This window comes from Streptomyces sp. NPDC091682, assembly GCF_044756625.1.
Lineage (GTDB): Bacteria > Actinomycetota > Actinomycetes > Streptomycetales > Streptomycetaceae > Streptomyces.
Map to the genome: position 1 here is coordinate 255,759 of NZ_JBIVTH010000004.1, position 198,018 is coordinate 453,776.

Genomic DNA, 198,018 nt, shown 5'->3' on the forward strand with positions numbered 1-198,018 from the left:
AGGGCGGCGCGGGCCTGCTCGACCGAGTCGGCGAGGGCGATCACGCGGGCGTAGCGGGAGATGTAGCCGCGCGGCGGCAGGCGCAGTACCGCGCCGGGACCCGCCATCGCGTCGGCGCTGTGGACACCGGCCGGGAAGCGGTCCTCGTGGACGGTTACGGCGTCGATCTCGATGTCCTGGTCCGGGTACAGGAAGGCGATGGCCGCGGCCCTGCGGTGGCGGACCTCGGTGTTCGGGCGGACGCCCGCGGCGGTGTCCGCCGCCGCCATCGCCACGTCGACACCGGTGGCCAGCTCCCCGAGGTAGGGAATCATGTCCCCGCCGAGGCGGGCGTTGACCTCCATCAGGCGCAGTCCGCCGGGGGTGATGCGGAACTCGGTGTGGCTGACGCCGGTGTGGAAGTCCAACGCGGCGTGCGCGGACCGCAGCGCCTCCAGCAGCCCGGGATCGGTCAGCAGCGGGTCGGCCCCGTCGACCTCGTGCCCCGTCTCCTCGAAGAAGGGAGCCAGACCGACCTGCTTGCGGGCGACGACGAGCGGAACGCACTCCCCGTCGAAGAAGACCGCGTCGACGCTGATCTCGGGGCCGTCGGCGAACTCCTCGACGAGCACCGACACGTCGAAGACGGGAACACCGGGGTAGGAGGCGCCGGAGGCCGCCCGGTAGGCGCTCTCCACGTCATCGGGGCCGTCGGCCTTGCGCACGCCCATCCCGCCGGCCAGCCCGCGCGGCTTCAGCACGACGGGGAAGCCGATCTTCTCCGCCGCAGCCCGGGCCTCGGCCAGGGACCGTACGCCGATCGAGGCGGGCTGCGGTACCCGGGCCGTCTCCAGCGCGGACCGCGTGGCGGCCTTGTCCCGGCAGGCGATGACGGACTCGGGGGAGTTGCCCGGCAGCCCGAGCGCCTGCGCCACGTGCGCGGCGGGGGTCACGAGTCCCTCGTCGTAGCAGAACACACCGGCCAGGGTGTGCTCGGCGGCCACCTGCCGGGCGGCCGTCGTCAGTGCGTCCGGCTCGGTGTTGTCCACGATCGTGGAGCCCACGACGTACGGCTCTTCCCAGCTCACCGGTGCGGGCTGGAGGAGCCATAACGCGTAACGCCTGCTCACCGTCCGCAGAATGAACTCCCTGCTGCGCTGACCGCTGCTTCCGATTAGCAGCAGAAGCGGCTTCTCGCCGTCCCACGCCATGGTCCACACTCCTCGTTCGTCGTCGTGCCTTTTGCCGGTGCGCCGCCACCTGTAGAACACCGGGTCGGTGCAGGCCGTTGCACCCGGCGCCGGACGTCCGGCGCCGGGTGCAACGGGATGGGATCAGACCGCCGCGCCCGGGCGGGCGAGATCGGCCGACAATGGCCGGTACTCACGGCTGGTGCGGCCGCATACGTCGGCCGGAGCCGTCGTGGGGCGGGCGGGACGGTCGGGGAACACCGCCGTGACCCGGTTGCCGGTCCGCACGGCCGGGATCTCGTTGCGCAGCCGCGCCGCGGACGTCTTGCGGTCGTGCCAGGGGCAGATCAGCCGGCCGGCGTCCGGTGTCACGCCGGCCAGGTGGAGCGGGCCGCCGCGGTGGGGGCACTGGGCGTTCATCACGAAGCCGCGGCCGTCGACCGTGGCGTACACGTAGGCCGTCCCGGCGACGACCACGCAGTTCTCCCGCCCCGCGACGGGGAAGCTCATTACAGGCATTTGCGGTAGTCCCCCACCGAGTGGATCTCGTAGACGCACTCCTCGGACAGGATGTCGGCGCCGTGCAGCCGGTTGCGCCGGATGACGACCCCCTCGCCCGCCTCCAGCGTCAGTGACGAGCCGAGCCCGCTCTCGAAGCGCATGGTGCCGGAGACGATGTGGCAGAGCTCGTCGCCCTCGTGGCAGTGCGTGTTCGACAGCTCGTTGAACGGCTCGACCAGGTGCGCCACCGGCGCCTGGACCCGACCCTCCTTGAGGGCCTCGTAGACGGGGCCGTGCAGCTTCTTGAGCTCCGGCTGGTCGTCCATCCAGGAGATCTGCGCGACGAAGTCCTGGTCGGCGACCTCCAGGAGCACCCGGTACTCCTCGATGCCCCGGACGATCTCGGGGATGATCCCCTCGCCGTGCGCCTCGATGAGCGGCGCGATGATCTTCTCGCGCGCCATGCGGCCGTGGTGCTGGTCGATGTGGACGTGCTCGGTGAAGTAGGTGGTGTCGACCGATTCGCCGAAGACGCCGTGCAGCAGGCGGTCGGCCCGCCGGCAGAAGTCGACCAGCGAGCTCTCCGTGTAGAACAGGGCGCCGACGTAGCGGAAGAACAGCTCGTGGTTCTTGCCCAGGTAGTGGAAGTAGTTGTTCAGCAGCAGGCTGCTGTTGAGGTAGTACTGCCAGTACCGGTGGAGGTCGGACTTCAGGCCGACGGACTCCAGGGTCCGCTCGAAGAGGGTGCTGTGCTTGGTGTCGTGCACGCCGTAGCCGTACTCGTCGATGACGACCTTGAACCACTCGGACTGGACCGGCCCGTAGTAGCCGAGGACGTTGCGCATCATCGGTGACGCCTCGGACAGGAAGTCGGGTGCGAACTGCACCAGCCACATGCGGGCGGCGCGGGCGGGGTCGGTGGAGCCGGTGACGGCGGCCTCGATCGGTGACAGCTCCTCGCCGCCGCCCATGTCGAGCGAGTCGAGGTAACTGTCCAGGCTCGCCCTGGTCCACTTTCCGGACGTCTCGACCTCGTCGTCGAGGAAACCGAAGGCGTACCGCTCCAGGGCCGGTCGTATTCGCTCCCCGAGCGCGCGGTTGGCCGGACTGTAGAACGCGCGGAAGTCCTCCTCCTTGCCCTCCAGGCCGGACTTGGGGAAGAACACCAGGTCCGCCTCGTAGATCGAGGTGAGCAGGCGCTGTACGGCCAGGCTCGTGTAGTCGAGGATGTTCTCCCGGCCCGGCACCTTGTCGAAGTCGAGGTGGGGCAGGATCTGCGGGCGCAGCTGGCGGCGGTAGGGGTTGTCGTCGTTCTGCCAGTCCAGGTTGTCGAGGAAGATCGGGTTCGTGGCGTACTGCACGATCGCGTCGCGCAGTTCGGTGCCGCTGAGTTCGAACGGGACGTGCTGCGGTGCGTGACTCATTGCGTTCTCCTTGGTCCGGATGCGCAGGAGGTACGGCCGGCGGTACGGGGGTGGGCCCGCCGGCGGTGTCGGTCAGACGTGCACGCTGAGGGAGAAGTCGCTCCACCGGAGCCGGAGGGGGACGCCCTCGCCTGCCTTCACCTGGACGGACTTCTCCAGCGGGACCCAGCCCTGCATCCAGTGCGACGTGGTGTTCTCCGGGGCGTTGGTCAGCGTGGTGCCGGCCGCCATGTCCAGCTCGAACCAGACGACCAGGGCGTGCGCTTCCCCGTCGGTGCTCGCGGTGAGGTCGACCTGGCGTTCGCCCGGCTCCAGGGGGTCCTCGGCCAGGTCGAACTCGACGACCGTGGTGGTCTCGGACAGGAACCGGTGGGGCCAGGTGCCGAGGCGCACCGGCAGGTGGCCCCGGGTTGAGAGCGCGTTCATCAGCGAGACGTCGAACCCGCCGGCCGTGGTGACCTGGTTGAGCCGCAGGATGTCCTCGCTGCTGACCAGCCGGCCGAGGATCCGGGCCGCGGAGGGGAACATGGTCCCGCCGGGCTTCAGCAGGTGCCGGCGCGCGTGCCGGATCGACGGCAGCAGGCCCTCGCCGATGAGCCCGCAGTCGACGATCTCCGAGACCAGTACGTCCACCGGGCCGTCGAGGTCACGGCCGATCTCCAGCGCGGTCGACGGCTTTCCGATCACCGTGATGACGTCGCTGAAGCCGTGGGCGTCGATCACCTGCCGGGCCACCTCCGCGAGCAGCGGATTCGTCTCGCAGGTGATGACGCGCGCCGCGCCCGCTCGGGCCGCCGCCATGGCGAGCAGCCCGCTCCCCGAGCCGATGTCCAGCACGGTCGCTCCGGACGGCACGCCACGGGCCAAGGCGCCGGCCAGGGCGTCATTGCGCTCGGTGTCGTTCAGCATCGCGAAGTGCCAGCGGGGAACGGTTCTGCGGGCGATCCGGGTGAAGACCTCGGAGTCGGTGGACGGACGGCCCGCCGGTGTCGTGAGCAGTGCGGACGCCTGCTCGGCTATGTCGTTCATCTCCTGCGCCAGCGATTGCAGGGACGCGGTGATGAGCCGGTGTTGAGAGCTGTTGAGCGACAGGCCCGGACCGTCGGGTCCGGGATCGTGCCCTGATGTCGAGACCTGTGCGCCCTGGACGTGCTGCATGTTCCACCGCTCCTCACGTTGGACCGCCCGATCAGCCGTGGTGCACGACGGCCCGTCAAGATCGGCGCTCCGTCGCAAGGCGACCGTACGGAAGCCCGGTGGGGCGGAACTCCAGCGGAACTCCAGCGCGAGCGGCGGTTCTGCCGGGGGGCGGGCGCGCGGCACGCGGCGCTGACCCGCGGGAACCGCGCGCCGCGGCGGTCCGCTGGAACGGGGCGGCAGGAACCGGGTCCTCGGAGCGGATGATTCCGCCGCTTCCCGGTATAGATGTCGTCCTCGGAACTAGCGCGCGTCGTGGAAGATGACGCCCAGCACGTGCCGCTGCCCGCTGAGGACGGCGCTCACGCCGTGCCGCAGCGTCACCCGGCTCCAGCCGCGCACCGAACGCACCGGACGGTGGTCGACCGTGAAGATCAGGCCCTGGCCCTGGGTCGGCCGCCTGACGAGCGGGCGGGACTGGGCGCGCGGGCGCTGTTCGACGAACACGCTCTCCCCGCCGGTGAAGTCCTCGTCCGGGCGGTCGAGCATGATTGCGACCTGGAGCGGGAAGGTCAGGTCACCGTAGACGTCCTGGTGCAGACAGTTGTAGCCGCCCCGCCCGTACCGGAGCAGGAGCGGGGTCGGGCGGTGCTGTCCGGCGGCCGCGCAGGCCGCGACCAGTCCCTCGTGGTCCGGGGCGAAGGCCGGCTGCCCCAGGCGCCGCGCCCACTCGTTGGCGATCAGGGCCAGCGGCGGATACAGCTGCTCCCTCAGGTCCTGGACGAGTTCGGGCAGCGGGTGGGCGAAGTAGCGGTAGAGGCCCTCGCCGAAGCGGTGCCGCGCCATGGTCACGGTGGCGCGGAAGGCCGTGGGGTGGTCGAAGAGTTCCCGCAGCTGCGCACACTGCTCGGGCGACAGCAGCGGCGGGGTCACCGCCACCCCCTCGGAGTTCAGTTCCGCGGCCAGCCCCGTCCAGTCGAGGGTTCCTGGTGCGGGTGGGGCGAAGACCGGGCCGGGCAGTTCGAGGCCGGGGAGCTGGGACGGCTCGTACGCGCTCACATGCTCTGCTTTCTGCAGCGGGGAGGGCGGATTCAGGCGGCCGGTGAGGCCGGGGCTTCGAGGGCGAGCAGATGGCGCTTGGCCTCCAGCCCTCCCGCGTAGCCGCTGAGACTGCCCGTGGAGCCGATGATCCGGTGGCAGGGCAGCACCACGCACAGCGGATTCGTTCCCAGTGCCGTGCCGACGGCACGCGCGGCGCCGGGCCGGTTCAGGGCCCGGGCGAGCTCCGCGTAGGTCGCGGTGGTCCCGTACGGGACGAACTCGGCCAGCATCAGGTTGGTGCGCCGGCTGAACGGGGTGGCGAGCCGCAGGTCCGTCGCGACGGTGAAGTCCCGGCGCGCACCGGCCAGGTACGCGTCGATCTGTTCCCGGGCCTCGTCCAGGACCTTCTGTCCTGGGGCGCCCGCCTCCCCCGGTCCGGCCGGGCGCAGTCCGGCCCGGGCCAGGCGCTCCGCGGCTTCTTCGGTGGTGCCGTAGCAGCACAGCACGAGCGCGTCGTCCGTCGCCGCGAGCACGAGCGGCCCCAAGGGCGTGGGATGGATCGCCACCGTGGCGCTGGCACCGCTGAGCGGACCGGGGGTCGGCATGGCGGGACTCCTTCGTTCGTCATGATCTTCGTTCGTCACGACCCGGCCCACCGCCGGGGCCGTGCGGCGACGGTAGGAACACCGTCGCCGCCGAAAGGGTTGCGCGGTCAGCGATCGCGCAGTTCCAGCGTGCAGCACTTGACGCTGCCGCCGGCCTTGAGCAGCTCGGAGAGCTCGACCCCGATCGGCTCGAAGCCGCGTGCCCGCAGCTTGGCGTGCAGGCCGGTGGCCGCGGCCGGCAGGAGCACGTGGCGGCCGTCGGAGAAGGCGTTGAGGCCGAAGACGGCGGCGTCCTCGGCGGTGGCCAAGATCGCCGTGGGGAACATGGCGCGCAGTACGGCCTGGCTGCCCTGGGAGAAGGCGGCCGGGTAGTACATGACCTCGTCCTCGGACAGCACGGAGAGTGCGGTGTCCAGGTGGTAGTACTCCGGGTTCACCAAGGTCAGCGAGGTGACCGGGAGGCCGAAGAACTCCTGCGCCTCCAGGTGGGAGCGCGGGTCCGTGCGGAATCCGGTACCGGCCAGCAGGCGGCGGCCGACGGTGAGGATGTCGCCCTCGCCCTCGTTGACGAATTCGGGCCACAGCGAGTCGGTGTAGCCGCGCCCCTCCAGCCACCGCAGGTACGCGGGTCCCTCGGCGGTGCGCTCCGCGTGCCGGAACCGGGCCCCGTAGACCTTGCCGTCGACGACGGTGGCGCCGTTGGCCGCGAACACCATGTCGGGCAGGCCCTCGATGGGGTCTATCTCCTCGACCACGTGGCCGAGTTCGAGGTACAGGTCACGCAGTCCCTCCCACTGGCTGACGGCGAGCGCGTTGTCCGTGGCGTGCTGCGGATTCATCCACGGGTTGATCGAGTACGTGACGTCGTAGTGCCGGGGCCGGCACATCAGCAGACGTCGGCGCGTGGCGACCCGTGTGGGGCTCTCGGAACGGTAGAGCGCGCCGGCAGGGGTGATGGGCTCGGTGAGCGGCACGAGGGCTCCTTCTCATGGGGTTTCGATGGAAGCCCGGCTGCCCGAGGGATGGTTCGGCCAGCCGGATGCGTGTGACGCAACTGATCACAAGACCCCATGGAAATGGGGCTCGGAGTTGACCGGAAGTAATCGGGAACACCGGCCAATCAACCCGCCCGCGAGGGCCGTCGCCGAGTTGATTGTCCGTGGCCGAGAAGGCTTCCGGGCAATCGGCCGCGGCCATGGAATGTGGTCATCACCCGGAAGGCAACGCAAGGACGCGAACCGTCCTGCCTGACCGTACGAACCTGTCCACCTGTTCCATCTGGAGGTACTTCCATGGCGCATCGCAATGTCGAACTGCTCGCAGTCGGCGCAGGCCCGGCGAACCTGGCGCTGGCGGTCGCCGTCGAGGAGCTCGCACCCGAGCTGGCCGGTGACACCCTGCTGATCGAGCGCGAGCAGGACATCGTCTGGCAGCGGGGCATGCTGCTGCCCGACGCGCTCAGCCAGGTGTCCTTCCTCAAGGACCTGGTCACCATGCGCAATCCGTGCAGCAGATATTCCTTCGTCAATTTCCTTCACTCGCAGGCACGTCTTGACGCCTTCGTCAACCTGGCGAGTTTCGTCCCTTACCGCAGCGAGATATCCGAGTACCTGCAATGGGTCGCCAATGAACTGGAGACGGTGCAGGTCGAATACGGCCGCGAATGCGCCGGTGTCGAGGCGGTGACGGGCGACGACGGCGAGGTCGCCGGCTGGCTGGTCACCCTTGCCGACGGCGACACCATCGGCTGCCGCTACCTCGTGATCGGTGCGGGCCGTGACGCCCACGTCCCCGCCGTGTTCGACGGTCTGCCGGCCGAGCGCGTCATCCACAGCACCCAGTACACGCAGCGCATCGCCGGGGTGCGGGCCGACCTGCCGCACCGCGTCGCGGTGATCGGCGGGGCGCAGAGCGCGGCCGAGCTGTTCGGCGCCGCGCTGCGGGACCTGCCCGAGTGCAAGCCGACGATGATCATGCGCTCCATCGGTCTGAACGGCTACGAGAGCAGCAAGTTCACCAACGAGCTCTACTACACGTCCTTCATCGACGAGTTCTACGGCTCCTCGCCCGAGGCCCGCCAGCAGCTCCTCGGCGAGATGTACCGCTCCAACTACGGCGGCCTCTCCCCCGCCACCCTGGACGGCCTGTACCGGCAGTTCTACCAGGACCGCCGCACCGGCCGGGAACGCCTGGGCATGCACGCCATGACGGACGTGACCGGCGCCCGGATGGACGGCGACGAGGTCGTCCTGACCCTCGTCGACCGCAAGTCGGGCGCCGAGCGGGAGATGCGCACGGACCTGGTGCTCCTGGGCACCGGCTTCGTCCGCGAGATGCCGTGGGCGGTCAAGGCCCTCGCGGAGTCGATCGGTGTCGAGGAGATCAACGTGAGCCGCAACTACCGGCTCGACCTCGGCCGTCCCGCGACCGCCGCCTGCTACCTGCAGGGTGTCAACGAGGCCACCCACGGCATCGCCGACTCGCTGCTCAGCGTGCTCGCGGGCCGCTCCGCCGAGATCACCGAGGACATCCTGGCGCACCGCCGGACCCGTTCCGTGGAGATCCCGGACGTGCGGGAGCTCGCTCTCGCCGGCGCGGTCTGAGACCCGCGCACCCCCACACGCGCCGTACCCGCCCGACGAGGAGAGACCGAAGCACATGCTCACCCAGCCACTCCACCGCGAAGGACTGACGCACGAGAACGGACTCGATGCGCAGCGGCTCCTGCCCTGGCCCGAGCTCAACGCCCCGTTCGAAGGGTCCTGGTGCGTGATCCGCCCCGGCACCGCATCGACCGCCCACGCCCACCACGAGTACGAGATCTTCATCGCCGTCGCCGGCTCCGCCGTCCTGGAGTCGGGCGGTGTCCGCAAGCCCTTCACGACCGGGGACATCGTCCACTTCACCCCCGGCTCCGACCACCGCGTGATCAACGAGTCCGACGAGGACTTCGAGATGTACAGCGTTTGGTGGGACCTCGACATGACCCAGCGGTTCGCAGCCCGCCACGAAGGAGTCCAGGCATGACACGCCGTACGGTCATCATCGCGCCGCCGCCCACCCCGAACGGGGACCTGCACACCGGGCACCTGGCGGGCCCCTACCTGGCGGGCGACGTGTACGCACGCTACCTGCGGGCGTCGGACCGGCCGGTGATCTTCACCAGCGGTACCGACGACAGCCAGACTTACGTGGTCGCCAGCGCCGCCCGCGCCGGTCTGACCCCGGAGGAGCTGGCCCTGCGCTCCGCCACCCAGATCCGCGCCACCCTGGAGGCGGCCGGCGTCTCCGTCGACGGCTTCGCCCCCTTCGACAAGGGCTACCGCCAGACCGTCATCGACTTCGTCACCGACCTCCACAGCGAGGGGGCCTTCCGGCTCAAGACGGTGCTGCTGCCGTACGTCGAGGCCACCGGCGAGTACCTGATGGAGGGCCTGGTCGCCGGCGACTGCCCGGTGTGCCTCGTGGAGAGCCGCGGCGGACTGTGCGAGTCCTGCGGACACCCCAACAACTTCGACGAACTGCTGCGCCCCCGCTCCACCGTCGACCCGGACGCCGTGGTCACCCACCGCGAGGCGCAGATCCTCGTGCTGCCGATGGAGGAGTACCGCGACCGGCTCGCCGACTACTACGTCCGCCACCGCGACGTGCTGCGCCCGCACACCGCGCAGCTCGTCCGGGAGGCGCTGGACCGCCCGCTGCCGGACTTCCCGATCACCTACCCGACCGCGTGGGGCATCCCGGCGCCGTTCACCGAGACCCCGGGGCAGGTCCTCAACGCCTGGGCCGAGGGCATGGCCGCCTCGATGTACTGCACCTGGTACGCGGCCGAGCAGCTCGGTGAGCACACCGACCGCTTCGACGAGCACTGGCTGTCCGAGCACGGCATCGACCTCGTGTACTTCCTCGGATTCGACAACGTCTACTTCTGGGGCATGACGCACCTGGCCCTGCTGATGGCGCACGGCGACCGGTACGTCGAGCCGCACGCCATCGTGTCGAACGAGTTCTACGAACTGGAGAACCAGAAGTTCTCGACAAGCAAAGGCCACGTGGTCTGGGCCGCCGATCTGGTGGCCGAGGTACCGCGCGACCTGGTGCGCTTCTACCTGGCGCTCACCGCGCCGGAGCACTCCCGGACGAACTTCAGCCGGGAGGCGCTCGACGGCCTCTCCAGCTCCCGGCTGGTCGATCCGTGGAACCACCTCGCGGGCCGGCTGGACCAGCTGCTCGCGGGCGTTCCGGCGGACGCGCTGCTGCCGGTCTCCGGGACCGGTGCGCAGGAGGCGGGAATCGTCGTCGAGCGGTTCCGCTCCCACTACGAGCTGGAGAGCTTCAGCCTCCACCGGGCCGCGGACCTGATCGTCGTGCACCTCGACCGGCTGCTGAAGCAGGCGGACCGGGTGGCGGTGGGCGTCCCGAGCGACCTCGGTGACCTGGTTCTCGCCGTCCGGACGTTGACCGCGTGCGCCGCTCCGCTGCTCGTCGACCTCGCGGCCCGTGCCGAACGGGCCGGCGCCGATCTGAGCCTGCCGGCCGGTGCCTTCCCGACCGACCCCGTTGCTCCGCTGCGACTCCCCCTCCTGTCCACCGCGGTCGGGGCCTTCGCGCCCGTGGCCGAGCCGGCCGACATCCGAGCCTGACCTCCGAGGAGCACTGTGTCCACGATCGCCCCGGCCCGTCCCAATCGGGCCGAACGACTGCTCATCCCCGCGACCTTCATCACCAACCTGGGCAACGGCATCCAGCTCACCGCCGCCTCCTACCTGGTCTTCACCGAGGCCAACACCATGCTCGCGGTCAGCTGGCTGATGATCGCCGTCACCATTCCGCAGGTGGCGCTGTCCCTCTTCTTCGGCAAGCTCGCCGACCGGTTCGACCGCCGCACCCTGGCGATGATCTCGGACCTGGCCAGTGCGGCCGCCGCGATCGCCCTGCCGGTCTGGCTGGCCCTCGGCGGCAACCCCTCGACCGTCAGCTACGTGGCCAGCTTCGTCCTGTCGATCTCCGCGGCCCTCTTCTTCCCGGCCAGCAACGCCCTGATCAAGGAGCGCATCCCGGAGTCCCGGCTCGCCCAGTTCAACGGCAACGCCGAGATCGCCATCCAGGCCGGCACGCTCGCGTCTGCGGCCCTCGGCGGCTGGGTGATCGTCTGGGTCGGCACCACGTCGCTCTTCTACTTCAACGCGATCACGTTCCTGCTCTCCGCCGCCCTGCTGTTCTTCATCGGCCGCCGTCCGGCCGGCGCCGGCACCAGCGCCCCGGAGGCCGCGGCCAAGGCCGCCGCGGCCGTCGCCGCAGCCGGCTCCCGCCCGCCGCTGGCCCGACTCGCGCTGCTCTACATCATCGGCAACATCGTCATCATCGTCGGCAACAGCATCATGCTGGTCCTGGTCATCGACGGCTTCAAGTCCAACGCCGGCTACCTCGGCATCGTCGACGCCCTGTTCGGCATCGGCGCGCTGTTCGCGGCCTGGGCCTTCAAGAAGATCAACTCCAAGGCCACCGTGCTGAAGACGGCCCTGATCGGCTACCTCGCCTTCGCGGTGCTGCTGTCCCTGGAGTCCGTCCACCTCTACGCGATGATGGCCGTCATCCCCTTCGCCGCCATCGCCTTCTGCGTGGCCCGCATCTCGGCCCGCACCGCCCTGATGAGCGCGGCGCCCGAGGAGAAGACGGGATTCGTCTTCGGCGCCACCAACGCCTTCGGCCTCGCGGCCGGCACCACCGCCGTCGTCCTGATCTCGCTCCTGGTCGACTCCACCAACGTGAAGAACGGCTTCTACGCCCTCTCCGCCCTGGTCGTCGTCATCGCCTCCCTCACCATCCTCTCGCTACGCAAGCACGACCGTGAGGTCGCCGCCGCCGAGGCCGCCGAGGCCGCTGCCGCCGCCGAACTCGCTTCCGAGCCCGCCGCCGAGACCGTGTCCGTGCCCGCCGCCGAAGCCGCCGAGCCCGTCCCGGCCAAGGTCTGAGGGGAGGAGCACAGATGAAACTGCTCGCCATCGAGGCCAGCCAGAACGCCACCTACTACGTCTCGCGCTACCAGCAGATCGAGGCCCTCGGGGCCGAGGTCCACGTCCTCAACGGCATCGGCACCGAGGACTTCTGGCCCGCCGAGCGCTACCGGATGGCCGGCTCCAAGCAGATCGAGGACATCGTCACCGCCGCCAAGGTCTGGCACGCGGAGGAGGAGTTCGAGGGGGTCCTGACCTTCTCGGAGTCCGGGGTCGTCACGGTGGCGGTCGTCGCCGAAGCGCTCGGACTGCCGAGCATCGGCTTCGAAGCCGCCCGGACCAGCCGCAACAAGCTGCTGATGCGACAGGCCCACGAGCGCGGCAGCGCCGCGCACCCCGGCTTTCGCTACGCCCCCGACGTCGCGGCCGCCCTGGCGGCCGGTGAGGAGCTCGGCTACCCGCTGATCCTCAAGCCCACCCTGGGCGCCGCCAGCAACTTCGTGTTCAAGGTCGACGACCCCGAGGAGATGCGGGCCCGCTTCGCGGACGCCACCTCGGGCATCGAGACCATGACCTGGGCGCTGATGGAGGCCGACGGACTGGACCTCGGCCCGAACGGGATCATCGTCGAGGGCTACCTCGACGGCCACGAGCACCTCATCGAGGCGCTGGCCTGGGACGACGAGGTGTACCTCGGCTCCATCGTGGACCGGATCACCGTCGAGAGCGGGACCTTCGACGACGACGTCCACCACGCGCCGAGCTCCCTGACCCCCGAGCAGATCGCCGCGGTCCACGAGGTGGTCCGGGACGCGGCGCACGCCCAGGGACTGCGCCGGTCCGTGCTCCACGCCGAGGTGAGGTTCCACCAGGGCCGGCCCTTCATCCTGGAGATAGCGATCCGCCCCGGTGGCGGTGGTCTCGACCACATGGCGCGGATCAGCGCCGGCCACGACCCCATCCGGTGCGTGTCGGACGTGGCGCGCGGCATCCGGCCCGACGTCTCGCACTACGCGCCCACCGGTGTGCACACCGCCGCGATGTGCCTGATCAGCGGGGCCGGAACGGTCGAGTCCATCGAGGTGCCAACCGAGGTGGCCGAGGACCCCGCGCTGTTCTTCCTCAAGATCACGGCCACGGCGGGGACCGTCATCAAGCGCCCGCCGGCGGGCAACAACATCCTCGGCTTCATCGGCGCCACCGGGACCTCCCTGACCGAGGCACTGACCACCGCGCACGTCGCGGCCGGCCGCATCCGCACCGAGATGAGGCCGGAACATGGCTGAGACCCCGCGGCGCACGGCCACCCGGCGGCACTACCTGATGTGCCGGCCGACCCACTTCGAGGTGACCTACGCGATCAACCCGTGGATGAACCCCGAGAAGCCCATGGACGCCGCCCTGGCGCTCGCCCAGTGGGAGCGGATCCGGGACCTCTACCTCGGGTTCGGGCACGAGGTCTCCTCCATCGACCCGGTGCCGGGCCTGCCGGACATGGTGTTCTCCGCCAACGGCGCCACCGTGGTCGACGGCAAGGTGCTCATCGCGAAGTTCCGCCACCGGGAGCGCGCGGCCGAGGCCGACACCCACCGGGCCTGGTTCGAAGCCCGCGGCTACACCGACGTTCACGTCCCGCAGTACGTCAACGAGGGCGAGGGCGACTTCGTCCCCGCCGGCCGGCGGATCCTGGCCGGCGCGGGATTCCGCAGCGACCCCCGCGCGCACGAGGAGCTCCGTGAGTTCTTCGGCCTCCCGGTGGTCGGCCTGACCCTGACCGACCCGCGCTTCTACCACCTGGACACGGCGCTGTTCGTCCTCGACGAGGACCTGGTGGCGTACTACCCCGCCGCCTTCTCCGAAGAGAGCCGGGAGGTGCTGCGGGAGCTGTACCCCGACGCGATCCTCGCCACCCGTGAGGACGCCGACGCCTTCGGCCTGAACGCGGTGAGCGACGGACTGAACGTGGTGGTGACGGAGACCGCCACGCACCTGATCGACCGGCTGCGCGAACGCGGCTTCGCGGTGCACGCAGTGGACATGTCCGAACTGCTGAAGGCAGGTGGCGCGGTCAAATGCATCACTCAGGAGATACGACGCCCGTGATCGATTACGACGGCAGGAGTTTCCGCAACACCGGTTACCCGGCGGGCGAGGACGCCCCCGTCGGCCACTACCGCCAGGACGGCGACCTGCTCTGGGCCGACTTCGACGGAGGCGAGGTCCGCAGGGGCTCGCTCAACGGGCGCGTGGAGCCCGACGGGAACCTCGAATTCGCCTACACGATGGTCCTCGCGAACGGCGAGGTGGTCGCAGGACGGTGCTGGAGCACCCCCGAGTTCCTGGACGACGGACGGATCCGGCTCAACGAGCGCTGGGAGCGCTACGGAGCCCACTCGGACAGCGGCATATCCGCACTGGAGGAGGTACCGACATGACCCCGCCCACCACCCCGCTCCGCGGGGGCAGCGTGACCTGGGCCTGCACCAGCGGCTTCAGCCCGGTCTTCATCTTCCCCTTCACCCCGGGCGAGTACTACGGGGTGGCCAACCTGCACGAGTTCCAGACCCTGATGTACCGGCCGCTGTACTGGTACGGCACCGGCGGCCAGCCGACGGTCGACTACGAGCGCAGCCTCGCCGAGCCCCCCGAGTGGAGCGAGGACGGCCGCACGGCGACGATCACGGTCAAGCCCTACGCGTGGTCGAACGGCGAGAGCGTCACCGCCGACAACGTGATGCTGTGGATGCACCTCCTGGAGGCCGAGAAGGACGGCTTCGGCGGCTACACGCCGGGCTTCTTCCCGGACAACCTGACCGGCTACGAGAAGGTCGCCGAGGACAAGATCAGCTTCACCTTCGACCGTGCCTACTCGCACAACTGGGTGCTGATGAACCAGTTCAGCACCATCACCCCGCTGCCGAAGGCATGGGACCGCACCGCCGACGACCGGCCGGCCGACGCCACCCACGACCCGGCGCAGGCCTCCGCGGTCTACGCCTACCTGCGGGCCTGCAACGACGAGCGCAAGAGCTGGGACACCAGCCCCGTCTGGAGCGTGGTCAACGGACCCTGGAAGCTGAGCAGTTACACCATCGATGGCGTCTCGGGCGAGGCCGTCCTGGTACCGAACGAGACCTACTCCGGCCCCAACAAGCCCTACCTGGACGAGTTCCGGCTGGTGCCCACCGGCTCGGACACCGAGCAGTACGAGATGCTCCGCCGCGGCCCCGAGGCCCAAGGCGGCGTGCAGATCGGCTTCCTGCCCTTCGACGAGGTCACCGAGCCGGCCGAGGACCCGCTGGTCGGCGGACCCAACCCGCTCGGCGAGCACTACGACCTCGTCCCCCAACTCACTTACAAAATCCATTACTTCCCGATCAACTTCAACAACCCCACCGTTGCCGGAAAGATCTTCAAGCAGCTCTACTTCCGCCAGGCCCTGCAGTCCTGCCTCGACTCCCGGGGCGCCGTCCGCGACGTCTACAAGGGCTACGGCTACCCGACCACCGGGCCCATCCCGTCCCTGCCCGACAGCCCGCTGCTCTCGCCCGCCGCGCACGAGGACCCGTACCCCTTCGACGTGGCGGCGGCCCGCGCCTTCCTGACCGAGAACGGCTGGGACACCAGCACCACCCCGGCCACCTGCGTCCGCGAGGGCACCGGAGCGGGAGAAGCGGGCGAGGGCATCCCGGCCGGCACCCCGCTGCGGTTCTCGATGCGGTACGCCCAGGGGCACGAGACGCTGACCGCGGTCATGCGTAAATTCGCCGCCGACGCCGCCGGGGCGGGCATCGAGATCGTGTTGACCGAGGTCGAGGCGAGCGTCCTGGTCCTGGAGGACACCACCTGCACCCCGGGCCCCGACAGCCCCTGCTTGTGGGAGTTCAGCGACTGGAACGGCGGCTGGGGCTACGGACCCGGTTTCTACCCGACCGGTGAGGCGCTCTACTCGACCGGTTCCTCGGTGAACTTCGGCAGCTACAGCGACCCGAAGGCGGACGAGCTGATCGCCCGCACCGTGGTCAGCGACGACCTGGAGGACCTGTACGCCTACCAGGACTACATCGCGCAGCAGGTCCCGGTCATCTGGATGCCCAACTTCCCCTTCCGTCTGCTGGAAGTGGCCAAGGACCTGAGGGGCGTGGCTCCGATCAACCCCTTCGGACTGATCAACCCCGAGGACTGGCACTACGTCGGCGAGGTGCTCTGATGTACCAGCGGCTGATCGGCCTCCTCGACAGCAATCAGGCCCGCTACCGGCTGATCGACCATCCGGCCGAGGGCCGGACCGACCTGGCCAGCGTCCTGCGCGGCCACCCGCTGGAGCAGGCCGCCAAGTGCATCGTCGTCCGCGTGAGCATCACCAAGCGGGTCGGCAAGTACGTGCTCGCGGTGGTTCCCGGCGACCGGCAGGTCGACCTGGAGGCCGTCGGCGCACTGTTCGGCGGCGGGCGGACGGCGTTCGCCACGCCCGAGATCGCCGAGCGCCTGGCCGGCAGCGTCTGCGGCACGGTGATGCCGCTCAGCTTCCACCCCGATCTGCACCTCGTCGTCGACGAGGGCCTGATCCTCACCGAAGAGATCTATTTCAACGCGGCCCGCCTGGACCGCTCCGTGGCCCTGTCCACCCCCGACTACCTGGCCATCGCCCAGCCGCAGCTCGCGGCGATTGCGACGGCCGGCGACCGGGTCCTGACCCACTCTGCGAGGTGACGAAGATGACGGATGACGCCAAGACGACCGAAGACGGCGTGGTGATCCTGGTCGGCAGCGGACAGCGCGCCTACCGCGAGTACCTGCTCGCCGGCGCCGCCCGGCGCCGCCCGATCTGGATCCTGGACGCGACGGACCCTACCTGGCAGGAGCAGTACGTGCTCGGCTCCACCACGGTGGAACTGCTCGACCCGCAACGCCTGGTGCCCGACACGGAGGGACTGATCAGGGCCGCCGAGGCGGTGGCCGCCGAGCACCGCGTGGTCGGCGTGTTCAGCTACGACGAGACGCTCGTGGTGACGACCGCCCTGATAGCCGAGCGGCTCGGACTGCCGGGCCTGACCTCCCGCGGCGCCGACAACTGCCGCAACAAGCACCACACCCGGCAGCTGCTGACCGCCGCCGGACTGCCCCAGCCGCACTTCGCTTACGTGACCGACGCCGAGGCGGCCCTCGCCACGGCCGACTCCTTCGGCTACCCGGTCGTCCTCAAGCCCCGCGGCATGGGCGCGAGCATCGGCGTCATCCGGGTCGACGGCCCGGAGGGGGTGCGCGCCGCCTTCGAGGTCGCCGACGCCGCCAGCCGCGGCGGGAACAGCGACTACGAAGGCGGGGTGCTGGTCGAGGAGTGCGTCATGGGCCCCGAGATCAGCATCGACGGAGCGGTCTTCGACGGTGCCTGGACCCCGCTCTTCCTCGCGCACAAGGAAGTGGGCCTCGCGCCCTACTTCGAGGAGACCGGCCACGTGGTCAGCGCCACCGACCCGCTGCTCGCCGACGAGGAACTGCTCGGCGTCCTGCGGGACGCCCACCGGGAACTGGGCATCGGCTACGGGATCACCCACACGGAGGTCAAGCTCACCACCCGCGGCCCGGTGATCATCGAGGTGAACGCCCGCCTCGGCGGCGACCTCATTCCCTACCTCGGCAGCCTCGCCACCGGCGTGGAGCCTGGGGAGCTGGCCGCGGACGTGGCCGCAGGCGTCCGCCCCGAGTGGACCCCGACCGAGTCCCGCACCGTCGGGATCCGCTTCCTGTACCCGCCGCAGAACGGCACGGTCCGCTCGGTCGACGTACCCGCCCCCTGGGACGTACCGGGGCTGCTCGAGACGAACGTGATGGTGGCGCCCGGGGCGACGCTGCTGCTGCCGCCCGAGGGCTACCTCAGTCGCTACGCCAACCTGATCTGCGCCGGAGAGGACTTCCTGAGCTGCGAGGAGTCCCTCGCCAAGGCGGCCGCACTGACCACGATCGTCCTCGACAGCTGACCCGTCGGCCCAACGAAAACTGAAGGGAGGTGTGTGATGTCGACGAGGGTGACGGTAGTGGGCGGCGGAGTGATCGCCCTGCTCACGGCGGTCGAGTGCGTGCTCGACGGACACAAGGTCACGGTCGTGGACCAAGGCCCCATTCCGTACAGCAGAGCCACCTCTTTCGACCAGCACCGGATCCTGCGGGCCCTGCACCCGGCGGACCCGCAGGCCACGGCGGCCGCGCTGCGCGCGCACCGCCGCTGGGTCGAACTGGAGGAGCTGTTCCTGACGCGGTTCTACGAGCAGGTTGGCTCGCTCACCGTGCTGCCGCCCGCGGCCGCGAGGGACGCGGCGGCGATGCTCGCCGACGCCGGTGGCCACGCCAGGGAACTGACGGCGGCCGGCCTGGCCGACCGCTATCCGCACCTGCACGTGGGCGGCGGCCTCGGCGCGGTACTGGAGGACGAGGCGGGCGTGCTGCTCGCCGAACGGGTCCTCGCCGCCTGCGTCGGCTGGCTGAAGTGGCAGCGGGGCATCGAGCTGATCGAGCACCGGGCCGTGACCGCCGTCGACGGCGAGAGCGGCAGCGTACAGCTGGTGGACGGACGGGTGCTGCGCAGCGACGCGGTGCTCGTGGCCGTGGGCCCCTGGTCCCGGGACCTGCTGCCGCCGAGCATCTCCGAGCAACTGACCCTGTACCGGCAGTCCCTCCTGTACTGCCGGGTGCCCCGGCAGCAGTCGGGGGCCTGGGCGGCCACCCCGGCCGTACCGGCCCTGGGCACCGAGGGCGGGGCCTGGCTGATCCCGCCGGTGGCGGGCACGGCCCTCAAACTGACCTCGGCCACCGCCTGCCGGGTGGTGGACGCGATCACCGACCACGCCACCGACCCGTACTGGCAGCGCAAGCTGGAGAAGGAGTTCGGGGACGTCCTCCCCGGCTTCGGACCGGCCTGGGTCACCGCGGCCAAGGACGCCTACTACTCGGCCTTCTCGCCGACGGGCGGCCCGCTGCTGGTCGCCCTGGGCGGCGCGGGATTCGCCTACGCGGCCTGCGGTGGCACATCCTTCAAGTTCGCGCCGCTCATCGCACGGTCGCTGGCCGACCGGTTGATCGGCAGGACTCCGTCGCTGATCGGCCTCGGTGCGCTCGACGGGCCACCGCTGGACGTGCACACCCCGCAGCTCGCGGGACTGTGAGCGGCGGCCGGATGCGCAAGGAGCGTGCCGTGGCAACGGTGGACGACGTACGGCGGCTCGCGCTGGGCCTGCCGAGGACCGAGGAGCACCTGATCCGGGACCGGGTGAAGTTCCGGATCGGCAAGATCGTCTATCTCGCCCTGTCCCGGGACGAGAGCGAACTGGGCTTCGCCTTCCCCAAGGAGGAACGGGCGGTGCTGGTCGCCGCCGAGCCGCAGAAGTTCTTCCTGCCCAGGGAGTCCGATCTGCGCTTCAACTGGGTCGAGGCCCACCTCGGGGCCCTGGACGGGGCCGAGTTGACGGAGCTGGTCACCGAGGCCTGGTGCATGGTGGTGCCCGCGAAGGTCGCCCGCGCCCACCTGGACCCGCCGGCCGCGCCGCCGCTCCCGCCCGCGCCCTCCCTGGCCGAACTGCGTTCCTCGGCGGAGGTGTTCAACGGTTTCGCGGGCGTGGACCGGAGCTGGCGGGCGCTGCGCGAGGAGACCGGCGGTGCCCTCGACCTCTCGCTCCCCGCGCACCGCACGGCCCTGCACCGCTGGCTGAACTCCTGGGGCTGCCGCATCCGTTACCCGCGCGAGGGCGAGCCCGACACCTTCGGCGCGGGGCTCGCCGCATGGTGGGGGCGGCACGCGCTGGCGCACGCACCGCTGGCCCGGCTCACCCCGCGGGAGATCTCCCGGTTCGCCGCCGCCTACGAGGAACTGGCGGCGCTGCCGATCGGTCGGCGCAGCCTCGGCCCGACCGCCGCGGCCAAGGCGCTGTACGCACTGCGGCCCGACTCGGTCATGCCGTGGGACGCGGCCATCGCGGGGCGGTTGTACGGGGTCCGGGACGGGGCCGCCTTCGCCCGCCACCTGGAGCTCGGCCGGAACTGGGCGCGTACGGCGCTGGCGGAGGGCGGCGGTCTGGACGAGGCGGCCCTGTGCGCCGAGATCGGCCGGCCCGGGGTGTCCCTCGCCAAGGTCCTCGACGAGCACCTCTACGTGACGATCACCCACGCGGCCTGATCCGGCCCGACCGGCGGGCCCCCTACCTCGACGGCCGCACGTGCGCCTGACCCCGCGCCGCCGCGGGCGCGGACCCGGGCGCGGACCCGGGCGCCGGGTCCTCCTCCGTCGGGTCCGGCTGGGTCAGCGCGTACGCCCGGGCCATCGGCGTCAGTCCGTACTGCCCCGGCAGGTCGGAGTGGTCGAGCAGGCCCGCGTCGAGGAGCCGTTCGAGGAGGTCCTCCACCGGCTGGGCGGACCGCTCGACCAGCACGGCGAGCGCGTCCGCGGACTCGTACACCACGTTGTCCACGGAGGGCGGGTTGTCGGATCCGGCGAACTGGCGCAGCATCAGCCGCGCCCACGGGGTCAGCAGCCGGTAGGCGCTGTCGAGGCGGTTGCTGAGCGCGTCGTCCCCGATCTGCAGCCGGGCCAGGAAGCGGCCGGGTGCCGGCTGCGCGCCCCTCCCGCCCGGTCCGCCCGGCCCGTCCCCGAGCAGTTCGGACACGGAGTCCTGGAGCATCCACTCGGGGCGGGCCGCGATGCGCCGGCCGGCCAGGTTGAGGGCCAGCGGGAGGTCCCCGCAGGCGTCGGCGAGGCGCAGGCAGGCGCGCGGCTCGCCGCCGACCCGGTCACCGCCGAGGAGCTGGGCGAGCAGCTCCATCGACTCGTCGCGGTCCAGCGCGGGGAGCCGGATCCGGCCAATTCCGTCGAGGCCCAGTAGCCGCGATCGGCTAGTGATGATGATGCGGCTCTCGGGCGCCGCGACGAGTAGTTCCCGGATCTGCCGCTCGTGTTGGACGCCGTCCAGCACCACGAGCAGCCGCCGCCGGTTCAGGAGCGATCGGTACAAGCCAATTCTCTGACCGGGATCGTTCGGGATCCGGTCGGTCGGGATGCCGAGCGCCTCCAGGAAACCGCCCGCGATTCCGGCGGCGTCCTTGCGTCCGTCCGCGGCCGGATCGAGGTTCGCGTAGAGCTGCCCGTCGGGCAGGTTCACGGCGAGTTCGTGGGCGAGCCGCAGGGCGAAGGCCGTCTTGCCCACGCCCACCTGACCGCTGATCACCAAGGGTGCCGCGGGGCGTTGCTCGCCGTACGAGGGGGCGGTCAGGGACCGGGCCCGCTGGAGCAGCTCACGCCGTCCCACCAGGGGACGGGCCTCCATCGGAAGCTGTGACGGGGGCGGCAGCACGGCGCGCACGTCGGCCGCGCGCAGCTCGTTCTCCTGGTGCTGCTGCACGGCTTTGACCGCCGGACGGGCGCCCGCGTCGTCCCCGTCGGCCCGTGCCGCCTCGTGCCAGCGGCGCTCCCAGCTGGCGCGGTCACCGCCGCAGGCCTCGGCGAAGGCGAGGGCCACCTGAAGCGTCGGGAGGCGGTATCCGGCGGCCGCGTCGGAGAGCACGGACGCGGAGAACATGGCACGGGTGGCCATGTCGCGGTAGCCGGGACTGCCGGCCGCGGTCCGCAGCCTGCGCAACTCCCGGGCGAACGCGGTGACTGGTCCGGCATCGGGGGCCAGCGGTCTCTCCAGTCTTCCCACAGCCTGCTCCTTCGGTACTCGCTCGGTGTGCCGCCTGCTCCGGGCCGCCCATGAACTGTCCGTGTCGCCCTTCCTGATCTGCTACCGGATGCTTACCGCGTGCTAGCAGTAACCCCTATGATCCGGCTGACATGACCTGGCCAGGGGTCTTGTTCACTTGGGGGTGGATGTCCGATGCCGGGGGCGGATGGGGAGTCCGGGGAGAGACGAAGCGCGGATCCTGCGGGGGGCAGGCTGCGCTTCAACGTGCTCGGATCGCTTGAGGGGTGGTTCGGAGAGGTCCGGCTGAGGCTGGGGGGAGCGATCCAGGAACGGGTCCTGTGCGTGCTCCTGCTCGAGGCCGGCCGGGTGGTGCCCGTGGCCCGACTCGTCGAGGCGACCTGGGAGAAGGACCCGCCGGTGACCGCCTCGCACCAGGTCCGCAAGGCCGTCGCCGACCTGCGGCGGCGCATACCCACCGGCACCGAGGTGATCGCCACCGACGGGCCGGGATACCGCGTGGTGGTGGCGGACGACCAGGTCGACCTCCTGGAGTTCGACGCCCTGACCAGGGCGGCCGGCCAGGCGCTGCGGGAAGGCGGGCGGTCCGCGGCCGCCGAGGCACTGCGGGCCGCCCTCGCGCTGTGGCGGGGATCGGTCCTGTCCGGCACCGGCGGACCGGTGATCGAGGCCGCGGCGACTGCGCTGGAGGAGCGCCGGCTGGCCGCCGCCGAGCAGTTCTTCGACCTGTGCCTCGCACTGGGCGAGAGCGGAGAGCTCATCTCGGGCCTGCGTGCGCTGATCACCCAGCACCCGCTGCGGGAGACGCTGCGCGGCCAGTTGATGCTGGCCCTGTACCGCTCCGGTCGGCAGGCCGAGGCGCTCAAGGAGTACGGGGAGGTCCGCGAGCTGCTCGTGGACGAGCTCGGGATCGACCCCGGCCCCCGGCTGGCCAAGCTGTACGAGGCGATCCTGCGGGACAGCCCCGAGCTGGCCGCGCCTGAGCGGCCGGCGCCGGTGGCCGTGGCGCCCGTACGTCCGGTGCCCGAGCCGGCGGCCCCCGCCGAGCCGCTGCCCGAACCGGCCGTTCCGGTGACCGTGCCGTCCGAGGGCGGGGCCCCCGAGGCCCCGTCCCGCACGGAAGCGGACCGGGAGGGGGAGACCGGAACGCGCACCGGGCCGGCGGACGCCCCGTGCACCCTGCCGTACGACCTGCCCGACTTCACCGGCCGTGCCAAGGAGCTCGCCGAGCTCTTCGACTACGTGCAGGACGAGGGCCGGGGCGGCGAGCGGTACGCCCGGATCGTGGCCATCGACGGCATGGGCGGCATGGGCAAGACCACCTTGGCCGTGCGCGCCGCGCACCGGCTGGCCGGCCGGTATCCCGACGGGCAGCTCCACATCGACCTGCACGGATTCACCCCGGGCCGCGAGCCCGTGACGCCCACCGCCGCGCTCGACGGCCTGTTGCGGACCCTCGGTACTCCGGGCGACCGGATTCCCGAGGACCTGGAGGGGCGCACCGCCCTGTGGCGGTCGAAGCTGGACGGCCGGCAGATGTTGCTCCTGTTCGACAACGCGGTCGACGCGGCGCAGATCAGGCCCTTGCTGCCGGCCTCGCCCGGCTCCCTCGCCCTGATCACCAGCCGCGGGCGGCTGCTGGACCTCGACGGCGTCGAGTGGGTGTCCATCGGGATGATGGAGCCCGAGGACAGCACCAGCCTGATGGCGGAGACCCTCGGTACCACCCGGGTGGCCGCCGAGCCGGCGGCCTCCGCCGAACTGGCCGAGCTGTGCGGGCACCTGCCGCTGGCGCTGCGGATCGCGACCGCCCGGTTGCGCAACAGGCCGCGCTGGACGGTGCGCTATCTGGTCGAGCGGCTGCGCGACGAGAAACGCCGGATGGACGAACTGAGTTCGGGAGAGCGCAGCGTCGCGGCGACCCTGCGGCTGTCGTACCTGGCGATGGACGAGGAGTACCGGACCGCGTTCCGCATCCTCAGCCTGTACCCGTGCGCCGGGACGGACGTCCATTCGGCGGCGGCGCTCCTCGGCACGACCGTCCGGGACGCCGAGGACGCCCTGGAGTTCCTGCTCGACGTCCATCTGGTCCAGCAGCCCGACATCGGCCTCTACACCTTCCACGACCTGGTGCGCAGTTTCGCCCAGAGCCTGCGGGGGCCGGCGACGGCGGACGACGACGCGGCGGCGGTCGAGCGGCTGCTCGGCTACTACCTGACGGCGTCGAACACGGCCTGCGAGGTGCTCTTCCCGGGTCGGGAGCGCCGGCCCACCGGCATCGCGCCCTACCGGGGCGAGCTGCCGTCCCTCAGGGACGCCGAGCAGTCCGTGCGGTGGTTCCACCGCGAGCAGGCGGGACTGCTCGCGGCCGTGTCGCTCGCCGAGCGGTCCGGCCACGACCGGTACGCGGCCTGCCTGAGCCGCAACGTCGGCTTCCACCTGCACACGCACGGTCAGCTCGACGAGTTCTGGAGCGTCGGGCACCTCGCGGTGGCCGCCGCCCGCCGGCTCGACGATCCGGCGCTCCTCGGCATCAGCCTGGCCAACTTGGGCGCGGCCTGCTGGAAGCTGGGCCGCTTCGAGGAAGGGCTGGAGGTGGCCGCCGAGGCCCGCGACACGGCGATCCGTGCCGGGGACCGGCACACCGAGGCGCACAGCGAGTCGACCCTCGGGCTGCTGATGTCGATGCTCGGGAGGTACGGGGAGGCCCTCCCGCTCCTGGAGCGGTCCGTGGCCGTCGCCCGGGAACTGGGCAATCTGCGGGCGGAGTCGGAGAGCCTGACCACCCTCAGCACGCTGTACGAGCGGTGGGGACGCTATCCGGAGGCGGCCGCCGCCGCCGGCCGGGCGATCGAGATCGACCGCGGCCTCGGCTACCGCGGCAACGAGATCGTGGCCCTGACCGATCTGGCCTTCGCGCAGGTGGGCCTCGGCGAGTACCCGGAGGCGGAGGCCAGTCTCCAGCGCGCCCGCGACCTGTGCGACGAGACCCGGTCGCCCGGAGACGTCGCCCTGCTGCTCGCGCTGTCCGCCCGGGTCGCGCACGAGCGGGGCGACGGCCCGCAGGCGCGCGCGTTCGCGGAGCGCTCCCTGACCCTCGGCCGCACCAGCGGCGCGCCGATCCGGCTCGCGAAGGTCGAGAACGTCCTCGGCCGGCTCCACCTGCTCTGGGGGGAGCACGAGGTGGCCCTGGCCCTGCACGCACACGCCCACAAGATCGCGGAACCGATGAGCTTCCGTGCCGAGGAGGCGTCCGCGCTGGTGGGCATGGCCCGTGCGGCCGATGCGCTCGGGGACGTCCCGGCCGCGGCCGGATACCGCGCTGCCGCCGAGGGATTATTCGATTTCATGAGCCTGCCGGCGTCCCGCCGGACGTACTGACCGCGCACGGGAAGTGCCCCGCACCGGATTCCGGTGCGGGGCACTTCGCCGTCGTGCGGGGCGGGCGGCCGGTCTACCGGGGGGACGGGACCGAGGTCGGGGTCGGGGTCGGGGCCGGGGGAGCGATCCCCGGACCCTTGTCGTCCGCCAGCACCTGGTAGCCGGAGGGCTGACCGGCGTCCACCGGGCCGCTGACCGTCACACCGACTCCGATCGCCAGAGCCGCCGCGATGATCCCGATCAGTCCAGCCAGCTTGCTGCGCATGTGTGGAACCCCCTGGTGTGTACCCGGTGCGGCTGCCGTGTGGTGTGGTGGCCGCTCTCGACAGGACACAGACTGGCCGCAGCTCTTACCGGTCCGTTCCCCTCTCGATACCGCCCGTGGTCGCGCTGCGGGAACGGCCGTTACCGGCCTGTTCCCGGTCCGGTTCCGTGGCCGCCGCGATCCGTGATCCCCGGGCGCTGACCAGCACGTCCGTCCGCGTGGTGCCCGATTCGTACCCGGCCAGATCCAGCAGGGCCCGTACCGTCGCGCGGATGCCGGCCTGCTCCGCGTCGTGGAGCGGCGGCGCCGTTCCCTCGGGGGCGATGTCGGCGACCAGGTGCATGCCGTCGACGGTCAGCGTCTCCACCCTGAACTTGGCTCCGGTCAACAGCTCTTCGACGAGATAGGGCGCCGAGTGCCGGGCGGTGAGGGCCTGTTCGGCCCACCGGTCCAGTGCGGGCCGGTCGTGTACCGGAACGGTCCACCAACACCCGGACTTGTCGGCCGATTTGATGACCACGGGCAGGGGGAAGTCCTCCGCCAGCGAGCACGCCTCGGGGACGGACCGGGCCTCCTCGGCACGTACCGCGGAGGTCCGGCTCTCATTGAGGATCCGCCGGATCGCCACCGCGTCCGGCAGCCCGCGGGCCGGCTTCCCGCTGTTCGCGGACAGCTCCCGCAGCACCTCCTCGGCGGCGGCCGCGGCCCCGCTGCCGAGGCCCCTTTCGAGATCGCTCGCGAGGTAGAGGACCTGCCCGATCCCGTGTTCGACGACGGTGTCCGTCAGCAGGGCGCGCAGCGCGGCCGGGTCGGCGAAGTCCACCCGGAGGAGCCGTTGCGGCGGCAGCTCCGCCGGAAGCGGTGCGTCCGTCGGGCGGGGTCCGGGATCGGACACCACCCATACGTCCAGGCCCGCCACGATCGCGGCGCTCACGAGCCCGGGTCCGGGCCTGACCAGCACTACCCGCTCCGCGGCCTGTCTGATGATCACAGAAATCTCCTCCATCGTGTCCCACGAGGGTGGCGCCGGTCCTTCCCGGTCCCTTCCCGCCGCGTTCCCGCCCGGGCCGTGACCCGGTCCGAGCGTCCCCCGGACGGCCCCGTCGCAGGGCCGCCCGGCGCCCCGTGCAGGACAGTGGAAGGAGGTACCGATCCCGGGGGGAGCATCACGCCGGAGGCGTACAGACATGGGACTCTTCGACTTCCTGAAGCCCGACAAGAAGAAGGCGCACGACGCCGCCGAGAAGGCGGAGGAGCAGGTGCAGCAGCAGGCCGGCGAGGGCAGGAGGCCCTCCTCGGGTTCGGCGGCCGACGCCGCCTCGGCCACCCGGGCCACCGCCGAGCGCATGGCGGCGGCCGCGCCGCCGAGGCCCCTGCCCGCGACTCCGACCCCCACCCCCACGTCCGCCGCGCACAAGGCCGTTCCCGCCGCCCCCAAGCCGACCGTGATGCCGAAGCCCGCGGCCTCCTCCGCCGCCGCGCCGGGCGCCATGCACACGCCCACCCCGCACTCGGCCGCGCACAAGGCGGTACCGGCGGCCCCGATGCGGGGGGCCGGGCCCACCGCCAAGAAGCGCACGTACACCGTCAAGCCCGGCGACTCGCTTCAGGAGATCGCCCGCCACGAGCTCGGCAACGAGGCCCGCTGGCGCGAGCTCTACGCGATGAACCGGGGTGCCGTCGGCCCCAACCCCGACCTCGTCCGCCCGGGCACGGTCCTCACCCTCCCCGGCTGACGCCCGGCGGGCGCGGAAGGGGCCCGGATCCCGTCACCAGGATCCGGGCCCCTTCGCGTGCGCCGCTCAGAGCTGCTTGTCGTCGGGGCCGGACTCGGCCTCGCGCTCCTTCTCCGCCAGCTCCTCGTCGAAGCCGGACGGCGCCGCGTCGCGTGCCGACAGCTCGGTGGCCGCCGGCGGTTCGACGAGCCAGTCCGGATTCGACTGCTGGTCCCACCACCGCCACACCGCGTAGGCGGCGCACGCCAGCACGCCGACCAGCGCGACACCGCGCAGGATCTTCCCGTTGCGCGCGTGCCGCTCGCGGCGCCGGACGAGCTTCTGTACTTCCTTGGCCGTCACCTGGCCGCGCAGCGCCGCGAACGCCGCCGTCGACCGGGACGCGGCCTCCTCGGCCACCGGAGTGGCGGCCGCGATCGCGCTCTCGATCTTCGGCTGGGTGTATTCGGCGGCCTGCCGCGCCGCTTGGCGCGCCTGTGTCGCCGCCCGGTCGACGGGGGGCGGTACATGGGCCCGCGCCGCCTTGAGCCGGGGTTGCAGATGGCAGTCGTAGGTCGTGCGGGCGTGCTGGGCGGCACTGGTCGCTGCGTACGACATCTTGGGTGCCAGCCGCTCGTTCGCTTCCTGGGCGTAGTGCACTGCGGCTTCCTTGGCGGATTCCGCGTACGGTGCCACCACTTCCGTCGCGTGCCGCACGCTCTCCCTGGCGCTCTCGGCTGCCAGGCGCATGCTCTCCTTGCCGGTCACGGGATCCTCCTCCTCGGTGGCGGACACAGTTCACCTTTCCACCCTTTGTCGGATCATGCCTGCCATATCGCTGACAGGCATGCGCGACAGGGCATACGGGTGGAGGATTTCAGTGCCGCGGAGCGCTCCGTGCGACCATCTGGACCGACAGTGATGACTATGGAAGGCAGATCGTGGCCGAGAAGCTCTACGCCACCTTGAAGACGACCCACGGCGACATCGAGATCGAGCTGCTGGAGAACTTCGCTCCGAAGACCGTGCGGAACTTCGTCGAGCTCGCCACGGGCGCCCGGGAATGGACCCGCCCCACCGACGGCCAGAAGACCACGGACCCGCTGTACGACGGCACCGTCTTCCACCGCGTCATCAGCGGCTTCATGATCCAGGGCGGCGACCCGCTCGGCAACGGCACCGGCGGCCCCGGCTACCGCTTCGCGGACGAGTTCCACCCCGACCTGGCCTTCACCAAGCCCTTCCTGCTCGCCATGGCCAACGCCGGCCCGGGCACCAACGGCTCGCAGTTCTTCATCACCGTCGCCCCCACCGCCTGGCTGACGCGCAAGCACACCATCTTCGGCGAGGTGACCGACCCGGCCAGCCAGAAGGTCGTGCAGACCATCGCCGCCGGCGCCACCAACCCGCGCACCTCGCGCCCCCTGGACGACGTGATCATCCAGTCCGTGGTCGTCGAGAGGCGCTGACGCCGGGAACCTTTCGGCCCCGCCCGTCCGTAGTCGATACGTACCGGACCGGTGGGGCGCACCCGCCGCCCCGCCGCTGACCTAGGGAACCGATGGACACCGACCGTCTGCCGGGCTGCTACCGCCACCCGGACCGCGACACGGGGATCAGCTGCACCCGCTGCGAGCGCCCCATCTGCCCGGAGTGCATGATCAGCGCTTCGGTCGGCTTCCAGTGTCCCGAGTGCGTCCGCGCGGGCTCCGGTACCGGGCACCACCCGACCGCCAACGCGCCGCGCACGGTCGCGGGCGGGGTGGTCGCCGCCGATCCCCACCTGGTCACCAAGATCCTCATCGGGATCAACGTCCTGGTGTTCCTGGCGGCGCTCCCCTCCCCGGCGCTCGCGGACCAGCTCGTGCTGATCGGCGGCCGGTACGCGGAGTACCTGGGCGGCTCGGTCCACGGGGTCGCCTCGGGCGAGTACTACCGGCTGCTGACCTCGGTGTTCCTGCACGTCCAGTGGTGGCACATCGTCGGCAACATGATCGGGCTGTGGGTCATCGGCGGACCGCTGGAAGCGGCGCTGGGCCGGGTCCGCTATCTCGCGGTCTTCCTGCTCTCGGGCCTGGGCGGCAGCGCGCTCGTCTATCTGCTGAGCGAGCCGTACGTCCGGACCCTGGGCGCCTCCGGCGCCGTCTTCGGTCTGCTCGGCGCCACCGTCGTCCTGGCGAAGCGGCTGCGCTACGAGATGCGGCCGGTGATCGTCATGGTCGTGCTGATGCTGGTGCTGACCTTCGTACCGCTCACGGGCGCGCTCACGGTGTCCTGGCAGGCCCATGTGGGCGGCCTGGTCACCGGAGCGCTGGTGGGTCTGGGCATGCTCATGCCGCCCGCCGGCCGCCATCGCGCACTCGTCCAGTGGGGCACCTGCGCGATGGTCTTCCTGCTGGCCGCGATGGTGATCCTGCTCCGCACCGCGGAACTCACCTGATCACACCGGCGTCAACTCTCCACAGGGTTATCCACAGATCTTCTGTCTTTTCCTCAGGTGTGGATGACGCTGTGGATAACTCCTGGGGAGAGCTTCCATCAGGGGCTGTCGGGTGCTACTTCCACTGCGTGGATACGCCGAATCCGGCAGCGATAAAGCCGAAACCGACCACGATGTTCCAATTGCCCAGCGACTCGATCGGCAGCTGGGTCTCGGTCACGTAGAAAACGACGATCCACGCGAGTCCGATCAGGAAGAACGCCAGCATGACCGGGGCGACCCAGCTGCGATTCGTGAGCCGGATGTTCTGCGGCTGCCGCGAGGGCGGCGGCGTGTAGTCGTCCTTCTTGCGGATACGTGACTTCGGCACGAGGGGCTCTCCTGTCGATGCGCTGGGGACCTTGCCTGCCCCGGGCGTCCGTTAGCGTAGTGGACCTGTGGCGTTGAAGGAGAAGGGTACGTTGAGCAATTCAGACGACTCCTCCGCGGGTCCCCGTCGCCGGGCCAGGCCGGTCCGGCTACTGACGGCCGCCGTCTTCGCCCTGGCCGGGCTGCTCTTCGTCACCAGTTTCAACACCTCCAAGGGTACGAACATCCGGACGGACGCATCCCTCCTGAAGCTGTCGGACCTCATCAAGGAGCGCAGCCAGGACAACGCGGCACTGGAGCAGAGCACCGCCGCCGTGCGCAGCCGGGTGGACACCCTCGCCGAGCGTGACGACGGCAGGACCAAGGCGGAGGACGCCAAGCTGGCCGCCCTGCGCGCCGCCTCCGGCACCGAGGAGCTGACCGGCAAGGGCCTGACGGTCACCCTCAACGACGCCCCGCCGAACGCCACCGCCCGCATCCCCAACGTGCCCGAGCCGCAGCCCAACGACCTGGTGATCCACCAGCAGGACCTCCAAGCCGTGGTCAACGCGCTCTGGCAGGGCGGCGCCCAGGGCATCCAGGTCATGGACCAGCGACTGATCTCCACCAGCGCGGTCCGCTGCGTGGGCAACACCCTGATCCTCCAGGGTCGGGTCTACTCGCCGCCGTACAAGATCTCGGCCGTCGGCGATCCGGCCACGATGAAGAAGGCCCTCGCCGCCTCCCCGGCCCTGCAGAACTACCAGCTCTACGTGAACGCCTACGGGCTCGGCTGGAAAGTGGACGAGCACAAGGCGCTGACACTTCCCGGCTACTCCGGCACAGTGGACCTCCACTATGCGAAGCCGGTGGCGCCCACCCCGTGATCGGGTCCGTCCTGACGTCGTACTGCGCCTGGTGGTACGGACGTTCAGCGAGGTGTGCCTGACGGCGGGCACCCTCATCGTGCTCTTCGTCGCCTACGTCCTGCTGTGGACCGGGGTCAAGGCCGACCGGGCCATGGACGGGGAGATGGACCGGATGCGCGACCGCTGGGCGGCCGTCCCGGCCGCGGCCCCCGCTCCCGCCCCGGCGCCGCAGCCGGCGCCGTCGCAGACCCCGTCGGCGGCCCCGGCGCAGCCCGAGCGCCACCCGGCCGGCCGGGCCTTCGCCGAGATGTACGTCCCGCGCTTCGGCCCGGACTGGGTCAAGCCCGTCCTGGAGGGAACCGACCCCGAACTGCTGAAGAAGGGGCTCGGCCACTACGCCGCCACCGCGCCCCTCGGCGCCGTCGGGAACTTCTCGGTGGCCGGCCACCGCCGCACCTACGGGGACCCCTTCAAGGACTTCCCGCGCTTGCGCCCGGGCGACGAGGTGATCCTCAAGGACGCGAGCACCTGGTACACGTACACGCTCCGGTCCGCCCCCCTGCGCACCCTGCCCACCGACGTCGCCGTGGTCGACCCGGTCCCGGAGAAATCGCCGTTCCGGGCGCCCGGCCGCTATCTGACGCTGACGACCTGCGAGCCGGAATGGGGGCACAGTCATCGGCTGGTCGTCTGGGCGGAACTGACCGGAACCCTCCCCGCGTCCCGGGGGAGGCCGGAGGGTTTGTCCGGGTGACCCACCCTTTCGGGCCGCTGCCTTTAGTCTGTTTGCGTACCGCCCCCGCGGTGCGTTGAACGAACGTGGACGAAAAGGAATCAGGCGGCATGTACGGCTGGATCTGGCGGCACCTGCCGGGAAACGCGTGGGTACGCGCGCTGATCTCGCTCGTACTGGTCCTCGCGGTGGTCTTCGTGCTGTTCCAGTACGTCTTCCCGTGGGCCGAGCCGCTTCTTCCGTTCAACGATGTGACGGTGGACGAGGGATCGGGAGCCACTCCGTGAGCGCGCGCATTCTGGTTGTGGACAACTACGACAGTTTTGTCTTCAACCTGGTCCAGTACCTCTACCAGCTCGGTGCCGAATGCGAGGTGCTGCGCAACGACGAGGTCGAGCTCTCGCACGCGCAGGACGGCTTCGACGGCGTGCTGCTGTCCCCCGGCCCCGGTACCCCGGAGGAGGCGGGCGTCTGCATCGACATGGTCCGCCACTGCGCGCGCACGGCCGTCCCGGTCTTCGGCGTGTGCCTCGGCATGCAGTCGATGGCGGTCGCCTACGGAGGCGTCGTGGGCCGGGCGCCCGAGCTGCTGCACGGCAAGACCTCACCCGTGATCCACGAGGGGCTCGGGGTGTTCGAAGGACTGCCGTCGCCGTTCACCGCGACCCGCTACCACTCCCTCGCCGCCGAGCCCGGGACCCTGCCGGACGCGCTGGAGGTCACGGCGCGGACCGAGGACGGGATCATCATGGGCCTGCGCCACCGCGACCACGACGTCGAGGGCGTGCAGTTCCACCCCGAGTCGGTGCTGACCGAATGGGGTCACCGGATGCTCGCCAACTGGCTGGTGCGGTGCGGTGACGCGGGTGCCGTGGAGCGCTCGGTGGGGCTCGCCCCGGTGGTGGGCAAGGCCGTCGCGTGACCGCGGTCGCGCCGTCCGCGCCCACGCAGGGCCGGGCCGCGCGACGCAGGGCCGCGCAGGAGGCCGCGAAACAGGCCGCCCGGCGCTCCCGCCGGCGGGGCGGCCGGCGGCGCAGGCGGCCGGCCTCGGGCGGCCCGGTGGTCATCGCGAGCCGGCTGGGCGGAGAGCTGTTCATCACGCTGGGCCTGGTGATGCTGCTGTTCGTCGCCTACCAGCTCTGGTACACGAACCTGCTGGCGGAGCGGGTGGCGAACGGCGCCGCCGGCTCCCTGCGCCAGACCTGGGAGAAGGATCCGGGGGGCTCCGGGGCTGCCGCACCGCCCGTGACGGCCTTCGAGCCCGGCCAGGGCTTCGCGATCCTCCACATTCCGAAGCTGGACGTGAAGGTCCCGGTGGCGGAGGGCATCAGCAAGCCGAAGGTGCTGGACAAGGGCATGGTCGGGCACTACGGCGAGGGCGCGCTGAAGACGGCGATGCCGGCCGACGCACAGGGCAACTTCGCCGTGGCCGGACACCGCAACACCCACGGCGAGCCGTTCCGCTACATCAACCGGCTGGTGCCCGGGGATCCCGTCGTGGTCGAGACCCGGGACGCCTACTACACGTACGAGACGACCTCGTCGCTCGCGCAGACACCGCCGACGAACGTGGCGGTGATCAAGCCCGTTCCGGAGGGATCGGGATTCACATCCGCGGGCCGGTACATCACGCTGACCACCTGCACCCCGGAGTTCACCAGCACCTACCGGATGATCGTATGGGGCAGGATGATCGAGGAACGCCCCCGCAGCCAGGGCCCGCCGCCCGCGCTGACCAGTTAAGGACGAATCAGCAGTGTCTCGTGCCCGCCGCCGCCGCGCCGCGGCCCCGCCCGCCGGCCACCGCAGTGTGCTCGCCGGATTCCTGAGCCTGCTGGGCGAGTTCCTGATCACCGTGGGCCTGGTACTGGGCCTGTTCGTGGCCTACTCGCTGTGGTGGACGAACGTGCTCGCCGACCGGCAGGCGTCGGCGCGCGGTGACGAGATCCGCCAGCAGTGGCAGGCCCCGGCGCAGGCCGCGGGCCCGGGGGCGCTGGACACGCAGGGCGGGGCCGGCTTCCTGCACGTACCAGCGATGAAGAACGGCGAGGTGCTCGTCAAGCCGGGTACCGACCCGGACACCCTCGACGACGGCGTGGCCGGGTACTACACGGAGCCGGTGAAGTCCGCGCTGCCGTGGGACGAGAAGGGCAACTTCGCGCTGGCCGCGCACCGGGACGGCCACGGGGCGAAGTTCCACAACATCGACAAGGTGAAGAACGGCGACGCGATCGTCTTCGAGACCCGCGACACCTGGTACGTCTACAAGGTCTTCGCGGAGCTGCGCCAGACTTCGAAGTACAACACCGACGTGATCAACGCGGTGCCCAAGGAGTCGGGGAAGACCGCCCCGGGCCGGTACATCACGCTCACCACCTGCACGCCCGTCTACACCTCGAAGTACCGGTACATCGTGTGGGGCGAGCTGGTCCGGTCGGAGAAGGTGGACGCGAAGCGGACCCTGCCGGCCGAATTGCGCTGAGCGTCCGCGGGGACCGGAGCGGGTCCGGCCCCACCAGGACCCCAGGAGGCCCCTGTGGGCGCCGCTCACGCCTCCTGAGTCCCATGAGGCCCACGCATTCCTGATGTGGCCGCAGGCGGCCGTACAGCTGCGGGACGCACAAAGGTCCGGCCCCCCTCCCGGTAACGGGGAGGGGGGCCGGACCTTTTCGCTGCGTCGTGGCCGCGACCACGACGGCGGTCGCGCTAGCCGCCGAAGCCGCCGAAGCCGCCGCCGTTGTTGTTGCCGCCCTGCTGCTGGCCTCCGCCGCCGAGGGCGATCAGGTTCACGGTCTGGCCCGTGTTGACCGGCGTCCCCGGTTGCGGGTCGGAGCGCACGACGATCGCGTTGCCGTCCGTCGCGCCGGTGACGATGCCGAGCCGGAGGTTGGCACGCTTCAGCTCGTCCTTGTACTGGTCCACGGTGAGGCCGGCGAAGTTGGGCACCGCGGTCTGCGTCGAAGCCTTGGCGATGGTCACGTTCACCGTCTTGCCCACCTCGAGCTGCTGGCCCGCCGCGAACTGCTGGTCGATGACCGTGCCCGGTACGGCTCCGGGCTGCTCGCTCTCCGTCACGCTGCCGAGCCTGAGGTTGGCGTCCGTGAGGGCCTTGATCGCCTCGTCCTTCTTCTTGCCCCTGAGCTCCGGCACGTCAGCCTTGGAGATCTCCTTGGCGACGGTCAGCGTGACGACGCTGTTGCGCTCCGCCTCGCCGCCGTTCGGGCTCTGCTCGAGGACGGTTCCGGCGGCGCGCGTGGACTCCTGGGGCTTGCGGTCGACCTGCAGCCCCTTCTCCTTGAGCAGCTTCTCCGCGTCCTCGAACTTGAGGTTGACCACGCTGGGGACCGCCACCTTGGGCGCGCCCGTGGAGACCGTCACCGTGATGGTGGCGCCGTCCTCGACCTTGGTCTCGGCCTCGGGGTCCTGCTTGCAGACGTTGCCCTTGGGCTGGTTCTCGCAGGGTGCGTCGGGGCCCTTGACCACCTTGAGGCCGACGTTGTTGCCGCTCTTCTGCGCCTGATCGAGGGTTTGACCGACGAGCTTGGGCACGGCGGGCCGGTTGTCGGCGCCCCCGCCGAAGAGGGAGAGGGAACGACCGATGAGGATCGCGCCGACCAGGACGAGGATGCCCGCCGCGACGAGCAGGACGGTGGACGCCTTGCTCTTCTTCTGGCGGCGGTTCGCGCCCTGGTCGTAGCCGCCGTGGCCCTGGTCGCCGTAGCCGTACCCGCCGTCGCCCGGAGGCATGGGCGCCATCATCGACGTCTGGGCGCCGGGGTCGGTGGTGCGCAGGGCGGCGGTGGGCTGGTCGTAGCCCTGCGGTCCGTAGCCGTGGCCCTGGTCGGGATAGCCGTAGCCGCCGGTCGCGCCCATGGTCGCGGCGGCGGCCACCGGCTGGCCGTCGAGGCAGGCCTCGATGTCGGCACGCATCTCGTCGGCCGACTGGTAACGGTATTCGGGGTCCTTGACCAGTGCCTTGAGGACGATGGCGTCCATCTCGGGCGTGATCTCAGGATCGAAGTTCGACGGCGGCTGCGGCTCTTCCCGTACGTGCTGGTAGGCGACGGCCACGGGGGAGTCACCGACGAACGGGGGCCGTACGCAGAGCAGCTCGTAGAGCAGGCAGCCCGCGGAGTAGAGGTCCGAACGGGCGTCGACCTGCTCGCCCTTGGCCTGCTCGGGCGAGAGGTACTGGGCGGTGCCGATGACGGCGGCCGTCTGCGTCATGGTCATGCCGGAGTCGCCCATGGCGCGGGCGATGCCGAAGTCCATGACCTTGACCTGGCCGGTGCGGGTCAGCATCACGTTGGCGGGCTTGATGTCGCGGTGCACGATGCCGGCGCGGTGCGAGTACTCCAGGGCCTGGAGGATGCCGATGCACATTTCCAAGGTGCGCTCGGGCAGCAGCTTGCGGCCCGAGTGCAGCAGCTCGCGCAGCGTGGAACCGTCGACGTACTCCATCACGATGTACGGGATGGAGATGTTGTCGACGTAGTCCTCGCCGGTGTCGTAGACCGCGACGATCGCCGGATGGTTCAGCGACGCGGCCGACTGGGCCTCGCGCCGGAACCGGGCCTGGAAGGACGGGTCACGGGCGAGGTCGGCGCGCAAGGTCTTGACGGCGACGGTACGGCCGAGCCGGGTGTCGTGAGCGAGGTAGACCTCGGCCATGCCACCACGGCCGAGCACGTGGCTCAGCTCGTACCGGCCGCCGAGGCGACGCGGCTCTTCCATAACGTTGCAGCCCTCTCCGTCAGTCCCGACCGCACCTGTGTGTGGTCCGGCGGTGTGCTGTTCGCGCAAAGGCTACCGGCCGATCGTCGGTGATCGGTTCGTGGCCACAGGCTGATACTGGACCGGTACCGTACGCGTGGACGCGGCGGAATTCTGTGATGTGAGTCACTGTGCTCCGGCCCGTCGCCCCTCGGTCATCCCTGGCTGTTCAGCACCGCCTGCATGACAGCCTTGGCGACGGGAGCGGCCAGACCGCCACCGCTGATGTCCTCGCGCTCCGCCTCGCTGTCCTCGATCACGACGGCGACGGCGACGGGCGAGGTCTTGTCCTGGTTCTCGGCGTAGGAGATGAACCAGGCGTAGGGGCGCTTCTTGTTGCCCTCGCCGTGCTGCGCCGTACCGGTCTTGCCGCCGACCGTGACGTTCTTCATCTTGGCCTTGCCGCCGGTGCCGTTCTCGACGACGTTGACCATCATCTGCTGCAGCTTCTCCGCGTTGGCGGCGGAGAGCGGCCGGCTCATCTCCTGCGGCTCGTGCTTCTCGATGATGTCCAGGTTGGGGGCCGTGAGATTGGCCACCATGTACGGCTTCATCAGCTTGCCGTCGTTGGCGATCGCGGCGGTGACCATGGCCATCTGGAGCGGGGTGGCGGCGGTGTTGAACTGCCCGATGGAGCTCTGGGCGTTGCCGTCCTTGCCCATCTTCTTGTCGTAGATGCTGGCGAACGCGCGGACCGGAATGTCGATCTTGTCGTTGTTGAAGCCGAACTTCTCCGAGGTCTCCACCATCTTGTCGCGGGTGACCTTGTCGCCCATGTTCGCGAAGACGGAGTTGCAGGAGATCTCGAGGGCCTTGTTCAGGCTGGCCTTCTCGCAACCCTGGGCGTGGTTGACCATCACGGTCTTGGTGCCCGGCAGGAAGTACGGCTCGGGAGTGTCCGTGGCGGCGTTGATGTCCTGGACGACGCCGTGTTCGAGGGCGGCGGCCGCGGTGACCACCTTGAAGGTGGAGCCCGGCGGGTACGTCTCGCGCAGGGCGCGGTTGACGAGGTTCTTGTCCTCGCTGTCCTTCAGCTCGACCCAGGCCTTCTCGTCGTCCTTGGAGTTGCCCGCGAAGCGCGAGGGGTCGTACGAGGGCGTGGAGACCAGGGCCAGGATGGCGCCGGTGCGCGGGTCGATGGCCGCGACGGCGCCCTTCTTCGTGCCCAGCGCCTCGAAGGCGGCCTTCTGGGCATCGGGGTTCAGCGTGGTGACGACGTTGCCGCCCTGCTTCTTCTCCCCGGTGAACATGCCGATGGTGCGGTCGAAGAACAGCCGGTCGTCGTTGCCGGTGAGGATGCCGTCCTCGAGCGATTCCAGCTGGGTGGATCCGAAGGCCTGCGAGGCGTACCCGGTGACGGGAGCCCAGAGCTCGCCGTTCGTGTAGGTCCGCTTGTACTTGTAGTCGCTGCCGTCGGTCACCTTGGAACCGGTGATCGGCTCGCCCTTGACGATGATGTTGCCGCGCTCGGTCGCGTACTGGGCGATCTGGACCCGGCGGTTCTCCTTGCGGGTGCTGAGCTCCTCGGCCTGCACGTACTGCAGCCAGTTGGTGCGGATCAGCAGGGCGAGGACGAGCAGTCCGCAGAACAGCGAGATGCGGCGCAGGGGCTTGTTCATGACGGACGGACCACCTGGGTCATCTCGGAGTCGGGGGACGGGGCGGGGGCCGGTGCGGGACGGCGTGCGGTGTCGCTGATCCGGATGAGGACGGCGATGAGGATCCAGTTCGCGAGGACGGAGGAACCGCCGGACGCGAGGAAGGGCATCGTCATGCCGGTGAGGGGGATGAGGCCCATGACGCCGCCGGCGACCACGAAGATCTGGAGCGCGAAGGCGCCGGAGAGGCCGATGGCGAAGAGCTTGCCGAAGGGGTCGCGGGCGGCGAGCGCGGTGCGCACGCCGCGCTCGATGATGAGCCCGTAGATCAGGAGGAACGCCATCACGCCGGCGAGGCCGAGCTCTTCGCCGACGGTGGAGAAGATGAAGTCGGAGTTGGCGGCGAAGCCGATCAGGTCGGAGTTGCCCTGGCCCCAGCCGGCGCCGAGGACGCCGCCCGAACCGAAGCTCATGATCGACTGGCCGACCTGCTCACAGGCGCCCGAGGTGGTGTAGCAGGCGAAGGGGTCGAGCCAGGCGTTGACACGGGCCTGCACGTGGCTGGCGAAGGTGCCGACGACCACGGCGCCGCCCACCGACATCAGCAGGCCGATGACGATCCAGCTGGTGCGCTCGGTGGCCACGTACAGCATGATCACGAACATGCCGAAGAAGAGCAGCGAGGTGCCGAGGTCGTTCTCGAAGACGAGGACCAGCAGGCTCATCGCCCAGATCATCAGGATCGGGCCGAGGTCGCGGCCGCGTGGCAGGTAGAGGCCCATGAAGCGGCGGCTGGCCAGCGCGAGCGCGTCGCGCTTGACCATCAGGTACCCGGCGAAGAAGATCGCGATGACGATCTTGGCGAACTCACCGGGCTGGATGGAGAAGCCGCCCACGCTGATCCAGATCTTGGCGCCGAAGACGTCGGCGCCGAGGCCCGGGACGACGGGCAGGATCAGCAGGACCAGGGCGCCGGCCATCGAGATGTACGTGAACCTCTGCAGGACGCGGTGGTCCTTGAGGATCAGCAGGACGGCGGCGAACAGGGCGATGGCGAGTGCCGTGTACATCAACTGGCGCGGCGCGGAGGGGGAGAATCCGCCGAAGGCCCGCTTGGCGAGGTTCTGCAGGCGCTCGGACTGGTCCAGGCGCCAGATCAGGACGAGGCCGAGCCCGTTGAGCAGGGTCGCCAGCGGCAGCAGCAGCGGGTCCGCGTACTTGGCGTACCGGCGCACGACGAGGTGCGCGATCCCGGCGAGGGCGCCGAGGCCGAGGCCGTAGAGCACCATGCCGGGGGGCAGGGTGCCGTTGATCGCGAGGCCCACGTTGGCGTAGGCGAACATCGGGATGAGCACGGCGAAGCCGAGCAGCAGGAGCTCGGTGTTCCGCCTGCTCGGCAGCTCGATGGCGCCGATGGTGGTCGTGTTGGTGACTACGCTCATGGTGTGGCAGGCCCCCTGCGCCCGCGTATGTCTACTACTTCCCGCACAGCCCGACCAGTTGCTGCTCCTCGGGAGTCAGGCTGGGGGCGGGCGTCGGGCTGTTCTGTGCCTCGGCGTTGCGGCGTTCCTCGTCCTTCTTGCAAGCGGACACCTGGACGCCGAGGTCGTCGAGCTTCTTGCGCGCCGCGTCGAAGCCGTTCTCGCTGATGGTGGCCTCGACCAGCTTCCGCTTGAAGGGCGGCAGGTACTTCAGTTCGATGTCGGGGCGGTCGGTCTCCACCTTGGAGAGCTCCAGCGGCCCCAGCTTCGGGCTGATGCCGCGGAAGAGCGCGACGTGCTCGCCCTTCACGCCCACGTAGAACTGGGTCTGGGTCCAGCGCCAGCCCGCGTAGAGGCCGCCGCCGATGACACCGGCGACGATGAGCAGGGTCAGCGTACGGGTGGTCCACTTGCGCCCTTTGCTGCGGCGCTTGCGGGGGTGGTTGTACGTGTCCTCGTAGCCCGGGTCGGCGGTGTAGGCGTCGGCTTCGCCGAAGGTGCCGTAGCCGTTGCCGTTGCCGTTGCCGTCCTGGCCCTGGTCGGAGTAGCCGTAGCCGGGGGCGTCGCCGCTGCCGGGGGGGCCGAAGGCGCCGGCGGGGGCCTGGCCCCGGCGGCCGAGGCCCGAGGCCCGGCCGGCCGGGGTCTGCATGGCGTTGCCGCCGTCGAAGAGCTGGTGCTGGTTCTCGGCGACCGCGCCGACGACCACCGGGGTGTCGCTGACCTGGGCGGCCAGGGTGTCGCCGCTGTCGGTGTCGAGGACGTCGGCGACGATGCAGGTGATGTTGTCGGGTCCGCCGCCGCGCAGGGCGAGCTGGATCAGCGACTGCACGGTCTCGCGGGGACCGTGGTAGTCGGCGAGGGTCTCTTCCAGGGTTTGGTGGGAGACGACGCCGGACAGCCCGTCGGAGCAGATCAGGTAGCGGTCACCGGCCCGGACCTCGCGGATGGAGAGGTCGGGCTCGACGATGTCGCCGCTGCCGAGCGCGCGCATCAGGAGTGAGCGCTGCGGGTGGGTGGTGGCCTCTTCCTCCGTGATGCGCCCCTCGTCGACGAGGCGCTGCACCCAGGTGTGGTCCTGGGTGATCTGGGTGAGGACGCCGTCGCGGAGCAGGTAGGCGCGGGAGTCGCCGACGTGGACGAGGCCGAGGCGCTGGCCGGTCCACAGCAGGGCGGTCAGCGTGGTGCCCATGCCTTCGAGCTGCGGATCCTCCTCGACCATCACGCGCAGCTGGTCGTTGGCGCGCTGCACGGCCGTGGCCAGGGAGGTGAGGATGTCGGAGCCCGGGACGTCGTCGTCGAGCTGCACGAGGGTGGAGATCACCTCGGAGCTCGCGACCTCGCCGGCGGCTTGGCCTCCCATGCCGTCGGCGATCGCGAGGAGCCGGGGACCGGCGTAACCGGAATCCTCGTTGCCCTCGCGGATCATGCCCTTGTGTGATCCGGCGGCGAACCGCAGGGACAGACTCATGCGCACCTGCCCTGTCGACGAAGCTGCCTCCGGGTACAACCGGTCTCGAGCCACACTGCCCACCCTCCGGTCGGGAGCGCGCTCGGGTCCGTGTCCTCGGTGGGACGGATCACCGCCGCGCGCTCGCTCCGCTCGCTCATTCTCGTACTACTTCCGCAGCTCGATGACGGTCTTGCCGATGCGGATCGGTGCGCCCGGCGGAATGGGCGTCGGGGTGGTCAGCCGGGTCCGGTCGAGATACGTGCCGTTGGTGGACCCGAGATCCTCGACGATCCACTGGCCGTCACGGTCGGGATAGATCCTGGCATGGCGGCTGGACGCGTAGTCGTCGTCCAGCACGATCGTGGAGTCGTGCGCGCGGCCCAGCGTGATCGTCTGGCCGGCGAGGGCCACCGTGGTTCCCGTGAGGATGCCCTCGGAGACGACGAGTTTGGTGGGTGCGCCGCGCCGCTGGCGCTGCTGCGGAGGCGTGGCCTGGCGGCCCGCCTGCTGCGGGGCGCCGCCGGCGCCTCCGCCACCACGACGGGACCCGCGCTGGGTCACGCGCGTCCCGAAGAGATCGCTGCGGATGACCTGTACGGCCACGATGACGAACAGCCACAGAACGGCCAGGAAACCCAACCGCATGACCGTCAGGGTCAGCTCTGACATTGCCCCCGCTTCACCCTTCGGCTTGCCGGTAAATGATGGTGGTGCTGCCCACGACGATCCGCGAGCCGTCGCGGAGCGTAGCGCGGGTGGTGTGCTGCCCGTCCACCACGATGCCGTTGGTGGACCCGAGATCCTGGATCGTCGAGGGCGTTCCGGTCCGGATCTCACAGTGCCGGCGGGATACGCCGGGGTCGTCGATCCGCACGTCGGCTTCCGTGCTTCGGCCGAGTACGAGCGTGGGGCGCGAGATCTGGTGGCGGGTGCCGTTGATCTCGATCCAGTGGCGCCGGGCGCCGCCCGGGCCGGCCGCGGGGGCCGGTCCGCCGGGCCCGCCGGGAACGGGCCGCCGGGCGCCGGGTCCGCCCGGGGGCGGGGCGCTCGGCATGGGCGGGGCCGCGACCGGGGGATATCCGTAGCCGCCCTGCGGCTGGTTCTCCGGCGGGTAGCCGTAGCCGCCCTGTGGTGAGGGCGGTCCTGCCTGCGGCTGGGAGGTGCTGGAGGCGAGGGTGCGGCTGCGGACCCGGTAGAGCCCGGTGTCGAGGTCGTCGGCCTTCTCCAGGTGGACCTTGATGGGGCCCATGAAGCTGTAGCGCTGCTGCTTGGCGTAGTCGCGGACGAGGCCCGCGAGCTCGTCGCCGAGCTGCCCGGAGTAGGGGCTCAGGCGGTCGTAGTCACCGGCGCTGAGCTCGACGATGAAGTCGTTGGGGACGACGGTCCGCTCGCGGTTCCAGATGGTGGCGTTGTTGTCGCACTCCCGCTGGAGGGCTCCGGCGATCTCCACCGGCTGGACCTCGGACTTGAACACCTTGGCGAAGGTGCCGTTCACCAGACCTTCGAGTCGCTGCTCGAACCGCTTCAGAACTCCCATGGGGCACCTCCTCCGTCGCTGTCGCCCTGTACTGCTTACTGATCGTATCCACGCGTGGCGGATTCGGGTGGTTCCCCATCGTTCCTGTGAGGACGAGTGTTGGTCCTCACAAGCGATCGTAGGGGCGCTCCAGGGACAGTGTCCCGCACCGGGAGCGGAGTGCGGGAGGGGCCGTCCGCGGAGGGCCGAGGGGGTGCCGGGAAAGCGATGTGAATCCTCCCCGTTCTCCGTGCTAATGTTTCGACGTCGCCAGGGGAAAGGCCCGAAAGGGAAGATCCACTGGGGCGCTACTCGGGCGAGTGGCGGAACGGCAGACGCGCTGGCTTCAGGTGCCAGTGTCCTTCGGGACGTGGGGGTTCAAATCCCCCCTCGCCCACATCGACGAGACGGTCGTCACTGCGAAAGCGGTGGCGGCCGTTTCGTGTTTCCCCCGGGCGCGCGTGTGACGTACGTCCCTCCTCGGGGCCCCTGGACTGTGGTCTTTTCGCAGGACCTGGTTAGGGTGATCCAACTGTCCGCACCGCGGGATGAGTTGTGGCCGCCGAACGTGCGGGACCGCTCGTGTCCCTTCCGGTCGACGTCGTCAGGAATTCAGACATGCTCACGTCGAACGAGGCCGTCGAAGCGGCCCGGTCCCGTCTTGAGCAGGCGTTCGCCTCCGAGCCGTGGACGGTCGTGCTGCGGCCGGAGCTCACGCAGGAGCACGAGTCGGCCTGGATCGTGCGGTACGACACCCAGGAGGGCATCGACGCCGGGGATCACCGGGCGGGTCCGTTGCCCAACGTGGTGATCGTGCCCAAAGACGGGTCCCGGGCGGACTTCGCGCCGACGCACCTGCCCCTCGACGAGTACCTCGCCCACGTGCGCCACGGGGGCTGGGAGCGGGCCGGCGCGGCGAACACCTCGAAGGCCGCGCCGTGGCAGACCGCGCTGCAGTGGCTGCTGTCGACGTACGGCGGGCTCGTCGAGCTGGTGGGCATCGAGCCCGTCGCCGAGGACGCCGGGACCTGGCTGTTCGCCTGCCGGAGCACCGAGCGGCCGGGCCGTCCGCGCACGCCGATGCTGGCGGCGTCGCTCGTGGTGCCCAAGGACCACGGGGAGCCCTTCCATCCCGCCTCGAACGATCCGTGGGGCGACGCCTCGGCCTACACGCACGATCCGGTCGAACGCGACCCGCAGGTGCAGGCGTGGCGGCTGAACGCGCGCGGCCGCGTGGTCACGACGGCCGCCCGGCTCGCCGGCGGCCCCTCGTCGCCGCTGCCGTGGCAGCCCGCGCACGAGGCGCCCGGCTGGTGGGAACTGCTGCTGCGCCGCCATTTCCCGGCCGCGCACCAGCTGCTGTGCGCGAGCTGGGACGAGGTGATCGCGCGGGTCGAGGAGACCGGACCGGGCACCCGGGGCGTGGTGTGGGTGCGGCGGGTCATCGGCGGTACCGAGGTCAGCGGGCACCTGTTGTACGTGCACCACGACGGCCGTCGGGTGGTGTTCCTGGACGGGATGACCGGCGGGCCGGCCCGGCTGGACCGGGTCGCCGTGCTGGAGCTGGTCTTCGCTCGCGTCGCCGGTTCGACGGGACGTTGAAGGCGGGCCCGGCGGGCGGGGGGACGGGACATCGGTCGACTTTCGTCGTGCGGGGCGAGACGAAAGGAGGCGGTCGGGCCGGGGTGCGGGTGTTTAGGGTCGGGCGCGTGGATGCGAAGGCGAAGACGCGGGCCGGCTGGGACTGGCTGAGGGGCCCGGAGCCGTGGACCCGGCGGATGCTGGCGGGGGACCTGGCGCTCGGCGGCGTACTGGCCATACTCGGCCTGGGCGTCGAGGAGGTCAGCAACGCCTCCGGACAGCGCATGCTGCTCGGCGCCGCGGCCGTGGTGGTGCTGACGCTGATGCGCCGCAGGCTGCCGGCGAGCACGCTCGTGATCGCCGCGGGCCTGGTCAACTTCCTGCCCGGGTCCTTCTTCGTCCTGCCCCTCCTGGGGTGGTCGGCCGGGCGGCGGATCATCGGAGTGGGCCGGGCCCTGGCCGCCTTCACGCTCGCCTTCGTGGCGTCGATCGGCTGCAGCGTGGTGGACCAGTGGGCGCAGATGCAGCCGCTGCTGGTGATCGTGTTCTCCACGCTGATGTTCCTGGCGACGACCGTGATGCCGGGTCTGGCCAGCCGGTACTGGTCGCAGCGCCGCACGCTGCTGCGCGCACTCCAGGAGCGCAACGGTCAATTGCTGCGCGAACGGGCCATGGTCGCCGGGCAGGCGAGGCTGCGCGAGCGCCAGCGCATCGCCCAGGACATGCACGACAGCCTGGGTCACCAGCTGGCCCTGATCTCCGTGCACACCGGGGCACTGGAGGTGGATCCGCAGCTCACCGACCGCCAGCGCGAGGCGGTGGGAGTGCTGCGGCAGGCCTCGGTGGCCGCGATGCACGAGCTGCGCGAGGTCGTCGGCATCCTGCGCGACGGGGTCGAGGCGCCCGCGCCCGTGGAGGAGGCCCAGCCAGCGGCGCGCGGGGTGGCCGGCATCGCCGGGGTCGTGGAGGCGGCGCGGGGCTCGGGCACCGACGTACGGCTGACCACGTCGGGGCAGCCGAGGCCGCTGGTCGCGGCGTGCGACCACGCGGCGTACCGGATCGTGCAGGAGGCCCTGACGAACGCGTACAAGCACGCGCCGGGGGCGTCGATCACGGTGGAGCTGCGGTTCGAGGACGACTCGCTGGTGGTGGAGATCGCCAACGGGCCGTCGGCCGGTCCGGCCGACGGCGAGGTGGTCTCGGGCGGGCAGGGCCTGACGGGGCTGCGCGAGCGGGCCCGGCTGGTCGGCGGGATGGTGCACGCGGGCCCCGCCGAGGGCGGCGGGTTCCGAGTGGCCGGGGTCCTTCCGTACGGGGCGGAGCCGGCCGGGGTGGTGGACGTGGCCGACGACTTCGGGCAGCAGGCCCACGCGTACGCGGGCGGACCGCCGCCGGGGCACGGCGGCCAGCAGCCGATGGACTGGGGGGCGGTGGACCGGGAGCTGGCCGTGCGCGTGCCCAGCCGGTCCGGTGGCGTCGCGGTGGGCTGCGGGATCGCGTTCGCGGCGGTGGTGCTGCTGGTGATCGTGTTCGGCGCCGGAGTGGTGCTGCTGTTGGACTCGGCGAGTGACGCGATGATCGACCGGGACGAGTTCGACGCCGTGCACGTGGGCGAGTCGGAGCAGTCCGTCCGCGACCGGCTGCCGACCGGAGAGAACTTCATGACCGCCGGGGCCGCCCGCAAGGGGCCGCCGAGGCCGGCGGGCTCGGAATGTCTGGCCCTGCTGGCCGAGAACCAGCCGAGCGCCGTGGGAACGGACCGGATCTTCCGGTTCTGCTTCCAGGACGGCAAGCTCGTGGAAAAGCAGGAGTACGAGGTCAAGCAGTAGGAGCGCGGGGTGACAGCCGAAGTGATCAGAGTGGTGATCGCCGACGACGAGCCACTGATCCGGGCCGGGATCAGGATGATCCTGACCTCGGCACCGGACATCGAGGTCGTCGCGGAGGCGGCCAATGGCAGGGAGGCGGTGGAGCTGGCCCGCTCGCACGCACCGGACGTGATGCTGCTGGACATCCAGATGCCGGTGATGGACGGGCTGACGGCGCTGGGAGAGCTGCGGCGGGCCGTGCCGCAGGTGCGGGCGCTGATCCTGACCACCTTCGGCGAGAAGGAGAACGTGCTGCGGGCGCTGGGCGAGGGCGGCGCGGGATTCCTGCTGAAGGACTTGGCGCCGGGCGAGTTGATCGGGGCGGTCCGGGCGGCCGCGGCCGGGGACGCCTACCTCTCGCCGGGGGCGACCCGGCACGTGGTGGACCAGTTGGCGTCCGGGAAGACCGCCGTGCGCGGCGAGGCGGCCCGGCGTCAGGTCGCGGAGCTCAGCGAGCGCGAGCGCGGTGTGCTCGCGCTGCTGGGCGAGGGGCTGTCCAACGCGGAGGCGGGCCGGCGGCTGCACATGAGCGAGGCGACCGTGAAGACGTACGTGAGCCGGATCCTGGCGAAGCTGGACTGCGAGAACCGGGTGCAGGCGGCGCTGCTGGCCAGGGACGCCGGGCTGTAGATACGGTCAGCCCGTTCGAGAAGCGATCAATGAAGTGAACGGGTGGGGGCGGCGTCGATGGCGGCGATGACGGGTCAGCGGATTCCGGACGTGGCGGGCTTCGCGCCGAGGGTGGCGGCCGGCTCGCCGAAGGAGGAGGGCAAGGCGCTGCGCGCCCGCCTGCCGCGGTCGGCGCACGCCGCCTTCGTGGCACCGGCCGGGCGGCCGGACGCCGTGCGCGCGGTGGAGGAGTCCAACGCCGGGCGGGTCGCCGAGCTGACTCCGATAAGGGTCGGCCGGATGGCCGCGAACCCGTTCGCGTTTCTGCGCGGGGCGGCCGGGCTGATGGCCCACGACCTCTCCGGTGGTCCGGTGACCGGGGTCGGTGCGCAGATCTGCGGCGACGCGCACGCGGCGAACTTCGGTCTGTACGGCGATGCCCGCGGGCGGCTCGTCATCGACCTCAACGACTTCGACGAGACCGTGTTCGGCCCGTGGGAATGGGACGTGAAGCGGTTGGCGGCCTCGCTGGTGCTGGCGGGCCGGGTGGCCGGAGCGGACGAGGACACCTGCCGGGCGGCCGCGCTCGACGCGGTCGGCGCCTACCGGCGCACCATGCGGCTCCTGTCCAAGCTGCCCGCGCTCGACGCGTGGAACGCCATCGCCGACGAGGAACTGGTCTCGCACGCCGACGCCCGCGATCTGCTGGGCACGCTGGAGCGGGTCTCGGAGAAGGCGCGCAACAATACCTCCGCGCGGTTCGCGGCCAAGTCCACGGAGATAGGGCCGGACGGCGGCCGCCGCTTCGTCGACGCGCTGCCCGTACTGCGCCGGGTGGGGGACGCGGAAGCGGCGGCCGTGGCGGCCTCGCTCGGCCCCTACCTGCAGACGCTCCAGGGCGACCGGCTGCCGCTGCTGGCCCGGTACGCGATCCAGGACGTGGCCTTCCGCGTGGTGGGCACTGGGAGCGTCGGCACCCGCTCGTACGTGGTCCTGCTGCTCGACCACCGGGGCGAGCCGCTGGTGCTCCAGGTCAAGGAGGCGCGGCCCTCGGTGCTGCTGCCGCACCTGCCCGGGCTCGGATTCGTCTCGGCGCCGGAGGAGCACGAGGGCCGGCGGGTGGTGGCCGGGCAGAAGCGGATGCAGGTGGTCTCCGACATCATGCTGGGCTGGACCACGGTGGAGGGTCGCCCCTTCCAGGTGCGGCAGTTCCGCAACCGCAAGGGCAGTGTGGATCCGGCGGCGCTGGCCGCCCCGCAGATCGACGACTACGGGCGGATGACCGGCGCCCTGCTGGCCCGGGCCCACGCGCACAGCGTCGACCCGCGGCTGCTGGCCGGGTACTGCGGGAAGAACGACGAGCTGGACGAGGCGATGGCGACCTTCGCCGTGGCCTACGCCGACCGTACCGAGGCCGATCACGCTGACCTGGTGGCGGCGGTGCGGGCCGGCCGGATCGCGGCGGAGACCGGGGTCTGAGGGCGCTGTCGCCGCGGGCGGTGTTTCACGTGAAACACCGCCCGCGCGGACGGGCCGTAGGCTGGCCGGGTGAGCGAGCAGACCGAGCAGCCTGAGCAGACAGTCCCCGGTGATTCCGGTGACTCCTCCGTCACCGGTGGGGAGCGCCCGGAGGCGCGCCTGGAGCGGGCCGTGCGGGCCGCTGAGCAGGCGCTGATCGAGTTCGAGATCGCGGTGGAGACCTTCCGGGTGGAGGTGGAGAACTTCTCCCGCCTGCACCACCAGAAGCTCGGCCCCATGTACACGCGGCTCGATGAGCTGGACGCACTGATCGCCGAGGCGAAGGCGTCCCGCAGTGGCGATCCCGAGGACCTGCGACGGGCGCAGGAAGCGCGCTCACTGGTCATGCCGATGCCCGGGGTGGACGAACTGTTCCACGACTGGCTGGGCTCCGACGGGATCTCCGACGACGCCTCCGCGATGCTGACCGACCGGCCCGTGCGGCCGCCGGAGCGGGTACGGCCCTCGGAGGAGGTGCGCCGCCTCTACCGCGAGCTGGTCCGTCAGGCCCACCCCGACCTCGCCCAGGAGGAAGGCGAGCGGGAGCGGCGCGACGCGTTCATCGCGCGGGTCAACGCGGCCTACGGGCGCGGCGACGAGGGGTTGCTGCGCGAGCTGGCCGAGGAGTGGGCGGCCGGACCGGCGCCCGAGGCGGCGGTACCGGGCGAGAGCGAAGAGCTCTACGCCCGGCTGGAGTGGCTGGCCCGCCGCAAGGAGTTGCTGTCGCTCGTCGCCAAGGAGCTGGAGGAGAGCGCGATCGGGTCGATGCTGCGGATGGCGCCCGAGGACCCCGACCGGCTGCTGGAGGAGATCGCGGAGCAGTTGCTCGCGCAGGTCTCCGAACGCGAGGCGGAGCTGGCGGCGGAGCTCGCCGCCGAGTGACCCCGGTCCGCCCGTACCGGGTGGTCGGATAGGTTGGCAGCAGATTCGTGAAGAGAGAAGGCGACAGCTATGAACTTCGGACCGCTCCCCTCGGTGGACGCCACCGCGGTGCCCTCCGAAGGCTTTGTCCTCGACGTCCGTGAGGACGACGAATGGGCGGCCGGCCACGTCGAGGGTGCTCTGCACATTCCGATGAGCGATTTCGTGGCCCGCTTCGGTGAGCTGACCGAGGCCGTCGAGGACGGCCGCCGGGTGTACGTGATGTGCCGGGTCGGTGGGCGTTCCGCGCAGGTCACCCAGTACCTGGTGCGCCAGGAGATCGACGCGGTGAACGTCGACGGCGGGATGCAGGCCTGGGACGGTGCCGGGCGCCCGATGGTGGCGGACAACGGGAACCCGGCCTTCGTGCTCTAAGGGGTGTCCGGGCCGGCGCGGAGCCGGCTCAGGCGAGGGGGTGGGCGGCCAGCAGGTCGCCCAGGGCCTCCTCGTGCGCGGCCGCCGGGCCGAGCTGGAGCTCCAGCTGCTTGGCCCAGGCGTGGTAGCGGTGCAGCGGGTAGTCGGTGTCGGCGCCGAAGCCGCCGTGCAGGTGCTGGCCAGTCTGTACGACCCGGCGTACGCCCTCCGAGGCCCAGATCTTGGCGACCGCGACATCAGCGGCGACGGGTAGCGGACCCCCGGCGCCACCGGTCGCGGCGTCGAGCCGCCAAGCGGCCTGCCACAAGGTGACCTCCATGGCGCGCAGGTCGATGTACCGGTCGGCGGCCTGGACGGCGACGGCCTGGAAGGTGGCCACCGGAAAGCCGAACTGTTCGCGCTTGGCGGTGTACCCGCTGGTCATGGTGAGGACGTTCTCGCCGAGTCCGAGCGCCAGCGCGCAGGTCCCGGTGGTGAGGAGTTGGCGCAGCCGTTCCCAGGCTCCCGGGGCTTCGATGAGGTGCGTCCCGGCCACCCGCACGCCGTCGAGGGCGAGTTCGGCGAGCCGCTCCCCACTGGTGGAGACCTGCTCGGCGAGGGCCAGCCCTTCGGCGGTCCGCGGGACGAGCGCGAGGACGGCCTCGCCCGCGCCGGTGTGCGCGGGTACGGCGATCCAGTCCGCGCCGTGCGCCCAGGGGACCGCGGTCTGCGTGCCCTCCAGGATCCACGCCTCGCCCTCGCGGCGGGCGATGACGGCGAGTTCGGCCGGGTCGTGGCCGGAGCGCCCGTGGGCGGCAGCGGTGAGCACGAGCGTGCCGCGCCCCGCGCCGGGCAGCAGGGCGGCGGCCAGTTCGGGACCGCCGTGGGCCTGCACGGTCATGGCGGTGGCGCAGTGCTCCAGCAGCGGGACCCGTGCCAGCACCCTGGCGGCCTCACGCAGCACCAGGCACAGGGCGACGGCGTCCAGACCCGCTCCCCCGTGCTCTTCGGCGAGGACCAGGCTCAGCAGGTCCGATGAGGCGAGCTTGGCCCACAACGGACGGTCGAAGTCGTCGGCCACGGCCCCCGGGGTCAGTGCGGGGCTGGGCACGCCGTCGGGCGCGACATCCGCGAAGACGGCCCGGGCCGCCTCGATGGCGGCCTGCTGCTCCTCGGTGAAGGTGAAGTCCACTGCCTGTCCTCCCGCACGGTCGGGTCCGACGGTGTCACGTCTGACGGTGCGTCAAGATAGAACAGGTTCTTGAAAATGGACAGGCCCCTGTCCGGGGACAGGGGCCTGACTGAAGGGACGTCGTTCCGCTCAGCGGTCGAAGTCGATCTCCACTTCCTCGGTGACCGGGTGCGATTGGCAGGCCAGGACGAATCCGGCCTCCGTCTCCTCGGCCTCCAGTGCGAAGTTGCGCTCCATCCGGACCTCGCCCGAGACCACGAACGCCCGACAGGTGCCGCAGACGCCGCCCTTGCAGGCGTACGGGGCGTCCGCGCGGTTGCGGAGCACCGCGTCCAGCAGGGACTCGCCGTCCTGGACCGGCCAGGTGCCCGAACGGCCGTCGAGCCGGGCGGTGACCCGCCCGTGCGCGGGGGCCGGGGAACCCGCGGGGCGGGCCGTCGGTGTGGTGTCCTCGACGTGGAAGATCTCCTCGTGCACCCGGGTCCGTGCGACGCCGAGCGTGCCCAGGGCTCGCTCCGCGCCCTGCACCAGGCCGTACGGGCCGCACAGGAACCAGCCCGTCACCTCCGTCACCGGCAGCAGCGCGGGCAGCAGGGCTGCCAGTCGCTCCTCGTCCAGCCGCCCGGAGGGGAGCCCGGACTCCTGCTCCTCCCGGGAGAGCACCGTCACCAGCTGGAACCGCGCCGGATACCGGTCCTTGAGGTCGGCGACCTCCTCCAGGAACATCGTCGAGGCCGCCGTCCGGTCGCTGCGCACGAGGCAGAAGCGGGCGTCGGGCCGGGCGGCCAGCAGGCTCGCCGCGATGGACAGCACGGGCGTGATGCCGCTGCCGCCGACGATCGCCGCGTAGTGCCCCGAGGCCGGGGCGGCGGCGGGCTCCAGGACGAAGCGTCCGGCCGGGACCATGACCTCCAGCACGTCCCCGGCGGCGATCTCCTTGTGGGCGAAGGTGGAGAACTCGCCGCCCTCCACCAGCCGCACCCCGACCCGCAGCTGCTCCGGGCCCGGGCCGTCCGCGGACGGTGCCGGGGAGCAGATCGAGTAGGTGCGGCGGACCTCGGCGCCGCCCTCGGGGGCGGTGCGGCGCAGCGTCAGGTGCTGGCCCGGGGCGTGCCGGTAGTCCTCGCGCAGCTCCTCGGGAACCCGCAGGGTCAGTGCCACCGAGTCGTCGGTGAGCCGGTCGACAGCCGCCACCGGCAGCGGGTGGAACGCGCCGTGGCGGGGGGCGGCCATCTAGAGCTCCTTGAAGTGGTCGAACGGTTCGCGGCAGGCGGTGCAGCGGCGCAGCGCCTTGCACGCGGTGGAGGAGAAGCGACTGAGCAGCTCGGTGTCGGTCGATCCGCAGTTCGGGCACCGCACCGAAAGGGTCAGCGGGATCGGTCCGCCGGCCGAGTGCGGCCGGGGCGGGGCGATGCCGAACTCGGCGAGCTTGCGGCGGCCCTCGGCGCTGATGTCGTCGGTCGACCAGGCGGGGGCCAGCACGGTGGTCACCCGCACCTCGGGGATGCCGTGGCCGGTCAGGGCCCGCTCGATATCGGCGGACATGGCTTCGATGGCCGGGCAGCCGGTGTAGGTCGGGGTCAGGGTGACCTCGGCGTGGCCGTCCTCGTGCATCCGCACCCCGCGCACCACACCGAGCTCACCGAGGGTGAGCACGGGCAGCTCCGGGTCCGGGACGGAGCCGGCCAGCGCGGCCAGCTCCGCCTCCAGGCGGGTCGTTCCGGCGTCGGTGGTCACCATGAGGCCCCCGGGTGGCTGCGGTGCAGGTGCTGCATTTCGGCGAGCATCCGGCCGAAGGACTCGGTGTGCAGGCCCTGGCGTCCGGCCCCGGCCGCCCAGGCGCCGGTGCGGGGCCCCTGGGGCAGGTCGAGGCCGGCCCGGTCCAACACGCCGGTCAGCGCGGTCAGCCAGCGCTCCTCCAGGGCGGGCAGGTCCAGGCCGCCCTGGCCCTCCACCGGCTGGAACATCTCGCCGGTGTACTTCCACAGCGCGTCGAGGGCCGCCCGCATGCGGCTGCGGCTCTCCTCGGTGCCGTCCCCGAGTCGCAGGGTCCACTGCTCGGCGTGGTCGCGGTGGTACGCGGTCTCCTTGACGGCCTTGGCCGCCAGCGGCGCGAACGGGCCGTCCCCGCGGGCGAGCTCTCCGTAGACCTCGTGCTGGTAGAAGGAGAAGTAGAGCTGGCGGGCGATGGTGTGGGCGAAGTCGCCGTTCGGCTGCTCGACCAGCTGGAGGTTGCGGAAGGACCGCTCCTCGCGCAGGTACGCCAGCTCGTCCTCGTCGCCGACCATGGACAGCAGGATCCGGGCCTGGCCGAGCAGGTCGAGGGCGATGTTGGCGAGGGCGACCTCTTCCTCCAGGACGGGGGCGTGTCCGGCCCATTCGCCGAGGCGGTGGGAGAGGATCAGCGCGTCGTCTCCGAGCGCGAGTGCCGCCGCGGCGCCGGCGCCGGTGAGGCGCGTGGTGTCGGTGCTGGTCACAGGTGGCTCACCCCCTCCGGGATGTCGTAGAAGGTGGGGTGCCGGTACGGCTTGTCGGCGGACGGCGCGAAGAAGGGGTCCCGCTCGTCCGGCGAGGAGGCGGTGATCTCGGTGGAGGGCACCACCCAGATCGAGATGCCCTCGTTGCGCCGGGTGTAGAGATCGCGGGCGTTGCGCAGGGCCATCTCCGCGTCGGGGGCGTGCAGGCTGCCCGCGTGCGTGTGCGAGAGGCCGCGGCGCGAGCGCACGAAGACCTCCCACAGGGGCCAGTTCTGCGTCATACCCGTGCCTCCTCGTTCTGTCCGGCGTGCTTCGCCGCCTGCTGTGCCACTTGCTGTGCCGTCTGCTTGCGCGCATACGCGGCGGCCGCGTCGCGCACCCAGGCGCCTTCCTCGTGGGCCTTGCGCCGCTGGCCGATCCGCTGCTCGTTGCAGGGGCCGTTGCCCTTGAGCACGTTCCAGAACTCGGCCCAGTCGATGGCGCCGAAGTCGTGGTGGCCGCGCTCCTCGTTCCACTTGAGGTCCGGGTCGGGCAGGGTCAGACCGAGCGACTCGGCCTGCGGGACGGCGATGTCCACGAACCGCTGGCGCAGCTCGTCGTTCGAGTGGCGCTTGATGCGCCAGGCCATCGACTGGGCCGAGTGCGCCGACTCGTCGTCGGGCGGGCCGAACATCATCAGCGACGGCCACCACCACCGGTCCACCGCGTCCTGGGCCATCGCGTGCTGGGCCTCGGTGCCGCGGGAGAGTGCGAGGAGCAGCTCGTACCCCTGGCGCTGGTGGAAGGACTCTTCCTTGCAGATCCGGACCATGGCGCGGGCGTAGGGCCCGTAGGAGCAGCGGCAGATCGGCACCTGGTTGGTGATCGCCGCGCCGTCCACGAGCCAGCCGATGGCGCCGACGTCCGCCCAGGTCAGGGTGGGGTAGTTGAAGATCGAGGAGTACTTCTGCTTGCCCGAGTGGAGCTTGTCGAGCAGCTCGTCGCGGCTGGTGCCGAGGGTCTCGGCCGCGCTGTAGAGGTACAGGCCGTGGCCGGCCTCGTCCTGGACCTTGGCCATCAGGATCGCCTTGCGCCGCAGCGAAGGTGCGCGGGTGATCCAGTTGGCCTCGGGCTGCATGCCGATGATCTCTGAATGGGCGTGCTGGGCCATCTGGCGCACCAGGGAGGCGCGGTACTCGTCCGGCATCCAGTCGCGCGGTTCCACGCGCTCGTCGGCCGCCACGGCCGCGTCGAATGCCGCCGCGAGCTGTGCGCCCAGGTCAGCAGTCATGCCTGTCCCGTCCGTCCTGTCTGTCCCGAGAGCCGTGTCCGGCCCCGTCTCCGGGGTCACTGCCACCATTCCGGCCCCCTGCCAGAGTCCGCCGTCCGCCCGACCGACCGATCGTTCGGTTCATTCGCTTCAATGGTGAGACGGCGGCCCGTAGGGTGTCAACCTCTGAGGTCAACCCTGTGGACGCCGGACGATCGGGTGGGGATGGATTCGAACGAGCACGAGCCCGCCGAAGGGGCCGCTCCGCCGCCCCCGCGGGCGCCCGGAATCGCCGGTCTGTCCGCCCCGTACCGGGTCGTGGCCGCCCTGGCCCTGGGGGTGATCGCGGTCGCCGCCTGCACGCACCTCGCACTCGTCTTCCTGCACGTGGCCCCGAGCAACACCCTCAGCAAGCAGCACGCGGAAACGATCGACCGGTGGGTCTACCCCGAGTTCGAACAGAACTGGAAGCTGTTTGCCCCGAACCCGCTGCAGCAGAACATCGCCGTGGAGGTGCGCGCGGAGTTCAGGGCCGACTACGGCGAGCTCGTCACCTCCTCCTGGCGCGACCTGAGCGCCGAGGACGGCCAGGCCATCCGGCACAGCCTGCTGCCCAGCCACACCCGGCAGAACGAGCTCCGCCGCGCCTGGGACTTCTACACCGGCTCCCACGACGAGGACAACAAGCCGAACGGCGAGCGCGGGCAGCTGTCCGAGGAGTACCTCCGGCGGATCGCGCTGTCCCGGCTCAACCTGCGGGACGGGACCGTCCTGCGGATCCAGCTGCGCTCGGCCACCACGGCGGTGCCCGCGCCGAAGTGGAGCACCGAGACCACCGACACCCAGACCTACTACCGGGAGCTGCCGTGGTGGACGCTGTGAGGCGCGCCCGCGGGGTGGCGGGCCGGGCGGTCGCCCAGATCACCGGGCAGGCACTGGGCCCGTACCAGAGCGCCTTGGTCCGCATCGGCTTCGCCGCGACCTGGCTCTTCTTCCTGCTGCGCGAGTTCCCGAACCGCACCGAGTTGTACGGGCCGAACGGGCCATGGAGCTGGCACCTCGCGGAGCGGCTGATCGATTCCAACCACGCCTTCACGGTGCTGATGTGGTCGGACTCGGAGCTGTGGTTCGAGCTCGTCTACGCGGTGTCCGTGCTGGCCAGCGCGGGGCTGATGCTGGGCTGGCGAACGCGGGCGACGTCCGTGCTCTTCATGGTCGGCGTGCTGTCGCTGCAGAACCGCAGCGTGTTCATGGGCGACGGCGGGGACAACGTCATCCACCTGATGGCGATCTACCTGGTGCTGACCCGGTGCGCGCAGGTCTGGTCGCTGGACGCGCGCAGGGCCCGTACGCACGGCTCGGCCACGGCCGGGGCGGCCGGGCCGGTGCTGTGGGGCGTGTTGGGCGCGGTGTTCGTCTTCGGCGGGGGCACCGGCCGGTTCGGCTACGGCTGGCTGGCGGCGTTCGCGGCGGTGTGGGTGGCCTGCGGGCTGTGGTGGCTGGTCGACCGCCACGAGCCGGAGGGCGAGGCGCGGGCGGTCCTGGACGTCCTGGCCAATGTGCTGCACAACGCGGGCATGCTGGTGATCATGGCGGAGGTCTGCCTGATCTACGCGACGGCGGGCTGGTACAAGATTCAGGGGTCCCGGTGGCAGGACGGGACGGCCCTGTACTACCCGCTGGGGCTGGACTACTTCACCCCGTGGCCGGCGCTGTCGGCGCTGGTGGCGGGGAGCGGGACGCTGGTGATGCTGCTGTCGTACGGCACGGTGGCGGTGCAGGTGGCGTTCCCGTTCACGCTGTTCAACCGGCGGATCAAGAACGTGCTGCTGGCGCTGATGATGCTGGAGCACGCGGGGATCGCGGTGCTGCTGGGGCTGCCGTTCTTCTCGCTGGCGATGATCGCCGCGGACGCGGTGTTCCTGCCGACCGGGTTCCTGGTGTGGCTCGGAGCGCGGGCCGCTGTACGAAGGCGGCGCGCGGTGGAGCCGGTGGCGGATCCCGCCGAGCCGGTGCCGGTGCCCGTGGTCGTGCCGGTGCCCGAGCAGCGCTGACGGCGCCCCGCGGCGCCCCCCGCGGCGCCGCCCCGGACCCGCGCCTCAAACTTCCCGGCTACCGCCCGGAGGCGTCCCCCGGCGGGGCGGGGTCGTGCTGCGCACGTCCGGCCCCGCCGGCATGCGGGGCGGGGGTCGGGACGGTGTGCGGTGGACCGTAGGGTCGGGGTATGGACGACACGGTGCGGGAATGGCGGGAGGCCGAGCAGGCGGGAGACCTCGTGCTGCTCGACGGGTTCCACGCGCTGAAGCACGCCCTGCGGTTCGGGGCCGACGTGCGGCTGGTCATCGCCGAGGACCCCGGCGCCGTCCGGGCGCTGGCCCGTGAGCTGGCTCCGGACGTCGAGGCCGCCGTGGTGCGGCTGGTGCGGCGGGCCGCGCTCAAGGAGGTGCTGCCGCGCGTGCACCCCACCGGGGTCGCGGCCCTCGCGGTCCGTCCCGACCGGGCCGCCGGTGTCGCCGGGCTGGGGCGGCTGCCCCGGCCAGCCCCCGTCGTCGTCCTCGACAACCCCCGCAACCTCGGCAACGTCGGCGCCGTCGTCCGGCTCGCCGCCGGCTTCGGAGCCACCGGTGTGGTGACCCGCGGCGACCTCGACCCCTGGCACCCGAACGTGGTCCGGGCCGGGGCCGGGCTGCACTACGCCACCACCGTCGAACGCCTCGCGCTGGACGAGCTGCCGCCCGGGCCGCTCTACGCGCTCGACCCGGAGGGCGTGGACATCCGCGCCCTCACCCTCCCGGACGACGCCCTGCTCGCCTTCGGTTCGGAGCGGCACGGGATCTCACCCGAGCTGCGCGCCCGGGCGGACCACCTCGTCTCCCTGCCGATGCGCCCCCAGGTCTCCAGCTACAACCTCGCCACCAGCGTGGCCATGACCCTCTTCCACTGGGGCGGCCCCCCGGCCCACGAACAGGGCGGCGAGGACTCCTAGCCCGCCCCCGGCCAGGATCGCGGCGGCCGCGCCGAGCGTCGCCCCGTCCGGGTGGGCCAGCGCCTGGCCGCGCAGCGCCTGCCAGGTCACCAGGGCGAACACCGCCGTATAGACCCCGGCCGCGACCAGGGTCAGCCGCAGCCGCACCTGCTCCCGGCGCAGCAGGGCGAAGCGGCTGGCGAGGGCGGTCAGGGCGAGCACGAACAGCGGCAGCAGCTGCAGGGCGTGCATGCCGATGAAGTGCGGGATGCGCAGGTCACCGCCGGTGGTCGACCAGCCGGTCAGCGACATGGCGGGCCCGCCGTCCGGCACTCCCACGCTGTGGGCGCCCACCACCGGTGCGTCGTCGACCGCGAGCTGTGCCTCGGTGGGCGTGACCATCAGGAATCCGAGTCCTGCGCCGGTGAGGGCGAGGACCGTCGCCATCCGGATCGCCCAGGTGGTGGCCCGGTCGACCACGCGGGTGCGGAAGAGCAGTACGGCGATGACGAGCGTGGCCGTCCACAGTACGACGACGGTGTTGCCCATGACGCCGTAGATCTGTGCGTCGAGGGGGGTCTGCTGGTTGAAGTGGCTCTGCCGGCCGCGGATCACCTGACCCGTCATGAGCAGCATTTCCAGCGTGCTCGCCGCGACGACGACGGTACCGGCCCACCAGGCAGTCCTGCGCAGGCGAGGGCGGGCGGCGACGGCCAGGGAGAGCATCCAGGCCAGGCTGAGCGCGTAGCCGACGAACGAGACGGCGAACTTGAAGGGCTTGGACCAGATCGGGGCGCCGACCAGCATGCGGCCGTCGACGGCGAGCCCCACGGCCGAGCCGGCGGCCCACACCACCATCACGCCGGCGAACAGGGTCAGTGGACGGTGCCAGGTACGTAACGCGGACATGGGGCCCCCAAAACAATGGATAGTGACGCTCACCGCTATCTGGTAGCCCCACTATCTATGATGGGTGGGGGACGGGGCAAGGAGAAACGAGTGAAGACGCCATGCGCATCGGAGAGTTGAGCCGCCGTACCGGGGTCCCGGTACCGACGATCAAGTACTACGTACGAGAGGGCCTGCTTCCGGCGGGCGAGCTGAGCAGCCCCAATCAGGCCAGCTACGACGACGGGCACGAGCGGCGGCTGCGGCTGATCCGAGCCCTGCTGGAGGTCGGCGGGCTGTCGGTGGCGGCCATCGGGGACGTCCTCCAGGCCATCGACGACAAGGAGCAGCCGGTGCACAAGCTGCTCGGTGCCGCGGCCCAGCGACTGGTGCCCGAGTACGGCGACGGCGGGGGCCACGACGCCGAGGCGGTACTGGCCCGGGAACGGGTGGTGCAGCTGATCGAGGCGCGCGGCTGGCGCGTCCACGCCGGGAACAAGGCCGCCGGCGCGCTCGCGGCCGCCCTCGCCTCACTCGCGCGGGTGGGCCACGGCTCCTTCGTCGAAGTGCTCGACGACTACGCCGAAGCGGCTGAGCGGGTGGCCCGGGTGGACCTGGAGTACACGGCCCTCCGGGGCGACCGCGAGGACCTGATCGAGGCGGTGGTCGTGGGCACGGTGGTGGGCGACGCGGTGTTCGCGGCCCTGCGCAGGATGGCCCAGGTGGACGCCTCCTCCCGCCTCTTCGCCGAAGAACGGCGGGAGTAGGGGGAGGGCGCGGTCCACCCGGGCCGGGACCTGCAGTGCTGTGGTGACGCGGTGAAGCGGCTACCGGGTCACGCCTGGCGGCGCACCTCCACCACCCGGAAGCGGTTCGCGACGAAGGCGCCGTCGCACAGGGCCGCGTTGGCCGCCGGGTTGCCGCCGGAGCCGTGGAAGTCCGAGAACGCGGCGGTCTGGTTGACGAACACTCCGCCCGTCAGGTTCAGGGAGAGCTGCGCGGACTCCTCCAGGCAGACCTCCTCGACGGCCCGCTCGGTGTCGGGGGAGGTGGTGTACGCGCCCACCGTCATGGCGCCCTTCTCCCGCACCGTGCGGCGCAGCAGGTCGAGGGCGTCGGCGGTGGTGTCCACGGCCACCGCGAAGGAGACCGGGCCGAAGCACTCCGAGAGGTACGGCGCCTGCGGGTCCTGCTTGGCGGCGTCCAGCTTGACCATGACGGGGGTGCGGACCACCGCGTCCGGGAACTCGGGGTTCACGACCTCCCGGGAGGCCAGCGCGACCTCGCCCAGGGCGGTCGCGGCCTCCAGCCGCGTCTTGACGTCCGGGTTGACCAGCGCACCGAGCAGCGCGTTGGCCCGGGCGTCGTCGCCCAGCAGGCCGCCGACCGAGGCCGCGAGGTCGGCGACGACCTCGTCGTAGCCCTTGTGGCCGGCGTCCGTCGCGATGCCGTCGCGCGGGATCAGCAGGTTCTGCGGGGTGGTGCACATCTGGCCGCTGTACAGGGACAGCGAGAACGCCAAGTTGGACAGCATGCCCTTGTAGTTGTCGGTGGAGTCCAGGACGACGGTGTTGACGCCGGCCTTCTCCGTGTAGACCTGCGCCTGGCGGGCGTTGGTCTCCAGCCAGTCGCCGAACTCCGTGGAACCGGTGTAGTCGATCAGCTTGATCTCGGGGCGGACCGCGAGGGTCTTGGCGATGCCCTCGCCCGGGCGCTCGACCGCGAGCGCCACCAGGTTCGGGTCGAAGCCCGCCTCGGCCAGCACCTCCCGAGCGACCTGGACGGTCAGCGCGAGCGGCAGCACGGCCCGCGGGTGCGGCTTGACCAGCACCGCGTTGCCGGTGGCGAGGGAGGCGAACAGGCCGGGGTAGCCGTTCCAGGTCGGGAAGGTGTTGCAGCCGATCATGAGGGCGATGCCGCGCGGGACGGCGGTGAAGGTCTTGCCGAGCTCCAGCGGGTCCTTCTTGCCCTGCGGCTTCGACCAGTCGGCCCGGCCCGGGACCCGGGTCTGCTCCTCGTACGCGTAGGCCACGGCCTCCAGGCCGCGGTCCTGTGCGTGCGGGCCGCCGGCCTGGAACGCCATCATGAAGGCCTGGCCGCTGGTGTGCATGACCGCGTGCGCGAACTCGTGGGTCCGGGCGGAGATGCGGGCCAGGATCTCGATGCAGACCAGGGCGCGGGCCTCGGGTCCCGCGTCGCGCCAGGCGCCCATGCCGGCCTTCATCGCGGGCAGCAGCACGTCCGGGTCCACGTGGGGGTACTCGACACCCAGCTCCGGGCCGAACGGGGACACCTCGGCGCCCGTCCAGCCGTCTGTGCCGGGCTGGCCCAGGTCCAGCCGCGTGCCGCGCACGGCCTCGAAGGCGGCGAGCCCGTCGGCGGGCGCGGTCTCGCCGTACGCCTTGGGGTGTTCGGGGTGCGGGGACCAGTAGGCGCGGCTGCGGATCGCCGACAGGGCCTGGTCCAGGGTGGGCCGGTGCTTGGCGGACAGCTGGGGGACGGTGAGCTCGGCGGCCATCAGGGACCAACTCCTCGTTGAGCCGGGCGAAGGAGAGCAGACTGGAGTTAGAGTAACCGAACGATCGGTCGGGACAAGAGGGCCCGGCGGACCTGTGGACAAGTGTGTGCGGGAGGATCAGGGCATGACAGCAATCGAGCGGTCCCGCACTGTGGCGGTCGTCGGCGCCGGCACCATGGGACAGGGCATCGCCCAGGTCGCCCTTCTCGCAGGTCACCGCGTGCTGATCTACGACATCAACGCCGCGCTCGCCGCCGACGGGGTCGGCATCGTCCAGGACCGGGTCGAGCGGATGGCCGCCAAGGGCCGCCTCGACCGCGCCGAGGCCGAGGAGGCGATCGGCCGGATCGCGTCGGCCGGCGACCTCGCGGACCTCGCGGGGGCCGCCCTCGTCATCGAGGCGGTGGTCGAGAACGTCACCGTGAAGCAGACGCTCTTCGCCGCCCTCGAAGAGGTGGTCGCACCGGACGCGCTGCTGGCCACCAACACCTCCTCCCTCTCGGTCACCGAGCTCGCCGCCCCTCTCGCGCACCCCGGCCGCTTCCTCGGCCTGCACTTCTTCAACCCGGCCCCGCTGCTCCCGCTCGTCGAGGTGGTCAGCGGCTTCGCCACCGACCCGGCCGCCGCCGAGCGCGCGTACCGCACCGTCCTCGGCTGGGGGAAGACGCCGGTCCGCTGCGCCGACACCCCCGGGTTCATCGTCAACCGGATCGCCCGCCCCTTCTACGCCGAGGCCTTCGCGGTGTACGAGGAGCGGGGCGCCGACCCGGCCACCATCGACGCCGTGCTCCGCGAGAGCGGCGGCTTCAAGATGGGCCCCTTCCAGCTGACCGACCTGATCGGCCAGGACGTCAACGAGGCCGTGACCCGCTCGGTGTGGGAGTCCTTCTTCCGCAGCCCGAAGTTCACCCCCTCGCTCGCCCAGCGCCGCCTCGTCCAGTCGGGCCGCCTCGGCCGCAAGTCCGGGCACGGCTGGTACCCGTACGGCCCGGACGCCGAGCCCGCGCTCCCCCACACCGCAGCGCCCGAGGAGGCCCCGGCGAAGGTCACCGTCGTCGGTGACCTCGGCCCCGCCGCCGACCTGGTGGACCTGCTGGAGGAGGCCGGGATCGCGGTCGCGGCCACCGGGCAGGGCGGCCCGTACATCCAGCTCCCCGGGGAGGGCCAGCTGGTCCTCGCGGACGGCAAGACCTCGGTGGAGTTCGCGGACGTCGTCTACTTCGACCTCGCCCTCGACTACCGGGGCGCCACCCGGATCGCGCTCTCCGCGAGCGCGGACACCAGTGAGCGCACGCTCGCCGAGGCGATCGGCCTCTTCCAGAAGCTGGGCAAGCAGGTCTCCGTGATCGGCGACGTCCCCGGCATGATCGTCGCGCGGACCGTCGCGATGCTGATCGACCTGACGGCCGACGCGGTCGCCCGGGGGGTCGCGTCCGCCGAGGACATCGACACGGCGATGCGACTGGGTGTCAACTACCCGCTGGGACCGACCGAATGGCACGACCGGATCGGCCGGGACTGGGCCTACGACCTGCTGCACCACCTCGACGAACGCGTTCCCGGCGGCCGCTACGCACCCTCCCTCGCCCTGTTCAAACTGGGCTACGAGGACGGCGACGGGGCCGGCGGCGAAGAGGGCGACCAGGACGACACGGGGGAGAACGAGTGACGACGGCCAAGCGGGACACCTACACCCCCGAGACACTGCTGTCGGTCGCCGTCCAGGTCTTCAACGAGCGCGGCTACGACGGCACCTCGATGGAGCACCTCTCCAAGGCCGCGGGCATCTCGAAGTCCTCGATCTACCACCACGTCGCGGGCAAGGAGGAACTGCTGCGGCGGGCCGTGAGCCGCGCCCTCGACGGGCTCTTCGGGATCCTGGAGGAGCCGGGAGCGGTACGCGGCCGGGCGGTCGAGCGCGTCGAGTACGTCACGCGCCGCACGGTCGAGGTGCTGGTCAGCGAGCTGCCGTACGTGACGCTGCTGCTGCGCGTCCGCGGCAACACCCGCACCGAGCGCTGGGCGCTGGAACGCCGCCGCGAGTTCGACCACCAGGTCGCGGACCTGCTGGGGGCCGCAGCGGCGGAGGGCGACCTGCGGGCCGACGTGGACATACGCCTCGCCACCCGGCTCCTCTTCGGCATGGTCAACTCCCTCGTCGAGTGGTACCGCCCGCACCCGGGCGACGGCCACGCCCAGCTCGCCGACGCGGTGGTCCACCTCGCCTTCGACGGCCTGCGCACCGCCCGCTGACCCTTCCGGGCACCGACCGCCCCCGGAGCGCCCGTACGGGCCGCACCGGGGGCGCCGTCACACCCGGACGGGCTACGGGACAGCCCTCAGGCACCTCTTGGGGGTGCCCTCGGATCAGGGGGCGTCCTCCGAGATCGTCGGGGCGCCGCCGGCCGGGCCCGGGCCGGTGTCCAGGAGATCCGTTTCCTCGAAGACCAGCAGGGTGCGCGTCGAGAGGACCTCCGGGATGGCCTGGAGCCGGGTCAGGACCAGCTCGCGCAGGGTCCGGTTGTCCGGGGTGTGCACCAGCAGCAGGACGTCGAAATCGCCGCTGACCAGCGCGATGTGCGCGGCACCCGGGAGCTCGCGCAGCTGCTCGCGGACCGTGCGCCAGGAGTTCTGGACGATCTTCAAGGTGATGTAGGCGGACGCGCCCTGGCCCGCGCGTTCGTGGTTGACGCGGGCCGTGAACCCGCGGATCACCCCGTCGTCGATGAGCCGGTTGATCCGGGCGTAGGCGTTCGCCCGTGAGACGTGCACCTGCTCCGCCACCGACCGTATCGACGCGCGGCCGTCCGCCTGGAGCAGCCGCATGATCGAGCGGTCGATCGGATCCAGCGGGCGGGGTGCGACGGGCGGGCCCGAAGTGGCTCCCGGGGCGCCCCCGGGCACAGCCGGTGCGGGACCCGTTCCGGCCATTTGTTCATCCGGCATTGCCCGATGCCTCCCTCTCCTGGACGTCCTGCATCCATCCCAGGGCCCCGGCGCCCGTTTGTCCACAGCCTGGCGTCGCCTGTAGCCAAATTGCGCAGACAACCGAACAATCGGTAGGTGAGGGGCCTCACACCCGGGGCACCCCCTGCCCGCTTCCCACGAGGAGGTGTACGCCGCCATGACGGTCCAAGAGCTGCCCGGTGCCGGTGCGTCCCACCGTTCCACCCAGCCGCCCGCCTGGAGCCCCCGCACGGATGCCGCGCCGCTGCTTCCGGACCCCGAGCCCTACCGGGTGCTGGGCACCGAGGCGGCGGACCGGCTCGACCCGGAGCTGATGCGCCGCTGCTACGCCGAGCTGGTGCGCGGCCGGCGCTACAACGCCCAGGCCACGGCGCTCACCAAGCAGGGCCGGCTCGCCGTCTACCCCTCCACCGTCGGCCAGGAGGCCTGCGAGATCGCGGCCGCACTGGTCCTCGAGGAGCAGGACTGGCTGTTCCCGAGCTACCGGGACACCCTGGCGGCCGTGGCGCGCGGACTGGACCCCGTACAGGCGTTGACCCTGCTGCGCGGCGACTGGCACACCGGGTACGACCCGCGCGAGCACCGCATAGCCCCGCTCTCGACCCCGCTCGCCACCCAGCTGCCCCACGCGGTGGGCCTGGCGCACGCGGCCCGGCTGCGCGGCGACGACGTCGTCGCCCTCGCCATGGTCGGCGACGGCGGCACCAGCGAGGGCGATTTCCACGAGGCACTGAACTTCGCCGCCGTCTGGCAGGCCCCGGTGGTCTTCCTCGTGCAGAACAACGGCTTCGCGATCTCCGTCCCCCTCGCCAAGCAGACGGCCGCCCCGACGCTGGCCCACAAGGCCGTGGGGTACGGGATGCCCGGCCGTCTGGTCGACGGCAACGACGTCGCCGCCATGCACGAGGTGCTGTCCGAGGCGGTCCGGCGGGCCCGGGCCGGTGGCGGTCCGACCCTGATCGAGGCCGTCACGTACCGGATGGAGGCCCACACCAACGCCGACGACGCGACCCGCTACCGCGGTGACGCCGAGGTCGAGGCCTGGAAGGCGCACGACCCGGTCGATCTGCTGGAGCGTGAGCTGACCGCCCGCGGGATCATCGACGAAGCGGCGATCCGGGCGGTGCGCGACGACGCCGAGGCGATGGCCGCGGCGCTCCGCGAGGGGATGAACGCGGACCCGGTGGTGGACCCGACGGACCTGTTCGCGCACGTGTACGCGGAGCAGACGGACCGGCTGCGGGAGCAGGCGGCCATGCTGCGCGCAGAGTTGGAAGCAGAGGGCCGGGAGTGACGACGGTGGCGGCGAAGTCCGCGAAGACGGGGTCCAAGCCCGCGACGATGGCGCAGGCCCTGACCCGGGCGATGCGCGACGCGATGGCCGAGGACCCGACGGTCCACGTGATGGGCGAGGACGTCGGGACGCTGGGCGGGGTCTTCCGGATCACCGACGGGCTCGCGAAGGAGTTCGGCGAGGAGCGTTGCACGGACACCCCGCTCGCGGAGGCGGGAATCCTGGGCGCGGCGGTCGGCATGGCCATGTACGGGCTGCGCCCGGTGGTGGAGATGCAGTTCGACGCCTTCGCCTACCCGGCGTTCGAGCAGCTGATCTCGCACGTGGCGAAGATGCGCAACCGCACCCGCGGCGCGATGCCGCTGCCGATCACCATCCGCGTGCCGTACGGCGGCGGGATCGGCGGCGTGGAGCACCACTGCGACTCCTCCGAGGCGTACTACGTGGCCACGCCGGGCCTGCACGTGGTGACCCCGGCAACGGTCGAGGACGCGTACGGGCTGCTGCGCGCGTCGATCGCGAGCGACGACCCGGTGGTCTTCCTGGAGCCGAAGCGGCTCTACTGGTCGAAGGCCGACTGGCGGCCCGAGGCGCCGGCGGCCGTGCCGGGCATCGGAAAGGCCCTGGTCCGGCGGACCGGCACGAGCGCGACCCTGATCACCTACGGGCCCTCGCTGCCGGTGTGCCTGGAGGCGGCCGAGGCGGCGCGCGAGGAGGGCTGGGACCTGGAGGTCGTGGACCTGCGCTCGCTGGTCCCCTTCGACGAGGACACGGTCGTGGAGTCCGTACGCCGCACCGGGCGCGCGGTGGTGGTCCACGAGGCCGGCGGCTTCGGCGGACCGGGCGCGGAGATCGCCGCCCGGGTCACCGAGCGGTGCTTCCACCACCTGGAGGCACCGGTGCTGCGGGTGACGGGCTTCGACATCCCCTACCCGCCGCCGATGCTGGAGAAGCACCACCTGCCGGGTGTGGACCGGATCCTGGACACCGTGGCCCGCCTGCAGTGGGAGAACTGATGGCGCAGGTAATGGAATTCAAGCTTCCCGATCTCGGGGAGGGCCTGACCGAGGCCGAGATCGTCCGCTGGCTGGTCACGGTGGGCGATGTCGTCGCCATCGACCAGCCGGTGGTCGAGGTCGAGACGGCCAAGGCGATGGTGGAGGTTCCGTGCCCCTACGGCGGTGTGGTCACCGCCCGTTTCGGGGAGGAGGGCACGGAACTGCCCGTCGGAGCACCGCTGATCACCGTCGCGGTGGGGGCGTCGTCGCTCCCCGAGGCCCCGGCCGCGCAGGCGGCCGAGGCCGAGGGCTCCGGCAACGTGCCCCGGCCCCTGATCGGTTACGGAGAGGACCACTCGCGCCCGGCGCGTCGGCGACGGGTGCGACCCGTCACCGCCGCGGTGTCGGCGCCGGTCGTCGCCGCTCCGGTCGCTCCTGCGGCTGCGGTCGCTGCGGTCGCTGCGGTCGCTCCGGCGGCTGTCGCCGGCCCGGTGCCCGTGATCTCGCCGCTGGTGCGCAAGCTGGCCAAGGACGGCGGGGTCGACCTGCGCGCGCTGACGGGGTCGGGACCCGAAGGGCTGATCCTGCGGGCCGACGTCGAGGCGGCGCTGGCCGCGCTGCGGGCGCCCGAACCCGCCCCGGTCACCGCGGCGGCGCCGGCGGTGGCGGCACGGGGCGAGCGGATCCCGCTCAAGGGAGTGCGCGGGGCGGTCGCCGAGAAGCTGTCGCGCAGCCGCCGCGAGATCCCGGACGCCACCTGCTGGGTCGACGCGGACGCCACCGAGCTGATGGCCACCCGGGCCGCGATGAACGCCGTGGGCGGGCCCAAGATCTCGGTGCTCGCGCTGCTGGCCCGGATCTGCACGGCGGCCCTGGCCCGGTACCCGGAGCTCAACTCCACCGTGGACCTCGCGGCCAAGGAGATCGTCCGGCTCCCGTCGGTGCACCTGGGCTTCGCCGCGCAGACGGAGCGGGGTCTGGTGGTTCCGGTCGTCCGGGACGCGCAGCACCGCAACCCGGAGTCCCTGTCGGCCGAGTTCGCCCGGCTGACCGAGCTCGCCCGGGCCGGGAAGCTGGCTCCGGCCGATCTGACCGGCGGCACCTTCACCCTGAACAACTACGGGGTGTTCGGGGTCGACGGCTCCACGCCGATCATCAACCACCCGGAGGCGGCGATGCTCGGCGTGGGCCGGATCATCGACAAGCCGTGGGTCCACGAAGGTCAGCTGGCGGTCCGCAAGGTCGTCCAGCTGTCGCTGACCTTCGACCACCGGGTGTGCGACGGCGGCACGGCGGGCGGCTTCCTGCGCTACGTCGCCGACTGCGTGGAATCCCCGGCGGTCCTGCTGCGCAGCCTCTAGCCGTGCGGCGCGGGGCGGGTGTCTCGGAGAGGGCCGGTGTCCCGGGGCCCCGCCCCGGACCCCGCGCCTCGAACGCCGGCGGGGCTGGATCTTCCAGCCCTGTCGGGGGCACCTCCCAGCGCCCTCACACCGTGAGCAGCAGCTTGCCCACGTGACTGCTCGACTCCAGGACGCGGTGGGCCTCGGCGGCGTCCCGCATCGGGAACGCCGCGTGGACCACCGGGCGGACCCGGCCCGCGGCCACCAGCGGCCACACGTGCTCGCGTACGGCGGCGACGATGGCCGCCTTCTCATCCAGCGGGCGGGCGCGCAGCGAGGTGGCGGTGATCGCCGCCCGCTTGGCCAGCAGCGCGCCGAGGTTCAGTTCGGCCTTCACCCCGCCCTGGAGCCCGATCACCGCGAGCCGCCCGTTCACGGCCAGGGCGTCCACGTTCCGGGCGAGGTACTTCGCGCCCATGATGTCCAGGATCACGTCCGCCCCGGCTCCGCCCGTCGCCTCGCGCAGCTCGGCCACGAAGTCCTGCTCGCGGTAGTCGATCAGGACGTCCGCTCCCAGCTCCTTGCAGCGCGCCAGCTTCTCCGGCCCGCCCGCCGTCACGGCGACCGTCGCGCCCACCGCCTTCGCCAGCTGGATCGCCATGGTCCCGATCCCGCTGGACCCGCCGTGCACCAGCAGGGTCTCGCCGGGGCGGAGCCCCGCCACCATGAACACGTTGGACCACACGGTCGTGACGACCTCGGGCAGCGCGGCCGCCGTCACCAGGTCCACGCCCGCCGGGACCGGCAGCAGCTGCCCCGCCGGCACGGCCACCCGTTCCGCGTACCCGCCGCCCGCCAGCAGGGCGCACACCTCGTCGCCCACGGACCAGCCGGACACCCCCGGCCCCATCGCGGCGATCCGCCCGGAGCACTCCAGCCCCGGATGGCGCGGGGCGCCGGGCGGCGGATCGTAGAACCCCTGTCGCTGGAGGACGTCGGCGCGGTTCACGGCGCTCGCCGCGACCTCGACGAGGACCTCGCCCTCGCCCGGCACCGGATCGGGTACGTCGGCCCAGACGAGGGCCTCGGGGCCGCCGGGCTGCTCGATGGTGATCGCATGCATGGCCCGGAGGCTACGCCACGGCGCGGCTAATCGGCAGGTCCGAACTTCACCTGTGGCGAGGCCGGCGGCGTCGCCCGCACGATGGTGATGAGACGGTCCGTCAGCTGGATCGGGTTCGCGTGCGGGTCGTCGTACGGGAGCAGCCGGTGCCCGCGCAGCACGCTCACCACCAGGTCCTCGCTCTCGCGCACCGACTTGCCGACCTCGGCCTTGCGGGCGGGGCGTTCGATGAGGTCGAGGCCGCTGCCCTGCTGGATCAGGTCCTCCATCACGGTGCCCGCGCTCGGGCTGAGCACCGAGAGGCCCAGCAGCCGGCCGGCCGCGCTCGCGCTCGTGATGACCGCGTCCGCGCCGGACTGGCGCAGCAGCGGGGCGTTCTCCTCCTCGCGCACCGCCGCGACGATCTTCGCTCCCCGGTTGAGCTGCCGGGCGGTCAGGGTGACCAGGACCGCCGTGTCGTCGCGCTGGGTGGCGATGACGATCTGACGGGCCTTCTGCAGTTCGGCGCGGAGCAGGACGTCGGAGCGGGTGGCGTCGCCGACCACGCCCGTGAAGCCCTCCGCGTTGGCCGTGTCGATCACCTTGGCGCTCGGGTCGACGATGACGACCTGCTCTTTGGAGAGGCCGGTGGCCAGCAGCGTCATGAGGGCCGAGCGGCCCTTCGTGCCGAAGCCGATGACGACCGTGTGCTCACGCAAGTTCTTCCTCCAGCTCTTCAGCCGCCACTCTTCCCTCGTCCGTTCCGTCAGGACTTCCAGGGTGGTGCCGACCAGGATGATCAGGAACAGCACGCGCAGCGGGGTGATCAGCAGGATGTTGATCAGTCGCGCACTGTCGCTGTACGGCACGATGTCGCCGTAGCCCGTCGTGGACAGCGTCACCGTGGCGTAGTAGAAGCAGTCGAGGAGATCGACCTGCTCGTTGGCGTTGTCGTGGTAGCCGTCGCGGTCCAGCCACACGATGAAGACCGTCAGGAAGAGCACGAACAACGCCATCAGCAGGCGCTTGGTCACCTGCCTGAGCGGCGCCTCGACGACGCGTTTGGGTAGCTTGATGCGCCGGGAGACGAGTTTCTCGTCGGCGCCGCGGGCCATGGAGTCCTGGCCGTGCAGTTTCACGTGAAACATCCTCCAGAAGCCCACGGCAGATCGAGAATTTCCAGTTCCTGCCCGGACCGCGCGCCCTTGGGCGGTACGACGGCCAGTGCATCGGCGGCGGCCACACCGCGCAGCATCGCAGGCCCGTGGTAGCGCAGCGGCACCGCGTGCTCGTCGCTCAGCAGGACCGGGACCAGCCGGGTGTCGTACGGGTGGCCCGGTACGTCGCCCTGCACCGGCGCCGTGTAGCGGGGGCGCCTGCGGCGGCCGGCGAGGGCCCGCAGCAGGGGTTCGGCGAGGGTCAGCAGTCCGGATACGGCGGCCAGCGGGTTGCCGGGCAGCCCGACGACATGGCGCACCGGGTTCTCGGCGTTCTCGGCGTTCTCGGCGGGGGTCCCCGACCCGATGCGCGCCAGCAGCATGGGGTGCCCGGGGCGCACCGCCACCCCGTCGACCAGCAGTTCGGCGCCGGCCTTCCGTAGGACGGGGTGGACGTGGTCGACGGGGCCGGAGGCGGTGCCGCCCGTGGTGACGAGGACATCGGCGGTGCTCGTGGTGACGGCCTCCAGCAGGGCCGCGGCCCCCGCCGGGTCGTCGCCGAGCCGTCGTGTGCCGATGACCTCGGCGCCCAGGCGCTCCATCCAGGGCCCGAGCATGGGGCTGAGGGCGTCGCGCACCAGACCCTCGTACGGGCGGCCCTCGGTGAGCAGCTCGTCGCCGAGCACCAGGATCTCCACGCGGGGGCGGGGCCGGGTGGTCAGCTCGTCGTACCCGGCCGCCGCGGCGAGCCCCAACACGGCCGGGGTGACCAGGGAGCCGGCCGGCAACAGCAGGTCCCCGGAGCGGCACTCCTGCCCCCGCGGGCGGATGTCCTGGCCGGTGAGGACGGGCCGGTCGGCGAAGAGCTGGGTGCCGGCCTCGCGGCAGTGCTCGCTGCGGATGACGGCGGTGGCGTCGCCGGGGATCCGGGCGCCGGTGGCGATCCGTACGGCTTCGCCGTCGATGAGGGGCTCCGGCCGCTCGGAGCCGGCCAGGACCCCGCCGCCGGCGCGCACGCTCCAGGGGCCGGGGCCCGCGACGGCCCAGCCGTCCATGGCGGAGGTGTCGAAGGACGGCAGGTCGGTCAGTGCGTCCAGGGGGGTGGCCAGGACCTCGCCGAGGGCGTCCGCGAGGGGCACGTCGTGGGTACGGGGTCGCACCCGGCTTCCGGCGTGCGCGGCGGTGTCCCGGGCCCGCTGCCAGCCGAAAGCGCGGTGGCCGCCGGCGCCGCCGCCCGCGCTGCCCGTGCCGGCGCCCTCGGGGCTGCGGCTGACCAGCGCCAGGGCCTCGTCGAGGGCCTGCTCCGCGGAGTTCGTGGGGGTCATTCGGAGCCGTTCCGTTCGGCGGTGTCGGCCGCTGCCTCGTCGGCCCACCGCAGCGCCAGGTCGGCCGCCTTGCGGGAGGCTTCGGCGACGGCCTGGGCGGGGTCGGCGCCGGTGGCGGCGGCATGCGCGGCCGCGTAGCCGACCAGGAAGGTGGTCAGGGGGGCGGCGGGCCGGGCGACGCCGTGGGCGGCGTCCCGGGCGAGGTCGAGCAGGGTCTTGGTGTCGACGGGGAGGTCGATGCCCAGCTCACTCTTGACGGCGGTGATCCATTGCTCCAACACGCTTCCATGCTCCCTGATCCGGGCACGGGCGGCGGCGAGATCGTCCCAGGTGTCGCAGTCGAAGGAGGCGAGTGGCCGGGACGTGACGCGGGCGAGGTCCAGTGCGGCGGTGAGCGCACGCAGCGGGAGCCCGGTGAGCGTGCCGTGCTCGGCGGCGAGCAGGGCGATCTCGCGGCGCAGCGGCTCGGCCCGGTAGGCGGCGACCAGCGGCTGGTCCCGGCCGTCGGGGTCCCGCAGCATCGCCCCGTCCACGACGGGGGCGTCCAGCAGGGTCCGTACGGTCTCCCGGTCGAGGAACGGCAGGTCGGCGGAGAGCACGAGGACCAGCTCGGCGGTGGTCCGGCGCAGACCGGCGTCCAGCGCGGCCACGGGGCCGCCGCCGGGCGGGTCCTCGCGGGTCCACAGGACCGGGCGCGCGGTGGCGCGGCGACCGCCGACCACGACGGTGGTCCGGGCGTCCGGGCAGGCGTCGAGGACGCGGTCGAGGAGTGCGCGGCCGCCGACGCTCAGCGCGGGCTTGTCGACCCCGCCGAGTCGTCGCGCGGCGCCGCCGGCCAGCACGATCGCGTCGTAGCTCATGCCCTTGAGTATGCGGCGGGTGGGGCGGGTGCGGCGCCGTTGCCGGGGGCGCTGCCCCCGGACCCCCGCGCCTCAAGCGCCGGCGGGGCTGGACTGGCCGGGCGGGGCCGGGACGGTCGGCGGGGCCGGGACGGTCGGCGGGGCCGGGCCGCGCCGGGGGCGTGGGCCGGACCTGCCTCTCTCGTCGTCCGCCGGAGGCTAGAGGTAGGGGCCCGAGCGGATCGCGCCGTGGCCGCCGTCCTCGTCGTCGTCGTGCGGTCCGCCCGGCGGGAGGGCGCGGCGCATCTGCTCCAACTGCGCCCGCGCCGCCATCTGCTGTGCGAACAGGGCCGTCTGGATGCCGTGGAAGAGGCCCTCCAGCCAGCCCACCAACTGGGCCTGGGCGATCCGAAGTTCGGCCTCGGAGGGAATGGCCTCCTCGGTGAACGGGAGCGACAGTCGCTCCAGTTCCTCCACGAGCTCGGGGGCCAGGCCGTCCTCCAGCTCCTTGACCGAGGCGGCATGGATGTCCTTGAGCCGGACCCGGCTCGCCTCGTCGAGAGGCGCGGCGCGTACCTCTTCCAGGAGTTGCTTGATCATGCTGCCGATCCGCATGACCTTGGCGGGCTGTTCGACCATTTCCGTCACCGGGACCTCGCGCGACTCGTCATCGGCGTCGCCGACGGCCGTCCCGTCCTGTCCCACGATCAGAACGTGCGGGGGGCTGTCCTGCGACCGTTCACTCCTCGGCATCTCCATGCCGTCATTCTCTCGCACACCTCCGTCCTCACACGGTGTGCCCCCGTACAGTCGTGATCCACCCTGTACGGGGGCACCAGCCCGGGCCCGGTCCCGGGCCCGGTCCCGGCCTACCCCGCGGCCCGGCGGGCCAGTGCGCCGCTGGAGCGGGTGACCAGGGCCGCCAGCAGGGCCGCGCCCAGCGGGACCACGACGAGCAGCCCGGCGAGGGTTTCCCACGGCAGCGAGATCGGTACGAACGGCACCGATTCCGTCATCGTCGAGAGGCCCTGCTCGATCGACTCCCGGTAGAGCGCCTCCGCTTGCCGCTGTTCCGTCAGGCGCAGGCCGATGGCGGGCAGGATTCCGGCCGCCGAGCCCAGGACGACGCCCATCAGGGCGACCACCCCGCACTGGAAACCGCTCAGCGTCCGCCGCACGCGCGGTGCCGCGCCCACCGCGGCCAGCGTCTTCAGGTCGGCCTCGGCGTCGGCCTGGGCGAGCCCGGTGGCGATGCCGGCCGCGCCGATGGTGACGAGTCCCGCGAAGACGGCGAGGGCGAGCATGACGAGGCTGTCGTCGCCCTGGTAGCCCGCCTCGATGTGCAGGGAGGACTCGACGCCCATCCGGTCGATCTCCCCGGCGATGCGCTGGCGCTGCTCGCTGGACGCCGTGCCGTCGAGGCCGAAGTACGAGCCCAGGGGCGCGGTGGCCAGCCCGGCGGCCTTGGCCGCCGCGGGCGGCAGGATCAGCTCGACGCCCCAGTTCTGGGTCGTGTCGGGCGCCAGGTGGACGGACAGGACCTTGTCCTCACCGGGCGTCTCGTCGTAGCGGCCGCGCATGACGTCGTCCTCGCCCTGTTTGGTGATGATCCGCAGGGTGAGCTTGCCGTCCTTGACCTGGCGCTTGTCGAAGGAGACGGCCTGGCCGGCCTTGAGGGCGGCCACGGAGCCCGGGTCGGTGACCGCGAGCACGCTCAGCACCTTCTCGTCACCGACGAGGACGGAGTGCTCCGTGCCGTACCGGGATTCCTGGCAACGCCAGTCCTGGCGCAGTTCCTTGCGCCGCGCCTCGGAGAAGGCCTCGATGCCCTTGACGTCCTCGTAGAGCGGGCAGCGCTGCTCCTTGGGCGTGATGAGCTCGATGCGGCCGCAGCCGGGGTCCGAGGAGAACGACTCGCAGCCCGGCTTGCCGACGACCAGCCGGTCGATGTCCGCCCGCTGGACCAGCGGCAGTTCCTTGGCGAGGGCCTCGCGCAGCGCGGGCACCTCCTTGTACGCGCTGTTGTCTCTGACCGTCAGCAGCCCCGTTCCGTGCGGCAGTTCGGCCCGGTACTCGTGGCGCATCTGGGCGTCGAAGCTCTGCTGGTACGTCGCCACGGCGACGGTTCCGGCGACGGCGGCCAGCACGGCGGCCACGGCGGGGGCCGTACGCCCGCGGTTGCGTACGGCGTCGCGCAGCGCGAGCCGCGGCGACAGCGGCAGCCACCGCCCGAGCCGGCCGAACAGGCCGACCAGGACCGGGGTGAGGGCGACGAGGCCGAGTTCGGCGAGGGCGCTGCCGCCCGCCACGACGGTGCTGCCCAGATCCGAGGTGGTGCCGTAGAGGGCGATCGCGACGCCGGCGGCGATGGCGATCAGGCCGATGACGGGCAGCACCCGGTTGGCGCGGCGGACGCCGCGGCGGCCGGTGAGCGAGGCCAGCACGGTCTGGCGGGAGGCGGTGACGGCCGGGACGATCGCGGCGAGCAGGCCGGTGACCACGGCGAGCAGGGCGATGCCGACCAGTTCCAGCGGGCGGAAGTCGAAGCCGCCGAAGCGGTTGCCGAGCGACTCCTCCAGCACCGGTCGCAGCACGACGGTGAGCAGGACGCCGATGACGGTGCCGATGACGGCGGCGACGGCGCCGAGGACCAGGCCGCCGGAGAGCACGATGGAGCGGATGTGGCGCCGGTCGCCGCCGTTGGCGCCGACCAGGCCCAGCTGGCGGCGCGAGCGGCGGGCGCCGACCGCGAAGGCCGGTCCGGCGAGCAGGCAGATCTCCAGCATGGCCAGGCCCACGACGGTGGCCAGGATGGCCATCTGGACGGTCTTGTTGCCGTCCCGCTCGGACTTCGCACTCGGCTCGTTCCGGTAGAGCGGGACCTCGGAGTCGGCGGGCGGGTGGAGGACGACGGCGCGGGAGACGACGATCAGGCCCTTGGTGTTGGCCGCCTGGACCGCGTCCCAGGTGACGCCTGCGCCGCCGACCTTGACCAGGTACTTGTCGTCGGCGGTCACCGTGCGCCCGCCGGACGCCGTCAGCGCCTTGTTCAGCGGGGCGATCAGCGTCCCGGGCGGGGCGATGATCTCGGGGCGTCCGAGTTCGTCCGGCAGCTCGTAGGCGCCGACGATCTTGTACGGGGAGGTGGCGCCGCGCGGGGTGACCGAGGAGCCGACGAAGAGACCGGACTCCTTCAGGAAGGCCTGGGTGGCGATGACCTCGCCCGGTGCCTCGGGCAGTTGGCCGCGGTTGAGCGTGATCATGCCCTTCACCAGGGGGCTGTGCGTGTCGAGTTCGCGCAGCTGGGTGTCGAGCAGCCCGTGCGTGGTGCGGACCTTGGTGTAGCCGGTGCTGTCCTTGAGGACCTGGGCGCCGGGCGGGAGCAGGGACTCCACCGGTTCCGGCTTCTCCCGCGTGGCCTTCGAGGGGTCGTAGTCCTTGTAGCCGCCGACGGGCAGGGACCTCGTGCCGTCGGGGCTCTGGTAGATGGGCCCGGACATGTGCGATTGGCTCACCCGGGCGTCGGCGGTGCCGATCATCCGGGTGAGGGCCTGCTCGGGGGAGAGTTCGGCGCTGCGCAGCGTGAGGTCGGCCGCGCTCACTCCGACGATCGGCAGGGCGAGCATCGCGAGGACGAGGGAGCTGCGGCCCTTGGCGCGCCAGGCGTCGCGGCGGGCTATGCGCAGGGCCGCCACCCAGGAGTGGTACCAGCCTTGGAGCGGAGCGGTCACTGGCCGGCCGCCTGCCCGGAGAGGAGGGAGTCGGCGTGGCTGCGCAGGGTCTCGTCGACCACGCTGCCGTCGCGCAGGAAGACCACGCGGTCGGCCCAGGCGGCGAACCGCGGTTCGTGCGTGACGAGGATCCCGGCGGCGCCCGCGTCGCAGCGGGCGCGCAGCAGGGCGAGGACGGACTCGCCGGTCTCGGAGTCCAGGGCGCCGGTCGGCTCGTCGGCCAGGACCAGGCGGCGGTCGCCCACGAGGGCGCGGGCGATGGCCACGCGCTGCTGCTGGCCGCCGGACATCTCGTCGGGGAAGCGGTTGGCGAGCTGGCCGAGGCCCATTTCCTCCAGCGCGGCGAGCGCGGAGGCGCGCGCCTTGCGGGCGGAGGTCCCGTCGAGCTCCCGGGGCAGTGCCACGTTCTCCGCGGCGGTGAGGGCCGGTATCAGGTTGTAGTCCTGGAAGACGTACCCGATGCTGCGACGGCGCAGGGCGGCCAGCTGCTTGCGGCTCGCCGTGGTGATGTCGGTGCCCTCAACGATCACCCGGCCGCTGCTCGGGATGTCGAGGCCGCCCGCGAGGGTGAGCAGCGTGGACTTGCCGGAGCCGGAGGGGCCCATCACGGCGACGAGTTCGCCGGGGAAGACCGAGAGGTCGATCCCGCGCAGGGCGTGCACCTCGGTGGCGCCGCTGCCGTGCGTGCGGACGAGTCGGTCCAACTGCAGTACGGGCTGTTGGGGCTGGGGCTGGGGCTGGGGCTGGTCAGGCATGGAGTGTCCCCCCTGGAACGGTGGTTCAGCCACGGCGCGTACGAGCGGTACGGGGCGGGGTGGTGGTCGGGGTCTCGGCTGCGGCGGCCTGGGGCGGTTCGGGTTCCGCGGCTCTCCGGTCGGCCGGCAGGGAGAGCCGGACGAGCCGGGCTTCGCAGTGGTCGAGCCAACGGGCCTCGGCCTCGGTCTGGAAGATCAGCTGTTCCAGTACGAGCAGCCAGGCCACGTCGTCGCGCTCGTGGGACCGGCCGCTCTCGACCGCGGCGAGCGCCGTGGCCTTGAGCCGGGTGTAGTCCTGCATCGCCTTGATCGTGGCGTGCCGTTGGGACTGGATGACGGCGCGGATGTCCACGCCGGGGGCGCCGACGGCCATGGCGAGCTTGATGGACAGCTCGTCGCGGGGCGGATTGGCCCGGTCGACGGGGCGCCCGTACCACTGGAGCAGCTCGGTGCGCCCGGTGTCGGTGATGGCGTACAGGGTGTGGCCGGCGGCGTCCTCGCCGTCAGGGGCGACGAGGCCGTCCCGTTCGAGACGGGCGAGGGTCGTGTACACCTGCCCGACGTTGAGCGGCCAGGTGGAGCCGGTGCGGGATTCGAACTCGGTGCGCAGCTGGGAGCCGTACCGAGGACCCCGTTCCAGCAGGGCGAGTAGCCCGTGACGGATCGACATACTCGGTATGTATACCGAGTATGTTCACTTCCGGCAACCGTCCTGAGGCGTACGTCGCGCGGGGGACGCCGCCCGGAGGGGGAGGGTTCGGGAGGGGTGCGGGAGGGGTGCGGGAGGGGTCCGGGCCGCTCAGAGCCCCCGGCGCAGACGCATCCCGAGGTAGCCGAGGCCGAGGCCCATCAGGGCGAATCCGGTGCCGAGCGGCAGTATGTGCGCGGCCAGGTCGGCGGCCCGGTCGTTGGGTGCTTCGTCGAGGGCGCTGACCGTCGACGACGGCGGGCTCGGCGCGGCGACGGCGGTGGTCGGCCGCGGCGGTGGGGGTGGCAGCGGGGGCGGTGGGGGCGGGGTGGCCCCGGTGCGCCCGGTCTGCCCGGTCTGACCGGTGTGCGGGGGTCGCGCCGGCAGCAGCGGCTGGGAGGCCACCGTCAACTCCGGGTCGGCGGGCTCGCCGACCGGCCGCCCGGGGCGCTCGCGCCCGACTCCGGCGACGCTGCCGGCCAGTTCCTCGTAGGGGTCGTCGGGCGAGGCGGGTGCGGCGGGTGTGGCGGGTGCGGCGGGTGCGGTGACCTGGCGGGCCTGGGTGAGGAAGGGGCCGGCGTACGCGGAAGCGGTGGGCGCGAGCGCGGTGGCGGCGAGGGCTGCGCAGGCCAGCCAGTGCGCCGGGCGGAAGCCTTGGATCACGGGGAGCCCCTCCCGTCCCGAGCCACGAGCTGCTCGCTGCTCGCTGCGCGTCAGAGATATGCGCCCAGATTTACATAGTGGGGCAAAACCGGCATCCCGGGCGCCCCATCGGGGTGCCCGGGATGCCGGTGTGTCGGACTGCGCCGCGCGCTATTCGGGGTTGCCGGTCGACACGGTCAGCGTGTACTCCATGCCTTCCTTGTCGACCTTCTCGCCGGCGGCCGGGGACTGGAACAGCACCGTGTCCTTGCCGTACACGGCCTCGTCCTTGTAATCGATCTTGTACTTGCCGCGCGAGGCCTGGATGCACTCCTTCACGGAGAGCAGGTTCTTGTACTTGAAGTCCGGCGCCGAGTACTTGCCGGCCTCGCTGTAGTGCTTCACCGGCTCCGTGCACTTCTTCGGGTCGATCGTGCGCGTCAGGTCGGGCCCCTTGTACCCGGCCTTCGCGGAGGCCGGCGCGGATGCCGAGTTCCCCGGGTCCGCCGTGGTGCCGCCCTTGTCCTTGTCGTCCCCGTTCATCGAGATCGCCGTGATCAGACCGCCGACGGCCAGCAGGGCCACCACGATCGCTCCGATGACCACCGGACTGCTCCGCTTGCCGTCACCGGACGCCGCGGACGACGAGCTCGTCGGGGAGATCGTGTACGGCGGCGGGGTATGCGGCGCGTACTGCTGCTGCGGCGGGGGCGTGTGCGGGTAGGCGTAGCCGCCCTGTGCGTGCTGGGGGGCCGGCGTGGGTGCGTACGGGGTCTGCGGCGGTGTCTGCGGCGTCTGGTACGGCTGCTGCACCGACTGCGGGGGAGCCTGGTACCCGGCCTCCACCGGCGGGAACACGGTCGAGGCCACGCCCGCGCCACTGCTCAGCGGCCCCTGGCCCTGCACGATGACCGGCGCCCCGGTCTGCCCGGAGCCCAGCACCCGTGCGACCTCGTCGCCCATGGCCGCGGCCGTGGGGAAGCGCTCGTTCGGGTTCTTCTTCAGCGCCCGCGCCACCAGCGCGTCCATCGCCGGGGTCAGCGACCGGTTGATGGAGGACGGGGCGACCGGTTCCTCCTGCACGTGGGCGTAGGCGATGGCCAACGGCGAGTCCGCGTCGAACGGGATCCGCCCGGTCAGCAGCTGGAACAGCATGATGCCGACCGAGTAGAGGTCGGAACGGGCGTCGACCCCGCGCCCCAGCGCCTGTTCGGGCGAGAGGTACTGGGGGGTGCCGACGACCATGCCGGTCTGCGTCATCGAGGTGACCCCCGACTGCATGGCGCGGGCGATGCCGAAGTCCATCACCTTGACCACGCCGCGCTTGTTCACCATGACGTTGCCGGGCTTGATGTCGCGGTGGACGAGCCCCATCTCGTGGCTGGTCTCCAGGGCGGCCAGCACGTCGGCCGTCACCTTCAGCGCCTTGTCCGCCGGCATGGCCCCGTGCCGGCGGATGTCCTCCTCCAGCACCGAGCCCAGCGGCTGGCCCTCCACGTATTCCATGACGATGTACGGCATCACCGCGCCGTCGCCCGCGGCGGCGCCGCCGAACGTCACTTCGCCTTCACCGGTGTCGAACACCGAGACGATGTTCGTGTGCGACAGTTTCGCTACAGCCTGGGCCTCGCGGCGGAAACGTTCGCGGAAGGACTGCTCGCGGCCGAGGTCGCTGTGCAGCGTCTTGATGGCGACCTGCCGGTCGAGGGCCGAGTCGTACGCCAGGTACACGGACGCCATGCCGCCCGCACCCAGCAAGTCCCTTAGCTGGTAACGGCCACCGGCCAAAGAGCCGCCCGCGTACTGGCCCTGAGTGCCGTCCTGGCTCATGACTGTTGCTCCCCCTCGGGATGTGTTCCCACGCCGCTGGCCGGGCGCATATGGCGCCCAGTCTGCCCCAGGGCAAGCCCACGTCAAGCCGGGTACCCGTTCCGTGACCACACGGGCACAGGCGGCCTTGTCCGAACGGTGACCGGTTCCGAGGCTGTAGCGTTCACCGGAGCACCGACGAAGAGGACTACCGCTGAGCGGCGGCCGAGAGATACGACGGCGAGGACTGATGGCACCCGAACCCGATGGAAACGGCGCCGGGATGACCGATGGTCCTGAGCAATGGGGCGCCGGCGGCCTGGTGGGAGACGGCCGGTACCGGATGACGCACCGGCTGGGCCGCGGCGGCATGGCCGAGGTGTTCGCGGCCGAGGACGTCCGACTGGGCCGTACCGTCGCCGTGAAGCTGCTGCGCGCGGACCTCGCCGAGGACCCGGTGTCCAAGGCCCGCTTCACCCGCGAGGCGCAGTCCGTCGCCGGACTCAACCACCACGCCGTCGTCGCCGTATACGACTCGGGCGAGGACCGGGTCGGCCCGAACACCGTCCCGTACATCGTCATGGAGCTCGTCGAGGGCCGCACCATCCGCGACCTCCTGCTCAGCGCGGAGGCCCCGGGACCCGAGCAGGCGCTCATCATCACCTCGGGCGTGCTCGAAGCCCTCGCGTACTCGCACCAGCACGGCATCGTGCACCGCGACATCAAGCCCGCGAACGTCATCATCACCGAGACGGGCGCGGTCAAGGTGATGGACTTCGGCATCGCCCGCGCCCTGCACGGCGCCCAGTCGACGATGACCCAGACCGGCATGGTCATGGGCACCCCGCAGTACCTGTCGCCCGAGCAGGCCCTCGGCAAGGCCGTCGACCACCGCTCCGACCTCTACGCGACCGGCTGCCTGCTCTACGAACTGCTCGCGCTGCGTCCCCCGTTCACCGGCGAGACCCCGCTGTCGGTGGTCTACCAGCACGTCCAGGACGCGCCGGTGCCGCCCTCCCAGCTGCCGGAGGGACGTCACCTTCCGCAGGAGCTCGACGGCCTGGTCATGCGCTCCCTCGCCAAGGATCCGGACGACCGGTTCCAGAGCGCCGAGGAGATGCGCGGGTTGGTCCAGTACGCACTCCAGATGCTGCACGACGAGGGGCCGAACACCGGCACCTGGGGCACCGGCCCGGTCACCATGTCACTGCCGCACGGGCGGGGCGGCGCCGCCGCCACTACGGCCATGCCCGTGCCCGGGGCCGGTGGGCAGCAGTACGGGGCGCACGCCTCGACCTCGCAGTTCCAGGCGCCGATGGTGCCGTCGCTGAACCCGGACGACGGCTCGGCCTTCCCCGGCGGCCCCGGCCCGGTCGGCAACGGCGGCTACGGCGGTTACGACGGGTACGACGACCGCGGTGGCGGCGGCAGCCGCTGGAAGGCGTGGCTGTTCGCCGTCCTCGCGATCGTCGCGATCATGGGCGGTGTGGCCTACGCCGTCAACAGCATGGGCAAGGTCGACAACAAGAAGCCGGAGAACACCCAGAGCACCCCGGGCGACGAGCCGAGCAAGTCCGCGTCCCCGAACGTCACCCAGGCGCCGCAGACCCAGGACAACAGCCCGGCCACCAACGACAATTCGCCAGCGCCGACCCGTAGCCGTCAGCAGAGCTTCAGTCCGACGCCGACGGTCACCGCGACGCACTCGCCGACGGGTACGGCTTCGCCGAGCGCCTCGTCGACGGCGAAGCCTTCGACGTCGCCGTCGACGAAGCCCTCGACGTCCGCGTCGACGAAGCCCACGGAGACGAGCGGCGGCGCAGCCGCCGGCGGCGCCGGCGCGGGTGGCGCCGGCGGTGGCGGCGCGGGTGGCACCACCAACTCGGAGGAGTGAGACGGATGTGCGGACGGGCCCGGCGGAATCAATTCCGCCGGGCCCGTTCCCGTATCCGCGTGAGTGCGGGTCAGCGTGCGTGCTGGTACTGCCGGTCCGGAATCCGGGCGAGCGAGTGCACGGTGACGAACTGGGGTTCGATCCGCATGGAGACAGGATCGAACACCTGGTCGTCGATGAAATGCGGAACCGGACCAAAGAGCTCCAGCTCGGCGTTGGTGGGCTCGACGACCTGCGCCGTTCCGGTGAACTGGACCGACCAGAGCTCGGGGTCCGGCGAATTGGAATTGTCGGCCCCGTAGGCCACCACACTGCCGTTGCAGGCCTGGTGGTAGCCGAAACCGGAATGCATTCTCAAGAGCACCCTGCCGTCCACCACGATGTGCCGGGCGAGCGCGAGGAAGGGCGGCCCGCCCCGAGGACCGGGGACGTTGGTCCCGAACGGAACGCCGGGCCCCGTGGAACCCGTACCGTCGCGGCGCGGACGGCGGCGGGGGTCAGCGCCGTTCGGCCTGCAGGCGGGCCACGTAGGCCGCGGCCTGGGAGCGGCGCTCCATGCCCAGCTTGGAGAGCAGGCTGGAGACGTAGTTCTTGATGGTCTTCTCCGCCAGGTGCAGCCGCTCGCCGATGACGCGGTTGGTCAGGCCCTCGCCGATCAGGTCGAGGATCTTCCGCTCCTGCTCGGTGAGGGCCGCGAGACGGTCGTCGCCCCGGCCGTTCCTGCCGCCGTCGCGCAGCCGCTCCAGCACGCGGGCGGTGGCGACCGGGTCCAGCAGCGACTTGCCGGCGGCGACATCGCGCACGGCGCTCAGCAGCTCATTGCCGCGGATCGCCTTGAGCACGTAACCGGAAGCGCCGGCCATGATCGCGTCGAACAGTGCCTCGTCGTCGGCGAAGGAGGTCAGCATCAGGCATTTGACGTCCTCGTCCTGCGAGCGCACCTCGCGGCAGACCTCCACGCCGCTGCCGTCGGGGAGCCGCACGTCGAGGACGGCCACGTCGGGCCGGGTGGCGGGGATGCGGACCAGCGCGTCGGCGGCGGTACCGGCTTCGCCGACGATCTCGATGTCCTCTTCGACCGACAAGAGCTCGTGGACGCCCCGACGCACCACTTCGTGGTCGTCCAGGAGGAATACCTTGATTTTTCCGTCTTCGCGCACGAAGTCAGTTTCACACACTCACCCCTTCCCTGCCGGAGTTACCCGGGATAACGTGCCGTTGTTCCCGGCCCCTGCAAGGCTGTGACCAGTGGTTGTTCCCGTTGCTACGTTTTTACTAGGAAATCCAAGCAAAAACGCAGGTCAAACGGGGTTTCGCAGTTATGCGGCGCACTGGGTAACGTGCATTGCGCAGGGCACTCGCCGGGACACCTGTCACGCCTGAATCCCCGTACGCGAGGCGCACCCACCCCGTGCGCTCGTTACGGATACAGGTGAGCCGCACTGGACCCCGGAGAACCCGGGTGCCGGACCGACGGAGGAGCACACGTGACCGTGGAGAGCACTGCCGCGCGCAAGCCGCGACGCAGCAGCGGCACCAAGCGGGCGGCAGGCGCGGCGAACGCCGCCGCCAAGCCCGCCGCTGCCACCGCGCAGACGCAGGACGCCGTACCTCAGCTCGTACAGCTGCTGACGCCCGAAGGGGACCGCGTCGACAACGCGGAGAACGCCGAGTTCGCCCCCTTCGTCGCCGACATCACCACCGAGGACCTGCGCGGGCTGTACCGCGACATGGTCATGACCCGTCGGTTCGACGGTGAGGCGACCGCCCTGCAGCGTCAGGGCGAGCTGGGCCTGTGGGCCTCGCTGCTCGGCCAGGAGGCCGCGCAGATCGGCTCCGGCCGGGCGCTGAACGACGAGGACTACGTCTTCCCGACGTACCGCGAGCACGGCGTGGCCTGGTGCCGCGGGGTCGACCCGACCAACCTGCTCGGCATGTTCCGCGGCGTGAACCACGGCGGCTGGGACCCGAACACCAACAACTTCCACCTCTACACGATCGTCATCGGCTCGCAGACGCTGCACGCGACCGGTTACGCGATGGGTGTGGCCAAGGACGGCGCGGACTCCGCGGTCATCGCCTACTTCGGTGACGGCGCGTCCAGCCAGGGTGACGTCGCGGAGGCGTTCACCTTCTCCGCCGTCTACAACTCCCCCGTGGTGTTCTTCTGCCAGAACAACCAGTGGGCGATCTCCGAGCCCACCGAGCGCCAGATGCGCGTGCCGCTCTACCAGCGCGCGCAGGGCTTCGGCTTCCCGGGCGTGCGCGTCGACGGCAACGACGTGCTGGCCTGCCTGGCCGTGACCCGCTGGGCCCTGGACCGGGCCCGCCGCGGCGAGGGCCCGACCCTGGTCGAGGCGTTCACGTACCGCATGGGCGCGCACACCACCTCCGACGACCCGACGAAGTACCGTCGGGACGAGGAGACGGCGGCCTGGGAGGCCAAGGACCCGATCCTGCGCCTGAAGGCCCACCTGCTGGCCACCGGGGGCGCCGACGAGGCGTTCTTCACGGAGCTGGAGGCGGAGAGCGAGGCCATGGGCAAGCGCGTGCGCGAAGCCGTGCGCGCCATGCCCGACCCGGACACCATGGCGATCTTCGAGAACGTCTACGCGGACGGGCACGCGCTCGTCGACGAGGAGCGCGCCCAGTTCGCCGCCTACCTCGCGTCCTTCGAGGAGGGTCACTGATGGCTGTCGAGAAGATGTCGATCGCTAAGGCGCTCAACGAGTCGCTGCGCAAGGCCCTGGAGCAGGACCCCAAGGTCCTGATCATGGGTGAGGACGTCGGCAAGCTGGGCGGTGTCTTCCGGATCACCGACGGCCTGCAGAAGGACTTCGGCGAGGAGCGGGTCATCGACACCCCGCTCGCCGAGTCGGGCATCGTCGGCACCGCCATCGGCCTGGCCCTGCGCGGGTACCGGCCGGTCGTGGAGATCCAGTTCGACGGTTTCGTCTTCCCCGCGTACGACCAGATCGTCACGCAGCTCGCGAAGATGCACGCGCGCGCCCTGGGCAAGGTCAAGATGCCCGTCGTCGTGCGCATCCCGTACGCGGGCGGCATCGGCGCGGTCGAGCACCACAGCGAGTCCCCCGAGGCGCTCTTCGCGCACGTGCCGGGCCTCAAGGTGGTCTCCCCCTCGAACGCGAGCGACGCCTACTGGATGCTCCAGCAGGCGATCCTCAGCGACGACCCGGTGATCTTCTTCGAGCCGAAGCGCCGCTACTGGGACAAGGGCGAGGTCGACTTCGACGCCATCCCCGGTGAGCTGCACAAGGCGCGCGTGAGCCGCGAGGGCTCGGACGTCACCCTGGCCGCCTACGGCCCGATGGTGAAGGTCTGCCTGGAGGCCGCGGCCGCGGCCGCCGAGGAGGGCAAGTCGGTGGAGGTCCTCGACCTGCGCTCGATGTCCCCGGTCGACTTCGACGGGATCCAGGCCTCGGTCGAGAAGACCCGTCGGCTCGTGGTGGTCCACGAGGCGCCGGTGTTCCTCGGCGTGGGCGCGGAGGTCGCCGCTCGCATCACGGAGCGGTGCTTCTACCACCTGGAGGCGCCGGTCCTGCGCGTGGGCGGTTTCCACGCCCCGTACCCGCCGGCCCGCCTGGAGGACGAGTACCTGCCCGGCCTGGACCGGGTGCTCGACGCCGTCGACCGCTCGCTGGCGTACTAGGAGACCCGCGTCATGACCATCCGCGAATTCAAAATGCCCGATGTGGGCGAGGGCCTCACCGAGGCCGAGATCCTCAAGTGGTACGTCCAGCCCGGCGACACGGTCACCGACGGTCAGGTCGTCTGCGAGGTCGAGACGGCCAAGGCCGCCGTGGAACTGCCGATCCCGTTCGACGGCGTCGTGCACGCGCTCCTCTTCGAGGAGGGCACCACGGTCGACGTCGGCCAGGTGATCATCTCGGTGCAGACCGGCGAGGCGGAGGCTCCGGCCCCCGCCGCCGCGGCGGCCGCGGCTCCGGCCGCCGCCGAGCCGGCCCCGGCCGCCCGCCAGCCCGTCCTGGTCGGCTACGGAGTCTCCGAGTCCTCCACCAAGCGCCGCCCCCGCAAGGCCGCTCCGGCGCCCGCCGTGGCCGCGCAGAACGGTACGGCGGCCCCGGTGGCCGCCCCCGAGGCCCCGGCCGCCCCGGCGCCGCTCCCCGCCGTTCCGGCGCAGCCGACCGGCGAGCGGCCGCTGGCCAAGCCGCCGGTGCGCAAGCTGGCCAAGGACCTCGGCATCGACCTGGCCTCGGTGGTCCCCACCGGTGACGGCGGGGTCGTGACCCGGGAGGACGTGCACGCTGCGGCCGCCGCGGCGATCGCCCCGCAGGCCGCCGCGCCCGTGGCGGCTCCGGCCGCCGCCCCGGCCGCCGTGGCCGCGCCCGTCGCGGTGGTCGCGGCCCCCGCGGCCGACGCCTCGGCGCGGGAGACCCGCATCCCGGTCAAGGGCGTCCGCAAGGTCACCGCGCAGGCCATGGTCGGCTCGGCCTTCACCGCGCCGCACGTCACCGAGTTCATCACCTTCGACGTGACGCGCACGATGAAGCTGGTCCAGGAGCTCAAGGCCGACCCGGACCTCGCGGGGCTGCGGGTCAATCCGCTGCTGCTCATCGCCAAGGCCGTGCTGGTGGCCATCCGCCGCAACCCGGACGTCAACGCGTCCTGGGACGAGGCGGCCCAGGAGATCGTGCTCAAGCACTACGTCAACCTGGGCATCGCGGCGGCCACTCCGCGCGGGCTGATCGTCCCGAACATCAAGGACGCGCACGCCAAGACCCTCGGCGAGCTGTCGGAGTCCCTGTCCTCGCTGGTCGTCACGGCCCGCGACGGAAAGACCTCCCCGGCGGACATGCAGAACGGCACGATCACCCTCACCAACGTCGGCGTCTTCGGCGTCGACACCGGTACGCCGATCCTGAACCCCGGCGAGTCCGCGATCCTCGCGGTCGGCGCGATCAAGCTCCAGCCGTGGGTCCACAAGGGCAAGGTGAAGCCGCGCCACGTCACCACCCTGGCGCTGTCGTTCGACCACCGTCTCATCGACGGCGAGCTCGGCTCCAAGTTCCTCGCCGACATCGCGGCGGTCCTGGAACACCCCCGCCGCCTGGTCACCTGGTCGTAGCGGCACGTACGACGCCCCACCCGATGGCCGGTCTCCCTCGCGGAGGCCGGCCATCGGCCGTGGCGGGCCCCCGGCGGGCCCCGGCCGCGGGGGAAACCCCCTGGTCGGGTGGTGAACCCCGTGTGATCATCGCCGGATGATCTTTCGTGCTGCCGCCGCGGACCCCGCGGACCTGGACCGTGCCGTCGCCCACCCGGCCGACGGCCCCGTGCCCGCCCTGACCGCCGAGCGGATCCGTGAGGAGCTCGCGGAGGACCAGATCCGGCCCGAATGGATCTGGCTGGCCGAGGACGAGGACGGGCGGATCCTCGCCCGGGCCCTGTGGTGGGGGCGCGCCGACAGCGAGCGGCCCGTCGCGCTCGACTGCCTCCAAGTGCGCAGGGACGTCCCCGACCCGGCCGAGGTCGCCGCCGGGCTGCTGGAAGCCGGGCACGCCGCCTTCGGCAAGCGGCCGGGCTACCACCTCTCGCTGCCCCGCGACTGGCGGGAGCAGCCGGAGCTCGCCGCGGCCGTCGCCTGGCGCCGGGAGGCCGCGACCGCGGCCGGGCTGACGCGCGAGATCGAGCGCCTGCGCTACGAGTGGACCCCGGACGCCGGCACCGCGGAGCCCACCGGCCGGCTCGTCTTCCGCGAGGGCACCGACGAGGAGGTGCTGGACGCCTTCGTCCGGCTCTCCCGCGACAGCCTCGACCTGGCCACCCGGCACGAACTGGAGCTGATGGACGCCGAGCAGCTGGCCCGCGAGGACCTCGAGTTCTACCTCGACTGCCCCGGCGAGCGCTCCTGGTGGCGCCTGGCCCACCTCCCGGACGGCCGCCTCGCGGGTCTGGCCATCCCCTCGGCGACCCCGTACCACCGCAACGTCGGCTACCTCGGCGTCGTACCGGAGCAGCGCGGCCAGGGGCTGATCGACGAGATCCTCGGCGAGATCACCCGCTTCCACGCCTCCGAAGGCGCCGGGCGCATCACCGCGACCACGGACACCGTCAACGTGCCGATGGCCGCCGCCTTCGACCGTGCCGGCTACGAGGTCACCGAGATCCGGCTCGTCCTGGAGGCACCGTCCGGGTGAAGCCTCCACGGCCGAAGTCTCCACGGCTCCCGTGAGCGCGGGCGGCCGCCCCGGGAGGTAACCTCCGCCCGGGGAAGGGGGCGCGGGTGTCCATCGCCGAATTGCAGGTGTACTCCGTCGAGGAGGCCGACGTCACGGGCGGGGTGTGCGTGGTCCGCTGCGTCGGCGGGGTGGCGCGGGCCGGACAGGTCTACGCCGTCGGGGAATCCAGGATCGGCCTGCGCCGCATCGAGCGTCACGGGCGGGCCGTCGGCTCCTTCGACGCCGGGCACGTCGCGAGGGTCCACCTCGCGGGCGCCATGGTCGCGCTGCTCACCCGGGGACAGGTGCTCACCTCGGTGCCGCCCGACGGGCACTCGCTGGAGGAGCTGGAAGCCTGGCTGGCCACCGGCCCGCCGCTGCGGGACGAACCGCACCCGCGGACCCTGCGCGTCCTGGCCGGGGTGCGGATGCGGGACGAGCGGCTGCCGGACGGGATCCGGCTGCGCTGGGGCCGGATCGCGCTGGCCGCCACCCATCGCTGCGCGCGGGCCGAGGGCGGGTCCGATCTGCTCCGGGCGCCCGAACTGGCCTCCGTGCAGGTCTACTTGATCCAGCAGTTCGGCCCGGACGAGGGCGGTGACCCGGCCGCCCTGTGCCGGGAACTGTTGGCGCTGATGGACCTGACCCCGGAGCAGGCCGCGGCGCAGGGCCGGGTCTGGCGGGACCTCCCCTACCACCGGATCCGGCACCTGCGCCGGATCAAGGGCCTGATCCCGTTGCTGGTGCTCGTGCGGCCCCACCTCGCGGAGGCCGACCCCTCGACGCAGGCGATCGACGCCTGGGCGGCGGTCCGGCCCGGCCTTCCCTGAGGGCTGCCGGGCCGATCCGACAGGACCTAGCGGGCCGCGTTGCCGAGGACCTTGGTCGGGGTGATGCGGACGACCACCCGGACGTTCTCGGCCGGGGCCTCGGCGTACTCCTTGCCGGCGCCCGGGCCCATGTACTCCTCGGCGATGCGCACGGCCACCGCCCGGCCGACGTCCTCGGTGACGGTGGCCGTGCCGCGGATCTCGGCGTAGAGGAAGGGATTGGCCAGGTCGAAGACGGTGATGCCGACCCGCCCGTCCCGGACGATGTTGCGCTCCTTGCGGCGGCCCTGCTCGGTGGAGACCAGCAGGTCGCCGCCGTCACGGGTCACCCAGATCACCGAACTCTGCGGGCTTCCGTCGGGGTTGATGGTCGACAGGACGGCGGGGTGCGGCGCGTCGAGCAGCCCCCGCACGGTCTCGTTCAGCTCAACAGTCATGGCGGCGAGGCTAGTCGGGGACCTCGTGGCCCGCCGCCGGTTTCCGGCCCCGGCCGCCGACTACCCGAGGTCGGACACCATCCGGACATGGCTAGTTCCAGGGGATGTTGAGCCAGGGGCTGGCCGGGTCGGTCGTCAGCGCGAGGTGGGCGGCGAGGGCGGTCGTGTACCAGGTGCCGAACTCCTCCTCGTCGAAGTGCAGGCACCGGCCGAGGACGTACCCGGCGGAGAACTCCGCCCACGAGCGGTACGCGTCGCGCGCCGCCTCCCCGGCGCGCAGTACGGCCTTCTCGGCCTCGGCGACGGTCCCGTAGCGGCAGCCGACGCCCCAGCGGGCCATCTGTGAGGCCCGGCCGATGTCCCAGCCCTCCACGGAGCGGACCCAGCCGTCTCCGGGGAGCAGGCCGTCGGCCCGGAAGCGCTGCTCGTAGCGGGTGATCCGGCCGATGAGGCGTTTGACGCCGGCTATCTCCCCCTCGATCTCGGCGACCGGCCGCGGCTGGGCGACGGTGACCCCGTCGGGGGTGAGTTGCGGCTCGGCGGCGCGTTCGGCGCTGCGGCGCAGGCTCGCCTCGGCGGCGTGCCGCCAGTGCTCGATGTCCACCGGCCCGGCGAAGTCGGAGGCGAGGGCCCGGCGAACGCGGAGCGCGTACTCCCAGACGGGGCTGACCATCCCGCGGTCCAACAGCGTCTCCAGGGTGAAGAGCCAGTCGGACCGGTCGGTGATGCTCCAGCTCTTCGCGACGCGGCGGCGTTCGTACTGGTAGCCGCTGCCGTGGTAGGCGAGGGAGTTCCAGAACTCACCGTTGGTGACGGCGAGATGACCGCCGACGGCGAGGCCGTGGGCGACGGGCCCGTGCAGCGGGCCGCCGGTGAACAGGGCGTGGACCTTGCCCTCGGGCAGGCCGTAGTGGGGGGCGGCCTCCGCATGGGCGCGCCAGCGGGCCAGGTCGGCGGGGGTGGTCGTGAGGTAGGCCTCGCTGGGGGAGCCCGGGTTGACGGCGAGGAAGGCGGGGTCGTCGGCGGCCCAGACCTTGGCGAACCAGCGCAGGCTGCGCGACTCGTAGACCGTCTCGGGGGTGGGGGCGGGCAGCATTCCGGCGGTGTGGACGACGAGCATCCGGTCCGGGGTGGCGTGGAAGAACACCGAGTCGGGGTGTGCGTCGGACCGCGCGCGGGACTGCGCCACGTACAGCGGCGAACGGGCCAGTACGTCGAAGTACGCGGCCCAGTCGCCGGAGGACTTGGCCCCGTACAGCTCTCTCTCGATGGCGCTCGGCGCGCTCCACGTCCCCATACGGCCCGACCCTATACGGGCTCCCTCGGGCCCCCCGCGGGGCGCGGGGGAGCCCGAGGGGGCGTCCTCAGCCCTCGACGACGGGGGTCAGGCCGTCCAGGAGGGCCCCCAGGCCGAGGTCGAAGAGCGCGTCCAGCCGCAGGTCGTAGCCGTCCTCGAAGGATCTGACCACCTTGGCGAAGGTCGGGAAGCGGCCGGAGTCCATCAGTTCCTGGAGGACGGGGGCGCGGCTGTCCATCCACTGGTCCTCCGACTGGCCGGTGGTCGCCTCGGCGTCGGCCTCCAACTCCAGGTGGACCGCCAGGCCGTGCACGTGGCTGTAGAGCAGGACGTGGATGTCGAAGAGGGTGGTCGGGTCGAGCCCGCGTCCGTCGAGGGCGCTCAGCATCCACTCGCCGTGGACCAGCAGGTTGGGCACCAGCAACGGGCGGGTGAGGGAGCCGACCCGGGCCAGCCACGGGTGTTTGCGGTACAGCTGCCACAAGGTCCGGCCGCCCGCCTCGATGCGCGCCCGCCAGTCCTCGGGGGCGCCGGCGTAGGCGTCGGCGGGGTGGGCCTCGCCGTACGCGGCGTCGGCCATGAGCAGGACCAGGTCCTCCTTGCTCGGCACGTACCGGTAGGTCGACATCGCCGCGACACCGAGCCGGGCCGCGACACCGCGCATGGAGAGCGCCGCGAGCCCTTCGGCATCGGCGATCTCGACGGCGGCGCGGACGATCCGTTCGAGGGTCAGCTCCGGCTCGGTGTCCGGGGCGGGCGAGGCGCGCCTGCGGGCCGCCGGTGCGGCGGGGGCGCCGGGGTCGGCGGATGCGCTCCCGGCGACGACCGTGCCGATCCGGGGGCGGGCCTCGACCAGGCCCTCCAGGCGCAGGGTGGTCAGCGCCTTGGTGGCGGTGGCGAGCGCGACGCCCCATTGTGCGGCGATCTGCCGGGTGGAGGGGACCCGGTCCCCGGGGGCGAGTTCCCCGTCCGCGATGCGCCGCCGGATCGCGGCGACGATGCGCAGGTAGGGCGGATCGCCGGCTGCTCCTGTGGTCTGCGTCACGTTCTTCCGCCTTTCTGTCCTGTACTAGTGCAGAGGGTAGCAGCGAGGATCTCTCTCGGAGCCGGTCTGAGCTAGTACAGGAGCGCCTTTACGCCTGTTGAGAGGCCTGTGTGTACGTCGTACATTCAGTGTGCGTACAGCGTACAAACCACCGAAGGAGCTTCTCGTGCGGACCGTACTCATCTCCGGCGGCGGCATCGCGGGTCCCGTCCTCGCCCACCTCCTGCACCGCCACGGCTTCGAGCCCACCGTCGTCGAACGTGCCCCGGGCGTGCGCGGCGGCGGGCAGGCCGTGGACATCCGCGGCGTCGCGCTCGACGTCGTGGAGCGCGTGGGGTTGCTCGAGGGGGCGAGCCGCGTCCGCACCCGGATGCGCGGCATGTCGATCCTCGGCCCCGACGGCAGCGAGGTCGGCCGCTCCACCGAGGCGACCTTCAGCAGCGGCCGGCTCGACAGCGAGGACATCGAGGTGCTGCGCGAGGACCTGGTGCGGATGGTTCACGAGCACACCCGCACGGACGTTGAGTACGTCTTCGGCGACACCATCACGGCTCTGCAGGAGGACGGGAGCGGAGTGCGGGTGGAGTTCGCGCACGCGGCGCCGCGCACCTTCGACCTCGTCGTCGGGGCCGACGGCCTGCACTCCACCGTACGGCGCCTGGCCTTCGGCCCCGAAGAGGACTACGCCCACCACCTGGGCAGCTACCTCTCGGTGTTCGGCGCGGACAACTTCCTCGGCCTGGAGGACTGGCAGATGTGGCTGCGGGACGGGGACATGGGCTTCGGCATCATGCCCGTGCGGGACAACACCGAACTGCGCATCGCCTTCGGCTTCGAGTCCGCCCCCCTCGCCCCGGAACTGCGCACCGTCGAGGCCCTGCGGCGGACGGTCGTCGACCGGCTGGAGACCGTACGGTGGGAAGGGGCCCGCCTGGCCGAGGCCGCCCGCAAGACGCCCGACTTCTACTGCGACGCCATGGCCCAGATCCGCATGGACCGGTGGTCGCGGGGCCGTATCGCCCTGCTCGGGGACGCCAGCTACTGCCCCTCCCCCCTCTCGGGGCAGGGCACCAGCCTGGCCCTGGTGGGCGCCCACGTGCTCGCCGACTCCCTCGCCCAGACGCCCGGCGACCACTTCGCCGCGTACGCCCGCTACGAGGAGCGGATGCGGCCCTTCGTCGACCTCAACCAGGCGCTGGCGACGGAGAACCCGGGCGGACCCGCGTCCGAGGAATCGGTGGAGCGCGCCAAGAACGCGATCTCCTTGGACGGTTGAACCCCGGTAGCGCCCCCGCGGCACGGCACGCCCCCTCGTGCCCCCGCGCGACCGTGCGGACCCCCTTGACGCCCCCGGGCGCCGGGGAGACGCTCCCGGGTCTTGGATCCGAACGGTTGCAGCTGGGGGGCCGCTATGCCGGAGGAGTCTGTCCAGTCGGTGGGCGAGCTGCGTGCGCAGCTCGCCCGGCAGGGGGCGCGCTGGTCGGTCCTGGAGCACCTCGCCGACGAGGAGCCCGTGCCGCGGCCTTCGCTCGGTCTGGAGCCCGGGGCGAACCTGACCACTGCCGAAGACGCGGGGGTGATCGACCTCCCGGGGACGATCGGCCGCGCGAGCGGCAATCCGCACCTGACCCGGCGCCGCGCCGCCCACGGGCTGCTGCCCGGGGTCCGGGGGGCGGCCGCTGCGGCCCGGCCCACCGCCGTGGACTGGCGCAGCCGCTGGGGCTGGCCGTGGATCACCAAGGTGAAGGACCAGAACCCGTGCGGTTCCTGCTGGGCCTTCGGCGCCACCGGCTTGGTGGAGTCCATGGCCCGGATCGAGCACGACGTGTGGGCGGAGCGCTCGGAGGGGGACGTCCACGACGGCCTGCGCTTCAGCTGCGGCCAGGGCAGCAATCCGGAGACCGCCCTCGACTGGATCAAGGCGAACGGCGGACTCGCGGACCCGGACTGCTGGCCGTACAGCACCCCGCCCGCGGGGCTCCCGGCCGCCCGCCGCGACGCCTGGCGCGCCGAGTACACGCCCAGCTGGGACCGGTCCGGCCGGACCGTCCGGATCACCGACTACGTCCGGCTCGGCGACGTGGAGCAGCAGAAGGTCTGGCTGGACACGGTCGGCCCGCTGACGGCCTGCTTCGACGTGTACGACGACTTCTTCGGCCTCGGCTCCGGCGTGTACCACCGTACGAGCGACCATCTCGCGGGCGGCCACTGCGTGTTGATCGTCGGATACGACGACGCGGCCGGCTGCTGGCTGTTCAAGAACTCCTGGGGGACGGGCTACCACGTCGGCGGCTACGGCCGGATCGCCTACGGCGAGGTCAACATCGACTACTGGGCCAAGTGCGGCCTGCGCGGCACCAACCCCGACCCGTGGACCAAGCGCCGCCTGCACACCGGCAACGTCTACGAGAGCGGCAACGGCCGCGCCCACCGCAACTTCGAGCTGCTCGCCACCGCCCCCGGAGACCGCCTCCAGCACTGGTGGCGCGAGGGCGATTCCCCGTTCGCCTGGGCCCGTGCGGGGACCTTCGCCGCCGACGCCTCCGGCCAGCCCGCTTTCACCGGCACCACCTACAACCGCAACATGGAGTCCCTGCACGTGACCACCGGCGGCCGGCTGCGCCACTGGTACTACGAGCAGTCCGGCGGGGCCTGGCGCGACGGCGGCCTCTTCGGGCCGGGCGACGCGGCCGTCGGGTCGACCCCGGCGTTCATCCAGAGCGACTACGGCAAGCCGGGCAACTTCGAGGTCGTCGTACGGACCGCCGACGGCCGCCTCAACCACTGGTGGCGGATCAACGGCGCCCCCTGGACCTGGAACGACGGCGGCCGGTTCGCCTCCGGCATCGCCCACTACGGGCCCGCCCTCGTCCAGACCCGCGGCCGCCACCTCGACCTCGTCGCCACCCGCACCGACGGCCGCATGCAGCTGTGGTGGCGCGACGATCCGAACGGCTTCACCTGGCGGGCGGGGGAGGTCTTCGGCAGTGCCGCGGCGGCCGTCTCCGCGCCCTGCCTGATCGAGGGGCAGTTCGGGGCCGCGGACGAGGACACCGCCGGGAACTACGAGTTGTGCGTGGCCGTCGCCGACGGCCGCGTGGAGCACTGGTGGCGCGGCAACGCGGGCGGCTCGCCCTGGCGGCGCAGCGCGGTCTTCGGGCACGACGTGGTCTCCGTCACCGGGATGCTCCAGGGCAGTTTCGGGTTCAACCTGGAAGTGGTCGTCCTGCGCACCGACCGCCGCCTCCAGCACTACTGGCGCGACGGCGCGGGCTGGCACGAGGGGTCGGTGATCGGCCCCGTCTGAGAGGAACGGGCGGGCGTGGAGGTACGGAGCATCGTGCTGGGCCCGGACGAGCCGTACGAGCTGCGGCTCACCGGGCGTGGCGCGCGCGGGTACGTGTGGACCTGGCAGGTCACCGGGGACGCGGACGCGGTGACGGTGGCGGAGGCCCCCGGGTCCGGGGTCGGCGGGTCCGGGGTCGGGGCCGCCGGGGCGGCCCCGCTGCCGGGGGCCCCGGTGGAGCGGACCTACGTGGTCCGGGCCCGGCCCCCGGGCGGGGGTCGGGCCCGGATCCGTTTCGCGCAGGTCCGGCCGCCCTACCCGGACGAGGCGCCCTACGACGAGTTCGTCCTGGACGTGGAGGTGGCGGCGGTCACCGGCGGCTCTTGAGGACCGTGCGCTGCACGGCCTCCAGCGGGCCGTGGTCGAAGCGGCGCAGCCACAGCCGTGATCCGGCGGCCAGGACCAGGCTCACGCCGGCCCACAGGCCCATCACCCACCAGGGGCCGGTGCCGCCGAGCCGTTCGGCGAGGCCCAGCCCGATGCCGTAGCAGAGCAGCATGCAGAGCAGGTTCTGGGCGACGTAGCAGGACAGGGCGGTGCGGCCGACGGAGCCGAGGGAACGGCTCACCGGGGCCGGGATCCACCGCCGGTCGAGGGCGGTGCCGATCAGGCCGATGTAGCCGAGGGCGAGCAGGGGCGCGGCGCCGTAGCGGCCCAGGAGGTAGAAGTCGCCGCCGCCGAGGGTGGTCGCGGCGTTCAGCGGCAGCCCGAGGCCCAGGCCCCAGGTGGCAAGCCGGCCGCGGATGCGGCGGCCTTCGTCGGTGGCGGTGAAGGTGCCGGCGCGGTGCAGCCGCACGCCGAGGAGGAAGAGGAACACGAGCAGCCCGAAGGAGAAGACCGGCTCGATGCGCAGCGCGAGGAAGTGTTCCAGGCGCAAGGCGATCTGGTCCGGATAGCTTCCGTGGGCGTACAGCTCGACGGCGGCCGGGTCCGGGCTCTTGGGGGCGCCGGGCGGCCGGCTCAGTGCGTCGAGGGTCGCCAGGGACACCAGAGCCAGGTGCAGCCCGCCGGCCGTCCACATGGCCACCTTGCGCACCTTCTCGGAGCGGGCCAGCAACCAGGCGACGAGCAGGGCGGTCACCGCGTACCCCATGAGCACGTCCCAGGCGAAGACGAGCACGAAGTGGACGGTGCCCTCGACGAAGAGGAAGGCGGCGCGGCGCGGGTAGCACCCGGGCCAGGGGTCGCCGCGGCGGGCGGCGGAGTCGAACTGGATGGCCAGGCCCACCCCGAACAGGACCGTCAGCAGGGCCAGGAACTTGCCGTCCGCGAGGAAGCGGAAGACGCTCTCGGCGAGGTGGGCGGCGGAGGGGTCGGCGATCGGGTCGGGCAGCTTCAGACCGCCCTGGAGCACCCCCCACTCCGAGCCGGGCGAGGTGAAGATCCAGACGTTGGTCATGAGCGTGCCGAGGATCGCGGCGCCGCGCAGGACGTCCAGGAGCGGGAGCCGGGCGGTCTTCTGTGCCGCCGGGGCGAGCAGGGTTTCGGCCATGACTTCAGCGTCCCGGCGCGCGGGGCCCCGTACGTCCTGCGGGCGGACGAAGGCGCGCTACATCCTTCGATGCAGCGGGAGACCCGCGGACCAGACCCGGGGTCCGGGAGCCCGTTCGGGGTCCCCGCCCGGGGCCGGGTCCACATTTTGGACCGGGCCGGGCTTGCACCCCTGTTGTATCTATCCTGTGCGCATGCCCGCCCCCGCCACTGCCGTGACCGCCGCCGACCGCGTCTACCAGCACGTCAAGCACGGGGTGCTCGACCGCCGCTACGAAGGCGGCACCCTGCTGACCGAGGGCGAACTGGCCGCCGCCGTGGGGGTGTCCCGTACGCCCGTCCGCGAGGCGCTGCTGCGACTGGAGACCGAGGGACTGCTGAAGCTGTACCCGAAGAAGGGCGCCCTGGTCCTCCAGGTCTCCGCGCAGGAGATCACCGACGTCCTCGAAACCAGGCTGCTGGTCGAGGAATTCACCGTACGCAGGGCCGTGCCGGCCCCACCGGGCCTGCTGGACCGGCTCGCCGCCCTGCTCGACGAACAGCGCCGGCACGCCGACGCGGGCGACCTCGCGGCGATGATGGCCGCCGACCGCGGCTTCCACGCCGAGATCGTGCGCAGCGCCGGGAACCAGATCCTGTGCCGGCTCTACGACCAACTCCGCGACCGGCAGCTGCGGATGGGCGTGGCCCTGCTGCACGCCCACCCCGAACGGCTGGACCGCACCCTCGCCGAGCACGCGGAGATCCTGGCCGCGCTGCGGGCCGGGGACGCGGACACGGCGGCCGCGACGGTCCGCGGGCACATCGGCCGGGTCGAGGCCCTGGTGCGGGGGTCGGGCCGGTGAACGGGCCGGTGAACGGGCCGGTGAACGCCTCCCCCGCCAGGGCCGACATGCCCGCCGACCCGCCGGGCGGCCGGAAGGCCGTCGCCGTGTGGGGCATCGGCGTCGCCGTCTACTTCGTGGCGGTGATCTTCCGTACCAGCCTGGGCGTGGCCGGCCTGGACGCCGCCGACCGCTTCCACGTGGGCGCCTCGGCGCTGGCCACCTTCTCCCTCCTCCAGCTGCTGGTCTACGCGGGCATGCAGATACCGGTGGGCCTGATGGTCGACCGGCTCGGCACCAAGAAGGTGCTGACCCTGGGCGCGGTGCTCTTCACCGCCGGCCAGCTCGGCTTCGCGCTGTCGCCCTCCTACGGGATGGCGCTCGCCGCGCGGGCGCTGCTGGGCTGCGGCGACGCGATGACCTTCATATCGGTGCTGCGGCTGGGCACCCGCTGGTTCCCGGCCCGGCGCGGGCCGCTGATGGCTCAGCTGGCCGGGCTGGTCGGCATGGCGGGCAACCTCGTCTCCACCCTCGTCCTCGCCCCTGTCCTGCACGGGGTCGGCTGGACCGCCGCCTTCGCGGGCAGCGCCGCGGCGGGTCTGGTGGTCCTGGTGCCGCTGGTGCTGCTGCGGGACCACCCGGAGGGATACGGGCCCGCACCGCGCGCCGCCGGGGCTCCGGGGGTTCCGGGGGCTCCGGGGGGCTTCGTGCGCCGCCAGATCCGGGAGTCCTGGGCCGAACCCGGCACCCGGCTCGGCCTGTGGGTGCACTTCACCACGCAGTTCCCCGCGATGGTCTTCCTGCTGCTGTGGGGCATGCCCTTCCTGGTCGAGGCGCAGGGGCTGCCGCGGACCACCGCGGGCGGGCTGCTGACGCTGGTCGTCGCCTCGAACATGGTGCTCGGCCTCGTCTACGGCCAGCTCGTCGGCCGCCGCCAGTCCGCGCGGATCCCGCTCGCCCTGGGCACGGTCGGCCTCACCGCCCTGTTGTGGGCGTCGGTCCTCGCCTTCCCGGGCGGGCGCGCGCCGATGTGGCTGCTGGTCACCCTGTGCCTGGTCCTGGGCGGGTGCGGGCCGGCGTCGATGATCGGCTTCGACTTCGCCCGCCCGGCCAATCCGGCGGAGCGCCAGGGCACCGCCTCCGGCATCACGAACATGGGCGGCTTCATCGCGTCCATGACCACCCTGCTGACGGTCGGCATCCTGTTGGACGCCACCGGCGACAACTACCGCGTCGCCTTCTGCACGGTCTTCGTCCTCCAAGCGCTGGGAGTGATCAGCATCTTGCGCCTGCGGCCCCTGGCCCTGTCCCGTGAGGCCGCCCGGGGCCGCGTCACCGTCCCCGTCCCCGCGCCGGAGCCGGCGTCCGGTGCGTGTCCCCTCCCGGAAACAGCAGGGCGCGAGGCGCCGTAGGTCCGCCGCGCGGCCCCTCTTGGGCCACCCGGCTGCACCCGGTCGCCTACGGGGTCACGGAGAACTGCGTGAGGATGGCGTTTGCCAGTTCCACGTCGCCCTCCACCTTCACCCGGTCCGCCACGGTGTGCGCCCGGACCCGGCCCGCCGCCAGGCGGACGTACGTCTCCCAGTCCAGCGTCAGGGTCACCGCCGGGCCCAGCGACGGCGACTTGTCCACCGTGCCGCGGCCCTCCGCGTCCACCCGTACCGTCCGCATGAATTCCAGCTGGCCGTGGACGTCGATGACCACGGCCGAGTTCGCCGGCGCGCCGGCCCGCTTGGCCACCACCTTCGGCAGCCCGGCCAGCAGGAGGTCCCGCGCCACGTACGCGCCCGGCGAATCCCAGTTCCCCGGGGTCCCCAGCGCCGCCCGCAGGTCCTGCTCGTGGATCCACACGTCGAAGGCCCGCAGCCGCAGCGCCTGCTCCAGCGTCACCTGGTCACCGAGCGGCCCGCGGACCATCGTGGCCGGATCCCGCTTCTCGTTCCGCAGCTGCCGGGAGCGCCGGATCACCGTGTACTCCAGCTCCGAGGTCATTTCCGGCGCGGTGTGGTGGCGCCGCACGTCGACCTGCACCTCCATGTACCGGCTGAACTCGTCCACCACGTGCCGCAGGTCCCGTGCCACGGTGTGGATCGGCCGGGGGTCCCCGAGCTGCTCGCACTCGATGCCGATGATGTGCGACACGACATCACGGACCGACCAGCCGGGACACGGCGTCGCCCGGTTCCACTCGCCCTCCGTCAGGGGGAGGACCAACTCGGATATCGCCTCGATGGAGTGTGTCCACGCGTCGGCATAGGGCTGGAGGGCGGGATGCGGCTGGACGGTCAACGGGACCCCTCGCGGTGCTGTTCAATGGCGCGTTTCGGAAGCGGTGGACTCAGTTTCCAAAACTACGCTGCCGGTGAGCACCCCGGCAGTGCTTTCGTGTGACGATCGTAGGCCCGAGTTGACGGCTTGAACGCCAGGACGGTGGTAGTGTGCGCGCCTCGCTGATCCAAATCGCAGTGAACGAGGGCGAGTCGGTGTCTTCCCGACGCGTCCGCATGGCCGAACTCGTACGGGAGCAGGCGGGCTCCGATCTCGTCGTCCTGCCGGAGCTGTGGCCGGTCGGCGCGTTCGCCTACGAGCAGTTCGAGACCGAGGCCGAACCGCTGGACGGCCCGACCTACGAGGCCATGTCGAAGGCGGCGCGCGACGCCGGCGTCTGGCTGCACGCGGGTTCGGTCGTGGAGCGCGCCGGCGACGGCTCCCTCTACAACACCGCCCTCGTCCTCTCCCCGACGGGCGAGCTCGCCGCCACCTACCGGAAGATCCACCGCTTCGGCTTCGACCAGGGCGAGGCGGTGCTGATGTCGGCCGGGGACTCCCTGACCACGGTGACCCTGCCGGAGCAGACCCTCGGCATCGCCACCTGCTACGACCTGCGCTTCCCGGAGCTGTTCCGCGGCCTGGTCGACGCCGGGGCCACCACGATGGTCGTCGCGGCGGGCTGGCCCGCCCGCCGCCGCTCGCACTGGACCCTGCTGGCCCGGGCGCGCGCCGTGGAGGACCAGTGCTACGTCCTGGCGTGCGGGCTGGCCGGCACCCACGCGGGCGTGGAGCAGGCCGGGCACAGCCTGGTGGTCGACCCGTGGGGCGAGGTGCTGGCCGAGGCGGGTCCCGGCGAGGAGGTCCTCACCGTGGACCTGGACCCGGCCAAGGTCCCCGACACCCGCTCCCAGTTCCCGGCCCTGAAGGACCGCCGCCTGGGCCGCTGACGGGCCCGGGGGATTCCCGGGAATCCCGCGGACCCCGGCCGGCTTGGCGCCGGGGTCCGCGGGCAGACGAGGGGGACGGGCGGCGCCGGCCGCCGGGTCGACGAGGAGGAGGCGGGTACACCGTGACGGACGACGCAGAGGCCGTGCTGGAGGCCGCCCTGGAACCGCACGAGCCCACCATCGCGGAGATCACCGCCCGGGAGCGCGTCCGGGACCGGGCCACCGGCCTGGCCCACCACGAGGCGCATGCCGCCCTCGAGACCGTGCTGGCGACCGTCGGCGACCTGGAGCGCGCCGACGCCGCCGCCCGCGCCGAGGCCGCCGAGTGGCAGCGCATCAGCGACCTCCTGTTCGACCACGGAGGCCCGTACGCACCGGACACCGACGCCTACGTCCAGGGTCAGCTCGCGGCCCGGAAGCACCATCGGGACTGACCGCGTCCCCCCGTCCCCCCGCTCCTTCGAGGAACGCGTGCCGGCCGCCTCGTCCTCGATCCAGCTGTCGTCCCCGAGGGTCGGCATTTTGTCCCGTACGAGGTGTTTCATGCGCTGATCGGGGCCCGCGATAGGTTGCCCCCATGCCCCTGCTCTACGTGACCGACCTGGCGTACCCCGCACGCGGCCGCCGCTACTGCGACGAGGACATATTCCTCACGTCCCGGCTGCGCGCCGCGTTCGACCTGGCCCTGTGCCATCCCGCGGACGCGGAAGCCATGCTGCCGCTCGGCTTCGACGCGGTGATCGTCCGCAACAGCGGCCCGGTCCTGCACTACCAGGAGGCCTACGACTCCTTCCGCGCGGCAGCCCTCGCCGCCGGGACCCGCGTCTACAACCCGCTCACCGGCCGCGCCGACATGGCGGGCAAGCAGTACCTCCTCGACCTGACGGCCGCCGGCTACCCGGTGATCCCGACGGTCGACGACCCCGCCCGGCTGGCGGAACTGCCGCAGGTGCCGCAGTACGCGGTCAAGCCGAAGCAGGGCGCCGACTCCATCGGCCTCACCTTCACCGCGACACCGAACGGGCCGGCCGGGGCCGTGCTGATCCAGCCGCGCATCGACTTCACGTACGAGGTGTCCTTCTACTTCGTCGACGACGCCTTCCAGTACGCGCTGTACGCCCCCGATCCGGCCCGCCGCTGGGAGCTGGAGCTCTACGCCCCGACCGGGGCGGACCTGGCCTTCGCCCGTTCCTTCGTCGACTGGAACACCCTCGACCACGGCATCCAGCGCGTCGACGCCTGCCGTGCGCCGTCCGGCGAACTGCTCCTCGTCGAACTGGAGGACCTGAACCCGTACTTGTCCCTCGACCTCGTCCCGGCGCCGGTGCAGGACGCCTTCGTCGGCGCGCTCACAAGATCCCTCCACACCTTCCTCAGCACCACCGCCTGATGTCAGACCCGGCTGCCAGGCTTTCCGCATGGACAAGCAGACGTTCTGGAAGCTGATCGAGACGGCCCGTGCCGACGCGGAACCCGAGGAGGTGGCCTCGCGCGCGGCGCAGCTCCTCGCGGACCGGGCGGCGACGGAGATAGCCGCGTCCCAGCAGGTGCTGTGGGACCTGCTGGCGGAGTCCTACCGGGCGCCGCTCTGGGCCGCGGCCTACGTGATCAACGGGGGCTGCTCGGACGACGGCTTCGACTACTTCCGCGGCTGGCTCCTCACCCAGGGCCGGGAGGTCTTCGAGACGGCCCTGGCCGACCCCGACTCCCTCGCCGCGCACCCCGCGGTCCGCGAGGCCGCGGAGCACGGCCTGGAACTGTGGGACGAGGAGGCCCTGTCGATCGCCTGGACCGCCTATGAGGCCGGCACCGGCCGCGAACTGCCCGCGGACTCCTTCACGATCAGCTACCCGGCCCTGGACCCGTCCTGGGACTTCGACTTCGACGACACCGACGAGATATCGGCCCGACTTCCCCGGCTGAGCGCCCTCTTCGACTACGCGTAGCGGTACGGGGGGCGACCGGCGCCCCGCCCCCCCGCGACCCGCTCCCCGGCCGCCGCCCGCCGCCGGCTACGGCCCGGTGAAGGCGCCGGCCCGGGCCGCCAGTGCCGCGGTGCGGGCCGCGGCGGCGGGGAGGTGCGGGTCCGGGGCCGTGCCCAGCAGGACCAGCTCGTGGTACATCGGCGCGGTCGCCGCGACCAGTAGCTCCCGGGCGCGGGTGCCCGGCGAGAGCTCGCCCCGCTCCTCGGCGCGTGCCGCGACCACCGCGCAGCGCGCGTACCGGTGCTCCCAGAAGGCCCGCAGGGCCCGCGCGGCCTGCGCCGAGCGGAACGACGCGGCGATCAGTGCCGTGGTCAGCGGGGGATCGGCCGCGACCCCCGCCAGGATCTCCTCGTTCAGCGCCGTCAGGTCGCCCTCCAACGTTCCGGTGTCCGCCGGCTCCCAGCCGTCGTCGGCCGCCGTGTCCAGGAGGTCGGCCAGCAATCCCCCGACGTCCCGCCAGCGGCGGTAGACGGTGGTGCGGTGGACGCCGGCCCGCTCGGCCACGGCGTCGACGGTGAGCGAGTCGTACCCGTGCTCGACCAGTTGTGCCCCGGTGGCCTCCAAGACCTGGGTGCGGATCCGGGCGCTGCGGCCCCCGGGACGTGAACCGCTTGCGGGTGTGGTGGATGACATGCCATGATTTTAACGCAACAGTTGTCGCTTTAGGGAGTCCTCACGCACCCCACGACCGGAACCACCCGGCCCACCCGCCTCACCCAGCTCACCCTCCGCACCGTCACCAAGTCCTACGACGGCCGCCCCGTCCTCGACGCCGTCACCTGCTCCCTCGTACCCGGCGAACGCACCGGGATCATCGGCGAGAACGGCTCGGGCAAGTCCACCCTGCTCCGCCTCTTAGCCGGCCTGGAAACCCCCGACCAGGGCACCGTCACCGTCCGCGCCGCCGGCGGCATCGGCCACCTGGCCCAGGAGGAACACCTCCCCGACCACCTCACCGTCCAGGACGTCATCGACCGCGGCCTCACGGACCTGCGCACCGTCGAAGCCCGGATGCGCGCACTGGAACGGGCCATGACCGAAGGCGACGAGAGCGGCCTGCCGGAGTACGGCGACCTCCTCACCGTCTTCGAACTGCGCGGCGGGTACGACGCCGACGCCCGCCTGGAACGCGCCCTGCACGGCCTGGGCCTGGTCGCACTGGACCGCGACCGCCGCGTCGGCGGCCTCTCCGGCGGCGAGCAGGTGCGACTGCGCCTGGCCGCCCTGCTGGCGGCCTCCCCCGAGGTCCTGCTGCTCGACGAACCCACCAACCACCTCGACGACACGGCCCTGACCTGGCTCGAAGAGCACCTGCGCGGCCGGGCCGGCACCACCGTCGCCGTCTCCCACGACCGGACCTTCCTGGACCGCGTGACCACCACCCTCGTCGAGGTCGACGCCGACACCCACGCGCTCACCCGCTACGGCGGCGGCTACGCCGGCTACCTCGCGGAGAAGGCCGCCGAACGCGCCCGCCGCGCCCAGGCCCACGAGGAGTGGCGCGCCGAGACCGCGCGGCTGCGCGAGACCGCCGCCACCACCGCACGGCGCGTGGCACCGGGCAGGGCGATGAAGGACGGCAACAAGATGGCGTACGACCGGGCCGCCGGACGCGTCCAGCAGTCCCTGGCCGGCCGGGTCCGCAACGCACAGGAACGGCTGCGCCGGCTGCTGGCCGAGCCGGTCCCGGCTCCCACGGCACCGCTGCGGTTCACCGCCGTGCCGCGGACGGCCCAGAACGTGTCCGGCCCGGTGCTCGACGCCCGGGGCATCGCCGTCCACGGCCGCCTGCACCCGCTCGACCTCGCCCTCGCGACGGGCGACCGGCTCCTGGTCACCGGACCGAACGGGGCCGGCAAGAGCACCCTGCTGCGCCTCCTCGCCGGTGCGCTGGCCCCCGACAGCGGCCTGATCACCCGCCGGGGCCGCACCGGCTACCTGCCGCAGCAGCCCGATCCGGGCCCGGCGCACCGCACCGCCCGCGAGGCCTTCGGCCCCGAGGGCACCGAACGGCTGCTCTCCTCGGGCCTGTTCGCGGCCGACCGGCTCGACACCCCCGTCGGGAAGCTCTCCACCGGGCAGCGCCAACGGCTCGCGCTGGCCCGCCTGGTGGCGGAGCCGGCCGACGTACTGCTGCTCGACGAGCCGACGAACCACCTGTCGCTCGCGCTGGCCGAGGACCTGGAATCCGCCCTCGACCACTACCCGGGAGCCCTGGTGGTCGTCAGCCACGACCGGCGGCTGCTCGACCGCTGGCGCGGCGCCCGCCTCGACCTCACCGCCCCCGCACCCCTGCAAGGAGCCCTGTGACGAACACCCCCACCACGATCCCCGTGGCCGCCCCCGGCGAGGGGCCCTACGGGCTGGCCGCCGGACCCGACGGCGCCCTGTGGACCACCCTGGTCCACGCGGGCGCCCTCGCCCGGATCACCACCGCCGGCGAGGTCACCCGGTACGACACGGGAGCCGCCGGGTGCGGGCCCTCCGTCATCACCGCGGGCCCCGACGGCGCGCTGTGGTTCACCCGCGCCCGCGACCACCGCATCGGCCGCGTCACCGTGTCGGGCGAGTTCCGCGCGTACGACCTGCCCACCCCCGGCAGCGGCCCGTTCGGCATCGCGGCGGGCCCCGACGGCGCGCTCTGGTACACCGCCCTGCACACCGACCGCATCGGCCGCATCACCACGTCCGGCGAGGTCACCGAGTACCCGCTGCCGGTGCGGGAGGCCTTCGCCTCCTTCATCACGCCCGGCCCGGACGGGGCGCTCTGGTTCACCCTCAACCGGGCGAACGCCGTCGGCCGCGTCACCACCGACGGCCGGATCACCCTCCACCCGCTGCCCACCCCGGGCGCCGGACCCGTCGGCATCACGGCGGGCGCCGACGGCGCGCTGTGGTGCGTGGAGATCGGCGCCGGGCAGATCGCCCGGATCACCACCGCGGGCGAAGTGACCGAGTACCCGCTGCCCGATCCAGGCTGCCGCCCGCACGCCATCACGGCCGGCCCGGACGGCCGGTGCTGGTTCACCGAGTGGGGCACGAACCGGGTCGGCGCGATCGGCCCCGACGGCCGGATCGAGGAACACGCCCTGCCGGCACCCGGAGCGGAGCCGCACGGCCTCGCCTTCGGACCGGACGGCCTCCTGTACGTGGCCCTGGAGACGGGCCAGGTGACCCGACTGACCCCCTGAGGGCTGTCCACGGGATCCGGCGCTCCTCCTGCTGCACGGGTGTGATCCGGTGTTCACACCCGGATGGCAAGCTTGAAGCATGAACGATGTCGCCCCGGAGCCCACCCCCGCTCCTGCGCCCCGCCGCCGTGCCCGTGTCCGTGCCCCCGAGCTGATCGGCAAGGGGGGCTGGCTGAACACCGGCGGGAAAGACCTCAGCCTCGCCGACCTGCGAGGACGCATAACGATCCTCGACTTCTGGACCTTCTGCTGCATCAACTGCCTGCACGTCCTGGACGAGCTGCGCGAGCTGGAGGAGAAGCACCGCGACACCGTCGTGATCATCGGCGTGCACTCCCCGAAGTTCGTGCACGAGGCCGAGCACGCCGCCGTCGTCGATGCCGTCGAGCGGTACCAGGTGCACCACCCGGTGCTGGACGATCCCGAGCTCACGACCTGGAAGCAGTACGCCGTACGCGCCTGGCCCACGCTCGTCGTGATCGACCCCGAGGGGTACGTCGTCGCCCAGCACGCCGGCGAGGGGCACGCGCACGCCATCGCCCGCCTGGTCGAGGAGCTGGAGGCCGAGCACGAGGCCAAGGGCACGCTGCGGCGCGGTGACGGGCCGTACGTGGCGCCCGAGCCGGTGGCCGGCGCCCTGCGCTTCCCCGGGAAGGCGCTGCTGCTGCCGTCCGGGAACCTGCTGGTCTCCGACTCCACCCGGCACCAGCTCGTGGAACTGGCCGCCGACGGCGAGAGCGTCGTGCGCCGCATCGGCAGCGGCGAGCGCGGTTTCGCCGGGGACGGCTTCAGCGAACCGCAGGGCCTCGCACTGCTGCCCGACGGCAAGGTCGTCGTCGCCGACACCGTCAACCACGCGCTGCGCACCTACGACCCGGCCACCGGGCACGTGGAGACCGTCGCCGGGACCGGCAGGCAGTGGTGGCAGGGGTCGCCGACCTCCGGGCCCGCGCTGGAGGTGGACCTGTCCTCGCCGTGGGACGTGGCCTGGTGGCAGGGCCGGGTCTGGATCGCCATGGCCGGCGTGCACCAGCTGTGGACCTGGGACCCGGAGGCCGGGACGGTCGAGGTCGCGGCCGGGACGACCAACGAAGGGCTGCTCGACGGGCCGGCCGCCGAGGCCTGGTTCGCCCAGCCCTCGGGGCTCGCGGCCGCCGGGGACCGGCTGTGGATCGCCGACTCCGAGACCAGCGCCCTGCGGTACGTGGAGGCCGGTGACGAGGGCTACGTGATCAAGTCCGCCGTCGGCACCGGGCTGTTCGACTTCGGGCACCGCGACGGCGATGCCGCCCAGGCCCTGCTCCAGCACCCGCTGGGCGTGACGGCCCTGCCCGACGGCTCGGTCGCCGTGTGCGACACGTACAACCACGCGCTGCGCCGCTACGACCCGGCGACCGGACAGGTCTCGACCCTCGCGACCGATCTGCGCGAGCCCAGCGACGCCGTGCTGGTCGGCCAGGACATCGTGGTCGTCGAGTCGGCCCGGCACCGGCTGACCCGGCTGCGCCTCCCGGAGGAGGCGGTCCGGGTGGACGCGGTCGCCCACCGCACGCAGCGGGCCGCCACCGAGGTGGCGCCCGGCACGCTCCGCCTCGACGTGGTCTTCCAGGCGCCGGCCGGGCAGAAGCTCGACACCCGCTACGGGCCCTCCACCCGGCTGCTCGTCTCCTCGACCCCGCCCGAGCTGCTGGCGGACGGCGAGGGCGCCGGGACCGACCTGTTCCGGGAGCTCGCGCTGAACCCGGAGGTCACCGAGGGCGTCCTGCACGTCTCGGCGATGGCGGCGTCCTGCGACGACGACCCCGCCAACGAGTACCCGGCCTGCCACGTCCACCAGCAGGACTGGGGCGTGCCGCTCCGCGTCACCGCCGACGGCGCCGCCCGGCTGCCCCTCGTCCTCGCCGGAATGGACGCCGAAGGGTAGCCGGTGGCCGGCGCGGTCTTCCTGGAGGGCTCAGCCCTCCAGGAAGGCCACCAGCGCGTTGGCCAGGAGGAACGGGTCGTCCGCGCCGCACAGTTCGCGGGCGCTGTGCATCGAGAGGATCGCGACGCCGATGTCCACGGTCTGAATGCCGTGGCGGGCTGCGGTGATCGGGCCGATCGTCGTGCCGCAGGGCATCGAGTTGTTGGAGACGAAGGTCTGCCACGGGATGCCGGCCCGCTCGCAGGCCGCGGCGAACACGGCGCGCCCGCTGCCGTCGGTGGCGTACCGCTGGTTGACGTTGACCTTCAGGATCGGTCCGCCGTTGGCGCGCGGGTGGTGCGTCGGGTCGTGCCGCTCACCGTAGTTGGGGTGTACGGCGTGCCCGGTGTCCGAAGACAGACAGATGGTGCCCGCGAAGGCCCGCGCGCGGTCCTCGTACGAGCCGCCGCGGGCGAAGACTGAACGTTCCAGCACGTTGCCCAGCAGCGGGCCGTCCGCGCCGGTGTCGGACTGCGAGCCGTTCTCCTCGTGGTCGAAGGCGGCCAGCACCGGAATGTGGTCCAGCTTGTCGGCGGTGGAGACCGCGGCCAACGCCGCGACGCCCGCGTGCACCGACAGCAGGTTGTCCATGCGCGGTCCGGCCACCAGCTCGCGGTCGCGGCCCAGGTACGACGGCGGCTCGATGGAGTGGACCATCAGGTCCCAGCCGGCCACCGACCCCTGTTCCAGGCCCTCTTCCTCCTCCAGGAAGGAGATCAGGTCGCCCTCCTGCACATCGCCCAGCCCCCAGATCGGCTGCATGTGCCGCTGCTTGTCGAGCTTGAGGCCGTCGCTGTTGACCGACCGGTCCAGGTGCACGGCGAGTTGGGGCACGCGCAGCAGTGCGCGGTCCACGTTCACCAGGCGCTCGGTGCCGTCGCGCAGGGTCAGCCGCCCGGCCAGTCCCAGGTCGCGGTCCAGCCAGGTGTTGAGCAGGGTGCCGCCGTAGATCTCGACGGCGATCTGCCGCCAGCCCTGCGAGCCCGTGTCCGGCAGCGGCTTGACCCGCAGGTTCGGGGAGTCGGTGTGTGCGCCGACGATCCGGAACGGGGTGTGTGCGGCCGCGCCTTCGGGGACGAACCAGGCGATGAGCGCACCACCGCGGAGCACGAACTTGCCCCCGGTACCCGCATCCCAGGCGTCCGTTTCCGACAACTGCCTGAAGCCCGCCTTCTCCAGCCGCTCCGCCGCGTTGGCCACGGCGTGGTACGGCGACGGACTGGCCGTCAGGAAGGTCATCAGATCGTCGGTGTGGCCGCGGTCGAAGCGGGCGGGAGAGCTCATGTCGTTCACCTTAATGACGGTCGTGTTCGCCGTGGCCGGACTGCGAGGGATGGCCGGAGGTCGGGGTCCGCAGGGTGGGTGGTCTGCGGTCCCGTCGGTTTTCAGCCCGGCGGACGCTCGAAGCGGCGCTGCAACTGCCTGCGCTCGCCCCGGCGGATGCGCGGGAGCATCTCCGGGGTCTGCGGGGAGCGCTGCGCGCGTCTCTTGCGTCCGGCGCAGAAGATACAGGCCTCACCGGCTGGAGCGTCGGGGTCGATCGGCGCGCCGGGATGTTCGGCGCATCCCGAGGCGTTGCGTGGCCGGGAAAGTTCGCGGGCGACGATGAAGGCGCGGTGGAGGTCGTCGGCGATGCGGACGAAGTCGTCCGCGGGCGAGGACAGGCCCAGGTGGAACCGCTGGTCCTCGACGGTGCGCAGATAGGTGCGCAGCCGCTCAAGCGTGTACGGGGGGTCCGGTACGGGGTAGCCGAGGCGCCGCTGCTCTCCGGCGGGGGCGGCGGGCGGGCCGCCGCGGTGGCGCTGGCCGAGGCGTCGGCGGTCGTTGCAGATGAGGCAGCGGCCCCAGCCTTCGGGTGCCTCGGGGTCCAGGGCGCCGTTGGGGTGCTCGGGGCAGCCGGTGTAGCTCTTGGCGGGAGCCAGTCCGGTGGCCGTCTGGAAGGCCACGTACAGCGCGTCGGCGATGGTGTCGTACTCGGCGGGGTGGGCGCCGTCGTACAGCTCGCGCAGGTGGTCGCCGAGGCTGCCCAGGCTCGCCTGCAGCTCCTTGAGGGCGTACGGGCGCCCGGTGGGGACGGAGTACCCCCTGCTGCCGTGCTGATCCTGTGGACTCATGTGTACGAGCGTCCCATGAACGACTGACATCGGGGGAAAGCCGCAGGACAGGGGCCTGGGGCCGGGTACGCGCCAGCGGCCGGGCCCCTGTGCGGGGAGCCCGGCCGCTGGTAGGTGTGCGCGGCGGTGGCGCGGCCTTCTTAGAAGGCGGCCTCGTCGAGCTCCATGAGGGAGTTGTCGACGGCCTCGGCCAGCGCGCGGGCGACCGAGACGTTCGGCAGGACCTGGGACGCGAAGAACTTCGCGGCGGCGATCTTGCCGGTGTAGAAGGGGACGTCCTTCGGGGCGGCGGTCGCCAGCTTCTCGGCGGCCACGGCGGCGCCCTTGAGCAGCAGGTAACCGACGACCACGTCACCCGAGGCCATCAGCAGGCGGGTGGTGTTCTGGCCGACCTTGTAGATGTTCTTGACGTCCTCGCCGGTGGCGGTGAGGTCGACGATCATCTGGCCGACGATGGCCTCCAGGTCGACGGCGGCCTTGGCGAGCGCGTCGCGGGCGCCGGCCAGCTCCTCGCCGCCGACGGCCTCGGCCAGGAACTTCTTGATCGTCTCGGAGAGGACGTTCAGGGAGGCGCCCTGGTCGCGGACGATCTTCCGGAAGAAGAAGTCCTGGCCCTGGATGGCCGTGGTGCCCTCGTAGAGGGTGTCGATCTTGGCGTCGCGGATGTACTGCTCGATCGGGTACTCCTGCAGGTACCCGGAGCCGCCGAAGGTCTGCAGGGACTGCGCGAGCTGCTCGTAGGACCTCTCGGAGCCGTAGCCCTTCACGATCGGCAGGAGCAGGTCGTTCAGGCCGATCTCGGCGGAGGCGTCCTGGCCGGCGGCCTGCTTGACCTGGATCTCGTCCTGCACGGAGGCCGTGTAGAGGACCAGGGCGCGCATGCCCTCGGCGTAGGCCTTCTGCGTCATGAGCGAGCGGCGCACGTCGGGGTGGTGCGTGATGGTGACCTTGGGCGCGGTCTTGTCCATGAAGTTCGCCAGGTCCGGACCCTGCACGCGCTCCTTGGCGTACTCCAGCGCGTTCAGGTAGCCGGTGGAGAGGGTGGCGATGGCCTTCGTGCCGACCATCATGCGGGCGAACTCGATGATCATGAACATCTGGCGGATGCCGTCGTGCTTGTCACCGATCAGCCAACCCTTGGCGGGGTGCTGGTCGCCGAAGGTCATCTCGCACGTGTTGGAGGCCTTGAGGCCCATCTTGTGCTCGACGTTCGTGGCGTAGACGCCGTTGCGCTCGCCCAGCTCGCCGGTCTCCCAGTCGAAGTGGAACTTCGGGACGAGGAAGAGGGACAGGCCCTTGGTGCCCGGGCCGTGGCCCTCGGGGCGCGCGAGGACGTAGTGGAGGATGTTCTCCTCCATGTCGTGCTCACCGGAGGTGATGAAGCGCTTCACGCCCTCGATGTGCCAGGAGCCGTCCTCCTGCTGGACCGCCTTGGTGCGGCCGGCGCCCACGTCCGAGCCGGCGTCCGGCTCGGTGAGGACCATGGTGGAGCCCCAGCGCTTCTCGACGGCTATCTGGGCGATCTTCTTCTGCGCCTCGTTGCCCTCCTCGTGGAGGACGCCGGCGAACGCCGGGCCGGAGGAGTACATCCACACGGCCGGGTTCGAGCCGAGCAGGAGCTCCGCGTAGGACCAGACGAGGGAGCGCGGGGAGACGGTGCCGCCGATCTCCTCCGGGATGCCGAGGCGCCAGTACTCGGAGTCCATGAAGGCCTTGTAGCTCTTCTTGAACGAGGCCGGGACCGGGGCGGTGTTGGTGGCCGGGTCGAAGACCGGCGGGTTGCGGTCGGCGTCCGTGAAGGACTCGGCCAGCTCGTTCTCGGCGAGGCGGGCGATCTCGGACAGGATGTTCTTCGCGGTCTCCGCGTCCATCTCCTCGAACGGACCGGTGCCGTACTGCTGGTCGCGGCCGAGCACCTCGAAGAGGTTGAACTCGATGTCGCGGAGATTCGACTTGTAGTGCCCCATGGCGACGGCTCCGTTAAGGCTCGGGGAGACAGGGTTCCTCGTACATACCAATCGGTAACGTAATGATGCTACCCGTCGGTAATAACGGCAACCCTTATCGGCCGACTGTGACCAGGGTCAAAGCTCGCACCAGACCGTCTTGGTCCGGGTGCCCCGGGTGACCCCCCACCGCAGCGCCACGGCGTCGAGCAGGGCGAGGCCGCGCCCCGACTCCGCGCCCTCCTCCGCCTGCCGCAGCACGGGCTGCGCGCGCGGGGCGGGATCGGTGAGCTCGACCCGCGTACGGGCTGCCCTTCCGGTCCCGGTGACGCGCAGGGTGACGGGGGTGCCTTCGCCGAGGTGGCGGATGACGTTGGCCAGCAGCTCGGTGACGCAGAGCTCCGCGTCGCCGGATCCCGGGCCGAGGTGCTCCCGCACGGCGTGCCGGAGTGTCGGGGCCGCCTGCGGGGTGGCGAGCAGCCGGACGCTGAGGTCGTTCACCGCTCGGCCAGGGCGTCGGCCAGTCGCTGCGCGGTGGCGGCGTTGCAGTTGCCGAGGGTGATCAGGGGCGGTGAGTCGTAGCGCCCGGCGTAGGAGAGGAGGTCCAGGTCCAGCGAGGGCAGGGTGATCCCGTGCGCGGCGAGCGCGGTGCGTAGCGCGGTGAGGGCCTCGATGGCTACGCGGTCGTTGGCGTGGTCGCTCATGGCGAACCCTTCCGTGGCGGAGTGTGACGAAGTCCTCACAGGCTGGCGCCCAGTTGCCTACCGTGGGAAGGGTTTCCGGTCCACAGCACGGAGTGTGGAAGGCAGGCTCTGCGATGGCCCCACGCAAAGAGATCGACGGCTCGGCGAGCGTGCCGGCCTTTTACGGCAAGGAGCTTCGCTGGCGGCGGGAGGCGGCAGGCCTCACGCTTCAGCAGGTCGTGGAGGGCAGCTTCTATGGGGCCAGCTACTTGAGCGAGATCGAACGGGCGCAGCGGCGGATGCCGGAAGATCTCGCGCGCCATGTCGACCAGGTGCTGACGACCGACGGATTCTTCTGGCGGCGCTGTGACGACGTACGGAAGGCCAAGCGGGGCGCGCACGCCGAGTACGTGGCCCCGGTTGTGGAGGCGGAGCGGCGGGCACGGGTCATCGAGGAGTGGAGCAACGCGCTCATCCCCGGGCTGCTGCAGACGGAGGCGTACGCGCGGGCGGTCATCCACTCCACCCATCCGTTGGACCTGCCGGAGGAGGTGGACGCGAAGGTCCGCGCCCGCATGCAGAGGGCCTCTCTGTTCGAGGATCCGAAGAGCCCCGAATACTGGACGATTCTGCATGAATGTCTTGTGCGGCAGCCCCTGTTGCCGCCCGTCGAGATGGCCGAACAACTTGAGAGCATCGCTGCTCTGGCCAGGCGCCGCCGCATCGTTCCACAGGTCTTGCTGTGGAGTTCTGCGATGCAGCCCTTTCTGGGGCTGCCGCTCATGTTCATGGAGTTCGACGACGAACCGCCGCTCGCGTATACGGAGGGGCCGTATCACGGCCAGGTCGTGGACGATCCGGCACTCGTGAAGAGGTATCGAGGGTCATACCATCGGCTCAGGGCTGCCGCACTGCCGCCCGAGGCCTCTCTCGCCATGATCGAGCAAGCTGCTGAGGAGTACCGGAATGGCAAGCAACGGGAGTGAGTTCGGCGCCGCGAACTGGCGCAAGAGCAGCTACAGCAACGGCGACGGTGGCAACTGTGTCGAGGTGGCCGACGGCCTCGCCGGGGTCGTGCCCGTCCGGGATTCGAAGCGGCCCCAGGGGCCCGTCCTGGTCGTCACCGCCGGTGCGTGGGGGCCGTTTGTGCGGGCGCTGAAGGCCGGGGAGCTACCCGGCTGAGGCCGTCCCCCGCGCCCGCCCGGGTAGGGGACTGGCTAGTACCGGCCGGTACTGCCGCAGGCGCTCGGTAGGCTTCGGCCCATGTACGGCTATGACCAGAACCCGGGTGCCCAGCAGCAGTATGCGCAGCAGCCCCCGCAGGGCTACGCGCAACAGGCGCCGCCGCTGTACCCGGAGCCGTCCCCGCCGTCGCTCACCGACGCCGTGCGGGCCTTCACCACGGGCTCCCTCTCCGCCGAGGACTTCCAGCAGATCTTCGCCACCTCGAAGGTCTACTGCCCGCGCGGCGACACCCCCGGATTCCTGGCGCTGCACAACACGCAGCACCCGGTCATCCCCATGTTCACCACGCTCAAGGAACTGCGCCGGTACGCCGGCAAGGAGTCCAAGTACTTCGTGATCACCGGCGCGGAGGTGATCGACCTGCTGCCGACCGGGTACGGCTTCGTCCTCGACATGGAGGGCGACCACCGGATGGTCTTCGACGCGAAGGCGGTCGAGCAGATGGTCGACTTCGCGATGCGCCGGATGTACGGCTAGCCGGAGGCGTCAAGGCCGGCGCCTGACGGGGGGCGGAGCGTGCTGCGGGTGCATTTCACGGCGGAGGACCTGTTCAACGTCACCTTCGCGAGCGAGCCGCTGCCGCTGGTGGAGCTGGGCATGGCGATCGTCGCCTGGCAGCGCACCGACGAACAGGCGGTCTTCGGGCGCTGGCGCAGCCGTGTCGGCAGGGAGTTACCGGGCCGGGCCCGCCTCCTCCTCGACCTCCTGCGCCCCGACGGCGACAACCCCCAGTTCGTCGAGCCGTACGCGCGCACCCTTGAGGAGGGGCTGGCCGTCGTACGCGACGCCGGCCCGTCCCTGACCCCCGGCGAGCTGCACCGCGTCGCCGCCCGGGCTCCGGGCTCCGCGTCCTGGCTGCGTGCCCTGTGGGCCCAGGACCGCGGGGCGTGGGACCAGCTCGGCGGCGCGCTCCGGTCCGCCCACGAGGTGGTCGTCGCCCCGCACTGGCCGCGCATCCGGCAGTCCTTCCGGGCGGACGTGGCCTGGCGCAGCCGGCTGCTGGCCGCCCACGGCATCAAGGCGTGCCTGGCGAGCACGCATCCGCTGGCCGCCTGGTCGGGCACGGCGCTGGAGGTGGACGGGCCGCCGCACTACGAGGTCCACCTCGGCGGGCGCGGCCTGCTGCTGATGCCCTCGCCGTTCTGGACGGGCCGGCCGCTGCTCGCCGAGGGCCCGGACGGCCCGGACGGCAGGTGCGTGCTGCTCTACCCGGCGCTGACGCCGCTGCCCCTGATCGGCCCGGGCCCGGCGCAGGGGGCGCTGGACGCCCTCCTGGGCCGGACCCGGGCGGCGGTGCTCCAGTCGCTGATCGAGCAGCGCACGACCAGCGAGCTGGCCCGGGACCTCGACATCAGCCTCCCCTCGGCCTCCGAGCACACCCGCACCCTGCGCGCGGCCGGCCTGATCACCACGGAGCGCGACGGCAAGGCGGTCCTGCACTCGGTGACGGGCCTGGGCGTGGACCTGCTCCACAGCGGCGGCTGAGCCCCGGCCAAGCCACGCTTCGGCCCTGCCCGAAAGGATCGCGGCCCGTCCCGGTCCGCCCGGAGCATCGGTGCAGCGGGGGGATCCACGGGGGAGCCCCTCCCGCCCCATCCATGAGGAGGCAGAGATGGCTCGTACGACGATCCGCACGACGCTCACCGCGGTGGCGGCCGCCGCGACGCTGGCGCTGGGCACGGGGGTCCTGGCGGCAGGGCAGGCACAGGCGTCCGACCACACGGTCGAGGGGTGCCGCTCGGGTGAGGCGTGCATCTGGCCGGAGGGCTCGCCCGCGGCGGGCGTGCAGCCGTCGCTGCGGTTCAGCAGGGCGGGGACCTACAACCTCAGCAACCAGCTGAACTGGCACTGGGCACTCAACAATCAGACGCAGAACTGGAAGTTCAAGCTGTGCACCGGCTGGAACGGCACGGGGAACTGCACCAACATCCCTGTCGACCAGTGGGTGGCGGTGAACCTCACGCCGATCAACTCGGTGATCGTCTCGCCGTAATCGCAGGTCAGGACCGTTGGGGCCCCGGGGGAATACCCTCGGGGCCCGCTCCGTTCTGTGGGGTGTGGCAGAAAGTTCGAGTTTCAACTAAACTCGACGCAGAAGGAGGTCCTGACCATGCCCGCAGTGACTGTTGAGAACCCGTTGACCCTTCCGCGCGTGGCCCAGCCCCAGGCCGCCGTCCCGCGCAAGGTGCTGGCCGTCGTCTCCGCTCCCGGTGGGTTCGAGGGTGAGGGATTCCCGGTGCGCCGCGCGTTCGCTGGGATCAACTACCAGTACCTCGACCCGTTCATCATGATGGACCAGATGGGCGAGGTGGAGTACGCCCCGGGCGAGCCGAAAGGTACTCCCTGGCACCCGCACCGCGGCTTCGAGACCGTCACGTACCTGATCGACGGAACCTTCGTCCACCAGGACAGCAACGGCGGCGGCGGAGTCATCAACGGCGGCGACACCCAGTGGATGACCGCCGGTTCGGGCCTCCTGCACATCGAGGCCCCGCCGGAGTCCCTCGTCGTGTCCGGCGGGCTGTTCCACGGCCTCCAGCTGTGGGTGAACCTCCCGGCCTCCGACAAGATGATGCCCCCGCGCTACCAGGACATCGGCGGCGGTCAGGTCCAGCTGCTGACCACCCCGGACGGCGGCTCCCTGCTCCGCGTCATCGCCGGTGAGCTGGACGGTCACCAGGGCCCGGGCATCACCCACACCCCGATCACGATGATCCACGCGACCGTCTCGCCGGGCGCGCAGATCACCCTGCCGTGGCGCGAGGACTTCAACGCGCTGGCGTACGTCATGGCCGGGCGCGGGTCCGTCGGCGAGGACCGCCGGCCCGTCGCGACCGGGCAGACGGCCGTCTTCGGCGAGGGCGGTTCGCTCACGGTGCGGGCGGACGCCTCCCAGGACTCCAACGCCCCGGACCTGGAGGTCGTGCTCCTCGGCGGACGTCCGATCCGGGAGCCGATGGCGCACTACGGTCCGTTCGTGATGAACAGCCAGCACGAGCTGCAGCAGGCCTTCGACGACTTCCAGGCCGGCCGGCTGGGCCGCATCCCCACCACCGCGCGCACCGGCCTCGGCCACCGCGGCACGGGCGCGGCGGACCAGGACTGACCCGCAGCTCCGCCGGGCCCCGTCGGCACGTTCCGTCGGGCCCGCGACGCCCGGCGCCGCACCTCGTCCCCCGGACTCCGTCCGGGGGACCCCCGGGTTGCGGTCGCAGCATCAGCGGTAAAAGGTCCGGCCGGCGGAGCCGGAGGAGACGGACCACACCTCGCTGATCAAACCGTTGGTGATCCGCAGGGTGTCGGTGCCGCTCCTGGCGACGGTTCGGGCGCCTTCGCCCGTGAAGGAAGCGAGATAGGGGCGGGCGACCAGACCGGTCGGTGCGCCGTCGACGAGTGCGAGGTCCACGACCGCCGCGCCCTCGGCCACGAAGCGAAGCCCGCGGCGCTCTCGATGCCAGGCCGCGATGATGTCGGCGAGCTGCTGCGGAGTGCGGACGTCGTCGAAGGCCTCGGTGCCCGCCTGCGCATACCGCAGGACGAATTCCGGCGCCATGATCTTCGCGGCGAGGTCCAGATCACCGTTCCACATCGCCGTCCACTGGTCGTAGGTGTGGATGCCTAACTGCCGCACATCGGTGCCGCTCATCAAGACCGCCCTCGATCGTTTCGGGTGCGCGGGGTTCGCGCACCTCGCGAGGTTCGCGACGCTAACAAGAAGGTCTGACAACGGCGTTCGCCTGCACGGCCCGACAGGACCTAGGACCCGGGAGCCGCATCGGCGGCGTACCGGGCCCGCAGTTCCGAGATCACCCCGAAGACCGCGGCGGTCATCGGTACCGCCAGGAGCATGCCCAGGATCCCGGCGACGCTCGCGCCCGCGGTGATGGCCAGCATCACCACGGCCGGGTGCATCTGCACGGTGCGGCTCTGCACCACGGGCTGCAGTACGTAGCCCTCGATCATCTGGACCAGCAGGACCAGGCCCAGCGCCCACAGGCCGATGATCCAGCCCCGGTCGGCGAAGGCCACGAGCACGGCCACGGCACCCGACAGGATGGCCCCGAGGTAGGGGATGTAAGCCGTCACGAAGACCAGGGCGGCCAGCCCCAGCGCACCCGGCACGTCGAGGACCAGCAGACCCGCGCCGATCAGCACGGCGTCCACCAGGGCCACGAAGGTGGTCCCGCGCATGAACCCCTCGACGGCCTCGAACGCGCGCCGCCCCATGGCCTCCATCAGATCGCCCGAGCGGCTCGGCACGACGGAGCGCAGGGTTCCCACGGCCCGGTCGGAGTCGCGCAGGAAGAAGAAGATCAGCACCAGCGCCAGCAACACCATCGCGATCATCGAGCCCACCACGCTGAGCCCGGCGACCACGCCCGAGGCGGCCGTCCCGCCGAACTTCGCGAGCAGGTCCTTGGAGTTCGCGGCGATGTCCTCCAGCGAGGTGCCCACCGCCCCGAAGTGCTCGGCGACCATCTGGCCGGCCCGGCGCAGCGCGTCGACGATCTCGCTACCGGTCTCGATCAGTGCGAGGACGACGATGTACGTGGCCCCGCCGACGACGGCGACCACGGCGAGGCAGGTCAGGGCCGCGGCCAGCGACCGGTTCATCCCCATGCGGACCAGGCGCCGGTGCATCGGCCCGAGCAGGGCCGTACCGAGCACGGCCAGCAGGACGGGCGTCACGACGTCGTCGAAGACGGTGCACAGCCATACGCCGACGGCGAGGACGGCGGTGACGAGCAGGACGACGCCGCACCAGGCGGCGAGCCGCCGTACGGGCGCGGGCAGGAGGGGATCGGACACCGCTGCATCCCATCACACCCCGGCGCGCCCTGGCGCCAGGTCAGAACACCGGGTCGGCGTCCGCCTTCGACTGCTCGTCCAGTTCGAACCAGATCGACTTGCCCTCGCCCCGCGGATCCACGCCCCACGCGTCTGCCAGCATCTCCATCAGCAGCACCCCGCGGCCGCTGGAGGACAGCTCCCCCGGCTGCCGCCTGTGCGGGAGCTCGTCGCTGCCGTCCGCGACCTCGATGCGCAGCCGGCGCGCGCCCAGCTCGCCGACCGCCTCCGCGACCAGCAGGGCGTCGCCGTCGGTGTGCGTCAGTACGTTCGTCACCATCTCGGAGACCATCAGCACCACCGAGTCCACCTGGTCGGGGTCGGCCCAGTCGTGCAGCAGCTCGCGGATCTGCTGCCGCACGCCCGCGATCCGTTCGGGTTCCACCTGGGCCACGGTCAGTACGGTGCGGCGCACGGGCCGGGCCGGGTGCGCCGGCGCGGTGCCCGGGCCCCGGTCCGCACTCTCGCGGCACAGCAGCACGACCGCTATGTCGTCCTCGCGGCGGTCGGCGAGCGGGCCGGTGGTGTGGTGCGAGGACGGCCCGTGCACGGCCTGGACCAGCAGGTCGGCCAGTCTTTCGAGGTGCGGGGGCGCGACGCGGCCCGCGGCCGTCCCCGCACCGGGTGCGGGCGCGTCGTAGGCGTTCTCGTGCGCGTTCTCGTGCGCGTCGGACTCCAGGACCGCCCGCAGTCGCGCCCAGCCGGTGTCGAGGTCGTGCCCGCCGGTCTCGATGAGCCCGTCGGTGCAGAGCATCATCGTCTCGCCGGGCTCCAGGGTGAACCGGGTGGTGGGGTAGTCGGTGTCGGGGACGATCCCCAGGGGCAGCCCACCCGCGGTGGGGCGCATCAGGACGGTGCCGTCGGCCATCCGGATCGCGGGATCGGGGTGGCCGGCGCGGGCCACCTCCAGCGTGCCGGTCCTCGGATCGCACTCCACGTACAGGCAGGTCGCGAAGCGCGGGCTCAGGAAGTCGGAGTCCCGGCCGCCGTCGTCCCCGTAAGGGTCGGACTCCGGCGACGAGCACAGCCCGGCCAGGAAGCGGGAGGCGCGCGAGAGCACCGCGTCCGGCCGGTGGCCCTCGGACGCGTACGCCCGTACGGCGATCCGTAGCTGGCCCATCAGGCCGGCCGCCCGGACGTCGTGGCCCTGCACGTCGCCGATGACCAGCGCGAACCTGCCCGACGGCAGCGGGATCATGTCGTACCAGTCGCCGCCGACCTGGAGTCCGCCGCCCGTCGGGACGTAGCGGGCCGCGATCCGCATGCCGGGGATCTCCGGGCCGAGCTGCGGCATCATCGACCGCTGTAGGCCGGTGGTGAGCTCCCGCTCGGATTCGGCCACCACGGCGCGCTGGAGCGCCTGGGCCAGCATCCGGGCCACGGTCGTCAGGACGGACCGCTCGTCGGGGGAGAAGGACGCCGGGTGCTTGAAGGCGGCCATCCAGGCGCCCATGGTCCGACCGGCCACGATCAGCGGTAGGAAGGCCCAGGAGACCCGGTCGAAGCGCTGGGCGAGCGGCCAGGCGGCCGGAAAGCGCCGCTTGTAGTCCTCGGGGGTGGGCAGGTAGATCGCCCGGCCGGTACGGACGACCTCCGCGGCCGGGTAGTTCGTCTCCAGCGGCATGTCGGAGAACGGACCCTCGCCCCCCGGATCGTGCCCGTGGTGCCCGATGATCGACAGCCGGTCCCCGGCCACGCCGAAGACCGCCAGCCCGTCCGGGCTGAAACCGGGCATGGACAGCGAGGCGGCGACCCGCAGCACCTCGGCCGTGGACCGCGCCTCCGCCAGCGCGCGCCCGGCGTCCAGCAGGAAGGCCTCGCGGGAGCGCCGCCAGTCCCCCGTGATGGGGGTGTGGGCGGCCGTGGTGCCCGGCTGCGGCTCGGCGATCTCCTGGATGGTTCCGATCAGCTCGTAGTCCGTGGCCCCGCCCCCGGACTCCGTCCGGGGGGACCCCCCTGGGGCCCCGTTCGCCATCGGTTTGGTGCGGCTGCGCACCGTCCGCAGCACCCGGCCGTCGACGTCCATGATCCGCAGCCGGGCCTCGGCGAGGGTGCCCTCGGCGACGGCCAGGTTCACGATCCCGTTGATCTCGTTCCAGTCCACCGGGTGGAAGCGGGACCGTACGGCGGCCTCCGGCAGCACCACCGGTTCGGCGGGCAGCCCGAGCAGCCGGGCGGCCTCACCGTCGAGGGTGACCGTCCCGGAGGCGTTGTCCCATCGCCACAGGCCGGTCGCAATGGCGGCCAGAACGTCCTCGGTGCGCACCCGGCCATGTTTACAGGTCATATCCGGTACGTGCCTGTTCGCCCGGACCACCGGACGCATTTGCGCAGGCTGGAGGGAGTGCCCGACCCGTCACCTTCCCGGACGGTAACCTTGGGACGGTTGAATCCACCCTGGTATCGCGTAGAACTGGATGACTGATGCATCGGTACAGGTCCCACACCTGCGGCGAGCTCCGCGCTTCTGACGTCGCCGCCGACGTCCGGCTGAGCGGCTGGCTGCACAACCGTCGAGACCTGGGCGGCATCCTCTTCATCGATCTGCGCGACCACTACGGCATCACGCAGCTGGTCGCCCGGCCCGGCACCGCGGCGAACGAGGCGCTGAGCAGCGTCACGAAGGAGACCGTCGTCCGCATCGACGGCAAGGTCGTCTCCCGCGGCGCCGACAACGTCAACCCGGAGCTGCCGACCGGCGAGATCGAGATCGAGGTCTCCGCGGTCGAGGTGCTCGGCGCGGCCGCCCCGCTGCCGTTCACGATCAACACCGACGACGGGGTGAACGAGGAGCGGCGCCTGGAGTACCGCTTCCTCGACCTGCGCCGCGAGCGCATGCACCGCAACATCATGCTGCGCTCGGCGGTCATCGCGTCGATCCGCTCGAAGATGGTGGCCCTCGGCTTCAACGAGATGGCGACGCCGATCCTCACCGCGACCTCCCCCGAGGGCGCCCGTGACTTCGTCGTGCCGTCCCGCCTGAACCCGGGCAAGTTCTACGCCCTGCCGCAGGCGCCGCAGCAGTTCAAGCAGCTGCTGATGATCTCCGGCTTCGACCGCTACTTCCAGATCGCGCCGTGCTTCCGCGACGAGGACGCCCGCGCCGACCGCTCGCCGGGCGAGTTCTACCAGCTCGACGTGGAGATGTCCTTCGTCGAGCAGGAGGACGTCTTCCAGCCGATCGAGCGCCTGATGACCGAGCTCTTCACCGAGTTCGGCGGCGGCCGCGAGGTCACCTCGCCGTTCCCGCGGATCCCGTTCCGCGAGTCGATGCTCAAGTACGGCAACGACAAGCCCGACCTGCGCGCCAAGCTGGAGCTCGTCGACATCACCGACGTGTTCGAGGCCTCGGAGTTCAAGGCGTTCGCCGGCAAGCACGTGCGTGCCCTGGCCGTCCCGGACACCGCCGCGCAGCCGCGCAAGTTCTTCGACGGCCTCGGCGAGTACGCGATCTCGCTGGGCGCCAAGGGCCTGGCCTGGGTGCGCGTGGGCGAGGACGGTTCGCTGACCGGCCCGATCGCCAAGTTCCTCACCGAGGAGAACCTCAAGGTCCTCACCGAGCGCCTGGGCCTGGTCCCCGGCCACGCCGTGTTCTTCGGCGCGGGTGACTTCGACGAGGTCTCCAAGATCATGTCGGGCGTTCGCGTCGAGGCGGCCAAGCGTGCCGGCCAGTTCGAGGAGAACGTCTTCCGGTTCTGCTGGATCGTCGACTTCCCGATGTACGAGAAGGACGAGGAGACCGGCAAGATCGACTTCTCCCACAACCCCTTCTCCATGCCGCAGGGCGGGATGAAGGACCTGCTGGAGAAGGACCCGCTGGACATCCTGGCCTGGCAGTACGACATCGTCTGCAACGGCATCGAGCTGTCCTCCGGCGCCATCCGCAACCACGAGCCCGAGGTCATGCTGAAGGCCTTCGAGATCGCCGGTTACGAGGCCGAGACCGTCGAGCGCGAGTTCGCGGGCATGCTCCGCGCGTTCCGCCTGGGCGCCCCGCCGCACGGTGGCATCGCCCCGGGCGTGGACCGCATCGTGATGCTGCTGGCCGACGAGCCGAACATCCGCGAGACGATCGCCTTCCCGCTGAACGGCAACGCGCAGGACCTGATGATGGGCGCGCCGACGGTGCTGGAGGAGGCCCGTCTGCGCGAGCTGAACATCGCGCTGCGCAAGCCGGTCGAGACGAAGGCGGCGGAGCGGCCGGTCTCCGACGCGGTCGCCCCGGACGCCGGTTCCCCGCGGGGCTGACTCCCGGTCCGCTGATACGCCGAAGGCGGCGCCCCCCTCCTTGCCGGAGGGGGGCGCCGCCTTCGTGTCGTGCCCGTACTGCTCGTACTGCCGGTACTAGAACCGCTCCAGGATGCCCTTGACCAGGGCGGCGGAGGTCAGCTCGGTGGGGGCGGGGCCGGCGTGGAAGAAGCCGGCGTTCTCGGCGTCCAGCTTGCGCAGGAAGTCGAAGGCCTTGGCGTCGTGGTCGCCGAAGGCCACGAACTGCCAGTGGACGCCCGGAGCCGCGGTGGCGGCGTCGGCCAGTGCCTGGCGGGCGGGCTGCCGGTTGTCGGGCGCGCCGTCGGTCTGGAAGACGACCAGGGCCGGGCCCTCGCCGCCGTCCTTCTGGTAGCGCTCCAGGACGGCCTCGACGGCCACGTGGTAGCTGGTGCGACCCATCCGGCCGAGCTCGGCGTGACGGGTCTCGACCCAGGAGGCGTCGTGGCCGTCGAGGGTCAGGTCGGCGGTGCCGTCCAGCTCCGTGGAGAAGAACACGGTGTGCACGGTCGCCGCGTCGTCGAGGTGCGCGGCGAGGGCGAGGGCGTGGTCGGCGAGGTGCTGGGCGCTGCCGTCCTTGTAGAACCCGCGCATCGAACCGGACCGGTCCAGCACGAGGTACACCTTGGCCCGCGCCCCGGTCTTCCCCTTGCCCCGGAGCACCTGCCCGGCGGCCTTGTACGCGCCGGCGACCTCAGGAGCCCGGCGCCGCACGACGGCGGCCGTGTTCGCAGCGACGCCGGCCTCTGCCTGTGCCTGCGGCGCTTCGGCCTCGGGCTGCTCCGCCGCATCGGTGTCCGCCTCGGGCGCGGTGACTTCGGCGGCGACCGGCTCTTGTGCCTCGGGTGCGGTTTCGGGCTCCGCGTCTGCCTGCGGCGCGTCTGCCTGCGGCGCTTCGGCCTCGGGCTGGTGCGCTTCGGCGGCGGCCGGCTCGGCCTGCGCTTCGGCCTCGGACTCGGCCTGCGCCTGCGGCGCGGTGGCCGGGGCCTCGGCTTGGGCCTGCGGCGCGTCTGCCTCGGGCTGCTCTGCGGCGGTGGCCGGCTCCTGCGCCTGCGGCGCGGTGGCCTCGGCGGCGGCCGGCTCGGCCTGCGCGTCTGCCTGCGGCGCTTCGGCCTCGGGCTGGTCCGCGGCGTCGGTGTCTGCCTCGGGCGCGGTGGCTTCGGCGGCGGCCGGCTCCTGTGCCTCGGGTGCGGTTTCGGGCTCCGCCTGGGCCTGCTCCGCAGCGGGGGCGGTCTCGGGCTCTGCCTCGGCGGCAGCCGGATCGGCCTCGGGCTCGGACTGCGCCTGCGGCGCCTCGGTCTCCGGCTGCTCGGTAGCGGCGACCGGCTCTTGCGCCTCCGGCGCGGTGGCCTCGGGCTGCTCCGCAGAGGCGGCAGCCTCGGCCTGCGGCGTGGTGGGTTCGGCGGTGGCCGGCTCGGTCTGCGCCTGCGGCGCATCCGCCTCGGGCTGCTCCGCAGCATGGGTGGTCTCGGGCTCGGCCTCGGCGGCGGCCGCGGGCTCCGCTTTGGCGGCAGCAGCCGGCTCGGCCTCGGTCTCGGGCTCGGCCTGTGCCTGCGGCGCCTCGGCCTCGGGCTGGTCCGCATCGGCGGCGGCCGGCTCGGCTTCGGCTTCGGGCTGCTCCGCGGCAACGGCGGTCGGCTGGACCGCCGGAGGCGACGGGCGGCGGGCTTCCGGGACCGTGGGGTCCGCCGCCTGGGCGGGGGCCGTGAGGACCGTGCCCGGTTCACGGTCGCGCGGGGCGGACTGCGGCGGAACCGTGGGGTTGTCGAAGGACGCCGCCACCAGTTCGGCGGCGACGTCCAGAGGGGTCCGTTCCGCCTGGTTCGGGACAGCGGCCGAAGGGGTGTCCGTAGTTTCCGGAACGGATTCCGCGGACCGTCCGAATACCTTGCGCAACAAGCTCCGAATACCCATGGGCCAGGCCTTTCGCATGTGTGCGTGCGTCATTTGTCCGTGCTGCGCGGATGATCCCTGCCCAGAGTGGACACGTAAGGTTATCGGCCGCTGGGGTGGATCTTCGGCAGGGGCGCCTTTCGTGGCGCCCGGCACCCACCCACCCGCACACGCTCCGTGAACTGCCGCTCCGACGTGCCGGGTTCACCGAGCGTTCATCCCCGCGCCGCCGCTTCGGCGCAACCCGGGCCTAGCGTCGCGGCTGGATCGTACCGACACGTTGTCGGCGCCCACGCAGCTACTCGGAGGACACTCGTGCGCAAGCTCCTGCCGTTCATCGGCAACCCGCATGGCAGCGGCCGGTCCGCTCTCACCTGTCGTTACCGCTGTGGCGACGCCTGCTTCCACGAGGTGCCGAACACCAGCGACAACGAGTACGTCGGTGACGTCATAGCCCGTGCCTACTCCCGCCGCGCGATGCTGCGCTCCGCCGCCGTCGTGACGGTCGCCACCGCGGCCGGTTCCGCCGTGGCGTTCGGCGGCCCGGGGCAGACCGCCAACGCCACCCCCGCGGCCGATGACGCCGCGGCCGCCGCGGGCAAGGGCGGCGAGGCCGCCCGGGGCTTGCGCTTCAAGGCCGTCGCGCCGAACACCGACGACAAGGTCACCGTTCCCGAGGGCCACGAGCAGAACGTGGTGATCCGCTGGGGCGACCCGATCGTCAAGGGCGCCCCTGGCTTCAACGCCGACAAGCAGACCGCCGCCGCGCAGGCCGGTCAGTTCGGCTACAACAACGACTTCCTGAGCCTCCTCCCGCTCGGCGGCGACTACGAGCGCCAGCAGCTGCTCGTGGCCAACCACGAGTACACGGACGAGAACCTCATGTTCAAGGCGTACGACCCGGCCAACCCGACCCGCGAGCAGGTCGAGATCGCCTGGGCCGCGCACGGCCTGTCCGTGGTCGCCGTCCAGGAGGACCACCGCAGCGGCAAGCTGACCGCGATCAGCCGCCACCAGCTCAACCGCCGACTGACCGCCACCAGCGAGTTCAAGCTGACGGGTCCGGCCGCGGGCAGCAGCCTGCTGAAGACCTCCGTCGACGCCACCGGCACCAAGGTGCTCGGCACGCTCAACAACTGCGCCGGCGGCACCACCCCGTGGGGCACCACCCTCCACGGCGAGGAGAACTTCAACCAGTACTTCGGCAACGCCGGCCAGGTCACCGAGCCCACCCAGGCCGCCCGCCTGAAGCGTTACGGCGTGACCGCCGGCGCCACCGAGCGCAAGTGGGAGCGGTTCGACAAGCGCTTCGACGTGGCGCAGGAGCCCAACGAGTCGCACCGCTTCGGCTGGGTCGTCGAGCTGGACCCGTACGACCCGAACTCGGTGCCGCGCAAGCGCACCGCGCTCGGCCGCTTCAAGCACGAGGCCGCGCAGCCCCGCCTGACCGAGGACGGCCGTCCGGTCGTCTACATGGGCGACGACGAGCGCTTCGACTACTTCTACAAGTTCGTCTCGTCGAAGCGGATGAAGAAGGGCAATTCGCGCGCCGCGAAGGAGCACAACCTCACGCTGCTCGACGAGGGCACCCTCTACGTCGCCAAGCTCACCGGTGACTCCCCGGCCGCCGAGTTCGACGGCACGGGCAAGCTGCCCTCCGACGGCGAGTTCGACGGCTCCGGCGTGTGGATCAAGTTGGCCACCGGCAACGTGTCGCACGTCGAGGGCATGACCGCCGAGGAGGTGTACGTCTTCACGCGGCAGGCCGCCGACAAGGTGGGCGCCACGAAGATGGACCGTCCGGAGGACGTCGAGCCCTCCCCGCGCACCGGTCGCGTCTACATCGCACTGACCAACAACACCGACCGCGGCAAGCCGGGCAAGGAAGGCGCCACCGAGGCCAACCCGCGCAACCTGAACAAGCACGGCCAGATCCTGGAGCTCGCCGAGAACTTCGACGACCCGGCGGGCGACGGTTTCGCCTGGCGGCTCTTCCTGGTCGCCGGTGACCCGAACGACCCGGCCACCTACTTCGCGGGCTTCCCCAAGGACAAGGTCAGCCCCATCTCGTGCCCGGACAACGTGGCCTTCGACCCGCACGGCAACCTGTGGATCTCCACGGACGGCAACCAGCTCGGCTCCCACGACGGCCTGTTCGGCGTCGCGACGGCCGGTGAGCGCCGCGGTGAGCTGAAGCAGTTCCTGACCGTTCCGCGCGGCGCCGAGACCTGCGGCCCGCTCATCCAGGACAAGCGCGTCCTGGTCTCCGTCCAGCACCCGGGCGAGATCGACGGCGCGTCCGTCGAGAAGCCGCAGTCGGTGTGGCCCGACGGCCCCGGCAAGATCGTCCGCCCGGCGGTCGTGTCCGTCTGGCGCAAGGACGGCCGCAACATCGGTGTCTGATCGGTCCAGTTGACCCGAGGGGCGTGTTTCACGTGAAACACGCCTCTCGGGCGTCCCCGCGGATCAACGCACCCAAGCTGCCCAATTCGCCTACGGCACCCTGCCGACGGGGAGCCGCAGCGTCGTCACCGCGCCGCCGTCGGGCGCATTGGCGAAGCCGACCGCGATCTCCAGCACGGCCGCCTGCCCCATCACGATCGTGAGCCCCAGGCCGTGGCCGCGCCCGCGGCCCGGGTCCCCGGTACGGAACCGCTGCGGGCCCCGTTCGATCAGCTCGGGGGGGTAGCCGGGACCGTGGTCGCGGACCACCACCACCGGTCCCTCCACGGTCACCTCGACCGGGGGCCTGCCGTGTTTCACGGCGTTGGCCAGCAGGTTGGCCAGGATCCGGTCCAACCGCCGCCGGTCGGTGACCACCACCACGTCCTGGACCACCCGTACCGACACGGCCGGACCGGCTTCCGGTGCGGTGGCGCTCCCGGCGGCCGCGGCCGCGGCGACCGCCCGCTCCACCGCCCGGCCGAGCTCCACCCGGGCGAGGTCGGCCCGTTCGACGCCCGAGTCCAGCCGGGAGATCTCCAGCAGGTCCTCGGTCAGCAGGTGCAGGGCCTTCAGCCGGTTGTTGATCATTTCCTTGGGGCGGCCCTCGGGCAGCAGCGCCGCCGCGGCCAGCGAACCGGTGAGCGGGGTGCGCAGCTCGTGCGCGACATCCGCCGTGAAGCGCTTCTCCGCCTCCAGCCGGCCCTGGAGCGAGCTCGCCATCGAGTCCAGCGCGTGCGCCACGTCCCGGACCTCGTCGCGGGAGCCGCCCGGCCCCGGATCGTCCCCCTCGGCCGGGAAGTTCACCCGGGCGTCCAGGTCCCCGGCGCTGATCCGGCGGGCCACGGCGGCCGTGGTCGCGAGCCGCCGGCTGATCCGGTCGGCGAGGAACAGGCCGGCCAGCGCCACCAGACCGGCCGCGAGGATCGCGGAGGCGAGGATCGCGGTGTCGATGTCCCGCAGCCGTTCCCGGGTGCTCCCGAAGGGCAACCAGACCGCGAGGGCCTTGTCGTCGGCGGGTCCGGCCGCCCACATCACGGGCTTTCCCCCCTGTTCGCCGACGATGCTGCCGGTCTGGCCGCTCGCGACGAGCTCGCGCAGTTGCCGGGGCAGGTCGGGCGGGTCGAACGCGGCGTTCACGTCGCCGTGCGCGGTGCCGTACTCGTAGTGGCCCAAGGCGTGCGCCAGCTCGGTGGCGGCGGCCTTGCGGACCTCTCCGACCATCTGCCGGGCGACCACGTTGTGCACCAGGATGCCCAGTGCGGCGGCGACCATGCAGCACACCATGGTGGTGGTCAGTGCGATCTTCCAGCGCAGGCTGCTCAGCGCGCGCATCGCGCCCCGTCCCCGTTCGTCGGGTCCTGGGTGCGTCCCGGGCAGTCGTCGAGGGTGAGCTGGGACAGGTTCATGATCCCGGCCTTCGGGTCCCACACGTAGTCGAAGACGGCGACGTGGTCGGGGTTGGTCGTGGGCTCGCGGACCGCCAGGTGCTCGGCGGCCACCTCCACACCCTCCAGCACCGCGCGCCGGGACAGGATCCGGGCGATGCTCCCGTCGTCCTGGACGGTGTAGACGCGCAGCTCGCTGACCCGGCCGTCGACGTCCAGGGCGGTGATGAGCTCTTCCCGGCCGTTGCCCGTCAGGTCGTGCAGGACCGCGGGGCGCACCGGGCAGTCGGGGCCGCCGTCCACAGCCTGTGTGCAGAGCGCGAGCCGCTGGACGGCGCGCGGGTCGACGAGCCGGCCGGTCCCGCCGTCCTGCTCGGCGGCGGAGGCGATGTCGGCGCGCACGACGGACAGAGCGTCCACTCCGCGCATGCTCAGATCGGTCACCTTGGGGAGCCCCGGGACCACGGCGGCCGTGCCCGGCCTCTGGTCGGCGGCGGGCGGGTCGGGGCGGATGTCCTTCCACAGGCTCTTCGGGGCGTGCACCGTGCCGAGGTCGCCCTCGCTCTGCAGTCCCTCCACATCGGCGCACCCCACCAGGAGTACGGCGAGGACCATCACGGCGGGGACGCGGTGCATGCTCCGATGCTGCCCCGTCCGCCCCCGCCCGGCCCGGGAGCCGACCCATTCGGGGGACACCGTTCCCGGGCGCGGCGGCGGGTCAGGACTCCGGCCGGGCAATGGCCAGGGCCGCTGCGATCTCCTGGTGGACCGGGGCCAGCACGCTCGTCGCCTCGCCCGGCGGTCCCGCCTCGACCCGGACCGGGATGCTGCTGCTGCGCACCCGCACGGCCAGCTCGCGGAGCTGCCGGGCGATCGACTCCACTTCCTCGGCGGGGGGCGGGGCCGCGCCGTGGTTGACCCGGACCCGCGCGGCGGTGGTGGCGTCCACGATCCGCTCGACGGCGACGACCAGCGGCCACCAGGCGGCGGCCCGGGCTCCGGTGGGCGGCGGCTCGGTCAGCGCCCGCTGGAACTCGCTGCGCACGCCCGACAGGTCCCGGTAGATGCGCCGCCGAGCCTGGAGGCGGGCGGTCCGGGCCACCGCGTGCGCGGCCTCGTCCGCGACCGGCGCGAAGGCCCGTTCCACGTAGCGGGCGGCGTCGTCCACGGTGTCGGCGAGCCGGTCCCCGATCCGGGTGTGCCAGCTCTCGGGCCACAGCAGGTACCCGAAGACGAGGGTGATGGCGCAGCCGATCAGGCTGTCCACCAGCCGGGGCCGGATCAGGTCGAAGCCCTGGTGGTTGAGCAGGTCCGAGAGGAGCAGGATCACCGGGGTGATCGCGGCGGTCTGGAAGGCGTACCCCTTGACGGAGAAGGCGGGGATCAGCCCGGCCAGCACCACCATCACCGGGACGTCCCACCAGCCGCGCGGCACCTCGGAGAGCACGGCGGCCGCGATGACCAGGCCGCCCGCGGTGCCGAGCGCGCGCAGCACGGCCCGGGAGAACACCGAACCGAAGTCGGGCTTGAGGACGAAGGTGACGGTCAGGGCGACCCAGTAGGACCGCTCGAACTCGATCACCGATACGAGGGACTGCGCGATCCCGATGCACAGTGCGAGCCGCAACCCGTACCGCCAGGAGGCCCGGGACAACACCATGTCGCGGACCGCCCGCCGGGCGCGCACCCGCAGGGCGGCGGGCCGGCCGAGCCGGTCGTCCACGTTGTCGAGGTCCGGTCGGGCGATGTACACGATCTTCGCGGCGTGGCGCAGGGCCGCGTCGACGGCCCGTTCGGCCGGGGTGTGCGCGGCGGGCAGCTCCAGTACGGGGGTTCCGGTGCGGCCCTCTTCGACGGCGTCGGCCAGTTCCCGTACGGCCGCCGGGATCTCGGGGGGCAGCGGCCGGCCGCGCAGGTGCGCTGCGGGCGCGGCCTCCACCAGCGGGATCACCACGTTGAGCTGGGCCAGCAGCCGCACCAGCGAGGGGCTGCGCCCGTGCACCCGAGCCCGGCGGCCGAGCACGAGGTCGTAGGCGTGGTTGATGGCCTGGGTGACCTGCTGTCGGCGTTCCTCGTACCGGGTGCCGGGCCCGCCGGCGGCCTCCAGGGCGTCGGCCAGGGCCCGGTAGGTGTCGGCCACGGCGGTGCGCTCCGGCTGCCGGCGGCGCAGCGGCCAGCCGAGCAGGGTCAGCGCGAGGACGAACAGCCCGCCCGCGGTCAGCAGCAGCGGGGCCGTCCACCAGGGTTCGGGCAGCGGCAGTCCGGCGCCGATCACGGCGTTGAGCAGGAGGAGCAGTCCGGACACGGAGGCCACCGTGCCGATGGAGGAGATCATCCCGGAGACGAGGGCGATGAGGGTGAGCGCTCCGACTGCCAGCCAGCCGTGCCCGTAGACCAGGGTGCCCAGCGCCACGCCGACGGCGCCGAGGAGCTGGGGGACGGCGATGTTCAGGACGCGCATCCGGTAGGCATCGGCGGTGTCGCCGATGACTCCGGCGAGGGCGCCCATGGAGGCGAGCGCGCCGTATTCGGGTTCGTCGAGGGCGAAGCCGACGGCGAGCGGGACGGACATCGCGACCGAGGCCCGGGCCACGGCGGCCCACGGGATCGGCGCGGCACTGGGCTTCAGCCCGTTGAGCAGCCAGGAGGGCGGAGCCAGCGGATGGTGCCGGGCTCGCCGCGACGATATGTGTTCGGTGCGTTCGGTGCTCATTCCCGCTTCCGTGCCCGCCGCTCGCGAATCGGTGCTTCTGTGATCTTCTACATGGTTCTGCGCGTGTTGGTACCTTCCGAGCTTATGGGGTGCGGCGTAGTCGGCCCATCACCCATGCGGCGAGTGCGGCGCCGAGCCCGATCGCCAGCACCACCCAGGCGGTCGTGCGCAGGTACGCCGTGAGGGCGTCGTACACCGCCCCGGCGGCGGGCCGGTCGATGTCGGCGGGCAGGTCGTCCAGGGTGAGCCGGCGGCACACGTCCACCGCGAGCCACAGCAGTCCGGCCCCGACCGCTAGCCCCACTCCGGTGGCCAGGACGGCGCGCCGTCGGTGGACGGCGACGGCGATGGCCGCCGCGGCCAGGACCAGGGTCAGTACGGGGAGCCAGACGCCGGCGACCTGGAGCATGTGGAAGCCCTTCCGGAGAGCGGCGAGGTTGTCGTACTCCATGACCTTCACGGTCAGGTGGGTCACCGGGATGCGGTCGGCGAAGGGCACCTCGTCGGCGACGAGGTCGCCCCTGACCTGCGCGATGACGGGGGCGAGGTCGATGGTGAGGGCGTCGCCGTGGCCGGTGGTGAGCGCGTCGAGGAACGCGACGTGGGCGGCGCGGTTGGCCGCGTCCCAGGCGGTCCGGTAGGCGGGGGTGCCGGCGAAGGAGTGCAGGGCCTCGCCGAGCAGGGTGTCCACGCCGATCTGGAAGGGGCCCGCGTCGATCTGGCCGGCGAGGGCGCGGGTGACCTGGGTGACGACGACCTCCTGCACCTTCGGGTTCTCGGCGAGGGGGGACATGGCGGCGGTGTACCGGTCGGCGTTGCCCAGTTCGCGGTCGGCCCAGTACGCGACGGCGCTCGCGGGCACCAGAAGGGCCACGAGCACGATGAGTACCGTCGACAGGATGGTGCGCACGTCACCAGGGAATGCGGACGCGGGGCCGGGCGCGAGCGGTGTTGCTGCGGGCGGGTGGTGGGCCGTCGGACGGAGCGGCACCCTTGCGCCGATAATCCTGGATATTTAATATCCAGATTATGAAGATGAGCGAGGGCGTCGAGTGGGCGCTGCACAGCTGCGTCAACCTGGCCTGGAGCGGCCCGGACCGTGCCGTGTCGGCGGCGCGTCTCGCCGCCTGGCACGACCTGCCCGCGGCCTACCTCAACAAGCAGCTCCAGGCACTGGCTCGGGCGGGCGTCCTCACCTCCACCCCCGGCCCCCGGGGCGGCTTCCGGCTGGCCCGCCCGCTCGACGCCATCTCGCTCATGGACGTGGTCGCCGCCGTCGAAGGGCCCGAGCAGGCCTTCCGGTGCGCGGAGATCCGGCAGCAGGGGCCCGGCGCCGGCGAACCGGCGGACTCCGCCCCGGAGAAGGGCGCCGCCGACTGCGCCATCGCGCACGCCATGACACGGGCCGAACTGGCCTGGCGCAGGGCACTGGCGGCCCAGAACCTCGACGAGATCCGGCAACAGGCCGAACGGCAGGCCCCCGAGGCCCCCGAACGGCTCCGTGCCTGGCTCGCCGCACGGTAGCCGCACCACGGAGCACACGGAGCACCACACCGCACGTACGGAAACGGAAACGGAAAAAGGGAGCTCGGCATGACGCGCAGCATCATCAACCCGGCAGGACTCCACACCCCGACCGGATACGGCTACAGCCACATCGTCTCCGCACCCGGCGAGCAGGTGTTCATAGCCGGGCAGTACGGCTCCGACGAGCACGGCCACGTCGTCTCCGGGGACTTCGCCGACCAGGTGGAGCGGGCCTTCGCCAACCTCCGTACCGCCCTCGCGGCCGTCGGCCTCGGCCCCCTTGACGTGGTCCGCATCGGCACCTACGTCGTCGGCCACGACCAGCAGAAGCTCGAGGTCCTGCTGAAGCAGCTGCACGCCACCTGGGGGACCGAACTGCCCGCCCAGACCCTGATCGGCGTTGCCGCGCTGGCCCTGCCCGACATGCTCTTCGAGATCGACGCGGTGGCCGTGCGCACGCCCTGACCGCTGATCCACTTGCCGCCCGGGGGCGGCGGGTGTGCCCTGGATGATGGGAGAGAGGAGCCCGTCATGGCACATGCGGCACCCAGCGCCTTCGGGCGGCAGCGCCGGCAGACGGCGAGCAAGACCCACCTGCACAAGAGCGCGTTCGTCGGGCCCGTGCTCCTCGGACTCGTCTACGGATTCTGGGCCGCTTTCATCGAACGCCAGGCGGGTCCGGTGACCACGGCCAACGTCTTCTTCGGGATCCTGTGCGGCGTGGTCTTCGCAGGGATCATGTTCGGCCTGGCCAGGGTCGGTCCCCGGATGATGCGCGAGGTCCACGCCGCCGCGTACGGAGCCTTCGGCGGCATCGCCGTGGGCTACCTGCACAGCCTCACCGACCAGTCGATCCTCAAGGCCGTGGTGGTGGGCCTCGCCGTGGCCGCGGGCGTCGGTCTGGCGGCGTTCTACCGCTACTACACGCACGAGGACTGAGCACGAGGACCGAGCCGGTCGCACGGCCGGGACGCGCCGGGAGCGCCGGTTGCCCCCCGGCGCTCCTGGCGCGTCCGCGCGGTTCCTACGCGGCCGGATCCGCCGGGGCGGTCGGCTGAGGTTCGCTCTCGGCCTCGACGGCCGTGGCCGTGGCGGTGGCCGTGGCCGTGGCCGTGGCCGTGGTCTTCGGCGACGCGGCCGGCTCGGTCTGCCGGACCGGCGGGGAGAACCGGGTGACCTCGGCGCGGAGCATGGCGTTCAGTGCGGCGTACGGGTCGATGGGCATGGCGGAACCTCACGGTGCTCAAGGGGGTGTGGGGGCTGCGTTCGGACCTCGGTCCGCTCAGCAGCGCAGCACCACGCTCCGCACCGCCCGCCGGGACAGGGCCGGTTCGGCCGCCTCCGCGGCGGGCCCGCACGCCGGGGCAACCGCATGTTCCACGTGAAACACCGCGAGCGGTCCCCGCCGTACGCTGGACAGCCCGCGCGTGACCGTCCGTACGGCCGCCCGCGCTTCGGGATCAGGGGCCGGAGCCGGATCGGACTGGCCCTCGCCGGGTTCGGGAGACTCTGCCGGGGCGCCCGGGGCGCCCGGGGCGCCCGGGGCGCCCGGCGCGACGGGCGCGGAGGACGTCGCGGGGCGGAACTCGGCCGCTTCGGCGCCGGCCGGACCGGCTCCGAAGACGCACAGCAGCACGACACAGGCCACGGTCAGAGCCCTGGCCAGTGCCGAACGCGCGTGGTGCCTCCCGCCGCTCATGCGAGGGGTCTGCCCCGCCACGCCGGACGACTCCCGGGTGGACCCCGAGAAGCCCCCGACCGGGGGACGAAGACACCCCCCTCGGCTGACAGGACGTCGCCCGATCCGGTGGTCTCAGCGAGTGCGGCGCTGCCCGGTCAGCCGGGCCAGTACGGCGGTCTCGCCGCCGACCACCCGCAGTTGGGCCCGGCCGTGCGCGCCCTCGTGGCCGGAGGCCCTGCCCGGTGAGATCCGTACGATGGTGAACACGGCCGTACGACTGTCCGCCCGGGGGATCTCGATGGTCCGGCCCCGCCGCAACTCGTCGAGGCGAAGCCCCGCCACCGTCACCACGGCGGTCCCGGCCGTACCCGGTGCCGGACTCCCGGTGTCCCAGGCGTACTCCGTACGGCCGCCGGTCAGCGGTACGTCCACGTCCAGGCTCGGAATGCGCAGCCGCAGCGGGCGGGCGGCCCGCAGGGGTCCGGTGACCGTGCGCAGCGGCCCGTGGGCGGCGCTCGGGGACCGGGTCCCCGTGCCGGCGGCGTGTTCGCCGGACTGTTCCAGCTCCCGCACCAGACGGCGGTGGCCCGACAGCCCCAACGCCCGGGAGGGCAGCGCGTCGTCGGTGGTCACGGCCGCGGGCCGGGCACCCTCGGTCCGTTGCAACGCCGCGATGCCGGTGGACAGCAGGACCACCGTCAGCGAAGCGACGGCCCACTTGGCGCGGGGCATGGGATTCCCTCCAGTCCGGCTCGGGCGGCCGGGTCATGTGAGCAGTGGACACCTCCTCTGCCCGTCGGTACTCCGTGCAACACGGTGGACTGACGTGGCGTCACGGGCGTGTCGTCGCCCGATCGGGGAGTCTTCGCAGTTCGCGAAGGGTCCGTCGGCCGGATGCCCGGGGTGGTGCCCATGCGCCCGAACGGGTGAGGGGCCGAACGCTCCTAACCACACATGACGAGGGCGGCCGCGCCCGCCCCCATCAGCGCCCCGGCCAGGTGTACGGCCGGGTGGCCGTAGTCGCCGTACCAGAGGTGGCGGGCCAGGCCGCCCAGTGCGGCCAGCGCGGCGATGATCCCGATCTGGCCGAAGAGCGTCACGGCGCAGCAGGGGGCCAGGAGCAGCAGGAGCGAGTTCAGCCAGAACGGGGCCGCACCCGTCCAGCCCCGCCATTGCCTGATCGCCGTCGCCATGTACTACCGGCCCCCTCGTGCTCAACTCGTCGGCTGCACAGCCTCCTTGGGTCCGGGGGCGGGCACAAGGGCTCGTTCGGCTAGAAAACCGAAAGCCAGGCCGAAAGTCGTCCACAGTGCCGTCTGGATGGCCAGGGACGCGAGGCGGAACTCCCAGATCAGCGCGGCGGGGAAGCCCGGAGGGACCTCGTTGATGCCGGGCAGCAGGGCGTAGGAGAGGCCGATGGCCAGGGCGAAGGCCGCGCCGGCGACGACCGACGCGTTCCAGTTGCCGAGCTTCGGTGCGAGCCGTCGCCCGAGGATCAGCGCCCCGGCCGCCAGCAGCACGCTCAGGGCGATCATCAGGAGGTAGAGGGCGGTCCGCCGGGCGGCGGTCCCGGGATCGCCCACGGCGGGGGGATTGGCGGGGTACTTGAAGAACGGCACCAGCGTCACGGTGACGTACAGACCCCCGGTGACCAGTGCCGCCGTGGCCCGCGAGCCGAAGCGGCCGATGCGGCCCAGGGCGAAGCAGTAGACGAGCGCGGCGATGCCGCCGAGCGCCACCGCGTAGAGCAGGACGCCGGTACCGAGCCCGGCCGTGGCCTGGAGGGCCCGGCTGACCGGCGCGTCCTCACCGTGGTCGTGACCGGCCGCGGCGGCTTCCTCGATGGCGATCGCCGCGTCCACCTTGGACTCACCGAGGAGGTAGGCGACGAGGAAGGCGGCCACGCCGGCCAGCAGGCCGGCGAGCATGCCGCGGACGAGCAGGGTGCGGGGGGAGACCCCACCCGGAGAAGGGGAAGTCATCGTTCTGTTCCCTTGCTGAGACGTCGGTCACTGGCAGGGGAATCAGTGGCAGGGGAAACCGAGCAGGTGGCGGCCGTCGTGCAGCCACTCGTGGATGGTCTCCCCTTCGAAGACCGAGGTGGCGCCCTGCTCGGCGCCGACGAAGTACAGCAGGACGAGCATGAGGACGCCGACGAAGACGGCCCAGGGGGCCAGCGCGGAGAGCGAGATGGGGGCGACGGCGGGTGAGTTCGTCGTGGGCACGGCGGAGTGGGCCATGGCAGAACCTCCAGAGGGAACACGCGTCCCGGTCAGTGGTGCTCGCTACGACGGTGGCGGGTCTGACTTTCCTCCCCTCCGGGAGGCTTCACAGTGGCGCGACCGTGCCGGATTCTCACCGTGCTTCCGTCGTTCCGTCGTAAGTCAATTGAACCATTTGTGACCGTACCGCGCTTACGCTCCCCTTATGAAGACCCCGTTGGTACGAGTTCGGCTCATCACCTTCCCGCTGGACGCAGCCGCCCGCCAGGGCCGCTTCGGTCACGCCCGGCCCTGCCCGGGCCACGAGGGGCTGCGCGGTCTGGCCACGGGTGAGTGGGCCGGGCGCACCCTGGACGAGGTGGCGGGCCGGGACCCGGCGGCCGTGCACGCCTGGCTGTCGGATCCCGCGTACGCGCCACCGGGCGGGGAGTCCGTGGACGCTCTGATCGCGCGCGTCGGGGCGGAGCTGGCGGGCCTGGCCGAGGGCACGCACCGGGTGGTGGTCGAGCAGGCGGTCGTCCGGGCGGCCGTGGTGCACGCCCTGGAGTTGCCCGCGGCGGCCTTCTGGCGGCTCGACGTGCGGCCGGAGTCGGTGACCACCCTCACCGGGCGGTCGGGGCGCTGGAACCTGCTGGTCGGGCAACCGCAGGACGAGCAGGAGCAGGACGGGCCGTAGCGGGCGAAACGGTTCGGCCCGGACCCCGCGACGCGGTCCGGGCCGAACGGGCGTTCACCCGTGCGTCAGGCGACGATCCAGTCGGACGTCGCGATCACCGGCTGTACGCCGTCGCGGTGGATGGTGCCCTCGATCAGGCCGTACATCCGGTCCGCCGCGAAGTAGACCTCGTTGTCGTTCTTGAGGCCGAAGGGCTCCAGGTCGACGAGGAAGTGGTGCTTGTTGGGGAGGTTCAGGCGCACCTCGTTGACCTTGGCGCAGTTGTCGAGCACCCGCTCGGCCATCTGGTTCAGGGTCTGCTGCAGCGAGTACGAGTAGGTCTCCGCGAAGGCTTCCAGCAGGTTCTTGCGGACCTTCTTGTAGGCCTGGTCCCAGTCGTAGCCGGCCTCGTCGGCGGCCAGCGCCGAGTGCGCCCAGCGCGCGGTGACCTTGGTCGCCAGGATGCGGTCGTACGCCTCCTGCAGGGTCGTGTACTTGTCCTTGATGTAGCCGTGGAACTCGGAATTGGTCGAGTTCATCACCGTCAGGTCCTTCAGACCCGAGATGACCTGCAGGCCCGTCGTCTCGCTGTAGGTGATTTGCGCGGTGCGCACCTCCTGGCCCTTGCGGACGAAGGAGTGCTGCTCCTTGCGCGTGGGGACCGGGATGCGGTCCCACACGTACTCCTCGATGCGGATCTGGGCCTCGCGGATCGGCTGCTGCGAGGAGACGAAGTGCTTGGCGAGCAGGATGCCGAAGGCCTCGGGAGAGTCGATGCCGTGCTCCTTGCCGAAGGCGTACACCGTGTTCTTGGTGGTGTCCGTCGGCAGGCAGTTGGCGTTGTCGCCGGTGAGGTGGACGTCGCGGAATTCGCCGCGGAGCGCGACCGAGACGTTGAGGTCGCGGATCTCGTGCCAGGAGCCTCCCCCAGACTCCGTCTGGGAGGTGCCCCCTGCGCCCTTGCGGGTGACCTTCACGATGCGGTTCTCGGCCTTGCCGTACTGGTTCTGGGCCAGGACGTGCTTGCTCATGCTGTCTTCCTTCGGGTACTCGGGAACACGGAGTCCGGTGGTCTGGATCCCGTACGCCCGGCGTCCAGCGCCCGCCCGAATCAAGGCGTCCCGCTCCCCGCCGTTCGGCCCCTCGCGGAGGGACCGCCCCGGGCCTGACGTGCATCCCGGTTCGTAGGTGCTTGGCCTGTTGTGTGTCTTACGGCCTGCACGGATTGCAGCATGCGCACGGAGGGTTGATCCCCGTACGGATCCTCCGAACACCAGCCCCCTCGCCTTGGGCGACCCCACAGAAGCCCAGGTCAGGCCGTGTGTGCATCCGCCACAGTGAGGGCTTCGTCGAGGATCTCCAGCCCCTTGGCGACGTCCTGCGGTGAGATGTTGCACGGCGGCGCGATGTGGATGCGGTTGCCGGCGATCAGCGGCCAGAGCCCGCCCTTCTTGCAGGCGGCCCCGAACTCGGCCATCGGGGCGTTGTCCGCCCCGGAGGCGTTGTACGGGACCAGCGGCTCGCGGGTCTCCTTGCTCCGCACCAGTTCCAGGGCCCAGAAGGTGCCGAGCCCGCGGACCTCCCCGACCGAGGGGTGCCGCTCGGCGAGCGCGCGCAGGCCGGGGCCGAGCAGCTCCGCACCCGTCCGGGCGGACTGTTCGACGATGCCCTCCTCCTCCATGACGCCGATGGTCGCGACGGCGGCCGCGCAGGCCAGCACGTGCCCGGAGTACGTGAGGCCGCCCGGGTAGGGCCGGCGGGCGAAGGTCTCGGCGATGGCGGCCGAGATGGCGACCCCGCCGAGCGGGAGGTATCCGCTGGTCACGCCCTTGGCGAAGCAGATCAGGTCGGGGGTCACATCCCAGTGCTCGGAGGCGAACCACTTTCCGGTGCGGCCGAAGCCGACCATGATCTCGTCCAGGACGAAGACGATGCCGAAGCGGTCGCACAGCGCGCGCACGCCGGCGAGGTAGCCGTCCGGGTGCACGAGCACGCCCGGGGCGCCGCCGACGGTCTCCAAGATGATCGCGGCGATGGACTGCGGTCCCTCGAAGACGATGGTGTCCTCGAGGTGGCGCAGGGCCCGCTCGCACTCCTCGGCCCCGGTGGCCGCGTAGAAGGGCGAGCGGTAGGCGAACGGCCCCCAGAAGTGCACGACACCGGCGGTCGCGGAGTCGTTGCCGAAGCGCCGGGCGTCGCCCGTCAGGTTGATCGCGGTGGAGGTGGCGCCGTGGTACGAGCGGTACGCGGACAGCAACTTGGGCCGACCGGTGTGCAGCCGGGCCATGCGGACGGCGTTCTCCACGGCCTCGGCGCCGGCATTGGTGAAGAAGATCTTGTCGAGGTCGCCCGGGGTGCGCTCGGCGATCAGCCGGGCCGCCTCGGAACGCACGTCGACGGCGAAGCCGGGCGCGACCGTGCACAGCTTGGCCGCCTGTTCCTGGACGGCCGCGGTGACCTTCGGGTGCTGGTAGCCGATGTTCGTGTAGACGAGGGCGCTGGAGAAGTCGAGGAAGCGGTTGCCCTGGTAGTCCCAGAAGTACGAACCCTCGGCGCCGGCCACGGCGAGCGGATCGATGAGCTCCTGCGCCGACCAGGAGTGGAAGACGTGCTTCCGGTCAGCGTCTTTCACGGCGGCGAGGGCGTCGGCTTCTGCGTTCATGAAACGAGCGTAGTTGTCCATGATGTGGACGGGGCGGGGGTCGGTCCCGGGCGTCCGCGCCGGGTCAGGTCAGGGCCTCGCCGTACAGGCGGAACAATCGGGGTCCGGTGGCGGCGGCGGCGGCCCCCAGCGCAGCCCAGGCCTCCGCCGCCGCCGCCCGGGCCGTCGTCCCCAGCCACGGCTGCGGCAGCAGCTCCGGGGGGAGCAGCGGATCGGGGAGCATCGCGGCGGAGAAGGCGGCGGCCAGCGTCACGGCGTGCGCCAGCCCGGCGGGCCGGCCGGGCAGGGCCGGCTGCTCCGCGAGCGCGCGGAGCTCCCCGTACCGCGCCGCTATCTCCGGCAGCGGCCACAGCCGCTCCGCCAGGGCCCGCGGGTCCGAGGTGCCGCCCACCGCCAGGTCCCGCGTGCTCAGGCAGGTCAGCGCTTCCGCGAGGCCCAGCTCCGCCGCGTGCGCCCGTACGTACGGCCCGATCGCATTCGGCGTGACGTACAGGCCGCCCTGGACCGGCGCCGCCCCCAGCCCGGTCAGTGCGTCCCGCAGGGAGTCCCGGGCGGCCCGCGCGGATTCCGGTACGGCGAAGGCGAAGGCGTGCCAGAGTCCGTCCCACGGCTCCAGACCCCGGTCCTGCCGGTAGGCGTGCCGGACGAACTCCACCTCCGGTACGAGCGGCAGCCCGGCCCCCGGCTCCGCTCCCGCCAGGCGCAGCACGGCCCGCCGGCCGCGGCCCTCGAGCGTGAACCGGCCCTCGGTGACCAGCCGCTTCACGCACAGCCGCACCTGCTGGTCGGTCATCCCGAGCAGGGCTGCGACCTCGTACAGCTCCTCGCCCGCAACCGTCCCGTCCTCCCGGACCAGGGCGTGCACCACCATCCGCGTGGGGATCCCGCTCATCGCGCCGCCACCTCCTTGTGCATCGTCGTCACGCCCCCGAATCCCAGTACGTCCCGCAGCCAGGGCGTGCGCTGCACCCGTACCGCCCGGAACCCGTGCTTCTCGTAGAGCGTCCGCGCCCGCGGGTTCTCCGCGACCACGTCCAGCCGGATCCGCCGGCACCGCTGCTCCACGGCGATCGCCTCGATCTCCCGCAGCAGCAGCCCGCCGATGCCCCGGCTCCGCTCGGCACGGTCCACGGCGATGCCGTCCATGACCAGCTCGCCGCGGGCCGGGGTGCGTTCCAGCAGCGCCAGCAGGACCACCCGGTACAGGCCCCGGACCCGCCCGTACTGGGCCATGACCGCGGCCGCGTCGCCACCGACCAGGCCGCGCCCGGCCAGCTGGTAGCCCGCCACGCCGATCACCCGGCCGCCCCCCTGGCCGTCGCCGCCGGACAGCGCGGTCACCGCCCGGTCCGCGTGCAGGTGCCCGGCGATGAACCTCCGTCCAGCCTCCGCGGGGCCGAGTGCGAGGCCCAGCTTTCCCCCGAAGGCCTCCCAGTACAGCTCGGCGACGCGCGCGGCGGCCCCCTCGGGCAGCCCGCGCCGTACTTCCACGCTCTCCGTCGGCATGCGTGCAAGCGTAGTACGGTCACTGACACAACGATCGTTTTTGCAATGGGCGAATGTGTGTGTGAATTCCCGCCGGGGAATCCGGAGCCGCAGCTAACCGAGCCGCCTGCGTCCGCGGGAGCTCAACCGTTCAGGGTGACCCGCGCGAGGTCCCCCGCGGCCGCCGGCCGCGGCGCGTCGCCGGCGTCCTCGTACCGCGCGTACTCCTCGAACGCGTCACCCAGCGCGGCGCGCGCCGCACCCTCCACCCGGGCCGCGTCGGGGCGCGAGTGGTCCGGCCCGCCGCGCACGGCGAGGGCCGCGGCCAGCAGCCGGGCCGCCTCCCGCGGCCGGTCCAGCCGGACCGCCTGGTCCGCGACGCCCACCAGCACCTGGGCGAGCGTCGGCGCGTGACCGCAGGCCACGGCCAGCTCCAGCGCTTCGGCGCGGTGGGCTCGGGCGGCGGCCAACTCGCCGTCCGCCGCGTCCAGGTACGCGAGGGAGTCGAGCACCACCACCTCGAACACCGGGTGCACGGCGACCTCGCGCACCGCCTCCCTGGCCCGCGCCAGTTCGGCCCGGGCCGACGCCGGCTCGCCGTTCCAACGCGCCAGGTCCGCCTTGCCGTGCGCCATCATGGCCAGCGCCTCGGGCCAGCCGGCCGCCACCGCGTCCCGCTCCGCCCGGGCCATCACCGCCGCGCTGCCCGCCGGGTCCCCGGCCAGCCCGCGCAGCTGCGCCTGCCTGACCCAGGCGTACAGCCGGTCCTCGACGACACCCAGCTCGCCGATCACCGCCACGGCCTCCTCGTAGTGGCCGATCGCCGCGCGGTGGTCGCCGAGCCGGGCCACCAGGTCGGCCAGCAGCGTCAGCGCGAAGGAGGTCCCCCAGCGCTCCCCGAGCCCGCGGAACCCGGCCAGGGCCGCCTCGATCGAGGCCCGCGCCCGTGCGGGTGGGCCGCCGGCCCCGAGCAGGGTCTTGGCACCCTCCAGCCGGGCCTGCGCGCGGACCCAGGGGTCCTCGTCGGTCAGCAGCCCCGCCCACGCGTCCGGCACGGCCGATTCGCCCCCCTCCGCACCGCGCAGCAGCCGTTCCAGCGGCTCCAGGAAGCGGACCACCGGATGCCGGCTCCCGCTGCGTGCGGCGAGCAGCATCCCCTGGCGGAGCAGTTCCCCGGTCCGCCGGTCGTCACCGAGTCCGGCCGTGGCGAAGAGCACCGCCAGTGCGCAGGCCACGGCGCGGGCCGCGTCGTCCCCGTCCGCCCCGGCGTCCCCGTCGGCCGCGTCTGCTTCGTCCGCCGCGTCCGGGACGGGCAACGCGAGTGCCCGCGCCGCCAGTTCGGCGCCCTCCGCCTTGTGCCCGCCGAGCCACCAGTACCAGCCGGCCGCCGCCACCATCCGTACGGCCGCCCGCGCGTCGCCCGCCGCGATCGCGCCGCGCAGCGCCGCGGCCAGGTTGTCGTGCTCCTCGGTCAGCCGCCCGAGCCACTCCAGCTGCTCCGCCCGCCGCAGGTACGGGTCCGCGGTCCGGGCCAGCCCGGTGAAGTGGGCGGCGTGCGCGCGGCGGAGCACTTCCCGCTCACCGGCTTCTTCGAGTCGTTCCAGCCCGTACGCACGGATCGTCTCCAGCATCCGGTAGCGCCCGTCGCCCGCCGTCACCAGCAGGGACTTGTCGGTCAGCGAGGTGATCAGGTCGAGCACGTCGTACGCCTCGACCGGGCCGCCCGCGCAGACCTCCTCGGCCGTCTCCACCGTGGCGCCGCCGGGGAAGGCGGCGAGCCTGCGCAGCAGTACCCGCTCGGCATCCGTCAGCAGTTCCCAGCTCCAGTCGACCACCGCGCGCAGGGTCCGGTGCTGGCGCGGAGCCGTCCGCGCGCCGCCCGTCAGCAGTCGGAAGCGGTCGTCGAGCCGGGCCGCGAGCTGCTCGGCGCTCATCGTGCGCAGTCGGGCCGCCGCCAGTTCGACGGCCAGCGGCATTCCGTCGAGGGCCCGGCAGATCCGGGTCACGGCCGGGGCGTTCGCCTCGGTGACGGCGAAGTCGGAACGGGCCGCCGCCGCACGGTCGTGCAGTAGCTGCACCGCCGCGTACGACAGGGCGTGCGCCGCGTCGGCGTCCCGGGGCGGGAGGGGCAGCGGCCGCACCGGCCACAGCGCCTCGCCGGTGAGACCGAGCGGCTCCCGGCTGGTCGCGAGGATGCGCAGCCCGGGGCACGCGCCGAGCAGCCGGTCAGCGGTGCGGGCGGCCGCTTCGACCAGGTGCTCGCAGTTGTCGAGGACCAGCAGCGCGGTACGGGTGCGCAGGGCCGCGGCGAGCCGGTCCAGCGGGTCACCCGCTGCGGGCGCCTGGTCCCGCAGGCCCAGCGCGTTCAGGACGGCGGGCGCTACGTCGGCCTCCGCGCCCAACGGTCCGAGTTCCACCAGCCAGACGCCGTCGGGGAATCGGGCGAGCAGGGGGCGGGCGCTCTGGACGGCCAGCCGGGTCTTTCCGGCACCGCCGGGTCCGATGAGCGTGGTGAGCCGGAACCGGCTGATGAGGGAGTCGATGTGGCCGAGGTCCTCGTCCCGGCCCACGAAACTGGCCAGTCCGGCCCGTAGGTTGGTCGGTGGCGACGGCGACGGCGAGGGCGACGGCGACGGCGGTGGCGCTCCGGCGGGCGCGGGCGGCGGCCCCGCGGGGACCTCGACCTGTCCGCGCAGTACGGCGGTGTGCAGGGCGGACAGTTCGGGGGAGGGGTCCGCCCCGAGCTCTTCGGCGAGGACCTCGCGCGCGTTCCCGTAGGCGGTGAGCGCCTCGGCCGGCCGTCCGGCCGCGACGAGGGCCCGCATCAGCGCCCCGACGAGCCCTTCCCGCAAGGGGTGTTCGGCGACCAGGGCCGTCAGCTCGCCGGTCAGCTCCCGGCCGCGTCCCGCCCGTAGGTCCGCTTCGATCCGGTCCTCCAGGGCGGCCATCCGCAGCTCCGACAGCCGGGTGACCGGGGCCCGGAAGGGCGCGGAGGCCGCGACGTCCAGCAGGGCCGGGCCGCGCCACAGCTCCAGGGCCTCGCGGAGCAGGCGCGCCGCGGCGGCGGGGTCCCGGGCCAGTGCCCCGCGACCTGCCGAGGCCAGCCGTTCGAAGCGGACCACGTCCACCGCGTCGGGTTCGACGACCAGGCGGTATCCGGCCGGGTGCGCTTCCACCGCTGCGCCGGGCAGGGCCCGGCGCAGCCGGGACACCAGTGCCTGAAGGGCGTTGGTGGCGCCGGCCGGTGGAGCGTCGTGCCAGATCCCGTCGACCAGGAGCTCGGAGGCGACCACCCGCCCCGGTTCGAGCGCCAGCAGGATCAGCAGTGCCCGCAGGCGGGTCCCCCCGACTCCGACGCCGCTTCCGTCCTCGCCCCGTACGTCCAGGGGCCCCAGCATCGAGATCCGCATGGCGACATTGTGCGGGGCCGTTCGGCGGCGTTGCCATTCCATCGTCCGGCTCGGGTCATCGAGGACGGCCCCCGCGGGTGAATTGCGGACGGCCGTCCTCCGTGGTGCCGGGGCGGAGGGTGGGCTATTTGTCGGAGTAGCTGAAGTCCCCGACGGTCCAGGCGCTGACGTCCTTGACCGCGATCCGGTACATTCCGCCGGTCTCGGGGATGCCCAAGGTGCCCTGGAGGATGCGCGCCACGTGGAAATGAAGGTGTGAGGGTGCTTCGGCCCGCTGTCTGTCGCCGCGTCCGGGAGAGCTGAAGACCTCGGCGAACGGGCCCAGCTGGTCGGAGTCCCGCAGGACCTCGGCCACCCGCTGGCGCCAGACGCTCTCGGGGGCGAGACGGCCGGTGATGACGGCGCCGTGGACCACGACGGTCAGGGACATCTGATTGGTCTGCTCCGACTCGACCATGGCGGCGAGATCGAGGAGCAGGTCGTCAGGGATCGACATGGGCACGGACTCTAGCAAGCGCGCTCGCCCACCGGCCGGGCTTCCGAGGAGTGGCCTGTTCGGGGCGCTCGGGGAGGAACGGACGGCCGAGGCCCGCACCCCAGGGTGCGGGCCTCGGCCGCGTCAGCGCGCCGACGCGGGCGCCGGCGTGGACCTCGAACGTCAGGCGTCGGGCGTCAGGCGGGAACGATGTTCTCGGCCTGCGGGCCCTTCTGGCCCTGCGTGACGTCGAAGGTAACCTTCTGGCCTTCCTGAAGCTCACGGAAGCCGGAAGAGGCGATGTTCGAGTAGTGGGCGAAGACGTCGGCGCCGCCGCCCTCCTGCTCGATGAAGCCGAAGCCCTTTTCCGCGTTGAACCACTTCACGGTGCCAGATGCCATATGAATTCTCCTTTGGGGCAGTGCCCGGACCCGCACTGTGCGGGCCCGGTGTCGCCGTGATGATTGGCCCGACCGGAACGAGTAGATTTCACTGCATGCACCGGAAATGAAAAGTGCGCCCACCGAAAATCTGGTGAGAGCACTTGTAAGTTTTTGGGAACCACAACTGCAACGGACGTCACGTTAGCACAGCGGGTGTCGGCGGCCAGGGAAATTTCGGCGTGCCCCACTCGTAATTCTGCACCCGAGTGGCGGAAATGTGAAACGGAAAATCATATAAATGGCGGAACGTTTTTCGTGGCCCCTTCCCGCCCGTTGCCGTGGTGCCGCCCCGAGGACGATGTCCGGTACTCGCCCCTGGTGGGGCCGGCTCGGTTACCTTCACTCACGTACCCGCCGACCGGCGCGGGACCGGGGCCCGGCGCCCCGCATCCGTAGAGCAGGGAGCGCCCCGTGCCCCACGCAGTCGTCGATTATTCGGACTCGTTGACCGGTGCCTTCGACCGCCGGGCGTTCGCGCTCGAACTGCACGCGCTGGTGGCCGAAATCCTCGACACGGCGATCGGCAACTGCAAGACGCGCTTCCACCGGCTGGAGGAGTCCGTCGTCGGGGAGGGCACCGACGGCCGGGCGGTGGTCGTGCACGTCGAGATGGCCATCGCCCGGGGCCGCACGGCGCAGACCAAGTCGCGCCTGACCCGAGCGGTGCTGGAGCTGGTGGAACGCCACACGGCGAAGGCCACCGGCCTGGAGGTCCACGCCTCCGTGGACGTACGGGACCTGGGCGAGGCCTACACCAAGAGCGTGGCGACCCCGTGATGCGCACCGGTGTGGCGGCCTCAGACGCACTGACAGCGCCTGCGCGGCTGCGCGCCTGCTCGGCTATGCGCCGATGCGCAGCAGCGCGAGCGTGATGTTGTCGGGGCCGCCGGCGTCGATGGCGGCCCGCCACAGCTCGAACGCGGCCCGGCCGTCGTCGTGCACCCGCAGCAGCCCCTCGATCTCCTCGGTCGGCACCGGGTCGGTCAGCCCGTCGCTGCACACCAAGTAGCGGTCGCCCTCGGCCACCGAGAAGGCCTCGATGTGGGGGGTGATCTCGTTGTACCCGCGGGTGCCGCCGAGGACCTGGGTGACCGCGGAGGTGGTGCGGTACCCGGGGGTCGGCGGCGGGCTGTCGTCCACGCTGATCTGGCGCAGCCCGTCCTGCGCCGCGTGGAAGACCTTGCTGTCGCCGACGTTGAACATGAGCAGCGAATCCGCCAGGACGAGGGCGCCCGCGACCGTGGTCCCCATGGTGGCCAGCTCCGGCCGGCCCTCGGTCGCCGAGTACACGGCGCGGTTGCAGATGCTCAGCGCGTCACCGACGGCTTCCGGGCCGTCCAGCGTGGGCCCGAGCGAGGAGAGCTGGCGCACCACCAGCTCGCTGGCGATCTCGCCGGCCGGCTGGCCGCCGAGGCCGTCGGCGACCGCGACGACGAGCGGCCTGCCGAAGGGGAAGACCAGGGTCTGCGGATTCTGGGTCACGGTCCCGCACAGGGTCCACGGTCCGATGACGAGGCTGTCCTCGTTGTGCTCGCGCACCAGCCCCACGTGACTCAGGGCGGTCACAGCTATGTACGGCACCTCGACGTCCCGCCTCTCGGCCCTCGCAACGGCTCCGGCTACGGCTACGCCTACGGCCATGGCGACAGCAACGGCTACGGCGACGGCAGCGCAACGGCACGCGCGTCCGTCCCCACCATTGTCGCGCCGCTCCGGCATGCGGGCTCCGGCGCGCCGGAGCACCCTGGTCGTGGAGCCGCCTGTTCCCCGACCGGCGGCCCTGCGAGGAAGGACTGCCGCAGATGTTCGCGAGGCTGAGCACCTACCAGGGATCACCGGTCCCCGCGGAGGGAGACGTGACCGCGAATTCGGAGGCGATTGTCAGGCAGGTCCAGGACGTTCCCGGATTCCGGGGCGCCTACTACCTCGTCGACCGGGCCACGGGCGTGGCCAAGTCGCTGACCTTGTGGGACGACGAACGGACCATGTTGGACAGCGAGGAGCAGGCCGCCCGGATCCGCGAGCAGACCGCGCAGCGGGAGGGCCAGCGGATCGTTTCGGTCGAACGCTTCGAGGTGGGCTTCAGCCACCTGCAGCCGTAGTACGACGCAGCGTGGAACGACGCGATGCACGAGGAGCGATGGCCATGGGCAAGCTCTCGATCGACCAGTTGCGAGAACGGGTACGCGGGGCGGTGGTCACCCCGGACGACGAGTCCTACGACGAGGCGCGCAAGGTCCACAACGCCATGATCGACCGGAGGCCGGCGGCCGTCGTGCACTGCGCCAACGCGGGCGACGTCATGGCCACGGTCGACTTCGCCCGCGAGAACGGGCTCGACCTCGCGGTGCGCGGCGGCGGGCACAGCGTGCCCGGCTTCGGTACCTGCGACGGCGGCGTGGTGGCCGATCTGTCCGGGATGCGGGGCGTCCGCGTCGACGCCGCCGGGCGCACGGCCCGCGCGGAGGGCGGGGCGACCTGGGGCGACTTCAACGCGGCCACGTACGCCTTCGGGCTGGCCACGACCGGCGGGATCATCTCCACCACTGGCGTCGGCGGCCTCACCCTCGGCGGCGGCATCGGCTACCTGGCCCGCGGACTGGGTCTGAGCTGCGACAACCTGCTCTCGGCCGATGTGGTGACCGCGGACGGCCGGCTCGTGGTGGCGAGCGAGGAGGAGAACGCCGACCTCTTCTGGGCGCTGCGCGGCGGTGGTGGCAACTTCGGCGCGGTGACCTCGTTCGAGTTCCGGCTGAGCCCCGTCAAGGACATCTACGGCGGACCGATGCTCTTCGAGCTGGAGGACGCTCCCACCGTGCTGCGCTCCTTCGCCGACCTCATCGCCGACGCGCCGGAGGAGCTCGGCGGCTTCCCGGCCTTCCAGATAGCCCCGCCGCTCCCGTTCATCCCGGAGGACCGGCACGGTGACACCTTCGCGCTGATCGTGGCGTGCTGGTCCGGGCCGCTCGACGCGGGGGAGCGCGCCGTCGGAGCCTTCCGGGACTTCGCGCCGGTGGTCGCCGAGCACGTGGGCCCGATGCCCTACCCGGCGCTCAACAGCGCCTTCGACGCGCTCGTACCGCCCGGCCTCCAGCACTACTGGAAGGCCAACTTCGTCACCGAGCTCACCGACGACGTGATCGACGCGCACCTGCGGCACGCGCCGGGCCTGCCCGCCGTGAACTCGACGGTCCACATCTACCCGATCAACGGCGCCTGCCACCGCGTCGCGCCCGACGCGACCGCCTTCGCCTACCGGGACGCCTCGTTCGCCACGGTGATCGCCGGCATGTGGCCCGACCCCGCCATCAACGAGTCCGCCACCGCCTGGGTGCGCGACTACTACGAGGCGACCGCCCCGCACTCGGAGGAGGGCGGCTACATCAACTTCATGGCCGACGACGACCAGGACCGGATCCGGACCAACTACAAGGGCAACTACGACCGGCTGGTCGCGGTCAAGCGCGCCTACGACCCGGAGAACCTGTTCCACCTGAACCAGAACATCCGGCCCTGAGGCGCGGCGGTGCGGATGCGGAGTCATCCTTCATCTGCATATTTTTGCCGGGTGTACCGGAAAGTCCGGTACACCCGGTTCGTCAGATTGAGGAAGGCCCCCATGAAGCGTTTCCCGGTGATCGGTGTGCTCTGCGTCGGCGCGATTCTCGGTCTCTCCGCGTGCTCCGACGACAGCAGCTCGCCCGCGGAGGAGGCCTCCCAGGCCGCGGCGGACCTCTGCACCGACCTGAATGCCCTCAAGGCCGACAACGCCAAGCTGAAGGCCCTCGACCCCGCCAACGCGACCAAGGACCAGGTCAAGGACGCCTACGAGGCCGTCCAGAAGGACTGGGCCAACGTCAAGGAGAACGCGAACCAGCTGAAGGACGCCGAGCGCGCCGCCGTCCAGTCGGCTGCCGAGAACCTCAAGAAGAGCTACCAGGACCTGCCCGGCGACACGACCGGCAAGGACGCGCGCACCCAGTTGCAGCCGCAGATCGAGCAGTTGGACCAGGCCGCCGCGGCCGCCGCCACCGGCCTGCGCTGCTGACGACCGGTCGGCCGGTCGCGAACGGGGAGGACCCCGCCCGGGACGCCGGGCGGGGTCCTCCCCGTCTGCGACCGGTTGCTTACGTCGCTGCGGGCTCGGCGGGTGCGGCACGCTTCGCGGGTACGGCGGGCAGCTCGGGGATCGGGGGCCCCACGGGCAGCAGCTCGGTGACCACGAAGGCGACCACGGACGCGATGATCACGACGGGGATCATCGCGGTGCCGCCGAGCATCAGGACCACCATCACCACGCTGCTCACCGGCAGCCGCAGCGCGCTGGCGGCGGTCGCCGCCATGCCCGCCCCCATGGCGGGCACGATGCCGAGACCGGGCAGCGGCCCGAGCAGGACGCCCGCCACGGCGCCCAGACACAGGGCCGGGAAGACCGGTCCGCCACGCAGGCTGCCGAGGCAGATGGCGTAGCCGACGCCCTTGAAGAGGAGGATGCCGATCAGCGCACCCACGCCCCAGGCGTGCGGGTCGGCGGCCAGCCTGCCGATCAGTGCCTGGCCCGACCCGGTGACATCGGCGGGCGTGAGGCCGGTGATGAGCGCGTAGAGGCTGGCGCAGGCGGCGGCGGCCAGCGCGCACTGGACGGTCCGTAGGAGGGGGCGTTCGAGGACGTACGCGGCGATCACGCGGGCGCCGGTCAGTACGGGGTGCAGGGCGAGGGCCAGGGCCGCGGCGATGAGCACCGCCCAGAGCACGTCCGGCACGTCCAGGTGGGGCACGGGTACGCCCAGTTCGAGCTTCAGGCTCCCGATCGGCAGTCCGGTCCAGCGTCCGAGGCCCGTGAAGACCAGGTCCCCGACTCCGGCGGACAGCAGGGACGGCAGCATCACGGTGAACAGTTGCGGCCCGCCCACGCCCGCCACCTCGATCAGCAGCACCGCGGCGATCAGCGGATTCCCGAAGATGGTGGCGATCGCCGCCGCGGCTCCCGCGGCGCCCACGAGCGCGGTGCCCTGCGGGGTCACCGGTGCCTGCGCGAGGTTGCGGAAGAGCAGGGCCAACCCGCCGCCGAGGGCGATCAGCGGGGCCTCCGGACCCAGGACCGCGCCGAGCGGCAGACTTGCGACCGCCGCGATGATGACGCCGGGCAGGGCGCCGGCCGAGGCCCCACCGGTGTGCAGGCCGCCCGCGGGGAGGTGACCGCCGTTGCCGCGCATGTGCGGGACGACCAGGCCGACCACGACACCGGCGACGAGCAGCAGGGGCAGCGGCCACCACCAGGGCGGAGCGTCCCAGCCCAGGGCCTCGGGGAAGTCCGTCCACATCAGGTGTTCCATCTTGTGCAGCGCGGCGAGGAACCAGAACGACGCGAGGGACACGGGGATGCTGATGAGGGCGCAGAAGAACAGCAGCTTGAGGTATCCGGGGCTGCGGAGGGTCTGCCTCAGGACGTCGGCCTCCTGCGGCTGCGTTCCGCCGGGGGGCGGCTGCGATCGAGGGCGCGACTGCGGCATGGCTCACTTCCTTTCCGCTTCCTCGATGGTCCACCTCGGGGGCGCACTTCGCCGCTCAGGGCTCGTCGTCCGGGTCGGGGGTCTGCGAACTGCGCCTGTGCATGCCGATTTTGACCGCGCCGACGAGTGCTTTGGCGATCACTCCGATGAGGATCAGGTCGGCGACCATCTGGGCGGTGACCAGCACCCGGCTGCCCTGGTCGGTGGCGACGATGTCCCCGAATCCCACGGTGGCGAAGGTGGTGATCGTGAAGTAGAGGGAGTCCGTGCGGGACAGCGGCTCCGAGAACGAAGCGGGGTCCTGCGTCGCGAGCAGGTAGTACGTCGCGGAGAACAGCAACAGGAACAGCGGTACGCCGGTGGCCATCGCCTCCAGGGCGCGCATCCGCGGGAACTGGGCACGCGAGACGGCGTTGATCTGCCAGGCCGTCAGCAGGCCGAACACCGCCAGGCCGAGGACGAGCGTCAGGACGGTGGTGATGCCGAACCCGCCCTCCAGGGGCGCGACGTAGTAGAGCCCCGTGAGCAGGGCGACCGAGAGCACCGAGCGCAGGAGGTGGCCCAGCAGGACGCGGCGGCGCTGGTCGGCTGCGTTGCGTTCCATGCCTTCAGGAGAACGGCCCGGAGCCCGGAGCGCGACCGGAGCCGGTCCTCCGCATGCGGACCGCCGGGGTCGCCTGTATGAATGAAGGACCACGTGCATGATCGGAGTGGAGCATGGACGACTACCCGCTTCTCAACTTCTTCTGGACGATGCTGTGGTTCTTCGTGTGGGTCATGTGGTTCTTCCTCCTCTTCAAGGTCATCACGGACATCTTCCGTGACCACACCCTTGGCGGCTGGGGGAAGGCGGGCTGGCTCATCCTGGTGCTGGTGCTGCCGTTCATCGGCATCTTCGTGTACCTGATCGCCCGTGGGCGCAGCATGCACGAACGGGACCGCAAGCAGGCCGAGGACCAGCAGGCGGCCTTCCGTGCGTACGTGCAGCAGACGGCCGGCGCCGGGTCGGGCTCGGCGGACGAGCTGCACAAACTCTCCGCCCTCAAGGACAAGGGCGACATCACCCAGGAGGAATTCGACCGGGCCAAGGCCAAGATCCTGGCCTGAGCGGTAGCGGTGGGGCCCGAGCGGTAGCGGTAGTTCGGTTGTCGATAATCCGCGACGGATCGATTCTCGTTACCCTGGTGGACATGACGGCCATGGCACCCACGCGCACCGAACCGGACCTGTCCTTCCTCCTGGACCACACCAGTCACGTGCTGCGCACGCAGATGAGCGCGCGGCTCGGCGAGATCGGACTCACCCCGCGGATGCACTGCGTGCTCGTCCACGCCCTGGAGGGGGAGCGCACCCAGGCGCAGCTCGCCGAGATCGGCGACATGGACAAGACCACGATGGTGGTCACCGTCGACGCGCTGGAGAAGGCCGGTCTCGCCGAGCGCCGGCCCTCCAGCACCGACCGCCGGGCCCGGGTCATCGCGGTGACCGAGGAGGGGGCGAAGGTCGCGAAGGAGAGCCAGAAGATCGTCGACCAGGTCCACCAGGGCGCGCTCGGCGCTCTGCCCGAGGATGAGCGCGAAGTGCTGCTCCGGGCGTTGAACCGCCTGGTCACGGGGCATCTGGAGACTCCCGTCGAGGGTTCACGGCCGGCCCGGCGGGCGCGCCAGAAGGGGTAGTGGGGAGCGGTCGCCCCAGTAGTGGATCCGTAAAAGATAGTCTGCAACAAAACTATCTGTTACGGTCCTTCCTGTTGCCTCCAACGACAGGAGAGACCGCCGTGCCCACCACCGCCACCACCCCCTCCCCTTCCGCTCCCCCCGCGCGTTCGCGCCGGCTCGCCCTCGGCGTGTTGGCCACCGGAATGCTGATGACGATCCTCGACGGCAGCATCGTCACGGTCGCGATGCCGGCCATCCAGGGCGACCTCGGCTTCACCCCGGTCGGGCTGAGCTGGGTCGTCAACGCCTATCTCATCGCCTTCGGTTCGCTGCTCCTGCTCGCCGGCCGCCTCGGCGACCTGATCGGCCGCAAGCGGATGTTCCTGGCTGGTACCGCGGTGTTCACCGCCGCCTCGCTGCTGGCCGGGCTCGCCACCTCGCCCGAGGTCCTGATCGCGGCCCGGTTCCTGCAGGGCGCCGGTAGCGCGATGGCCTCCGCCGTCAGCCTCGGCATCCTCGTCACCCTCTTCGCGGAGCCGCGCGAACGAGCCGGAGCCATCGGGGTGTTCAGCTTCACTGGCGCCGCCGGCGCCTCGATCGGCCAGGTCCTCGGTGGTGTCCTCACCGACGCACTGACCTGGAACTGGATCTTCTTCATCAACCTGCCCATCGGCATCGCGGTGCTCCTCGTCGCCCTCCCGGCCCTGCCCGGCGACCGGGGGCTGGGCCTGCGGGCGGGCGCGGACGCCCTCGGCGCGCTGCTCGTCACGTCCGGTCTGATGCTCGGTATCTACACGGTCGTCAAGATCCAGACCTGCGGGGCGACTTCGGCCCGCACCCTCGGGTTCGGCACCCTCGCGCTCGCCCTGCTCGCCGGCTTCCTCGTCCGCCAGGCCACGGCCCGCAACCCGCTCGTGCCGCTGCGCGTCTTCCGCTCGCGCAGCGTCCTCGGCGCCAACCTGGTCCAGATGCTGATGGTCGCCGCGCTGTTCTCCTTCCAGATCCTCGTCGCGCTCTACCTGCAGAACGTGCTCGGATACTCGGCGTCCGGGACCGGTCTCGCGATGCTGCCGGCCGCCGCCGTGATCGGACTGGTCTCGCTCACCGTCTCGGCCCGTCTGAACTCCCGCTTCGGCGAGCGCAAGGTCCTGTTGGCCGGTCTGGTCCTGCTGGTCGGCGTACTCGGTCTGCTGACGCGCGTACCCGGTCGGGCCGAAGAGGCGGACTACCTCACCGACCTGCTCCCCGTGATGCTGCTGGCCGCCGGCTTCGGCCTCGCCCTCCCCGCGCTCACCTCGCTGGCCATGTCCGGCGCGAAGGAGTCCGACGCGGGCCTGGCCTCCGGGCTCTTCAACACCACCCAGCAGATCGGCATGGCGTTGGGCGTCGCGGTCCTCTCCACCCTGGCCGCCTCCCGCACGGAGTTCCTCACCGCGGCGGGTGCTCCCGTCCCCGAGGCGCTGACCGGCGGCTACCACCTGGCCTTCGCGGTCGGCGCCGCGCTGATCCTGGCCGCCCTCGGCATCGCGGCCACCGTCCTGCGTCGCCCGAAGAGCACCCCGCGGCCGGTCACGGCCGAGCTGCGGACCCCTCTGGCGACCCGGTGAGGTTGCGGGTCATGCGCTCCAGGACGGTGACGGCGGTGACGTACTCCTCGCGCGTGATCCCGGCCGCCGACCGTTCGCGGAAGTCGGCCACGCGGCGGGCCACCTCGGCGAGGTGGGCGCGGCCGTCGTCGGTCAGGGCGAGGCCCTCCGGCCGCGGGCGGGTCACCCAGCCGCCGGCGAGCACCGAGGCGACGGCCGAGTCCAGCGCCGCGGTGTCGGCGCCCGTGGCCAGGGCGGTCCGGACGGCGGAGTCGGTGGCCCGCGGATCGTCCTTGACGGCATTGAGGACCTGCCAGCCGAGCCGGGTGAGGCCGAAGTCGGCCAGTGCCGCGTCCATGGACGCGGTGAGGGCCTGGTCCGTGCGGTTGAGCCAGTAGCCGATGGGCTTCATGTCCTGCTCCTTCGGAAGGTGGGCGGATCAGTGGCCGGTGAAGGCGTCCGCGTTCTCGCGGGCCCACTGCCGGTAGGTGCGGGCGGGTACGCCGAGCAGGGTCTCGGTGGTCTCGCCGATGACGGCGGGGCCGTGGTCGGCCGCCTCCCACAGGTCGAGCAGGGAGGACGCCATCGGGGCGGGCATGTGCCGGCCCATCTGCTCCTCCGCCTCGGCGCGGGTGATGCGTTCGACCGGGACCGTACGGCCGAGGGTCTGCGAGAGGACGGCGAGCTGCTCGCGGAAGGAGAGCGACTCGGAGCCGGTCAGGGTGAGTGCCCGGCCGGTGAGGGAGTCCCCGGTCAGGGCCAGGGCGGCGATGTCGGCGATGTCCTCGGGGTGGATGGGTGCGATCTGCGCGTCCGGGTAGGCGAGCTGGACCGGCATCGACCGGCCGACGGGCCAGGCCCAGCCCAGCGAGTTGCTGGCGAAGGCATCAGGGCGCAGGAACGTGCAGGTCAGACCGGAGTCTGCGAGGGCGCGCTCGACCTTCAGGCTGTGGCTCGCGAGCGGATCGTCCTCGGCGTCCGGGGCGAGCACCGAGGACGAGGAGAGCAGGACGACGTGCTCGACCCCGGCGGCCTCGGCGGCCTTGATCAGGTCGTGGATACCGGCGGGCTCCGGATAGAGGAAGACCTGGCGGACGCCGCGGAGCGCGGCGGCGAAGGTTTCCGGCCGGTCCAGGGCGAGCTCGGCGGTCTCGATGCCGGCCGGGACGGTCAGTTCGGCGGGGCGGGCGCTCGCGGCCCGGACGGGGAGACCGGCGGAGTGCAGGCGGTCGATGACGGCCCGGCCGACCTTGCCGCGCGCACCGGTGATGAGGATGGTCACGAGAGCTCCATTTGTTCGTAGATGCATATGCATGCTTGCATGCACACGTTTTCGCGTCAACACATGTTTGCGCGAGCTCACGTATGTACGATGAGGGGCATGACCAAGCAAGAGCCGGCGACCGACGAGGAAGTGCTGGACGCCGTGGGCCCGGCGTTCGGGAAACTGCGGCGCTCCTCGCTCCTGGAGGTCGAGAACCCGATCTCGCAGAAGGACCTCAGCCGCACCCTGGTCCTCAACATCGTCCTGGAGGCCGAACAGGGCGACGGCCGCGAGATCACCGTCGGCGCCGTGGCCGAGTACCTGGCCGTCGACCCCTCGGTGGCCAGCCGCATGGTGTCCGACAGCATCTCGGCCGGCTACCTCGTCCGCGCCGCCTCCCAGCAGGACGGCCGCCGCACGATCCTTCACCTCAGCCCCGAGGGCCGGAACATGATGGACCGCTTTCGCCGGCACCAGCGCGCGGCCTTCGAGTACGTGACGGCCGACTGGAGCGAGCGCGACCGCCTCGACTTCGCCCGCCTCATGCTCAGGTACGTCGACTGCCAGAACGCGCTGCGCCACCGCTGACGCCCGCCGGCCGACTGCCGGAGGTCCGCGGGAGGCGACGACACAGCCCCGGGCGGACGGCCCGGGGCTGTGTCGTGGGGCGCCAGGCCCGGTGGGTCAGCGGAAGGAGACCCACTTGGCCGCGCTCGGCACTCCGTTCTCGTCCAGCAGGAAGAGCATGTAGTAGCCGGGCGGGACGTCGTTGGCCGAGGGCGGCGCCTGCAGGCGCAGGCTGTTCCCCTGGCGCTTGACAATGGCCAGTTCCAGGTGGCGCTGGCTGGTGTTGAGGGAGTGCGTCGCCGTGGTCGGGGCCAGCAGGACGGCCTTCTTGACCTGGTCGGGCGTGGAGGTCCCCACGGTGAAGGCGGTGTCGTACCGCAGCGGCCCGTCGGGGGCGCGGTCGAGGGCCGGGCGGGCGCCCTGGTGGAGGTAGGACGGCTCGAAGATCTCGATGCTGCCGTTCATGTCGTCGTCGATCTTCGGGTCGTTGGCGAGCTGCTGCAACTCGTCACCGGTGACCATGACCCGGCCGTCCGGGAGGACGACGGCGTTGGAGTGGTAGCCGCGCGGCAACCGCTGCGCCGGTCCCAGCTTCCACTCGCCCAGCGCGTTGCGGGTCTCGATCTGCCGGTACTTCAGATCGGACTTGGGGTTGTAGTCGCCGTTGCCGTAGTCCCGGATGCCGTAGGCGCCGTTGACGGTCAGCAGGCTCGCGTCCGGGAGCAGCAGGGTGTCGTCCTGCGTCCGGCCGAAGGCGCGGGGCTGCTGCTTCTCCCAGTCGCCGCCGCTCGTGAGCCGGTAGGTGTTGGGGTCGTCGCGGTCGCCGCCGAGGACCAGTACGGAGTCCGGGCCGCGCACTCCGGCGGGCAGCGGCACGGCGGAGCCATAGCCGCGGTGCACGCCGTCGGGGCGTGCGGGCAGGTCCGTACGGGTCTCCGCGACCGGGTCGAAGGCCCACTGCTTGGTGGCGTGCCGGCCCAGGCCGTAGACCTTGCCGTCGCGCAGGGTGAACAGGTGCGGGTAGTCGCTGTCGGTACCGAAGGGCGCGTCCACGCGCAGGGTGTCCGTCGGGACGTCCTTGGGGATCAGGGTCTTCTCGAAGGGAACGGGGTGGCTCTTGGCGGGGAAGCGCTCGATCACGGAGGTGGAGGTGCCCCAGCCCTGATCGGTGTGGCCGGACATGATCAGCAGGCGGCCGTCGGGGGCGGCGGCCACGGAGGGGTACCAGCGGCCGACCTCCATGTCCTTGTTCACGGACCAGCTCTCGGTCCACGGGTCGAAGACCAGCGACAGCTTGGCGCCGGCGCCGCCGCCGTAGCCGAGGTTGCCGCCGAAGACACCGACCATGCCGTTGGGCAGGAAGGCGTGTCCGGCGCAGAAGAAGGGCGCCGGGCGCTTCTCGCCCGTGCCGTCCGGCACGACCAGCTCGGGCGGGGTGACCTTCGTGAAGGCGGCCGCGCCGGTGCCGCGGCGCGGGTCCCACAGGAAGGCGCGGCCGGCGTTGGCCTTGCCGAGGGTGTTGGTCGGTGCGGGCTCCTCGGTCGGGTCGGTCTCCATGCGCTCGAAGGAGAAGAGCAGCACCTTGCCGGTCGGGAGCATGGCGATGTGGGCGGCGAAGTCCGGGGACTGGAAGTACTCGGCGAACTGACCGAACGCCTTGGGGTGGAAGCGGGCGTTCACGTCGGCCTGGGACCGGGTCAGTGAGTTCAGGCTGTCGATCCGGGCGAGCTGGGAGTACCCGCCCAGCTTGAGGATCTGCTCGCGGACCTTCGTATGCTCCTGGGCGTGTTCGGTGCCGAGGGCCGCTTTCTCCTCGGGGCGGGCCGAACCGTCGTGCGCGGCTGCCGGGACGGCGGTGACCAGGGCGGCGGTGGCAGCGAGCACGGAGATCGCGGCCCGACGGGCAGCGTAGCGGGCGGCTCGGGGAGCTGATCGTCGCGCGGATCGGCGCTTGATACGTGACATGTGACTCCTCACCAGGGGTGCTGGAGCGGCGGGTGCCCGTGCGGGGGCACAGGGCGCCTACGACGCCTACGGACACAGACCTATGCCGACGCGTCCGGCACTGCACACCGGGAAGATCGTCCGGGCTTCGGGCCGCCCGGGTGAAGGCACCGCCCTGAGCTGCGCCGACGGCGGTCCGCGGGCCCGCCGCCCGGTCCCCCGCCCGGCTGCAACCCGTGGTGATCACGGACACCGGTCGGCCCCCTCCGCGAACCGGGTCGCCGCCGCCCCGGCACGGCCGGTTCCGGCCCCGCTAGCGGGGGCCGCGACCGGGACGTGGAAGAGGGGCCGGAGGAGGGGCCGGAGGGGGCGCCGGAGGAGGGGCCCGAATCGGTCAGGATTCGAGAAGCGCCCTTGCTCCAGGCGTAGTTACCGTGACGGACATGGACATCAGCATTCACATGAGCACCCTCCCGCAGGACGACCCGGACGCCGCCGTGGCCTTCTACCGCGACGTCCTCGGCTTCGAGGTCCGCAGCGACGTCGGCCAGGGCAAGATGCGCTGGATCACGGTCGGCCCCGCCGACCAGCCCGGCACCTCCATCCTCCTCGCCCCGCCGGCCGTCGACCCCGGTGTCACCGAGGCGGAGCGCCGCACCATCGCCGAGATGATGGCGAAGGGCACCTACGGCTGGATCCTCCTCGCCACCAAGAACCTCGACAGCACCTTCGAGAAGATCCAGGCCGGCGATGCCGAGGTCGTCCAGGAGCCGACCGAGCAGCCCTACGGCGTCCGCGACTGCGCCTTCCGCGACCCCGCGGGCAACCTGATCCGCATCCAAGAACTCCGCTGAGCGCACACGTCGACGAAGGGGGTCCGCCATGTGTCGTCCAGCGTGGAGACAGGCACTGATCGAGGCGTCGCACCTGAAGGACCTGGCGCGGCTGCGCCGCGTCCGGGACCGGATCGACCGGGAGCACGCCCGCCCACTGGACGTCGAGGAACTCGCCCGCGCCGTGGACATGGCGGCCGGGCTCCTCGGCCGCCAGTTCCGGCTCGCGTACGGCGCGTCCCCGTACGCCTACCTGACGGCGCGCCGCATCCAGCGCGCGACGGCCCTGCTGCGCGCTGGCGACCTCGGCGTCGCCGAGGTCCGCCGCGCGGTGGGCTGCCCGACGCCGGGCATCTTCACCACCCGCTTCACCGAGCTGGTCGGCGTGGCGCCCGACGCGTATCCGCGCGCCGCCCGACCGCCGGCCGAACCCGCCGAACCCGCCGAACCGGTCAGGATTCGAGAAGCGTCCGCCCCCACCGCACACCTAGCGTGGTGTTCATGACCTCCACCGAAACCTTCACCCTCGAGGTGGCCGACACCGAGGCCGCCGACCGCTTCTACACCGCCTTCGCTCCGGGCGTGCAGGTCCGCCTGCGGGCCTCGGGGGCACCGACGACCGGCTTCCGCGGGTTCGCGCTCTCGCTCACCGTCCCCCGGCCGGCCGACGTGGACGCCCTCGCTGGCGCCGCCCTGGACGCGGGTGCCACCGCACTGAAGCCCCCCTCGAAGTCGTTCTGGGGCTACGGCGCGGTCGTACAGGCCCCGGACGGGACGATCTGGAAGCTCGCGACGTCGGCGAAGCGGGACGCCGGCCCGGCCACCGGGCGGATCGACGACGTCGTGCTCCTGCTGGGAGTCGCCGACGTGTCCGAGACCAAGCGGTTCTACGTCGACCGCGGCCTCGCCGTCGCCCGGAGCTTCGGCAGCAAGTACGTCGAGTTCGCCACCCCGTCGAGCCCCTTCAAGCTGGCGCTGTACGGGCGCCGCGCCCTGGCCAAGGACGTCGGCGTCCCGATCGACGGGTCCGGCTCCCACCGGCTCGTGATCGGCGGCGCCGGCGGGCCCTTCACCGACCCGGACGGCTTCGCGTGGGAAGCAGCGGTACCGGCCACCACCGCCTGATCCATGACCCGCACCATCCGATCGAGCTCCGCGAGCGAGGAACCTGCACATGAAGGGCACGCAGAAGTTCAAGACCCGGTACGCCACCCTCGGCTTCAGCGACCGGCCCCGCTGGACGAGGGCACGATGTGGCCGACCTCGTACGCCCTGACGGAGCTGACCCCGGGCCACGGTGACGGCGATCGCCGCGGTCCAGCGCAGCACGCTCGCACGGCGCGGCGCCGGTCCGCCGTCCCGCAGGACGGCGATGCCCAGCGGGACGAGCGCGAGGCACAGGCCCGCGGCGGCCACCACCGACAGCGGGGTGGTGCCCTTGAGCACGCCGAGTGGCAGCGCGGCGGCCGCCGCGAGCGCGAGGGCGCGCACCGGGCCGAGTACGCGCGCCCGCCAGGCTCCGACGGCGAGGATCAGCCAGCCGCCCGTGATCGCGATGTTGAGGCTGCTGAAGACGTGGAAGGCGCCGTACGTCTCGCCGACGAACCGGGTGGCGGCCTGCGCTCCCTGCCGGTCCGCGAGCTGGAAGGCGAGGTGGTCCACCCCGGCGTGGAAGGTTCGGGCGAAGAGCCCGAGGACGGCGAAGACACCGCCCCACAGTGCGGCGCCCGGGCTGCGGGGCGCGATCCGGGCCGCGAGCGTGGCGAGGGCGGGCCACAGCAGGACCGTTCCGGCGGCGAATGCGCCGTAGGCGGTGGCCATCAGGCCGGGGTGTTCGACGCGGGCGGCGAGCTGCTCGGGGTAGAAGAAGTGGAACGGCAGCCGCAGCAGGACTCCGGTGGCCAGCAGCAGCGGTCCGGTCACCAGTGAGACCCCGCCGACCCACCGGCCGGGGAAGGACCAGTCGCCCGACCGGTCCACCGGCAGCAGCCGGGCCTTCGCCGGGACGGGTGCGGAGGTGGGCGTGACTGTGGGTGCGGGTGCGGGTGCGGGGATGTCGCGTACGGGGGGTGTCCTCGGCGTCGTCGTCATACCGGGAACGATCGCGCCGGGGAGGGTGCTGGCGCGTCGGAGCACGGTCCACTTCCACGGCCCCGGGTATCGGACCGTGGTCCGATACCCGGGGGTTTCGCCGTCGACGGTTCTCATGCGGACACGGGCGGCGCTTTCCGGTCTGCATCGGTGGCGACGGTGTCGAGCAGCAGTTCGGCGGCTGGCGGACGGCGGCTACGGACCGGGCCTCAAGCGGTTTCCCGGATGAAACGGCGCAACTCCGCGCAGAGGGCCCCGGGATTGTCCAGCTGGACGAGCGTGCGCGCCCCGGGGATCTCCACGTACCGCCCCTGCGGCAGCAGTTCGGCGAGCCGACGGCCCGTGGCGGGCGGCATCATGCGGTCCTCGGCGCCCCAGGCGACCAGCGCGGGCCGGTCGAAGTCCGCGAGCTTCTCCGCGGCCTCGAGGTAGGTGTCCTTCCGGGTGCTGCGGCAGAACTTGGCGAGGTCCCGACGGATCGCACGCCGGCTGAGCAGGGGCCGGTACCAGCGTCGGACCAGCGCGTACGGGATCGGCTGCCGCGCCATCCCGCCCAGCGAGCTCCCCATCCGCACGAGGAAGGGGACCCGGAAGGACTGCAGCAGCAGGAACAGGCCGCCCGGCACGCGCGCGGCCGCGTGCAGGGTCCGGCCCTGGATGCCCGGCGGGTAGTTGTCCAGGGCCTCGCACGAGGTGAGCACCAGGCGGCCGATGCGTTCGTCGCGCACGCCCACCAGGAGCTGGGCCGTGCCTGCGTCGTTCTGGACCAGGGTGACGTCGCGCAGGTCGAGGCGTTCCAGGAACTCGGCCAGGAGCGCGGCGATCCCGTGTGCGGAGAGGTCCGCGTCCGGCCGCATCGGCCTGCGGTGGCTGCCGATCGGCAGTACGGGCACCACCACCCTTAAGTCGGGCCGCAGTTCCTGCACCACCTGGTCCCAGACCGACTCGTCGAAGCCGAGTCCGTGGACGAGGACCACGACCTCTCCGTCGCCGCCCGTGTCGGTGAACTCGATGACGCCTGCGCTCAGTTCGATCTCGGGCAAGGTGCTACCTCCGACTGGATAGACCGATCCAGTGGGAGACTATCGAGCTCGGTGATCGCCCTGCTGGAGGGCGCGTTCATGCTCGGCCGTGCCGCGCGGAGCGCCGATCCGGTAAGGGCCGCGTCCCGGGCCGCGGCGGCCATCGTCCGTGCGGCGCAGTCCGGGTCGTAGGGCACGGTCGGGGCGCCCGGGCCCCGTACCGGCGCGGTCAGTCGCGGGCCGGGGCCCTCAGGGCGGCGGAGATCAGGAGCGCGAACGCGAGCACGGCGGTGGCGGTGCGGATGTCGTTGAACATCTCCCAGTGGCGCAGGACCTCCGTGTGATCGACCGGGGCCGAGCCCTGCGCCCACTCCTTGATCCGGCCGTTGATCGGGACGTTGCCGAACCGGGTGACCAGGAGGGACGTGAGCGCCAGCAGGCCGGCCCCGCCCGCGAGCAGCCGCGTACGGCCGCGCGTCACGGCGGTGAGGGTCAGCGAGCTGACGATCGACACGCCCATCGCCGCCTGCATGGTGATGCCGTTCATCTTCATCAGTTCGGTGTGGAACGACAGGCGTATGTCGAGCGGTACCGCGTTGAAGGTGGGAACGAGGTTGGCCGCTCCGTAGCCGAACGCGCCGGCGAGGAGCCCGGTGGAGAGGAGGGCCAGGCCCAGCAGAAGGCGTGTGCGCATGTTCGTCGGCTCCTGTGCGTCGGTGCTCACGGCGGGCGGGTGCGGGCGGCTGCACGCCCGTGCACCAGGGTCCGCGCTGCCGCACGCCAAGTCCAAGAGGAAGTCCTTCTGGCGAGCAGAAGGACCGGCTATCAGGGTCCTGGCCTTGCTCCCGGTGCCGTGCGCGGGAGCCGCGTCACTTGCCGTCGGAGAAGTTGTGCACGCCCCACCAGCCCGAGGAGTCACGGTAGAGGCCCACGCCGACCTCGGTGAAGTCCGGGTTGACCTGCGCCTTGTAGTGCCCGGAGCTGTGGCGCCACATCGACTGGAACTTCTCGGCGGCTTCTTGGGCGGTCATCGAGGCATCGCTGAACCAGACGATGTTCTCGCCGGTCCAGGTGCGTGAGCCCGTCTTCAGGTAGGCGCGGTCCGCCGACGAGGAGTGGGCGAATCCGTTCTTCCTCATGTGCTCGGCCCACTTGCGGGCGAAGTCGCTGAGGTCCTGCTTGAGCGCGAGCGGGGGCCGGCCGACGGCGGCCCGTTCGTTGTTGAGCAGCTGCAGGGACAGCGACTGGGCCGTGGCGACGTCCTGCGTCGAGGTGCGGGCGCCGGGCACCTTGGGGTCCGGTCCCGTCGGACCGCTCCCCGAGGTGCTGCGGGTCGGGGGCGCGGTGGGCTTGGCAGTGCGCTCCGTGGCCGTCGCTCCGGAGCGCTGCTCCGCTTCCTTCGCCTGCGCGGCGGGCGCGGATGCGGGTGCCGATGCGGATGCGGACGCGGAAGCGGCGGTGCTCGGGCTCGCCGTACCGTCGGCCGGCGACGGGTCGGCGCCGGTGGTCGGATCTGCCGCGCCGGTCGGCGGGGCGTCCACCGCGTCCGGCCGGCCGGCGAGCGCGGAGGGGGAGCCCGTCGCCGCTGTGCGTTCCGGGGCCCCGCCGGATATGAGGGCGTAGCCGCTCCCGACCCCGGCCAGCAGGACCACGGCGGCCGCCGCCATCAGGGGAGTTCGGCGCCGGCTCTTGCGGTGGCCACGGGCCGCCCTGCCCGCGGCGCGCGCCCGCCCGCGCCGGCCCGACCCGGAACCAGCACCGTCCACGTCCGCGTTCACGTCCGCCTCCGCGCCGTACGTGAACTCATCGCCGTGATACCGCATCGCATCTCCTCGAAGGTGAGGGCCCACCTGGCCTGACATTGAAGGAGACCCGTGGGGCGCGCGGCGATAACACCTTTCTCAGGGGAATGTGCGTGCCGGTGGTGCGCGGCGTTGCTTCCGGGGGCGGCGCACCCCCGGTCTCGCCCCCGCCCCGCCCCCCCGGGGGGGGGGGGCGGGGGGGGGGGCCGGGGGGGGGCCCCCCCCGGGCCCCCCCCCGCCCCGCCCCGGGGGGGGGGCCGGGCCGGGGCGGGTGCCGGTCAGGCGAGGGCGAGGAAGAGCTTCTCGAGTTCTTCTTCGGTCATGGGGGCCTGGTTCTCGTCGGCGTTGGTCATGCACTGGCGCATGCCGCTGGCCACGATCTTGAAGCCCGCGCGGTCCAGCGCCTTGGAGACGGCGGCGAGCTGGGTGACGACGTCCTTGCAGTCGCGGCCGGCTTCGATCATGGCGATGACGCCCGCGAGCTGCCCCTGGGCGCGGCGCAGGCGGTTGAGGACTGCGTTGACTGCGTCGTCGTCGACTTTCACCGGTGCCTCCTGGCCTTGTGTGTTCTCCCCCGATAGTACCCCAGGGGGTATCCGGGCGGTGGGAGTCATTGGCTGCGGAGGGCGGTGAGGGCGGCTTCGAGGTCGCCCTGGCGGGGGCGGTTGTGGGGGAGTTTGGCGAGGAGGGCTGCCATGCCGCAGGTGTTGGTGAGGGCCGAGTAGACCAGGCCGCCGGCGATGCCCGCGGAGGCGAGGCGGAAGGCGGGACGCAGGCGGCCGAGGGTGAGGCCGCTCAGGACGACGGCGCCGGCGGTGAAGCGGACCTGGCGTTCCATGGTCCAGGTGGTGCGCCGGTTGCCGTCGGGGTGGTGGAGGGCGAGTCCGCCGTCGGTCCAGGCTCCGGTGCCTCCGGTGAGGGTGGTGGCGGTGATGCCGTTGTCGGCGAGGGTCGCGCGGGCGTTCTCGGCGCGGGTGCCGGAGGCGCAGACGACGAGGAGGTCGCTGCGGGCGGCGACCTCGCGCAGGTCGGGCAGGGCGCGGGTGAGCTGGTCGAGGGGGATGTTGAGGGCGCCGGGGAGGTGGCCGGTGGCGTATTCGCCGGGGGTGCGGACGTCCAGGACGATCAGGTCGTGCAGGCGGCCGTGGGCCTGGTGGATGTCGAGGGCGTGGGGGCGGGGCTGGGCCATGGTGTGGTGTTCCGTCCTTGTGGGGGGATCCGCTCCTGATGCCCCGGGGGGTATGTGAGCGGGTGTGGTCGAGGGGAGCCGGCCACGGGGTCAGTGCAGGGCGTCGATGAGCATGAGGGCGGCGACGGTCAGGAGGACGGTCGCGAAGGTCCGCTGCAGGGCGGGTCCGGAGACCTTGGCGGCGAGGCGTTTGCCGTCCCAGGCTCCGAGGACGGCCGCTCCGGTGAAGGGGGCGATGGCCGCCCAGTGCAGCGGGGTGTGGGTGCCCGTGCGGGCGGCGAGTGCGGCGAGGGAGTTGACGGTGATGACGAGGAGGCTGGTGCCGACGGCGGCGCGCATGCGCAGGCCCAGTACGGAGACGAGCGCGGGGACGGCGAGGAAGCCGCCGCCGACGCCGAGGAAGCCGGTGATCGAGCCGAGTCCGGCACCCGCCCCGGCGGCCCGCGCGGGTCGGACGGGCCGGGGCTGCCGGCCGGAAGCGGGGGCGGGGGCGGTGAACATGCGCCAGGCGGCGAGGCCGGCCGTGGCGGCGAACGCCGCGGTCAGGACCGGTTCGGGAACGCGGGTGGCCAAGGTGGCGGCGGCCAGGGCGGGCGGGATGCCGGCGGCCGCGAACAGGGCGCCGGTCTTCCAACGGACGTTGCCGGACGCCGCGTGGGTGTACAGGGCGGTGGCGGACGTGGCGGTGACGATGATCAGGGAGGCGGTGGTGGCGGCAGCCGGGGTGAAGCCCAAGAGGTAGATCAGGGCCGGGACGGCCAGGACGCTGCCGCCGCCGCCCAGTGCCCCGAGGGCGAGTCCGACGACGGCCCCGGCGGCGAGGGCGAGGATGAGCGTGCTCACGCTGTTCGGCCGTTGCTTCCGCGTTCGTCGACGACCGGCAGTCCGGCGGAAGCCCAGGCGTTCATGCCGCCCTTCACGTCGACCGCGTCGCCCCCGCGGCCGGTCAGCAGCTCGGCTGCCTGCCGGGAACGGTGTCCGGAACGGCAGATCACCACGAGCGGCCGGTTCCGCGCGGTCGAGGGCAGGGCGGCGCCGGCGACGAGGCGGGAGAGCGGGGCGTGGACGGCTCCGGGGGCGTGCCCGGCGTCCCACTCGACCTGCTCGCGCACGTCGAGGAGGACGGCGGCGCCGTCGGTGGTGCGCCGGTGGGCCTGGGCGGGGGTGATGCGGGCGGGGCTGATGCGGGCGGGGCCGCGGCGGAAGAGGAACATCCGTCTTCCTTCCGGGTCGATGGGGCAGGAGGAGTACGGGAGTACGGGAGTACGGGTTCAGAGGTCCCGGTCGCCGTCGGTGAGGGGCAGGCCGGCCTCGGAGGCGGCGTCGAAGGAGTCGTCGACGGCGACGACGTCACGTCCGGCGGCGTCCAGCAGGGAGGCGGCGATCGCGGCGCGCATTCCGCCGGCGCAGTGCACCCACACGGTGCCGGGCGGGACCTCGGTCAGGCGCCGGTGCAGGTCGTGGACGGGGATGTGCACGGAACCGGCGATCCACCCCCGGGCGCGCTCCGCAGCGCGGCGCACGTCCAGGACGACCGTCGTGGAGTCGGTGTCCCGGGCGCCCCGGTTGGCGAGGTCGGCGAAGGTGGCGCGGGGGAAGGAGCGCGGGCCGTGCCCTTCGGGCATCCAGTCGCGGGGCGTGCCGGTGGCCGCCGCCGCGGGCCGGTCGAGGCCGACGCGGACCAGTTCGCGCTGGGCGGCGGCGAGCTGGGCGGGTGACTCCGCGAGCAGGGTGACGGGCTTTCCCCAGGGGATCATCCAGGCGAGGTAGGTGGCGATCTTTCCGTCGGCCTCGAAGTTGAACGAGCCCGCGACGTGACCTTCGGCGAAGGCGATCCGGTTGCGCAGGTCGACCACCCATTCCCCGGCGGCCAGCCGCTCGGCGATGTCGACGGCATCGGTCAGGGGCGGTGTGCTCAGGTCCACCGGATCCGGGCCCGCGGCGTTGGCCGGGCCCATGTGGGCGTAGTAGGCGGGTACGTCCTCCAGGCCGGCCAGCAGGTCGGCGACGAACCGGTCGACGTCCTTGACCAGGGCGTCGTTGACGTTCTTCTCCTTGCCGATGGTGGTGGCGTCGCCCTCGGACTGGGAGGAGGAGCAGAAGCTGCCGAAGCCGTGGGTGGGCAGCACGGCCGTCTCGTCGGGGAGCTCGGCGGCCAGGCGGTGGACGGAGGCGTGCTGGGCGCGGGCCAGCTCCTCGGTCAGGCGCGGCTCGACCAGGTCGGGGCGGCCCACCGAGCCGATCAGCAGCGAACCGCCGGTGAAGACCGCCGCCACCCGGCCGTGCTCCTCCAGCGCGTAGGAGGTGTGGTGGGGGGTGTGGCCGGGGGTGGCCAGCGCCCGCAGCGCGATGCCGTCGTCGACGCCCACCGTGTCGCCGTCGGCCACCGGCGTCCGGGCGAAGGAGACGCGGGCACCGGCCGGCACCAGGTACGCGGCGCCGGTCAGGCGGGCCAGGTCCAGGCCGCCGGTGACGTAGTCGTTGTGCAGGTGGGTCTCCACCACGTGGGAGATCCGCACCCCGCGGGCGGCGGCCGCCGCGATGACCCGGTCGATGTCGCGGGGCGGGTCGACGACCGCCGCGGTCGTGGCGCCGCCCGCCAGGTAGCTGCGGTTTCCGAGTCCCTCGGTCTCGATGGTGTCGATGAAGAACACGCGGTTGCTCCTTTCGGCTGACAATTACCCCCGGGGGTATATTTCGAGCCTAGCACGGGTACCCCCGGGGGTATTTTTGCGGCGCGGGGAGCCCGCTCTCACCCGGCGGCTACCCAGCCGTCGGCCACCCACACGGGCCCCGAAGCGGCGAAGCCCCAGGTCGTTGACCTGGGGCTTCGTCATGGAGTGGATCACGGGGCTCGAACCGTGGAGCGGTGCCGGCCCCGTGCCGGGCGGTACGGCGGGATCAGCCGTGTTCGGAGGTGTAGAGGGAGTCCCTTCGTGCGGGGTCTTCGAGCACGTTGACGATGAACAGGCCGATGTCGAAGTCTTCGGGCTCGGCGAAGGGCGTGGGGTCCTCGGCAGGGTCGATCAGGGTCGCAGGAGCCGCGTACACGACGGACGTGCTGCCGATGGTGAGCCGGCAGCGGCCTCCGAGCCGTTCGTGTCGCGCCTCTGGGCTGCTCCCCAGTCCGATTTCCTGATCGCCGATGCGGAGGTGCAGGGTCGCTCCGTGCCGGTAGAACACCACCGGTACGTCACCCAAGGTGCCGTAGTGGCCCGTTGGGTCCGGCGCGCCGGGTGGTGTCGGTTCGCCCCTGCCGTGGACCTCCAGTGATCCCGTGGCCGGTTCAAAACCGGCCCACTCGCCGTAGCGGTCGAACGACCGGATGATCATCATTCCGTCCTCTTTTCGAGACCGAGGTCCTTCCCGCCGGTGCGGGTCGCGCTCTCGATGATCTGCTCCCAGGTCTTGCCGTTCGCCCTGAGCCAATCGATCGACGGACCGAGCTTGTCACCGTACTTCCCGAGGTTGCGCTCGTAGATCTCATTCCGCTTGGGCTCCGGGGTGAGGTCCTTGTACTTGACGCCGATGTCCCGGCGGGCCTTGTGCAAGGTGCGGGCGATCACCTCGGGCGAGGCGCCCGCGGCCCGCATCTCCGCGGCCTGCCGGGTCAATCCCTCCACCTCGTCGATGTAGGCCTGGCGCAGCGGAGGCAGCGGGGGGCGCGCCGCGCCCTCGGACCGGAGGATGCTCGTTTCCGACTCGGCGACGCTCCGGCGCCACCCCGTCAGACCGCCCAGGCCGGTGACGGCCAGCTGCTGGGCGAGTTCGTCGCCCGCGTGACTGTAGACGTCGGCCAGCTCCTCGCAGCCTTGGTCGCGGAACATCTCGGCGGCCCGGTAGAGGCGGTAGGCCGGGCGGACGGGAAGGTACTTGTCGACGAACGCGCCACTGCCGCCGTTCTGGCCCCTGAGCGCGTGGTAGATGTCCGCGACGAACTGGAAGGGCAGCTTGGCGCCCTCCACCAGTCCGTCGCCGATGATGCTCGCGGCCTGGCCGAAGGAGTGGACCTTGCCGTCGTCGGGGTCGTCCGGGGTGAGGCCGGTCGGGTCGGTGAAGCGGGTGGGTGAGTTGTCGGCGTACGCGTACGCCGAGATGTACGGCCTGCCGGCCGGAAGCGCTGCGGGATCGGTTCCGGTGAGCCGTCCGGTGGTGGGGTCGTAGTTGCGGGCCCTCAGGTAGTAGCCGGCCGCGCTGGTGCTGGGCTCGGTGTAGGCGCCGGTGTAGGTGAAGGGGTTGGCGGGCGGAGCGGCAGCCACATCGGTCCTGGTGGCTTCACCGAATGCCGTGTAGCCGTAGCGGATCCGTGCGGCTCCGCTCGTGTCGGTCACGTCGGTGACGGAACCGAGCTGGTCGTGGTGCAGGAAGTAGCCGCGGCCACCGGTGGTTTCGCTCTGGATCTGGCCCAAGGGGTTGTACTGGTACTCGGCGGTCCGGGAACCGGCGGCGTCGTACTCGGCCCCGATGACGGGCAGGGCTGCGTTGACGTCCCAGGCGGAGGTGCGCAGGACCGTGCTGCCCTTGGAGGCCTTGGTGCGGTTGCCGTCGGCGTCGTAGGCGAACGTGTAGCTGTCCGCGCCGACGGTGACCGAGGTGAGCTGGTTCTTCGCGTCGTAGCCGAAGGTGTTGGCGCCGTCCGAGGTCTGGTTCCCGTCGGCGTCGTAGGTGAAGCCGCGGTGGGTGGAGCCCGTGGCGGCGGCGGTCAGCTGGTCCGCGGCGTCGTACGTGTAGGTGGTGGTGGCACCGGCCCTGGTCTGGGTCTTGCGGTTGCCGACGGAGTCGTAGGTGTAGGTGGTGGCGGCTGCCGTGTCCGGGCAACTCGCCGCCTGCGTGGTCGAGGTGCAGTCGGTGAGGAGCCTGCCGGCGCTGTCGTAGCCGTAGTACTGGTAGCTCGCCGGCTGGCCGGCACGGGTCGCTGCCACGCGGGTGGTCCGGCCGGCGTCGTCGCGCGTGAGCTGCCATTCGGCGAGGACGGCGGCGGCCTTGCTGTTGCTGATGGCGGACAGTCGGCCCGCGTTGTCGTAGGCCCGGCTTTCGACGTGACCGTTGCCCGTCGGCAAGGTGGTGCTCGTGAGCCTGCCGTCGGGGTCGTAGCCGTAGGTGATGGCGCCCGCGGAGCCGGACTGGCTGGTGCGCCGTCCGTCCGCGTCATAGCCGTAGCTGACCTTGGCACCGCCGGCCGGGCCCGTCGCGACGGCGTTGCCGGTCAGGTTGCCCTTGCCGTCGCCGCTCCACTTGCGCAGCTGGTTGCTGGTGTCCGGGGCGACGACGCCCTGGTTGGCGGAGGACCCGAAGCGGCCCACGGCCGGTGTCCCGTACGCGGTCCAGTCGTCCGGCTGGACGACGTGGTTGCCGAAGCCGCCGGTGCCGTTGCCCGGGTAGAAGCGCAGTTTGTGGTTGGCGGTGTCGACGGCGAGGAAGTCCGGCTTGCCGTCGTTGTCGAACTCGCCGGGTACGAGCTGCATCGCGCCCCAGCCCGCGCCGAGGTCGGTACGGTCACCGAGCTTGCCCGCGCCGTCGCCGGGATAGAGGTACAGGTGCCCGTCGGACGGGTTGACGGCGAGGAGATCGAGCTTTCCGTCCCCGTTGAATTCGATGGGGACGACCCGGTAGGTCTTCCAGCCTGTTCCGACGGTCGTGCGGGCCGCGAAGCCTCCCGTGCCGTTGCCCGGGTAGAGGTACATGGTGTTGGCGGTGGAGCTGACGGCGAGGAAGTCCTGCTTGCCGTCCTTGTTGAAGTCGCCCGGGGTGAGGGTCATCGGTCCCCAGCCGGCTCCGAGGTCGACGGCTGCGGCGAAGCCGCCCTTGCCGTCGCCGTCGTAGCGCAGGAGATGACCCGTTGCCTTGTCGATGGCCAGCAGGTCGAGCTTGCCGTCCCCGGTGTACTCGAGCGTGAGGACCTGCTGGAAGCCGGTGCCCGATCCGCTGACCGCGGGTCCGGTCGTGAAGGTGCCGTCCGAACGTCCGAGGAAGGTGCGGATGCCGTTGGTGGCATCGGTGCGGATGACGTCCGTGTAGCCGTCGCCGTCGAGGTCTCCGGAGGCGGTCTGGGTGGCGCCGCTCCAGTCCAGCGGCTGGGGAGCGCTGTAGTCGATGGTCCGCGAGGTCAAGTGACCGGCGGCGTCGTAGGCGTACTTGTACGAACCCTTGCCCGCACTCGGAGTGACTCCGGTCAGCCGGCCGGCGGCGTCGAAGCCCAGGGTTCGCGTGCCGGTGGCATCAGTGACCGTCTTCCGACGTCCGAGGGCGTCGTACGTGGCCGTCACCTGGGGCGTGGTGTCGCTGTAGTTGACCGCGGTCGTCAGGCCGCGGGCGTCGAAGGTGGCGGTGGCGGTGACCCCGCGGGCATTGGTGACCTTGGTCCGGTTGCCGTCGGCGTCATAACCGTAGGTGTCCTTGCGGCCGAGCGGGTCGGCGACGGACGTCGGGCGGCCGGTGTCGTCGTAGCCGTAGGTGGTGGTGTGGTCGTTCGGATCCTTGCGCGTGGCCAGGTCGCCGGCCGCGTTGTAGGTGTAGCTGGTCACGGCGGCGTCGGGTCCGGTCACCTTCGTGATCCGGCCGAGCTCGTCGTAGTCGGACCTGGTGGTCCTGCCCAGTTCGTCCGTGGTCGCCACCACTCGGTTGGTGGCGTCGTAGGAGGTGCTGGTCGCCTTGCCGAGGGGGTTGGTGACCTTGGTCAGGTTGCCGGCCGGGTCGTAGGCGTACGTGGTCGAGAACTTCGCCGGGTCCGCACCCGCGACGTTGCCCCGGGGCTCGACCTGCGTGGCCATGCGCCCGTCGGCGTCGTAGGTGGTGGTGGTCTTGAAGCCCAGTGGTGTCGTCAGGCTGGTCCGGTTCCCGTCCGGGTCGTAGCCGAAGGAGGTGACCTTGCCCAGCGGATCGGTGGAGGACGCGGGGAGACCGGAGTCGGTGTAGGTGTAGCTGGTGACCTTTCCGAGTGGATCGGTGCTCGTCAGGACGTTGTCGTTGCCGTCGTAGGTCGTCTTGGTGATCTGGCCGAGGGCGTTGGTGACGGAGACGGGTCGGTTGAGCGCGTCGTAGGCGGTGGTCGTCACGGCGCCCGACGGGTCGGTCACCGTGGTCTGGTTGCCGTTCTCGTCGTAGCCGTAGGTGGTGGTGAAGGCCGCGGCGTTGGCGCCGGACAGGTTGCCGCGCGGCGAGACCGTGCTGAGCAGCCGGTTCGACTTGTCGTAGGTGTGGGTGGTCTTGTTGCCCAGGGCGTCCGTGGAGGAGGCCAGGTTGCCGTTGGCGTCGTAGCCGCGCGTCGTGACCTTGCCCGCCGGGCTCGTGGTCTTGGTGAGACGTCCGGCCGTGTCGTAGGCGTAGGCGGTGGTCCGGCCCGCAGGGTCCTTCACCGAGGTGAGCCGGCCCGCGTTGTCGTAGCCGTACGTGGTGGTGTGGCCGAGCGGGTCCGTCGTGGAGCTGAGCAGACCGCGCTGGTCGTAGGCGTAGCCGGTGGTGAACGCGTTCGGGTCGGCGCCGGAGACGTTGCCCCGCGGGTCGGTCATCGCGGTGACCCGCCCGGCGGCGTCGTAACGGAACGTCGTCTTCTCGGACGCTGCCGTGGTGACCGAGGTGCGGTTGCCGTCCGTGTCGTAGGCGTACGTGGTGGCCTTGCCGCGCGGGGTCGTGACGCCCGCGAGCGCGCCCACGGCCGTGTACGCGTAGACGACCTTCCCACCGGACGGGTCGGTGCTCGATGCGACGCGGTTGGCGGCGTCGTAGGTGTACGTCGAGGTCTTGCCCCGGCTGTCGGTGTGTCGGGAGATGTTCCCGGCCGCGTCGTAGGCCCAGCTTTCCGTGAGCCCCACCGAGGTCGGGGACTTCCGCGTGGCCATGCGGCCGGCGGCGTCGTAGGTCATCTCCGTGGTGTTGCCGCGCGCGTCGGTGATGGACACCGGGTGCAGGTACCGGTCGTAGCTGTAGGAGACCTTCTTGCCGTACGGGTCGACGCTCTCCATCAGCACGTTGCCGGAGTACACGTCGGTCCAGATGCCACCGTTGGGGTCGGTGGTGTGGGACTCCCGCTTGTTGTCCCAGGTGAACTTCGTGGTCTTGCCCGAGCTGTCGGTTTGGGAGATGACCCGGCCGGCCGCGTCGTAGGTGTTCGACACCTTCCCGCCGCCGCGGCCGGTGGCCGTGGCCACCCGCTTGTTGGCGTCGTAGGTGTAGCTGGCGGCCTTGCCGGCCTGGTCGGTCGCCGAGGTCAGCAGGCCGTCGGTGTAGCCGTAGGAGAGGGACGTCCCGTCGGGCAGCGTGACCTTGGTCAGCAGGCCCGCCGCGTCGAGCGTGAAGGAGACGTTCCGGCCCGCCGCGTCCTTGACCGACGAGAGCTTGCCCGAGGAGTACGTGAGGGTGAGGCCCTGGCCGCTGCGGTCGACGATGGACGTGAGCTGGCCCGAGGCACTGTACGTGTGCCGCGTGTGGTCCGAGGCGGTGACCGTGTACGTCGCGCCCGTCTTGGCCAGCGTGAGGGTGGAGGCCGCAGGGGTGGTGTAGGCCCCGCCCGGCTGCTCCTTGAAGACCACCTGCGCGCCGTCGGCCGAATGAAGTGTCGCGCTGCTGCCGGCGGCGATCGTCAGTTTGGAGTCGAAGGGCGTCGACCAGCCGCGTCCCAAGAGCCCGGCGGTGGTCGAGTCGGACCGGTAGTTGCGGTCCAGGGAGAACGGCGTCCCGGAGCCCGGCAGCGTTGCGTCGGTGTTCCGGTCGTAGAACATGCCGGTCGCCGTGTTGACCGGGTCCGCCCGGTAGCTCTGCCCGTAGCAGGTGCACAGACCTGCCTGCGTGCCGGGAATGTCAGGGGTGTAGAAGGCTTGGACGAGCGGCGAGGTCGTCCCCCCGGGGCTCGCCGATCCGTCGGAACCCATGAGGAAGATCCAGGCGTAGTACTTCTTGCCGTCCTGGAGATGCCCGTTGAGCAGGCTGGAACTCCACCAGAAGCACTGGTCAACGGGGTAGGGGTTGGACGACCACCAGCCGTAGCACCACGCGCCGCTGTCCACCCACTTGCCGGTCGGGTCGTCGGTCGAGCGCTTGATCTCCTGCTGGAGGACCGGGTTCTTCTGCTCGTCCATGACGTAGAGCCACAGGCCCGAGACGGACGAGGCCGGGACCGAGGAGAACTTCGTCTGTCCGCCGATGGTCAGCATGCCGGGGTAGGCGGTCGCGTACGCCGACACCCAGTCAGGATTCGGCACCCCTGCTGCCGCTTGCCCGGACGGACCGCTCCGTTCTCCGGCGGGTTTGCTGGCGGGGCCGGTCTTCGGCGGGGCACTCGGCTTCTGCGCCGGAGCTGCGGGGAGCGTCGGCGGCTTCGGCTGTACGAAGCCGCGCATCGGTGAATGGTCCCCCCGGGACCGGTCCATCTCCTTCCGGCGCTCCGCCAAGGACATGGCCTTGGGCTGCTTCGGTAAGTCCTTGGCGAACTGCGTCGCCGCCCAATCCGGCGGCTGCGCGGCCCGAGCCGCTGGTCGTGCCCACGCTGCATCGGTGACCCCGGCCGTAGCCAGGAGCGCCGATGCCAGGACGAAGACGACTCCGCGACGTGCGGATCTGAACATGGCTCACCCTCCTCTAGTAAAGAAGAAGATCGTCTGCCACCGCGAGCGAATATCGAACAAGGGGCCGAATCTATGGCCGATAATCGATCTACGTGCCGGCTGCCTTCCAGGAGGCGTGGGAGGGGGGCGCGCTCGGACCAACGTGGCCTTTTGGGCGGGTGGTTGGGGGCGTGTCCCTGGAACGGGAAGGACGAATGACTGCGATCGAGCGCCTGTGGGAAGGCCTTCAGCTGCCCATCAAGGACGCACTGCACCATGCCGACGGACGCTCCTGCGGCGTCGCCCTCGACCCCGAAGCGCCGAGGGGTTTCACGGTGCTCGCCCCCTTCGACCTCGACGACGTGCTGGAAGGCGATCCGTCGTGGGTGTCTTCGGTCGATGGGCTCGCCGCGGTGGACCTGGGAGGGGAGGGGCTGCTGTGGGGCGGTGAGGGGGCGCACGGGTCGGAGGGGTTCATTGCGCGCTTGACCGTTGACCGCGCGCTCATCTGGGCGATGTTCTTCGAGGAATCCAATCCGTTCGATCGGATTCGACGGTCAGGGAGCGTGGCTACCGTCAGCTCGACCGCGGGATTCGAGATCACGCTCGACATCGACGACCCGTGGGCCCCGACCTTTGGGCTCGGATAGGGCCGAACGCCGGTGGGGTTCCTTCGGCGGGGAGCCCGCGTGTCCACGGGGCGCGTGACGGCGGTCCCCGGGTCTGCCATGATGAGCAAAGCGGAACATTGTTCCGCTAAGAACGATACGGAATGTAGTTCCACTTTGCAAGGCCCGTCGTGGAAGGAGTGCCGCAGTGGGTGACAGTGGCCGGCAGGAGAGTGCGGCAGGACCCCAGCGCAAGGACGTCCGGCGCAACCAGCAGACCCTGCTGGACGCGGCCGCGGCGGTCTTCGTCGCCTCGGGCGTGGAAGCGCCCGTACGCGACATCGCGGCGAAGGCGGGCGTCGGCGTGGCCACGCTCTACCGGCACTTCCCCACCCGGGCGGACCTCGTCATCGCCGTCTACCGCCACCAGGTCGACGCCTGCGCCGAAGCGGGCCCGGCCCTGCTGGCGGCCGGCCCCACACCGCACGCCGCACTCGAACGGTGGGTCGACCTCTTCGTCGACTTCCTGGTCACCAAGCACGGCCTCGCCGCTGCGATGCAGGCGGACAACGCCGGCTTCGAGGCGCTGCACGCCCACTTCCTCGACCGGCTCGTCCCCGTGTGCACGCAACTGCTCGAGGCGGCCGCCGCCGCGGGCGAGATCCGTACCGGCCTCACCGCGTACCAGCTCATGCGCGGCATCGGGAACCTCTGCATCGGGGCCGAGAGCGACCCCCGCTACGACGCCCGCCAACTGGTCGCGATCCTCGTCGCAGGGCTGCGCGGGCCGCAGTAACCGCTGGGCCGGACCGGCCGGCGCTTCCGCCGTCGTCCGCTGACCCGGGTGCAGGCAACGAAGGAGGCCCAGGTCGCCGACCTGGGTCTCCCTCCACCGCGAACGCCCGGCGCGACTCAGTGCGTCAGTGAAGCAGCCAGCTGCAGACGGGACTCCAGCTGCTCCTTGACCAGTGCCAGCGTCTCCACGTGCTTCTCGGCCAGCTGTCGCTGGTAGGCCGTCGTCACCGCGTAGTGCACTCCCACGAGGTTGACCTCCTGCTTGCACTGCACGTCAGCCTTGGCGGCGGCGACCGCCTTGGGGCCGGAGAGCTCGGTCCCGGCGATACCCAGCTCCTTGGTCGCCTGCATGGGATCCGTGGCCCGGTACCCGACCTTCGACATGCATTCCGACCAGCGCTTGTTGACCGCGCGGACCCGGGAGTCCTCGCGCGTCTTCGATTCGGCCTCGCCCTTGAGGTTGAACACGAAGAGGATGTCCACCTCGTTCGCCTTGCGCGCGTAGAGCTTGAGGAAGGACTCGCGGACGCAGCCGCCCACGGGCACCGGCTTCCCGTTGAACTTCACGCTGCTTCCGCCGGACTTCTGCGCCTCGTCCAGATTCTTGGGCAAGTCGGCCGGGTTCAGGTCGTTCGATCCGTTGAGGGCCAGCGTCTCCGCCTCGGTCAGCGCACTCCCCGGGTTCGGCTGCTCCGGGGCGTTGGCCATCCCGGGATTCATGTATCCGTACTGGGCCGCCGTGTCCGGGTCCGACAGACCGAAGACACGGGCGTTCGACTTGTTGGCGGAGGGGATGCGCTGCTCGGGGGCCCGGTACGTGAAGCCGAGCTGCGCCATGCACTGGCTGGTGAGCGTGGACTGTGCCCGCGTCAGCGTGTCGCTCTGCTCGGGAGTGGCCTCGTAGGCGTCCAGCGGAAAGCTGATGCCCACGGTCTTGAGCATGGCGGGAGTGGAGCTCACCGGCGGTTCCGTGTTTCCGGCGGTGCCGTCCGTGCCCGTGGCGGAGCAGCCCGCCAGAGCGAGGACGGCACCGACGGCGGCCACGTGGCGCCGGATCAGAAGATGATCCACGAGGCCGAGGAGATCTTGTTCTTGTAGGTGTCGGAGGCGTTGCCGCTGTAACCGGCGGGGATCGAGCCGCGCGTGCCCTCCTGGTAGTGGTCGGTCCAGACGTACCAGGTGGAGCTGGAGCGGCTCCAGTACGACGCCGTGTTGTCGTTCGTCTTCTGGCCCGAGCCCGAGCAGCCGCCCACGAACGTGTGGCCGGCGAAGTCGCCCAGGGAAGAGCCGAGGTCGAAGACGCAGCCGCCCTGCCCCGAGTTGTAGTACAGGCCGAACTCCATGGACTCCAGGTTGCCGTTGTACTGGGTCCAGGCCGATGCCGGTGCGGCGGTGCTCAGCGCGAGCCCGCTGATCGCGGCTGCCGACACCGCGAGTGTCGCGACGCGCCTCTTGGTCTTTTTGATGTCCATGTTCCGCCCCCTGGTTGCGAGTTGATGGTCAAGATCACTCGAAAGCAGCCGCAGTAGAGCATGGCCATAACTCGACTGTCTACTTGTTTTGAGGAGCTAGACGTAGCCGATCCGATCGAATTACTCTTCGATCATTCGGCCCGGAAGGCTCCGGCAGACTCATGCCTGCTCCGCCTCCGGCGGTTCCGCCGGGCGAGGCTGGGGCACCCGTGCCCGCTCACCCCGTTCACGTTCATCGGAGTCTCCATGCTCGTTCGTCCGGCCGTGCCCGGATTCGTGGCGGCGGCGCTGCTCGCCTCCGCCCTGGTCACCGGTTGTTCGGGAGGTTCCGGCCAGGCGTCGGACACGAAGTCCCCGCCGCCGAGCGCCCAGGAGCAGGCCTACTACCGGTGCCTCGAAGCGAACGGCGTCACTCTGGAGAAGCGCGACGACGGGCAGCTCCGGGTGGACAAGGACAAGTACGACGCCGCTGTCGAGACCAAGGCGCAGGCGAAGTGCGCCGATCTGCTTCCCGGCCGGGAAGCGGCCGCTCCGGCACCGGCCGACGCCGTGGCCAAGGCGAAGAAGTTCAGCGCCTGCGTGCGCGAGAACGGCTTCCCCAACTACCCGGACCCCGACCCGAAGACGGCCGTGGTCGAGTTGACCGCCGAGGAGCAGCCGACGTACGCGACGGCCACGTTCCAGCTCGCCGCTCGGAAGTGCTCCTCGGACGCGAGCGGCGGCGCGGTCGGCGGCTGAGCCGCGTACGCCTGTCATACGAAGAAGGGCACGGATGGCGCAGGACAGTGGCACCACGACGGATGCGGCTCAGTCGAACCTTCTGGAACCGGCGGTGCCCGAAGCGGGTTCGAGCGGCGTATCGGGCCGGCGCCGATGGCTGCTAGCCGTTGCCGCGGGTGCGGTACTCACGACCCTCGGGGGCCTGGGGGCGGCGCTGCTGGTGAAGTCGCCCGCGCAGGTCGCCGCGGAAGCCGCGGCGCCCCGGCCGGACGTGCTGACCGCGCCCGTGGAGAACCGGGTGCTCACGTCATCGGTCATCACCCGCGGCCAAGTGGTCGCGGGCCAGACGGTCGAGGTGATTCCCCAGGTGACCGCCGGCGAGGGCGCCGCGCGCCCGGTGATCACCAAGACGGGGGTGCGGCCGGGGGACACGGTGCGGGCCGGACAGGTCCTGATGGAGGTGTCCGGGCGACCCGTGTTCGCCCTGGAGGGCGGCCTGCCCGTCTACCGTGACCTGAGCCCCGGCGCCACGGGCGACGACATCAAGCAGTTGCAGAACGCGCTGCGGGCACTCGGTCACTCGTCGGCGCCCGACGCCGCCGGCAGCTTCGGTTCCGGTACGAAGGCCGCACTCAATTCCTTCTACAAGGCGGCGGGCTACAACCCGATATCCGCGAACGGTGCCGAAGGCGACCCGGTCGCGGAGGCCCGCAGCCAGGTCACCGCCGCCCAACGCGCTCTGGAGGACGCCCAGGGCGCGCGGACGCAGGGTGCCAAGCCGGGCTCCGGGGCGACCACCGCCGGCCCGGCCGGCGGTGACGACGGCAAGGCCGTGCGCAGGGCGCAGGAGGACCTGGCCGCGGCACAGAAGAAGCTCGCCGCCGCCGAGACGGTCGCCGGGCCGAAGCTGCCCGCGGCCGAGGTGGTGTTCTTGCAGAGCTTCCCGGCCCGGGTGGACTCGGTGGCCGCGAAGGTCGGTGGCGAGGCGACCGGCACCGCGATGACGCTGTCCGCCGGCAAGCTCCTGGTGCAGGCGTACGTCCCCGAGTACCAGAAGGACCTCATACGGCCGGGACGCGCGGCCGAGATCTACTCCGAGGTGACCGGTACGTCCGCGAAGGGCGAGGTCACGCTCGTCTCGGACAAGCGTTCCACTGCCGGTTCGTCGACCGGACAGGCGAAGGGCGGGGCGGGTGTGCCCGCTGCGGGCGGGCAGGGGGCGACGGGCTGGCTCGTGGAGATCACTCCCAGCACGCCGTTGAAGGCCGACCTGACCGGCCAGGACGTACGCGTCACGGTCACCGCGGCGTCGACGGACGGCAAGGCGCTCGTCGTGCCGATCACGGCGATCAGCTCCGGAGCCGACGGCCGGACCACCGTGACCGTGCTCGAAGCGAGCGGCGAGCGGCGTCGGGTGGAGATACGGACGGGTACGGCGGGGGACGGGTTTGTGGCCGTGACACCCGTGGCGGACGGTTCGTTGACCGGAGGCGACCGGGTGATCACCGGAGTGCCGCGGGAGAAGGCTTCCCCGTGACCGCGACCGCGGCCGCCGAGGCCGACGGGGCCGCAGCCGCCGACGGGGCGACGGCCGAGCCGGTGATCGAGTTCCGCGGGATCGGACTGACCTATCCCGGACCGCCTCCCGTGACCGCTCTCAGAGCCTGTGACCTGACCGTCGAGCAGGGCGAGTTCGTGGCCGTCGTCGGCCCGTCGGGGTCGGGGAAGTCCACGTTCCTCAACATCGTCGGGCTCCTGGACGCCCCCACTGGCGGAACGTACCTCCTGGACGGCATAGACACCGGCACCCTCCGGGACGCCGACCGCACTGCGCTGCGCGGACTGCGCATCGGGTTCGTGTTCCAGTCCTTCCACCTGCTGCCCCAGCGCAGCGCGTTGGAGAACGTGACGCTCGCCCTGGTCTACGACGGCACACCCCGGCGGGAGCGGCGCGCCCGTGCCCTGCACGCACTGGAGCAGGTCGGTCTCGGCCACCGCGTCGACTCACTGCCCACGAGGCTGTCCGGCGGGGAGCGGCAGCGGGTGGCCATCGCACGGGCGCTGGTGACCCGGCCGTCCCTGCTGCTGTGCGACGAACCGACCGGAAACCTCGACACGGCGAACGCCGACTCCGTACTCGCCCTGTTGGAAAGGCTGCACGCGGACGGCATGACCGTGCTGGTGATCACCCACGATCCGCTCGTCGCCGCCCGCGCCAAGCGCACCGTGACGATTCGAGACGGAGTGCTGAGCGTCTCGGACCCGGTCGCTTCCGAGGTGGCCACGTGAGGCGCGCGCGGCGTACGAACCCCATCCGGCCTTCCGTGTTCGCCTGGCACGACGTGCTCTCCGAGTCCCTCGCCGGAATGCTCCAGCGGCCCGGTCGCTCCGCTCTGACCGCCCTCGGTACGGTCCTCGGCGTGGGCACCTTCGTGGCGATCCTCGGACTGACCGCCACCACCTCCTCACAGATCGACACCCGGTTCAACGCCCTCAGCGCGACCGAGGTGACCATCGAGGACATCGGCCACGAACAGAGCGAGTTCGCCGGGCTCGCCTTCCCGACGGACGCCGACGCACGGATCGAGCGGCTCAACGGGGTCGAGCACGCAGGGGTGTTTTGGCCGGTGAGGCTGGAGGCGGAGGAGGCGGTGCGCTCCTCCGCCGTCGTCGGGGGCGGCGGGGCCCAGAACACCACGGACGTCGTGGCCGCCTCGCCCGGGGTGCTCGCCGCGGCGGGCGCCCGCCTGGCGGAGGGAAGGCTCTACGACGCCTACGCCTCCGATCAAGCGGCGCCGGTGGCCGTCATCGGGACGGGAGTTGCCGACCGGCTCGGCATCACCACACTGGAGACCAACCCGGCGATCTTCATCGGCAACCGGCCGTTCACCGTCATCGGCATCGTCGCCGGCACGGAGCGGAAGGCCGACCTGCTGCTGTCGGTCGTCGTACCGCGCAGCACGGCGGAACGCATCTGGGGCACGCCCACCTCCGGCGGAGCGAAGATGCTGGTCACGACCAGTCTCGGGGCGGCTCCGCAGATCGGGCACGAGGCCCCGACGGCGCTCCGCCCCGATCACCCGGAGTACTTCAAGGTCATTCCGCCACCGGACCCCAAGACGCTGCGGGGCCAGGTCGGCGACGACCTGAACCGGCTGTTCCTCCTCCTGGCGGCCATCTGCCTCGTGATCGGCGCCGTCGGCATCGCGAACACCACCCTGGTCGCCGTACTGGAGCGCACGGGGGAAATCGGTCTGCGCCGGGCGCTGGGCGCACGCGGACGCCACATCACGGTGCAGTTCCTCGCGGAGTCCGGCGCACTCGGCGCGCTGGGCGGCCTCGTCGGCACCTCCCTGGGCGTCCTGACCGTGGTATTGGTCGCCGTGGTCCGCGACTGGACCCCGGTGGTCCACCCGGCGACGGCGGCAGCGGCACCGGCCATCGGACTGGCGACGGGCCTCGTCGCGGGCCTCTACCCCGCATGGCGCGCGGCGCGCATCCAGCCGGCGGAAGCCCTCCGCCGCTGATGCCCGCCGCACCGCGGCGGCTCCGCGCCCCGGCCGGGACGACGGGGATCGAACCCGCGCCACACGCTCGGGAACCACTCGGTGCTCGGCGTGCGCACTGCATCTGACCTGCGAAGGCTGCCGCGGGACGATCAGCGGGGCGCCGCGCTCCGGACCGCCGCTCCGAGCGCCACTTGCGTGTTGATCAGCATGGCGCTGCCGAAGAACGCGTCGAGCTCCTCCCGCGTGGCCCCGGAACGGCTGTGGACCAGCTCCCACAGATCGAACCAGCGCTGACGCAGGCCCTCCGCGAATGCGGACTGCTCCGGTGAGGCGGCGACGACGTAGGCCTGCATCTGCATGAGCAGCACGTCACGTTCCTCGAGCAGTCCCGCGTAGGCATCGGCCATCGCCGCCAACGCCTCGACACCGTACGAGCCTTTGGCCGCCTGTACGAGGACCTCCGCGACGCGACGGAAGCACCGGTCCGTGGCAGCGGTGAAGAGCACCTGCTTGGTCGGGAACAACCGGAAGACATAGGGCTGTGAGACACCGCCCCGCCGGGCGATCGACTCCGTCGACGTGCCGTGGTAGCCACCTCTGGCGAACTCCACCACCGCCGCCCGGACGAGGATCTCGCGTCGCTCGTCCGCACTCATCCGCACGGCCGGTCGCTTCCACCGTCGACGGGGCCCTCCCGGACGGTGGGCCCCTTCGCCGGATGTCACGACCGGTCGCCGAGGCGGGCCACTCCCGGGACCGCGAGGCACAACAGGCTCGACGCCACGACCAGGACGCCGCCGCCGATCAGGGTGGCGCGGGCGCCGAAGGCGCCGACGAACGGGCCGACCAGGAGGTAGCCGAGGGGGAGCAGGGCGTAGGCGCTGAGCTGGTCCAGGGCGAACACCTTGCCCAGGACGTCGCCGGGGAAGGCCCGTTGCAGCGCGGACACCCAGTACACGAAGTACAGTTCCACGACGAAACCGCCCAGCGCGAAGCAGGCGATGACCCCTGCCAGGGGGAACGGGCCCGCCAGCGAGAGCGGGACCAGGGCGTACCCGGTGAGCACCAGCATGGCCACCGTGCCGGGGGCCTTCGGACGCCAGCGGCCCGCCACGACGATCGCCGGGAGCGCGCCGACGGCCATCGAGGCCAGGACCACGCCGTAGGCGACGTCGCCGCCGAAGTGCTCGCGGGCCACCACCGGCAGCAGGGTCAGCGCCGTCGCGGACCCGGCGAACAGGTGCAGGCAGACGGTGAACATCACGGCCATCGACCAGGGCCTGCGGCGCACCTCCCGCAGCCCGTGGGCCGCGTCCTTGAGCACCGAACGGCGCTCGCTGCCGGAGGAAGGCGCCTCTTCCGGCACGTTCAGCACGGTCAGCGCGCCCAGCGCGAAGACCAGGCCGGCGAGGACCAGCGCCGTACGCACACCCACGAGGGCCACCAGTGCGACACCGAGCAGCGCGCCCAGCACGGCCGAACTGCGGTGAGCGCCGGCGACCAGGGCGTTGCCGCGCTCCAGCAGCCCGTCGGGCAGCAGCGAGGGGATGAGGGAGCGGGCGGCCGGGCGGGACATCGCCTCTCCCCCGCCCATCAGCATGGTCAGTACGGGCAGCGCGGCGATCGGCAGCCATGTGAGCAGGGCGGCCGCGGTGAGGATCAGTACGGCGCGGAACAGATCGGCGGCGAAGAGGATCCGGGTGCGTCGCATCCGGTCGGCGAGCACACCACCCGCGAGCAGGCACAGGACCAGCGACACCGCGCGGCCGCCGAGCACCAGGCCGACCTCGCCGGCGCCGCCGCCCGAGTTGAGTACGTACAGGCTCAGCGCCACCGGCAGCAGCTGGTCGCCGACGGCACCGCTGGCTTGGCCCAGCCACACCCGCAGGAACCGCGGATGCGCGCGCAGGGTCTCGGGGACGGGGCCGGCCCGGCCGGCCTGGCCCGGTACGAACTCGGTGCTCATGCGGCGGCCTCGTCGTCGCGGTCGCCGTCACCGTCGTGATCGCGGTCCTGAGCGCGCTCGCGGGGGCCGACCGGTGCCACGAGCCCGATGCTGACCAGCGCCTGCGAGACCTCCGTGGCGTCCTGGACGCCGAGCGCCTTGACCAGTGCCCCGAAGTCGAGGTCCGGGCCGCGGCGCAAGGAGCGGAGTGCGGGCGCGACCGCCTTCGGCAGGCGGGCCGAGTGGGTGCCCGTCGTCAGCAGCGCGGTGCCGTCCTTCTCCTCCGTCACCCGGAACACCGCCCCGTCGCGCAGTCGGTAGGGGGCGGCCGCCGCGGACCCGGGCAGCACGGAGACCGGTTCGGGGACGACGGACTTGAAGGCGGCCTTGCGCACGGCCCAGAGGACGTCGGCGGGGTCGGCCGTCTTCGCGGACGCGGCCAGCCGCTCCGCCGCCTCGGCGAGCACGGTGCGCGCCAGCTCCGCGTCGTCCTCCAGGGCGTCGAGCGAGACGGTTCCGCGCAGCCAGGCATCGTCGCCGACGGCCTGGCTGACCAGCTCGGTCAGCAGGTCGTGGCGGGTGACCGGGGGGATGGCGATCGTCAGGTGCATGGAGAGGTCCTCCTGCGTGCGGGGCGAGTGGAAGGTGCCGCGGGGGAAGTACAGCGAGTCGCCCTCGCGCAGCACCAGTTCGGCCAGCGGCTCGCTTTCGGCGCGCAGTTCGTTCCGGCGGCGGTCCGTGGAGTCGAACCAGGCGTGCCGCGGCAGGGGGTCGGTGAACGGCTGGGTGCGCAGCTCCCACCGCTTGTTGCCGGTGATCTGCAGGACGAGGACGTCCTCGATGTCGTAGTGCAGGTCCACGCCCTGTGAGTGCGGAGGGGTGACGAAGGCGTTGATGCGTACGGGGTGGCCGAGTTCGGCGGACAGCTCGTGGGCGAAGCGGCGCAGCGGAGGGTGGATGCGCTGCAGGGAACGGATGATGAGGGTGTGCCCCGACGCGAGCGCGGAGCGCACGGTGTCCGTCGACACGAACGGCGCGGCGCCCGGTGTGTCGCCCTCCTCGGCTACGGCGCCCCGGGTGACGGGCGCTTCGACGTTGTCGCGCAGCAGCCGGATCGAGGAGGTGCGCAGGCCCGCGGCGAGTACGTCGTCCAGGGCCTCGGGCGAGAAGAGGTCGGCGAAGCCGCCGGGCAGTTCGGCCGCCGTGCTGTGCAGGTGCCGACGGCCGAATATCCGGTCGCGGAAGGTGTCGGCGGATGTGGAGATGCAGCGTCCCAGGGCCATGGTCCGCTCCCTTCGGTTGTCGGATCGCCAGTTGCCGGACGGGCGTGCAGAGGGGGGGGCGTGCAGAGGTGCGGGGTCAGGGTGCGAGGCGCAGGGCGCCGCGCACCAGGAGCTGGCTCAGCGGGCCGCTGCCCACGGCGTGCGGATCGTCGGTGGTGAAGTCGCCGGAGCGGACGGTGCCGCCGCCGGCGAGCCGCTCCAGGACCTCGCGGGCGGTGGCCGGGAACTGGGCGCGGAAGCGCCCGAAGTCGGCCTCCAGCGCTCCGCCCTCGTCGTCGCGCAGCCGGATCCGGCCGGCCGCCGTGTAGCGGGCGCCGGGTGTGGCCAGGGCCTCGAGACCGTGCAGCACGGCGGCGAGCGCGGTGCCCCCCTCGCCCGTGCCGACGGTGGCGGGCGGGGCGGGTACGGCGGGCAGCCGGTCGAGTGCGCCGGACGCGAGCTCGCGCACCAGGGCGCCGATCTCCTCGGCCGGGTCGAGCGTGTTCAGGTCGCGGTCCTGCCCGGCCTCGCGCAGCGCGGAGAGCACGGTGTCGGCGGTGAGCGCGCCGAGCGTGGGCCGCCGGGCGGCGAGGGAGAGGTGCAGGGAATGGCCGCCGGTGGACTCGGCGTGGTGCGGGGTGCCGCGCGGCACGTACATGACGTCGCCGGGGTTGAGCAGCGGGGTGAGCGCGACCGGGCCGAGGGCGGACGGTGACAGGGCGCCCGGTGTGAGGGGCACCGGCCGCAGCTGCTCGTGGACGGTCCACTGCTTGCTGCCGGAGAGCTGGAGGACGAAGACGTCCTCGTCGTCGATGTGCGGGGCCAGGCCCTTGCGGTCGGGCGGCGTGAGGAACGCGACGGCGTCCACGGGGCAGGCCAGGGCGGCCGCGAGCCGGCCGCAGAGCGCCCGTACGGAGGGGACGAGCAGTTCCACGGCGTCGAGGACGAGGGTCGAGCCGAGACTGAAGTGGCTGAGCACCTTCTCCGGGACGATCGCATCGGTCACGGTGCCGTGCCCGATGTGGCGGATGCCGGTGTACTGGCTCTCGGCGACCGCCTGTCCGTCGCGCACCAGGCGGACGTGGGGCAGCCGCAGGGCCCGGGTGGTGAGCAGATCGGCGATGTCGGCGAGGGCGAGGAGGCCGGCGAAGGCGTCGGCGGACGCGGCGGGCCGCAGCAGGGGGGTCCTGGTCCAGTGCGCGCGCAGGAACGTCTCGGGGTCGCCCACGAGCGAGGCGAGCCCGTCGGCGTCGGCCGCGGCGGGGGCGTGTGCGGCCTTGACGGCGTCGTCGGCGGTCGTGATCGTCATCGGACTTCCTGGGGCGGGGGGAAGGCGAAGTCGGCGGGGACCAGCGGCCCGGGGCCGTCCGGGATGCCGGCGGAGAGCAGGTACACGGCGAACTCCTCGGCGGGATCCACCCCGAGGAAGCGCTCCACCTCGTCGTCGGCGAAGGCGACGGTCTGGAACGGGCCGAGGCCCAGCGCGGTGGCGGCCAGGGCGAAGGTCTGGCCGTAGTGGCCGGCGTCGTACATCCACAGCCGGTAGGCGCGGGGATGACGGTACTTCCAGGCGAGCCGGTTGGCGACGGCCGTGGTGAAGATCGTGAACGCCCCCTCGTAGGAGGGTTCTTGGTGGTACGTGAGTTCCGCGACCCGCTCCCGGGGCGCGTCCGGGTCCAGCAGTTCCAGGGCGTGGCGGGCGGCCGAGTAGTGGTAGAGGCCCGGCTGGACACCCTCGACGTCGTAGACCACGACGTACGCCTCGACCTCGTGGCGGCCGCCGGCGGAGGAGCTGACCCGGCACTGCTGGGCGCCGAACGGGCCGCCGTGGATGAACCGGTGCGGCGCGAAGCTGTGGAACAGCAGGGTCCCGAGCTGGTCCAGGGAGACCGGGGCGCCGGTGAACTTGCGGTGCGTACGCCGGGTGGCGAAGACGTCCTCGACCGGGACGTCCAGACGCAGCGGTCGCCGCGGCAGCATCACGACCGGGTTCCCCGGATACTCCTTGAAGATGTCCGGGGCGCCGCCCTCGGTCAGGATTTCCTCGACGAGCTCGACCCGCTGGGGTGAATGGACCAGGTAGTTGGCGTTGCGCGCCTCGTCGTGGAAGCGCTCGGTGACGGGGCCCCAGCGCTCCCACAGCTCGGGCAGCGGCGGAGCGCCCTCGTTCGGGACCAGGACGCCGAGGCCGGTGAGGGTCTCCACGGCCTGCCGCACCCGGGCGCGCTCCTCGACGGGATACCGCTCGGCGAGCTCCTCCGCGTCGGCCCCCGCGCCGGCCTTGGCCAGGAGGTCGAGCAGATCGGGAGTGACCTCGATCCAGCGGCGCTGCCCGGGAATTCCCATGCGCAGTCCGTCTTTTTGCCAGCTGCAGACCAGGTGTTCCCGGCGGCGGACCTTCATGGTCGAGTCTCCTCATCCGTTTCCTGGGCGCAGTGCGGGGGATTACGTTGGAAGGTGCAAAGTCGCTTGGTGGCGCGAGCACGCCCGACTGCGAGACACGGCCCGTCTCGCAGCCGAGCGCTTCATGCTTCGGGCCCCTCGTTCATGCGGGCCCTTTCTCAGCTACTTGCTCGGGTGGTGGGCCACAACTTCGCGGTCCTCGATGATGACGATGTCCATTCCGTTCACCTCCCTTCGGAGCTTTCGGGATCGGATCACCTCGTCAGAGGCTCGGGTGGTGGGCCACAACTTCGCGGTCCTCGATGATGACGATGTCCATTCCGTTCACCTCCCTTCGGAGCTTTCAGGATCGGATCACCTCGTCAGAGGCTCGGGTGGTGGGCCACGACCTCGCGGTCCTCGATGATGACGATGTCCATATCTCTACACCTCCCTCGATCTCCCGGGTAATTGCGGCGGGATTTCCGCGCTGAATCAATGACATCATTCCGAGGGTGGCGCGTAAAGCCTTTCCGGGAACGTTCTGCGGGGCATCGGAATTCCTGAATTCCGATAGGGGAATCCGATTCCTCACTTCTTTTGGTTTGTCGTGGACAAACGGCGAAATCCGGCTGTGAGACGTGGCGCGTCTCACAGCCGGATCGATTTCGGTCAGGGCCCTGCCCGGGTGGCGAGGGCCCTTATTCGCTCATGGCGGCCGGCGCGGGGGCCGGGATGACGGGGGACGGGGTCGCACGGAGAGCCGAACGGGCCAGGGTGAGGGCGACGACGGCACCCACCGACCCGGCCGCGCAGACGACCAGGCCGGGGGCGAAGACCGTACCGGCGGCCCCGAAGAGGGCGATGCCGACGCCTTGGACGGTCATCAGGCCGCTGCTCTGCACGGTGAACAGCCGTCCGCGGTAGGCGGGTTCGGTGGCCGCGAGGATCAGCGGGTCGATGCCCTGGTTGAAGGCGAAGCCGGCACCGGACAGGGCGAGCAGCAGTGCGGCGGCGGGGACGGAAGGAGAGGCCGCGAAGAAGACGAGCGGCAACTGGCTGAGGATCACCAGCGGCACGACGAGACGCCGGCGGGTGGCCGGTGACAGCCGGGCCACGGTGATCTCGCCGGCGACCGTGCCGACCGCGTAGCCGGTGAACAGCGCGCCGGCCGCCGTGGCGGCAGCGCCGGTCTGGACGGTGTAGGCGACGGCCAGCCCGTCGCCCACCGAGGAGAAGGCGGGCACCGCCCAGGACAGCAGGAGCAGCCGGCGCAGCCGCGCGGTGCGCAACAGGTACCGCAGGCCGCTCAGCGACTCCCGCAGCACGGAGGGTTCGGCTGCCGCTCCCTCCTGTCCGGCCGCCGAATTGGCGGGGGTGGCGGGGGTGCCCAGTCTCAGCAGTGCGGCCGAGACCAGGAAGCTGGCGGCGTTGGCGACGAGCACCCAGCGCGGTCCGACCAGGGCGATGAGGACGCCGCCGACCGCGAACCCGGACACCACCGCGGTCTGGCTGATGGTGCGCAGCAGCGACCGGCCCACGGGGAACAAGTCGCCGTCCAGCAGCTGGGCCAGACTCGCGGCTCGCGCTCCCTGGAAGACGGGAGCGATGAGACCGGTGACGACGAGCAGACCGAGAAGGGCGGGTACGGGCATTCCGGGGATCGTCATCGCCGCGACGCAGCCGGCGCAGATCAGGTCGGAGGAGACCAGCAGGGGGCGGGCGGGCAGGCGGTCGGCGACGGAGGACAGCAGCGTGCCGCCGACGGCGTACGGCAGGAAGGTGCAGACGAACACCAGCGCGGAGAGCAGGGCGGACCCGGTGCGCTGGAAGACCAGGACGGACAGGGCGACCTCGGCGGCGATGGTCCCCAGCATGGAGATCGCGTGCGCGAGGTACACGGCGCGCATCGCGGGCAGGCGCAGGACGGCCGAGACTCCGGTGGGGAGGGGCTGGTCGGACCCGCTGCCGCGGGTCCGACCAGTAGCCTTAAGCCCTGCTCGCTTCGTTTCAGTGGGCGTGACGCATGATGTCTTCACCTCTTTTCTCATCGGTGGGCAACTTCCCCTTCTTCCTGCGGGCTCCGCCCTGTCGGGCGGTCTTCCGCGGAAAAAGAAACCTTGAACTCGTAGAAGCCGTGTTCCGTCACATTGGGCCTCGGAACGGGCTCGCCCAGGAGTCGGGCGTGCGGATAGCGCCGGCCGATGGTGGCGAACACTTCCCTGGCGACGCTCACTGCGACGGGTGCGCCCAGGCAGGTGTGCGGGCCCCGGCCGAATCCGAGATGCCGGTTGGGACTCCTGTCGAGAAGGAGCTCGCCCGGACTGGCGAACGCACGGGGGTCCCGGTTGGCGGCGGGGAGGAACATCGACACCACCTGCCCCCTGCGGATGAGCTGGCCCCCGAGAGCCGTGTCGTTCACACAGGCGCGGCTCTCGACGTGCACCGGGCCCGCGAACCTGACGAGTTCGTTGACGGCGGCGTCGGTGCCGGCCCGCGGGCGTCGCTCGGCCGGAATGCGGAGCAGCGTGAGCAGGCCGGTGGCGAGGAAACGATTGGCGGTCTGGAAACCGGCCTGGAGGACGACGCGCAACGAGTTCAGCAGGACGTCGTGCTCGATGCCCTCCCGCTTCCCGCTGTGCGCCACGTGGCTCACGAACCCGTCCGCGGGCGGCGACTCCAACCACCGGCCGACCAGTGCCGACAGCTCGGCCCGAGCCGCCACGCCGGGCTCGTAGCACTCCGGCCGGAGGCTGAAGTCCATACCGTCCACGATGGTGTTCGAGAGCGGGACGAACCAGGCCGGGTCGGGCTGGGGGATCCCGAGCAGCGCCGAAATGACCCGCAGCGTGAGCGGCTCGGCCAGCTCCGATACGAAGTCGAAACCGGGCCGGTGTTCCACCGCGGCGAGCAGCTCCTCGAGGCCCGACCGGAGCGCGTCCTCGAGGGCGTAGGGGCTGACGGCCTTGAACCCCTCGTGCATCAACTGCCGGATCTGGGTGTGCTCCGGCGGGTCCAGCGTCTGCAGGCTGAGCAGCGAGGCGGGCGTCTCCACGTCGATGCGACGCCAGTCCTGGCAGAAGTTCTCGATGTCTCGGAATACCCGGAAAGACTCGTCGTAGCCGGTGATGAGCCACGCCTCGATTTCAGAATCCCAGATGACCGGACCCTGTCGATTCCACTCCCGATATATCGGGTGCGGGTCCATGAGGGCGCTCGGGTCGAGGAGACTCAGAACACTGGGCGCCGTCATGATCCCTCCCTTTCCTTTCCGTCGACTTCTGAATTAATGCTCGCGTGGCAGTGCCGGCTCGTCAATTGCTTTCCAACGGTATTCTCGAGTCCTCGAATTCACTGAACCCGGGATCTGGATTCTCGATGGGCTAAGCGTCCTTTTTCGTCCGCGTGAGGAAGGCCAGGGACAGTGCCGCCGCCAGCGCGGACACGCCCGCCACCACCCACATGCCGGTGTGGATGCCCGCGTTGAACGAGGCGTTGACGGCCTCCGTCACCGCTTCCGTGGAACGGCCGCTGCCGTTGCCGCCGCTCCGCGCCACCTCGACGACCGTCGACGCGACCTCCGGGGGCACGTGCGCCGCGTCGAGCCTGTCCGGGAGCACGCCGATGAAGCGCACGGCGAGCACCGAGCCCAGCACCGAGGTGGCGAGCACCGAGCCGACCTGCCGGAAGGCGGTGACCGCGTTGGAGGCCGAGCCCATCTGCGCAGGCTCGACGACCGCGAACGCGGCGGCCGTCGACGGCGCGACCACGAGGCCGCTGCCCAGACCCAGCAGGGTCAGGCCCAGGGCCGTGATCCCGTACGCGCTGTCGGGCTGCTGCGCGACCAGGACGACCGCGGCCGCACCCGTGACCAGGGAACCGGCGGCCAGCAGCCGGCCCGGCCCCACCTTCGCCGCGATCCGCTGCGCCACCAGGGTGGACAGCACGAACGAAACCATCGCGGGCAGCAGTTTCAGGCCCGTGGCCATCGGCTCGGTGCCCTGGACCCGCTGGAGGAACAGCACTTCGAGGAAGACGATGCCGACGAAGGTGAAGAGCGCGCTCGCCGCCACCACCAGAGTGGCCGAGACCCGCAGCGAGCCCATCATGCGTACGTCCAGCATCGGCACGGGGGCCCGCCGCTCCACCAGTACCAGCCCCGTCAGGGCGGCCACCGCGACCGCCAGCGAGACCACGACCACCGGGTCGTCGTACCCCAGCCGGCCGCCGACGGCGATCCCGTACACGAGCGTGCCCAGACCGACGACGGACAGGAACTGGCCACCCAGGTCGAGCGCCCGGTCCGGAACCTTGGTCTCCTTCACCGCGTATAGCGCCATGGCCACCGTCACCACGGCGACCGGCGTGTTCACCAGGTACACGGCCGGCCAGTCGAAGCGGTCGAGCAGCGCACCGCCGAGCAGCGGTCCGACCGCGAGGCCGACGCCGGACATGGACACCCAGATCGTGATGTAGCGCAGCATCCGCGGCAGATCGACGAAGAAGGTCGTGGTGATGATGGCCAGCGACGTCGGCAGCACCAGCGCGCCGCCGACCCCGCTGATCGCCCGCCCGACCAGCACCTGCGGAAACCCGCTCGCGGTCGCCACCACCAGCGAGCCCGCGGCGAGCGCCACCACACCGGTGACGAACACCCGCCGCCTGCCGAACCGTTCGCCGAGCGCACCGCCCGAGAGCACACAGGCCGCCACGACCAGGGTGTACGTGCTCGACACCCAGCTCAGGTCGGCCGGCGCGACCTGCATGTCCAGCTGCAGGGCGCGCAGCGTCGAGATCGCGGCCGTGACCTCGATGAAGGACATGAACAGACCCAGGCAGGCGACGGCCAGCACCATCGTCCCGTGGGGAATGACCGGCTTTGCGGGCGCGTCGGCCGCAGTCTGTCCCGTCACGGCGCTCACCGGCCCTCCTCCTTGCTCTTCAGCCGTGCCACCGCGTCGTCCCAGCCGGCGGGCAGGCTGTCGTGGTCGGCCGGATAGAAGACGAACACCGAACGGTCCATCACCTTCCGCAGCCGGGAAACGATCCGGGCGTGCGGGTCCGAGCGCGAGAACGTGTCGAGGGCCTCCTGGCCGCTCCACGCGGACAGGGTCCAGAAGGTCTTCTTCAGCGGCTCCGCCCGCAGCGAGGCACCGATCACCCCGGGCGCCGACCGCACCTGCTTCCACACCACCAGCGACAGCAGGAAGAACCGGGGAACGTGGAGCAGCGAGGTGACCTGGAGCTTGGAAGCCATGACCACGGCTTGGCCGGAGTCGGCGGTCGCATCCTTGGCGGCGGCCCCGGGCATCCAGGGAATGGTGGGCATGGAGCTCTCTCCTCTACTACGGCATGGAACGCGGGATCACGGGATCAGGGCACAAGTACCAGCCTCAGAGAAGAGCCCGTCGTGTGGTTCTTCCGGACAGCCGCGGAGGATGAACTTCGGCTCGCACGAAGAGTTGGCTCGATCCCGTCCGGTACGCGGGGACGTTCGGATCCGGACACCGCACTTCCCCGCCATCGGCCTTTCCGATGGCGACCCGCGCATCCGCGATGCGCCGATTGACCCCCGTCAGGCCGCCGCCCTACGTTTCGAGCCGTGCCGGCCCGCCATCGCCGCCGCCGTCACCACCCACACCGCTGTTGTCGCACTCCGCCGTAACCGTCGTCGCCGCGGGAGACACACGCGACGTTCCGCCCCCAGAGGTCTCACTCCTCTGCGCTCCAGCCGCCGTCGCGCAAGGCGACCGGTTCCACGATCAACGCTCGAGCCGAAGGGCTGCCTGCCATGACCACCCGTGTCGCTGTCGTCGGTGCCGGCATATCCGGACTGTCCGCCGCCCACCACCTGCCAGACGACGTCGAAGTCACCGTGTACGAGAAGGACGACCGGCCCGGCGGCCACGCGCTGACCGTCGAGGTCGAGGAGGAGGACGGCCGCACGATCGGCATCGACACCGCCTTCGTGGTGTTCAACTCCCGTACGTATCCCCAGATCACCGCCTTCTTCGAGGAGCTCGGCGCTCCCGCCCTGGACCACACGGGCGGCTTCGACTTCTTTGACCTCGACCGTGGCCTCGACTACGGAACGTCCGAGTTCGAACTCTCCGAGGAGGAGATCGCGCAGCGCTATCCGGCCGATTTCCTCACCCTGTGGCGGGACGCCGAGCGCTTCCACCGCGAGGCGCCGCGCGACTTCCTGCGCAAGCGCACCGACATGGCGCTCGGCGAGTACCTGCGGCGCGGTGGCTACTCCGACGCCTTCAAGTACGGCTACGTGGTGCTGCTCGCCACCGCCGTCTGGTCGGTGCCCGCCGAACTCATCTGGGAGATGCCCGCCACCACCGTCATCGCCTTCTTCATGTCGCACGACCCGGGTGGTCTCGGGGGACGCACCGTCGCCTGGAAGACCGTCGCCGGCGGCAGCATCGAGTACGTGCGCCGGGTCGTCGCGGGCATCAACGGCAAGGTGCGCACCTCCAGCCCGGTCACCCGGGTCCGCGAAGAGGCGGACGGCGTGGTCATCGGCACGGCCGACGGCGAGGAGCGCTACGACTACGCGGTGCTGGCCTCGCACGCCGACCAGACCCTCGCGATGCTCGAAGCGCCCAACGCGCTCCAGGCCGACATCCTGGGCAAGGTCCGCTACAGCTCCACCAGCGCCGTCCTGCACACCGACCCGGCCGCCATGCCGCCCCGCCGCGAGCGCTGGCAGAGCTGGAACTACGGACTCAAGACGGTCGACGGGCGCACCCGCACCTGGGTCGCGTACTACATGAACTCGCTTCAGGGCTTCACCGCCCGCAAGGACTACTTCGTCACGCTCGACTCCCCGATCGTCCCGCGCGACGAACTCGTCATCCGCGAACTGCCGTTCACCCACCCGATCATCAATCTGGACGTGCGCACCATGCAGCGCACCATCTACGCGGTCAACGACACCGGCCGGATCAAGCTCGCCGGCTCGTACTTCCACTCGCCGAAGATCGGCCACGACCTGATCGGCTCCCACGAGGCCGGATTCGTCTCCGGACTGAAGGCCGCCGAGTCCATCGCCCGTGACATCAATCCCCGCGACATCAAGAAGTGAATCGAGGTAGTCCCATGCAGACTGTCACCGCAGCGGAAGCACAGGCCTGGCTGGTCGAGAAGCTGGCCGTCCGGCTCGACGTCGAGCCCTCCCAGATCGACGTAGACCGCTACTTCGACGAGTTCGACCTCGACTCGACCGAAGCCCTCATCCTCGCCGGTGAGCTGGAGAAGTGGCTCGGCTTCGAACTGGAGGCGACCGCGCTCTGGTACCACCCGACCGTCGCCGCGCTGTCCGGGCACATCGCCGAGGAGAGCGCGCGCAATGTCGCGGCGGCCTGACCCGACCACCCCCCGACCCGTCCTGCGCACCCTGCGGGACGCGGACGGGGCGGCCGCCCACCGGATCTGCGCCGTACATCCGGGCGCGCTCGCGGCCGGTGAGTGGGGGCCCCTGGCCGGGCGGCTGCCCGCGGACACCGCCCTGTACCTGCTCGACCTGGGCAGCGTCCCCGAGTTCCTCGCCGCCGCCCTCGACCCCCGCGCGCCGGTCATCCCCATCGGGGACCTGGCCGCCCGCTGCCTGGACGAACTCGCCGGGGCGCGGATCGACTCGGGACCGTTCACCCTGGTCGGCTGGTCCTTCGGGGGCGTCGTCGCCTACGAGATCGCCGCCCGCCTCGACGCGGCCGGGCGCGGCGCACTCCTGCGGGACCTCGTCCTGCTCGACAGCATCGCGCCCGTTCCCGCCTTCAAGCGCACCGACGAACTGCTCGACGCGGCGATGCTCCTCGACTGGTTCACGATGTACCTCGGCGCCAAGCGCCGCCGGCCGTTCACCGTGAGCGTCCCGCCCCTCGCCGCACCCGAGGACGGACTGCCCCAGGTGCTCGCCGCGGCCATCGCCCAGGGCCTCCTGCCGGAAGGCACGGAGCTCGCCGGACTGCGCAAGCTGTACGCCGCCTACCAGGGCGGCCTGTCCCGCAACAACCGCTGCACCGCCCCGTACGAGCCCGGCCCGCTCGACCGGCCCCTCACCCTCGTCAAGCCGGAGCGCTCGCTGCTCCCCGACGAGGGCGACCTCGGCTGGAGCGGCCTCAGCAGCCACCCCGTACGAGAGACGGGCGTCCCCGGCGACCACTACACGATGCTCCGGGACCCCGGAGCCGTGAGCGTGCTCGCCGGCCTGCTGGCCGGCTCCGCCGTCGTCTGAACACACCTTGTGCATCCGTGCCCTGCCCACCCGCGGCACTTGAATGAGAGGACCGTCGTGCACCACTCACGTCTGGCCGAGACCCCCATCGCCATCGTCGGGTTGGCCGGCCTGTTCCCCCAGTCGCGCAACCTGCGCGAGTTCTGGCACAACATCGTCGACGGCAACGACTGCATCGAGGACGTTCCGGACAGTCACTGGAACCTCGACGACTACTACGATCCGGACCCTGCGGCCGAGGACAAGACCTACGCCCGGCGCGGCGGCTTCCTGCCCGAGATCGCCTTCAACCCCATGGAGTTCGGCCTGCCGCCGAACACCCTGGAGGTCACCGACATCCTCCAGCTGCTCTCGCTGACCGTCGCGCGCGACGTCCTGCGCGACGCCGGCACCGAGGGCTCCCGATGGTACGACCCCGCGCGCACCGGGGTCATCCTCGGCGTCACCGGCGCCAACTCGCTGACCCAGCCGCTCTCCGCGCGCTTGCAGACGCCCGTCCTGAAGGAAGTGGTCCGCAGCGTCGGGCTCAGCGAGGCCGAGGCGGACGAGGTCGCCGAACGCTTCAAGAAGGCCTACATCCCGTGGGAGGAGAACTCCTTCCCCGGCATGCTCGGCAACGTCGTCGCCGGCCGCATCGCCAACCGCTTCGACCTCGGTGGCACCAACTGCACCGTGGACGCGGCCTGCGCCAGCGCCCTCGCCGCGGTCAAGCTCGCGGTCAGCGAGCTGATCGAGGGCCGCGCCGACCTGATGATCACCGGCGGCTGCGACGCCGAGAACACGATCCTCATGTACATGTGCTTCAGCAAGACCCCGGCGTTCTCGAAGAACCAGATCATCCGGCCCTTCGACGAGTCCGCCGACGGGACGCTGATCGGTGAGGGCATCGGCATGCTCGCCCTCAAGCGGCTCGCCGACGCGGAGCGCGACGGCGACCGGATCTACTCCGTCCTGCGCGGCATCGGCACCTCCAGCGACGGCCGTTTCAAGAGCATCTACGCCCCGCGTGCGCAGGGCCAGCAGCTCGCCCTGCGCCGGGCCTACGAGGACGCGGACGTCGCGCCGGGCTCCGTCGAGCTCTTCGAGGCGCACGGCACGGGCACTGCCGTCGGCGATCACACCGAGCTGTCCGCCCTCGGCTCGTTCGTCGCCGAGGGGCAGGAAGCCCGCGGCTACGCCGCCATCGGCAGCGTCAAGTCCCAGATCGGACACACCAAGGCGGCCGCCGGCGCGGCCGGCCTGATCAAGCTGTCGCTCGCCCTGCACCAGAAGATCCTGCCGCCGACCATCAACGTCGAGAAGCCCAGCAAGGCGGTCGACCCGGCGGAGACCCCGTTCTACGTCAACTCCGAGGCCCGCCCCTGGATCGCCGACCCCGGCCGCGACAAGCGCCGGGCCGCAGTGTCCTCCTTCGGCTTCGGCGGCACCAACTTCCACATGGTCCTGGAGGAGCACGACACCGCCGGCGCCAAGGTGCTCGGCCCCGTCGCCCGCACCGGTCTCTGGCACGCGGCCGACCCCGAGGCCCTCGCCCGCCGCCTGGAGCAGGGCTCCGCACCCGACCCCCTCGGCTGGGTGCCGGTCGGCGACGCCCGGATCGGCATCGTGGCCCGCTCGGACGCGGAGTTCGACGAACTGCGCGCCACCGCGGTCGGGTTGCTGCGGGCCAAGTCCGGCGCCACCGCCTGGCAGCACCCCAAGGGGATCACCTACCGGCGCTCCGCGCTGCCCGCCGGGACGAAGGCCGCCGCGGTCTTCGCCGGCCAGGGCAGCCAGTACACCGGCATGGGCCGGCAGGCGGCGCTCGCCGTCCCGCCGGTACTCGCCGCGTACGACCGGGCCAACCGGTTCGCCACCGGCGCCGAGACCCTCGGCCGCGTCGTGTTCCCGCCGCCGGCCTTCGACGACGCGACGCGCAAGGCGCAGGAGGAGTCGCTGCGGCGCACCGAGTTCGCGCAGCCCGCGATCGGCGCGCTGTCCGCCGGCCAGTTCGCCTGGTTCCGTGAGCTCGGCTTCGCGCCCCAGGGCGTGATCGGCCACTCCTTCGGCGAGCTGACCGCGCTGTGGGCGGCGGGCGCGCTGGACGACGCCGGATTCGCCGAGCTGGCCCAGGCCCGCGGTCTCGCGATGGCCCCGCCCGCGAACGCCTCCGCCGACCACGACCCCGGCGCCATGGCCGCCGTACGCGGTGAGCTGAGCGCGGTGCAGGCCCTCGTCGCCGGCTACCGGGACGTGACCGTCTGCAACATCAACGCCCCCGGCCAGATCGTGGTCGGCGGGCCGACCGCCGAGATCGACCGCCTCGTCGCGGACGCTGCGAGCGGCACGATCCCCGCGAAGCGGCTCCCCGTATCCGCGGCCTTCCACACCCGGTTCGTCGCCCACGCCGCCGACGCCTTCCGCGCGGCCGTCGACCGCGTCGACCTGGCCGCGCCGCGCATACCCGTGTACGCGAACACGCCCGGCGCGTCCTACGGCGCCGACACGGTGGCGGGCCGACGCACCCTCGTCGACCAGCTGCTGCGGCCGGTGGCCTTCGCCGACCGCATCGAGGAGATGTACGCCGACGGCTTCCGGGTCTTCGTCGAGTTCGGCCCCAAGCGGGTGCTCTCGGATCTGGTGGACCGCGTCCTCGAAGGCCGCGAGGGCGTCGTGACCGTAGCCGTCGACGGCGGCCCCGCCAAGGACGGCGAGATCGCGCTCAAGCGCGCCGCGATCGAACTGGCCGTCCTCGGCCTCCCGATCTCGGGCATCGACGACCACACGGCCGCGGTGCCGGAGGTGCCGGCGGGCAAGGGCATGGCGATTCCGCTCCGCGGCATCAACTATGTGACGGCCGCGCGGCGTTCGGCGTACCAGGAGGCGCTGGCCGAGCCGGTGCGGGAGGTGCCGCCGACGGCTCAGCCGGCCGTGGCCCCGGCCGTCCCGGCCGAGGGTTCGGCCGATGGACTGAGCGAGGTCGTCCGCGAGGGGCTCGATCTGCAGGCCGAGATCCTCGACGCGCACGTAGAGACGATCCGCGAGGCGGTCAGCACGCTGGAACGGTCCGTTCGCTCCGGCACCCACCCCGACGCGAACGCCGCGCTGCGGCTCATCGAGCAGCACGGCGCGTCGATCACGTCGGCGCACGAACGCGCGACGCGACTCCTGATCGAGGCGCTGAGAGGGGAAGAGCAGCCGCCGAGCGAGCCGGAGGTCTCCGTCCCCGTCGTGGTGGTTCCTGCTCCTGCTCCGGCTCCTGCTGTAGAGGCTCCGGCTCCGGCTCCGGTTCCGGTTGCTGTGGATGTGGCGGTGTTGGGTGCGCTGCTTGAGGTGGTGGCGGAGAAGACGGGTTATCCGGTGGAGATGTTGGAGCCGGGTATGGATGTGGAGGC

At 71.8% G+C, this 198,018-nt stretch carries 184 protein-coding genes, 1 tRNA gene and 3 pseudogenes (1 of these 188 cut by a window edge); 90 read left to right on the plus strand and 98 right to left on the minus strand.

Going from position 1 to position 198,018, the window contains the following annotated elements; genetic code table 11:
• The 7 genes from ACIQK6_RS11815 to ddaH (ACIQK6_RS11845) all read right to left on the minus strand — a co-directional run.
• Positions 1-1,109, minus strand: partial view of an ATP-grasp domain-containing protein gene (locus ACIQK6_RS11815; protein WP_329100179.1) — the 5' portion only. 61 nt of this gene lie to the left of the window's left edge; 1,109 of the gene's 1,170 nt are visible here — the first part of the coding sequence; the start codon lies at positions 1,107-1,109; its stop codon lies off the left edge, out of view.
• 204 nt (positions 1,110-1,313) lie between these two features.
• On the minus strand, positions 1,314-1,679 hold the full coding sequence (locus ACIQK6_RS11820; protein WP_329100178.1) for a Rieske 2Fe-2S domain-containing protein: 366 nt from the start codon (positions 1,677-1,679) through the stop codon (positions 1,314-1,316).
• The gene (locus ACIQK6_RS11825) at positions 1,679-3,094 is read right to left on the minus strand and encodes an iron-containing redox enzyme family protein (RefSeq protein WP_329100177.1); all 1,416 of its coding nucleotides are present in this window, start codon (positions 3,092-3,094) and stop codon (positions 1,679-1,681) included. The genes ACIQK6_RS11820 and ACIQK6_RS11825 overlap by 1 nt, the downstream gene beginning before the upstream one ends.
• Positions 3,095-3,166: 72 nt before the next feature.
• The gene (locus ACIQK6_RS11830) at positions 3,167-4,252 is read right to left on the minus strand and encodes a 50S ribosomal protein L11 methyltransferase (protein WP_402694727.1); all 1,086 of its coding nucleotides are present in this window, start codon (positions 4,250-4,252) and stop codon (positions 3,167-3,169) included.
• Between the two features lie 282 nt (positions 4,253-4,534).
• Complete coding sequence (locus ACIQK6_RS11835; RefSeq protein ID WP_329100175.1) at positions 4,535-5,290, minus strand: 2OG-Fe(II) oxygenase; 756 nt, start codon at positions 5,288-5,290, stop codon at positions 4,535-4,537.
• 32 nt (positions 5,291-5,322) lie between these two features.
• Positions 5,323-5,877 carry a methylated-DNA--[protein]-cysteine S-methyltransferase gene (locus ACIQK6_RS11840; protein WP_329100174.1) on the minus strand — a complete coding sequence of 185 codons (555 nt, stop codon included), beginning with the start codon at positions 5,875-5,877 and terminating at the stop codon, positions 5,323-5,325.
• 107 nt (positions 5,878-5,984) lie between these two features.
• Positions 5,985-6,851, minus strand: coding sequence for a dimethylargininase (ddaH, locus tag ACIQK6_RS11845; protein WP_402694728.1), 867 nt, complete (start codon positions 6,849-6,851; stop codon positions 5,985-5,987).
• Positions 6,852-7,169: 318 nt separating this feature from the next.
• Here ddaH (ACIQK6_RS11845) and ACIQK6_RS11850 point away from each other — a divergent pair, with 318 nt between their 5' ends.
• The 12 genes from ACIQK6_RS11850 to ACIQK6_RS11905 are packed head-to-tail and all read left to right on the plus strand — an operon-like array spanning position 7,170 to position 20,004.
• A complete protein-coding gene (locus tag ACIQK6_RS11850; protein WP_329100173.1) occupies positions 7,170-8,480 on the plus strand; it encodes a SidA/IucD/PvdA family monooxygenase in 1,311 nt (436 codons plus the stop codon).
• 55 nt (positions 8,481-8,535) lie between these two features.
• Positions 8,536-8,904 carry a cupin domain-containing protein gene (locus ACIQK6_RS11855; RefSeq protein WP_329100172.1) on the plus strand — a complete coding sequence of 123 codons (369 nt, stop codon included), beginning with the start codon at positions 8,536-8,538 and terminating at the stop codon, positions 8,902-8,904.
• On the plus strand, positions 8,901-10,520 hold the full coding sequence (locus ACIQK6_RS11860) for a class I tRNA ligase family protein (RefSeq protein WP_329100171.1): 1,620 nt from the start codon (positions 8,901-8,903) through the stop codon (positions 10,518-10,520). Before ACIQK6_RS11855 ends, ACIQK6_RS11860 begins: the two co-directional genes overlap by 4 nt.
• Before the next feature lie 15 nt (positions 10,521-10,535).
• Entirely contained in the window at positions 10,536-11,852 is a 1,317-nt protein-coding gene (locus ACIQK6_RS11865; RefSeq protein WP_329100170.1) for an MFS transporter, read from the plus strand.
• A gap of 14 nt (positions 11,853-11,866) precedes the next feature.
• Positions 11,867-13,120, plus strand: coding sequence for an ATP-grasp domain-containing protein (locus ACIQK6_RS11870; RefSeq protein WP_329100169.1), 1,254 nt, complete (start codon positions 11,867-11,869; stop codon positions 13,118-13,120).
• Entirely contained in the window at positions 13,113-13,937 is an 825-nt protein-coding gene (ddaH, locus tag ACIQK6_RS11875) for a dimethylargininase (RefSeq protein ID WP_329100168.1), read from the plus strand. The genes ACIQK6_RS11870 and ddaH (ACIQK6_RS11875) overlap by 8 nt, the downstream gene beginning before the upstream one ends.
• Entirely contained in the window at positions 13,934-14,269 is a 336-nt protein-coding gene (locus tag ACIQK6_RS11880) for a hypothetical protein (protein WP_329100167.1), read from the plus strand. The genes ddaH (ACIQK6_RS11875) and ACIQK6_RS11880 overlap by 4 nt, the downstream gene beginning before the upstream one ends.
• Positions 14,266-16,044, plus strand: coding sequence for an ABC transporter substrate-binding protein (locus ACIQK6_RS11885; protein ID WP_329100166.1), 1,779 nt, complete (start codon positions 14,266-14,268; stop codon positions 16,042-16,044). The genes ACIQK6_RS11880 and ACIQK6_RS11885 overlap by 4 nt, the downstream gene beginning before the upstream one ends.
• The gene (locus ACIQK6_RS11890) at positions 16,044-16,547 is read left to right on the plus strand and encodes a YbaK/EbsC family protein (RefSeq protein ID WP_329100165.1); all 504 of its coding nucleotides are present in this window, start codon (positions 16,044-16,046) and stop codon (positions 16,545-16,547) included. The genes ACIQK6_RS11885 and ACIQK6_RS11890 overlap by 1 nt, the downstream gene beginning before the upstream one ends.
• Positions 16,548-16,552: 5 nt before the next feature.
• Complete coding sequence (locus tag ACIQK6_RS11895; protein WP_329100164.1) at positions 16,553-17,815, plus strand: ATP-grasp domain-containing protein; 1,263 nt, start codon at positions 16,553-16,555, stop codon at positions 17,813-17,815.
• Positions 17,816-17,851: 36 nt separating this feature from the next.
• Positions 17,852-18,997, plus strand: coding sequence for an FAD-dependent oxidoreductase (locus ACIQK6_RS11900; protein WP_329100163.1), 1,146 nt, complete (start codon positions 17,852-17,854; stop codon positions 18,995-18,997).
• A 29-nt stretch (positions 18,998-19,026) separates the two neighbouring features.
• A complete protein-coding gene (locus ACIQK6_RS11905; RefSeq protein WP_402694729.1) occupies positions 19,027-20,004 on the plus strand; it encodes an MmcQ/YjbR family DNA-binding protein in 978 nt (325 codons plus the stop codon).
• A 22-nt stretch (positions 20,005-20,026) separates the two neighbouring features.
• On the opposite strand, the gene ACIQK6_RS11910 is transcribed toward ACIQK6_RS11905, so the two are convergent.
• Complete coding sequence (locus tag ACIQK6_RS11910) at positions 20,027-21,523, minus strand: NB-ARC domain-containing protein (protein WP_329100161.1); 1,497 nt, start codon at positions 21,521-21,523, stop codon at positions 20,027-20,029.
• 174 nt (positions 21,524-21,697) lie between these two features.
• Between ACIQK6_RS11910 and ACIQK6_RS11915 the strand changes: the two genes are divergently transcribed.
• The gene (locus tag ACIQK6_RS11915; RefSeq protein WP_402694730.1) at positions 21,698-24,904 is read left to right on the plus strand and encodes an AfsR/SARP family transcriptional regulator; all 3,207 of its coding nucleotides are present in this window, start codon (positions 21,698-21,700) and stop codon (positions 24,902-24,904) included.
• 73 nt (positions 24,905-24,977) lie between these two features.
• Here ACIQK6_RS11915 and ACIQK6_RS11920 read toward each other — a convergent pair whose 3' ends face one another.
• Both ACIQK6_RS11920 and ACIQK6_RS11925 read right to left on the minus strand, forming a co-directional pair.
• The gene (locus ACIQK6_RS11920; RefSeq protein ID WP_329100159.1) at positions 24,978-25,169 is read right to left on the minus strand and encodes a hypothetical protein; all 192 of its coding nucleotides are present in this window, start codon (positions 25,167-25,169) and stop codon (positions 24,978-24,980) included.
• An 85-nt stretch (positions 25,170-25,254) separates the two neighbouring features.
• On the minus strand, positions 25,255-26,160 hold the full coding sequence (locus ACIQK6_RS11925; RefSeq protein ID WP_329100158.1) for a hypothetical protein: 906 nt from the start codon (positions 26,158-26,160) through the stop codon (positions 25,255-25,257).
• A gap of 196 nt (positions 26,161-26,356) precedes the next feature.
• Between ACIQK6_RS11925 and ACIQK6_RS11930 the strand changes: the two genes are divergently transcribed.
• Positions 26,357-26,905, plus strand: coding sequence for a LysM domain-containing protein (locus ACIQK6_RS11930; protein WP_329100157.1), 549 nt, complete (start codon positions 26,357-26,359; stop codon positions 26,903-26,905).
• A 66-nt stretch (positions 26,906-26,971) separates the two neighbouring features.
• Here the strand turns inward: ACIQK6_RS11930 and ACIQK6_RS11935 are convergent, their stop codons facing one another.
• Positions 26,972-27,679, minus strand: coding sequence for a DUF5324 family protein (locus tag ACIQK6_RS11935; protein ID WP_329100156.1), 708 nt, complete (start codon positions 27,677-27,679; stop codon positions 26,972-26,974).
• Positions 27,680-27,825: 146 nt separating this feature from the next.
• Between ACIQK6_RS11935 and ACIQK6_RS11940 the strand changes: the two genes are divergently transcribed.
• Entirely contained in the window at positions 27,826-28,353 is a 528-nt protein-coding gene (locus tag ACIQK6_RS11940; protein WP_329100155.1) for a peptidylprolyl isomerase, read from the plus strand.
• 92 nt (positions 28,354-28,445) lie between these two features.
• Positions 28,446-29,324, plus strand: coding sequence for a rhomboid family intramembrane serine protease (locus ACIQK6_RS11945; protein WP_402694731.1), 879 nt, complete (start codon positions 28,446-28,448; stop codon positions 29,322-29,324).
• Between the two features lie 115 nt (positions 29,325-29,439).
• Here ACIQK6_RS11945 and crgA read toward each other — a convergent pair whose 3' ends face one another.
• Entirely contained in the window at positions 29,440-29,694 is a 255-nt protein-coding gene (gene crgA, locus ACIQK6_RS11950) for a cell division protein CrgA (protein ID WP_266383019.1), read from the minus strand.
• 91 nt (positions 29,695-29,785) lie between these two features.
• Between crgA and ACIQK6_RS11955 the strand changes: the two genes are divergently transcribed.
• The 6 genes and pseudogenes from ACIQK6_RS11955 (at position 29,786) to ACIQK6_RS11980 (ending at position 33,756) form a co-directional block, all read left to right on the plus strand.
• Positions 29,786-30,559, plus strand: coding sequence for a DUF881 domain-containing protein (locus ACIQK6_RS11955; protein WP_329100153.1), 774 nt, complete (start codon positions 29,786-29,788; stop codon positions 30,557-30,559).
• Positions 30,531-31,295 (plus strand): class E sortase, encoded by a 765-nt coding sequence (locus tag ACIQK6_RS11960; RefSeq protein WP_329100152.1) that lies wholly within the window; start codon positions 30,531-30,533, stop codon positions 31,293-31,295. Before ACIQK6_RS11955 ends, ACIQK6_RS11960 begins: the two co-directional genes overlap by 29 nt.
• Positions 31,296-31,384: 89 nt before the next feature.
• Positions 31,385-31,561, plus strand: coding sequence for a hypothetical protein (locus ACIQK6_RS11965; protein ID WP_030011120.1), 177 nt, complete (start codon positions 31,385-31,387; stop codon positions 31,559-31,561).
• A complete protein-coding gene (locus ACIQK6_RS11970; RefSeq protein ID WP_329100151.1) occupies positions 31,558-32,196 on the plus strand; it encodes an aminodeoxychorismate/anthranilate synthase component II in 639 nt (212 codons plus the stop codon). The genes ACIQK6_RS11965 and ACIQK6_RS11970 overlap by 4 nt, the downstream gene beginning before the upstream one ends.
• A pseudogene (locus ACIQK6_RS11975) lies at positions 32,166-33,017 on the plus strand (class E sortase); the annotation flags it as partial. The gene ACIQK6_RS11970 and the pseudogene ACIQK6_RS11975, both read left to right, overlap by 31 nt.
• 13 nt (positions 33,018-33,030) lie before the next feature.
• Positions 33,031-33,756, plus strand: coding sequence for a class E sortase (locus tag ACIQK6_RS11980; protein ID WP_402694732.1), 726 nt, complete (start codon positions 33,031-33,033; stop codon positions 33,754-33,756).
• A gap of 224 nt (positions 33,757-33,980) precedes the next feature.
• On the opposite strand, the gene pknB is transcribed toward ACIQK6_RS11980, so the two are convergent.
• From pknB to ACIQK6_RS12010, 6 genes are all read right to left on the minus strand, one after another.
• Positions 33,981-36,008, minus strand: coding sequence for a Stk1 family PASTA domain-containing Ser/Thr kinase (pknB, locus tag ACIQK6_RS11985; protein ID WP_329100149.1), 2,028 nt, complete (start codon positions 36,006-36,008; stop codon positions 33,981-33,983).
• Between the two features lie 194 nt (positions 36,009-36,202).
• Entirely contained in the window at positions 36,203-37,666 is a 1,464-nt protein-coding gene (locus tag ACIQK6_RS11990; RefSeq protein ID WP_329100148.1) for a penicillin-binding protein 2, read from the minus strand.
• The gene (locus tag ACIQK6_RS11995) at positions 37,663-39,087 is read right to left on the minus strand and encodes an FtsW/RodA/SpoVE family cell cycle protein (RefSeq protein ID WP_329100147.1); all 1,425 of its coding nucleotides are present in this window, start codon (positions 39,085-39,087) and stop codon (positions 37,663-37,665) included. Before ACIQK6_RS11995 ends, ACIQK6_RS11990 begins: the two co-directional genes overlap by 4 nt.
• Positions 39,088-39,121: 34 nt before the next feature.
• Positions 39,122-40,594: a PP2C family protein-serine/threonine phosphatase gene (locus tag ACIQK6_RS12000; protein WP_402694733.1), complete on the minus strand. Its 1,473-nt coding sequence runs from the start codon at positions 40,592-40,594 to the stop codon at positions 39,122-39,124.
• Positions 40,595-40,741: 147 nt separating this feature from the next.
• A complete protein-coding gene (locus tag ACIQK6_RS12005; RefSeq protein WP_030013067.1) occupies positions 40,742-41,245 on the minus strand; it encodes an FHA domain-containing protein in 504 nt (167 codons plus the stop codon).
• A gap of 10 nt (positions 41,246-41,255) precedes the next feature.
• Positions 41,256-42,113, minus strand: coding sequence for a DUF3662 and FHA domain-containing protein (locus ACIQK6_RS12010; RefSeq protein WP_266594706.1), 858 nt, complete (start codon positions 42,111-42,113; stop codon positions 41,256-41,258).
• 293 nt (positions 42,114-42,406) lie between these two features.
• On the opposite strand from ACIQK6_RS12010, the gene ACIQK6_RS12015 reads away from it, so the two are divergent.
• The 7 genes from ACIQK6_RS12015 (at position 42,407) to ACIQK6_RS12045 (ending at position 48,964) form a co-directional block, all read left to right on the plus strand.
• Positions 42,407-42,489: transfer RNA gene (locus ACIQK6_RS12015), tRNA-Leu, on the plus strand.
• A 221-nt stretch (positions 42,490-42,710) separates the two neighbouring features.
• Positions 42,711-43,694 (plus strand): YrhB domain-containing protein, encoded by a 984-nt coding sequence (locus ACIQK6_RS12020; protein ID WP_329100145.1) that lies wholly within the window; start codon positions 42,711-42,713, stop codon positions 43,692-43,694.
• A 107-nt stretch (positions 43,695-43,801) separates the two neighbouring features.
• On the plus strand, positions 43,802-45,502 hold the full coding sequence (locus ACIQK6_RS12025) for a histidine kinase (RefSeq protein WP_329100144.1): 1,701 nt from the start codon (positions 43,802-43,804) through the stop codon (positions 45,500-45,502).
• A gap of 9 nt (positions 45,503-45,511) precedes the next feature.
• A complete protein-coding gene (locus ACIQK6_RS12030; protein WP_402694734.1) occupies positions 45,512-46,171 on the plus strand; it encodes a response regulator in 660 nt (219 codons plus the stop codon).
• A gap of 57 nt (positions 46,172-46,228) precedes the next feature.
• Positions 46,229-47,629 (plus strand): DUF2252 domain-containing protein, encoded by a 1,401-nt coding sequence (locus tag ACIQK6_RS12035; protein WP_329100142.1) that lies wholly within the window; start codon positions 46,229-46,231, stop codon positions 47,627-47,629.
• A 159-nt stretch (positions 47,630-47,788) separates the two neighbouring features.
• On the plus strand, positions 47,789-48,550 hold the full coding sequence (locus tag ACIQK6_RS12040; protein WP_327388544.1) for a hypothetical protein: 762 nt from the start codon (positions 47,789-47,791) through the stop codon (positions 48,548-48,550).
• Between the two features lie 69 nt (positions 48,551-48,619).
• Positions 48,620-48,964: a rhodanese-like domain-containing protein gene (locus ACIQK6_RS12045; protein ID WP_266382968.1), complete on the plus strand. Its 345-nt coding sequence runs from the start codon at positions 48,620-48,622 to the stop codon at positions 48,962-48,964.
• A gap of 28 nt (positions 48,965-48,992) precedes the next feature.
• On the opposite strand, the gene ACIQK6_RS12050 is transcribed toward ACIQK6_RS12045, so the two are convergent.
• The 6 genes from ACIQK6_RS12050 to paaA form a co-directional block, all read right to left on the minus strand.
• Positions 48,993-50,135: an acyl-CoA dehydrogenase family protein gene (locus ACIQK6_RS12050; protein WP_402694735.1), complete on the minus strand. Its 1,143-nt coding sequence runs from the start codon at positions 50,133-50,135 to the stop codon at positions 48,993-48,995.
• A 129-nt stretch (positions 50,136-50,264) separates the two neighbouring features.
• A complete protein-coding gene (locus ACIQK6_RS12055) occupies positions 50,265-51,368 on the minus strand; it encodes a 2Fe-2S iron-sulfur cluster-binding protein (RefSeq protein ID WP_329100140.1) in 1,104 nt (367 codons plus the stop codon).
• Positions 51,369-51,875, minus strand: a complete 507-nt coding sequence (paaD, locus tag ACIQK6_RS12060; RefSeq protein WP_329100139.1) for a 1,2-phenylacetyl-CoA epoxidase subunit PaaD — start codon at positions 51,873-51,875, stop codon at positions 51,369-51,371. It abuts the gene before it with no gap.
• A complete protein-coding gene (paaC, locus tag ACIQK6_RS12065; RefSeq protein WP_329100138.1) occupies positions 51,869-52,612 on the minus strand; it encodes a 1,2-phenylacetyl-CoA epoxidase subunit PaaC in 744 nt (247 codons plus the stop codon). Before paaC ends, paaD begins: the two co-directional genes overlap by 7 nt.
• Positions 52,609-52,893: a 1,2-phenylacetyl-CoA epoxidase subunit PaaB gene (gene paaB, locus ACIQK6_RS12070; RefSeq protein ID WP_030817166.1), complete on the minus strand. Its 285-nt coding sequence runs from the start codon at positions 52,891-52,893 to the stop codon at positions 52,609-52,611. Before paaB ends, paaC begins: the two co-directional genes overlap by 4 nt.
• On the minus strand, positions 52,890-53,951 hold the full coding sequence (paaA, locus tag ACIQK6_RS12075; protein WP_402694736.1) for a 1,2-phenylacetyl-CoA epoxidase subunit PaaA: 1,062 nt from the start codon (positions 53,949-53,951) through the stop codon (positions 52,890-52,892). The genes paaB and paaA overlap by 4 nt, the downstream gene beginning before the upstream one ends.
• 135 nt (positions 53,952-54,086) lie before the next feature.
• Here paaA and ACIQK6_RS12080 point away from each other — a divergent pair, with 135 nt between their 5' ends.
• From ACIQK6_RS12080 to ACIQK6_RS12090, 3 genes are all read left to right on the plus strand, one after another.
• A complete protein-coding gene (locus ACIQK6_RS12080; RefSeq protein ID WP_402694737.1) occupies positions 54,087-54,743 on the plus strand; it encodes a DUF5819 family protein in 657 nt (218 codons plus the stop codon).
• A complete protein-coding gene (locus ACIQK6_RS12085) occupies positions 54,740-55,915 on the plus strand; it encodes an HTTM domain-containing protein (protein WP_402694782.1) in 1,176 nt (391 codons plus the stop codon). The genes ACIQK6_RS12080 and ACIQK6_RS12085 overlap by 4 nt, the downstream gene beginning before the upstream one ends.
• Before the next feature lie 170 nt (positions 55,916-56,085).
• The gene (locus ACIQK6_RS12090; protein WP_402694738.1) at positions 56,086-56,847 is read left to right on the plus strand and encodes a TrmH family RNA methyltransferase; all 762 of its coding nucleotides are present in this window, start codon (positions 56,086-56,088) and stop codon (positions 56,845-56,847) included.
• Here the strand turns inward: ACIQK6_RS12090 and ACIQK6_RS12095 are convergent.
• A pseudogene (locus ACIQK6_RS12095) lies at positions 56,803-57,735 on the minus strand (hypothetical protein); the annotation flags it as partial. The gene ACIQK6_RS12090 and the pseudogene ACIQK6_RS12095 overlap by 45 nt on opposite strands.
• A 101-nt stretch (positions 57,736-57,836) precedes the next feature.
• On the opposite strand from ACIQK6_RS12095, the gene ACIQK6_RS12100 reads away from it, so the two are divergent.
• Positions 57,837-58,481, plus strand: coding sequence for a MerR family transcriptional regulator (locus ACIQK6_RS12100; RefSeq protein ID WP_402694739.1), 645 nt, complete (start codon positions 57,837-57,839; stop codon positions 58,479-58,481).
• 68 nt (positions 58,482-58,549) lie between these two features.
• On the opposite strand, the gene paaN is transcribed toward ACIQK6_RS12100, so the two are convergent.
• Positions 58,550-60,232, minus strand: coding sequence for a phenylacetic acid degradation protein PaaN (gene paaN, locus ACIQK6_RS12105; protein ID WP_329100133.1), 1,683 nt, complete (start codon positions 60,230-60,232; stop codon positions 58,550-58,552).
• Between the two features lie 124 nt (positions 60,233-60,356).
• On the opposite strand from paaN, the gene ACIQK6_RS12110 reads away from it, so the two are divergent.
• Both ACIQK6_RS12110 and ACIQK6_RS12115 read left to right on the plus strand, forming a co-directional pair.
• Entirely contained in the window at positions 60,357-61,901 is a 1,545-nt protein-coding gene (locus tag ACIQK6_RS12110) for a 3-hydroxyacyl-CoA dehydrogenase (RefSeq protein WP_329100132.1), read from the plus strand.
• A complete protein-coding gene (locus ACIQK6_RS12115; RefSeq protein ID WP_329100131.1) occupies positions 61,898-62,485 on the plus strand; it encodes a TetR/AcrR family transcriptional regulator in 588 nt (195 codons plus the stop codon). The genes ACIQK6_RS12110 and ACIQK6_RS12115 overlap by 4 nt, the downstream gene beginning before the upstream one ends.
• A gap of 114 nt (positions 62,486-62,599) precedes the next feature.
• Here the strand turns inward: ACIQK6_RS12115 and ACIQK6_RS12120 are convergent, their stop codons facing one another.
• The gene (locus ACIQK6_RS12120) at positions 62,600-63,178 is read right to left on the minus strand and encodes an Lrp/AsnC family transcriptional regulator (RefSeq protein ID WP_402694740.1); all 579 of its coding nucleotides are present in this window, start codon (positions 63,176-63,178) and stop codon (positions 62,600-62,602) included.
• A gap of 178 nt (positions 63,179-63,356) precedes the next feature.
• Between ACIQK6_RS12120 and pdhA (ACIQK6_RS12125) the strand changes: the two genes are divergently transcribed.
• Genes pdhA (ACIQK6_RS12125) through ACIQK6_RS12135 form a run of 3 tightly spaced genes read left to right on the plus strand, consistent with a single transcriptional unit; the run spans position 63,357 to position 66,852 of the window.
• Positions 63,357-64,493 carry a pyruvate dehydrogenase (acetyl-transferring) E1 component subunit alpha gene (gene pdhA / locus ACIQK6_RS12125; protein ID WP_329100130.1) on the plus strand — a complete coding sequence of 379 codons (1,137 nt, stop codon included), beginning with the start codon at positions 63,357-63,359 and terminating at the stop codon, positions 64,491-64,493.
• 47 nt (positions 64,494-64,540) lie between these two features.
• On the plus strand, positions 64,541-65,509 hold the full coding sequence (locus ACIQK6_RS12130) for an alpha-ketoacid dehydrogenase subunit beta (RefSeq protein ID WP_189738634.1): 969 nt from the start codon (positions 64,541-64,543) through the stop codon (positions 65,507-65,509).
• On the plus strand, positions 65,509-66,852 hold the full coding sequence (locus ACIQK6_RS12135; protein ID WP_402694741.1) for a dihydrolipoamide acetyltransferase family protein: 1,344 nt from the start codon (positions 65,509-65,511) through the stop codon (positions 66,850-66,852). Before ACIQK6_RS12130 ends, ACIQK6_RS12135 begins: the two co-directional genes overlap by 1 nt.
• 124 nt (positions 66,853-66,976) lie before the next feature.
• Here the strand turns inward: ACIQK6_RS12135 and ACIQK6_RS12140 are convergent, their stop codons facing one another.
• The 10 genes from ACIQK6_RS12140 to ACIQK6_RS12185 form a co-directional block, all read right to left on the minus strand.
• On the minus strand, positions 66,977-67,954 hold the full coding sequence (locus ACIQK6_RS12140; protein ID WP_329100128.1) for an NAD(P)H-quinone oxidoreductase: 978 nt from the start codon (positions 67,952-67,954) through the stop codon (positions 66,977-66,979).
• Between the two features lie 26 nt (positions 67,955-67,980).
• Complete coding sequence (locus ACIQK6_RS12145) at positions 67,981-69,081, minus strand: potassium channel family protein (protein ID WP_329100127.1); 1,101 nt, start codon at positions 69,079-69,081, stop codon at positions 67,981-67,983.
• The gene (locus tag ACIQK6_RS12150) at positions 69,069-70,415 is read right to left on the minus strand and encodes a molybdopterin molybdotransferase MoeA (protein ID WP_329100126.1); all 1,347 of its coding nucleotides are present in this window, start codon (positions 70,413-70,415) and stop codon (positions 69,069-69,071) included. The genes ACIQK6_RS12145 and ACIQK6_RS12150 overlap by 13 nt, the downstream gene beginning before the upstream one ends.
• Entirely contained in the window at positions 70,412-71,275 is an 864-nt protein-coding gene (locus ACIQK6_RS12155; RefSeq protein WP_329100125.1) for an NTP transferase domain-containing protein, read from the minus strand. Before ACIQK6_RS12155 ends, ACIQK6_RS12150 begins: the two co-directional genes overlap by 4 nt.
• 198 nt (positions 71,276-71,473) lie before the next feature.
• Positions 71,474-72,013 (minus strand): bacterial proteasome activator family protein, encoded by a 540-nt coding sequence (locus ACIQK6_RS12160; RefSeq protein ID WP_030014634.1) that lies wholly within the window; start codon positions 72,011-72,013, stop codon positions 71,474-71,476.
• Positions 72,014-72,123: 110 nt separating this feature from the next.
• Positions 72,124-74,880 (minus strand): FtsX-like permease family protein, encoded by a 2,757-nt coding sequence (locus ACIQK6_RS12165; RefSeq protein ID WP_402694783.1) that lies wholly within the window; start codon positions 74,878-74,880, stop codon positions 72,124-72,126.
• Between the two features lie 101 nt (positions 74,881-74,981).
• Positions 74,982-75,740: an ABC transporter ATP-binding protein gene (locus ACIQK6_RS12170; RefSeq protein ID WP_402694742.1), complete on the minus strand. Its 759-nt coding sequence runs from the start codon at positions 75,738-75,740 to the stop codon at positions 74,982-74,984.
• 25 nt (positions 75,741-75,765) lie between these two features.
• The gene (locus ACIQK6_RS12175; protein ID WP_329100123.1) at positions 75,766-76,410 is read right to left on the minus strand and encodes a PadR family transcriptional regulator; all 645 of its coding nucleotides are present in this window, start codon (positions 76,408-76,410) and stop codon (positions 75,766-75,768) included.
• A gap of 129 nt (positions 76,411-76,539) precedes the next feature.
• The gene (locus tag ACIQK6_RS12180; RefSeq protein ID WP_329100122.1) at positions 76,540-77,091 is read right to left on the minus strand and encodes a hypothetical protein; all 552 of its coding nucleotides are present in this window, start codon (positions 77,089-77,091) and stop codon (positions 76,540-76,542) included.
• 150 nt (positions 77,092-77,241) lie between these two features.
• Positions 77,242-78,900 (minus strand): protein kinase, encoded by a 1,659-nt coding sequence (locus ACIQK6_RS12185; protein WP_402694743.1) that lies wholly within the window; start codon positions 78,898-78,900, stop codon positions 77,242-77,244.
• A 229-nt stretch (positions 78,901-79,129) separates the two neighbouring features.
• On the opposite strand from ACIQK6_RS12185, the gene ACIQK6_RS12190 reads away from it, so the two are divergent.
• Positions 79,130-80,773 (plus strand): protein kinase domain-containing protein, encoded by a 1,644-nt coding sequence (locus tag ACIQK6_RS12190; protein WP_329100120.1) that lies wholly within the window; start codon positions 79,130-79,132, stop codon positions 80,771-80,773.
• Positions 80,774-80,843: 70 nt separating this feature from the next.
• Here the strand turns inward: ACIQK6_RS12190 and ACIQK6_RS12195 are convergent, their stop codons facing one another.
• Together ACIQK6_RS12195 and ACIQK6_RS12200 are read right to left on the minus strand one after the other, a co-directional pair.
• On the minus strand, positions 80,844-81,125 hold the full coding sequence (locus tag ACIQK6_RS12195; protein WP_329100119.1) for a hypothetical protein: 282 nt from the start codon (positions 81,123-81,125) through the stop codon (positions 80,844-80,846).
• A 145-nt stretch (positions 81,126-81,270) separates the two neighbouring features.
• Entirely contained in the window at positions 81,271-81,933 is a 663-nt protein-coding gene (locus ACIQK6_RS12200; RefSeq protein ID WP_402694744.1) for a response regulator, read from the minus strand.
• A 327-nt stretch (positions 81,934-82,260) separates the two neighbouring features.
• Between ACIQK6_RS12200 and pdhA (ACIQK6_RS12205) the strand changes: the two genes are divergently transcribed.
• From pdhA (ACIQK6_RS12205) to ACIQK6_RS12225, 5 genes are all read left to right on the plus strand, one after another.
• Positions 82,261-83,463 carry a pyruvate dehydrogenase (acetyl-transferring) E1 component subunit alpha gene (gene pdhA / locus ACIQK6_RS12205; protein ID WP_033214801.1) on the plus strand — a complete coding sequence of 401 codons (1,203 nt, stop codon included), beginning with the start codon at positions 82,261-82,263 and terminating at the stop codon, positions 83,461-83,463.
• Positions 83,463-84,443: an alpha-ketoacid dehydrogenase subunit beta gene (locus ACIQK6_RS12210; protein WP_030010542.1), complete on the plus strand. Its 981-nt coding sequence runs from the start codon at positions 83,463-83,465 to the stop codon at positions 84,441-84,443. Before pdhA (ACIQK6_RS12205) ends, ACIQK6_RS12210 begins: the two co-directional genes overlap by 1 nt.
• A 12-nt stretch (positions 84,444-84,455) precedes the next feature.
• Positions 84,456-85,880 (plus strand): dihydrolipoamide acetyltransferase family protein, encoded by a 1,425-nt coding sequence (locus ACIQK6_RS12215; RefSeq protein ID WP_329100117.1) that lies wholly within the window; start codon positions 84,456-84,458, stop codon positions 85,878-85,880.
• 136 nt (positions 85,881-86,016) lie between these two features.
• Positions 86,017-86,952, plus strand: a complete 936-nt coding sequence (locus ACIQK6_RS12220) for a GNAT family N-acetyltransferase (protein ID WP_402694745.1) — start codon at positions 86,017-86,019, stop codon at positions 86,950-86,952.
• Positions 86,953-87,038: 86 nt separating this feature from the next.
• Positions 87,039-87,803: a hypothetical protein gene (locus tag ACIQK6_RS12225; protein ID WP_329100115.1), complete on the plus strand. Its 765-nt coding sequence runs from the start codon at positions 87,039-87,041 to the stop codon at positions 87,801-87,803.
• Between the two features lie 26 nt (positions 87,804-87,829).
• Here ACIQK6_RS12225 and ACIQK6_RS12230 read toward each other — a convergent pair whose 3' ends face one another.
• The 3 genes from ACIQK6_RS12230 to ACIQK6_RS12240 all read right to left on the minus strand — a co-directional run bounded on the left by ACIQK6_RS12230 (position 87,830) and on the right by ACIQK6_RS12240 (position 90,582).
• Complete coding sequence (locus ACIQK6_RS12230) at positions 87,830-88,240, minus strand: PPOX class F420-dependent oxidoreductase (RefSeq protein WP_402694746.1); 411 nt, start codon at positions 88,238-88,240, stop codon at positions 87,830-87,832.
• A gap of 91 nt (positions 88,241-88,331) precedes the next feature.
• A complete protein-coding gene (locus ACIQK6_RS12235; RefSeq protein ID WP_329100113.1) occupies positions 88,332-89,537 on the minus strand; it encodes a DUF1266 domain-containing protein in 1,206 nt (401 codons plus the stop codon).
• A gap of 67 nt (positions 89,538-89,604) precedes the next feature.
• A complete protein-coding gene (locus tag ACIQK6_RS12240; RefSeq protein WP_329100112.1) occupies positions 89,605-90,582 on the minus strand; it encodes a TetR/AcrR family transcriptional regulator C-terminal domain-containing protein in 978 nt (325 codons plus the stop codon).
• A 166-nt stretch (positions 90,583-90,748) separates the two neighbouring features.
• Here ACIQK6_RS12240 and ACIQK6_RS12245 point away from each other — a divergent pair, with 166 nt between their 5' ends.
• The 3 genes from ACIQK6_RS12245 to ACIQK6_RS12255 all read left to right on the plus strand — a co-directional run bounded on the left by ACIQK6_RS12245 (position 90,749) and on the right by ACIQK6_RS12255 (position 94,255).
• On the plus strand, positions 90,749-91,858 hold the full coding sequence (locus tag ACIQK6_RS12245) for an FAD-dependent monooxygenase (RefSeq protein WP_402694747.1): 1,110 nt from the start codon (positions 90,749-90,751) through the stop codon (positions 91,856-91,858).
• Positions 91,859-91,993: 135 nt separating this feature from the next.
• Entirely contained in the window at positions 91,994-93,889 is a 1,896-nt protein-coding gene (locus ACIQK6_RS12250; protein WP_329100110.1) for a C1 family peptidase, read from the plus strand.
• A gap of 15 nt (positions 93,890-93,904) precedes the next feature.
• On the plus strand, positions 93,905-94,255 hold the full coding sequence (locus ACIQK6_RS12255) for a hypothetical protein (RefSeq protein WP_329100109.1): 351 nt from the start codon (positions 93,905-93,907) through the stop codon (positions 94,253-94,255).
• Here the strand turns inward: ACIQK6_RS12255 and ACIQK6_RS12260 are convergent.
• Positions 94,239-95,420: a DUF418 domain-containing protein gene (locus ACIQK6_RS12260; RefSeq protein ID WP_402694748.1), complete on the minus strand. Its 1,182-nt coding sequence runs from the start codon at positions 95,418-95,420 to the stop codon at positions 94,239-94,241. The genes ACIQK6_RS12255 and ACIQK6_RS12260 overlap by 17 nt on opposite strands.
• A gap of 193 nt (positions 95,421-95,613) precedes the next feature.
• On the opposite strand from ACIQK6_RS12260, the gene ACIQK6_RS12265 reads away from it, so the two are divergent.
• Complete coding sequence (locus tag ACIQK6_RS12265) at positions 95,614-96,264, plus strand: GntR family transcriptional regulator (RefSeq protein WP_329100107.1); 651 nt, start codon at positions 95,614-95,616, stop codon at positions 96,262-96,264.
• 47 nt (positions 96,265-96,311) lie between these two features.
• Positions 96,312-97,655 (plus strand): nitrate/nitrite transporter, encoded by a 1,344-nt coding sequence (locus ACIQK6_RS12270; protein ID WP_402694784.1) that lies wholly within the window; start codon positions 96,312-96,314, stop codon positions 97,653-97,655.
• Positions 97,656-97,701: 46 nt separating this feature from the next.
• Here ACIQK6_RS12270 and ACIQK6_RS12275 read toward each other — a convergent pair whose 3' ends face one another.
• On the minus strand, positions 97,702-98,532 hold the full coding sequence (locus tag ACIQK6_RS12275) for a maleylpyruvate isomerase family mycothiol-dependent enzyme (protein WP_329100106.1): 831 nt from the start codon (positions 98,530-98,532) through the stop codon (positions 97,702-97,704).
• 149 nt (positions 98,533-98,681) lie between these two features.
• On the opposite strand from ACIQK6_RS12275, the gene ACIQK6_RS12280 reads away from it, so the two are divergent.
• The 4 genes from ACIQK6_RS12280 to ACIQK6_RS12295 all read left to right on the plus strand — a co-directional run bounded on the left by ACIQK6_RS12280 (position 98,682) and on the right by ACIQK6_RS12295 (position 101,407).
• On the plus strand, positions 98,682-99,461 hold the full coding sequence (locus ACIQK6_RS12280) for a carbon-nitrogen family hydrolase (protein WP_329100105.1): 780 nt from the start codon (positions 98,682-98,684) through the stop codon (positions 99,459-99,461).
• A 122-nt stretch (positions 99,462-99,583) separates the two neighbouring features.
• On the plus strand, positions 99,584-99,895 hold the full coding sequence (locus ACIQK6_RS12285; RefSeq protein WP_329100104.1) for a hypothetical protein: 312 nt from the start codon (positions 99,584-99,586) through the stop codon (positions 99,893-99,895).
• Between the two features lie 143 nt (positions 99,896-100,038).
• A complete protein-coding gene (locus ACIQK6_RS12290) occupies positions 100,039-100,851 on the plus strand; it encodes a hypothetical protein (protein WP_329100103.1) in 813 nt (270 codons plus the stop codon).
• Between the two features lie 28 nt (positions 100,852-100,879).
• A complete protein-coding gene (locus ACIQK6_RS12295; RefSeq protein ID WP_329100102.1) occupies positions 100,880-101,407 on the plus strand; it encodes a DUF4240 domain-containing protein in 528 nt (175 codons plus the stop codon).
• Between the two features lie 66 nt (positions 101,408-101,473).
• On the opposite strand, the gene ACIQK6_RS12300 is transcribed toward ACIQK6_RS12295, so the two are convergent.
• Positions 101,474-102,079 carry a TetR/AcrR family transcriptional regulator gene (locus tag ACIQK6_RS12300; RefSeq protein ID WP_329100101.1) on the minus strand — a complete coding sequence of 202 codons (606 nt, stop codon included), beginning with the start codon at positions 102,077-102,079 and terminating at the stop codon, positions 101,474-101,476.
• 78 nt (positions 102,080-102,157) lie between these two features.
• Here ACIQK6_RS12300 and abc-f point away from each other — a divergent pair.
• The 3 genes and pseudogenes from abc-f to ACIQK6_RS12315 form a co-directional block, all read left to right on the plus strand.
• Positions 102,158-103,756 (plus strand): annotated as a pseudogene (gene abc-f / locus ACIQK6_RS12305) (ribosomal protection-like ABC-F family protein); the annotation flags it as partial.
• Positions 103,753-104,637: a virginiamycin B lyase gene (locus ACIQK6_RS12310; protein ID WP_329100100.1), complete on the plus strand. Its 885-nt coding sequence runs from the start codon at positions 103,753-103,755 to the stop codon at positions 104,635-104,637. The pseudogene abc-f and the gene ACIQK6_RS12310, both read left to right, overlap by 4 nt.
• A gap of 79 nt (positions 104,638-104,716) precedes the next feature.
• Positions 104,717-106,561, plus strand: a complete 1,845-nt coding sequence (locus ACIQK6_RS12315; protein WP_329100099.1) for an NHL domain-containing thioredoxin family protein — start codon at positions 104,717-104,719, stop codon at positions 106,559-106,561.
• A 30-nt stretch (positions 106,562-106,591) separates the two neighbouring features.
• On the opposite strand, the gene ACIQK6_RS12320 is transcribed toward ACIQK6_RS12315, so the two are convergent.
• The 5 genes from ACIQK6_RS12320 to ACIQK6_RS12340 all read right to left on the minus strand — a co-directional run bounded on the left by ACIQK6_RS12320 (position 106,592) and on the right by ACIQK6_RS12340 (position 111,364).
• The gene (locus tag ACIQK6_RS12320) at positions 106,592-107,884 is read right to left on the minus strand and encodes a M18 family aminopeptidase (protein WP_030016155.1); all 1,293 of its coding nucleotides are present in this window, start codon (positions 107,882-107,884) and stop codon (positions 106,592-106,594) included.
• Positions 107,885-107,985: 101 nt separating this feature from the next.
• Positions 107,986-108,714 carry a hypothetical protein gene (locus ACIQK6_RS12325; RefSeq protein WP_329100098.1) on the minus strand — a complete coding sequence of 243 codons (729 nt, stop codon included), beginning with the start codon at positions 108,712-108,714 and terminating at the stop codon, positions 107,986-107,988.
• A gap of 140 nt (positions 108,715-108,854) precedes the next feature.
• Complete coding sequence (locus ACIQK6_RS12330; RefSeq protein WP_329100097.1) at positions 108,855-110,681, minus strand: acyl-CoA dehydrogenase; 1,827 nt, start codon at positions 110,679-110,681, stop codon at positions 108,855-108,857.
• Positions 110,682-110,798: 117 nt separating this feature from the next.
• Positions 110,799-111,161 (minus strand): ATP-binding protein, encoded by a 363-nt coding sequence (locus ACIQK6_RS12335; RefSeq protein WP_329100096.1) that lies wholly within the window; start codon positions 111,159-111,161, stop codon positions 110,799-110,801.
• Positions 111,158-111,364 carry a hypothetical protein gene (locus ACIQK6_RS12340; protein WP_329100095.1) on the minus strand — a complete coding sequence of 69 codons (207 nt, stop codon included), beginning with the start codon at positions 111,362-111,364 and terminating at the stop codon, positions 111,158-111,160. Before ACIQK6_RS12340 ends, ACIQK6_RS12335 begins: the two co-directional genes overlap by 4 nt.
• Before the next feature lie 113 nt (positions 111,365-111,477).
• Here ACIQK6_RS12340 and ACIQK6_RS12345 point away from each other — a divergent pair, with 113 nt between their 5' ends.
• From ACIQK6_RS12345 to ACIQK6_RS12370, 6 genes are all read left to right on the plus strand, one after another.
• Positions 111,478-112,329 (plus strand): helix-turn-helix transcriptional regulator, encoded by an 852-nt coding sequence (locus ACIQK6_RS12345; protein WP_329100094.1) that lies wholly within the window; start codon positions 111,478-111,480, stop codon positions 112,327-112,329.
• The gene (locus ACIQK6_RS12350) at positions 112,310-112,525 is read left to right on the plus strand and encodes a DUF397 domain-containing protein (RefSeq protein WP_329100093.1); all 216 of its coding nucleotides are present in this window, start codon (positions 112,310-112,312) and stop codon (positions 112,523-112,525) included. Before ACIQK6_RS12345 ends, ACIQK6_RS12350 begins: the two co-directional genes overlap by 20 nt.
• Positions 112,526-112,606: 81 nt before the next feature.
• Positions 112,607-113,065 carry an SseB family protein gene (locus tag ACIQK6_RS12355; protein ID WP_033215170.1) on the plus strand — a complete coding sequence of 153 codons (459 nt, stop codon included), beginning with the start codon at positions 112,607-112,609 and terminating at the stop codon, positions 113,063-113,065.
• A 48-nt stretch (positions 113,066-113,113) separates the two neighbouring features.
• Entirely contained in the window at positions 113,114-114,073 is a 960-nt protein-coding gene (locus tag ACIQK6_RS12360; protein ID WP_402694749.1) for a helix-turn-helix domain-containing protein, read from the plus strand.
• Positions 114,074-114,200: 127 nt separating this feature from the next.
• A complete protein-coding gene (locus ACIQK6_RS12365; RefSeq protein ID WP_329100091.1) occupies positions 114,201-114,581 on the plus strand; it encodes a hypothetical protein in 381 nt (126 codons plus the stop codon).
• Positions 114,582-114,698: 117 nt separating this feature from the next.
• Positions 114,699-115,694: a pirin family protein gene (locus ACIQK6_RS12370; protein ID WP_329100090.1), complete on the plus strand. Its 996-nt coding sequence runs from the start codon at positions 114,699-114,701 to the stop codon at positions 115,692-115,694.
• 111 nt (positions 115,695-115,805) lie between these two features.
• On the opposite strand, the gene ACIQK6_RS12375 is transcribed toward ACIQK6_RS12370, so the two are convergent.
• The 3 genes from ACIQK6_RS12375 to ACIQK6_RS12385 form a co-directional block, all read right to left on the minus strand.
• Positions 115,806-116,234 carry a nuclear transport factor 2 family protein gene (locus tag ACIQK6_RS12375; protein ID WP_329100089.1) on the minus strand — a complete coding sequence of 143 codons (429 nt, stop codon included), beginning with the start codon at positions 116,232-116,234 and terminating at the stop codon, positions 115,806-115,808.
• Between the two features lie 110 nt (positions 116,235-116,344).
• A complete protein-coding gene (locus ACIQK6_RS12380) occupies positions 116,345-117,397 on the minus strand; it encodes an AI-2E family transporter (RefSeq protein ID WP_329100088.1) in 1,053 nt (350 codons plus the stop codon).
• Positions 117,398-117,437: 40 nt separating this feature from the next.
• Complete coding sequence (locus ACIQK6_RS12385; RefSeq protein WP_402694750.1) at positions 117,438-119,702, minus strand: SpoIIE family protein phosphatase; 2,265 nt, start codon at positions 119,700-119,702, stop codon at positions 117,438-117,440.
• 158 nt (positions 119,703-119,860) lie between these two features.
• On the opposite strand from ACIQK6_RS12385, the gene aspS reads away from it, so the two are divergent.
• Positions 119,861-121,684 carry an aspartate--tRNA ligase gene (gene aspS / locus ACIQK6_RS12390; protein WP_329100086.1) on the plus strand — a complete coding sequence of 608 codons (1,824 nt, stop codon included), beginning with the start codon at positions 119,861-119,863 and terminating at the stop codon, positions 121,682-121,684.
• Between the two features lie 96 nt (positions 121,685-121,780).
• On the opposite strand, the gene ACIQK6_RS12395 is transcribed toward aspS, so the two are convergent.
• Entirely contained in the window at positions 121,781-123,616 is a 1,836-nt protein-coding gene (locus ACIQK6_RS12395) for a VWA domain-containing protein (RefSeq protein WP_402694751.1), read from the minus strand.
• A gap of 294 nt (positions 123,617-123,910) precedes the next feature.
• Between ACIQK6_RS12395 and ACIQK6_RS12400 the strand changes: the two genes are divergently transcribed.
• Positions 123,911-125,998, plus strand: a complete 2,088-nt coding sequence (locus ACIQK6_RS12400; protein ID WP_402694752.1) for a PhoX family protein — start codon at positions 123,911-123,913, stop codon at positions 125,996-125,998.
• A 90-nt stretch (positions 125,999-126,088) separates the two neighbouring features.
• On the opposite strand, the gene ACIQK6_RS12405 is transcribed toward ACIQK6_RS12400, so the two are convergent.
• The 4 genes from ACIQK6_RS12405 to ACIQK6_RS12420 all read right to left on the minus strand — a co-directional run bounded on the left by ACIQK6_RS12405 (position 126,089) and on the right by ACIQK6_RS12420 (position 131,048).
• Positions 126,089-127,372: a HAMP domain-containing sensor histidine kinase gene (locus ACIQK6_RS12405; RefSeq protein ID WP_329100083.1), complete on the minus strand. Its 1,284-nt coding sequence runs from the start codon at positions 127,370-127,372 to the stop codon at positions 126,089-126,091.
• Positions 127,360-128,061 (minus strand): hypothetical protein, encoded by a 702-nt coding sequence (locus tag ACIQK6_RS12410; protein WP_329100082.1) that lies wholly within the window; start codon positions 128,059-128,061, stop codon positions 127,360-127,362. The genes ACIQK6_RS12405 and ACIQK6_RS12410 overlap by 13 nt, the downstream gene beginning before the upstream one ends.
• Before the next feature lie 82 nt (positions 128,062-128,143).
• Complete coding sequence (locus ACIQK6_RS12415; RefSeq protein ID WP_329100081.1) at positions 128,144-130,138, minus strand: FUSC family protein; 1,995 nt, start codon at positions 130,136-130,138, stop codon at positions 128,144-128,146.
• A gap of 82 nt (positions 130,139-130,220) precedes the next feature.
• The gene (locus ACIQK6_RS12420; RefSeq protein WP_329100080.1) at positions 130,221-131,048 is read right to left on the minus strand and encodes a hypothetical protein; all 828 of its coding nucleotides are present in this window, start codon (positions 131,046-131,048) and stop codon (positions 130,221-130,223) included.
• Between the two features lie 125 nt (positions 131,049-131,173).
• Here ACIQK6_RS12420 and ACIQK6_RS12425 point away from each other — a divergent pair, with 125 nt between their 5' ends.
• The 3 genes from ACIQK6_RS12425 (at position 131,174) to ACIQK6_RS12435 (ending at position 132,604) form a co-directional block, all read left to right on the plus strand.
• Positions 131,174-131,662, plus strand: coding sequence for an RrF2 family transcriptional regulator (locus ACIQK6_RS12425; RefSeq protein ID WP_402694785.1), 489 nt, complete (start codon positions 131,174-131,176; stop codon positions 131,660-131,662).
• Positions 131,663-131,731: 69 nt separating this feature from the next.
• Positions 131,732-132,130, plus strand: coding sequence for a RidA family protein (locus tag ACIQK6_RS12430; protein WP_329100079.1), 399 nt, complete (start codon positions 131,732-131,734; stop codon positions 132,128-132,130).
• A 66-nt stretch (positions 132,131-132,196) separates the two neighbouring features.
• The gene (locus ACIQK6_RS12435) at positions 132,197-132,604 is read left to right on the plus strand and encodes a hypothetical protein (RefSeq protein WP_329100078.1); all 408 of its coding nucleotides are present in this window, start codon (positions 132,197-132,199) and stop codon (positions 132,602-132,604) included.
• Between the two features lie 85 nt (positions 132,605-132,689).
• Here ACIQK6_RS12435 and ACIQK6_RS12440 read toward each other — a convergent pair whose 3' ends face one another.
• From ACIQK6_RS12440 to ACIQK6_RS12465, 6 genes are all read right to left on the minus strand, one after another.
• Positions 132,690-132,890, minus strand: coding sequence for a hypothetical protein (locus ACIQK6_RS12440; protein ID WP_329100077.1), 201 nt, complete (start codon positions 132,888-132,890; stop codon positions 132,690-132,692).
• 57 nt (positions 132,891-132,947) lie between these two features.
• On the minus strand, positions 132,948-133,364 hold the full coding sequence (locus tag ACIQK6_RS12445; RefSeq protein WP_402694753.1) for a hypothetical protein: 417 nt from the start codon (positions 133,362-133,364) through the stop codon (positions 132,948-132,950).
• Between the two features lie 114 nt (positions 133,365-133,478).
• On the minus strand, positions 133,479-134,078 hold the full coding sequence (locus ACIQK6_RS12450) for a hypothetical protein (protein WP_329100075.1): 600 nt from the start codon (positions 134,076-134,078) through the stop codon (positions 133,479-133,481).
• A gap of 212 nt (positions 134,079-134,290) precedes the next feature.
• The gene (locus ACIQK6_RS12455) at positions 134,291-134,539 is read right to left on the minus strand and encodes a hypothetical protein (protein WP_329100074.1); all 249 of its coding nucleotides are present in this window, start codon (positions 134,537-134,539) and stop codon (positions 134,291-134,293) included.
• Between the two features lie 21 nt (positions 134,540-134,560).
• A complete protein-coding gene (locus ACIQK6_RS12460) occupies positions 134,561-135,328 on the minus strand; it encodes a CbtA family protein (protein WP_329100073.1) in 768 nt (255 codons plus the stop codon).
• A 42-nt stretch (positions 135,329-135,370) separates the two neighbouring features.
• A complete protein-coding gene (locus ACIQK6_RS12465; RefSeq protein ID WP_329100072.1) occupies positions 135,371-135,586 on the minus strand; it encodes a CbtB-domain containing protein in 216 nt (71 codons plus the stop codon).
• A gap of 187 nt (positions 135,587-135,773) precedes the next feature.
• On the opposite strand from ACIQK6_RS12465, the gene ACIQK6_RS12470 reads away from it, so the two are divergent.
• Positions 135,774-136,244, plus strand: a complete 471-nt coding sequence (locus ACIQK6_RS12470; protein ID WP_329100071.1) for a histidine phosphatase family protein — start codon at positions 135,774-135,776, stop codon at positions 136,242-136,244.
• Between the two features lie 65 nt (positions 136,245-136,309).
• Here the strand turns inward: ACIQK6_RS12470 and pucL are convergent, their stop codons facing one another.
• From pucL to ACIQK6_RS12505, 7 genes are all read right to left on the minus strand, one after another.
• A complete protein-coding gene (gene pucL / locus ACIQK6_RS12475; RefSeq protein WP_402694754.1) occupies positions 136,310-137,254 on the minus strand; it encodes a factor-independent urate hydroxylase in 945 nt (314 codons plus the stop codon).
• Positions 137,255-137,535: 281 nt separating this feature from the next.
• Entirely contained in the window at positions 137,536-138,885 is a 1,350-nt protein-coding gene (locus tag ACIQK6_RS12480) for an aspartate aminotransferase family protein (RefSeq protein WP_329100070.1), read from the minus strand.
• 64 nt (positions 138,886-138,949) lie between these two features.
• Positions 138,950-139,777, minus strand: coding sequence for a PaaX family transcriptional regulator C-terminal domain-containing protein (locus tag ACIQK6_RS12485; protein ID WP_402694755.1), 828 nt, complete (start codon positions 139,775-139,777; stop codon positions 138,950-138,952).
• Positions 139,774-140,391, minus strand: a complete 618-nt coding sequence (locus ACIQK6_RS12490) for a GNAT family N-acetyltransferase (protein WP_329100068.1) — start codon at positions 140,389-140,391, stop codon at positions 139,774-139,776. Before ACIQK6_RS12490 ends, ACIQK6_RS12485 begins: the two co-directional genes overlap by 4 nt.
• A gap of 122 nt (positions 140,392-140,513) precedes the next feature.
• The gene (locus ACIQK6_RS12495) at positions 140,514-143,780 is read right to left on the minus strand and encodes an AfsR/SARP family transcriptional regulator (protein WP_402694756.1); all 3,267 of its coding nucleotides are present in this window, start codon (positions 143,778-143,780) and stop codon (positions 140,514-140,516) included.
• Positions 143,781-143,904: 124 nt separating this feature from the next.
• Positions 143,905-144,276, minus strand: coding sequence for a hypothetical protein (locus ACIQK6_RS12500; RefSeq protein WP_329100066.1), 372 nt, complete (start codon positions 144,274-144,276; stop codon positions 143,905-143,907).
• Positions 144,277-144,452: 176 nt separating this feature from the next.
• On the minus strand, positions 144,453-144,656 hold the full coding sequence (locus tag ACIQK6_RS12505) for a cold-shock protein (RefSeq protein ID WP_030011983.1): 204 nt from the start codon (positions 144,654-144,656) through the stop codon (positions 144,453-144,455).
• A 453-nt stretch (positions 144,657-145,109) separates the two neighbouring features.
• Between ACIQK6_RS12505 and ACIQK6_RS12510 the strand changes: the two genes are divergently transcribed.
• The gene (locus ACIQK6_RS12510; RefSeq protein WP_402694757.1) at positions 145,110-145,475 is read left to right on the plus strand and encodes a 5-carboxymethyl-2-hydroxymuconate Delta-isomerase; all 366 of its coding nucleotides are present in this window, start codon (positions 145,110-145,112) and stop codon (positions 145,473-145,475) included.
• 63 nt (positions 145,476-145,538) lie between these two features.
• On the opposite strand, the gene ACIQK6_RS12515 is transcribed toward ACIQK6_RS12510, so the two are convergent.
• Positions 145,539-146,279 (minus strand): PP2C family protein-serine/threonine phosphatase, encoded by a 741-nt coding sequence (locus ACIQK6_RS12515; protein ID WP_402694758.1) that lies wholly within the window; start codon positions 146,277-146,279, stop codon positions 145,539-145,541.
• Between the two features lie 275 nt (positions 146,280-146,554).
• On the opposite strand from ACIQK6_RS12515, the gene ACIQK6_RS12520 reads away from it, so the two are divergent.
• From ACIQK6_RS12520 to ACIQK6_RS12530, 3 genes are all read left to right on the plus strand, one after another.
• Positions 146,555-146,800 (plus strand): hypothetical protein, encoded by a 246-nt coding sequence (locus tag ACIQK6_RS12520; protein WP_329100063.1) that lies wholly within the window; start codon positions 146,555-146,557, stop codon positions 146,798-146,800.
• Positions 146,801-146,844: 44 nt separating this feature from the next.
• Positions 146,845-148,215 carry an FAD-binding oxidoreductase gene (locus tag ACIQK6_RS12525; protein WP_329100062.1) on the plus strand — a complete coding sequence of 457 codons (1,371 nt, stop codon included), beginning with the start codon at positions 146,845-146,847 and terminating at the stop codon, positions 148,213-148,215.
• Positions 148,216-148,317: 102 nt separating this feature from the next.
• Positions 148,318-148,746 carry a hypothetical protein gene (locus ACIQK6_RS12530; protein ID WP_329100061.1) on the plus strand — a complete coding sequence of 143 codons (429 nt, stop codon included), beginning with the start codon at positions 148,318-148,320 and terminating at the stop codon, positions 148,744-148,746.
• A 79-nt stretch (positions 148,747-148,825) separates the two neighbouring features.
• Here ACIQK6_RS12530 and ACIQK6_RS12535 read toward each other — a convergent pair whose 3' ends face one another.
• Positions 148,826-150,211 carry a chloride channel protein gene (locus ACIQK6_RS12535; RefSeq protein ID WP_329100060.1) on the minus strand — a complete coding sequence of 462 codons (1,386 nt, stop codon included), beginning with the start codon at positions 150,209-150,211 and terminating at the stop codon, positions 148,826-148,828.
• A gap of 55 nt (positions 150,212-150,266) precedes the next feature.
• Positions 150,267-150,815, minus strand: a complete 549-nt coding sequence (locus ACIQK6_RS12540) for a potassium channel family protein (protein ID WP_329100059.1) — start codon at positions 150,813-150,815, stop codon at positions 150,267-150,269.
• A gap of 113 nt (positions 150,816-150,928) precedes the next feature.
• Between ACIQK6_RS12540 and ACIQK6_RS12545 the strand changes: the two genes are divergently transcribed.
• From ACIQK6_RS12545 to ACIQK6_RS12555, 3 genes are all read left to right on the plus strand, one after another.
• Positions 150,929-151,318, plus strand: coding sequence for an SHOCT domain-containing protein (locus ACIQK6_RS12545; RefSeq protein WP_329100058.1), 390 nt, complete (start codon positions 150,929-150,931; stop codon positions 151,316-151,318).
• A gap of 83 nt (positions 151,319-151,401) precedes the next feature.
• Positions 151,402-151,887: a MarR family winged helix-turn-helix transcriptional regulator gene (locus ACIQK6_RS12550; protein ID WP_329100057.1), complete on the plus strand. Its 486-nt coding sequence runs from the start codon at positions 151,402-151,404 to the stop codon at positions 151,885-151,887.
• Between the two features lie 101 nt (positions 151,888-151,988).
• A complete protein-coding gene (locus tag ACIQK6_RS12555) occupies positions 151,989-153,476 on the plus strand; it encodes an MFS transporter (RefSeq protein ID WP_402694759.1) in 1,488 nt (495 codons plus the stop codon).
• Here the strand turns inward: ACIQK6_RS12555 and ACIQK6_RS12560 are convergent.
• Together ACIQK6_RS12560 and ACIQK6_RS12565 are read right to left on the minus strand one after the other, a co-directional pair.
• Entirely contained in the window at positions 153,439-153,867 is a 429-nt protein-coding gene (locus ACIQK6_RS12560; protein WP_329100055.1) for a MarR family winged helix-turn-helix transcriptional regulator, read from the minus strand. The two genes, ACIQK6_RS12555 and ACIQK6_RS12560, sit on opposite strands and share 38 nt — an antisense overlap.
• 27 nt (positions 153,868-153,894) lie before the next feature.
• Positions 153,895-154,737 carry an NAD(P)H-binding protein gene (locus ACIQK6_RS12565; protein ID WP_329100054.1) on the minus strand — a complete coding sequence of 281 codons (843 nt, stop codon included), beginning with the start codon at positions 154,735-154,737 and terminating at the stop codon, positions 153,895-153,897.
• Between the two features lie 99 nt (positions 154,738-154,836).
• Between ACIQK6_RS12565 and ACIQK6_RS12570 the strand changes: the two genes are divergently transcribed.
• Entirely contained in the window at positions 154,837-155,307 is a 471-nt protein-coding gene (locus tag ACIQK6_RS12570) for a MarR family winged helix-turn-helix transcriptional regulator (RefSeq protein ID WP_329100053.1), read from the plus strand.
• A 96-nt stretch (positions 155,308-155,403) separates the two neighbouring features.
• Here the strand turns inward: ACIQK6_RS12570 and ACIQK6_RS12575 are convergent, their stop codons facing one another.
• A complete protein-coding gene (locus tag ACIQK6_RS12575) occupies positions 155,404-157,251 on the minus strand; it encodes a galactose oxidase early set domain-containing protein (RefSeq protein WP_329100052.1) in 1,848 nt (615 codons plus the stop codon).
• A 422-nt stretch (positions 157,252-157,673) separates the two neighbouring features.
• Between ACIQK6_RS12575 and ACIQK6_RS12580 the strand changes: the two genes are divergently transcribed.
• From ACIQK6_RS12580 to ACIQK6_RS12595, 4 genes are all read left to right on the plus strand, one after another.
• A complete protein-coding gene (locus ACIQK6_RS12580) occupies positions 157,674-158,084 on the plus strand; it encodes a VOC family protein (protein WP_030011646.1) in 411 nt (136 codons plus the stop codon).
• Positions 158,085-158,112: 28 nt separating this feature from the next.
• The gene (locus ACIQK6_RS12585; protein WP_402694760.1) at positions 158,113-158,568 is read left to right on the plus strand and encodes a helix-turn-helix transcriptional regulator; all 456 of its coding nucleotides are present in this window, start codon (positions 158,113-158,115) and stop codon (positions 158,566-158,568) included.
• Positions 158,565-159,188: a glyoxalase gene (locus ACIQK6_RS12590; protein ID WP_329100050.1), complete on the plus strand. Its 624-nt coding sequence runs from the start codon at positions 158,565-158,567 to the stop codon at positions 159,186-159,188. Before ACIQK6_RS12585 ends, ACIQK6_RS12590 begins: the two co-directional genes overlap by 4 nt.
• 126 nt (positions 159,189-159,314) lie before the next feature.
• The gene (locus ACIQK6_RS12595) at positions 159,315-159,992 is read left to right on the plus strand and encodes a hypothetical protein (RefSeq protein ID WP_402694761.1); all 678 of its coding nucleotides are present in this window, start codon (positions 159,315-159,317) and stop codon (positions 159,990-159,992) included.
• Positions 159,993-160,363: 371 nt separating this feature from the next.
• Here the strand turns inward: ACIQK6_RS12595 and ACIQK6_RS12600 are convergent, their stop codons facing one another.
• The 10 genes from ACIQK6_RS12600 to ACIQK6_RS12645 all read right to left on the minus strand — a co-directional run bounded on the left by ACIQK6_RS12600 (position 160,364) and on the right by ACIQK6_RS12645 (position 173,346).
• Positions 160,364-161,197, minus strand: a complete 834-nt coding sequence (locus ACIQK6_RS12600; RefSeq protein ID WP_329100048.1) for an alpha/beta fold hydrolase — start codon at positions 161,195-161,197, stop codon at positions 160,364-160,366.
• A 208-nt stretch (positions 161,198-161,405) separates the two neighbouring features.
• A complete protein-coding gene (locus ACIQK6_RS12605; protein ID WP_329100046.1) occupies positions 161,406-161,870 on the minus strand; it encodes a DUF1772 domain-containing protein in 465 nt (154 codons plus the stop codon).
• A gap of 175 nt (positions 161,871-162,045) precedes the next feature.
• Positions 162,046-162,999, minus strand: coding sequence for a CAP domain-containing protein (locus ACIQK6_RS12610; RefSeq protein WP_402694762.1), 954 nt, complete (start codon positions 162,997-162,999; stop codon positions 162,046-162,048).
• A gap of 257 nt (positions 163,000-163,256) precedes the next feature.
• Complete coding sequence (locus tag ACIQK6_RS12615; protein ID WP_030010943.1) at positions 163,257-163,523, minus strand: metal-sensitive transcriptional regulator; 267 nt, start codon at positions 163,521-163,523, stop codon at positions 163,257-163,259.
• Between the two features lie 65 nt (positions 163,524-163,588).
• On the minus strand, positions 163,589-164,167 hold the full coding sequence (locus ACIQK6_RS12620) for a rhodanese-like domain-containing protein (protein ID WP_329100044.1): 579 nt from the start codon (positions 164,165-164,167) through the stop codon (positions 163,589-163,591).
• 90 nt (positions 164,168-164,257) lie between these two features.
• On the minus strand, positions 164,258-165,010 hold the full coding sequence (locus ACIQK6_RS12625; RefSeq protein WP_402694763.1) for a sulfite exporter TauE/SafE family protein: 753 nt from the start codon (positions 165,008-165,010) through the stop codon (positions 164,258-164,260).
• Positions 165,007-165,381, minus strand: coding sequence for a rhodanese-like domain-containing protein (locus tag ACIQK6_RS12630; protein WP_402694764.1), 375 nt, complete (start codon positions 165,379-165,381; stop codon positions 165,007-165,009). Before ACIQK6_RS12630 ends, ACIQK6_RS12625 begins: the two co-directional genes overlap by 4 nt.
• A 57-nt stretch (positions 165,382-165,438) precedes the next feature.
• Complete coding sequence (locus tag ACIQK6_RS12635) at positions 165,439-166,821, minus strand: MBL fold metallo-hydrolase (RefSeq protein WP_329100041.1); 1,383 nt, start codon at positions 166,819-166,821, stop codon at positions 165,439-165,441.
• A gap of 247 nt (positions 166,822-167,068) precedes the next feature.
• Positions 167,069-167,503 carry a hypothetical protein gene (locus tag ACIQK6_RS12640; RefSeq protein ID WP_402694765.1) on the minus strand — a complete coding sequence of 145 codons (435 nt, stop codon included), beginning with the start codon at positions 167,501-167,503 and terminating at the stop codon, positions 167,069-167,071.
• On the minus strand, positions 167,500-173,346 hold the full coding sequence (locus tag ACIQK6_RS12645) for an FG-GAP-like repeat-containing protein (protein WP_329100039.1): 5,847 nt from the start codon (positions 173,344-173,346) through the stop codon (positions 167,500-167,502). The genes ACIQK6_RS12640 and ACIQK6_RS12645 overlap by 4 nt, the downstream gene beginning before the upstream one ends.
• Before the next feature lie 575 nt (positions 173,347-173,921).
• Here ACIQK6_RS12645 and ACIQK6_RS12650 point away from each other — a divergent pair.
• The gene (locus ACIQK6_RS12650) at positions 173,922-174,356 is read left to right on the plus strand and encodes a hypothetical protein (protein WP_329100038.1); all 435 of its coding nucleotides are present in this window, start codon (positions 173,922-173,924) and stop codon (positions 174,354-174,356) included.
• 166 nt (positions 174,357-174,522) lie between these two features.
• Positions 174,523-175,110, plus strand: a complete 588-nt coding sequence (locus tag ACIQK6_RS12655) for a helix-turn-helix domain-containing protein (RefSeq protein WP_329100037.1) — start codon at positions 174,523-174,525, stop codon at positions 175,108-175,110.
• 116 nt (positions 175,111-175,226) lie between these two features.
• On the opposite strand, the gene ACIQK6_RS12660 is transcribed toward ACIQK6_RS12655, so the two are convergent.
• Together ACIQK6_RS12660 and ACIQK6_RS12665 are read right to left on the minus strand one after the other, a co-directional pair.
• A complete protein-coding gene (locus ACIQK6_RS12660) occupies positions 175,227-176,180 on the minus strand; it encodes a hypothetical protein (RefSeq protein ID WP_402694766.1) in 954 nt (317 codons plus the stop codon).
• The gene (locus tag ACIQK6_RS12665) at positions 176,165-176,581 is read right to left on the minus strand and encodes a hypothetical protein (protein WP_329100033.1); all 417 of its coding nucleotides are present in this window, start codon (positions 176,579-176,581) and stop codon (positions 176,165-176,167) included. The genes ACIQK6_RS12660 and ACIQK6_RS12665 overlap by 16 nt, the downstream gene beginning before the upstream one ends.
• 246 nt (positions 176,582-176,827) lie before the next feature.
• Here ACIQK6_RS12665 and ACIQK6_RS12670 point away from each other — a divergent pair, with 246 nt between their 5' ends.
• From ACIQK6_RS12670 to ACIQK6_RS12685, 4 genes are all read left to right on the plus strand, one after another.
• Positions 176,828-177,319 (plus strand): hypothetical protein, encoded by a 492-nt coding sequence (locus tag ACIQK6_RS12670; protein WP_329100032.1) that lies wholly within the window; start codon positions 176,828-176,830, stop codon positions 177,317-177,319.
• 34 nt (positions 177,320-177,353) lie between these two features.
• Positions 177,354-178,838, plus strand: coding sequence for a peptidoglycan-binding protein (locus tag ACIQK6_RS12675; RefSeq protein WP_329100031.1), 1,485 nt, complete (start codon positions 177,354-177,356; stop codon positions 178,836-178,838).
• 62 nt (positions 178,839-178,900) lie between these two features.
• Entirely contained in the window at positions 178,901-179,590 is a 690-nt protein-coding gene (locus tag ACIQK6_RS12680; RefSeq protein ID WP_329107763.1) for an ABC transporter ATP-binding protein, read from the plus strand.
• Positions 179,587-180,828 carry an ABC transporter permease gene (locus ACIQK6_RS12685; RefSeq protein WP_402694767.1) on the plus strand — a complete coding sequence of 414 codons (1,242 nt, stop codon included), beginning with the start codon at positions 179,587-179,589 and terminating at the stop codon, positions 180,826-180,828. Before ACIQK6_RS12680 ends, ACIQK6_RS12685 begins: the two co-directional genes overlap by 4 nt.
• Before the next feature lie 131 nt (positions 180,829-180,959).
• Here the strand turns inward: ACIQK6_RS12685 and ACIQK6_RS12690 are convergent, their stop codons facing one another.
• The 9 genes from ACIQK6_RS12690 to ACIQK6_RS12730 form a co-directional block, all read right to left on the minus strand.
• The gene (locus tag ACIQK6_RS12690) at positions 180,960-181,466 is read right to left on the minus strand and encodes a TetR/AcrR family transcriptional regulator (protein WP_329100029.1); all 507 of its coding nucleotides are present in this window, start codon (positions 181,464-181,466) and stop codon (positions 180,960-180,962) included.
• 65 nt (positions 181,467-181,531) lie between these two features.
• The gene (locus ACIQK6_RS12695) at positions 181,532-182,776 is read right to left on the minus strand and encodes an MFS transporter (RefSeq protein ID WP_329100028.1); all 1,245 of its coding nucleotides are present in this window, start codon (positions 182,774-182,776) and stop codon (positions 181,532-181,534) included.
• Positions 182,773-184,038, minus strand: a complete 1,266-nt coding sequence (locus tag ACIQK6_RS12700) for a JmjC domain-containing protein (protein WP_329100027.1) — start codon at positions 184,036-184,038, stop codon at positions 182,773-182,775. The genes ACIQK6_RS12695 and ACIQK6_RS12700 overlap by 4 nt, the downstream gene beginning before the upstream one ends.
• A 76-nt stretch (positions 184,039-184,114) precedes the next feature.
• On the minus strand, positions 184,115-185,326 hold the full coding sequence (locus ACIQK6_RS12705; RefSeq protein WP_329100026.1) for a JmjC domain-containing protein: 1,212 nt from the start codon (positions 185,324-185,326) through the stop codon (positions 184,115-184,117).
• Positions 185,323-186,420: a SagB/ThcOx family dehydrogenase gene (locus tag ACIQK6_RS12710; protein WP_329100025.1), complete on the minus strand. Its 1,098-nt coding sequence runs from the start codon at positions 186,418-186,420 to the stop codon at positions 185,323-185,325. The genes ACIQK6_RS12705 and ACIQK6_RS12710 overlap by 4 nt, the downstream gene beginning before the upstream one ends.
• A gap of 680 nt (positions 186,421-187,100) precedes the next feature.
• On the minus strand, positions 187,101-188,450 hold the full coding sequence (locus ACIQK6_RS12715; RefSeq protein ID WP_329100024.1) for an MFS transporter: 1,350 nt from the start codon (positions 188,448-188,450) through the stop codon (positions 187,101-187,103).
• Positions 188,447-189,652, minus strand: coding sequence for a cytochrome P450 (locus ACIQK6_RS12720; protein WP_329100023.1), 1,206 nt, complete (start codon positions 189,650-189,652; stop codon positions 188,447-188,449). Before ACIQK6_RS12720 ends, ACIQK6_RS12715 begins: the two co-directional genes overlap by 4 nt.
• Before the next feature lie 130 nt (positions 189,653-189,782).
• Positions 189,783-191,321 (minus strand): MFS transporter, encoded by a 1,539-nt coding sequence (locus tag ACIQK6_RS12725; RefSeq protein ID WP_402694768.1) that lies wholly within the window; start codon positions 191,319-191,321, stop codon positions 189,783-189,785.
• Positions 191,318-191,728 carry a DUF3291 domain-containing protein gene (locus tag ACIQK6_RS12730; protein WP_329100020.1) on the minus strand — a complete coding sequence of 137 codons (411 nt, stop codon included), beginning with the start codon at positions 191,726-191,728 and terminating at the stop codon, positions 191,318-191,320. Before ACIQK6_RS12730 ends, ACIQK6_RS12725 begins: the two co-directional genes overlap by 4 nt.
• A gap of 462 nt (positions 191,729-192,190) precedes the next feature.
• Here ACIQK6_RS12730 and ACIQK6_RS12735 point away from each other — a divergent pair, with 462 nt between their 5' ends.
• The 4 genes from ACIQK6_RS12735 to ACIQK6_RS12750 form a co-directional block, all read left to right on the plus strand.
• Positions 192,191-193,492 (plus strand): FAD-dependent oxidoreductase, encoded by a 1,302-nt coding sequence (locus ACIQK6_RS12735; protein WP_329100019.1) that lies wholly within the window; start codon positions 192,191-192,193, stop codon positions 193,490-193,492.
• A gap of 14 nt (positions 193,493-193,506) precedes the next feature.
• Positions 193,507-193,773: an acyl carrier protein gene (locus tag ACIQK6_RS12740; protein WP_329100018.1), complete on the plus strand. Its 267-nt coding sequence runs from the start codon at positions 193,507-193,509 to the stop codon at positions 193,771-193,773.
• The gene (locus tag ACIQK6_RS12745) at positions 193,757-194,644 is read left to right on the plus strand and encodes an alpha/beta fold hydrolase (RefSeq protein ID WP_402694769.1); all 888 of its coding nucleotides are present in this window, start codon (positions 193,757-193,759) and stop codon (positions 194,642-194,644) included. Before ACIQK6_RS12740 ends, ACIQK6_RS12745 begins: the two co-directional genes overlap by 17 nt.
• A 57-nt stretch (positions 194,645-194,701) precedes the next feature.
• On the plus strand, positions 194,702-198,018 hold a 3,317-nt coding region (locus tag ACIQK6_RS12750), incomplete at its 3' end, for a beta-ketoacyl synthase N-terminal-like domain-containing protein (RefSeq protein WP_402694770.1).

Excerpts from the sequence above, each read along its gene's own strand:
- ACIQK6_RS11820 (WP_329100178.1), bottom strand. The coding sequence starts at position 1,679 with ATGAGCTTCCCCGTCGCGGGGCGGGAGAACTGCGTGGTCGTCGCCGGG.
- ACIQK6_RS11825 (WP_329100177.1), bottom strand. The coding sequence starts at position 3,094 with ATGAGTCACGCACCGCAGCACGTCCCGTTCGAACTCAGCGGCACCGAA.
- ACIQK6_RS11830 (WP_402694727.1), bottom strand. The coding sequence starts at position 4,252 with ATGCAGCACGTCCAGGGCGCACAGGTCTCGACATCAGGGCACGATCCC.
- ACIQK6_RS11840 (WP_329100174.1), bottom strand. The coding sequence starts at position 5,877 with ATGCCGACCCCCGGTCCGCTCAGCGGTGCCAGCGCCACGGTGGCGATC.
- ACIQK6_RS11850 (WP_329100173.1), top strand. The coding sequence starts at position 7,170 with ATGGCGCATCGCAATGTCGAACTGCTCGCAGTCGGCGCAGGCCCGGCG.
- ACIQK6_RS11855 (WP_329100172.1), top strand. The coding sequence starts at position 8,536 with ATGCTCACCCAGCCACTCCACCGCGAAGGACTGACGCACGAGAACGGA.
- ACIQK6_RS11860 (WP_329100171.1), top strand. The coding sequence starts at position 8,901 with ATGACACGCCGTACGGTCATCATCGCGCCGCCGCCCACCCCGAACGGG.
- ACIQK6_RS11870 (WP_329100169.1), top strand. The coding sequence starts at position 11,867 with ATGAAACTGCTCGCCATCGAGGCCAGCCAGAACGCCACCTACTACGTC.
- ddaH (WP_329100168.1), top strand. The coding sequence starts at position 13,113 with ATGGCTGAGACCCCGCGGCGCACGGCCACCCGGCGGCACTACCTGATG.
- ACIQK6_RS11885 (WP_329100166.1), top strand. The coding sequence starts at position 14,266 with ATGACCCCGCCCACCACCCCGCTCCGCGGGGGCAGCGTGACCTGGGCC.
- ACIQK6_RS11890 (WP_329100165.1), top strand. The coding sequence starts at position 16,044 with ATGTACCAGCGGCTGATCGGCCTCCTCGACAGCAATCAGGCCCGCTAC.
- ACIQK6_RS11895 (WP_329100164.1), top strand. The coding sequence starts at position 16,553 with ATGACGGATGACGCCAAGACGACCGAAGACGGCGTGGTGATCCTGGTC.
- ACIQK6_RS11900 (WP_329100163.1), top strand. The coding sequence starts at position 17,852 with ATGTCGACGAGGGTGACGGTAGTGGGCGGCGGAGTGATCGCCCTGCTC.
- ACIQK6_RS11915 (WP_402694730.1), top strand. The coding sequence starts at position 21,698 with ATGCCGGGGGCGGATGGGGAGTCCGGGGAGAGACGAAGCGCGGATCCT.
- ACIQK6_RS11920 (WP_329100159.1), bottom strand. The coding sequence starts at position 25,169 with ATGCGCAGCAAGCTGGCTGGACTGATCGGGATCATCGCGGCGGCTCTG.
- ACIQK6_RS11930 (WP_329100157.1), top strand. The coding sequence starts at position 26,357 with ATGGGACTCTTCGACTTCCTGAAGCCCGACAAGAAGAAGGCGCACGAC.
- ACIQK6_RS11945 (WP_402694731.1), top strand. The coding sequence starts at position 28,446 with ATGGACACCGACCGTCTGCCGGGCTGCTACCGCCACCCGGACCGCGAC.
- ACIQK6_RS11960 (WP_329100152.1), top strand. The coding sequence starts at position 30,531 with ATGCGAAGCCGGTGGCGCCCACCCCGTGATCGGGTCCGTCCTGACGTC.
- ACIQK6_RS11965 (WP_030011120.1), top strand. The coding sequence starts at position 31,385 with ATGTACGGCTGGATCTGGCGGCACCTGCCGGGAAACGCGTGGGTACGC.
- pknB (WP_329100149.1), bottom strand. The coding sequence starts at position 36,008 with ATGGAAGAGCCGCGTCGCCTCGGCGGCCGGTACGAGCTGAGCCACGTG.
- ACIQK6_RS11990 (WP_329100148.1), bottom strand. The coding sequence starts at position 37,666 with ATGAACAAGCCCCTGCGCCGCATCTCGCTGTTCTGCGGACTGCTCGTC.
- ACIQK6_RS11995 (WP_329100147.1), bottom strand. The coding sequence starts at position 39,087 with ATGAGCGTAGTCACCAACACGACCACCATCGGCGCCATCGAGCTGCCG.
- ACIQK6_RS12000 (WP_402694733.1), bottom strand. The coding sequence starts at position 40,594 with ATGAGTCTGTCCCTGCGGTTCGCCGCCGGATCACACAAGGGCATGATC.
- ACIQK6_RS12005 (WP_030013067.1), bottom strand. The coding sequence starts at position 41,245 with ATGTCAGAGCTGACCCTGACGGTCATGCGGTTGGGTTTCCTGGCCGTT.
- ACIQK6_RS12010 (WP_266594706.1), bottom strand. The coding sequence starts at position 42,113 with ATGGGAGTTCTGAAGCGGTTCGAGCAGCGACTCGAAGGTCTGGTGAAC.
- ACIQK6_RS12020 (WP_329100145.1), top strand. The coding sequence starts at position 42,711 with ATGCTCACGTCGAACGAGGCCGTCGAAGCGGCCCGGTCCCGTCTTGAG.
- ACIQK6_RS12035 (WP_329100142.1), top strand. The coding sequence starts at position 46,229 with ATGGCGGCGATGACGGGTCAGCGGATTCCGGACGTGGCGGGCTTCGCG.
- ACIQK6_RS12045 (WP_266382968.1), top strand. The coding sequence starts at position 48,620 with ATGAACTTCGGACCGCTCCCCTCGGTGGACGCCACCGCGGTGCCCTCC.
- ACIQK6_RS12055 (WP_329100140.1), bottom strand. The coding sequence starts at position 51,368 with ATGGCCGCCCCCCGCCACGGCGCGTTCCACCCGCTGCCGGTGGCGGCT.
- paaD (WP_329100139.1), bottom strand. The coding sequence starts at position 51,875 with ATGGTGACCACCGACGCCGGAACGACCCGCCTGGAGGCGGAGCTGGCC.
- paaB (WP_030817166.1), bottom strand. The coding sequence starts at position 52,893 with ATGACGCAGAACTGGCCCCTGTGGGAGGTCTTCGTGCGCTCGCGCCGC.
- paaA (WP_402694736.1), bottom strand. The coding sequence starts at position 53,951 with ATGGTGGCAGTGACCCCGGAGACGGGGCCGGACACGGCTCTCGGGACA.
- ACIQK6_RS12080 (WP_402694737.1), top strand. The coding sequence starts at position 54,087 with ATGGATTCGAACGAGCACGAGCCCGCCGAAGGGGCCGCTCCGCCGCCC.
- ACIQK6_RS12090 (WP_402694738.1), top strand. The coding sequence starts at position 56,086 with ATGGACGACACGGTGCGGGAATGGCGGGAGGCCGAGCAGGCGGGAGAC.
- ACIQK6_RS12100 (WP_402694739.1), top strand. The coding sequence starts at position 57,837 with ATGCGCATCGGAGAGTTGAGCCGCCGTACCGGGGTCCCGGTACCGACG.
- paaN (WP_329100133.1), bottom strand. The coding sequence starts at position 60,232 with ATGGCCGCCGAGCTCACCGTCCCCCAGCTGTCCGCCAAGCACCGGCCC.
- ACIQK6_RS12110 (WP_329100132.1), top strand. The coding sequence starts at position 60,357 with ATGACAGCAATCGAGCGGTCCCGCACTGTGGCGGTCGTCGGCGCCGGC.
- ACIQK6_RS12120 (WP_402694740.1), bottom strand. The coding sequence starts at position 63,178 with ATGCCGGATGAACAAATGGCCGGAACGGGTCCCGCACCGGCTGTGCCC.
- pdhA (WP_329100130.1), top strand. The coding sequence starts at position 63,357 with ATGACGGTCCAAGAGCTGCCCGGTGCCGGTGCGTCCCACCGTTCCACC.
- ACIQK6_RS12130 (WP_189738634.1), top strand. The coding sequence starts at position 64,541 with ATGGCGCAGGCCCTGACCCGGGCGATGCGCGACGCGATGGCCGAGGAC.
- ACIQK6_RS12135 (WP_402694741.1), top strand. The coding sequence starts at position 65,509 with ATGGCGCAGGTAATGGAATTCAAGCTTCCCGATCTCGGGGAGGGCCTG.
- ACIQK6_RS12140 (WP_329100128.1), bottom strand. The coding sequence starts at position 67,954 with ATGCATGCGATCACCATCGAGCAGCCCGGCGGCCCCGAGGCCCTCGTC.
- ACIQK6_RS12145 (WP_329100127.1), bottom strand. The coding sequence starts at position 69,081 with ATGTTTCACGTGAAACTGCACGGCCAGGACTCCATGGCCCGCGGCGCC.
- ACIQK6_RS12150 (WP_329100126.1), bottom strand. The coding sequence starts at position 70,415 with ATGACCCCCACGAACTCCGCGGAGCAGGCCCTCGACGAGGCCCTGGCG.
- ACIQK6_RS12155 (WP_329100125.1), bottom strand. The coding sequence starts at position 71,275 with ATGAGCTACGACGCGATCGTGCTGGCCGGCGGCGCCGCGCGACGACTC.
- ACIQK6_RS12160 (WP_030014634.1), bottom strand. The coding sequence starts at position 72,013 with ATGGAGATGCCGAGGAGTGAACGGTCGCAGGACAGCCCCCCGCACGTT.
- ACIQK6_RS12165 (WP_402694783.1), bottom strand. The coding sequence starts at position 74,880 with ATGCTCGCCCTGCCGATCGTCGGAGTGAGCGCGGCCGACCTCACGCTG.
- ACIQK6_RS12170 (WP_402694742.1), bottom strand. The coding sequence starts at position 75,740 with ATGCCTGACCAGCCCCAGCCCCAGCCCCAGCCCCAACAGCCCGTACTG.
- ACIQK6_RS12175 (WP_329100123.1), bottom strand. The coding sequence starts at position 76,410 with ATGTCGATCCGTCACGGGCTACTCGCCCTGCTGGAACGGGGTCCTCGG.
- ACIQK6_RS12185 (WP_402694743.1), bottom strand. The coding sequence starts at position 78,900 with ATGAGCCAGGACGGCACTCAGGGCCAGTACGCGGGCGGCTCTTTGGCC.
- ACIQK6_RS12190 (WP_329100120.1), top strand. The coding sequence starts at position 79,130 with ATGGCACCCGAACCCGATGGAAACGGCGCCGGGATGACCGATGGTCCT.
- ACIQK6_RS12195 (WP_329100119.1), bottom strand. The coding sequence starts at position 81,125 with ATGCATTCCGGTTTCGGCTACCACCAGGCCTGCAACGGCAGTGTGGTG.
- ACIQK6_RS12210 (WP_030010542.1), top strand. The coding sequence starts at position 83,463 with ATGGCTGTCGAGAAGATGTCGATCGCTAAGGCGCTCAACGAGTCGCTG.
- ACIQK6_RS12215 (WP_329100117.1), top strand. The coding sequence starts at position 84,456 with ATGACCATCCGCGAATTCAAAATGCCCGATGTGGGCGAGGGCCTCACC.
- ACIQK6_RS12220 (WP_402694745.1), top strand. The coding sequence starts at position 86,017 with ATGATCTTTCGTGCTGCCGCCGCGGACCCCGCGGACCTGGACCGTGCC.
- ACIQK6_RS12230 (WP_402694746.1), bottom strand. The coding sequence starts at position 88,240 with ATGACTGTTGAGCTGAACGAGACCGTGCGGGGGCTGCTCGACGCGCCG.
- ACIQK6_RS12235 (WP_329100113.1), bottom strand. The coding sequence starts at position 89,537 with ATGGGGACGTGGAGCGCGCCGAGCGCCATCGAGAGAGAGCTGTACGGG.
- ACIQK6_RS12250 (WP_329100110.1), top strand. The coding sequence starts at position 91,994 with ATGCCGGAGGAGTCTGTCCAGTCGGTGGGCGAGCTGCGTGCGCAGCTC.
- ACIQK6_RS12260 (WP_402694748.1), bottom strand. The coding sequence starts at position 95,420 with ATGGCCGAAACCCTGCTCGCCCCGGCGGCACAGAAGACCGCCCGGCTC.
- ACIQK6_RS12265 (WP_329100107.1), top strand. The coding sequence starts at position 95,614 with ATGCCCGCCCCCGCCACTGCCGTGACCGCCGCCGACCGCGTCTACCAG.
- ACIQK6_RS12270 (WP_402694784.1), top strand. The coding sequence starts at position 96,312 with ATGCCCGCCGACCCGCCGGGCGGCCGGAAGGCCGTCGCCGTGTGGGGC.
- ACIQK6_RS12290 (WP_329100103.1), top strand. The coding sequence starts at position 100,039 with ATGCCCCTGCTCTACGTGACCGACCTGGCGTACCCCGCACGCGGCCGC.
- ACIQK6_RS12295 (WP_329100102.1), top strand. The coding sequence starts at position 100,880 with ATGGACAAGCAGACGTTCTGGAAGCTGATCGAGACGGCCCGTGCCGAC.
- ACIQK6_RS12300 (WP_329100101.1), bottom strand. The coding sequence starts at position 102,079 with ATGTCATCCACCACACCCGCAAGCGGTTCACGTCCCGGGGGCCGCAGC.
- ACIQK6_RS12315 (WP_329100099.1), top strand. The coding sequence starts at position 104,717 with ATGAACGATGTCGCCCCGGAGCCCACCCCCGCTCCTGCGCCCCGCCGC.
- ACIQK6_RS12320 (WP_030016155.1), bottom strand. The coding sequence starts at position 107,884 with ATGAGCTCTCCCGCCCGCTTCGACCGCGGCCACACCGACGATCTGATG.
- ACIQK6_RS12325 (WP_329100098.1), bottom strand. The coding sequence starts at position 108,714 with ATGAGTCCACAGGATCAGCACGGCAGCAGGGGGTACTCCGTCCCCACC.
- ACIQK6_RS12330 (WP_329100097.1), bottom strand. The coding sequence starts at position 110,681 with ATGGGGCACTACAAGTCGAATCTCCGCGACATCGAGTTCAACCTCTTC.
- ACIQK6_RS12340 (WP_329100095.1), bottom strand. The coding sequence starts at position 111,364 with ATGAGCGACCACGCCAACGACCGCGTAGCCATCGAGGCCCTCACCGCG.
- ACIQK6_RS12345 (WP_329100094.1), top strand. The coding sequence starts at position 111,478 with ATGGCCCCACGCAAAGAGATCGACGGCTCGGCGAGCGTGCCGGCCTTT.
- ACIQK6_RS12350 (WP_329100093.1), top strand. The coding sequence starts at position 112,310 with ATGGCAAGCAACGGGAGTGAGTTCGGCGCCGCGAACTGGCGCAAGAGC.
- ACIQK6_RS12355 (WP_033215170.1), top strand. The coding sequence starts at position 112,607 with ATGTACGGCTATGACCAGAACCCGGGTGCCCAGCAGCAGTATGCGCAG.
- ACIQK6_RS12365 (WP_329100091.1), top strand. The coding sequence starts at position 114,201 with ATGGCTCGTACGACGATCCGCACGACGCTCACCGCGGTGGCGGCCGCC.
- ACIQK6_RS12370 (WP_329100090.1), top strand. The coding sequence starts at position 114,699 with ATGCCCGCAGTGACTGTTGAGAACCCGTTGACCCTTCCGCGCGTGGCC.
- ACIQK6_RS12375 (WP_329100089.1), bottom strand. The coding sequence starts at position 116,234 with ATGAGCGGCACCGATGTGCGGCAGTTAGGCATCCACACCTACGACCAG.
- aspS (WP_329100086.1), top strand. The coding sequence starts at position 119,861 with ATGCATCGGTACAGGTCCCACACCTGCGGCGAGCTCCGCGCTTCTGAC.
- ACIQK6_RS12395 (WP_402694751.1), bottom strand. The coding sequence starts at position 123,616 with ATGGGTATTCGGAGCTTGTTGCGCAAGGTATTCGGACGGTCCGCGGAA.
- ACIQK6_RS12405 (WP_329100083.1), bottom strand. The coding sequence starts at position 127,372 with ATGCGCGCGCTGAGCAGCCTGCGCTGGAAGATCGCACTGACCACCACC.
- ACIQK6_RS12410 (WP_329100082.1), bottom strand. The coding sequence starts at position 128,061 with ATGCACCGCGTCCCCGCCGTGATGGTCCTCGCCGTACTCCTGGTGGGG.
- ACIQK6_RS12415 (WP_329100081.1), bottom strand. The coding sequence starts at position 130,138 with ATGAGCACCGAACGCACCGAACACATATCGTCGCGGCGAGCCCGGCAC.
- ACIQK6_RS12425 (WP_402694785.1), top strand. The coding sequence starts at position 131,174 with ATGAGCGAGGGCGTCGAGTGGGCGCTGCACAGCTGCGTCAACCTGGCC.
- ACIQK6_RS12430 (WP_329100079.1), top strand. The coding sequence starts at position 131,732 with ATGACGCGCAGCATCATCAACCCGGCAGGACTCCACACCCCGACCGGA.
- ACIQK6_RS12435 (WP_329100078.1), top strand. The coding sequence starts at position 132,197 with ATGGCACATGCGGCACCCAGCGCCTTCGGGCGGCAGCGCCGGCAGACG.
- ACIQK6_RS12440 (WP_329100077.1), bottom strand. The coding sequence starts at position 132,890 with ATGCCCATCGACCCGTACGCCGCACTGAACGCCATGCTCCGCGCCGAG.
- ACIQK6_RS12445 (WP_402694753.1), bottom strand. The coding sequence starts at position 133,364 with ATGAGCGGCGGGAGGCACCACGCGCGTTCGGCACTGGCCAGGGCTCTG.
- ACIQK6_RS12450 (WP_329100075.1), bottom strand. The coding sequence starts at position 134,078 with ATGCCCCGCGCCAAGTGGGCCGTCGCTTCGCTGACGGTGGTCCTGCTG.
- ACIQK6_RS12455 (WP_329100074.1), bottom strand. The coding sequence starts at position 134,539 with ATGGCGACGGCGATCAGGCAATGGCGGGGCTGGACGGGTGCGGCCCCG.
- ACIQK6_RS12460 (WP_329100073.1), bottom strand. The coding sequence starts at position 135,328 with ATGACTTCCCCTTCTCCGGGTGGGGTCTCCCCCCGCACCCTGCTCGTC.
- ACIQK6_RS12465 (WP_329100072.1), bottom strand. The coding sequence starts at position 135,586 with ATGGCCCACTCCGCCGTGCCCACGACGAACTCACCCGCCGTCGCCCCC.
- ACIQK6_RS12470 (WP_329100071.1), top strand. The coding sequence starts at position 135,774 with ATGAAGACCCCGTTGGTACGAGTTCGGCTCATCACCTTCCCGCTGGAC.
- pucL (WP_402694754.1), bottom strand. The coding sequence starts at position 137,254 with ATGAGCAAGCACGTCCTGGCCCAGAACCAGTACGGCAAGGCCGAGAAC.
- ACIQK6_RS12480 (WP_329100070.1), bottom strand. The coding sequence starts at position 138,885 with ATGAACGCAGAAGCCGACGCCCTCGCCGCCGTGAAAGACGCTGACCGG.
- ACIQK6_RS12485 (WP_402694755.1), bottom strand. The coding sequence starts at position 139,777 with ATGAGCGGGATCCCCACGCGGATGGTGGTGCACGCCCTGGTCCGGGAG.
- ACIQK6_RS12490 (WP_329100068.1), bottom strand. The coding sequence starts at position 140,391 with ATGCCGACGGAGAGCGTGGAAGTACGGCGCGGGCTGCCCGAGGGGGCC.
- ACIQK6_RS12495 (WP_402694756.1), bottom strand. The coding sequence starts at position 143,780 with ATGCGGATCTCGATGCTGGGGCCCCTGGACGTACGGGGCGAGGACGGA.
- ACIQK6_RS12500 (WP_329100066.1), bottom strand. The coding sequence starts at position 144,276 with ATGTCGATCCCTGACGACCTGCTCCTCGATCTCGCCGCCATGGTCGAG.
- ACIQK6_RS12505 (WP_030011983.1), bottom strand. The coding sequence starts at position 144,656 with ATGGCATCTGGCACCGTGAAGTGGTTCAACGCGGAAAAGGGCTTCGGC.
- ACIQK6_RS12525 (WP_329100062.1), top strand. The coding sequence starts at position 146,845 with ATGGGCAAGCTCTCGATCGACCAGTTGCGAGAACGGGTACGCGGGGCG.
- ACIQK6_RS12530 (WP_329100061.1), top strand. The coding sequence starts at position 148,318 with ATGAAGCGTTTCCCGGTGATCGGTGTGCTCTGCGTCGGCGCGATTCTC.
- ACIQK6_RS12535 (WP_329100060.1), bottom strand. The coding sequence starts at position 150,211 with ATGCCGCAGTCGCGCCCTCGATCGCAGCCGCCCCCCGGCGGAACGCAG.
- ACIQK6_RS12540 (WP_329100059.1), bottom strand. The coding sequence starts at position 150,815 with ATGGAACGCAACGCAGCCGACCAGCGCCGCCGCGTCCTGCTGGGCCAC.
- ACIQK6_RS12545 (WP_329100058.1), top strand. The coding sequence starts at position 150,929 with ATGGACGACTACCCGCTTCTCAACTTCTTCTGGACGATGCTGTGGTTC.
- ACIQK6_RS12550 (WP_329100057.1), top strand. The coding sequence starts at position 151,402 with ATGACGGCCATGGCACCCACGCGCACCGAACCGGACCTGTCCTTCCTC.
- ACIQK6_RS12560 (WP_329100055.1), bottom strand. The coding sequence starts at position 153,867 with ATGAAGCCCATCGGCTACTGGCTCAACCGCACGGACCAGGCCCTCACC.
- ACIQK6_RS12570 (WP_329100053.1), top strand. The coding sequence starts at position 154,837 with ATGACCAAGCAAGAGCCGGCGACCGACGAGGAAGTGCTGGACGCCGTG.
- ACIQK6_RS12575 (WP_329100052.1), bottom strand. The coding sequence starts at position 157,251 with ATGTCACGTATCAAGCGCCGATCCGCGCGACGATCAGCTCCCCGAGCC.
- ACIQK6_RS12580 (WP_030011646.1), top strand. The coding sequence starts at position 157,674 with ATGGACATCAGCATTCACATGAGCACCCTCCCGCAGGACGACCCGGAC.
- ACIQK6_RS12585 (WP_402694760.1), top strand. The coding sequence starts at position 158,113 with ATGTGTCGTCCAGCGTGGAGACAGGCACTGATCGAGGCGTCGCACCTG.
- ACIQK6_RS12590 (WP_329100050.1), top strand. The coding sequence starts at position 158,565 with ATGACCTCCACCGAAACCTTCACCCTCGAGGTGGCCGACACCGAGGCC.
- ACIQK6_RS12595 (WP_402694761.1), top strand. The coding sequence starts at position 159,315 with ATGTGGCCGACCTCGTACGCCCTGACGGAGCTGACCCCGGGCCACGGT.
- ACIQK6_RS12605 (WP_329100046.1), bottom strand. The coding sequence starts at position 161,870 with ATGCGCACACGCCTTCTGCTGGGCCTGGCCCTCCTCTCCACCGGGCTC.
- ACIQK6_RS12610 (WP_402694762.1), bottom strand. The coding sequence starts at position 162,999 with ATGCGGTATCACGGCGATGAGTTCACGTACGGCGCGGAGGCGGACGTG.
- ACIQK6_RS12620 (WP_329100044.1), bottom strand. The coding sequence starts at position 164,167 with ATGGCCCAGCCCCGCCCCCACGCCCTCGACATCCACCAGGCCCACGGC.
- ACIQK6_RS12630 (WP_402694764.1), bottom strand. The coding sequence starts at position 165,381 with ATGTTCCTCTTCCGCCGCGGCCCCGCCCGCATCAGCCCCGCCCGCATC.
- ACIQK6_RS12640 (WP_402694765.1), bottom strand. The coding sequence starts at position 167,503 with ATGATGATCATCCGGTCGTTCGACCGCTACGGCGAGTGGGCCGGTTTT.
- ACIQK6_RS12650 (WP_329100038.1), top strand. The coding sequence starts at position 173,922 with ATGACTGCGATCGAGCGCCTGTGGGAAGGCCTTCAGCTGCCCATCAAG.
- ACIQK6_RS12665 (WP_329100033.1), bottom strand. The coding sequence starts at position 176,581 with ATGGACATCAAAAAGACCAAGAGGCGCGTCGCGACACTCGCGGTGTCG.
- ACIQK6_RS12670 (WP_329100032.1), top strand. The coding sequence starts at position 176,828 with ATGCTCGTTCGTCCGGCCGTGCCCGGATTCGTGGCGGCGGCGCTGCTC.
- ACIQK6_RS12675 (WP_329100031.1), top strand. The coding sequence starts at position 177,354 with ATGGCGCAGGACAGTGGCACCACGACGGATGCGGCTCAGTCGAACCTT.
- ACIQK6_RS12690 (WP_329100029.1), bottom strand. The coding sequence starts at position 181,466 with ATGAGTGCGGACGAGCGACGCGAGATCCTCGTCCGGGCGGCGGTGGTG.
- ACIQK6_RS12695 (WP_329100028.1), bottom strand. The coding sequence starts at position 182,776 with ATGAGCACCGAGTTCGTACCGGGCCAGGCCGGCCGGGCCGGCCCCGTC.
- ACIQK6_RS12700 (WP_329100027.1), bottom strand. The coding sequence starts at position 184,038 with ATGGCCCTGGGACGCTGCATCTCCACATCCGCCGACACCTTCCGCGAC.
- ACIQK6_RS12705 (WP_329100026.1), bottom strand. The coding sequence starts at position 185,326 with ATGACGATCACGACCGCCGACGACGCCGTCAAGGCCGCACACGCCCCC.
- ACIQK6_RS12710 (WP_329100025.1), bottom strand. The coding sequence starts at position 186,420 with ATGAAGGTCCGCCGCCGGGAACACCTGGTCTGCAGCTGGCAAAAAGAC.
- ACIQK6_RS12715 (WP_329100024.1), bottom strand. The coding sequence starts at position 188,450 with ATGAGAAAAGAGGTGAAGACATCATGCGTCACGCCCACTGAAACGAAG.
- ACIQK6_RS12720 (WP_329100023.1), bottom strand. The coding sequence starts at position 189,652 with ATGACGGCGCCCAGTGTTCTGAGTCTCCTCGACCCGAGCGCCCTCATG.
- ACIQK6_RS12730 (WP_329100020.1), bottom strand. The coding sequence starts at position 191,728 with ATGCCCACCATTCCCTGGATGCCCGGGGCCGCCGCCAAGGATGCGACC.
- ACIQK6_RS12735 (WP_329100019.1), top strand. The coding sequence starts at position 192,191 with ATGACCACCCGTGTCGCTGTCGTCGGTGCCGGCATATCCGGACTGTCC.
- ACIQK6_RS12740 (WP_329100018.1), top strand. The coding sequence starts at position 193,507 with ATGCAGACTGTCACCGCAGCGGAAGCACAGGCCTGGCTGGTCGAGAAG.
- ACIQK6_RS12745 (WP_402694769.1), top strand. The coding sequence starts at position 193,757 with ATGTCGCGGCGGCCTGACCCGACCACCCCCCGACCCGTCCTGCGCACC.